Source organism: Peptoniphilus sp. KCTC 25270 (assembly GCF_021012875.1).
Classification (GTDB): Bacteria; Bacillota; Clostridia; order Tissierellales; family Peptoniphilaceae; genus JAJMZJ01.
In genome coordinates, this window is sequence record NZ_JAJMZJ010000001.1 from 288,358 (window position 1) to 519,043 (window position 230,686).

The 230,686-nt window shown below is 36.0% G+C and carries 217 protein-coding genes, 4 tRNA genes, 1 other RNA gene, 1 riboswitch and 1 other annotated feature (2 of these 224 running past the window's edge); of the genes, 193 read left to right on the forward strand and 29 right to left on the reverse strand.

What is annotated here, in order from left to right; all coding sequences use genetic code 11:
• On the reverse strand, positions 1–1,561 hold the 5' portion of the coding sequence (locus tag LQU94_RS01400) for an ATP-dependent DNA helicase (RefSeq protein ID WP_230634527.1). 746 nt of this gene lie to the left of the window's left edge; 1,561 of the gene's 2,307 nt are visible here — the first part of the coding sequence; its start codon is at positions 1,559–1,561; its stop codon lies off the left edge, out of view.
• 108 nt (positions 1,562–1,669) lie between these two features.
• Entirely contained in the window at positions 1,670–2,023 is a 354-nt protein-coding gene (locus LQU94_RS01405; RefSeq protein ID WP_230634529.1) for a desulfoferrodoxin family protein, read from the reverse strand.
• A gap of 179 nt (positions 2,024–2,202) precedes the next feature.
• Here LQU94_RS01405 and LQU94_RS01410 point away from each other — a divergent pair, with 179 nt between their 5' ends.
• The 20 genes from LQU94_RS01410 to LQU94_RS01505 all read left to right on the forward strand — a co-directional run bounded on the left by LQU94_RS01410 (position 2,203) and on the right by LQU94_RS01505 (position 20,817).
• Positions 2,203–3,348, forward strand: coding sequence for a class I SAM-dependent RNA methyltransferase (locus tag LQU94_RS01410; protein WP_230634531.1), 1,146 nt, complete (start codon positions 2,203–2,205; stop codon positions 3,346–3,348).
• Between the two features lie 9 nt (positions 3,349–3,357).
• Positions 3,358–3,912, forward strand: a complete 555-nt coding sequence (locus LQU94_RS01415) for a cob(I)yrinic acid a,c-diamide adenosyltransferase (RefSeq protein WP_230634533.1) — start codon at positions 3,358–3,360, stop codon at positions 3,910–3,912.
• A gap of 13 nt (positions 3,913–3,925) precedes the next feature.
• Positions 3,926–5,050: a SpoIIE family protein phosphatase gene (locus LQU94_RS01420; RefSeq protein ID WP_230634535.1), complete on the forward strand. Its 1,125-nt coding sequence runs from the start codon at positions 3,926–3,928 to the stop codon at positions 5,048–5,050.
• A gap of 325 nt (positions 5,051–5,375) precedes the next feature.
• Positions 5,376–6,521 carry an acyl-CoA dehydrogenase gene (locus tag LQU94_RS01425; RefSeq protein WP_230634537.1) on the forward strand — a complete coding sequence of 382 codons (1,146 nt, stop codon included), beginning with the start codon at positions 5,376–5,378 and terminating at the stop codon, positions 6,519–6,521.
• A gap of 17 nt (positions 6,522–6,538) precedes the next feature.
• A complete protein-coding gene (locus LQU94_RS01430; RefSeq protein ID WP_230634539.1) occupies positions 6,539–7,333 on the forward strand; it encodes an electron transfer flavoprotein subunit beta/FixA family protein in 795 nt (264 codons plus the stop codon).
• 28 nt (positions 7,334–7,361) lie between these two features.
• Positions 7,362–8,372: an electron transfer flavoprotein subunit alpha/FixB family protein gene (locus LQU94_RS01435; RefSeq protein ID WP_230634541.1), complete on the forward strand. Its 1,011-nt coding sequence runs from the start codon at positions 7,362–7,364 to the stop codon at positions 8,370–8,372.
• A 194-nt stretch (positions 8,373–8,566) separates the two neighbouring features.
• The gene (locus tag LQU94_RS01440; RefSeq protein ID WP_230634543.1) at positions 8,567–9,079 is read left to right on the forward strand and encodes a CarD family transcriptional regulator; all 513 of its coding nucleotides are present in this window, start codon (positions 8,567–8,569) and stop codon (positions 9,077–9,079) included.
• Between the two features lie 83 nt (positions 9,080–9,162).
• Positions 9,163–10,191: a PIN/TRAM domain-containing protein gene (locus LQU94_RS01445; RefSeq protein ID WP_230634545.1), complete on the forward strand. Its 1,029-nt coding sequence runs from the start codon at positions 9,163–9,165 to the stop codon at positions 10,189–10,191.
• Complete coding sequence (locus tag LQU94_RS01450; protein WP_230634547.1) at positions 10,184–10,747, forward strand: GNAT family N-acetyltransferase; 564 nt, start codon at positions 10,184–10,186, stop codon at positions 10,745–10,747. Before LQU94_RS01445 ends, LQU94_RS01450 begins: the two co-directional genes overlap by 8 nt.
• 34 nt (positions 10,748–10,781) lie before the next feature.
• Entirely contained in the window at positions 10,782–11,954 is a 1,173-nt protein-coding gene (locus LQU94_RS01455) for an NAD(P)H-hydrate dehydratase (protein WP_230634549.1), read from the forward strand.
• Positions 11,955–12,032: 78 nt separating this feature from the next.
• Entirely contained in the window at positions 12,033–12,383 is a 351-nt protein-coding gene (locus tag LQU94_RS01460) for a type II toxin-antitoxin system PemK/MazF family toxin (protein WP_230634551.1), read from the forward strand.
• Positions 12,384–12,475: 92 nt separating this feature from the next.
• Entirely contained in the window at positions 12,476–12,940 is a 465-nt protein-coding gene (locus LQU94_RS01465; protein ID WP_230634553.1) for a hypothetical protein, read from the forward strand.
• A 10-nt stretch (positions 12,941–12,950) separates the two neighbouring features.
• Positions 12,951–14,084: a glycosyltransferase gene (locus LQU94_RS01470; RefSeq protein ID WP_230634555.1), complete on the forward strand. Its 1,134-nt coding sequence runs from the start codon at positions 12,951–12,953 to the stop codon at positions 14,082–14,084.
• A 1-nt stretch (position 14,085) separates the two neighbouring features.
• On the forward strand, positions 14,086–14,571 hold the full coding sequence (locus LQU94_RS01475; protein ID WP_230634557.1) for a DUF4330 domain-containing protein: 486 nt from the start codon (positions 14,086–14,088) through the stop codon (positions 14,569–14,571).
• 3 nt (positions 14,572–14,574) lie between these two features.
• Complete coding sequence (locus tag LQU94_RS01480) at positions 14,575–15,132, forward strand: hypothetical protein (protein ID WP_230634559.1); 558 nt, start codon at positions 14,575–14,577, stop codon at positions 15,130–15,132.
• Entirely contained in the window at positions 15,120–16,481 is a 1,362-nt protein-coding gene (locus LQU94_RS01485) for an O-antigen ligase (protein ID WP_230634561.1), read from the forward strand. Before LQU94_RS01480 ends, LQU94_RS01485 begins: the two co-directional genes overlap by 13 nt.
• A gap of 7 nt (positions 16,482–16,488) precedes the next feature.
• Positions 16,489–17,589: a polysaccharide pyruvyl transferase CsaB gene (gene csaB, locus LQU94_RS01490; protein ID WP_230634563.1), complete on the forward strand. Its 1,101-nt coding sequence runs from the start codon at positions 16,489–16,491 to the stop codon at positions 17,587–17,589.
• Positions 17,564–18,379: a WecB/TagA/CpsF family glycosyltransferase gene (locus LQU94_RS01495; RefSeq protein ID WP_230634565.1), complete on the forward strand. Its 816-nt coding sequence runs from the start codon at positions 17,564–17,566 to the stop codon at positions 18,377–18,379. Before csaB ends, LQU94_RS01495 begins: the two co-directional genes overlap by 26 nt.
• Positions 18,372–20,354: a transketolase gene (gene tkt / locus LQU94_RS01500; protein ID WP_230634567.1), complete on the forward strand. Its 1,983-nt coding sequence runs from the start codon at positions 18,372–18,374 to the stop codon at positions 20,352–20,354. Before LQU94_RS01495 ends, tkt begins: the two co-directional genes overlap by 8 nt.
• A gap of 100 nt (positions 20,355–20,454) precedes the next feature.
• Positions 20,455–20,817, forward strand: coding sequence for an FMN-binding protein (locus LQU94_RS01505; RefSeq protein ID WP_230634569.1), 363 nt, complete (start codon positions 20,455–20,457; stop codon positions 20,815–20,817).
• An 87-nt stretch (positions 20,818–20,904) separates the two neighbouring features.
• On the opposite strand, the gene LQU94_RS01510 is transcribed toward LQU94_RS01505, so the two are convergent.
• From LQU94_RS01510 to LQU94_RS01520, 3 genes are read right to left on the reverse strand one after another with little or no spacing between them, the layout of a single operon-like run.
• Positions 20,905–22,239: an ABC transporter permease gene (locus tag LQU94_RS01510; protein ID WP_230634571.1), complete on the reverse strand. Its 1,335-nt coding sequence runs from the start codon at positions 22,237–22,239 to the stop codon at positions 20,905–20,907.
• On the reverse strand, positions 22,236–23,855 hold the full coding sequence (locus LQU94_RS01515; protein ID WP_230634573.1) for a COG1361 S-layer family protein: 1,620 nt from the start codon (positions 23,853–23,855) through the stop codon (positions 22,236–22,238). The genes LQU94_RS01510 and LQU94_RS01515 overlap by 4 nt, the downstream gene beginning before the upstream one ends.
• Positions 23,852–24,562, reverse strand: a complete 711-nt coding sequence (locus LQU94_RS01520; protein ID WP_230634575.1) for an ABC transporter ATP-binding protein — start codon at positions 24,560–24,562, stop codon at positions 23,852–23,854. Before LQU94_RS01520 ends, LQU94_RS01515 begins: the two co-directional genes overlap by 4 nt.
• Positions 24,563–24,688: 126 nt before the next feature.
• On the opposite strand from LQU94_RS01520, the gene larB reads away from it, so the two are divergent.
• A complete protein-coding gene (larB, locus tag LQU94_RS01525) occupies positions 24,689–25,444 on the forward strand; it encodes a nickel pincer cofactor biosynthesis protein LarB (RefSeq protein WP_230634577.1) in 756 nt (251 codons plus the stop codon).
• On the opposite strand, the gene LQU94_RS01530 is transcribed toward larB, so the two are convergent.
• On the reverse strand, positions 25,418–25,996 hold the full coding sequence (locus LQU94_RS01530) for a 5-formyltetrahydrofolate cyclo-ligase (protein WP_230634579.1): 579 nt from the start codon (positions 25,994–25,996) through the stop codon (positions 25,418–25,420). The two genes, larB and LQU94_RS01530, sit on opposite strands and share 27 nt — an antisense overlap.
• Before the next feature lie 91 nt (positions 25,997–26,087).
• Between LQU94_RS01530 and ftsE the strand changes: the two genes are divergently transcribed.
• The 30 genes from ftsE to ftsH (LQU94_RS01680) all read left to right on the forward strand — a co-directional run bounded on the left by ftsE (position 26,088) and on the right by ftsH (LQU94_RS01680) (position 61,618).
• Positions 26,088–26,783, forward strand: coding sequence for a cell division ATP-binding protein FtsE (gene ftsE / locus LQU94_RS01535; RefSeq protein ID WP_230634581.1), 696 nt, complete (start codon positions 26,088–26,090; stop codon positions 26,781–26,783).
• A complete protein-coding gene (gene ftsX, locus LQU94_RS01540) occupies positions 26,758–27,663 on the forward strand; it encodes a permease-like cell division protein FtsX (RefSeq protein WP_230634583.1) in 906 nt (301 codons plus the stop codon). Before ftsE ends, ftsX begins: the two co-directional genes overlap by 26 nt.
• Before the next feature lie 19 nt (positions 27,664–27,682).
• A complete protein-coding gene (locus tag LQU94_RS01545; RefSeq protein ID WP_230634585.1) occupies positions 27,683–28,978 on the forward strand; it encodes a murein hydrolase activator EnvC in 1,296 nt (431 codons plus the stop codon).
• 58 nt (positions 28,979–29,036) lie between these two features.
• Positions 29,037–30,203, forward strand: a complete 1,167-nt coding sequence (locus tag LQU94_RS01550) for a S41 family peptidase (protein WP_230634587.1) — start codon at positions 29,037–29,039, stop codon at positions 30,201–30,203.
• Between the two features lie 46 nt (positions 30,204–30,249).
• Positions 30,250–32,244: an excinuclease ABC subunit UvrB gene (gene uvrB, locus LQU94_RS01555; protein WP_230634589.1), complete on the forward strand. Its 1,995-nt coding sequence runs from the start codon at positions 30,250–30,252 to the stop codon at positions 32,242–32,244.
• Positions 32,237–35,065, forward strand: coding sequence for an excinuclease ABC subunit UvrA (gene uvrA / locus LQU94_RS01560; RefSeq protein WP_230634591.1), 2,829 nt, complete (start codon positions 32,237–32,239; stop codon positions 35,063–35,065). The genes uvrB and uvrA overlap by 8 nt, the downstream gene beginning before the upstream one ends.
• 397 nt (positions 35,066–35,462) lie before the next feature.
• Entirely contained in the window at positions 35,463–36,347 is an 885-nt protein-coding gene (locus LQU94_RS01565; protein ID WP_230634593.1) for a transporter substrate-binding domain-containing protein, read from the forward strand.
• A 40-nt stretch (positions 36,348–36,387) separates the two neighbouring features.
• Complete coding sequence (locus LQU94_RS01570) at positions 36,388–37,074, forward strand: amino acid ABC transporter permease (RefSeq protein ID WP_230634595.1); 687 nt, start codon at positions 36,388–36,390, stop codon at positions 37,072–37,074.
• Positions 37,061–37,783, forward strand: coding sequence for an amino acid ABC transporter ATP-binding protein (locus tag LQU94_RS01575; protein WP_230634597.1), 723 nt, complete (start codon positions 37,061–37,063; stop codon positions 37,781–37,783). The genes LQU94_RS01570 and LQU94_RS01575 overlap by 14 nt, the downstream gene beginning before the upstream one ends.
• 163 nt (positions 37,784–37,946) lie before the next feature.
• Positions 37,947–39,422, forward strand: coding sequence for a carbon starvation protein A (locus LQU94_RS01580; RefSeq protein ID WP_230634599.1), 1,476 nt, complete (start codon positions 37,947–37,949; stop codon positions 39,420–39,422).
• A gap of 54 nt (positions 39,423–39,476) precedes the next feature.
• Positions 39,477–39,650: riboswitch (cobalamin riboswitch) on the forward strand.
• An 84-nt stretch (positions 39,651–39,734) separates the two neighbouring features.
• A complete protein-coding gene (locus LQU94_RS01585) occupies positions 39,735–40,616 on the forward strand; it encodes an energy-coupling factor transporter transmembrane component T (protein ID WP_230634601.1) in 882 nt (293 codons plus the stop codon).
• Positions 40,598–42,256, forward strand: coding sequence for an ABC transporter ATP-binding protein (locus tag LQU94_RS01590; protein ID WP_230634603.1), 1,659 nt, complete (start codon positions 40,598–40,600; stop codon positions 42,254–42,256). The genes LQU94_RS01585 and LQU94_RS01590 overlap by 19 nt, the downstream gene beginning before the upstream one ends.
• Complete coding sequence (locus tag LQU94_RS01595) at positions 42,237–42,374, forward strand: DUF2292 domain-containing protein (protein ID WP_230634605.1); 138 nt, start codon at positions 42,237–42,239, stop codon at positions 42,372–42,374. Before LQU94_RS01590 ends, LQU94_RS01595 begins: the two co-directional genes overlap by 20 nt.
• Before the next feature lie 83 nt (positions 42,375–42,457).
• The gene (locus tag LQU94_RS01600; protein ID WP_230634607.1) at positions 42,458–44,023 is read left to right on the forward strand and encodes an S-layer homology domain-containing protein; all 1,566 of its coding nucleotides are present in this window, start codon (positions 42,458–42,460) and stop codon (positions 44,021–44,023) included.
• Positions 44,024–44,032: 9 nt separating this feature from the next.
• Positions 44,033–45,190 carry a DUF4430 domain-containing protein gene (locus tag LQU94_RS01605; RefSeq protein ID WP_230634609.1) on the forward strand — a complete coding sequence of 386 codons (1,158 nt, stop codon included), beginning with the start codon at positions 44,033–44,035 and terminating at the stop codon, positions 45,188–45,190.
• Between the two features lie 63 nt (positions 45,191–45,253).
• The gene (locus tag LQU94_RS01610; protein ID WP_230634611.1) at positions 45,254–46,216 is read left to right on the forward strand and encodes a TIM barrel protein; all 963 of its coding nucleotides are present in this window, start codon (positions 45,254–45,256) and stop codon (positions 46,214–46,216) included.
• 13 nt (positions 46,217–46,229) lie between these two features.
• Complete coding sequence (locus tag LQU94_RS01615; RefSeq protein WP_230634613.1) at positions 46,230–46,976, forward strand: ECF transporter S component; 747 nt, start codon at positions 46,230–46,232, stop codon at positions 46,974–46,976.
• A gap of 183 nt (positions 46,977–47,159) precedes the next feature.
• Entirely contained in the window at positions 47,160–48,542 is a 1,383-nt protein-coding gene (glmU, locus tag LQU94_RS01620) for a bifunctional UDP-N-acetylglucosamine diphosphorylase/glucosamine-1-phosphate N-acetyltransferase GlmU (RefSeq protein WP_370631497.1), read from the forward strand.
• Positions 48,543–48,555: 13 nt separating this feature from the next.
• Positions 48,556–49,503 (forward strand): ribose-phosphate pyrophosphokinase, encoded by a 948-nt coding sequence (locus LQU94_RS01625; protein ID WP_255702365.1) that lies wholly within the window; start codon positions 48,556–48,558, stop codon positions 49,501–49,503.
• A gap of 16 nt (positions 49,504–49,519) precedes the next feature.
• Positions 49,520–50,083, forward strand: a complete 564-nt coding sequence (pth, locus tag LQU94_RS01630; protein WP_230634617.1) for an aminoacyl-tRNA hydrolase — start codon at positions 49,520–49,522, stop codon at positions 50,081–50,083.
• Between the two features lie 41 nt (positions 50,084–50,124).
• A complete protein-coding gene (gene mfd, locus LQU94_RS01635; protein WP_230634619.1) occupies positions 50,125–53,613 on the forward strand; it encodes a transcription-repair coupling factor in 3,489 nt (1,162 codons plus the stop codon).
• Between the two features lie 105 nt (positions 53,614–53,718).
• Positions 53,719–54,816 carry a peptidylprolyl isomerase gene (locus tag LQU94_RS01640; RefSeq protein WP_230634621.1) on the forward strand — a complete coding sequence of 366 codons (1,098 nt, stop codon included), beginning with the start codon at positions 53,719–53,721 and terminating at the stop codon, positions 54,814–54,816.
• A gap of 136 nt (positions 54,817–54,952) precedes the next feature.
• The gene (locus tag LQU94_RS01645) at positions 54,953–56,245 is read left to right on the forward strand and encodes a MazG nucleotide pyrophosphohydrolase domain-containing protein (protein WP_230634623.1); all 1,293 of its coding nucleotides are present in this window, start codon (positions 54,953–54,955) and stop codon (positions 56,243–56,245) included.
• Between the two features lie 28 nt (positions 56,246–56,273).
• On the forward strand, positions 56,274–56,552 hold the full coding sequence (locus LQU94_RS01650; protein ID WP_230634625.1) for an HU family DNA-binding protein: 279 nt from the start codon (positions 56,274–56,276) through the stop codon (positions 56,550–56,552).
• A 54-nt stretch (positions 56,553–56,606) separates the two neighbouring features.
• Complete coding sequence (locus LQU94_RS01655; protein WP_230634627.1) at positions 56,607–56,846, forward strand: RNA-binding S4 domain-containing protein; 240 nt, start codon at positions 56,607–56,609, stop codon at positions 56,844–56,846.
• Between the two features lie 58 nt (positions 56,847–56,904).
• The gene (locus LQU94_RS01660; RefSeq protein ID WP_230634629.1) at positions 56,905–57,210 is read left to right on the forward strand and encodes a septum formation initiator family protein; all 306 of its coding nucleotides are present in this window, start codon (positions 56,905–56,907) and stop codon (positions 57,208–57,210) included.
• Between the two features lie 30 nt (positions 57,211–57,240).
• Positions 57,241–57,654 carry a S1 RNA-binding domain-containing protein gene (locus LQU94_RS01665; protein ID WP_230634630.1) on the forward strand — a complete coding sequence of 138 codons (414 nt, stop codon included), beginning with the start codon at positions 57,241–57,243 and terminating at the stop codon, positions 57,652–57,654.
• 49 nt (positions 57,655–57,703) lie between these two features.
• Positions 57,704–59,023 carry a tRNA lysidine(34) synthetase TilS gene (tilS, locus tag LQU94_RS01670; protein WP_230634632.1) on the forward strand — a complete coding sequence of 440 codons (1,320 nt, stop codon included), beginning with the start codon at positions 57,704–57,706 and terminating at the stop codon, positions 59,021–59,023.
• Positions 59,020–59,559 (forward strand): hypoxanthine phosphoribosyltransferase, encoded by a 540-nt coding sequence (gene hpt / locus LQU94_RS01675; RefSeq protein ID WP_230634634.1) that lies wholly within the window; start codon positions 59,020–59,022, stop codon positions 59,557–59,559. Before tilS ends, hpt begins: the two co-directional genes overlap by 4 nt.
• A gap of 130 nt (positions 59,560–59,689) precedes the next feature.
• A complete protein-coding gene (gene ftsH / locus LQU94_RS01680) occupies positions 59,690–61,618 on the forward strand; it encodes an ATP-dependent zinc metalloprotease FtsH (RefSeq protein ID WP_255702366.1) in 1,929 nt (642 codons plus the stop codon).
• A gap of 29 nt (positions 61,619–61,647) precedes the next feature.
• Here ftsH (LQU94_RS01680) and LQU94_RS01685 read toward each other — a convergent pair whose 3' ends face one another.
• On the reverse strand, positions 61,648–64,527 hold the full coding sequence (locus tag LQU94_RS01685; protein WP_230634636.1) for an insulinase family protein: 2,880 nt from the start codon (positions 64,525–64,527) through the stop codon (positions 61,648–61,650).
• A 109-nt stretch (positions 64,528–64,636) separates the two neighbouring features.
• Here LQU94_RS01685 and LQU94_RS01690 point away from each other — a divergent pair, with 109 nt between their 5' ends.
• From LQU94_RS01690 to LQU94_RS01715, 6 genes are all read left to right on the forward strand, one after another.
• Positions 64,637–65,920: an NAD(P)H-dependent oxidoreductase gene (locus tag LQU94_RS01690; RefSeq protein WP_230634638.1), complete on the forward strand. Its 1,284-nt coding sequence runs from the start codon at positions 64,637–64,639 to the stop codon at positions 65,918–65,920.
• 44 nt (positions 65,921–65,964) lie between these two features.
• Positions 65,965–66,375 carry an Rrf2 family transcriptional regulator gene (locus tag LQU94_RS01695; RefSeq protein WP_230634640.1) on the forward strand — a complete coding sequence of 137 codons (411 nt, stop codon included), beginning with the start codon at positions 65,965–65,967 and terminating at the stop codon, positions 66,373–66,375.
• A 238-nt stretch (positions 66,376–66,613) separates the two neighbouring features.
• Complete coding sequence (gene ileS, locus LQU94_RS01700) at positions 66,614–69,709, forward strand: isoleucine--tRNA ligase (RefSeq protein ID WP_230634642.1); 3,096 nt, start codon at positions 66,614–66,616, stop codon at positions 69,707–69,709.
• A gap of 113 nt (positions 69,710–69,822) precedes the next feature.
• Positions 69,823–70,812: a 1-aminocyclopropane-1-carboxylate deaminase/D-cysteine desulfhydrase gene (locus tag LQU94_RS01705; RefSeq protein WP_230634644.1), complete on the forward strand. Its 990-nt coding sequence runs from the start codon at positions 69,823–69,825 to the stop codon at positions 70,810–70,812.
• A 165-nt stretch (positions 70,813–70,977) separates the two neighbouring features.
• Positions 70,978–73,041 (forward strand): elongation factor G, encoded by a 2,064-nt coding sequence (gene fusA, locus LQU94_RS01710; RefSeq protein ID WP_230634646.1) that lies wholly within the window; start codon positions 70,978–70,980, stop codon positions 73,039–73,041.
• 208 nt (positions 73,042–73,249) lie between these two features.
• Complete coding sequence (locus LQU94_RS01715; RefSeq protein WP_230634648.1) at positions 73,250–73,951, forward strand: HAD family hydrolase; 702 nt, start codon at positions 73,250–73,252, stop codon at positions 73,949–73,951.
• 139 nt (positions 73,952–74,090) lie between these two features.
• On the opposite strand, the gene LQU94_RS01720 is transcribed toward LQU94_RS01715, so the two are convergent.
• The 4 genes from LQU94_RS01720 to LQU94_RS01735 form a co-directional block, all read right to left on the reverse strand.
• Positions 74,091–75,095, reverse strand: coding sequence for an aromatic ring-hydroxylating dioxygenase subunit alpha (locus LQU94_RS01720; RefSeq protein WP_230634650.1), 1,005 nt, complete (start codon positions 75,093–75,095; stop codon positions 74,091–74,093).
• A 78-nt stretch (positions 75,096–75,173) separates the two neighbouring features.
• Entirely contained in the window at positions 75,174–76,175 is a 1,002-nt protein-coding gene (locus tag LQU94_RS01725; RefSeq protein ID WP_230634652.1) for a hypothetical protein, read from the reverse strand.
• A gap of 259 nt (positions 76,176–76,434) precedes the next feature.
• Positions 76,435–77,664 carry an MFS transporter gene (locus tag LQU94_RS01730; RefSeq protein ID WP_230634654.1) on the reverse strand — a complete coding sequence of 410 codons (1,230 nt, stop codon included), beginning with the start codon at positions 77,662–77,664 and terminating at the stop codon, positions 76,435–76,437.
• The gene (locus LQU94_RS01735; RefSeq protein WP_230634656.1) at positions 77,661–78,473 is read right to left on the reverse strand and encodes a zinc dependent phospholipase C family protein; all 813 of its coding nucleotides are present in this window, start codon (positions 78,471–78,473) and stop codon (positions 77,661–77,663) included. Before LQU94_RS01735 ends, LQU94_RS01730 begins: the two co-directional genes overlap by 4 nt.
• 66 nt (positions 78,474–78,539) lie before the next feature.
• On the opposite strand from LQU94_RS01735, the gene LQU94_RS01740 reads away from it, so the two are divergent.
• Positions 78,540–80,006, forward strand: coding sequence for a type IV pilus biogenesis/stability protein PilW (locus LQU94_RS01740; RefSeq protein WP_230634658.1), 1,467 nt, complete (start codon positions 78,540–78,542; stop codon positions 80,004–80,006).
• 47 nt (positions 80,007–80,053) lie between these two features.
• Here the strand turns inward: LQU94_RS01740 and gltA are convergent, their stop codons facing one another.
• Positions 80,054–81,430: an NADPH-dependent glutamate synthase gene (gene gltA / locus LQU94_RS01745; protein WP_230634660.1), complete on the reverse strand. Its 1,377-nt coding sequence runs from the start codon at positions 81,428–81,430 to the stop codon at positions 80,054–80,056.
• On the reverse strand, positions 81,430–82,302 hold the full coding sequence (locus tag LQU94_RS01750; protein WP_230634662.1) for a sulfide/dihydroorotate dehydrogenase-like FAD/NAD-binding protein: 873 nt from the start codon (positions 82,300–82,302) through the stop codon (positions 81,430–81,432). The genes gltA and LQU94_RS01750 overlap by 1 nt, the downstream gene beginning before the upstream one ends.
• Positions 82,303–82,474: 172 nt before the next feature.
• Between LQU94_RS01750 and thrC the strand changes: the two genes are divergently transcribed.
• Together thrC and thrB are read left to right on the forward strand one after the other, a co-directional pair.
• Positions 82,475–83,935 (forward strand): threonine synthase, encoded by a 1,461-nt coding sequence (thrC, locus tag LQU94_RS01755; protein WP_230634664.1) that lies wholly within the window; start codon positions 82,475–82,477, stop codon positions 83,933–83,935.
• Positions 83,922–84,782 (forward strand): homoserine kinase, encoded by an 861-nt coding sequence (gene thrB, locus LQU94_RS01760; RefSeq protein ID WP_230634666.1) that lies wholly within the window; start codon positions 83,922–83,924, stop codon positions 84,780–84,782. Before thrC ends, thrB begins: the two co-directional genes overlap by 14 nt.
• A 36-nt stretch (positions 84,783–84,818) precedes the next feature.
• Here thrB and LQU94_RS01765 read toward each other — a convergent pair whose 3' ends face one another.
• Positions 84,819–85,970: a hypothetical protein gene (locus tag LQU94_RS01765; protein ID WP_230634668.1), complete on the reverse strand. Its 1,152-nt coding sequence runs from the start codon at positions 85,968–85,970 to the stop codon at positions 84,819–84,821.
• Between the two features lie 78 nt (positions 85,971–86,048).
• Here LQU94_RS01765 and LQU94_RS01770 point away from each other — a divergent pair, with 78 nt between their 5' ends.
• Positions 86,049–88,385 carry a DNA internalization-related competence protein ComEC/Rec2 gene (locus LQU94_RS01770; RefSeq protein WP_230634670.1) on the forward strand — a complete coding sequence of 779 codons (2,337 nt, stop codon included), beginning with the start codon at positions 86,049–86,051 and terminating at the stop codon, positions 88,383–88,385.
• Complete coding sequence (gene holA, locus LQU94_RS01775) at positions 88,363–89,379, forward strand: DNA polymerase III subunit delta (protein ID WP_230634672.1); 1,017 nt, start codon at positions 88,363–88,365, stop codon at positions 89,377–89,379. The genes LQU94_RS01770 and holA overlap by 23 nt, the downstream gene beginning before the upstream one ends.
• A gap of 18 nt (positions 89,380–89,397) precedes the next feature.
• On the opposite strand, the gene rpsT is transcribed toward holA, so the two are convergent.
• Positions 89,398–89,661, reverse strand: a complete 264-nt coding sequence (gene rpsT / locus LQU94_RS01780; RefSeq protein ID WP_230634674.1) for a 30S ribosomal protein S20 — start codon at positions 89,659–89,661, stop codon at positions 89,398–89,400.
• A 199-nt stretch (positions 89,662–89,860) separates the two neighbouring features.
• On the opposite strand from rpsT, the gene lepB reads away from it, so the two are divergent.
• The 32 genes from lepB (at position 89,861) to rnpB (ending at position 118,988) form a co-directional block, all read left to right on the forward strand.
• On the forward strand, positions 89,861–90,400 hold the full coding sequence (lepB, locus tag LQU94_RS01785) for a signal peptidase I (RefSeq protein ID WP_230634676.1): 540 nt from the start codon (positions 89,861–89,863) through the stop codon (positions 90,398–90,400).
• A gap of 25 nt (positions 90,401–90,425) precedes the next feature.
• Positions 90,426–92,237 carry a translation elongation factor 4 gene (gene lepA / locus LQU94_RS01790; protein ID WP_230634679.1) on the forward strand — a complete coding sequence of 604 codons (1,812 nt, stop codon included), beginning with the start codon at positions 90,426–90,428 and terminating at the stop codon, positions 92,235–92,237.
• A 40-nt stretch (positions 92,238–92,277) separates the two neighbouring features.
• Complete coding sequence (gene hemW, locus LQU94_RS01795) at positions 92,278–93,414, forward strand: radical SAM family heme chaperone HemW (protein WP_230634681.1); 1,137 nt, start codon at positions 92,278–92,280, stop codon at positions 93,412–93,414.
• Positions 93,415–93,502: 88 nt separating this feature from the next.
• On the forward strand, positions 93,503–94,546 hold the full coding sequence (hrcA, locus tag LQU94_RS01800) for a heat-inducible transcriptional repressor HrcA (RefSeq protein WP_230634683.1): 1,044 nt from the start codon (positions 93,503–93,505) through the stop codon (positions 94,544–94,546).
• Entirely contained in the window at positions 94,543–95,091 is a 549-nt protein-coding gene (gene grpE / locus LQU94_RS01805; RefSeq protein WP_230634685.1) for a nucleotide exchange factor GrpE, read from the forward strand. The genes hrcA and grpE overlap by 4 nt, the downstream gene beginning before the upstream one ends.
• 30 nt (positions 95,092–95,121) lie before the next feature.
• Positions 95,122–96,942, forward strand: coding sequence for a molecular chaperone DnaK (dnaK, locus tag LQU94_RS01810; protein WP_230634687.1), 1,821 nt, complete (start codon positions 95,122–95,124; stop codon positions 96,940–96,942).
• A 123-nt stretch (positions 96,943–97,065) separates the two neighbouring features.
• The gene (dnaJ, locus tag LQU94_RS01815; protein WP_230634689.1) at positions 97,066–98,196 is read left to right on the forward strand and encodes a molecular chaperone DnaJ; all 1,131 of its coding nucleotides are present in this window, start codon (positions 97,066–97,068) and stop codon (positions 98,194–98,196) included.
• Positions 98,197–98,204: 8 nt separating this feature from the next.
• Complete coding sequence (prmA, locus tag LQU94_RS01820) at positions 98,205–99,122, forward strand: 50S ribosomal protein L11 methyltransferase (RefSeq protein ID WP_230634691.1); 918 nt, start codon at positions 98,205–98,207, stop codon at positions 99,120–99,122.
• Positions 99,119–99,856, forward strand: coding sequence for a 16S rRNA (uracil(1498)-N(3))-methyltransferase (locus LQU94_RS01825; protein WP_230634693.1), 738 nt, complete (start codon positions 99,119–99,121; stop codon positions 99,854–99,856). Before prmA ends, LQU94_RS01825 begins: the two co-directional genes overlap by 4 nt.
• Positions 99,843–101,150: a tRNA (N(6)-L-threonylcarbamoyladenosine(37)-C(2))-methylthiotransferase MtaB gene (mtaB, locus tag LQU94_RS01830; protein ID WP_230634695.1), complete on the forward strand. Its 1,308-nt coding sequence runs from the start codon at positions 99,843–99,845 to the stop codon at positions 101,148–101,150. Before LQU94_RS01825 ends, mtaB begins: the two co-directional genes overlap by 14 nt.
• Positions 101,150–101,488, forward strand: coding sequence for a histidine triad nucleotide-binding protein (locus LQU94_RS01835; RefSeq protein ID WP_230634697.1), 339 nt, complete (start codon positions 101,150–101,152; stop codon positions 101,486–101,488). Before mtaB ends, LQU94_RS01835 begins: the two co-directional genes overlap by 1 nt.
• Before the next feature lie 132 nt (positions 101,489–101,620).
• Positions 101,621–101,800, forward strand: a complete 180-nt coding sequence (rpsU, locus tag LQU94_RS01840; protein WP_230634699.1) for a 30S ribosomal protein S21 — start codon at positions 101,621–101,623, stop codon at positions 101,798–101,800.
• 16 nt (positions 101,801–101,816) lie between these two features.
• Positions 101,817–102,260, forward strand: coding sequence for a GatB/YqeY domain-containing protein (locus LQU94_RS01845; RefSeq protein WP_230634701.1), 444 nt, complete (start codon positions 101,817–101,819; stop codon positions 102,258–102,260).
• Positions 102,261–102,364: 104 nt separating this feature from the next.
• Positions 102,365–103,084: an NfeD family protein gene (locus LQU94_RS01850; protein ID WP_230634703.1), complete on the forward strand. Its 720-nt coding sequence runs from the start codon at positions 102,365–102,367 to the stop codon at positions 103,082–103,084.
• Positions 103,085–103,087: 3 nt separating this feature from the next.
• On the forward strand, positions 103,088–104,092 hold the full coding sequence (floA, locus tag LQU94_RS01855; protein ID WP_230634705.1) for a flotillin-like protein FloA: 1,005 nt from the start codon (positions 103,088–103,090) through the stop codon (positions 104,090–104,092).
• Positions 104,076–104,594, forward strand: a complete 519-nt coding sequence (locus tag LQU94_RS01860; RefSeq protein ID WP_230634707.1) for a hypothetical protein — start codon at positions 104,076–104,078, stop codon at positions 104,592–104,594. Before floA ends, LQU94_RS01860 begins: the two co-directional genes overlap by 17 nt.
• A gap of 14 nt (positions 104,595–104,608) precedes the next feature.
• Positions 104,609–105,631 carry a PhoH family protein gene (locus LQU94_RS01865; protein ID WP_230634709.1) on the forward strand — a complete coding sequence of 341 codons (1,023 nt, stop codon included), beginning with the start codon at positions 104,609–104,611 and terminating at the stop codon, positions 105,629–105,631.
• Positions 105,624–106,076 carry an rRNA maturation RNase YbeY gene (ybeY, locus tag LQU94_RS01870; RefSeq protein ID WP_230634712.1) on the forward strand — a complete coding sequence of 151 codons (453 nt, stop codon included), beginning with the start codon at positions 105,624–105,626 and terminating at the stop codon, positions 106,074–106,076. The genes LQU94_RS01865 and ybeY overlap by 8 nt, the downstream gene beginning before the upstream one ends.
• Positions 106,073–106,780, forward strand: coding sequence for a diacylglycerol kinase (locus LQU94_RS01875; protein WP_230634713.1), 708 nt, complete (start codon positions 106,073–106,075; stop codon positions 106,778–106,780). Before ybeY ends, LQU94_RS01875 begins: the two co-directional genes overlap by 4 nt.
• Position 106,781: 1 nt before the next feature.
• On the forward strand, positions 106,782–107,183 hold the full coding sequence (gene cdd, locus LQU94_RS01880; protein ID WP_230634714.1) for a cytidine deaminase: 402 nt from the start codon (positions 106,782–106,784) through the stop codon (positions 107,181–107,183).
• Positions 107,176–108,066 (forward strand): GTPase Era, encoded by an 891-nt coding sequence (era, locus tag LQU94_RS01885; protein ID WP_230634715.1) that lies wholly within the window; start codon positions 107,176–107,178, stop codon positions 108,064–108,066. The genes cdd and era overlap by 8 nt, the downstream gene beginning before the upstream one ends.
• On the forward strand, positions 108,053–108,775 hold the full coding sequence (recO, locus tag LQU94_RS01890) for a DNA repair protein RecO (RefSeq protein ID WP_230634716.1): 723 nt from the start codon (positions 108,053–108,055) through the stop codon (positions 108,773–108,775). Before era ends, recO begins: the two co-directional genes overlap by 14 nt.
• 16 nt (positions 108,776–108,791) lie before the next feature.
• Positions 108,792–109,682 carry a glycine--tRNA ligase subunit alpha gene (gene glyQ / locus LQU94_RS01895; protein WP_230634717.1) on the forward strand — a complete coding sequence of 297 codons (891 nt, stop codon included), beginning with the start codon at positions 108,792–108,794 and terminating at the stop codon, positions 109,680–109,682.
• A complete protein-coding gene (gene glyS, locus LQU94_RS01900; RefSeq protein WP_230634718.1) occupies positions 109,672–111,768 on the forward strand; it encodes a glycine--tRNA ligase subunit beta in 2,097 nt (698 codons plus the stop codon). Before glyQ ends, glyS begins: the two co-directional genes overlap by 11 nt.
• Positions 111,769–111,778: 10 nt before the next feature.
• The gene (locus LQU94_RS01905; protein ID WP_230634719.1) at positions 111,779–112,402 is read left to right on the forward strand and encodes a helix-turn-helix transcriptional regulator; all 624 of its coding nucleotides are present in this window, start codon (positions 111,779–111,781) and stop codon (positions 112,400–112,402) included.
• Entirely contained in the window at positions 112,395–113,240 is an 846-nt protein-coding gene (locus LQU94_RS01910) for a pyruvate, water dikinase regulatory protein (RefSeq protein ID WP_230634721.1), read from the forward strand. The genes LQU94_RS01905 and LQU94_RS01910 overlap by 8 nt, the downstream gene beginning before the upstream one ends.
• A 19-nt stretch (positions 113,241–113,259) precedes the next feature.
• A complete protein-coding gene (locus LQU94_RS01915) occupies positions 113,260–114,273 on the forward strand; it encodes a deoxyguanosinetriphosphate triphosphohydrolase (RefSeq protein ID WP_230634723.1) in 1,014 nt (337 codons plus the stop codon).
• Positions 114,274–114,282: 9 nt separating this feature from the next.
• The gene (dnaG, locus tag LQU94_RS01920; RefSeq protein WP_230634725.1) at positions 114,283–116,088 is read left to right on the forward strand and encodes a DNA primase; all 1,806 of its coding nucleotides are present in this window, start codon (positions 114,283–114,285) and stop codon (positions 116,086–116,088) included.
• A 4-nt stretch (positions 116,089–116,092) separates the two neighbouring features.
• The gene (gene rpoD / locus LQU94_RS01925; RefSeq protein ID WP_230696350.1) at positions 116,093–117,220 is read left to right on the forward strand and encodes an RNA polymerase sigma factor RpoD; all 1,128 of its coding nucleotides are present in this window, start codon (positions 116,093–116,095) and stop codon (positions 117,218–117,220) included.
• Positions 117,217–117,876: a class I SAM-dependent methyltransferase gene (locus LQU94_RS01930; RefSeq protein ID WP_230634728.1), complete on the forward strand. Its 660-nt coding sequence runs from the start codon at positions 117,217–117,219 to the stop codon at positions 117,874–117,876. The genes rpoD and LQU94_RS01930 overlap by 4 nt, the downstream gene beginning before the upstream one ends.
• Positions 117,869–118,636, forward strand: coding sequence for a Nif3-like dinuclear metal center hexameric protein (locus LQU94_RS01935; RefSeq protein WP_230634731.1), 768 nt, complete (start codon positions 117,869–117,871; stop codon positions 118,634–118,636). The genes LQU94_RS01930 and LQU94_RS01935 overlap by 8 nt, the downstream gene beginning before the upstream one ends.
• 20 nt (positions 118,637–118,656) lie before the next feature.
• An RNA gene (rnpB, locus tag LQU94_RS01940) (RNase P RNA component class A) lies at positions 118,657–118,988 on the forward strand.
• Between the two features lie 190 nt (positions 118,989–119,178).
• On the opposite strand, the gene LQU94_RS01945 is transcribed toward rnpB, so the two are convergent.
• Positions 119,179–120,495 carry an aspartate kinase gene (locus tag LQU94_RS01945; RefSeq protein ID WP_230634733.1) on the reverse strand — a complete coding sequence of 439 codons (1,317 nt, stop codon included), beginning with the start codon at positions 120,493–120,495 and terminating at the stop codon, positions 119,179–119,181.
• A 162-nt stretch (positions 120,496–120,657) separates the two neighbouring features.
• Here LQU94_RS01945 and LQU94_RS01950 point away from each other — a divergent pair, with 162 nt between their 5' ends.
• Positions 120,658–122,268, forward strand: coding sequence for a carbon starvation protein A (locus LQU94_RS01950; RefSeq protein ID WP_230634735.1), 1,611 nt, complete (start codon positions 120,658–120,660; stop codon positions 122,266–122,268).
• 34 nt (positions 122,269–122,302) lie between these two features.
• On the opposite strand, the gene LQU94_RS01955 is transcribed toward LQU94_RS01950, so the two are convergent.
• Both LQU94_RS01955 and LQU94_RS01960 read right to left on the reverse strand, forming a co-directional pair.
• Positions 122,303–123,952, reverse strand: a complete 1,650-nt coding sequence (locus LQU94_RS01955) for a hypothetical protein (protein WP_230634737.1) — start codon at positions 123,950–123,952, stop codon at positions 122,303–122,305.
• 134 nt (positions 123,953–124,086) lie between these two features.
• Positions 124,087–124,341 carry a hypothetical protein gene (locus LQU94_RS01960; RefSeq protein ID WP_230634739.1) on the reverse strand — a complete coding sequence of 85 codons (255 nt, stop codon included), beginning with the start codon at positions 124,339–124,341 and terminating at the stop codon, positions 124,087–124,089.
• Positions 124,342–124,490: 149 nt separating this feature from the next.
• Here LQU94_RS01960 and dnaX point away from each other — a divergent pair, with 149 nt between their 5' ends.
• Genes dnaX through recR form a run of 3 tightly spaced genes read left to right on the forward strand, consistent with a single transcriptional unit; the run spans position 124,491 to position 127,081 of the window.
• Positions 124,491–126,110, forward strand: coding sequence for a DNA polymerase III subunit gamma/tau (gene dnaX / locus LQU94_RS01965; RefSeq protein WP_230634740.1), 1,620 nt, complete (start codon positions 124,491–124,493; stop codon positions 126,108–126,110).
• A 17-nt stretch (positions 126,111–126,127) separates the two neighbouring features.
• Positions 126,128–126,469 (forward strand): YbaB/EbfC family nucleoid-associated protein, encoded by a 342-nt coding sequence (locus LQU94_RS01970; protein ID WP_230634743.1) that lies wholly within the window; start codon positions 126,128–126,130, stop codon positions 126,467–126,469.
• A gap of 3 nt (positions 126,470–126,472) precedes the next feature.
• Positions 126,473–127,081 carry a recombination mediator RecR gene (recR, locus tag LQU94_RS01975; RefSeq protein WP_230634745.1) on the forward strand — a complete coding sequence of 203 codons (609 nt, stop codon included), beginning with the start codon at positions 126,473–126,475 and terminating at the stop codon, positions 127,079–127,081.
• A gap of 40 nt (positions 127,082–127,121) precedes the next feature.
• On the opposite strand, the gene LQU94_RS01980 is transcribed toward recR, so the two are convergent.
• On the reverse strand, positions 127,122–127,760 hold the full coding sequence (locus LQU94_RS01980) for a GerMN domain-containing protein (RefSeq protein ID WP_230634751.1): 639 nt from the start codon (positions 127,758–127,760) through the stop codon (positions 127,122–127,124).
• Positions 127,761–127,909: 149 nt separating this feature from the next.
• On the opposite strand from LQU94_RS01980, the gene ftsH (LQU94_RS01985) reads away from it, so the two are divergent.
• From ftsH (LQU94_RS01985) to LQU94_RS02010, 6 genes are all read left to right on the forward strand, one after another.
• The gene (gene ftsH, locus LQU94_RS01985; protein ID WP_230696351.1) at positions 127,910–129,760 is read left to right on the forward strand and encodes an ATP-dependent zinc metalloprotease FtsH; all 1,851 of its coding nucleotides are present in this window, start codon (positions 127,910–127,912) and stop codon (positions 129,758–129,760) included.
• A 116-nt stretch (positions 129,761–129,876) separates the two neighbouring features.
• Entirely contained in the window at positions 129,877–130,263 is a 387-nt protein-coding gene (locus LQU94_RS01990) for a helix-turn-helix domain-containing protein (protein ID WP_230634753.1), read from the forward strand.
• Positions 130,263–131,138, forward strand: coding sequence for a DMT family transporter (locus LQU94_RS01995; protein ID WP_230634755.1), 876 nt, complete (start codon positions 130,263–130,265; stop codon positions 131,136–131,138). Before LQU94_RS01990 ends, LQU94_RS01995 begins: the two co-directional genes overlap by 1 nt.
• 58 nt (positions 131,139–131,196) lie before the next feature.
• Positions 131,197–131,272: transfer RNA gene (locus LQU94_RS02000), tRNA-Lys, on the forward strand.
• Positions 131,273–131,417: 145 nt separating this feature from the next.
• Positions 131,418–133,214: an acyltransferase family protein gene (locus LQU94_RS02005; RefSeq protein WP_230634757.1), complete on the forward strand. Its 1,797-nt coding sequence runs from the start codon at positions 131,418–131,420 to the stop codon at positions 133,212–133,214.
• A 4-nt stretch (positions 133,215–133,218) separates the two neighbouring features.
• On the forward strand, positions 133,219–134,595 hold the full coding sequence (locus tag LQU94_RS02010) for an aminopeptidase (RefSeq protein WP_230634759.1): 1,377 nt from the start codon (positions 133,219–133,221) through the stop codon (positions 134,593–134,595).
• A gap of 212 nt (positions 134,596–134,807) precedes the next feature.
• On the opposite strand, the gene LQU94_RS02015 is transcribed toward LQU94_RS02010, so the two are convergent.
• The 7 genes from LQU94_RS02015 to LQU94_RS02045 form a co-directional block, all read right to left on the reverse strand.
• A tRNA-Leu gene (locus tag LQU94_RS02015) sits at positions 134,808–134,894 on the reverse strand.
• Positions 134,895–135,414: 520 nt separating this feature from the next.
• Positions 135,415–137,286, reverse strand: coding sequence for a DEAD/DEAH box helicase (locus tag LQU94_RS02020; RefSeq protein WP_230634761.1), 1,872 nt, complete (start codon positions 137,284–137,286; stop codon positions 135,415–135,417).
• Positions 137,287–137,384: 98 nt separating this feature from the next.
• Entirely contained in the window at positions 137,385–138,044 is a 660-nt protein-coding gene (locus tag LQU94_RS02025; RefSeq protein ID WP_230634763.1) for a recombinase family protein, read from the reverse strand.
• 180 nt (positions 138,045–138,224) lie between these two features.
• Positions 138,225–138,917 carry a hypothetical protein gene (locus tag LQU94_RS02030; protein WP_230634765.1) on the reverse strand — a complete coding sequence of 231 codons (693 nt, stop codon included), beginning with the start codon at positions 138,915–138,917 and terminating at the stop codon, positions 138,225–138,227.
• Positions 138,918–139,579: 662 nt separating this feature from the next.
• Positions 139,580–139,846: a hypothetical protein gene (locus tag LQU94_RS02035; RefSeq protein WP_230634767.1), complete on the reverse strand. Its 267-nt coding sequence runs from the start codon at positions 139,844–139,846 to the stop codon at positions 139,580–139,582.
• Positions 139,847–139,863: 17 nt separating this feature from the next.
• Complete coding sequence (locus LQU94_RS02040) at positions 139,864–140,808, reverse strand: site-specific integrase (protein ID WP_230634769.1); 945 nt, start codon at positions 140,806–140,808, stop codon at positions 139,864–139,866.
• A gap of 230 nt (positions 140,809–141,038) precedes the next feature.
• Positions 141,039–141,125, reverse strand: a tRNA-Leu gene (locus LQU94_RS02045).
• Positions 141,126–141,276: 151 nt separating this feature from the next.
• Here LQU94_RS02045 and polA point away from each other — a divergent pair.
• The 48 genes from polA to LQU94_RS02285 all read left to right on the forward strand — a co-directional run bounded on the left by polA (position 141,277) and on the right by LQU94_RS02285 (position 189,170).
• Entirely contained in the window at positions 141,277–143,925 is a 2,649-nt protein-coding gene (gene polA, locus LQU94_RS02050) for a DNA polymerase I (protein ID WP_230634771.1), read from the forward strand.
• On the forward strand, positions 143,912–144,538 hold the full coding sequence (gene coaE / locus LQU94_RS02055; RefSeq protein WP_230634773.1) for a dephospho-CoA kinase: 627 nt from the start codon (positions 143,912–143,914) through the stop codon (positions 144,536–144,538). The genes polA and coaE overlap by 14 nt, the downstream gene beginning before the upstream one ends.
• Positions 144,525–146,165: a peptide ABC transporter substrate-binding protein gene (locus LQU94_RS02060; RefSeq protein ID WP_230634775.1), complete on the forward strand. Its 1,641-nt coding sequence runs from the start codon at positions 144,525–144,527 to the stop codon at positions 146,163–146,165. Before coaE ends, LQU94_RS02060 begins: the two co-directional genes overlap by 14 nt.
• Positions 146,166–146,170: 5 nt before the next feature.
• Positions 146,171–146,257: transfer RNA gene (locus LQU94_RS02065), tRNA-Leu, on the forward strand.
• A 274-nt stretch (positions 146,258–146,531) separates the two neighbouring features.
• Positions 146,532–147,062, forward strand: coding sequence for a hypothetical protein (locus LQU94_RS02070; RefSeq protein ID WP_230634777.1), 531 nt, complete (start codon positions 146,532–146,534; stop codon positions 147,060–147,062).
• Positions 147,063–147,515: 453 nt separating this feature from the next.
• Positions 147,516–148,352, forward strand: a complete 837-nt coding sequence (locus tag LQU94_RS02075; RefSeq protein WP_230634779.1) for a PepSY domain-containing protein — start codon at positions 147,516–147,518, stop codon at positions 148,350–148,352.
• Positions 148,353–148,893: 541 nt separating this feature from the next.
• Positions 148,894–150,225, forward strand: a complete 1,332-nt coding sequence (gene rsxC, locus LQU94_RS02080; RefSeq protein ID WP_230634781.1) for an electron transport complex subunit RsxC — start codon at positions 148,894–148,896, stop codon at positions 150,223–150,225.
• 11 nt (positions 150,226–150,236) lie between these two features.
• The gene (locus tag LQU94_RS02085) at positions 150,237–151,202 is read left to right on the forward strand and encodes an RnfABCDGE type electron transport complex subunit D (protein ID WP_370631498.1); all 966 of its coding nucleotides are present in this window, start codon (positions 150,237–150,239) and stop codon (positions 151,200–151,202) included.
• Positions 151,203–151,784, forward strand: a complete 582-nt coding sequence (locus LQU94_RS02090) for an RnfABCDGE type electron transport complex subunit G (protein WP_230634783.1) — start codon at positions 151,203–151,205, stop codon at positions 151,782–151,784.
• A gap of 15 nt (positions 151,785–151,799) precedes the next feature.
• The gene (gene rsxE, locus LQU94_RS02095; protein WP_230634785.1) at positions 151,800–152,396 is read left to right on the forward strand and encodes an electron transport complex subunit RsxE; all 597 of its coding nucleotides are present in this window, start codon (positions 151,800–151,802) and stop codon (positions 152,394–152,396) included.
• Between the two features lie 11 nt (positions 152,397–152,407).
• Positions 152,408–152,983: an electron transport complex subunit RsxA gene (gene rsxA / locus LQU94_RS02100; protein WP_255702367.1), complete on the forward strand. Its 576-nt coding sequence runs from the start codon at positions 152,408–152,410 to the stop codon at positions 152,981–152,983.
• Between the two features lie 12 nt (positions 152,984–152,995).
• Positions 152,996–153,883, forward strand: coding sequence for an RnfABCDGE type electron transport complex subunit B (locus LQU94_RS02105; RefSeq protein ID WP_230634789.1), 888 nt, complete (start codon positions 152,996–152,998; stop codon positions 153,881–153,883).
• Positions 153,884–154,002: 119 nt separating this feature from the next.
• The gene (locus LQU94_RS02110) at positions 154,003–154,386 is read left to right on the forward strand and encodes a NusG domain II-containing protein (RefSeq protein WP_230634791.1); all 384 of its coding nucleotides are present in this window, start codon (positions 154,003–154,005) and stop codon (positions 154,384–154,386) included.
• Between the two features lie 2 nt (positions 154,387–154,388).
• Positions 154,389–154,913, forward strand: coding sequence for a Gx transporter family protein (locus LQU94_RS02115; protein WP_230634793.1), 525 nt, complete (start codon positions 154,389–154,391; stop codon positions 154,911–154,913).
• Positions 154,910–155,470 carry a nucleoside triphosphate pyrophosphatase gene (locus LQU94_RS02120; protein WP_230634795.1) on the forward strand — a complete coding sequence of 187 codons (561 nt, stop codon included), beginning with the start codon at positions 154,910–154,912 and terminating at the stop codon, positions 155,468–155,470. The genes LQU94_RS02115 and LQU94_RS02120 overlap by 4 nt, the downstream gene beginning before the upstream one ends.
• 2 nt (positions 155,471–155,472) lie before the next feature.
• Positions 155,473–156,198 (forward strand): DNA repair protein RadC, encoded by a 726-nt coding sequence (gene radC / locus LQU94_RS02125; protein WP_230634798.1) that lies wholly within the window; start codon positions 155,473–155,475, stop codon positions 156,196–156,198.
• 12 nt (positions 156,199–156,210) lie between these two features.
• On the forward strand, positions 156,211–157,044 hold the full coding sequence (gene mreC / locus LQU94_RS02130; RefSeq protein ID WP_230634800.1) for a rod shape-determining protein MreC: 834 nt from the start codon (positions 156,211–156,213) through the stop codon (positions 157,042–157,044).
• 4 nt (positions 157,045–157,048) lie between these two features.
• On the forward strand, positions 157,049–157,528 hold the full coding sequence (locus LQU94_RS02135) for a hypothetical protein (protein WP_230634802.1): 480 nt from the start codon (positions 157,049–157,051) through the stop codon (positions 157,526–157,528).
• A 3-nt stretch (positions 157,529–157,531) separates the two neighbouring features.
• Positions 157,532–160,825 (forward strand): penicillin-binding transpeptidase domain-containing protein, encoded by a 3,294-nt coding sequence (locus tag LQU94_RS02140; RefSeq protein WP_230634804.1) that lies wholly within the window; start codon positions 157,532–157,534, stop codon positions 160,823–160,825.
• A gap of 41 nt (positions 160,826–160,866) precedes the next feature.
• On the forward strand, positions 160,867–161,580 hold the full coding sequence (locus LQU94_RS02145; RefSeq protein ID WP_230634806.1) for a hypothetical protein: 714 nt from the start codon (positions 160,867–160,869) through the stop codon (positions 161,578–161,580).
• Complete coding sequence (locus LQU94_RS02150; protein ID WP_230634808.1) at positions 161,581–163,437, forward strand: TIGR03960 family B12-binding radical SAM protein; 1,857 nt, start codon at positions 161,581–161,583, stop codon at positions 163,435–163,437.
• Positions 163,421–164,110 (forward strand): TIGR03936 family radical SAM-associated protein, encoded by a 690-nt coding sequence (locus LQU94_RS02155; RefSeq protein WP_230634810.1) that lies wholly within the window; start codon positions 163,421–163,423, stop codon positions 164,108–164,110. The genes LQU94_RS02150 and LQU94_RS02155 overlap by 17 nt, the downstream gene beginning before the upstream one ends.
• Entirely contained in the window at positions 164,088–165,266 is a 1,179-nt protein-coding gene (locus LQU94_RS02160; RefSeq protein ID WP_230634812.1) for a ribonuclease E/G, read from the forward strand. Before LQU94_RS02155 ends, LQU94_RS02160 begins: the two co-directional genes overlap by 23 nt.
• 23 nt (positions 165,267–165,289) lie before the next feature.
• Positions 165,290–165,358: a sequence feature (ribosomal protein L21 leader region), on the forward strand.
• Between the two features lie 11 nt (positions 165,359–165,369).
• The gene (rplU, locus tag LQU94_RS02165) at positions 165,370–165,678 is read left to right on the forward strand and encodes a 50S ribosomal protein L21 (RefSeq protein ID WP_230634815.1); all 309 of its coding nucleotides are present in this window, start codon (positions 165,370–165,372) and stop codon (positions 165,676–165,678) included.
• Entirely contained in the window at positions 165,678–166,010 is a 333-nt protein-coding gene (locus tag LQU94_RS02170; protein ID WP_230634817.1) for a ribosomal-processing cysteine protease Prp, read from the forward strand. The genes rplU and LQU94_RS02170 overlap by 1 nt, the downstream gene beginning before the upstream one ends.
• 1 nt (position 166,011) lies before the next feature.
• Positions 166,012–166,302 carry a 50S ribosomal protein L27 gene (rpmA, locus tag LQU94_RS02175; RefSeq protein ID WP_230634819.1) on the forward strand — a complete coding sequence of 97 codons (291 nt, stop codon included), beginning with the start codon at positions 166,012–166,014 and terminating at the stop codon, positions 166,300–166,302.
• Between the two features lie 133 nt (positions 166,303–166,435).
• Positions 166,436–167,704: a GTPase ObgE gene (gene obgE, locus LQU94_RS02180; protein WP_230634822.1), complete on the forward strand. Its 1,269-nt coding sequence runs from the start codon at positions 166,436–166,438 to the stop codon at positions 167,702–167,704.
• A 9-nt stretch (positions 167,705–167,713) separates the two neighbouring features.
• The gene (gene yhbY / locus LQU94_RS02185; protein ID WP_230634824.1) at positions 167,714–168,001 is read left to right on the forward strand and encodes a ribosome assembly RNA-binding protein YhbY; all 288 of its coding nucleotides are present in this window, start codon (positions 167,714–167,716) and stop codon (positions 167,999–168,001) included.
• Between the two features lie 10 nt (positions 168,002–168,011).
• Positions 168,012–168,632: a nicotinate-nucleotide adenylyltransferase gene (gene nadD, locus LQU94_RS02190; RefSeq protein ID WP_230634826.1), complete on the forward strand. Its 621-nt coding sequence runs from the start codon at positions 168,012–168,014 to the stop codon at positions 168,630–168,632.
• Positions 168,622–169,200, forward strand: coding sequence for a bis(5'-nucleosyl)-tetraphosphatase (symmetrical) YqeK (gene yqeK / locus LQU94_RS02195; RefSeq protein ID WP_230634827.1), 579 nt, complete (start codon positions 168,622–168,624; stop codon positions 169,198–169,200). Before nadD ends, yqeK begins: the two co-directional genes overlap by 11 nt.
• Positions 169,184–170,074 carry an LCP family protein gene (locus LQU94_RS02200; protein ID WP_230634829.1) on the forward strand — a complete coding sequence of 297 codons (891 nt, stop codon included), beginning with the start codon at positions 169,184–169,186 and terminating at the stop codon, positions 170,072–170,074. The genes yqeK and LQU94_RS02200 overlap by 17 nt, the downstream gene beginning before the upstream one ends.
• 31 nt (positions 170,075–170,105) lie before the next feature.
• Positions 170,106–170,477, forward strand: a complete 372-nt coding sequence (gene rsfS, locus LQU94_RS02205; protein ID WP_230634831.1) for a ribosome silencing factor — start codon at positions 170,106–170,108, stop codon at positions 170,475–170,477.
• A complete protein-coding gene (locus LQU94_RS02210) occupies positions 170,477–170,848 on the forward strand; it encodes a RidA family protein (RefSeq protein WP_255702368.1) in 372 nt (123 codons plus the stop codon). Before rsfS ends, LQU94_RS02210 begins: the two co-directional genes overlap by 1 nt.
• Before the next feature lie 15 nt (positions 170,849–170,863).
• On the forward strand, positions 170,864–171,481 hold the full coding sequence (locus LQU94_RS02215; protein WP_230634833.1) for a DUF655 domain-containing protein: 618 nt from the start codon (positions 170,864–170,866) through the stop codon (positions 171,479–171,481).
• A 70-nt stretch (positions 171,482–171,551) separates the two neighbouring features.
• Positions 171,552–173,324, forward strand: coding sequence for an aminopeptidase P family protein (locus LQU94_RS02220; RefSeq protein ID WP_230634835.1), 1,773 nt, complete (start codon positions 171,552–171,554; stop codon positions 173,322–173,324).
• Between the two features lie 7 nt (positions 173,325–173,331).
• Positions 173,332–175,191: an excinuclease ABC subunit UvrC gene (gene uvrC, locus LQU94_RS02225; protein WP_230634838.1), complete on the forward strand. Its 1,860-nt coding sequence runs from the start codon at positions 173,332–173,334 to the stop codon at positions 175,189–175,191.
• Positions 175,181–176,113 carry an HPr(Ser) kinase/phosphatase gene (hprK, locus tag LQU94_RS02230; RefSeq protein ID WP_230634840.1) on the forward strand — a complete coding sequence of 311 codons (933 nt, stop codon included), beginning with the start codon at positions 175,181–175,183 and terminating at the stop codon, positions 176,111–176,113. Before uvrC ends, hprK begins: the two co-directional genes overlap by 11 nt.
• A gap of 134 nt (positions 176,114–176,247) precedes the next feature.
• Positions 176,248–179,790: a pyruvate:ferredoxin (flavodoxin) oxidoreductase gene (gene nifJ / locus LQU94_RS02235; RefSeq protein WP_230634842.1), complete on the forward strand. Its 3,543-nt coding sequence runs from the start codon at positions 176,248–176,250 to the stop codon at positions 179,788–179,790.
• A 107-nt stretch (positions 179,791–179,897) separates the two neighbouring features.
• Positions 179,898–180,359, forward strand: coding sequence for a glutathione peroxidase (locus tag LQU94_RS02240; RefSeq protein ID WP_230634844.1), 462 nt, complete (start codon positions 179,898–179,900; stop codon positions 180,357–180,359).
• 99 nt (positions 180,360–180,458) lie between these two features.
• Complete coding sequence (locus LQU94_RS02245) at positions 180,459–181,409, forward strand: substrate-binding domain-containing protein (RefSeq protein ID WP_230634846.1); 951 nt, start codon at positions 180,459–180,461, stop codon at positions 181,407–181,409.
• Positions 181,410–181,522: 113 nt separating this feature from the next.
• Positions 181,523–182,380, forward strand: coding sequence for a phosphate ABC transporter permease subunit PstC (pstC, locus tag LQU94_RS02250; protein WP_230634848.1), 858 nt, complete (start codon positions 181,523–181,525; stop codon positions 182,378–182,380).
• Positions 182,380–183,201, forward strand: coding sequence for a phosphate ABC transporter permease PstA (gene pstA, locus LQU94_RS02255; protein ID WP_230634850.1), 822 nt, complete (start codon positions 182,380–182,382; stop codon positions 183,199–183,201). Before pstC ends, pstA begins: the two co-directional genes overlap by 1 nt.
• The gene (gene pstB / locus LQU94_RS02260) at positions 183,194–183,946 is read left to right on the forward strand and encodes a phosphate ABC transporter ATP-binding protein PstB (RefSeq protein WP_230634852.1); all 753 of its coding nucleotides are present in this window, start codon (positions 183,194–183,196) and stop codon (positions 183,944–183,946) included. Before pstA ends, pstB begins: the two co-directional genes overlap by 8 nt.
• Positions 183,947–183,966: 20 nt before the next feature.
• A complete protein-coding gene (phoU, locus tag LQU94_RS02265) occupies positions 183,967–184,638 on the forward strand; it encodes a phosphate signaling complex protein PhoU (RefSeq protein ID WP_230634853.1) in 672 nt (223 codons plus the stop codon).
• 1 nt (position 184,639) lies between these two features.
• On the forward strand, positions 184,640–185,317 hold the full coding sequence (locus LQU94_RS02270) for a response regulator transcription factor (RefSeq protein WP_230634855.1): 678 nt from the start codon (positions 184,640–184,642) through the stop codon (positions 185,315–185,317).
• Positions 185,314–187,029: a cell wall metabolism sensor histidine kinase WalK gene (locus tag LQU94_RS02275; protein WP_230634857.1), complete on the forward strand. Its 1,716-nt coding sequence runs from the start codon at positions 185,314–185,316 to the stop codon at positions 187,027–187,029. Before LQU94_RS02270 ends, LQU94_RS02275 begins: the two co-directional genes overlap by 4 nt.
• A gap of 45 nt (positions 187,030–187,074) precedes the next feature.
• Positions 187,075–187,749: a response regulator transcription factor gene (locus LQU94_RS02280; protein WP_230634859.1), complete on the forward strand. Its 675-nt coding sequence runs from the start codon at positions 187,075–187,077 to the stop codon at positions 187,747–187,749.
• A gap of 2 nt (positions 187,750–187,751) precedes the next feature.
• The gene (locus LQU94_RS02285) at positions 187,752–189,170 is read left to right on the forward strand and encodes a cell wall metabolism sensor histidine kinase WalK (RefSeq protein WP_230634861.1); all 1,419 of its coding nucleotides are present in this window, start codon (positions 187,752–187,754) and stop codon (positions 189,168–189,170) included.
• 38 nt (positions 189,171–189,208) lie between these two features.
• On the opposite strand, the gene LQU94_RS02290 is transcribed toward LQU94_RS02285, so the two are convergent.
• A complete protein-coding gene (locus tag LQU94_RS02290; protein ID WP_230634863.1) occupies positions 189,209–192,649 on the reverse strand; it encodes a pyruvate carboxylase in 3,441 nt (1,146 codons plus the stop codon).
• A 164-nt stretch (positions 192,650–192,813) separates the two neighbouring features.
• On the opposite strand from LQU94_RS02290, the gene cobT reads away from it, so the two are divergent.
• From cobT to LQU94_RS02315, 5 genes are all read left to right on the forward strand, one after another.
• Positions 192,814–193,884: a nicotinate-nucleotide--dimethylbenzimidazole phosphoribosyltransferase gene (gene cobT / locus LQU94_RS02295; protein ID WP_230634865.1), complete on the forward strand. Its 1,071-nt coding sequence runs from the start codon at positions 192,814–192,816 to the stop codon at positions 193,882–193,884.
• A gap of 9 nt (positions 193,885–193,893) precedes the next feature.
• Positions 193,894–194,433 carry a bifunctional adenosylcobinamide kinase/adenosylcobinamide-phosphate guanylyltransferase gene (gene cobU / locus LQU94_RS02300; protein ID WP_230634868.1) on the forward strand — a complete coding sequence of 180 codons (540 nt, stop codon included), beginning with the start codon at positions 193,894–193,896 and terminating at the stop codon, positions 194,431–194,433.
• Positions 194,430–195,158 carry an adenosylcobinamide-GDP ribazoletransferase gene (gene cobS / locus LQU94_RS02305; RefSeq protein WP_230634870.1) on the forward strand — a complete coding sequence of 243 codons (729 nt, stop codon included), beginning with the start codon at positions 194,430–194,432 and terminating at the stop codon, positions 195,156–195,158. The genes cobU and cobS overlap by 4 nt, the downstream gene beginning before the upstream one ends.
• Positions 195,149–195,718: a histidine phosphatase family protein gene (locus tag LQU94_RS02310; RefSeq protein WP_230634871.1), complete on the forward strand. Its 570-nt coding sequence runs from the start codon at positions 195,149–195,151 to the stop codon at positions 195,716–195,718. Before cobS ends, LQU94_RS02310 begins: the two co-directional genes overlap by 10 nt.
• Positions 195,719–195,796: 78 nt before the next feature.
• Positions 195,797–196,789, forward strand: a complete 993-nt coding sequence (locus tag LQU94_RS02315) for an S-layer homology domain-containing protein (RefSeq protein ID WP_230634873.1) — start codon at positions 195,797–195,799, stop codon at positions 196,787–196,789.
• Positions 196,790–196,816: 27 nt separating this feature from the next.
• Here LQU94_RS02315 and glmS read toward each other — a convergent pair whose 3' ends face one another.
• Entirely contained in the window at positions 196,817–198,640 is a 1,824-nt protein-coding gene (glmS, locus tag LQU94_RS02320; RefSeq protein WP_230634875.1) for a glutamine--fructose-6-phosphate transaminase (isomerizing), read from the reverse strand.
• Positions 198,641–198,897: 257 nt separating this feature from the next.
• Here glmS and LQU94_RS02325 point away from each other — a divergent pair, with 257 nt between their 5' ends.
• From LQU94_RS02325 to LQU94_RS02455, 27 genes are all read left to right on the forward strand, one after another.
• Positions 198,898–199,593, forward strand: coding sequence for an acyl-ACP thioesterase domain-containing protein (locus tag LQU94_RS02325; RefSeq protein ID WP_230634878.1), 696 nt, complete (start codon positions 198,898–198,900; stop codon positions 199,591–199,593).
• A 122-nt stretch (positions 199,594–199,715) separates the two neighbouring features.
• On the forward strand, positions 199,716–199,913 hold the full coding sequence (locus tag LQU94_RS02330; RefSeq protein ID WP_230634880.1) for a cold-shock protein: 198 nt from the start codon (positions 199,716–199,718) through the stop codon (positions 199,911–199,913).
• Positions 199,914–199,964: 51 nt separating this feature from the next.
• A complete protein-coding gene (locus LQU94_RS02335) occupies positions 199,965–200,732 on the forward strand; it encodes a peptidylprolyl isomerase (protein WP_230634882.1) in 768 nt (255 codons plus the stop codon).
• A 92-nt stretch (positions 200,733–200,824) separates the two neighbouring features.
• Positions 200,825–202,180 (forward strand): GTP pyrophosphokinase family protein, encoded by a 1,356-nt coding sequence (locus LQU94_RS02340; protein ID WP_230634884.1) that lies wholly within the window; start codon positions 200,825–200,827, stop codon positions 202,178–202,180.
• A gap of 8 nt (positions 202,181–202,188) precedes the next feature.
• Positions 202,189–202,671, forward strand: coding sequence for a peptide-methionine (S)-S-oxide reductase MsrA (gene msrA / locus LQU94_RS02345; protein WP_230634886.1), 483 nt, complete (start codon positions 202,189–202,191; stop codon positions 202,669–202,671).
• 52 nt (positions 202,672–202,723) lie between these two features.
• Positions 202,724–204,172, forward strand: a complete 1,449-nt coding sequence (locus tag LQU94_RS02350; protein ID WP_230634888.1) for an aminoacyl-histidine dipeptidase — start codon at positions 202,724–202,726, stop codon at positions 204,170–204,172.
• 12 nt (positions 204,173–204,184) lie between these two features.
• Positions 204,185–204,499 (forward strand): DUF1292 domain-containing protein, encoded by a 315-nt coding sequence (locus LQU94_RS02355; protein WP_230634890.1) that lies wholly within the window; start codon positions 204,185–204,187, stop codon positions 204,497–204,499.
• Positions 204,500–205,444, forward strand: coding sequence for a TIGR01212 family radical SAM protein (locus tag LQU94_RS02360; RefSeq protein ID WP_230634893.1), 945 nt, complete (start codon positions 204,500–204,502; stop codon positions 205,442–205,444).
• A gap of 25 nt (positions 205,445–205,469) precedes the next feature.
• Positions 205,470–205,895, forward strand: coding sequence for a hypothetical protein (locus LQU94_RS02365; protein WP_230634894.1), 426 nt, complete (start codon positions 205,470–205,472; stop codon positions 205,893–205,895).
• Positions 205,896–205,985: 90 nt separating this feature from the next.
• A complete protein-coding gene (locus LQU94_RS02370; protein WP_230634895.1) occupies positions 205,986–206,564 on the forward strand; it encodes a DUF6648 family protein in 579 nt (192 codons plus the stop codon).
• Between the two features lie 21 nt (positions 206,565–206,585).
• Positions 206,586–207,803: a serine hydroxymethyltransferase gene (glyA, locus tag LQU94_RS02375; protein ID WP_230634896.1), complete on the forward strand. Its 1,218-nt coding sequence runs from the start codon at positions 206,586–206,588 to the stop codon at positions 207,801–207,803.
• A gap of 48 nt (positions 207,804–207,851) precedes the next feature.
• Entirely contained in the window at positions 207,852–209,198 is a 1,347-nt protein-coding gene (locus LQU94_RS02380) for a DUF512 domain-containing protein (protein WP_230634897.1), read from the forward strand.
• Positions 209,191–210,498, forward strand: coding sequence for a ribosome biogenesis GTPase Der (gene der, locus LQU94_RS02385; protein WP_230634898.1), 1,308 nt, complete (start codon positions 209,191–209,193; stop codon positions 210,496–210,498). Before LQU94_RS02380 ends, der begins: the two co-directional genes overlap by 8 nt.
• Positions 210,495–211,097: a glycerol-3-phosphate 1-O-acyltransferase PlsY gene (plsY, locus tag LQU94_RS02390; protein ID WP_230634899.1), complete on the forward strand. Its 603-nt coding sequence runs from the start codon at positions 210,495–210,497 to the stop codon at positions 211,095–211,097. The genes der and plsY overlap by 4 nt, the downstream gene beginning before the upstream one ends.
• Complete coding sequence (locus LQU94_RS02395) at positions 211,085–212,098, forward strand: NAD(P)H-dependent glycerol-3-phosphate dehydrogenase (protein ID WP_230634900.1); 1,014 nt, start codon at positions 211,085–211,087, stop codon at positions 212,096–212,098. The genes plsY and LQU94_RS02395 overlap by 13 nt, the downstream gene beginning before the upstream one ends.
• A gap of 9 nt (positions 212,099–212,107) precedes the next feature.
• Positions 212,108–213,385 (forward strand): HlyD family efflux transporter periplasmic adaptor subunit, encoded by a 1,278-nt coding sequence (locus LQU94_RS02400; protein ID WP_230634901.1) that lies wholly within the window; start codon positions 212,108–212,110, stop codon positions 213,383–213,385.
• Positions 213,386–213,395: 10 nt separating this feature from the next.
• A complete protein-coding gene (locus LQU94_RS02405) occupies positions 213,396–214,091 on the forward strand; it encodes a YggS family pyridoxal phosphate-dependent enzyme (protein WP_230634902.1) in 696 nt (231 codons plus the stop codon).
• Between the two features lie 12 nt (positions 214,092–214,103).
• Positions 214,104–214,568: a cell division protein SepF gene (locus LQU94_RS02410; protein ID WP_230634904.1), complete on the forward strand. Its 465-nt coding sequence runs from the start codon at positions 214,104–214,106 to the stop codon at positions 214,566–214,568.
• A 73-nt stretch (positions 214,569–214,641) separates the two neighbouring features.
• The gene (locus LQU94_RS02415; RefSeq protein ID WP_230634907.1) at positions 214,642–215,349 is read left to right on the forward strand and encodes a YlmH/Sll1252 family protein; all 708 of its coding nucleotides are present in this window, start codon (positions 214,642–214,644) and stop codon (positions 215,347–215,349) included.
• 11 nt (positions 215,350–215,360) lie between these two features.
• On the forward strand, positions 215,361–215,819 hold the full coding sequence (gene lspA, locus LQU94_RS02420; protein WP_230634909.1) for a signal peptidase II: 459 nt from the start codon (positions 215,361–215,363) through the stop codon (positions 215,817–215,819).
• Positions 215,809–216,717 carry an RluA family pseudouridine synthase gene (locus LQU94_RS02425; protein ID WP_230634911.1) on the forward strand — a complete coding sequence of 303 codons (909 nt, stop codon included), beginning with the start codon at positions 215,809–215,811 and terminating at the stop codon, positions 216,715–216,717. Before lspA ends, LQU94_RS02425 begins: the two co-directional genes overlap by 11 nt.
• A complete protein-coding gene (gene pyrR, locus LQU94_RS02430; protein WP_230634913.1) occupies positions 216,701–217,216 on the forward strand; it encodes a bifunctional pyr operon transcriptional regulator/uracil phosphoribosyltransferase PyrR in 516 nt (171 codons plus the stop codon). The genes LQU94_RS02425 and pyrR overlap by 17 nt, the downstream gene beginning before the upstream one ends.
• Positions 217,217–217,320: 104 nt before the next feature.
• Positions 217,321–217,887, forward strand: a complete 567-nt coding sequence (locus LQU94_RS02435; protein ID WP_230634915.1) for an HD family hydrolase — start codon at positions 217,321–217,323, stop codon at positions 217,885–217,887.
• Between the two features lie 9 nt (positions 217,888–217,896).
• Positions 217,897–218,598 carry a response regulator transcription factor gene (locus tag LQU94_RS02440; RefSeq protein WP_230634917.1) on the forward strand — a complete coding sequence of 234 codons (702 nt, stop codon included), beginning with the start codon at positions 217,897–217,899 and terminating at the stop codon, positions 218,596–218,598.
• Positions 218,577–220,001: a HAMP domain-containing sensor histidine kinase gene (locus LQU94_RS02445; protein ID WP_230634919.1), complete on the forward strand. Its 1,425-nt coding sequence runs from the start codon at positions 218,577–218,579 to the stop codon at positions 219,999–220,001. Before LQU94_RS02440 ends, LQU94_RS02445 begins: the two co-directional genes overlap by 22 nt.
• A gap of 5 nt (positions 220,002–220,006) precedes the next feature.
• Positions 220,007–220,552 carry a hypothetical protein gene (locus LQU94_RS02450; RefSeq protein WP_230634921.1) on the forward strand — a complete coding sequence of 182 codons (546 nt, stop codon included), beginning with the start codon at positions 220,007–220,009 and terminating at the stop codon, positions 220,550–220,552.
• A gap of 12 nt (positions 220,553–220,564) precedes the next feature.
• The gene (locus tag LQU94_RS02455) at positions 220,565–220,900 is read left to right on the forward strand and encodes a cytochrome C biosynthesis protein (protein ID WP_230634923.1); all 336 of its coding nucleotides are present in this window, start codon (positions 220,565–220,567) and stop codon (positions 220,898–220,900) included.
• Positions 220,901–220,926: 26 nt separating this feature from the next.
• Here LQU94_RS02455 and LQU94_RS02460 read toward each other — a convergent pair whose 3' ends face one another.
• Positions 220,927–222,156: an aminopeptidase gene (locus LQU94_RS02460; RefSeq protein WP_230634925.1), complete on the reverse strand. Its 1,230-nt coding sequence runs from the start codon at positions 222,154–222,156 to the stop codon at positions 220,927–220,929.
• Between the two features lie 183 nt (positions 222,157–222,339).
• Between LQU94_RS02460 and rpsB the strand changes: the two genes are divergently transcribed.
• The 9 genes from rpsB to LQU94_RS02505 all read left to right on the forward strand — a co-directional run.
• Positions 222,340–223,086, forward strand: a complete 747-nt coding sequence (gene rpsB / locus LQU94_RS02465; protein WP_230634927.1) for a 30S ribosomal protein S2 — start codon at positions 222,340–222,342, stop codon at positions 223,084–223,086.
• A gap of 77 nt (positions 223,087–223,163) precedes the next feature.
• Positions 223,164–223,808, forward strand: coding sequence for a translation elongation factor Ts (tsf, locus tag LQU94_RS02470; RefSeq protein ID WP_230634929.1), 645 nt, complete (start codon positions 223,164–223,166; stop codon positions 223,806–223,808).
• 20 nt (positions 223,809–223,828) lie between these two features.
• Entirely contained in the window at positions 223,829–224,536 is a 708-nt protein-coding gene (gene pyrH, locus LQU94_RS02475) for a UMP kinase (protein ID WP_230634933.1), read from the forward strand.
• Between the two features lie 9 nt (positions 224,537–224,545).
• A complete protein-coding gene (frr, locus tag LQU94_RS02480) occupies positions 224,546–225,106 on the forward strand; it encodes a ribosome recycling factor (RefSeq protein ID WP_230634935.1) in 561 nt (186 codons plus the stop codon).
• 44 nt (positions 225,107–225,150) lie between these two features.
• Positions 225,151–225,882, forward strand: coding sequence for an isoprenyl transferase (locus LQU94_RS02485; protein WP_230634938.1), 732 nt, complete (start codon positions 225,151–225,153; stop codon positions 225,880–225,882).
• Positions 225,882–226,649: a phosphatidate cytidylyltransferase gene (locus tag LQU94_RS02490; RefSeq protein WP_230634940.1), complete on the forward strand. Its 768-nt coding sequence runs from the start codon at positions 225,882–225,884 to the stop codon at positions 226,647–226,649. The genes LQU94_RS02485 and LQU94_RS02490 overlap by 1 nt, the downstream gene beginning before the upstream one ends.
• A 9-nt stretch (positions 226,650–226,658) precedes the next feature.
• Entirely contained in the window at positions 226,659–227,663 is a 1,005-nt protein-coding gene (rseP, locus tag LQU94_RS02495; RefSeq protein ID WP_230634942.1) for an RIP metalloprotease RseP, read from the forward strand.
• A 13-nt stretch (positions 227,664–227,676) separates the two neighbouring features.
• Entirely contained in the window at positions 227,677–228,741 is a 1,065-nt protein-coding gene (gene ispG, locus LQU94_RS02500) for a flavodoxin-dependent (E)-4-hydroxy-3-methylbut-2-enyl-diphosphate synthase (protein WP_230634944.1), read from the forward strand.
• Positions 228,725–230,686: the start of a PolC-type DNA polymerase III gene (locus LQU94_RS02505; protein ID WP_230634946.1), read on the forward strand. It continues 2,247 nt past the right edge of the window; 1,962 of the gene's 4,209 nt are visible here — the first part of the coding sequence; it begins with the start codon at positions 228,725–228,727; its stop codon lies beyond the right edge, outside the window. The genes ispG and LQU94_RS02505 overlap by 17 nt, the downstream gene beginning before the upstream one ends.

Sequence of the window (230,686 nt, forward strand, 5' to 3'; positions counted from 1 at the left end):
CAAAACGTTCATTGATTTGTTCCAGGGGAAATCTTGGATCTAGACACAGTAGGGAAAGGCGTTCCAATTCTTTTTCAGAATAGAGAACAAAGGAATCTTCTTGATAGTACAAAAGCAGCGTTTCCCAACGCAAAATAGAAAAATATAGATTCAGCAAAGCGTCGGAAGGTTCTTCTTCAATATTGGAAAGAAAATCATTCATGGCAAATCGAGATTCTTCCAAAGCCTGTTCCAAAGGAAAGGGAAATTTTTTGTAGAGAGAAGAAAATCCGTAAATAAGGGAATCGACGGTTTCAAAAAGATGGGTAAGAGTTTGGTTCAACCGTTTTGAAAGGGAAGAAGAAGCCAAAGCTTCTAAGATGCTTTCTTTGGATAAGGATTCAGAAAACATAGAACGGCTACGATCCACTAAATTATGAGCTTCATCCATTAGTAATGTAGTTCCTTTCATACGCTTTTCATTTTCCATAAGGCGATTTAGAGAAGTTTGGGGATGATAAATATAATTGTAATCCCCAATGATCAAATCGCAATAATCGCTTAGATCCAATTGCAATTCAAAAGGACAGACCTTATGTTTTTCTGCAAACAAAGAAAGGGTTTCAAAATCAAAAATATCTTCTGATTCATACAATTCGATTAAGGCGTCAAAAACCCGATCAAAATGTCCTTTGGCATAGGGACAATCCTTTGGATTGCACCGAACTTCTCCATTGGCACAAATTTTTTCCTTGCTCGTTAAAACAACAGATTTTATTCGAAGCCCCTTTTCTTTTAATTGAGAATGCACATTTTTGGCCAAAGATTTTTGGGTAGAACGGGCCGTTCCATAAAAAATCAACTGAGTTAAATCCGATTCCATAGATTTTATAGCGGGAAACAGTGTGGCCATGGTTTTTCCAATGCCAGTAGGAGCTTGAACAAATAATGTTTCTTTTTGTTGAATCATATTATAGGTTGAAACCGCCAAATCCCTCTGACCTTTTCGAAAAGAAGGAAAAGGGAAAGACAAATTTTGTAGAGAAATTTGTTTCTTCTCTCGGAAATCATAGAGAAGTTTTTGGAAATTCCAGTATTTTTCCATAACAAAATCGACGAAATTCTCCAGCTCTTCCAAAGTATAGGTTTCTTTTAGCGAAAGAGTCTCCTCTGTTTCTAAATGAATGTATGTAAGTTGCAGGTCGATTTCTTTTTGCTTTTCGATATGGCAGAGCATCCATCCATAAAATTTTACTTGGGCCCAATGAAGTGGATTGGACTTCTCTTCCAAATCCTCCAAATGGTGTTGGGTAGATTTAATTTCATCAATAAGATAGCGATCTTCGTTATAGGAGATTCCATCGGCTCTTCCTTCAATGGTAAGCTCTCTCTCGTCTTTTTTATAATCCCAACGCAAAAAAACCTCTTTGGAAAAAGAGGAAGGATAGGATTTTTGGATTTTCTGATGGAGTCGAATTCCCTCTAAAGCTCTACGATTGGAGAGGAAACTCGCGTTAATATCTCCCGAACGAAGAACAAATTCAACAAGGTTTCGAACGGAAATTTTGTGTTTATGATCCATAAATTCACCTATTTCTTTACGTGATTATAAAATTTATTGTATCACTACAAGGAAGAAAAACCTATTTTTTCATAAAAAAAGGAGCCCGAAGGCTCCGAGTTCTTAAATTTATACTTCTACTGCATTTTCCCACAAACCGTGGATGTTGCAATAAGACAATGCAAATACTTTTCCGCCTTTTTCTGATTTAACGGTAGCAAAAACTTCAGGTTTAGAGAAAAGTTCGCCTTCACCGTGTGCTGAGAATACTTGAGAAGCAACTTCCACAGGAGCACTGAAATCTTCTGGTTGGAAGAACACTTTAATCCATCCAATATGATGTTCTAATGTATTAGGATGTTCAATTTCTTCTCCAACGATAGCGCGAATGTTAAATGCACCATCAACTTTTTCTACATGAAGTACTGGTACGTGTTTTTCGTTTTTCCAGTCACCACTTTTTACTGTTTCTGTTAATTTCATGATCTAAATCCCTCCAAATATAATAATGATTAAAAGTCACTTTGGCTTTCAATTAAACTATACCCAAAACTTTTTAATTCTATCGTCAATCATTCAAAAAGAAATAAATCCCACCAAAGTTCTAAGGATTTATTTCTTTTTTTTTCTCCTTTTAGTATAATTAAGATTAAGGAGGGAATATGATACGTTTAGAAGCCATCACAAATTTTGGAATGGAAGCGGTATTGAAACGAGAAGCCATTCAACTAGGAATGCAGAATGTTACCGTTCAAGATGGGCTGGTAACCATGTCTGGAGAGTATCCTGATATTGCTCGCTTAAATCTCTGGTTGCGAACGGCTGAAAGAGTGCATCTCATTCTCTCTACTTTTGAAGCAAAGAGTTTTGAGGAATTGTTTCAAGGAGTTTCGAAAATTCCATGGGACGAAATTATGCCGGCAACAGCAAACTTTATAACTGAAGCTAAAAGCCAAAAATCAAAACTTTTTAGTTTATCAGATATTCAGAGAATTTCGGAGAAAGCCATTGTAAATAAAATGTCCAAAGCTTATGGACAAACATGGTTTGAAAAAAATGGGGCCAGATTTCGAATCGGAATTCGAATTAAAAATGACATAGCAACGATTTATCTAGATACTTCTGGAGCGGGGCTTCATGATCGAGGATACCGTCAAAGATCTGTAAAGGCGCCTCTTACAGAGACGATAGCATCAGGTCTTGTGCAGTTAAGTTATTGGAACAGCGATCGTGTTTTAGCCGATCCTTTTTGTGGGTCGGGAACCATTGCCATTGAAGCGGCTATGATTGGGCGAAATATCGCTCCCGGTTTGAATCGAAAATTTGATTTTGAATATTGGCCCATGGAAAAAGAAATTGGAACGAAAGAAATTCGCCAAGAAGCCTATGGATTAATACTTTGGGACAAAGAATTGGAAATTATTGCCTCAGACATTGATCCAAAAGCCATTGAAAGTGCAAGACACAATATAGAACATCTTGGTTTAGAAGATGACATTCGTTTGTTTGTGAAAGATGTTGCCCAAATTGATTATGCCGATGAATATGGGGTATTGATTACGAACCCGCCTTATGGGATTCGTATTGAAGAGGAAAGCCAAGTGAAGCTCTTAAATCAGCAACTGGGCAAGCTGGCTCGAGATTTGCCTACGTGGTCTTACTATATCATTACTTCTCAAGAAAATTTTGAGAAAGAATTTGGTAAAAAGGCCAATCGCAAACGGAAACTCTATAATGGACGAATAAAAGTTGATTATTATCAATATTATGGTCCAAAACCACGATATACAAACAATAAGAAAAAATAGGAGGGGAATATGGAAATTTATACAAAAACAGGTGACAAAGGAACCACTTCCTTGTACGACGGAGTACGTGTAGGAAAAGACGACGCTCGTGTAGAAAGCTACGGTACTGTAGATGAGTTGGGAGCGGCCTTAGGCGTAGCTGTCAACTATATGGACGATGAAGTGATGATTGGAGAAATTCGCGGAATTCAAAACAAGTTATTTGTAGTTAACGAGAATTTAGCAACTGAAGACCAATCTTTTGTACGCCATCACATCATTGAAGAAGACATTGTTGTTTTAGAAAAAATGGTAGATAAATATATGGCCATTGCAGGAGAATTTGATGGATTTGTAATCAATGGAACCAGCAAAGCTGCCGCTCACTTGCATTTGGCAAGAACCATTTGCCGTAGAGCCGAAAGACGAATTGTAGCCTTTGATCGCATTGTAGAAGTGGATCCATTGGTGAAAAAATTCGTAAACCGTCTAGCTGACACAATTTATGCTTTTGCAAGAGCTTGTGAAGCAGAAAAAATTTCAGTAAATTTTGAAAGAGAGTTATTTATTAGAGAAGATAAATAAGCGGAGGAAGAAAGTGCAACGTTTGGGATTACTTGTCAATCATGAAAAGCTCAATACTCAAATTTTAGACGGTATTGCGGATATGATTCGCATTGTTAATAAAGACAATGAAGTAGTCTATTTTAACGATGCTATGGAAAAATTTTTCTCAGGAAATACCAATTTGATTGTATGTGAAATGGACCAAGAAGAGGGACAAGACAGTTTCTGTGATATGCGTATCACAGAAAGATGTCTTTCCACTGGAGAAGTAATCCAGAGAGAAGAATCGGTTGGAGAGGATTATTATTCCGTAAAAACCAACCCTATTTTTGGGGACAATGGGAGTATTATAGGTGCCATTGAAGTTTTTCGAAACAAAAGCACCGAAAAAAAATTACAAATTGAGCTAATTGAAAGAAACAAATCTTTAATGGAAGAAATGCAAGCGGCTCGAAATATTCAGCAAGCTCTGCTTCCAACAGAAAATTCCATTAAAGGAATTGATCTAAACTACTTATATCGACCAGCTAGCGCATTAAGTGGGGATGTATTTGATGTATATGAAATTGACGAAGATCATATAGCATTATACATAGCAGATGTAGTAGGTCATGGATTTTCCTCTTCCATGACGACCATGTTTATTTTTCAAACTCTACGAAATATGCAGAAAAAAATCTTAAAAAATCCTGCTTTAACAATGGAAGAACTTAACAAAAGATTTTTGCAACTAGGATTAAGCGTAGAAATTTATTTTACATTATTTTATGGAGTATTCAATCGAAAAACCAAGGAATTTACCTATACAAACGCAGGGCACAATTGCCCACCAATGGTAAAACAAGGAGAAGACATCACTCTTTTGGAAGCCTCAGGCTATCCAATCAATCGCTTATTCTCAGAACATAAATACGAGGCCGAAACGATACAACTAAAAGACAAATCGCAGATTTTGCTATACACTGACGGAATTGTAGAATACAAAAATATAGACCGAATCGAATTTGGGATTCAAAGGCTAAAAGAAATTTTTGAAACCTATACACAACATTTTTTTGAAGAGCTAGATTCTTCTTTACGGTCTTTTGTTTACGGAGAACCCATCGATGACATAACTTGTGCACTGATCCAATTGAACTGCGCAAAGCAAGTATAAAAAAATGTTTTCCCTTTAGAAAAAATAGAAATTTTGAAATACATCTAGGAAACTAGGTGTATTTTTTATAGGTAAAATCCTAAAAATAGACGGAAAAAACAGGGAAAAAGAGCAATATAAAATATACATTATTCAATAATCGAAAATTTAACAAAAAAGTGAAAAAATAAACAATTTACCCTTTACTTTATTTTTGAAAGCATTATAATAAAAGTTAGGAGAGCCATCGAAAGGATGTATTGCCTATTTTTAGGGGAAAGGATCCTTTCACAAGACAGTTTATTATTAATGCAAATCTTTATTTGAAGAATAAGGGGGATTTGAAATGGATTTTACAATGGACAAGGAACATCTACTCTTACGTCAATTGTATCGCGCATTTGCGGAAAATGAAGTAGAGCCAATTGCAGCTGAAATTGACCAAAGTCATGAAGTACCAATGGAAAACGTTAAGAAAATGGCGAAAGCTGGATTCTTTGGCGTTCCATTCCCAAAAGAGTACGGTGGACAAGGTGGAGACTACTTAGCTTATGCTATGTTAGTAGAAGAACTTTCAAAGAAATGTGCAAGTACGGGGGTAATTGTATCTGCGCATACTTCTTTGTGCTGTGCTCCAATTTTTGAAAATGGTACAGAAGAACAAAAACAAAAATACTTACCAGACCTATTAAGCGGTAAGAAAATTGGTGCTTTTGGTTTAACAGAACCAAATGCTGGTACAGATGCATCTGGCCAACAAACTGTAGCGGTAGCTGATGGCGATGATTATATTATCAATGGTACAAAAATTTTCATCACAAACGCAGGGTTTGCGGATGTATTTATTGTAATTGCAATTACAGATCGTACAGCAAAAGGTACAAAAGGTATTTCTGCCTTTATCGTAGAAAAAGGAACTCCTGGTTTCCGTGTGGGAGAACCAGAAAAGAAAATGGGTATCAACGCATCTTCCACTTGCGAATTAATCTTTGAAGATGTACGTGTTCCAAAGAGCGCAATGCTAGGCCGTGAAGGTAAAGGGTTTGCTATTGCTATGAAGACACTTGATGGTGGACGTATTGGTATCGCTGCACAAGCTTTGGGTATTGCTCAAGGTGCTATTGACGAAACCGTTCAATATACAAAAGAAAGAAAACAATTTGGACGCAGAATTTCTCAATTCCAAAACACTCAATTCCAACTAGCTGATATGCAAACTAGAACAGAAGCTGCTCGTCTATTGGTATACCAAGCAGCTGACCAAAAACAACAGGGACAACCTTATGGACATTTTGCTGCTATGGCTAAATTATTCGCCGCTGAAACTGCATCTGATGTAACACGTCGTGCTGTTCAATTGTTCGGTGGATATGGTTACACTGCAGACTATCCTGTTGAACGCATGATGAGAGATGCGAAGATTACCGAAATCTATGAAGGAACTTCTGAAGTAATGAGAATGGTTGTTTCTGGCTGGATGGGTGTTAAGTAATAGGAGGTTTATGTAAAATGAAAATAGTTGTTTGTGTAAAACAAGTTCCTGATACAACAGAAGTACGCTTGGATCCAAAAACCAACACGTTGATTCGTGATGGCGTTCCAAGTATTATCAATCCAGATGATAAAGCCGGTATTGAAGCAGCTTTACGTATTAAAGACGAAAATCCTGATTCAACGGTAACAATCCTTTCCATGGGACCACCACAAGCGGAAGAAGTTATCCGTGAAGCCATTGCTATGGGAGCTGATGATGGTGTTCTTGTTACTGACCGTGCTTTTGGTGGGGCCGATACATGGGCTACATCAACTACTATTGCTGGTGCGTTGAGAAACATTGATTTCGATCTAGTGATTGCTGGTCGTCAAGCGATTGATGGAGATACTGCACAAGTAGGTCCTCAAATTGCGGAGCATTTGGGGTTACCACAAGTATCTTATGCAGAGGATGTTAAAGTAGTAGACGAAAACACAATCCATGTTAGACGTCAATTTGAAGATCGCTATCACATTGTAGAAGTAAAAACTCCATGTGTTGTAACTACTTTGGCTGAATTGGCTGAACCACGTTACATGACAGTTGGTGGCGTTTATGATTCTTACAATGCTGAAATGAAAGTTTGGGGATTGGATGATATTAAAGAGAACTTAAACGTAGACCATATTGGACTTAAAGGTTCTCCAACTAAGGTTAAAAAATCCTATGCTAAAGAAGGCAAGGGCCAAGGTGTATTGTTGACTGATCTTTCTGCTGATGAAGCAGCAAGAGCAATCATCTCCAAGTTGGAAGAAAAGTTTATTATCTAAAGATTGCCAGACAAGGAGCGTGAAATAAATGAGTAAAAATGTTTTCGTCATTGCAGAGCAAAGAGACGGAGAATTACAAAAAGTTTCTGTTGAATTAATCGGTAAAGCAAATGATTTGGCGAAAGATCTTGGCCAAGAAGTCGTTGCCGTTGTTTTAGGTGAAAAAGTTGAAAAACTTGCAGAAACAATGATTCACCACGGTGCAAACAAAGTAATCGTAGTGGAAGATCCAATGTTAAAAGAATATGTTACAGAACCATATGCAAAAGCTGTATTTGAAATCATCAAAAAATACGATCCAGAAATCGTATTGTACGGTGCATCTTCAATCGGTCGTGATTTGGCTCCAAGATTGGCAGCTCGTATCCACACTGGTTTGACAGCGGACTGTACAGGTTTGGATATTGATCCAGAAACAAAGAACCTAATGATGACTCGTCCAGCATTTGGTGGTAACTTAATGGCTACTATCGTTTGTGAAAATCACAGACCACAAATGGCCACTGTACGTCCAGGCGTTATGACTCCATTAGAAAACAATACTTCATTAACTGGTGAAGTAATTGTTGAAGATATCAAATTCACAGAAGAAGATATGAACGTAAAAGTTATCGAAGTATCTAAGAGTGAAAAGAAAAAAATGGATATCACTGAAGCTAACGTATTGGTATCTGGTGGACGTGGTCTAGGTGGACCAGAAGGGTTCGAAAAACTTCAAGAACTTGCAGACTTAATGGAAGGAGAAGTATCTTCTTCTCGTGCAAATGTTGATGCAGGATGGATTGAAAAAGACCGTCAAGTAGGTCAAACTGGTAAAACTGTACGCCCAGGTGTATACTTCGCTATGGGTATTTCAGGAGCTATCCAACATTTGGCTGGTATGGAAGAATCTGATTTAATTATCGCTGTAAACAAAAATGAAAGCGCACCAATCTTTGACGTTGCTGATTTAGGTATCGTTGGAGACCTTAACAAAGTATTACCAAAATTAATTGAGGAATACAAAAAAGTGAAAGCGCAAAAAGAAGCGATTGACTAAATAAAAGAAAAGAGGCTGGATTTCCAGTCTCTTTTTTTATGGAAAGAAAAAACTCTATTTTTTCGAGAGAGTTTTTATTATATATATTGATTCTATAGAAAAGGTATGATAAAATAAATAATTTTTCCTATATCTTTGTTGTTTTGTGCTATAATGAAGTTAGTTCGTTATAGCTCTGTTTAAGGAGGTATGGTATGTTTCACGTGGGGGATCGAATCGTATATCCGATTCATGGCGCTGGAGTTATCAAGGATATTGAAACTCGAGAAATTTTAGGCGAAAAAAAAGAATATTACATTCTTAAAATGCCAATTAATGACATGGAAGTAATGGTGCCTGTTGGACATATGAATGATGTAGGGATTCGAGATATTATGACAAAAGAAGAAATGGACAAAGTGGTAGAAGTATTTAAGAATTTTAACCGTGCCCCGATGCCTGGAAATTGGAATCGTAGGTATAGACACCATCAAGAAGTGTTAAAAAGTGGAGAGTTGACGGAAATTGCAGAGGTTGTAAAGAATCTAGAATACTTAGATTTACAAAAATCTTTGTCTACTGGTGAGAGAAAAATGCTCAATACAGCTCGTCAAATCATCATTTCTGAGATGGTATTGGTTTATGATTCTACTTTTGCAGAAATCACAAAATGTGTAGATACAGCCATCCAAAACAGCGGTGTTTTAGAGAAGGAGGAAGAATCATAAGAACCCAAAAGTGGATTACGATTCTATTCCGGACAATCTTTACTTTTTTGGGATTGGCCATAGGATACGTAATTGTAAATTTCATGAAAAAGACAGACTTCTTTGCGGAATTTACAGGACACACGATAGGTTTAGTGGCTCAGATAGCTATTATTGTTTTATTCGGACTTATTTTTTTATTGCTATCTAGAGTATTAATAAAACTTATCTTCAACTTTGTAAATGTAGCAGAGAAGGAAATGCAAAATAGACCTGCCTCGGATTTAATTTGGGGTACGGTAGGGTTGGTAGCTGGAATTTTTATAGCCTACTTAATCTCCATACCGATTTATCGTCTAGATTTGCCTGTCATTGGTAGTTTATTGTCCCTTCTTGTCTACATGATTTTAGGATATTTAGGAATCCGAATCATGATGCGCAAGAGAGGAGAGATTACAACGGCTGTGAAAGAAATTAACCTTCCTGGTTTTTCCGGTGAAAAGAAGGCGTTGAAAAATAATATTCGAGCCGTGCCAAAAGTTCTGGACACATCGGTTATTATTGATGGCCGAGTGGTGGAAATCGAAAAAATAGGATTTCTAGAAGGTCCATTGCTAATTCCTATTTCTGTTTTGCATGAATTGCAACACATTGCCGATAGTAGCGATAGCTTAAAGAGAACGCGCGGAAGACGCGGGTTGGATTCTGTAAAGCGTATGCAGGAAGAAGGAAATAGCGAAATTGTGATTTCTGAAGAAACCTACGACGATATTCCAGAAGTGGATTCAAAGATTATGAAATTGGCTCAGGATGTAAATGGTGTAATTGTGACCAATGATTATAACTTAAATAAAGTGGCATCCGTTCAAGGGATACAGGTTCTAAACATTAATGAACTGTCCAATGCAGTAAAACCTGTGGTCATTCCAGGGGAATCCATGGCGATTACCATTGTAAAAGAAGGAAATCAAGCAAAACAAGGTTTGGCTTACTTAGATGATGGAACCATGGTTGTAGTAGAAAATGGATATGATTTGATTGGAGAAACTGTAGATTGTTTGGTAACTTCTGTGTTGCAAACGGCTGCGGGCAAAATGATTTTTGCCAAGCCAAAGGAGCAGGAGAATGATTAAAAAGATTCAAGGGGAAAAAATTTTTTTGTCGCCCATTGAAAAAGAAGAAATTTCTTATTTTCACCAATTCATTAACGATATGGAAATGAGTGTTCTAACAGGGACGTTTTCCATGGTGATGAATCGGGAAAAGGAAGCGGAGTATTTTCAAGATCTAGAAGACACCGTTCAATTGGGAATCCATGAAATGGAAACGGGAAAAATTATTGGACTTGTGGAATTTATGAATATAAGCTCCATTGGTCGCTCAGCAGAAATTGGGATCTCTATTGGAGAGTCTGAAGAACGAAATCAAGGATTTGGAAGAGAAGCCTTGGAACTTATGCTGGAATTTGGATTCCGCACATTGAACTTTCATAGTATTTACTTGACGGTTGTGGATGGAAACGCTCGGGGAATGCATCTTTATGAAAGTATCGGATTTAAGGAAGCGGGGCGTCTAAGAGAGCATCGCTTTGTAAATGGAATATATCGTGACGTTCTTTATATGGATTTGTTACGAGAAGAATTTAAGGGTAGAGCGATTTCGGATGAAATCGAAAGAATAATCCAATAAGCGTCCTTCGGGACGCTTTTTTTAAGGAGATTATATGATTGGAATCGATATAGTAGAAATCAAAAGAGTTGAGAAGTTATGGAATCGATGGGGAGAAAAATTTGTAAGAAGGGTTTTTAGTGCAACAGAACAGAAAGAACTTACAGAAGAGGGTATAACCACTCAAAAATTAGCCGGGCGTTACGCTGCCAAAGAGGCCATAGTAAAATCTACGGAATTGGGAATGGGAAAAATGGGAATAAGAGAAATTGAAATTCTAAGGAGTTCCAAGGGTGGAGTTTATGGAATATGGAAAGGGAATCGATTTTTGGTTTCCATTAGCCATGAGAAAGACTATGCCGTAGCCATAGCGAAGAAAATAAACTTCCATAAGAAAGAAAACATTCCACAGGAAATGTTAGAAATATTCCCTTATCCCAAAGAGGACGATCACAAAGGCTCTCGTGGAAAAATTGGAATGGTTTCAGGTAGGGAAGGAATGATTGGCGCGGCTATTTTATCCGCTCAAAGTGCCATGCGAACAGGGGCTGGCTATTGTTTTGTTTTTTGTACAGAGGAAATTTCCCGTGAACTATCTTTGCGGTTAACAGAGCCTATTTTACAGCCATTTCAAGGGATAGAACAGGAAAAAAACGAATTAAGTAAAATGGATTCCATTGGAATTGGCCCAGGATTGGGGACGGATTCTCTTGCAAAAGAGCGTCTTGAAAATGCCATGGATTGCGAGGTTCCTTTGGTAATCGATGCAGATGGATTGAATCTTTTGTCTAAGGATTTGCATCTTCTAAGAAAACGGAAAAATGCAACGATTTTAACGCCTCATGAAATGGAAATGAGCCGTTTATCGGGGATTCCTGTAGAGGAAATTCGTAAAAATCGTGAAAAAATAGCGAAGGATTTTGCGAAAAATCATCAGGTTGTATTGGTATTAAAAGGCTCCAAAACGTTGGTAACAGACGGGGAGAAAATCTATAAAAACAAAACCGGGAATCCTGGAATGGCTACTGCTGGGTCTGGGGATGTTTTGTTGGGTGTGATTTCTACCTTTTTAGGGCAGGGACTCACTCCTTTTGATGCAGCAAGGCTTGGCGTATATGTTCATGGCTTGGCAGGAGATCTGGCAAAGGAAGAATTTTCCATGAATGGAATGATTGCTTCTGACTTTGTAAATTTTTTACCAAAGACACTGAAATTGTTCTATCCATAAATTGACGTTACTGGGATGTAGGGTTTATAATAGAAGTATCTCTAAGTCGCAATCCAACTTAAAAATAGGATGTGGTATATGGTAATTAAAAGAGGCGATATTTTTTATGCAGATCTGAGTCCGGTTATAGGATCGGAGCAAGGTGGCGTTCGCCCTGTTGTAATTATTCAGAATGACGTAGGGAATAAATATTCTCCTACAACAGTGGTTGCAGCCATCACGTCTCAGCTGAATAAAACGAAGTTGCCGACTCACGTCCAAGTCAAGGCAACGGATAATGACTTACCTAAAAACTCTGTGATTCTTATGGAACAGGTTCGGACGATCGATAAAAAAAGATTAAGAGAAAAAATCGGTAGATTTAATGAGGATATTATGAAAGCTGTGGATCAAGCAGCAAAAATAAGTTTGGGTTTGCGTGACAAATAGAGTACATATTGAATAAGCGCGAAGATGTGTTCTTCGTGCTTATTTTTTGCTACTAGTGTATAATAAAATTATTGTATAGAAGGGGTGATGAAATGAATTGGAAGAAGAATATAGGGAAAAAGTTTATTGCTATTGGTGCGATAGGATTCTTTTTAGCATTCGGTTCGAAGCCTTTGCTAGCAAATGGGGATGATCCTTTGATTTCGCTAAGTTATTTTAACCAACAAATAGAGTTGTTAAAGCAAGAATTGCGAATTACTTCGCCGACAACGGGGTATGGCTCAGATTCTTTGGTCGTTGTCAATGCCAATGCTGGGTCAAGAATTGTTGGAGCGAGTGGAACGGAAATGATATTGCGAAGTGGAAGAGCCACAGCAATTGCTTCTGATTTAGGCGGTCTTTCTGATGTTACAGAAGGAAGAGATATTCCAGAAGGAGAAGAGGTAAAATCCAATCATCAGTTGATTTTACCAAGAAGCGATGGAAGGGGCTTAAAGGCCAAGACAGACGTTATTGTTATGGTTCGAGGAAGTTATTCCATTTTAGGAAATGAATAAAGGAGTATCCATGATAAAAGTACTTCATTTAATCAGTGGAGGAGATAGCGGCGGTGCAAAAACCCATATTTTTTCCTTAATGAAAGGATTTCAAGGAAAAGCAAAGGCGAAAATTATTTGTTTTATCCATGAAGATTTCTATGATGAGGCAAAAGAGGCGGGAATTGATATAGAGCTAGTAGAACAAAAAAGTCGCTTTGATATGAAGGCGATGGATAGGGTAAAAAAAGAAATTCAAGAAGGGGATTATGATTTGATCCATTGCCATGGGGCAAGGGCTAATTTTAATGCTCTCTTTTTGCGTTCTTCCATAAATGTGCCAATGGTAACAACCCTTCATAGTGATTATCGATTGGATTTTAAGGACAGCTTTATTAAAGACAAAATTTTTACTCCATTGAATACATTCGCTTTGAAGCGCTTTTCTTATTATATAGCGATTACTCAGAAATTTAAGGAAATGCTGATTTCTCGTGGTTTTCCAAAAGAAAAAATCTATGTTGTTTACAATGGAATTGACATGGATAGTCGTCTTGGCACCATGGAACGAGAAAAATTTTTGGAGCGATTTGACTTAACAGAGCATAAAGACAAGACATTATTTGTTATGGCAGCACGATTGGACCAAGTAAAAGACCACCGAACTTTGGTTAAGGCCATTAATGAGAACAAAAAAAGTTTACAAGATTCTTTCTTTATTTTGGCTGGTTCTGGAATGGAAGAAGAGCATTTGAAAAGCTATATAAAGGAGCATGGGTTGGAAAACAACGTTCGACTCATTGGAGAGTTAAAGGATCCTGAGAATTTATTTGCGGCAGGAGATGTGAACCTTTTAACCTCAAAGAGCGAGTCCTTCCCTTATGCTTTAATGGAAGGGGCGCGAGAAAATCTTGCCTTTGTAGCTTCGAAAGTAGGAGGAATTCCTGAGATGGCAGGCAAGAATCAAGATTACCTGTTTGAACCAGGAAATGCCCAAGAATTGGGAGAAATTTTAGTTAGAATAAACAATCATCCAGAACAGCTGAAAGAACGAGGAGTAGCCTTGAATCAGTATGTTCGAGAGCATTTTTCGGCGGAATCTATGGCGAAAAAACATATTGAAATTTATGAAGATATTATAAAGAAAGATGGAGGAAAGAACTAGAATGCAGTTAATGGACAAAAAAGGGAAGCTATTTGGAATTGTAAATATTATTGATTTATTATTCGTTTTGATTCTAATTGTAGCAATTGTAGGAGGCATCACTCGCTTCAAAGATACATCCGTTGTAGCGGAATCTACAGGAAAAGGGAAAGTAACCATGATGGTTGCCGATGTACGCTCTCAAACCGTAGAAAACATCCGGGAAGGACAAGAGTTGTATCACTACGATAAAGGCGTTTACATGGGAAAAATTTCTAAAGTAGAAGTGACTCCTTACTTAGATAAAGTGGAAGGAAACGGAGAATGGATCCAAGCAGAAGTTCCTGATAAGTACACAATCTTTATTGAATTGGATGTAGATGTTACAGAAACAGATAAAAGCTATGTTGTTGGTGGAGAAGAAATTCGCGTAGGAGTAGAATATCGCGTGAAATCTAAAACAAGTGCCTTTACGGGGGTTGTTGTAGGTATCAATGTAGAGGAGTAATATATGCTTGAATCTAGTATTGTAATACGTGCTGGATTATGGATATTGCTTGTGTTAAATGGCTGGTATGAAGGAAGCTTCCTTCATAGGATATTCCAAGGAATCGGGAAAGGAATTTCTCGAGCTTTGGAAGGCTCAAAGTTAATACATGGAATTCTAAATTTAGACTATTACCTTAAAAATACAATCACATACAAACTGATTCGAGGAATTTTTCGATTGATAAATACTATAATCGTTTGGATACGAGATCGTTTGTCTAGGGTTATTTATGGATCTGCTTTATTCCAAACCTTAGATGCGGTAGGAAAGCTTTCTTCTGGCCTTTCAATTCTCGGATTATCTTTTTTAGGATTTGGATTTGGATTATTGGTAATTTTAGTAATTACAAAGCGAATTCAAGGGATGATCGGCTTAGTATTTATTTTGTTGGGAACCATAAGTTTCTTACTTAGTGAAAATGCCCGTGGGAAACTGAAATCCAGTTTATTGATTCGCTGTGTAGAATTTTTCGGAACGGTTTGTTTGAAAGATGAGGAGGCGGAATCATGGAAACAGTAAAATTTCGCGTAAATCCTCTATTGTTTTTTGTCCTAGGTCTTCTCTTGGCCTTGGTCGGATTTTATTTTCAAATTTCTTATGTGGCTTTGCTGTTTTTTGGAATCATAGCCATTGCTATTTGCTATGACTATCCCATTGTAGGAGTATTGGGGATTTTGGGATCCTACACCTTATTGCCGGATATTTTGTCCATGATAGCCATTATTGGGATTTTTGGATTGAATCTATTTCGAAAAATAACGGCAAAGGAAAAAGTCTACCAAGTGCATTCCTATGAAACCATTGCTTACGTTTATTTTGTTTTAATGTGTATTGCAACCTTTACTTCTATAATGGTAATGGGAAGTTTTCGAGATTTAGCCATTCATACAGTAGGTATTTTGGCGATGACAACTATATTGGATTTAGGAAGAGAAAAGGAAAATTTCCACCGCATGGTAGTCATTCTTTCTTTTATGACAACTTTATTGGCTCTGTATGGAATTTATCAATATTTTGCTGGCGTGGAAATCTTAGACGAATGGGTAGACACTTCTACAAATAGTTTTATTAAGGCAAGAGTTTACTCTGTATTTGGGAATCCCAATATTTTTGCAGAAATTCTGGTTATGTTGTCTCCTTTAACAGTGGGACTGTTCTGGAGTACAAAAAGAGACGGGGTTAGACTTTTTTATCTAGGTTTATTTGCCGTACAAATTATAGCTTTATTTATGACGATGTCTAGAGGAGGGTGGATTTCTATAGCCTTTGGTGCCGTAGTATTTTTGTTCTTTGTAAAGAAACGACTACTGTTATTATCCATTCCCGCCGGAGTGGTCGGTTTATATTTATTACCTGCAAGTTTCTTATCTCGATTTATGACAATATTTAACTTGGCGGATTCTTCCACTTCCTATCGTTTCAAAATCTGGGAGGTGACAGGAGAGGTAATTCGGGATCACTTTCTTGTAGGAGTTGGTTTAGGGCATCAACCTTTCAAATACACTTTTGAAACCTATATTCGAACGATGCCAATTTTCCATGCTCACAATAGCTATATTGAAATTTTTGCGGAATTGGGAATCGTTGGATTTGTTTTGTTCGTTTTATTTATTGTAAGTATCTTTGCTTTATTGATTCAATATGGAATAAAAAGCGAAAATTCGTATCGTAGAATTATGGCAGCGGCTTTATTGGCAAGTTTTAGCGGAATGTTGCTCCATGGAATGTTTGAAAATATATTCTACATGATGAAAATTACGACCACTTTTTGGATTTTATTGGGACTAAGTTATACCTTGGTACAAAAAGAAAAGAGGGAAAGACAAGTGGCCTTGGAGAAGAGAAGAGAAACCTTAGATGGGAGGTGAGAGGATTATGACAAAGAAGATATTATTTAGTGGATACTATGGTTTTGACAATAGTGGAGATGATGCGATTTTACAGGCAATTATTCAAGAACTAAGAAAAGAAGAACCCGATCTATCCATTAATATCCTCTCATACAATCCGAGTCGTACAAAAAACATTTACGATGTTTCCGCGACTCAAAGATTTCATTTTTCTTCTGTTCGAGAAGCAGTAAAAGAATGTGATATTTTAATTAGCGGTGGTGGATCTTTGTTGCAAGACGTTACGAGCTCTCGCTCCCTATTTTATTATTTGAGCATTATTGCTTTGGCGAAACTATATAGAAAAAAAGTCTATGTTTATGCCAATGGGGTCGGGCCTATTAATGGAAAAATAAATCAAAAACTGACTTCTTTTATCCTAAATCGCGTAGATCAGATTACTCTAAGGGATTGGGATTCCATGGAAGTAGTGAAAAAAATAGGAGTAAAAAAGCCGCCAATAGAAGTAACATCAGACCCTGTTTATGCTTTAGATTCTGTGGACCAAGAGACCATTCTAAAAATTCTAAAGCGAGAAGGAATTCAACCAAACAAACAATATTTGGGAGTTTGCTTGCGCCAATGGAAAAAATCTCCCAATCTAGGGGAACAAATGGCCAAAGTTTTGGATAGAGTCTACGAAGAGTTGGGGGTAGAAATTTTATTTATTCCTCTGCACTATCCAGAAGATGTTGAATTTAGCGAATTGATTCAAGGGAAAATGCGCCATAGAAATTATACTCATGTTATTCGGAGAAATTATGGGACAAAAGAAATTAAGGGGATTATTGGACGTTGCCATGTTATATTGGCCATGCGTTTGCACTCTTTAATTTATGCTGTAACAGAAAATGTTCCCGCTGTCGGATTGGTATATGATCCAAAAGTAGAATCTCACCTAAAACAATTGGAAATTGATGCGTATGAATCTGTGGAGAACTTAGATACGGATAAATTGTTGAAGGATATTTTGGAAACGTATAGGGACAAGGCATTGTTGCGAAATCGAATTCGAAGAAAGCATGAAGAATTTATAGCCCTTACTAGGAGGAATGTAGAATATGTCTTTAAGCTCTTGGAAAAATAGAGAAAAAATACAAATTTTCAATACAAGGGTGGACAATGTAAGTTTTCAAGAAGCCAAGGAAATTTTACAAGAGTTTCTATTGGAAGAAAAACTCCACCGGATCTATACGCCCAATACAGAAATTGTAATGGAAGCCAAAAAAGATCCTCGTTTATCTCAAATCGTAAATTCAGCGGATTTGGTTGTAGCAGATGGAATTGGTTTGGTCATTGGATCCAAATTAAGAAATCATCCCCTAAAAGAACGAGTGACAGGATATGATTTATCCATGTACTTGCTGGAATATGCACAAAAGCAAGATGTTTCTGTGTTTTTATTAGGGGCCGCTCCTGGCGTGGGAGAAATGGCGAAAAAAAATCTTAGAGAATTGTATCCAAAGTTAACGATTGCAGGAACGCAGAACGGATACTTTAAGGGAACTCATACTGGATTTGAAAATAGTGAAGAAGAAGCGGCCATTGTTGAAAAAATCAACGAATCAGGAGCAGAGATTCTATTTGTTGGATTGGGATTTCCCAAGCAAGAACTGTGGATTGAAGCCAATAAAGAAAATTTACGAAATGTGCGTGTAGTTATAGGAAATGGTGGGGTAATTGATATTTTAGGAGGCGTAAACAAACGAGCTCCTCAAATATTTATTGATTGGAACTTGGAATGGTTTTATCGTCTAATTACGAATCCATCAAGAATTAAGCGACAAATGGCGATACCAAAATTTTTACTAAAAATCATGCAAGACAAAAATTCTGTGTTAGAAGTAAAAAAGGAAACAGGAGGGAATAATGAGTAGAGAACATTTAGCAGTAAATACCTTACGTGTATTGTCCATCGATCAGGTGGACAGCGCCAATAGTGGTCATCCCGGATTGCCTTTGGGAGCAAGTCCTATGGCGTGGGAACTTTGGGCCAACCATATGAATTTTAATCCCAAACAACCAAATTGGATCAATCGGGATCGTTTTATTTTAAGTGCAGGACATGGCTCTAGTTTGCTTTATTCTCTTTTGCATGTTTTTGGATATGGAGTATCGAAAGGAGATTTGAAGAATTTCCGTCAGTTGAACAGCTTAACTCCAGGCCATCCAGAGTATGGACATACAGTAGGCGTTGAAACGACAACCGGTCCATTGGGGGCAGGTATTTCCACAGCCGTTGGTTTTGCCATGGCAGAAAGTAAATTGGCAGAAAAATACAATAAAGACGACGCAAAATTAATCGATCATTATACTTACGTCCTAGTAGGCGATGGCGATTTAATGGAAGGTGTTAGCAACGAAGCCTCCTCTTTGGCAGGTACTTTGGAATTGGGAAAAATGATTGTATTGTATGATTCCAATAATATTACCATTGAAGGAGATACAGATCTTGCCTTCCGTGAAAACGTAGGGGCTCGTTATGAAGCTTTGGATTGGCATGTATTAACGGTAGAAGATGGAACCAATTTGGAAGAAATTGGAAAAGCCATTGAAGAAGCCAAGAAAGAAACAAAAAAACCAAGTTTGATTGAAATCAAAACAAAAATCGGTTATGGTTCTCCTTTAGAAGGTTCTGCCTCTGTACATGGATCTCCATTGGGCGTAGAAAAATCCGATGAAACTCGTAAAAAATTAGAATATCCAACATTGGAACCTTTTGAAATCCATAAGGATGTGCAAGATTTAGTAGCCGAAAAAATCCAAGAAAAAGACAAAGAATACGAAAAATGGTTAGCACTGGAAGAGTCCTATAAAGAAAAATATCCAGAAGTCTATAAACAATTTTTAGAAGACATTGGAGAAGAAGAAAAAGATTTGAGCTTTTTGGATTCAGAAGAATTTTGGACTCCCGTGGAAAAAGATATGGCTACACGAGAAAGCTCTCATGTTGTTTTGCAAAGGGTAGCCAAAGGAATGGGCAATTTATTTGGCGGTAGTGCTGATTTGGCACCATCCAATAAATCGGACATGAAAGAAATGGGTCAATTCTCAGCAAAAGATCGAAGTGGCGCAAATATTAATTTTGGCGTTAGAGAACACGCCATGGGCGCTATTGTAAACGGGATTTATTTACACGGAGGGTTCCGTTCTTATGGAGCAACCTTCTTAATTTTCAGCGACTATATGAAACCACAAATTCGTCTAAGTGCATTGATGAATTTACCAGTAACTTTTATTTTCACACACGATAGCATTGGGGTAGGAGAAGACGGACCGACCCATCAACCAATTGAACAATTGACGATGTTACGTTCCATTCCAAATTTAATTACCTATCGTCCAGCGGATAGCACAGAAGTTGCAGCCGGATGGTATGTAAGTATGCAATCCAAATCGACTCCGGTTGCTTTGGCATTATCTCGTCAAAAATTATCAGAACTTGAAAATACATCAAAAGAAGCCGTGCGTGGTGGATATATTGTAGGAAAAGAATGCAAAGAATCCATTGATTGCATTCTTATGGCTTCTGGTTCTGAAGTTTCCATAGCCATGGAATTAAAAGAAGAATGGGAAAAAGAAGGAAAATCCATTCGTGTTGTATCTATGCCATCTATGGAATTGTTTGAAGCCCAGTCAAAAGCATATAGAGAAATGGTATTGCCATGTGATGTAAGAAAAAGAATTTCTATGGAAGCGGGATCTACTTTATCATGGAATCGTTACATTGGTTTAGATGGAATCGCTATTGGAATCGATGAGTTTGGAGCTTGTGGCCCTGGTAGTGAAGTGTTTGATCACTTTGGATTAACAGTAGAAAAAATTAAAAAGCACGTAAAAGATTACATTTAATTTATAATAGAGTTTTCGGAAAGCTTTATAAAATAAAATTTTCGGGTATAGATAAGAAGAACGAAAATAGAATGAAGAACGGAGACTTTAGGAGGAAATAATGAAAAAATTGTATTCTTTGGCCTCAACGGCTTTATTAGCAGCCACTTTGGTTGGTTGTGCAGGCGGTGGAGCATCTTATACAGACGGTACTTATACAGGAGAAGCAGCGGGATATGATCCAGCAAATCCTATTAAAGTAGAAGTGACTGTTACGGATGGAAAAATGTCTGATATCCAAGTGTTAAGCCATGGAGAATCTGTAGATAAAATTCCAGCAACACAAGAAGCTTTGGATACTTTGCCAGGCGCAATTGTAGAAAAAGGATCTACGGACATTGATGGTTTAAGTGGAGCAACTATGACTTCAAACGGAATCAAAGGAGCGGTAGATAACGCTTTAGAACAAGCAACAGCAGAATAATAAAAAGCCTCTCTTAAGAGAGGCTTTTTTAAGGGAAATAAAATAAGCTTAGAACTTGTGGAAAATCCAGAGTTCTAAGCTTATTTTTTATTCTGTACGAATGGCATCAAGAGCCGATAAATTCATAGCTCGTCGAGCAGGGAAGTAGCCAGCTAAAATTCCAACAAAAGTGGAAAACAAAAGGGCTACAATAATTAGCCAAAGAGGAATAATAGAAACGGCAGAAGCCATTTCATCCCCTGTCATGCTACTCATAAATCGAGCTCCAATGAAATTAAATAAGGTGCTCAATAGGAGACTAAAAAGAATACCAATGGCTCCTCCCATTAAACCAATTAAACCAGCCTCCACTAAAAAGAGTCGCTGAATATCTTGAATGGAAGCACCAATAACTTTCATAACACCAATTTCCCTTGTTCGTTCATAAATGGACATAATCATAGTATTGGTAATTCCAATGGCTGCAACAATAAAAGAAATAGCTCCAATGCCGGCAAATATGGCAGAAATAGCATTCATAACTTGATTCATGCTATCCAAAATAGAAAACAAACCTTGGGCACTAAATCCCATGTTTTTGATTTCTTGTTCCACATCTCGAACATTTTCAATATCATCCACTTTTACTTTTATGGTCTCGTATTCTGTGGATTTGGGTATTTCTAAATCCAACTGTTTCAGCAAATTTTTATAGGATTCAATACTCATATAGGCGCCGTAATCTACGGTATAATCCTTCTTTTCTTTTAGAACCCCAACAATCTTTATTTCCGCTTTTTTTGCCTCCGCAGTGCTTTCAAGATTGGACCCCATTCCAGGGAACATAGCTGCTCCGCCAGATTGAGAGATTTCCATTTTTACTCCATTGGCTTCAAATGGAGGCGGCGGGTCTATAATATTTCCCTCTTCATCAAAGTAGCCTTCTGTTGTGCTGTTTGGGTCGTAAAAGCCTGATACAGCTTGGCTTCCCAGAACCATTTCAATTTGAGAAGAGTTAGAAATTCCGTGGCCTTTTTCCATCTCCCATTGAAAACTATCAAAGGCTTCTGGCTCGATGGCCGTAACAGAAACATAATCATTCTGAAAATTCCGAAATTTCATTTCAAAAGTAGAAGTATAGACGGGAGAGGCAGCGGCAACATGGGGAATATTTTTTATATCCAACAAAGCGCGAGCATTTAATTTTTTGTCCGAAGGCTCTGGATTTTGGCTAAACATATCGTCTTTTCGAACATCCAAACTGGTCATATCGCCCATAGATTGAATCATTTGTTCATTTTGAGATTTTATCCCTAAGCCAAAACTAATCATTACAATAATAGCCGTTGTTCCAATCATTACGCCTAAAAGCGTAAGAGACGTTCTAAGTTTTCGCACCGCCAGATTTCGTATTGCCATGGAAAATAAATCGGTTAAACTCATGATATTTTCAAGTCCTCTTCGTCATTTTTTTTGTTTTTTCGTTTTTTCCATAGGAAGAAGGCAAGGGCTGCGATTACTAAGAAGAAACCAGAAAGGCCAATAATCATAGGAAGATTGGAACCGTTATCTTCGGACATTTCTTCTTCAGTCACGGGCGCCTCTTCCTCTACATTTACACTAAAAGGCTGAATAACTTCTTGTGTTTTTCCCGTAGGATCGTCATAGGTAATTATGATTTCTCCCGTTTGTTCCCCTGATTTTTCGGGGGTTAGATTTACGTTATAGGTTTCAGAGGCTCCTGCTTGAATCGTACCTGCATAATAAGTAGAAGTATCTGGAGTAAAATTCCCTCGAACTTTAACCATGACGTTTCCTAAATTACTGCGCCCAGTATTAATAAATTCTAAACTTACAGGAATGGGCACGCCAACAGCTGCACCAGCGGTATCAATAGTGAAGTTTCCCAATTGAATCTCAGATTTTTGCACGACAGGAATCCCAATGATTTCAGAAGAAGTATAGGGGTTTCCTTCTTTGTCTTCGTATTCAAAATTGGCCGTAATGGAATAGGTTTTGGCAACCGAATCAGGCGCTGTAGTCAACGTGAGTTCCTTGCTTGCATATTTTCTAGGAGCAATGGATTCAACATGGAAGGTATTGGAACTACCTACCGGAGTAAAAGCAGAAGCTCCGCCTCCGCCTCCCCCTGAAAGGGCAGATTGCATAGGATTTTCACTATTGCCCGTAGAAACAGGAACACTTTCTGCCGCGTCCGCCGTTAAGGAAACACGAATGTTGCGTACCGATTTATCTCGATTTGTGTTGAATAAATTTAATTTTAGAGTAAATGGGACTCCCGATTGAACCGTTTCTGGATCGGTTTCATAGCTTTCAATCATAATCTTAGGAGTATTGGCCCCTAAAGAGGTAGAACTTCCTCCACCACCAGAAGGAGTAATCGGAAGACTCCCTCCGCCACCAGAAGGGATAGAGCCTGATAAATCTCCCATAGAAGGAGCTGGGGAAGAAGGGATATTTATAGAGGAATCACTTGCCTCAGGGTTTCCATCGTTTCCTCCAGGGAGAGGAATCATATCTCCAATATTTCCCGTAATCTGCTGTCCTCCATTTTCAACTTTCACAGTGACCGTTTGCATGGATTCTTGCATTTTTCCTGTAGATTCATCTATGTAGGCTAAATATAGTACAATAGGATAATTTTTATTTTGTGCGTTATTAGTAATTTTGAAATCAAATAAATAGGATTCCTTTTGTTCTGGTGCAAAATACTTGCTATTCACTTGGCTAACAGACTTTGGAACCAAACCTTGCAAATCTTGGCTAATGGCTTTAATGACAACATTTTTAGCTCCCACACTGCTGCTATTATAAATACTAAAACCAATGCGTAAATTGGAGTCAAGACCCATACTATCTGGAAACGTAATATCTGTAAAATCCAAATTGGAAGTAGGGGCTTGAGAGGTAGATAACTTAGGTAGAGGACTGTCTTTTATATCTTCCAAAGAAGGCAAATTCTCCATGCTTTCTGCATGGGAAATCTGGGGTATAAATAATAGTAGGGAAGCCATCCCTAAAGCGAGTGTTTTTTTCATAAAATATCCTTTCTATTGCCTACATTTTCATCTCGAATGATTTTGCCATCTCGCATTTCAATAATCCGATCGGCATAATCTGCTGTTTCTAAATCATGGGTAACGATAATAAGGGTTTGTTTGTGAGTATTTGCCATTTCCTTCATTAGTTCCATTACTTCAATGGAAGTTTTTGTATCTAAATTTCCCGTAGGTTCATCGGCAAAAAGAATAGGCGGAGCATCTACAAATGCACGAGCGATGGAGACCCTTTGTTGTTGTCCACCACTCATTTCCTTTGGACGATGATTCATTCGATCTCCTAAACCAACTTTATTCAAAATATCCTTGGCGGCTTCCTCACGTTCTTTTTTGGGAATTCCCTTGAAAGTTAAGCCCAGACAGACATTTTCCAAAGCGGAGAGGGTAGGAATTAAATTGTAAGATTGAAACACAAATCCAACATTGTATTGGCGAAATTTTGTGAGTTCTTGTTCACTTAATTTTTCCAAGTGCAAACGACCGTCAATAACAATTTGGCCAGAAGAGGGACGATCCAATCCTGCCATAACATTTAATAAAGTACTCTTTCCAGAACCAGAGGTTCCAAGGAGACACAATGTTTCATAACGATAAACATCAAGACTAATATCTCGGAGGGCATAGACTTTTTCCTCTCCCATGTGATAGACTCGAATGAGATTTTCTATATGTATAAACGGGGTCAAACAATCACATCCTTTTGTTGAAATTATATCATAATAAAAATAAGAATAGATACCAATTGAAACGATAAAATAAAAGTTAGATGGAATTTAGAAATTGAAACTTTTTCTATAATATTAGGAGAAAACATGGAAAATAGAGAAATACTACATTTAGTACAAGAAGGTAAACTTAGTGTGGAAGAAGCTTTAGAAGAATTGAACGAAAATTCTTACGAAAATTTAGGCTATGCGAAGCTGGATTTTCATAGAAAGAAAAGAAAGGGATTTGGAGAGGTTATTTTTTGCAAAGGAAAAAGCAAAGAAGAACTTCTAGGAATTTATAAAGCTTTTCAAGAGAAAAAATGCAACGTTTTAGGAACGCAAGCATCCAAGGAACAATATGATTTTCTAAAAGAAGAGATTCAAAACTTAGAATACAATGAAAGAAGCAAAGTCCTTAAAAGTGTAACGACATCTGTAGAAAAAAAGGGATGTGTCGTTATTGCAACAGGGGGGACCTCTGATATTCCCGTTGCCGAGGAATGCGCTGAGACGGCAGAATTTCTCGGAAGTCATGTGATTCGTTTATACGATGTAGGCGTAGCGGGAATTCATCGTCTATTGGACAATTTAGAGATATTGAAAAAAGCCAATGTCATAGTGGCAGTGGCTGGAATGGAAGGGGCGTTGGCATCTGTAATTGGAGGTTTGGTCTCTGTTCCTGTAATCGCCTTGCCGACTTCAGTAGGATATGGCTCTCATTTTGGAGGATTAACCCCTCTCTTGGGAATGTTGAATTCCTGTTCAGAGGGGGTTACAGTTGTCAATATAGACAATGGATTTGGCGCCGGGTATTCTGCCGCTCAAATCAATCAATTAATCCTCAGAGGAGGAAAAGAGTAAATATTCTTCTTCGCTTAAAAATCCGTGAAGAGGAACATCGTAAGAATTTTTCGGAACGTCTTTGGTTAATTGTATATGAAATCCAATCCCCAAGGTTTTAGCTTGGGGATATTTTTTTAGGAAACGATCATAAAATCCTCCTCCATATCCAACTCGATATCCATCCATAGAAAAGGCAAGACCCGGAACCAGAATCAAGTCAAAATCTTCCACAGTTCTTGAAGCTATTTTCCCCTTTGGGATTTGACGAAGTCCCCAAAATCCATCTTCCAATTCTTGGGAATTGAAAATTTCTGTGGCAACCATATGAGGATTTCCTTTTTCTACAAAGGGAACAGAAACTCTTTTTCCGTCAGATAACAGGGATGGGATCCATGTTTCTGTGTCCACTTCCTCCTCTATACCTACAAAAACAAAAATATGACGACTATTTTTATAAATAGAGAGTTTTTTTAATTTTTTCAAAATCTCTTGAGAGGCAAAGATACGGGCGTTTTCTCCCAACTTTTTTCTTTTTTCTTTGTAAATATTACGGAATTGTTTCTTTTCCATGAAATCCTCCTCTGTCTCTTTAATTATTTTGTAACTTATATTATAATATACTATGATTTTAGTGGAAAGCGAAACGTCAAGAGGTGATAAATTGATAGAATTTCGTAATGTTTATAAAGAGTATCGAAATGGCGTTCAAGCTTTGGTTGATATAAATTTAGAAATCCCACAAGGGGAGTTCGTTTTTTTTGTCGGCGCGTCTGGTGCGGGAAAGAGCACAATGGTTAAACTGTTGATGCGAGAAGAGAATGTAACCAAGGGAAAAATTCTTTTGAATGAAAAAGACATTTGTCAAATTCCCAATTGGAGAATTCCCAAACTTCGCCGAAATATAGGAGTGGTTTTCCAAGACTATCGGTTGTTACAAAAAAAGACCGTATATGAAAATGTAGCCTATGCAATGGAAATCATCGGGGAAAGTAGAAGTGAAATTCGCAAACGTGTACCCCATGTATTGGAATTGGTTGGATTGGAAAACAAATCTTCTCGATATCCTTCAGAGTTATCTGGTGGAGAAGGACAAAGATTATCCATAGCAAGAGCCATCGTAAACAACCCTCCTGTATTGGTGTGTGATGAGCCAACGGGAAATTTAGATTTTGATACAGCGATGACAGTAATGGAAACGTTGAAACGAATCAATGAAGATGGGGCCACTGTAATTATGGCGACCCATGCAACGAACATTGTAGAAATTATGAATAAGCGTGTAGTGCGTTTGGAAGAAGGACGCATTGTAGAAGATACAAAAGGAGGAGAAGATGAGATTTTTACGTCAACTCCTTAGTAATATGAAAGAGGCCTTCCAAGGGATTGTAAGAAACAAGGGAATGGGTTTACTTTCTGTTATATCCATTAGTGCGGTTCTTGTATTATTTGGAGTAGTACTATTACTTATTGTGAATATGAGTGGCGTTATTAATGAAGCAGCTGGTAAAGCAGATAGCGTCGTGGTGTACTTATTAGAAGGTGCAACGGATGAGCAAATGCAAGGAATTATTGACAAAGCAGAAAGTACAGGATATGTAGAGGATGTTACCTTTACCTCAAAGGACCAAGCTTTGGAGGAGTTCCAAGAGCAATTAAATATGAGTGGAAATGAATATTTAATTGAAGGATTGGACAAAAATCCTTTGCCATCTAGTATAACCTTAAAACTATCTTCCTTAGATAAGGCGGAAACCGTAGCCAATCAAGTACAAGGTATGCCAGGAGTGGAAAAAGCATCTTATTTGGATGATTTGGTAGAAAAAATCATTCAGATGACAGAGTGGGTTCAAATTCTTGGAATTATTGTAGTGGCGATTTTGTTGGTGATTGCTATTGTATTGATTCACAATACAATCAAAGCCACTTTATCCAATCGGGAAGAGCAGATTCATATTATGAAATATATCGGAGCATCCAATGGCTATATTCGTCGCCCTCTATTGATGGAGGGAATGATTTTTGGGGTAATTGCAAGTATTATTGCCTTGGTCATTGTATATTTCGGCTATGATTACATTTTTAGTGCAGTAGAAGAGAGATTAAGAGTATCCTTTGGCATGCAATTGATTCCAGCTAAGAATATCTTATTTGATTTGGGAGTTATTTTCGCAAGCATTGGAGTAGGAGTGGGGCTATTGGGAAGTTCGCTTTCCATTAAACGTTTCTTAAACGTCTAGTTCCGAAGGAGGCAAAAGTTTGAACTTTAGATCTGGTGGTAAAATTTCTTTGGCAATGGCAATTTTGATGTTGTCTTCCCAACCTGTATTGGCTGGTAGTTTGGCGGATCAAAAGAAATCTGCTGAAGCAGAGAAAAATAAGATTGAATCCAATATGTCTACAACACAAAGTAAGGTGAATCAGACAAAAAATAATGTAAGCTCTGTTCAAGCAGAAATCCAAGCATTGGATTCTCAAATTAACGCAGCTAGTTATGAATTGGAACAATTGAATAATGAAATCGGAATTTTACAAGGTGAAATTGCAAAAACAAGAGAAGAATTAGAAATTGCCAAAGCAGAATTAGAAAAAAATAAGGAATTATTTGCTAAGCGTCTTCGAGTTATGTATATGGCCAATGATACGGGGTACCTTGGTGTGATTCTAAATTCGAACGGTGTGGAAGAATTGATTGGGAATGCAAAAATGATTACAAGCATTGCCGACCAAGACCGTGAATTGGTAGATACAATTAAGAAACAAGTAAAAGAGATTGAAGAAAAACAAGCTCTTTTGGAAAAACAAGAAGCAGAATTAAGAAGCAAACAAGCTACAGTAGAATCGAAAAAAGCCAATTTGGAAGCAGCCAATGCAAAAAAAATGAGCTATATGGATAGCTTAATTGGCGATTTGACTGCTTATGAAGCGGAATACAACGAAATGTTGAATCAATCGGCTCAATTGGAATCAAAAATTGTAAGCTTACAAAACCAAATGGATGAGCAAGCTCGAAAAGAAGCGGAAGCCGCTAGACGTGCGGCAGAAGAAGCTCGTCGTCAAGCCGAAGCAACAAAACAAAAATCGCAAAGTACGGCAGCTCGTTCTTCAGCAGCTTCTTCCTCATCAGCAGTAGTCAATGCAGCGGCAGAACCAATTCGAAGAGAAGTTTCTGGGTCTATGTATTGGCCTGTACCAGGAAATAGCAGAATTAGTTCTCCTTATGGATACAGAATCCATCCTGTATTGAAATACAAAAAAATGCATACGGGAATTGATATTCCAGCCAGCTCAGGAACACCAATTGTGGCAGCAAAAGGTGGCGTTGTAATTGCCTCTTCTTTCATGAGTGGATATGGAAATTGTGTAATGGTTGACCATGGAGGAATGGTAACAGTATATGCTCACTGCTCTTCAAGAGCGGTATCTGTAGGCCAAAGAGTAAGTGGTGGCCAAACCATTGCCTATGTAGGATCTACTGGTATGAGCACTGGTCCTCATTTGCATTTTGAAGTTCGTTTGAACGGAAAAACAACCAATCCAATGAACTATCTATAAAACATAATGTTAGGGATCTCTTCGGAGATCCTTATTTTAGATTATTTGAGAGGTATTTATGAAAAGAATAAAAACGATTGTTATAGTCCTCCTTCTTCTTTTGGTAACCAATTTTATTACAGCAAGTGCCATTTTGAAATTAACAGGTGGGAATATCCAGGAACAAGGGAAAATAAAATTATTAGAAAAATACATTCAAAAAAATTATTTACGAGAAGTGACAGAAGAAGATTTTTTTGAAGGTCAATTAAAGGGAACGGTAGAAGCCTTAGACGATCCCTATAGCCAATATTTTACTCCAGAAGAGATGCAACAATTTGTAGAAGTAACTTCAGGGAAATTTTATGGAATTGGCGTTCAAGTTGCCCCAGGAGAAGACAATTTAATCACGGTGATTGCTCCCATCAAAGGTTCTCCAGCAGATGAAGTGGGAATTAAAAGTGGCGATAAAATCATTTCTGTTAATGGAAAAGATTATATGGCAACAGATATGGAAGAAGCCATTAAACATATAAAAGGAGATAAAGGGACGAAGGTTACCTTGGGAATCCTTTCCAAAGAAAGTGCAACGGCAGAGGTGAAAGAAGTTGAAGTAGTTCGAGATGAAATAAAAATGGAATCCATTTTATCGGAAACATTAGAAGGAAATATTGGTTATATTGGCATTACCCAATTTGAAGAAGCCACTTCTGAAGATTTTATAAAAGCAGCTGAAAATTTGAGATCCAAAGGCGTGAAGGGAATTATTATTGATATGAGAGGAAACCCAGGTGGAATTTTAGATGAAGCCGTTGCGATTTCAGATTATTTGTTACCTGAGGTAGATATTGTGTCCGCTAAAAATCGAGCAGGGGAAGAAATTTTCCATGAAAAATCGGACAAAGAATATATGGATATTCCCCTTGTGGTGTTGGTAAATAAAGCCAGTGCTTCGGCCAGCGAAATTGTTAGTGCGGCATTACAAGACAACAAACGTGCCGTTTTAGTGGGAGAAACCACTTATGGGAAAGGAGTTGTACAAACCTTAATTCCATTAACAGGGGGAGCGGGTTTGAAGTTAACGACTAGTGAATATTTTACTCCCAATGGGGTAAACATTGACGGAAAAGGAATTGAGCCGGATTATGCAGTCGAATTGCCAAAAGACATTCAAGGAATCGGCATTACTCACTTGGATCAAGACGTGCAATTGCAAAAGGCATTGGAATTAATCAAAGAGAACTAAGAAAAAAGCGGTCTGTTACAGATCGCTTTTTGATACGAGGTGAAAAATGGATTTTAAGATACATTCAAATTTTAAGCCAACAGGGGACCAACCGGCCGCCATTGCCAAATTAAAAGAAGGAATATTGCGAGGGGATCGCCATCAGACTCTCTTAGGGGTTACAGGAAGTGGTAAAACTTTTACCATGGCCAATCTAATACAAGAAGTTCAGAAGCCAACTTTGGTCATTGCTCATAATAAAACGTTGGCCTATCAATTGGCCAGCGAGTTTCGTGAATTTTTTCCAGAAAATGCCGTAGAATATTTTGTAAGTTATTACGATTACTATCAGCCAGAAGCTTACGTCCCAGCAACAGATACATTTATCGATAAGGACAGTAGCATTAATGATGAAATTGATAAATTGCGACATTCAGCAACCATGGCTTTACACGAAAGAAGAGATGTAATTATTGTGGCCTCTGTGAGTTGTATTTATGGTTTGGGGGACCCGATTGATTACAAAAAATTGGTAGTAAGTTTGCGCCCGGGAATGTTAAAAGACCGGGATGAAGTTATGAGCCATTTGGTGGATATTCAATATGTAAGAAATGATATTGAATTTACTCGAGGAACTTTTCGAGTAAAGGGAGATACGCTTGAAATTTATCCAGCGGGAAGTTCTGAGAAAAGCATTCGTGTCGAATTTTTCGGAGATGAAATTGATCGAATTGCGGAAGTAGATGCTTTAACGGGGAAAGTGGAAAAGTATCGAAATCATGTGTCGATTTTTCCAGCTTCTCACTTTGCCACAACCCAAGACAAAGTGAATCGGGCCTTGGTTACCATAGAAGAGGAATTAAACGAACGTCTTTACACTTTGAAGGATCAAGAAAAGCTTTTGGAAGCACAACGTCTGGAACAAAGAACCAATTACGATTTAGAAATGCTATCCGAAATGGGATTTTGTAACGGAATCGAAAATTATTCTCGCCATTTAAGTGGTCGTCCCGCTGGATCTAGACCCTATACTTTAATTGACTATTTCCCAGATGATTTCCTTACGATTATAGATGAATCTCATGCGACCATTCCTCAAATCCGAGGGATGTTCAACGGAGATAGAGCAAGGAAACAAACCCTTGTAGATTATGGATTCCGCTTGCCTTCTGCTTTAGACAATCGTCCTCTACATTTCCAAGAATTTGAAGAGTTGATGAATCAAACGGTTTACGTTTCTGCGACGCCAGGACCTTATGAAGCAGAGCACGAAGATCAAAGAGTAGAACAGTTGATTCGTCCGACGGGGTTGATTGATCCTAAAATTGAGGTTGTGGAAACGAAGAATCAAATCGATCATTTATTGGCTCAAATAACGAAGACAACGGAAAAAGGCCAACGGACATTGGTAACCACTCTTACTAAGAAAATGGCGGAAGACTTGAGCAAATATTTCAAAGAGTTGGATTTGAAAGTAAGTTATTTGCATAGTGACGTAAAAACCATTGAGCGAATGGAAATCATTCGAGATCTTCGTCTTGGGAAATATGATGTTTTAATTGGAATCAACCTTTTAAGGGAAGGATTGGACATTCCAGAAGTTGGATTGGTTGCGATTTTAGATGCAGACAAAGAAGGATTTTTGCGTTCAGAAACGTCTTTGATTCAGACCGCAGGCCGTGCCGCAAGAAATAGCGACGGTAGAGTTATAATGTATGCCGATACGATTACAGGTTCTATGGACCGAACCATTAAAGAAACCAATCGTCGGCGAGAAATTCAAATGAAGTACAATGAAGATCACAATATTACACCGAAATCGATTGTAAAAAGCGTTCGAGATATTATCGAAAATTCAATTGCAGCAGAAGAAGAAGAAGAAACAGAATTCAAAGGAGAACACTTCTCTGCAGCGGATTTAGAAATTATGATGAAAAATTTGGAAACCGAAATGTTCAAATCGGCAGAAAATTTGGATTTCGAACGGGCGGCAGAAATACGGGATCAATTGTCTGCATTGAAAGTTCAATATGAAGAACTGAGAAAGGAAGAGAATGAATAAGAAGTATGATGAGAGCATCCGCATTGGAGGTGCTCGTCAACACAATTTGAAAAATATAGATGTGGAGATTCCTAGAGATGCCATGACGGTAATTACAGGACTGTCAGGATCAGGTAAGTCTTCTCTTGCCTTTGATACGATTTATGCGGAAGGACAAAGAAGATATGTGGAAAGTTTATCCAGTTATGCTCGCCAGTTTTTAGGGCAAATGGATAAACCGGATGTGGATTGTATTGAAGGAATGAGCCCGGCCATAGCCATTGATCAGAAAACAACTAGCAAAAATCCGCGTTCTACAGTGGGAACCGTAACGGAAATTTACGATTATATTCGTTTGCTATATGCTCGTATTGGACGTCCTCACTGTCCAATTTGTGGGGAAGAAATCGCGGCATTATCCCCAGATCAAATTGTAGATTCGATTTTACAACTGGAAGAAGGAACGCGTATGCAAGTGCTTTCGCCTATTGTAAAAGAAAAAAAGGGACAACACAAAAAGATTTTAGAAAATATAAAAAAAGAAGGATTTATCCGTGTTCAAGTAGACGGGGAATTAATGGATTTAGATGAAGAAATTGAATTGGATAAAAACAAACGACACGATATTTCTGTTGTGGTGGATCGTTTGATTTTACGTGAGGGAATTGAATCCAGATTAACCGATAGTTTGGAAACGGCTTTGAAAATGAGCAATGGAGTTGTGATTTTAGACACAATGGACGGGAATCAAAAAATGTATTCCACTAGCTATATGTGTCCAAAGCATCAATATTCCATTGAAGAAGTCTCTCCTCGTAGTTTTTCCTTTAATACGCCTATGGGAGCCTGCCCAACTTGTAATGGACTAGGGGCGAGTAAACAAGCGGATCCAGATTTAATTATCCCTAACTGGAATTTATCCATAGACGAAGGGGCGGTATCTTGCTATTCTGATTCAGATGGGACATTTTACAAAGAAATATTAAATACCTTAGCCAAAGAATTTGATTTTTCTACGGACAAACCTTTGAAGGAAGCGCCAAAGGAATTTATTGACGCCATGTTAAATGGGTATGAAAAACCGCTTCGTTTTGAATTCAAATCGTATTTTAGTGGAGATAAAATATACAATCGTGCCTTTGAAGGTGTTTTAGAAAATATCAACCGCCGGTATCGCGAAAGTTCTTCAGACCGAGCTATTGAGCGTTTGGAAGAATATATGTCCGAAATTCCATGTCCTACTTGTAAAGGGGCAAGACTAAAGGAATCGTCCCTTGCATTTAAGATTCAAGGATTAAATATTTATGAAACCACTTTATTGTCTGTTCTTGAAGCAAAGAAATTTTTCAAAGGGTTGGTTTTAACAGAAAAGGAAAAGACCATTGCCGAGCAAGTCTTAAAAGAAATAGTCGAGCGATTGAGTTTTTTAGAAGAAGTAGGGCTGGGATACTTGACTTTGGCTCGTATGGCTGGAAGTTTATCAGGAGGAGAATCCCAAAGGATTCGTTTGGCTACACAAATCGGGTCGGCTTTAGTAGGGGTAACCTACGTTTTGGATGAGCCTTCCATTGGTCTTCATCAAAAAGACAATGCCATGTTATTAAAAGCTTTGCGAAGCTTAACCGATATTGGAAACACCTTGATTGTTGTAGAACATGATGAAGACACTATGCGACAGGCAGATAATATTATTGATATTGGCCCTGGGGCCGGGCTTCAAGGAGGCCAAGTCATTGCTGAGGGAAGCATTAAAGAAATTATGGCCAATAAAAATTCTGTTACAGGGCAATATCTAAGTGGATCCAAAAAAATTGAAGTTCCTAAGGAACGAAGAAAATACACAGGGAAATCCATAGAAGTTATAGGAGCGCAAGAAAATAACTTAAAAAATATTGACGTAGAATTTCCTCTAGGACAATTCGTTTGCGTAACTGGCGTGTCAGGCTCAGGAAAATCTTCCTTAGTAAATCAGATTTTATTGAAATCCTTGGCTCAACAAGTGAATAAATCAAAAATTCGCCCAGGAAAACACAAATCCATAAAAGGATTGGAAGAAATTGATAAGATTGTTGCCATTGATCAAAGCCCCATTGGAAGAACTCCTCGTTCTAACCCGGCCACCTATACAGGAACCTTTGATATCATTCGAGATTTATTTGCCGCCACCAATGAAGCAAAAATGCGAGGATACAAAAAAGGACGGTTTTCTTTCAATGTAAAAGGAGGCCGTTGCGAAGCTTGTAAAGGCGACGGAATTATAAAAGTAGAAATGCATTTCTTGCCAGATGTGTATGTACCTTGTGAAGTTTGTAAAGGGGATCGTTACAATCGAGAAACTTTGCAAGTTCGCTACAAAGGGAAAAATATTTCTGACATTTTGAATATGACGGTAGATGAGTCTGTGGATTTTTTCAAAAATCATAGTCGAATCATCAATAAAATCAGAACGCTACAAGAAGTAGGTCTAGGCTATATCACTTTGGGACAACCTTCTACTCAACTATCAGGAGGGGAAGCCCAAAGAATTAAATTGGCTACAGAATTATCCAAGCGAAGTACGGGAAAAACCATGTATATTTTAGATGAGCCTACCACAGGTCTTCATGCGGCCGACATTCATAAATTGGTCATGGTATTGGAGCAATTGGTAGAGAAAGGAAATACCGTTGTCGTTATAGAACACAATTTAGACGTTATAAAAATGGCGGATCATATTATTGATTTAGGACCAGACGGAGGAGATGGGGGAGGCCAAGTGGTCTGCACCGGACGCCCTGAAGAAATTGTGAAAATTAAAAATAGCTATACAGGCCAGTTTTTGAAACCGGTATTAGAAAAATAAAAAGAGAGGCAAGACCTCTCTTTTTTAATGGAAAAGAAAGAAACTGGAAAGAAAAAGGAAAAATAACTGCACCTAGATGAAAAGAAACGTTTCTTTGGTGAAACGTTGTTTTTGCAAAATTCATTGAAATAGAGCGAAAAACGAATAGAAAAAATAAAACGATGTTTCTATTATGAAAATTTCAAATAAATCTTGCACATTATCTTTCATCGCGTTATAATAGCACAAATGAAAGTCGAAACGGGAAAGGAGGCCTTAATCTTGTTATGAAAATCAATACACACAAGAGCCATTGGAACAATGGCTATTTAACGAAAACAGCCAATCATTGTTCCAAATCCATGAGATTGTCCTTTTAATGAAAGAACGTAGAGAATTTTATTAAAAGGAGAAAAAAATGAAAAAGACAATAATTTTAAGCTTGATTTTATCTTTAGGTATGTTTTTATTAGTAGGTTGTGGTTCAGATACAGAGCAACCAAAGAATGAGAATGGGGCAACAACAGAAGCTCAAGGAGCGGAAAATACGGGAGCAACAGAAGCTGAAGGGGAAAATATCGCCAAAATCAAAGAAAAGGGCGAATTGGTATTGGCAACTTGTGCCGATTATCCTCCTTTTGAATGGCATATGAATGTAGATGGAAAAGATACCATTGTCGGTTTTGATATTGCCATTGCTCAAGAGATTGCAGATGAGTTAGGGGTTGAGTTGGTAATTAAAGATTTGGATTTTGAAAGTGTGATTCCAAGCTTGACAACCAACCAAGCAGACATTGCCATTGCAGGATTGGTTCCATCTCCAGAGCGTGAAAAAATCGTAAATTTTTCTCAACCTTATTTCAAAAATGGACAAGTTGTTGTAGTAAATAAAGCGGATGCAGATAAATACAAAACAACGGAAGATTTTGCAGGGAAAAAAATAGGGGCACAAACAGGTTCAACCCAAGAGGAAATTGTGCGTGAGAACTTCCCTAAAGATATTGAAATTTTAAGTCTTTCTAAGATTAACAATCTTATTATGGAAGTAAAAAATAAAACGGCAGACGGTGTGGTAATGATTGATAATTCAGCAGAACAATACGTTGCTCAAAACGATGATATTGTAATGCTAGACGTAGGAATTCCTGATGAACAAGGAACTTGTATTGCTACGGCAAAGGATAAACAAGATTTAACGGACTTCGTAAATAAAAAATTGCAACAGTTAATGGATGAAGGCAAAGTAGAAGAATATGTTTCTCATTACAACGCCTTAATTTCAGAAAGCAATGCAGGAAATTAAACTGTCTCTAGGAGACAGTTTTCCTTTTTAAGGAGTGTATATGAATAATATAATATCGTGGATAGACTTTTTACAAGAATGGGGACCAGCCTATTTAGATGGGACCCTTGTTACGTTAAAAATTTCACTTACTGGGGTACTTGTCGGATTGATTTTAGGAATCCTTGTGGCAATTCCTCGTATGTCAAAAAACAAAATCGCCTATGGCTTATCGACAGCCTATGTAGAAATTATTCGTGGAACGCCTTTATTGGTACAAGTTATGATTTTCTACTATGGTTTTGCTTCTGTGATTCCAGAAAATTTGGATTGGATGAAAAATGCTTTTGTTTTATCAACGGCAGCAGTTTGTATCAATTCTTCGGCGTATATTTCTGAAATCATTCGGGGAGGAATTCAATCGGTAGATAGAGGCCAAATGGAGGCGGCTCGTTCTTTAGGGATGACAGAATCTCAAGCAATGAAAAAAATTATTTTGCCTCAAGCCATAAAAATTGTATTGCCAGCTTTGGGGAATGAATTTGTTACTTTAATTAAAGAATCGGCGATTGTTTCTTTCGTTGGAATTCAGGACATTACTTTCCAAGCAAAAGTTTCCTCAGGGGCAACCTATAGATTCTTTACGCCATTTATAACCGCTGCTGTTATCTATTTTGTATTGGTATTTACTTTATCGAAAATACTCAATGTTTACGAAAGGAGGTTGAAAGCCAGTGATCGAGGTTAAGAATTTGGTGAAAAAATTTGGGGACTTGGAAGTCCTAAAGGGGATTTCTACTACAGTAAAAGAGGGAGAAGTTGTTGTAGTGATTGGTCCTTCTGGTTCGGGGAAATCTACGTTTTTACGTTGTCTAAATTTGTTGGAAGAGCCAACAGATGGAGAAATCTTTGTAGATGGCGTGGAAATAACAAATGAGAAAACCAATATCAATGAAGTTCGAGAAAATTTAGGAATGGTATTTCAAAATTTCAACCTCTTCCCTCATATGACGATTTTGGAAAATATTACTTTGGCCCCTATGATGCTAAAGGAGATGTCTCAAAAAGAGGCGGAAGAAATTGCTCTTTCTCTACTTCAAAAAGTAGATTTATTAAACAAAAAAGATAGTTTTCCAAAACAATTATCTGGTGGGCAACAACAGCGTATTGCCATTGTTCGTGCTTTGGCTATGAAACCAAATGTTATGTTGTTTGATGAGCCAACCTCTGCATTGGATCCAGAAATGGTAGGAGAGGTTTTGGATGTTATGAAGTCTTTGGCCGAAGAAGGAATGACTATGGTTGTAGTAACCCATGAAATGGGATTTGCCAAAGAGGTAGGAGATCGCGTTCTCTTTATGGATCAAGGAAAAATTATAGAAGAAGGAACGCCGAGTGTTTTATTTGATGCACCAAGAGAAGAGAGAACAAAAGCATTCCTATCAAAAATTTTATAAAAACAAAAAAAGAGAGGTTAGACCTCTTTTTTTTTGTTTTATTACTTGGAATATACAGTATTAAACAAAGAATATAAAATTTTTTACTCGTGTATTCCTTTCTTTATGATATACTAAGAACTGTCAAGGTGTTATTCTAATATTTTTTAAGGAAGGTGAAAGTATGACTTTATTTTTAGTAGGTTTAGCTATTCTAATTCTTGGCGGCTTTGTCTATGGGAAATATTGTGAAAAAGTTTTTGGGCCTGATAATAGAGAAACCCCAGCCATTCGTTTGGCCGATGGTGTAGATTTTATCGGAATGAAAAGCTGGAAAAACCAATTGATTGAATTGTTAAACATTGCAGGGACAGGTCCAATTCTTGGTCCAATCCAAGGGATTTTATTTGGTCCAATTGCTTTTATAACCATTCCATTGGGATGTGTATTGGCAGGATCTCTACATGACTATTTTGTTGGAATGATTTCTATGAGAAATGACGGTTCTCAAGTTCCTAAACTGGTAACACGCTACATGGGAAACAAAACCAATAAAATTTACAATATCATTATTTGGATTTTAATGTTACTTACTGGGGTCGTGTTTATTTACACACCCGGAGATTTGATTGTGAATGATATTTTGGGAATGGACGTAAATTCTAGTGTTATCTGGATTGTTTACGCTTGTATTTTAGGCTATTATGTTCTAGCTACCATTTTCCCAATTGATGCGATTATTGGACGGGTATATCCGATTTTTGGTGCCTTTTTGATTTTGTCTTCTGTAGGAGTTTTTATAGGAACTTTATTAGATGGTGGCGCAAACTTACACGCGATTACAGAAGGAGCTCTTATTAGTGTTCATCCTACGGGTCAATCTTTCCTTCCTGTATTCTTTATCACCGTTGCCTGTGGAATTATGTCAGGATTCCATGGCTCCCAAGCAACTTTGATTTCTCGTACGGTAAAATCTGAGTACGAAGGAAGAAAAACATTCTATAACATGATGTTAGTGGAAGGTTTTATTGCAATGGCTTGGGCTGCTGGAGCGATGGTATTGTTTAACCGCGGAACGGCTATTGATACCAATGCAACATTAATGGTAGGAAATATTTCAAAAGAATTTATGGGAAGTATTGGCGGCTTGATTGCAATTATCGGCGTTATTGTATTGCCAATTACCTCTGGGGATACAGCCTTCCGTGCGTTGCGTCTTATGATTTCTGAACAATTTGGAATCGATCAAAAAACTCCAAGTAAACGTATTATGCTTTCTTTGGTACTATTTATTCCAGCCGTTGCAATCTTGTTCTTTGCGAAGTCCAATGCAGCAGGATTCAATATTCTATGGAGATATTTCGGATTTACAAACCAATTGGTAGCGGTATTTGCCTTGGCTATGATTAGTATTTATCTAAAGGGACATGGAAAAAATTATTTAATTTCCTTGATTCCAGGATGTTTCTATTCTTTCATTGTAACAAGCTATATTATGCATGCAGATCTAGGATTTATGCTAGATGCCAGACTTGGTATAGAAGGATATACAGCAAGTTACATTGTAGGGGTCATTGTTGCAATTTTCTTTGCTTGGTATATTTCTAAGACGACAAAAAAACGAAGCGATATTATCATTCAAGAAAATTATTGGCAATAAAAGAAGGGAGCTTTGGCTCCCTTTTTCTATTGCAAAAATAGGAAAAGTTTGATATTTTATAATAGACAATTAAATAAGCGTTTGAGTTAGGGAATCCGGTGAAAATCCGGAGCAGTCTTACCTCTACTGTAAATGATGACAAGTAAGCGTAAACCATTGGGAAACTGAGAAGGTGCTTACGAGGACGATTCATAAGCCAGGATATCTGATTCAAAAGAGCTTTTTTGTGAATTCTTAGGTGGAGGATTTATCTTTTTTCGTGTCATAAACTGTCCACCTTTGGGCAGTTTTTTTGTTTGTGAGGGAATAAGAATGAAAGATTTTTTTCGAGAATATCATCCAATGGTCAATGGATTGTATTATCTTTCGGTGATTGGAATTGCCATGTTTACCAATCATCCTGTATTGCAGTGGATAGGATTTTTAGGAAGTTTTTCCTATTTGATCATTGCAAGATCAAAAAAAGATACCTATCGTACCATTGCCTTTAGCTTTGCAACGTTTCTTCTTATTGCCATCTTAAATCCAATTTTTAATCATGGGGGCGTAACAATTTTAGGCTATTTGTGGAATGGAAATCCATTTACTTTAGAGTCTGTTGCCTATGGAATTTCTGCAGGGTTTATGTTTATGACCGTTTTACTATGGTTTGGAAGCCACAATGAAATTATGACTTCGGATAAATTGATGTATTTATTTGGGAAACTTTCTCCCGCCTTTGCTTTGTTATTTTCCATGAGTTTGCGTTTTGTGCCCATGTACAAAAGAAGGATTCAAGAAATTTCCATGGCGAGAAAAGGATTGGGACGAGAGATAAAAAAGGGGAATTGGATTCAAAAATTAAAAGAAGCGTTTGCTATTTTTTCTATTTTTGTAACATGGGCCCTAGAATCTTCTATTGAAACCGCAGATTCTATGAAATCTAGAGGCTTTGGGTTGAGAAAACGAACCAACTTCTCCTTGTTTCGATTTACAAAACGGGACGGAATTTGTCTCCTTTATATTTTGTTTTTGGACGTGTTTTTGGTTTGGATGACTTATCATCGTTTGTTGAAAATGGTCTATTATCCCATGATTAAAATTGCCAATTTTCAGTGGATTACCGCTTTTGGCATGATTTTGTATTTGTGTTTGTGTATGTTACCGGTACTAATTTGTACGTTTGAGGAGATACGATGGAAATATTACATGTAGAGGACTTCTCTTTTCGTTATCCAGAAGGGAAAAAAGATACCCTAGATTCCATTCAATTTCAATTGAAGAAAGGAGAATTTGTTTTACTCTGTGGTTTGTCTGGTTCGGGAAAAACAACGCTATTGCGTCAATTAAAACCGACTCTTGCCTCCCATGGAATGCGAAAGGGAAGTATTTATTATAAAGGAAAATCCTACAAAGAATTAACCCGAGAAGAAGAGGTAACAAAAATTGGTTTCGTTCAACAAAATCCAGAAAACCAAGTCGTAACCGATAAGGTATGGCATGAATTGGCCTTTGGATTGGAATCTTTGGGTTTGGATTCTCAGACCATTCGATTGCGAGTGGGAGAAATTGCTAGTTTTTTTGGCATGGAAGACTGGTTTTATAAAAATGTAGGAGAACTTTCTGGGGGTCAGTTACAAATGGTAAATTTGGCTTCGATTCTGGTAATGCAACCAGAAATTCTCCTGTTGGATGAACCTACAAGCCAATTGGATCCTATAGCTGCAGGGGAATTTTTTCAGGCTTTGAAAAAAATCAACCAAGAGTTAGGAATTACCATTCTTCTTTCAGAGCATCGCTTGGGAGATGTTTTTGGGTTGGTAGACCGTGTGTTTTACATGGATGAAGGGAAAATTCAATTTCAAGGCAAACCTAGAGAGTTTGGTGAATATTTGGTTCAAGATCCAGAAGGAATCGCTCAGTCTTTACCAATTCCTACACAAATTTATTTGGGCAGCGATAGACGGGGAGAATGCCCCATTACTGTTGGGGAAGGAATTCGTTGGTTGGGAGAATTCTCAAATTTAGAAGGAAAAGATTTTTTCAAAGAAAATCGCGAGAGAGCTCCTTTCATTTTAGAGACGAAAGAAGTTTTCTTCCGTTATGAAAAAGAAGGAAAAGATGTGATTCGAAATGTAGATTTTTCTGCAGAGAAAGGAAAAATTACATCGATTCTTGGAGGAAATGGGGCGGGGAAATCCACAACTCTAAAGTTGATTCGCGGCCTAAACGTTCCTTCCAAAGGAAAAATTTTGGATTCAGGAAAAAAGAGAAAGAATCAAGAGATGCCTTCCAATATTGCCTTGGTACCTCAAAATCCAAGAAGTCTATTTGTGAAAAAAACAGTGAAAGAAGAACTTTTGGAATTTTGTGGGGACAAAGAGGTAGGCAAAGAAAAGATGGAAGAAATGATTTCTTTGTTTCGTTTGGAATCCATTTTGGAACATCATCCCTACGATATTAGTGGAGGAGAACAACAAAGACTGGCCATTGCCAAAACTCTATTTCAAAAACCAGAAATTTTATTGCTAGACGAGCCGACCAAAGGAATGGATGGCCAATTTAAGAGAATTTTTGCATCGGTATTGGAAGATTTGAAAAACTTGGGATATACCATTATTATCGTAAGTCATGATATCGAATTTTGTGCAGAAGTTAGCGATTATTGTTATTTGTATTTCAACGGAGAAGTAATTAGTGAAGGAGAGCCTCATGAATTTTTCCGTGGGAATCATTTTTATACAACAGGAGCCAATAAAATGTGTCGCCAAAGAAACGAAAACATTATAACGGTTCAAGAAGCGATGGAATGGATTCAAAGAGAGGGGGAAAGATATGAAGATGGAAGTAAGTGAAAAGGAAAAGAATCTGATTGAAAATCTTAGATGCTTGCCTTTTGGGGAAATAAAAATTATTGTTCAAAATAACGAACCCATTCGGATAGAAGAAATAAAAAAATCCATAAAACTGTGACTGACCAGAAAACTGGAGGTACGTTGAAATAAGGAATTCGCCTTATTTTTTAACGTGCTTTTTTTATTGTAAAGGAGAGGAATATGAAACGATTTGTAAGTGTGTTTTTGGCGTTGGTATTATTGCTAGGTGTAATAACACCAGTTCAAGCCGCTTCTTATAATTTTGGAGCGGAAGCGAAGAAAACGGAGAGCTATTTGTTGCAAAAAGTTCCCAATCCAGGATTTGGAACATTAGTAGGGGAATGGACGGTTTTGTCCTTAGCAAGAAATGAGGCAAATTTTCCAGCAAATTATTTGGAAAATTATTACCAAAAAGTAGAGAGCGTAGTAAAAGAAAAGCAAGGAGTTTTACACCGAGCAAAATATACGGAATATTCCCGTGTTATTGTAGCTCTTAACGCCATTGGAAAAGATCCAAGAAATGTAGGAGGCCACGATTTAGTGGCGCCACTTAGCAGTTTTTCTGGGGTAATCAAACAAGGAATTAACGGTCCTATTTGGGCTTTGATTGCCTTAGATACAAAAAATTATGAAATGCCTAAAAATTCCAACAGTCAAGATCAAAACTCTAGAGAGCGGATGGTAGATGAAATTTTAAGAAGAGAAGTATCAGGCGGAGGTTGGAATCTTGTGGGAGATAAAGCAGATCCTGATATTACTGCCATGGCTTTATATGCCTTGGCTCCTTATCAAAACTCCAATGAAAAAGTAAAGACGGCGGTGGATCGAGGAGTCCAAGCTCTAAGCGATTTGCAATTGAGTACAGGCGGATACCACACGATGGGAGACGAAAATTTAGAAAGCTCAGCACAAGTTATTATTGCCTTAACAACACTGGGAATTAACCCTCAAACCGATACGCGTTTCGTAAAATACGATGGAAATGGAAAGGCTCATTCGGTGGTGGATGCTTTTATGACTTACCGAAATAGCGATGGAAGCTTTCGTCATATTATGAACGGAACAACAGATGGAATGAGTACGGACCAAGGAATGGAAGCTTTGGTTGCTTTGAAAAGATTTCAAGAAGGAAAGGCTCCTTTGTTCCAATACAAAGATGTAATTGCGAAACCAAACCCACAACCAGTAAATCCTAATTTGGCCTTTACAGATATTCAAGGAAATTGGGCAGAAACGATCATTCAAAACACCAAGGGATTTGGAATTGCAAATCAATCCAAAGAATTTAAGCCATTCCAAGCGATTACTCGAGGAGAATTTGCCGTAGGGTTGGTAAATGGATTGAAGCTACAAAAAGGCTCTAAACATCTTTCTTTCCCAGATGTCAATGGAGGAGATTGGTATGCAGGACAAGTACAAATTGCAGCAAGCCTTGGGATTATTAACGGTCGAGATGATGGAAAATTCGATCCAAATGCAAACATTCAAAGGGAAGAGGCAATGGCAATGATTCATAGAACCTTAAAATTACAAGGAAAAGGACAAACCATTCAACTTTCAGAAGTAAGCAATTTGTTGAATCAATTTAAGGATGGCGGAAGTGTTTCGCCATGGGCAAGAGAAAATGTTGCTTTTTCAATTAAAAACAAATTGATTCAAGGGCGTCCAGAAGGAATCGTTCCAAAGGATACCATTCGAAGAGCTGAGGCGGTTCAAATTATTTTAACAACCCAAGAAGCAAAATAAGGAAGCTTTATGAAGTATTTAACAAAAAAACAAAAAATCATTACAGGAATCGTTCTTCTAGTGATTTTAGCGGCTTCTTTTTTGTACAATGCAGACTTTCTCAGAAATAGAGAAGTAGTAAATGCCCAAGAAGTAGCCGAATTGCGAAAAGAAGAAAATGAAGATCTAACCTCTCTTACTTCTTTGCATAAAAATGAAGGAGAAGTAACGGGGATTGTTGTTACTTCTGAAGGAGAAGTGGTTGAATTAGGAAAGACTTTGAATTTTTCGGCAGAAGTGCAAGGAGAGGGAGATTTTACTCGAGAAGTTTTGTGGGAAGTTGTTGGGGAACATCATCCAGACACAGGTATTGGCTCTACAGGAACGTTAATTGTTTCAAAGGAAGAAAAAAGTTTAAGTCTGCGAGTGCAGGCAAAATCGGTTTACGATGAAACAAAAACGGGAGAAAAAACAGTACATGTAAAATTGTCTTCGGAAGAATCCGTGGCGAGTTTGAATCAGCCAAAAACGACAACAACATCTGTAGCCAACACTACGCCGAAAACAACGGCAGATTTGAAGAAAAAAGCGGAAGCTTTACAAAAAAACATTACTCCAGAAGAAAAAGCCAAACAAAGAGAAGAAGATTTAAGAATAAAAGAGCAAGCGATACAGAATTCCAGCAAAGGAGAAAAAGATCAATATCTAACCGATCCAACTCCAGCAGGAAAACCTAAACCAGTGGAACCAGGAGGAGGAATCAACCGAGATGTAACCTATCATGCAACTTTATCCATTCGTTGCGATACGATTTTGAACAATATGGATAAATTTGACAGGAATAAAATCGATGTGCTTCCTGTAGATGGAACCATTCTTTCCACTACAACGGTATCCTTTTCTCCCGGGGAATCTGTGTATGATGTTTTACAGAGAGTAACTCGAGAAAAAGGAATTCATATGGAATCTGTATTTACACCAATCTATAATTCGGCTTATGTACAAGGAATCCACAATTTGTATGAATTTGACACGGGAGAATTATCTGGCTGGATGTATAAAGTCAATGGATGGTTCCCTAATTATGGGGCCAGTCGTTACGCTCTTCAAGACGGGGATACAATAGAATGGGTATATACTTGCGATTTAGGAAGAGATGTAGGAGATACGACGATGACGCAACAATAAAGGGAGGATGTGTAATAAACCTATGGAAATGGTATATATGGAATATTGAATCAGGAGGAAGCCATGAAGAAAATATTGCATTTTATATCAGAAACTTCGCTTTTAAGTGAATATAAAAATCGAGAAGATTTAGAAACGTCCTATGCTCCTTATGTGGATGGTTTAGAAATCATTCGCTGTGGCTGCGAGGACAAAGAATATATAGACAAGGAAAAAGTAATCGGTGTTCATCTGCCCTTTTATTCCGATTGGATTTCCTATTGGATTGGGAAGGAAGATTTACTCAAAAGAGAATATGGTTCTCAGAAAATTTGGGAAGAATTTTATGGTGGAAAAGATCCAAACCATTTGATTCCATACATCCAAAAAGATATGGATTACGCCCAAGAAGTGGGAGCAGAATACGTCGTATTTCATGTAAGCAATGTATCTGTGTACGAAACATTTTACAGAAAGTACGATTATACCGATGAAGAAGTTATCGATTATTCCATAGAGTTTATGAATAAACTTTTTGAAGGGAAAAATTATACTTTTGAATTTTTAATGGAAAATTTACCTTGGCCAGGGCTTCGTTTTGACAATGGAAACTTGGCGAAGAAATTACTAGATGGAGTGAAATACCCCAAAAAAGGGTTTATGTTGGATACGGGCCATATGATGCAAAATAATTTGGATTTGGAAACCCAAGAAGAAGGGGTAGAATACGTTATGAATTTCTTTCAGAAGAATCCACAACTCATTCCTTTTGTAAAGGGAATTCATCTCCATCAATCCATTACTGGGTCTATTGTAAAAGAAGGGTTAAAAAATATTCCAGTTTTGAAAGAAGATTTTTATGAGAAATTTGCTCAAGCCTATGATTTTATCCATAAAGTAGACACCCATTCTGTAATTACAGCCAAAAATACAAGAGAAATGATTGAATTCCTTCAACCAGAATTTTTAGTTTACGAGTACCGATCTAGCAGTCGAAAAGAGCGGGAAGAAAAACTAAAACTACAATCTTCCATTTGGAAGGGGTAGGGAAAGGAATACATTGAATACAATTGAAAAACAAAATCGACTTTCAAAACGAACCAAAGTAGCAGCTATTGCGATTCTTTTTATTATTCCCTGTATTTTATTTTTCGGTGTAACCGTATTAAAAGATCGCTCCTATATGTTTATTTCAACATTGATGCTAATGATTATTTCGATTCCTTTCTTAATCATTTTTGAAGATAGAAAACCAAAAGCGAGGGAATTGATTTTATTGGCAACTTTGGTAGCCATTGGTGTAGCTGGAAGGATGGCATTTTTTTGGCTACCTCAATTTAAGCCCGTTGTAGCCATTGTGATTGTAACGGGTATCGCCTTAGGAGGAGAATCGGGATTTTTAGTCGGAGCAATGACGGGGTTTGTTTCCAACTTTTATTTTTCCCAAGGGCCATTTACTCCGTGGCAAATGTTTGGATTTGGAATTATAGGATTTTTAGCAGGCATCCTCCATCAAAAAGGATTATTAAAATCCAATAAAAAAGCCATGGCCGTTTTTGGATTTTTTTCCTGCTATTTTATCTATGGTTTGATTATGAATCCAGTAAGTGTATTGAGTTTTTATTCCGATTTCAATTGGAATATGATAAAAATCGCCTATTTAAGAGGATTTCCTATGGATACAATTCATGCTGTGGCAACGGTAGTTTTTTTGTGGATTATAGGGGAGCCTTTATTGGAGAAAATAGAACGAGTAAAGAAAAAGTATGGGTTCTATGAAGAAGAAGTCGATTATGAGTGGATATGAAAGAAAGAGGGGAAACCTTCTTTCTTTTTTTTGTGGGCAATATGTTAAAATAGGGAAGTTGATTTTTTTCTATAAAGAGGTGATTTTAGGAAAGAATTCATCAATTTGAGCAAAAAATATGGTAATATTATAAGTGGTATGTCTTTAGAAAAGCTAAAGATAAGATAGAATCCAACGAGCGAGGTGGAAAGTTTGAAAGTATCAATTATCTTAGCGGCAGGAGAAGGGACGCGCATGAAGTCAAAATTGCCAAAAGTACTTCATCCTGTTGCGGGTAAAAGCGTACTGTCGTATGTTGTAGACAATTGCATAGCCAATGAAATGGGAAAAAATGTTGTAATTGTTGGACATAAAGCAGAAAAGGTTCGTGAGGCCTTTGAAGATTGGGATGTTATATTCCGGGAACAACCAGTAGGTCCGGGAATACCTTATGGGACAGGATTTGCTGTAAAATCAGCCATGGATGAATTCTGTGATGAGGATTTGGTTTTGATTTTAACAGGGGATACTCCTTTGTTTCAAAAAGAAACCATTGGAAATTTTTTGAATTATGTAGAAGAAAAAGATTTTGATGGTTGTGTATTGACGGCAATCGTAAACAACCCTTTTGGTTACGGAAGAATTATTCGAAAGGAAAATTCTCAGATTGTAGGGATTGTAGAAGAAAAAGATGCTTCAGATAAAGAAAAGGCAATAACAGAAGTAAATACAGGAGTTTTTGCCTTTAAGGGAAGTGCTTTGCGAAATACCTTAGATCGTTTGGAAACCAATAATTCTCAAAAAGAATTGTACTTAACCGATGTGGTAAAACTGTTGGTATCTGATGGTAAATCCGTAGGAGGATATATCATTGGGAATGAAGAGGAAATGTTAGGGATTAATTCCAGAATTCAGTTGTGTCGTTGCGAAGAGGTTATGCGTAGACGAATCAACGAAAAGCATATGGAAAATGGCGTTACATTTTTAGACCCCGCTTCAACAGTAGTGGATGCAGGGGTAGAAATCGGAAGAGATAGCGTTTTATATCCAGGAGTTATTTTGCAAGGAAATACAATCATTGGGGAAGATGTAACCTTAATTGGAAGTACAAGAATTTTCAATAGTAAAATTGGAAATGGCTGTGTAATTGATAATTCTTGTATTGAACAGAGCGTAGTAGAGAACGAGGTTACCATAGGGCCTTATGCTCATTTAAGACCAAATTCTCAGTTAATGGATGGCGTGCATATAGGAAATTTCGTAGAGGTAAAAAATTCTATTGTAGGAGAAAAAACCAAAGCAGGACATTTGGCTTATATTGGAGATGGAGATGTTGGTTCCGGCGTAAATATTGGGTGTGGCGTAATTTTTGCTAACTATAATGGTCATAAAAAATTCCGCACGGTAGTGGAAGAAGGGGCCTTTATAGGTAGCAATTCCAATTTGGTAGCACCAGTTAAAGTCGGTAAAGATGCGTATATTGCAGCAGGAAGCACAATAACAAAAGATGTTTCTGAAGGAGAATTATCCGTAGAGAGATCCCAACAGAAAAATATTCCTGGTTGGACAAGTCGTAAGAATGGATAGAGGGGAGATTACCATGAAAAACGGAGAAGTTATTGTATTTACAGGAAATTCTAATGAAGTGTTGGTAGATCGAATTTGCGAAGATTTGAAAATAAAAAAAGGTTCCTGTGTAGTAAAACAATTTAGTGATGGAGAAATTTCAATCGATATTCAAGAGACGGTACGGGGAAAAGACGTATATGTAATCCAATCAACAAGTGCTCCTGTAAATGATAATTTAATGGAATTATTGATTCTTATTGATGCATTAAAAAGAGCCTCTGCTGGTCGAATCAACGCAGTGATTCCCTATTATGGATACGCTCGTCAAGATCGTAAAGTGCGTGCAAGAGAGCCTATTACGGCAAAATTAGTAGCCAACTTGATTACGATATCTGGCGCGGATCGCGTAATGGCAATGGATTTACATGCAGGACAAATTCAAGGCTATTTTGATATTCCTGTAGACCATTTAACAGCGATTCCTTTGTTGGCAGATTATTTCCATGAATTTGTGGATCCAGACCATTTGGTAGCGGTAAGCCCAGATTTAGGTGGGGTAACACGTACTCGTAATTTTGCAGAACGTCTTCACAATGTGCCAATCGCCATTATTGAAAAACGTCGCCCACGTCCAAATGTAAGCGAAGTTATGAATGTAATTGGCTCTATTGAAGGAAAAGATTGTATTTTAGTGGATGATATCGTAGATACAGCAGGAACGATTTGTAAAGCAGCAGAAGTATTGAAAGAATATGGCGCTAGAAAAGTTTATGGCTGTGCGACTCACGGTGTTCTTTCTGGTCCTGCCATTGAGCGCTTGGAAAATTCTGTATTAGAAAAATTTATTATTAGCGATACCATTGAATTAAAAACAGACCAAAAAATTGATAAAATTGAAGTAGTTAGCGTATCCAAAGTACTTGCAGACGCGATTACTCGTGTCAATTCAAACAAAAGCGTAAGCAAGATGTTTGATTGATTAGAAGGAGAAGTGTATGTTAATTGTAGGCCTAGGAAATCCTGGTCTGAAATACCGTTATACCCGGCATAATGTCGGGTTTTTAACGGTTGATGCCATTGCAGAGGAATTGAATATTCCTGTAAAAACCATTAAATTCAAAGGACTTTATGGAGAAGGGCGAATTGGGTCAAAAAAAGTTCGCCTGTTGAAGCCAGAAACCTATATGAATTTAAGTGGAGAATCGGTTCGAGAAGCCATGAATTATTTTAAGATTCCCCCTGAAGAGGTTTTGGTTTTGGTAGATGATATTGATATTGAGTTTGGAAGCATACGAATTCGAAAAAAGGGAAGCGCTGGGACCCATAATGGGTTAAAGTCCATCATTTATCAAATTCAGTCGGATACTTTTCCAAGGATTAAATTGGGAGTGGGGCAGAAATTACCACAACAGGATTTAGCAAGCTTTGTTTTATCGGGTTTTTCCACTGACGAGGGAAAGGTCATAGAAAAAACCATTGAAACGGCAAAGGATGCAGCCATTGAAATTGTTAAAAATGGCGTGGATATAGGTATGAATAAATACAACAGCAAGAAATGAAACAGCTCAAGGATGCCTTGGGCTGTTTTTAGGAGGTAGAAATGCATACTCAACAATATTTAGAGATTCTTCGTGAATCCAAAAATTTTGAAGAATTGAATATGGCTTTAGAGAGTGAGCAAACCCCCATCTCTATTTATGGAATGGCAGCCCAAGGAATTGGTTTCCTAGGAAGTTCTTTGATTCAAGAAAGAAAACAGCCATTATTGGTGATTACCTATGATCCAGTGAAAGCACGAAAATTATACGAGGATTTCACCTATTATTTTGAGGAAGGGGTTTATCATTTACCCGCCCGTGAGTTGTTTTTCTTCAATCGAGATGCGAGAAGCAATGAGTTATTAAAGCGCCGCTTGGAAACAATTCATGGAATTTTAGATGGAAAGGCAAAAGTAGTTGTAACAACACTAGAAGCCATGGCTGGGATTTATTTGAGTCCAGAGAATATTCGAAATCAAATGATGGATCTTTCCATAGGAGACGAAATCAATCTAGAGCAGATGATTGAGAATCTAATTGCCTTAGGTTATGAAAGAGTAGAAATTGTAGAAGGTATGGGGCAATTTTCTCTACGAGGAGGCATATTAGACGTATTCGGTCCAACAAAAAATCCATTGCGAATCGAGTTGTTCGACATTGAAGTAGACAGCATTCGTACATTTGATGTTGCAACACAACGTTCTCTAGAAACGTTGAATTCCTGTAGAATTTATCCCGTACAAGATATTCTTCTTTCCAAAGAAATGAAAGAAGAAATGGGAAAGATTCTAAAAAAAGAAGTAAAGGCAACAGAGAAACATGGAGAAATTGCCTTCAAACGAGCGCAAGAAAAATATCTTTCCATTATTGAAACTTTGGAAAACGACGGTTACGTTTCCAATACGGACTTGCTCTTGCCTTATATCCCAGAGGAGAAGAGAGCTCTTTTGTCCAGCTATTTTTCGAAAGAACCAATTCTCGTTTTTGATGAACCAAAGCGGATGGATGAAAATTCCGAAAGACAAGCCCTGGATTTATCGGATACATTAAGTGATTTGGTCGAAGCAGGAGAGCTATTAAAAAGTCATTTGACAATACAGCTCAATTATCTAGATGTTAAAGATCAGCTGAAAAAGTATCCCATTCTTATTTTTAACAGCATATTAAAAAGTTATAAAGATTTTCCTCCTAAAAAAATTATCAATTACACGATGCGATCTGTGACAAGTTTTAACGGGCGGATCCGAGAATTTCAGGAGGAAATTCGACGATATATTTCCAAAGAATATAAAGTTGTTTTATTAGGCGGAAGTGCAGAAAAAACGGAAAAGTTAATAGATGCCTTAAAAAGTATGGAGTTCTCTGTGGAGCGTTTGGAAAGTGCTCCAGAAATCCAACCGGGGATTCTTTACGTCGGCCCGGGCAGTACCCATGGAGGGTTTGAGCTAGAAGAAATCTCCTTTGTATTGCTAAATTATTCAGAAATTTATGGAGAAACAAAGAAGAAAAGAAAAAAGAAGACCAAACAGAATGTGATTGATTTGGACCATCTGAACTATGGAGATTACGTTGTTCATGAAAGTCACGGGATTGGTCAATTTTTAGGAACTACTCAATTGGAAGTTCAAGGAACAAGAAGAGATTATTTAAGCATTAGTTATCGTGGCGGAGATAAGCTATTTTTGCCTATGGATCAATTGTCCATTATCCATAAATACACAGGCTCAAAAGAGGTTGCACCAAAAATCAATCGCTTAAATTCTTCTACATGGAAAAAAACAAAGGCCAAAGCGAAGAAAAGCGTAGAAGAAATGGCGGATGATTTGATCAAACTCTATGCAAAGAGGGAGTCGGAACAAGGACATGCGTTTTTGGAGGATACTCCTTGGCAAAAAGAATTTGAAGCCTCTTTTCCCTTTGATGAAACCGACGGGCAATTGGATTCCATTGAAGAAATCAAAAAAGATATGGAGCGAAGTCGCCCGATGGATCGTCTCCTTTGCGCCGATGTAGGATATGGAAAAACGGAAGTAGCCTTACGAGCAGCCTTTAAGGCGATTATGGATGGAAAACAAGTGGCTATTCTTGTTCCAACGACAATTTTAGCCCAGCAACATTACAACACCATAATGGAACGTTTTTCTGATTTCCCCGTTCGTGTAGGGCTTTTAAGTCGCTTTCGTACCCCCGCTCAACAGAAGGCGGATATTGAGGGGTTGAGAAGAGGGTCCATTGATTTGGTAATTGGAACCCATAGAATTTTGTCCAAAGACATAAAATTTAAGGATTTAGGACTTTTGATTATTGACGAAGAACAAAGATTTGGCGTGCGTCATAAGGAAGCATTAAAATTATTGCGTTCAGAAATTGACACTTTGACATTAACGGCGACACCGATTCCTAGAACTTTGCAAATGTCCATGGTAGGAATTCGAGATATGTCTGTTATTGATGAGCCGCCAGAAGAGAGATTCCCTGTACAAACCTATGTAGTAGAGTACAATAGCGTAATGGTTCGAGAAGCGATTTTGAAAGAAATTGAAAGGGGAGGACAGGTTTACTTTGTCTACAATCGTGTACAAAGTATGGAAATGATGTTGGCTGAACTGAGAAAACTTGTCCCTGAAGCAAGCTTTGCCATGGCCAATGGACAAATGAGTGAGCGAGAGTTAGAAGATACAATGATTCAATTTGTAGAAAAAGAAATTGATGTCCTTCTCTGTTCAACCATTATTGAAACCGGAATGGATGTGTCCAATGCCAATACTATGATTATTTGGGAATCCAACCGTTTGGGACTTTCTCAATTGTATCAATTGAGAGGACGAATTGGGCGGAGCAATCGTATTGCTTATGCTTATTTCACCTATAAAAAAGATGCAAATATTTCTGAAATTGCAGAAAAAAGACTCAGAGCCATTCGCGAATTTACAGAATTTGGTAGTGGATATAAAATTGCTTTGCGAGATTTGGAAATTCGTGGTTCGGGGAATATCTTAGGAGAAAGTCAACATGGCCATATGGACGCAATAGGCTATGATTTGTACGTGAAGTTTTTACGTCAAGCGGTAAGTAAACTAAAAGGCGATGAAGTAGAGGAAAAAGTAGAAACAACTATCGATTTGATTTTGGATGCTTTCTTACCAAAGGCCTACATTCGAGACGACAGTCAACGAATGGATATGTATCGAAAAATTGCCATTATTGAAAATGATTTTGATGAAGAAGATGTAATTGATGAGTTGGTCGATCGTTTTGGAGATCCACCAAGAGCTGTTATCAATCTAATTCAAATGTCAAAAGTGAGAAATCGAGCAGCCAAAGTTGCCATTGAATCCATTTCTCAGAAAAAAGATAAGATTACGGTAACTTTTATCCCAGAAAAGGAAATGGAGCTTTCGTTAATCAATGAAATGACCATTGCCTTTGGGAAAAAAGTAGTTTTCACACCAGGAGAAAAAATGGAATTTACTTTGAAAATAGACAAAGATCCTATGAAAGAATTGGAGACATTTGTGGACGTAGTAGAAAAAAATCGTCCCAAGATGTAGAAAAATTTCGAAATTAAGAAAAAATCACAAATTCTACACACATAAACCTTAGACAATTGTTATAATTATTAATGTATATAAGTATAAGACAGAAAGGACGTTTCAATGAATTTTAAGAAAAACATGAGCAAATTGGCTATTGGAGCCTTGGCTTTATCATTAATTTTGACAGGGTGTGGAAAAAAAGAGGGAGTAGCTGCTACTGTAAATGGTGTAGATATTCCTATGGAAGAGTATGTTGAAGAGTATAAAATTACGGCACAACAAGCAATGGCACAGTACGGAGAAGATTATTTAACACAACCAGCAATGGGAGAAGAAAATAAAACTGTTGCGGTTCAATTAAGAGAAAACATTTTGAAGAATTTGATTCAAATGGAAATCTTACGTCAAGATGCAGAAAAGTCCGATGTTGTTGTAACCGATGAAGAAGTAGAAGATTATATTAACCAAAACAAAGAGTTGTATGGTGGAGAAGAAGGATTTAAGAAAGCTTTAGAGGAACAAGGATTAACAGAAGATTATTATAAAACCTATACAAAACGTGGTTTGTTGATTCAAAAATATCCTCAAGCGAAAATGGAAGAAATGAAGCCAACAGAAGAAGAATTGAAGGCGGAATTTGATAAAGATCCAGAAACCTATGCAACTGTAACCGCTTCCCATATTTTAGTGGCAACAGAAGAAGAAGCAAAGGCAATTAAAGCAGAATTAGACGGTGGAGCTGATTTTGCTACTTTAGCCAAAGAAAAAAGTACAGACAAAGGTTCTGGAGCCAACGGAGGAGAATTGGGATCTTTCGGTAAGGGAGCCATGGTAAAAGAATTTGAAGACGCAGTATTTGGTATGGAAGTAGGAGAAATTTCTGATCCAGTACAAAGCCAATTCGGATTCCATATTATTAAATTAACCGATAAGAAAAGTGATTTTGAAGCGGTAAAAGAATCTATGTCACAAAAAATTGCACAAACCAAATTGACAGAATATGTTCAAAAATTGGAAAAAGATGCGAAAGTTAAGGAATATGTAGATCCAACGGAAGAGATTGAATTGCCAAAGGCAGAAGCAAAGACAGAAGCTCCTGCTGCAAACAATGAAGCAACCAACCAAGGAGCAGAAAATGCTCCAGCAAATGGAGGAAACAATGCAGAGGCAGCAAATGCCCCAGCAGAAAATGCAGCTCCTGAGACAGACGCTGAATAATTTACAAAGATACCGATTTTCTTCGGTATCTTTTTATTTTTTACAAATAATGGCTAAAAATAGGGGAAAATGTGGAAAATCGGTAGACAAAACCTTGTTTGTTTAGTAAAATACAATAGGTAAAAGGAGGAAGCTTATGGGAAAAATTCGAATTGTGGGCCTTGGTCCAATGGACGAAAAAGGATTGACCAAAGAGGCGATGGATGTCATTGAAAATGGATGTCCAAATTTTCTAAGAACAGAAAATCACAGCAGTGTTCGATATTTTCAAGAAAAGCAAATTCCTTATACAAGTTTTGATTCATTTTATGAAACAAAGGAAAGTTTTGATGAGATTTATTTTTCGATTGCCCAGTCCTTAATGGAAGAGACAAAGAAAAGTGATATCAATTATTTCGTGCCCGGGCATCCGTTAATTGCAGAAAAGACGGTTATTCATTTGATTGAGTCAGGTTGTGAGTATCAACTGATAAATGGAATGAGTTTTTTGGAGCCGATGTTGTCTGCCGTTGGGAAAGATCCTATTGATGGCTTAAAGTTAATCAACGGGGATGATTTTTCTGATTTGGATTTGGATATTCATACAGATACGATTGTTACACAGGTTTACAATCAACGGATTGCTACAGAGCTTAAAATCGCTATAGGGGATATGTATGGCGATGCTCATGAGTTGTATCTAATTTCCCATGCGGGGATTCAGGAAAAAGAAAAAGTACATAAAATTATGGCTTTTGAATTGGATCGAATGGGCGAATTGACTCATGAAACAAGTATCTATTTACCAAAGGTTGCGAAGAATCAAAAATATTCTTTGAAAGATCTTTTTGAGATAACTCGCCAATTACGTGGCGAAAATGGTTGTCCATGGGATCGGGTGCAAACCCATGAAAGTATTAAAGCCAACCTAATTGAAGAATCCTACGAAGCGTTATATGCCTTGGAAAAAGGGGATATGATGGAGTTTGAGGAAGAAATGGGAGATGTTTTGTTCCAAGTGGTCTTTCACAGTGAAATCGCTGGGGAAGAGGGAGACTTTACTTTCTCTGATGTAGTTTCTTCCATTTGCGAAAAGTTGATTCGCAGACATCCTCACGTATTTGGAGAGGGAAAAGCGGATTGGGAAGCCATTAAAATGGAAGAGAACAATCGCAGAACCATTGAAAGTCGTTTGGATCATCTAAAGGGATTGCCGGCGTTGATGCATGGACAAAAGGCTTTGAGAATTTTGAAAAGTGAAGGAAAATCTAGTAGCTATGCCCATTTTTCACAAGAAGAGTCTATTTTCTCAGACGAATTAACGGAAGAGAATTTAGGAAAAATTTTACTCTATTGGGTGGAAAAAGGGGAAGAGAAGGGTATAGATGCAGAGAGTGCCTTAAAGGAACTCCTTTTAAGGTTAGAAGAGGAAAACAAAGAATCTTGTTAGAAGACATTTATTTTTAGGAGGAATTATAATGAATAAATCTGAATTAATCGCAAGCATTGCAGAAAAGAGTAACTTAACAAAAAAAGATGCTGAAATGGCATTGAACGGTTTCTTAAGCTCTGTAGAAGAAGCTTTAGCAGCTGGTGAAAAAGTTCAATTGGTAGGTTTCGGTACTTTTGAAGTACGCGAAAGAAAAGCTAGAGAAGGTAGAAATCCTAGAAATCCTGAAGAAGTAATTAAGATTCCTGCTTCTAAAGCACCTGTTTTCCGTGCTGGTAAAGCATTAAAAGAAACAGTTAATAAATAAGGACTTAAGGGGCTCTTTTGAGAGCCCTATTTTTTATTTTAAGAAGGAGTTTTTGTGAGAATAGATAAATACTTAAAAAATGCAAGAATTATAAAACGCCGCACAGTGGCAAAGGAAGCTTGTGATGGCGGGCGTGTGTCAATCAATGGAAAAGTGGCCAAAGCAGGGGACGAAGTAAAAATTGATGATATTGTAGAGGTTACTTTTGGAAATCATCAAATAAAAATTCGAGTGTTGGATATTAAAGATAATGTTCAAAAAAAAGGGGCAGAAGATCTTTATGAAGAGATTTAGTTTGTTGTATTGCATTTCCTCTTCAATCGTGTAATACTTAAATGAAGAGGTGATTTTTTTGGTATGGAGAAGAAAAAATCTTTTAGGTGTTCGTATGTTACAAGGCTTGCTCCTAGTGGTTTTAATGGGGGGAATTGTAACAGTAGGAAATAGTTATATTGTTTCCCAACAAAAAATGGAAAAACTAGAAAACAACCGCAAAGAAATCGACACTTTATCAGCGGACATTAAGAACTTAAGGAAAGATATCGACAATAGCGAGTCCTATGAATTTACAGAACAAGTAGCTAGGGATGAATTTGGTATGGTGAAACCTTTAGAAGTTCTTTTTATTGATAAAAATAAAGAAGAATCGCGGGAATGATTTAATTTACTAGGAGGAGATACAGGCCCTATGGAATTAGAGGTTGGAAAAATTGTTGATGGTGTAGTCACTGGCTTGGCAAAGTTTGGTGCGTTTGTTCAAATCGATGAAAACACCAGTGGGTTGGTTCATATTTCAGAAGTTTCAAATGATTATATAAAAGAAGTTTCTGATGTTCTAAAAAAAGGGGATAAAGTGAAGGTAAAAGTCCTTTCCATTGATCCTTCAGGAAAAATTGGTTTGTCTATTAAACAAACGGAAGAAAAGAAAAAATCAGAGTATAAAAAATCAGTACCGCAAGCCGTTACCTTGTCAAAAGTGGTTCATAAAACAGAGAATACAAGTTTTGACGAGATGCTTTCGAAGTTTATGAAAGATAGCAACGAAAAAATAGAAAGTGCGAAGCAAAGGAAAAATGTTCGTCAAGGAAAAACAAAACGCTAGGGAATAAGACCAACGCCGCCAGTCGGCGTTTCTTTTTTGAGGATGACTTATGTTACCACTAGATATCTTAAAACTACATATAAAAGAAGGGCAAAAGGTTGTATTGGGATTGTCTGGAGGACCGGATTCCGTATATTTGTTTCATCTTTTAAGAGAGTTTCAAAAAGAACGGCCTTTTGTATTTCAGTGTGCCCATATTCACCATGGATTAAGGGAAGAGGCAGAGGAAGATATGAAATTTGTAATGGACCTCTGTCAAGAATATCAAGTGGATTTACGGGTGGAAAAATGGGACGTAAAGGCCTATGGAAAAGAGAAAAAACTTTCCACAGAAGAGGCTGGGCGAGAAATCCGCTACAGATTGTTTTACTCTCTAGCTGGTGAAGAAGGCTTAATTGTCCTAGGTCACCATAAGGATGATCAAGTGGAAACGGTTCTTATGCGAATCTTACGAGGTACAGGTCTCGAGGGACTGGGCGGAATGAAGATTTATGAGGAACAAAAATTGCGCCCTCTTTTAGGTATATATAAAAAAGAAATTTTGGAGACATTGGATAAGAAGAAAATTCCTTATTGTTTGGATCATACCAACGAGGAAAGTATTTACCAAAGAAATAAAATTCGTTTGGAATGGATTCCTAGGTTATTAGAAGAAAACCCCAATGGGAAAGAGGCTCTGGCTGAATTGGCCCGGCAGTCCTTAGAAGCGGAAAATTATTTGGATAAAGTAAGCGAAGAAAAATTTTCTATTTTTGGTAAAAAAATAGGAGAAGAATGGGCGTTTCCTATAGAGGAGCTTCTCTTAGAAGATCCAGCGATTCGTTCTCGTTTGATACGAAAGGCCATTTATAAAACCGCAGGGAATCTTCAAAATATATCCAGTCAACACATAAAAGATGTTGAAGATTTACTTCTTGGAAGTACAGGAAAAGAAATTCATCTTCCTCAAAATATTTTTGTTCGAAAAAGTTATAATAAAATCTTTTTTTCTTTAGGTCAGGGGAAAAAAGATTTTGAAGAAATACGAATAGAAGAAAATAAAGAATACCATGGGGGCCGGTTCCACTTTCAAAGGAAGAATTTTAATAAAGAGGAAACCTATCTTGGTCCGCATATTTTGTTAGGATCTGGAGAAGTGAAAATTCGGCCCCGCCGACCAGGAGACAAAATAAGAATTTTTTCTGGTCATAAAAAAGTAAAAGATTTATTTATTGATAAAAAGGTGGATCGGAATTTACGTGAGCTTTGGCCTTTGGTAGAATATGAAGGTGAGATTGTATGGATTCCTTATTTATATACACATCCTTTTATCGATGAATTTTATGATGATACGCCAGCGTTTGTATTGGAGTTACGGGAGGAATTATGAGAGACGATATTAATGAAATTTTAGTATCAGAAGAGCAAATTAAAGAGGCAGTGGTTCGTATTGGAAAACAAATTTCTACGGATTTTGCTGGGGAAGAATTAATTGTTATTGGGATTTTGAAAGGCGCCGTTGCTTTTATGGCGGACTTAATTCAAAAGATAGAGATTCCTATAGAGATTGACTTTATGGCGGTTTCTAGTTATGGGATGGGAACCACTTCTACAGGAGAGGTCCGCATTCTAAAAGATTTGGATATAAGTGTAGAAAATCGTAATGTACTAATTGTAGAAGATATTATTGATACGGGAATTACTTTAAGTTATTTGACAAAAGTGATGGAATCTCGTGGGGCAAAAACGGTTTCAATTGCAACTCTTTTGACGAAACCAGAACGTAGAGAACGACACGTTCCCATTGATTATTACGGATACGAAGTAGAAGACAAATTTGTAGTTGGATATGGAATTGATTACGCAGAAAAATATAGAAACTTGCCCTTTGTAGGTGTTTTGAAACCAGAAGTTTATGAGAAATAAAAGGTCTTCTAGGGAAACCTAGAAGATTTTTTACTAAAAATAAAATTGGTTCATAGTTTCAAAATTCCTAGTCAATCCAATTTCCCCTTATGGTATAATAAAGAGGATAACCTTAAAGGAGGTAGATATATTGAATAGAAGATGGGGAGGGGTTGCCTTTTATTTGGCTTTGTTGCTTATGCTCCTAGCTGGAATGGCATTTTTTCGCCCCTCATCGCAAGCTGTGGAAGAAATTTCCTACACAGCTTTTATAGAACAAATTGAAAATAAAAATGTTTCTAAGATCGACTTAAAAGGATCTCAAGCAACCGTTACCTTAAAAGATGAAACCGTTGAAAAAGTAAATATCCCTGCAATGGCACAGGATGGTTTGTATGAGAATCATTTAAGAGAAAGCGTTGAAAACGGAGAAATTTCTTTAACAGGACATCCAGAGTCCAATACAAGTTCATCTATGGCGAGCTTTATCCCTTCTTTGATTATGTTCGGTCTTTTGGGCTTTATGCTATTAACCTTTATCCGAAACACCCAAGGATCGGGCGGAAAAATGATGAGTTTTGGAAAGAGCAAAGCTCGTCTAATAAAGGAAGAAGACGGAGAAGTTGTCAGTTTCAAAGACGTGGCTGGATTGGAAGAAGAGAAGGAAGAGCTTTCAGAGATTGTTGAATTTTTGAAAAATCCTAGAAAATTCATTCAAATGGGTGCGAGAATTCCCAAAGGGGTTTTATTGGTAGGACCTCCAGGAACTGGGAAGACCTATTTATCAAAATCGGTAGCTGGAGAGGCCAAAGTTCCCTTTTATATTATGAGTGGTTCTGATTTTGTGGAAATGTATGTAGGTGTAGGAGCAAGTCGTGTAAGAGATTTATTTGAAACGGCAAAGAAAAATGCACCTTGTATTATTTTTATTGACGAAATTGATGCTGTTGGTCGTCGTAGAGGCGCCGGTGTCGGTGGAGGCCATGATGAAAGAGAACAAACCCTAAACCAATTGTTGGTAGAGATGGATGGATTTGGAACCAATGAAGGTGTCATTGTAATGGCAGCAACCAACCGTGCGGATATTTTGGACCCAGCTATTTTGCGTCCAGGTCGTTTTGACCGTACTGTATATGTTGGGTTGCCAGATGTTCGAGCGAGAGAGGAAATTTTGAAAGTTCATTCTCGTAAGAAGCCTTTGGCCAAAGGGGTAGATTTGAAAGTTACGGCAAAAAGAACGCCAGGATTTACTCCAGCGGATTTGGAGAATTTAATGAACGAGGCAGCTTTGTTGGCAGCTCGTAGAAATATGAAAAAAATTGAGACAGAAGATTTGGAAGAGGCAAGTATTAAAGTACAAGCAGGTCCTGCGAAAAAATCTTCCGTAGTAAGCGAGAAGGAACGCAAACTTACCGCTGTTCATGAAGCGGGGCATGCCATTGTTGGTCGACTTTTACCAAATCATGATCCCGTTCATATGATTACGATTATCCCTCGCGGTCGTGCCGGTGGATTTACGGCTTATCTTCCAGAAGATGATGTGTTCCACTACACAACCAAAGGAGAAATGAAAAATCAATTGGTAAGCCTTTTGGGTGGACGTGTGGCAGAAAGTTTGGTTTTGGATGATATTTCTACAGGGGCGTCTAACGATATTGAAAGAGTAACAAAAATTGCTCGAGATATGGTTACCAAATATGGTATGAGCGAAAAAATTGGGACTTTGACCTATGGTAGCGATGAAGAAGCTGTATTTATGGGAAAAGATTTTGGAAGTTCCCGTGAATATTCAGAAGAAATCGCTTCAGAAATTGATGCAGAAATGCGCCAAATTGTAAACGAAGCCTATACCAAAGCAGAAACTTTGATTCGCGACAATATGGATACTCTTTTGCGAGTAGCTGATGCTTTATTGGAAAAGGAAACTTTAACAGGAAAAGAATTTGAAATATTGTTTACTGGAGAAGAACTTCCAAAAGATGAAGATAGCAAAGACGAACATATTGAGGAAGAAGATTTATCCGAAGAAGCAAAAGAAATTGTAAAGAATGAAACAGAAGATAAGAAAATAGAAGAATAAAAAAACACTGGCTTAGCCAGTGTTTTTTCTTATCGTTTTAGAGGAATCAAATGTTCAAAGAATTCCGAGTGTTCTTTTATTTTTTCTTCATTACCAATGACACAAAGATAATTTTTTTCCATCGCTTTGCGAAGAGTAGGAGCGTAACTTTTAAGATTCTCTAAGGTCACATTCATAGCTTCTTCTTTCCATTTCAAAATATCTTTGTTTTCCACTTGATTCAAATATCTTTTGAAATCTAAAAATCCCAAAGAATGTGGTGGCATATGAGGATCAAAGGAATTCATAGTACCAATGATTAAGTTGGTTAAATCTTTTTCTGTAAGTTCTAGATTTTCTAGATATTCCGCAATTCCATCATAAACCAATAAAGTGTTTTCTAAATTTGGGTCTCTATAGGAATAAGTGGTCATCAATCCCCCTCTGCCAAAACGAACGCCGGCACCATAAGCACCGCCTTTGGCTCGTATGTTATTGTGAAGATATTTATTGCTTAAGAGATTTCCTAAAACGACAAATTCTCCACTATAGGATTGGTCCAATAGAGCCAAATTGTATCCCTTGGAAACGTAATTCACCTGAGAAGAGGACAAGAAACCTTCGTTTCTTGGTGCAACTTCAAAAGGAATAGCGGCCTCTTCTAAGTCAAAAGTTGGAAGGGCATGGATGAATTTTTCAAATTCTTCTAAGGAGTATTCGATTAAATCTTCTTCTCCTACAATATTAAAAACTAAGTTGTTTTGTAAGAAGATTTTCTCTTTAATGGAATTTACTTTTTCTTGGAATACTTCCATGGAGAAATTTTCAATGAGATCAGAAACAACAAAATAAAGTTCCAATCCATTGATCATTTCATCTACATAAGAACCTTTGTGGAAATAAGATTTTAAGCGAGCACTAGAAATCGTATGGCCAGACTGTAAAATAGAGGATTCTAAGTCGGCTTTTGTAGCAAACAAAATCTCGCGAACTCGTTTTTCATCCTCAAATTCTGTACTCTCAAAAATTTCCTTTACAATAGAAAAAGCTTGAGGAATGGTTTCTTTTAAGGTGGTGAATCGAACCATCATATAAGGGGTGAAAACATTCGGATTTTTATGGGTCTCTACAGGAGTTTCAAAAGAAATTCCCCCAGTATTTAGATAAATTTCTTGGTTTAATTCCGTAAGAGATTTCTCCTTTGTAGCAATTCGACCGTAAAAATCACTAAGGATGGAAATCCATTGCAATTCTTCTAGATCGAAATGTTTCAAAGAAAAAGCGAGATTGTAATAGAGAATTCCATTGGTTGGTTGAGGGTTAAGGGTTCCCTTTGCCTGATTCAATGCAACAAGTTTTCGAGGAATTTCAGTAATTTCTTTGGAAATATCTTCTCTTTCTAAAGAGGGGATGGTTGCCTTTGCCTCCGGAGAGTCTTCTGTATTTTGGAAAATAAGAAGAGCTTCTTGTTGCTGTTGAATGGCTTCTAATTCTTCCTCTGAAAGAGAGTTTTTCCGTTTTTGAAGAGCGGTTTTTATCTCCTCTTCAACTTTCGTTTGTTTATTGATTTCAGGGGCAATAAAAGCCAATGTTTTATTCTTCGTATCGATAAAAAATTCTTTCAACTTCCTTTCAAAGAAATCCGTTTCAATTCCTTCTCTCATCTCTTTTAGATATTTGGAGGTTTGAAGGGCCTCAATAGGATTTCCTCCATATAGCCAAAGATTTAGGGAGCCAATGTAGGCGATTAAATCCCTATGGCTTCCACCGCCTTGGCGAACGGAATATTCAAACTTATTTAGTGTGGCCAAAAGGTCTTTTTTATCGAATCCGTCTTCTAAAATATCTTGGAAGGTTTTCTCAATAATTTTTTGGAAGTTTTCGTATAGATTTTTTGGGGCATGGTAAGAAATAATGGAAAAATCTAAAGTGTTTCCAGCAGAAGTTTCCACATAAACATCTTCTCCAATACCAGCATGTAACAAATTTTTCTTTAAAATCCCATCATCAGAACCAACCAGTAATTCAGAGAAGAAGGAACGGAGGAGTAAATCCATGGGAGAAGGATTTTCTTTAATGTTCCAAGATAGGGCAAAATAATTTTTATTTTCTCCAAATTCTTCTTGGCTGATAGAATAGGTGTCTTTGTATTCGTGGATTTCTGTATATGGTTCGTGAGAAATGATGTCAGAAATCGGTTTTAAATAAGAAAAATGAGAAAGATATTCTTCGTGGAGATAATTCAATCGTTCTTCCAAATCCAAATCACCAGCCAATAAGATATAAGAATTGGAAGGATGATAATATTTTTTATGGAAATCTAAGAAATTCTCATAGGTTAAATTCGGAATGTATTGAGGATTTCCTCCGGAATCATGGTGATAGGTTCCAGCTGGGTGTAAGTTTTCGCGGATGATGTCAGAAACTTGGTTACTTGGGTCGGAATAAACCCCCTTCATTTCGTTGTAAACAACACCATTATAGATAAGCTCTCCCTGTTGAATTTCCTCGTGCCATCCTTCTTGTAGGAAAATCTCTTTGATTTCTTTCATACGAGGATAAAAAACCGAATCCAAATACAAATCCATAAGTTGCTTAAAATCTTTATCATTTCTAGAACTAATGGGATAGATGGTCTTGTCTGGATAGGTCATGGCGTTTAGAAAAGTTTGCATACTTGTAGCGACCATATCCATAAAAGGTTCTTTTGTATGATATTTTCTTGAGCCAGACAAAGTGGAGTGTTCAACAATATGAGCAATCCCCGTTGAATCAGTAGGGGGCGTCTTAAACCCGATGGAAAAAGTTTTATTATGGTTTTTATTATCAATCCAAAGAATTTGCGCCTTGGTTTCCTCATGGAGATAAAGGGAAACTTCTGCTTGCAAATCTTGGACGTATTCTTTTTGCAGTAATTTATAGTCTTTCATATCTGCCTCCTTATCTTTTACTATTATACCACAGTAAATCCTAGCTCTAACATAGGATTCGTTGTTCAAAAATACAGATTGTGCTATAATTCAAAAGGTGGAGGTTAATATGAATAGATTACATAGAGATATAAAAAAAAGAGGAAATATTTCCATAGGAATTATTGGATCTGGTCTAATGGGACGAGGTCTTTTGGCTCAATTAAAAAAAATAGAAGGAATGGACGTTGTCTTTATGTCCTCCCGTACTCTGAAAACACTAGAAGATTCTTTTTGCGAAGTGTATGAAAAGGATAGAGCTTGTGTTACAAGAGATTTAGAAGAAGCAAAAAAAGGAATAGCTCAAAAGAAAACCGTATTAACCGATTGCAATCATTTTGTGTGGCAAATTCCTGAAATTGACGTAGTTGTAGACTGTACAGGAAATACAGCAGCAGGAGCTGAAATCAATTATTACAGCTTAAAAAATAAAAAACATGTTGTAACCTTAAATGTAGAATGCGATGTTCTTCTAGGACCTCTATTTCAAAAGTTGGCAGAAGAAAATCATGTTTGTTATACAGGAACCGCAGGAGATGAACCAGGATCCATTATGGAACTTGTAGATTTTGCCGAATTTTTAGGATTTGAGGTTCTAGTCGCGGGAAAAGGAAAAAATAATCCTTTGGATCGCACAGCAACTCCAGAATCCTTAAAGGAAAAGGCCGCAGAAAAAGGAGTAAGTCCACGCATGTTGACCTCTTTTGTAGATGCGACCAATACTATGATTGAGTTAAATGCCGTAGCCAATGCCACAGGCCTTGTACCAGACGTAGTAGGATGCCATGGAATAAAATCTTCTCGAGAAACTATACTGGAAGAGTTGAAATTGAAAGAAAATGGTGGTAAACTTACGAAGTATAAGGTTTTGGAATACGTTCAAGGTATTGCTCCTGGGGTATTTGTTATGGTACACTCAGATGTTCCTATTATCCAAGAAGAAATGAAATATCTAAGTATGGGGGATGGACCCAATTACATATTCTATCGCCCTTATCACTTAACCAACTTAGAAACTCCCATTTCCATTGCAAAAGCTGTTTTATATAAAGAGGCAACCATTGTTCCTGAAAAAGGATTTGTTGCACACACCGTTGCTACGGCAAAGAGAGATATAAAAAAGGGAGAATCTATTTCGGGGATTGGATCCAAAGATACCTTTGGACAGTTAGAAGTTGCTCAAGATTCTCAAAAAAAGGGGCATCTTCCCATTGGACTAATTGAAGGAGAATGTTTTGCATTAAATGATATACCAAAGGGTAGTATTATTAAAATGCAGGATGTAACTTTAGATGAGAACTTGCTATTGACCAAATTGTTTACAGAAAATTTTGGGGAGCTTTTTCATTCTTAAAAGTTTCTTAATTTTTGTTGACAATAAATAAAGGAGAGGATAGAATGAGACTTACGCAAGAGATTGATTACTCATTTCGCATTGTGTCTTTTTTGGCACAGAACGAAGATAAAGTTCTAGGGGCCCCTCTCATTTCAGAGAAATTAAAAGTTCCTGAAAGATTTACTTTAAGAATTTTAAGGAAACTTAATTTGGCTGGAATTACCGGAGCGAAACGGGGAGCTTATGGGGGCTACTATTTGAAAGAAGCAAAAGAAAATATAAATCTTTACGATATTATATTGGCTGTAAATGGTCCAATAGAAATCAATCGTTGCTTGCATTCAGAAGATCCGTTTTGTAGTCGAAATCAACCAGAGCAGTATGGGAGTTGTCGATTCCATACTAAATTAGAGGGTCTTCAAGATACAATTATCAATGCATTTAAGGATTCGAAAATTACGGATTTTATTTAATAGAAAACAATAAAGAGAACAAGATAAAAAGTCCATTTCTTTAGCGAGGCACAGTGGGTGGAAGGTGTCGTTATACTTTTTTTCGCATCAGCTCTTTGACTGTGTCGCAAGACCGTTGCCCGCGTTAAGGGATTCGAGATAGCTGAAATTTTTAGCTATGAAGTAGGGTGGTACCACGGTAAACTCGTCCCTTCGTCTTTTGACGAAGGGGCGTTTTTTTATAGGAAGGAGAATGTATATGAGTAAATTTCAAGTATTGTCACCGCAACCGGTGAACGAAAGAGAAGAATCTCTGGTACAGTTTTGGGATCAAATGGATCTTTTGAAACGTTCCGTAGAAGTTCGAAACGAGGCAGAAAATTTTGTGTTCTACGAAGGACCTCCAACTGCCAACGGAAAACCAGGTATTCATCATGTAATGTCACGTACATTGAAAGACTTAACTTGCCGCTATAAAACCATGCAAGGTTATAAAGTGCAAAGAAAAGCTGGATGGGATACTCATGGATTGCCTGTAGAAATCGAAATTGAAAAGAAATTGGGTCTTCAAAATAAACAAGATATCGAAAAATACGGCATTGAAGAATTTAATAAAAAGTGTAGAGAATCTGTATTTGAATACGAAAGCCTATGGCGAAAAATGACAGCTCGCATGGGATACTTAATCGATATGGATGATCCATACATTACTTTAGATAATGACTATATTGAATCCATTTGGTGGATTTTGAATAAAATGTTTGAAGATGGTTTGTTGTATGAAGGACAAAAAATTCTTCCTTACTGTCCACGTTGTGGAACGGGTCTTGCTTCTCACGAAGTAGCTCAAGGTTATGAAGAAGTAAAAACTCCAACCATCGTTATGAAATTCAAAGCCAAAGATGAAGATGCGTATTTCTTAGCTTGGACAACGACTCCATGGACAGTTCCTTCTAATGTAGCATTAGCCGTTCATCCTTCCGTAGATTATGTAAAGGTAAAACATTCTGATGGAAATGTATATTATCTGGCAGAAAAATTAGCAGGAAAAATCCTGAAGGAAGGGTACGAAGTATTGGAAACCATGAAGGGATCCAATCTTGAACATAGAGAATACGAACAAATTCTTCCTTTTGTTGAAGTAGATAAAAAAGCCTTCTATATTGTATTGGCAGATTATGTAACAACTGAAGATGGTACAGGAATCGTCCATACGGCTCCAGCATTTGGGGAAGATGATTATCAAACAGGACGTAGATATGACTTGCCATTGGTAAAACCAGTAGATGAAGATGGTAAATTTACCGACACCATTTGGAAAGGTGAATTCGTTCATGATGTGAATGAAACCATCATTGACTACATGAAAGAAAAGGATTTGGTATTCTCAAAAGAAACCATTCTTCACAACTATCCACATTGCTGGCGTTGTAGAACTCCTTTGGTATATTATGCTCATCCATCTTGGTATATTGAAGTTACAAAATTCAAAGACAAATTAGTAGAAAATAACAATAAAGTAAATTGGTATCCAAGTTTCGTAGGAGAAAAACGCTTTGGAAACTGGTTAGAAAATCTAAACGACTGGGCGATTTCTCGTTCTCGTTATTGGGGAACTCCCTTAAATATCTGGCGTTGTAAAGATTGTGGAAAAGTGAAGAGTATTGGAAGCCGTGCAGAATTGGCGGAACTTGCTATAGAAGATATTACAGATGATATCGAATTGCACAGACCATATGTAGATGATGTTCACATTCCATGTGAATGTGGATCGACTATGAGAAGAGAGCCAGATGTAATTGACGTTTGGTTTGACTCTGGTGCTATGCCATTTGCTCAATGGCACTATCCATTTGAACACAAAGAAGATTTCGACCAACGATTCCCAGCGGACTTTATCAATGAAGGAATCGACCAAACTCGTGGATGGTTCTACTCTCTATTGGCCATCGCCACTTATGTAATGGGAGAAAGTCCATATAAAAACGTATTGGTAAATGACTTAATCCTTGATAAAGACGGTAAAAAAATGAGTAAGAGCCGTGGAAATACAGTCAATCCAGAAGAATTATTCAAAATCTATGGTGCCGATGCGGTACGTTGGTATTTAATGTATGTATCTCCACCATGGAATCCAACAAAATTTGATGAAGATGGATTAAGAGAAGTACAAAGTAAATTCTTCCGCTCTTTACGAAACATCCACAACTTCTTCACCATGTATGCCAATATCAATGGAGTGGATCCAAGAGAATATTCTTATGATGATGTAGAAATGGAAGAAATCGATAATTGGTTATTAAGCCGTTTCAACAACTTGCTAAAATCTGTTCACGATGATATGGAAGTATACGAATTGACTCGTGCTGTAAGAACCATTCAAGATTTTGTTGTAGAAGATTTCTCCAATTGGTACATTCGTAGAAACCGCCGTCGTTTCTGGGAAGAAGAACCTTCTAAGAACCAAATGGCCGTTTACAAAACAACCTACGATGTACTACTAGGAATCGCTCATATTATCGCTCCAATCGCTCCATTTATTGCAGAAGAATTCTACCAAACTTTGGTAGGGGGAGAAAGTATCCATCTTTGCGATTATCCAAAAGCGGATAAATCTTTGATTCAACCAGAATTGGAAGAAAAAATGGAATTGGTACGTAACTTGGTAACATTGGGCCGTTCTAGTCGTGAAAATGCAAAAATCAAAGTACGTCAACCATTGTCTGAAGTTGTATTGGACGGAAAATACAAAGAAACCATAGGAGATTTGGAGGAATTAATCAAAGAAGAATTAAACGTAAAAACCGTTGAATTTAGAGATGATTTGTCTGAGTTTATGAACTATAGATTAAAACCAAATTTCCGAGTAGTAGGATCTCTTCTTGGTCCAAAAATCAAAGATTTCACTAAAGAGTTAAATGAAAGACCAGGAGAAATCTATAAAGCATTACAAGAAAAAGGCGAAATGACTCTTTCTTTAGGTGGAGAAGAAGTAACCATTAAAGAAGATTATGTTTTGGTAAATACAGAAGCAAAAGAAGGTTTTGATGTTTCTATGGAAAACAATCTTTTCGTTATTCTAGACACCAATTTAACAGAAGATTTATTGGACGAAGGATTTGCAAGAGAATTTGTTTCCAAAGTGCAACAACTTCGTAAATCCAATGACTTCGAAATCTTGGATCATATTTCCATCGCATACGATACAGATGACCGTGTAAATAAGGCTTTGGAAGTTTACAAAGATATGATTATGGAAGACACATTGGCTGATTCCTTCGAAAGAAAATCTCTTGAGGGAGAAACCACTCCATTAAATGATCATGAGATTATTATAGAGGTTAAAAAATTATAAGTTTTGTAGTAAAATAGAATAGAACAATTAGAAGATATGTTTCTCTCTAAATAGGGAGAAACATATTTCTGTGAAAAGAGATTTTATTTGAATCACGAATGAGAGGGAGTTTCATGCTAAAGAAATTAAAAATGGCCAATACGCCAACGCCAATTGAAAAAATTCAATTGGTTGATGCCGATTTGCCAGCCAACTTATATGTTAAACGAGATGATTTGACAGGAATTGGATTAACGGGAAATAAAGTACGTAAATTGGAGTATTTAATGAAAAAAGCTTTGGATGAAGGAGTTACAGATGTTGTAACTTGTGGATCCATTCAAAGTAACCATTGTCGCGCTACTTCTTTGGCTTGTGCCAAATTGGGATTAAAAGCCAATTTATTATTGGCAGGAGACGAGAATGAACCAAAAGAATCCAACAACTTTTTAGATTACGTATCAGGGGCGACCCAACGTTACATTAGCCGCTATGATTTCGACCACAATCGCACAGAATTAATGGAAGAATGGGCAAAAGAAATTGAATCCAAAGAAGGACATAAAACAACCATTTGGCCAGAAGGAGCTTCTTGTGCCGTAGGTAGTTTCGGTTATGTAGATTGCTACGAAGAAATTTTAGAACAAGAAGAAAAAATGGGCGTGGAATTTGATACCATTGTTGTAACAACAGGGAGTGCAGGTAGTTTTGCTGGTCTGATTTATGCCAATAAAAAATTTGGAAAAGATAAGGACATTGTTGGAATTACCATTTCTTATCCTGCTCAAAGAACCATCAATGAATTGGTTCCTCCTATTTTGGAAGAAATGAAAGAATACGATGAAACGGATTTGGAATTTACAACAGATGACATCCATGTAATTGATGGATACCAAGGGTTAGGCTATGCAAAAAACACCATGGAAGAATTGGAATTTATGAGAGATTTCATTTCCCAAACGGGTATTATTATTGATCCTGTTTATACAGGAAAGACGATGTATGCGATTTTCAATGAATTGATGAATGGAAATTGGGCAGATAAAAAGAATGTACTGTTCTTGCATACAGGTGGTGCTTTTGGTTGGACGCGAGAAAAAATCGATCAATTGCAAGGAAAATAATATATGGACAAAAGGAAAATGCACAGGCAAAAGCTTGTGCATTTTTTTTGTGAAAGGAACCGCAGAAAAAGAAAAGACAGTTTCACTGGATTATGATATAATGAATCTATAAAAACGTTTCCGTAACTCGACGGAGACGATCAACCGATAGGAGGAAGAAAATACATGAAAATTTACACAACGAGTCAAGTTCGAAATCTAGCTCTTGTAGGACATAGTGGTTCTGGGAAAACGAATTTAACAGAAGCTATGTTGTTCCAATCTGGTGCAACGAAGAAAATTGGTCACGTTGCAGAAAAAAATACTATATCAGATTTTTCCAAAGAAGAAATGGAAAGAGGAACTTCTATCGGAACTAGTATTATTCCTATAGAGTGGCGAAACTTGAAATTGAATATTATAGATACTCCAGGTTATATGGATTTCGTTGGAGAAGCCGTTGGTGCTTTACGTGCGGCTGAAGCAGCTCTAATGATTATTGATGCCACAGCGGGAATCCAGGTAGGAACCGAGCGTATGTGGAAATATACGGAAAAAATTGATTTGCCACGTATTATTTTCGTAAATAAAATTGATGGTGAAAATGTAAACTTTAGAAATCTAATGGAAGAAATCGAAGAAAAATTCGGTAAGAAAGTTATTCCATTCTCTGTACCAATTGGAGAAGGCGAAAACTTTATTGGAGTTACAGATGTTATCTTCCAAAAAGGATTCAAATATGAAAACGGCGCTCCAAATGAAGTGGATTTAACCCACGACCAACTAAAAGCGACTGAGCGTATGTATGAAGAAATTGCCGAAGTTGTTGCTGAAAGTGACGAAGTTCTAATGGACAAATATTTCAGTGGAGAAAAATTCACTCGTGAAGATTTATTACGTGGTGTAACAACCGCTCTATTGGAAGGGGACGCAGTTCCATTGTTAGTAGGTAGTGCGGAAAAGGGAATCGGTATTGATATTTTATTAAATACGATTGTAAACTACATGCCAGCACCAGACGATGAACGTGCCCATACTGGATTCCGCTATGAATCTGGAGAAGAACGTTCTGTTAATCCAAAAGAACCATATTCTGCCGTAGTATTCAAAACCATTACAGACCCATATGTAGGGAAAATCTCCATTTTCAAAGTAATTAGTGGTGTGATTAAAAAAGATACACATCTTTATAATTCTCGCCAAGAAGCTGACGAAAAAATGGGCGGTTTATTTGTTGTTCGCGGAAAAACACAAATGGAAGTGGACGAAATTCAAGCGGGAGATATTGGTGCAACAGCAAAGCTTTCTGCAACACAAACGGGAGATACTTTATGCGATAAGGCCCATCCAGTGGTTTACAAAAAAGTTCGCATGCCAAAACCTGTATACTATTATGCAATTGAAGCCGCTTCTAAAAACGATGAAGAAAAATTATCTTTGTCATTGCGTAAATTGCAAGAAGAAGATCCAAATTTGGTAATTGAAAGAAATCCAGAAACAAAGCAATTGACTATTGGTGGACAAGGGAATGCACATTTGGATGTAATTTTAGAAAAATTAAAAAATACATTTAATGTAGAAGTAAATATTGTTCCATTTATCATCCCTTATCGTGAAACCATTCGTGGTACAGCCAGCGTTCAAGGAAAGCATAAGAAACAATCTGGTGGAGCCGGACAGTTTGGTGATGTTTGGATTCGCTTCGAGCCATGTGAAGAAGACTTTATTTTTGACGAAGAAGTTTTCGGTGGATCTGTTCCTAAAAACTATTTCCCTGCTGTTGAAAAAGGATTACAAGAATCTATGGAACACGGCGTATTAGCGGGATTCCCAGTTCGTGGTGTAAAAGCTGTATTGTATGATGGATCTTACCATGATGTAGACTCTAATGAAGTAAGTTTCAAATTGGCAGCCAATCTTGCTTTCAAAAAAGGAATTCAAGAAGCAAAACCTGTATTGCTTGAGCCAATTATGAAAGTGGAAGTTTCTATTCCTGATGATTACATGGGCGACGTTATGGGAGATATGAACAAACGCCGTGGTCGTATTTTAGGTATGGACCAACAAAAAGACGGTGGTCAGTTGATTATTGCGGAAGCACCTCATGCAGAAATGTTTGAATATGCTATCGACTTACGTGCCATGACACAAGGACGTGGAACCTTTACTATGGAATTTGTTCGCTACGAAGAAGTTCCTGCCCAAATGGCAGAAAAAATCATTGCGGAAGCCAAAGCAAAAGACGAATAAAATAAACGGGAAAGAAAAAAATCTTTTCTGAATGAAAACCTGTAGGTAAAATTTTATCTACAGGTTTTTGTGTTGGAATTATTGTATCTTTTCAAGGATAGATCCAATGGAAAAATCTTAGATTCTTGTTTTCCCTTTCTCATTCCATTAAAATAGAAAGGGACGATAATTTGAATCTTTATTTCTTAAAGAGGAAAGGTAGAGGACAGTGAATACAGAAAAAGGGAAGAAAAGAAACGACTTAAAACGTCTCCATTCTATAAAAGCAGTTGTTTTTGATTTGGATGGGACGTTAATGAATACAGTGGATGATATCGCCTCTATTATGAATGGGGTTTTAGAAAACCATGGATATGAAAAAATTGATGATGGGAAGTATAAATATTTTTTAGGAAATGGAGCTTCTGCTTTACTTGGCTCTGTAAAAGAAGAGAGAAAAATTTCAGAGAAAGATTTTTCTTTTATAAAAAAGGAATTTATGGAGGAGTATGGAAAGTCGGAAATTGGAAAAGAAGCCATTTATCCGGGAATTATGGAACTTTTAGCGGCATTGGAAGACTTAGGAATCGATTCCTTCGTCTATACTAACAAACCTCATTCCATTGCAGAACCTCTTATGGAGCGAGTTTTTCCTCATATTTTTTCGAAGGTGGTTGGACAAGAGGATTCTCGACCTAGAAAGCCGCACCCTGTTGGTTTGGAAATGATACAAGAAGAATTTTCTTTGAAGAAGGAAGAAATTTTGTATTTAGGAGACACCAATACAGATATGGAAACAGGGAAAAATTTTGGATGTTTTACCATTGGGGTAGAATGGGGATTTCGGGAAAAAGAAGAATTAATAGAATATGGAGCGGATGCAACCATTGAAAAACCCATGGATTTAATCGAGAAAATAATAAGAAAGTAACTTACTCAGACAATCTAAAATTTTATAGATTCTATTGTAAGGAATCGAAAATGATTTAGAGAGAATTGCAACAAAAGAAGTTAGAAAATAAAAAACCACAGCCTAGGGGCTGTGGTTTTTTCCGTGAGTAAGGAAATTTTTATTCTGAAATTTCTTCTTTTTCTTCGTCTTTTCTGTTATTTTCTTCCTTCAGTTTCTGTCTTCGCTTTCTGTATTCAATAATTGGCTTGTCGGCTTGAACTAAATTCTCTCCGATTTTCATTTCCGTTTTCTTAGGCAATTGAGTTTCTACAACTCTTTTATCTTGATTTTGGATGACGCCGTTGGCATATTTTCCAATAACAGAAATAAAGGAGTCAATAGGAGCAATCCCCGTAAATTTATTGTAAAACCGCAAGCACAATAGGGCATTTTCTTCGTCAATAGGGACAAAGTATGCGAAAACTTTTAGCTTGTCGCTAATGGTATTTAGCCACATATTTGGATATTTGAAGGTTAGATTGGTAGACTTAATTACGCTTTCTTCCCCAGATTTTGGTGTTTGTCCATGATCCACTTCATTGTTTGCGCTGGTTTGTAATGTATTTTCATCCAACCAAATGGTTTTCGGCCCGTTGGAAATGGTTTTGTTTCCTCGGCCAATGGTATTGTGATGAACAAAAGGAAGATGAGAAACATCCAATTGATTTTCGATAACACGGGAATAATCGACCTTCCAGTGGTCGACCCTTTCGCTAAACTGTAAATTTTTGTCGTCTAATACTTCAAATGTATCCGGTTCTTTGGTAGGCTCTCCATCCCCATACCAAAAAAAGACCATATCTTGTTTTTCACGAATGAAATAGTGTTTTAGGTTAAAACGCGAAAAATCTTTTTCGGAGTTTATTCCTTCAGATGGTACGATTGTACATTTTCCTTCGCTGTCGTATTCGATTCCATGGAATGGACATTTGAGGCAGTCATTTTTCACCGTTCCGCGTCCTAGACTGGCTCCTCTATGAGCACATTTGTCCGTAACGCAATGCAGTCCTCCCTTTGAGTCACGGAAAAGAGACAGGTTTAAGCCAAGTCGTTTTATGGCAACAACCTCATTCTTTTTTACTTTTTTTCCATTATAAATTGCGTACCAAAAATTTTTTATCATATTATTCCTCCATTTTTACATTATAGCCATTTTTGAGGAGAAATAAGCAAAAAACCAGTACTTTCGTACTGGATTCTTTTATTTTTTCAATTCTTCAATTTCTAAAAGCAAAAGGCGTAAAAACAATCCAACATCGGTTACGATTCCTACACTTTGACTACTTCCGCGATCGGAAAGTTTTGTTACTACATTGGCAGAGATATCAACACAATACATAGGAATTTGATAAGGAAGCATATTTCCGCTGGCAATTCCATGTAACATGGTAGAAAGAACCACCACGATATCTGCGGCTCGTAGATGAGTATTATAAGCCTTTTGTGCCTCTAACATATTCATTTGTGTTTCAGGAAGAGGCCCATCATCTCGTAAAGAACCGGCCAAAACAAAAGGAACATTATACTTGATACAAGAATACATAATTCCCGATGTTAAAATTCCATCGTTTACGGCATTTTCAATGGATCCTGCCAATTTAATGCGATTGATGGCTCGCATATGATTGCGATAGCCGTGATGAGTTAGAAGGGCTGTATCTTTGTCGACTCCTAAAGAAGTGTTAAAGAAACATTGCTCCATATCATGAACGGCTACGGCATTTCCAGTTAACAAGGATTTTACATAGCCAAGCTCCATTAATTTTGCCAGATATTTGTTCGCTCCTGTATGGACAACAGCAGGACCACATACAACGGTAATTTTTTTATTTTCTAAAACCAATTTTTTGGCTAGGTCTTTTAATAATAATTCATTTCTTTTTTCGGAAGAGACGGCGCTATCCATAAATTGGAATCTTTGCACTTCTCCTTTGTCTTCCAATTGGGCATCGATACAAATTCCCTCATCTCCACAAAGAATACGATCTCCTTTTTTTACATCCCGAAGTTTTGTAGCATAAAATCCATCTTCTTTTTCAACGATAACAGCATCCATGCGCTGTTCCTTTACTTCCACCCAGTCGTCTCCTACATGAACAAAAGTAGGGAAGTTGGTTGTGGAATAAAATCCTTCTGGAACGCATCCATCTTTTGGACTTAATTCTATATTTGGTATCCCTTGTCGGTTGCTCCAATAAAACATAATTCACCTCACAAAAAAAGTCTCCATCCCATTGGGACGAAGACACGCGGTACCACCCAAGTTGATTAAAAAATCCACTCTTACCCCTTAACGCGGGAAACGCATCGTTTTGCGATGAACTCAAAGGTAGGTTCAAAAGATACTTTACTACAAAATCTCACAGCCAAGGATTTTGCTCTCTGAAGTCGTTGTCTTTCTATTAGTCCTCATCAACGTCTTATATCATTTTACTGAAAAAAACAAAATGTTGCAAGGGAAATTATTCTTCCAGTAAATGGGAAGATTTTTTGAAGAAGAAAAATCCTAAAATAAATAGAATAACCATGGAACCAATTCCTAAGCTTTGGTTTCCTGTAACATGAGTCAAAAAAGATACAATAAATGTTCCCAATATGGAAGCGCCTTTTCCAAAAATGTCGTAAATTCCAAAATATTGTCCGCTCTTTTCCTTTGGAATAATTTTGGCAAAATAAGAGCGACTTAAAGCTTGAATCCCTCCTTGGAATAAACCAACACATATAGCAAGAAGCCAGAACTCCCAGAGTTTATCCAATTGTACAGCAAACAAGGCAATGGCCGTATAAGCTAAAATACAAATAGAAATCAATTTATGGGTAGGGAATTTTTTTGACAAATAGGAAATAAACAGGGAAGAAGGGAAGGCGACAATTTGGGTTGTAAGCAACGCCAATAGCAATCCAGTGGAATCCAATCCTAAGGATTCTCCATAGGCAGTAGCCATATTTATAATGGTATAGACGCCGTCAATATAAAAGAAAAAGGCAAGAAGAAAATAGAAAACTTTGGGATTTTTTCTCATTTGCTTTAAGGTTTTAATTACTTCGATAGGTTTGGTTTCCTCGGCAGATTCTACATATTTTTGTCTATAACTTTGGATCAAAGGAATGGAAAATCCAATCCACCAAAGGGCATTGATACAAAAAGCAATGGTCATAGCCCAGAGAAAATCCATTCCAATGGTAGGAAGATATAAAATGGAAACAATACTTAAAATAAATGGCAAACAGCTGCCCAAATATCCCCAAGCATACCCATAGGTACTCACTCGGTCCATTCTTTCATCTGTGGTTACATCAATAAGCATGGAATCATAAAAAATCAAAGATGCATTGTAACCGATTTTTGAAATAACAAAGACAACGAGGAAAGAGAGCCACGTTTGCCATAAAGGAAAACTAAAAGAAGCTCCCGCTCCAAGAATCAAAGAAAGAATAAAAAAGAATTTTTTCTTTCGATTCTTATCGGCAATGGATCCTAAATAAGGACCAATTATAGCCACTAGTAAGGTAGAAATGGTAACGCCATATCCCCAGTAAGCCAAATATTCTTGACTGGTAAGTTGACTTTGTTCTGCAAGATATTTGAAATAAATCGGCAGAATAATGGTTACCAAAAGGGTAAAAGCAGAATTCCCTACGTCATAATAAATCCAATTTTTTTCGAGTTTCGTAAAGGTATTTTTTTTCATAAAACATGTCCTACAAAATCAAATTGAAAAATATCTTGGCTAGGTAAATCTTGATGCTTCTGAATCATAAGGGAGAGCGCGTAATAAGCAACTCCTGAAGCATAGTCAAACCCTTCTTTAAGAATAGGTATAACAATAGAGGCGTCCTTATGGGGCTTTTCAAAGAGAATTTTTCCCATAAATTCCTTGTTCTTACCCGACCAACGCAAAAGTTTTGTCTTTATTTTTTCTTCCCTTTTGGAAGTTACATGGAAAAAAGTTTCAATCAGACGCATATAATACAGAGATTGTTTTACAATGTGATGGTTTACGCCTTCGTAACTTTGATAAAATTTTGTAATTACATCCGTTACCTTATTTGGATCGGGAATGATTTCGCGACTAAAGAAAGTTTTTGGATCGATATTTTCTTCCTGTAAGATTTGTCGGTCCAATTCTCTTTCCATTTCCAAATGACGAATGCCTAAGTGTAGTTCCAATTCATCTATAGTAGGGTGTAAGGAAATATCTAGAATAAAATGACAAATGGTTCCCAAAAAGTAGGCCCATTCTGGAGAATCAATAGGGGTATTTACAAGCATTTTTCGATTTCGATCGATAAAATCTTGGAAGGTATGATCGTGAATGAAATCTCCTGTTGCCATTTTTCCCTTATTTTTATTAAAAGGCATATGGAAGAAGAAAATATCCGGTCCTTGTTGACCGATATCAAAATAATCTTGATGTTTTTCGATGATATTCGACAATTCTTGAGGAAAATGATCCTGTAATCGTCGTCCAAAGAAGAAGTGAGTCACATTACTAGCCATAGTTTTTCCTTTCTCTATATCTCTATAAAAAAATTTATGTTATAGTCTATATTATGGAGGTATTTTATGAAAAAGGCAAAAGAAATTAAAGAATTTATCGAAAATTTAACCGGAAATTACGTTATAGATTTAAATTCCCTTACAGAGCAGATTATTAAATATCAAGAAGAAGGGGAAATGGAAGCAGCCAACGAGTTGTTGACCTATGCAGAAAAGCTGATTGAAGAACATGGAGAAATGAGCGAAGAAGATTTTCGCACCATTGAAATGGATGATTATCAAGGACCAGATTCAGAAGAATTATCCATTTATTACCAAAAGTTAGAAGAAGCAATGACATCCATTATGGAAGAAGATGAAAAACACGCAGAAAAAGTATTGTTTGAAATCCGTGACGAAATTTCTTTTATTCGCGATGGAATTGAAAAGATAAAAGAAGGATCAGGGATTCGTTCTTTCCAAAGTTTAACAGACGAAGTGATTTTCCGCATTCGCAAACCCAAAGACGACACAGCTATTGTTGGACCAGAATTGCAAATGTTCTTGTCTTTCTTAGGTTCTTTCTTAATGGAATACAAAGAATATGACAAGGCGAAAGAAGTTCTCACTTTGGCTTTAGAAGCCAATCCAATAGACGCCAATGTCTTACTTGCCTTAGCGAAATTAAATCGCTTACAAGGCGATATGGAAAGCGCAAAGAGGTTTAATCGACAAGTCTTCATCGATGGCTATCGTTTAAGAGATTTTGCGGAGGCTTTCGCCAATGAAGGATATTTTGCCTACAAAGACGACAATGAAAAAATGGCCTTGTCTTTGAACCTTATGGCTTTGGAATATGTGGGAGAAAATGATGCAGCAAAAGGAAATTTGATGATTTTAAAAAATAAATATCCAAAGGCAACATTGGCTTCAGAAGAAGAATATAAAGCTTATTTGAAAGAAAATGAAATTATCGGTCAACCAAGCCAAGAAATTTTGGGGATTTTGAAAATGTTGGCATCGAAAGCGGAAGACGAGCATAATTATGAATTGGCTTTGGAAATTTTAAGTAATTTGGATGGATTTGTTCACGATGAAAAAATTCATAATAAGATTCATGAATTGATTCCAAAATACGAAGAAGAGCAAAGAAGATTCATATCTCATTTTGGCCATTCTCATGGAGACCATACTTGTGGCTGTGGTGGACACAGTCATCATCACGACCATGGTGACGATTGTTGCGGCGGACATGGACATGGGCATCATCACGACCATGGAGATGATTGCTGCGGCGGACATGGACATGGGCATCATCACGATCATGGTGACGATTGTTGCGGCGGCCATGGTCATCATCACGACCATGGTGACGATTGTTGCGGCGGCCATGGTCATCATCACGACCATGGTGACGATTGTTGCGGCGGACATGGACATGGGCATCATCACGATCATGGAGATGATTGCTGCGGCGGACATGGACATGGGCATCATCACGATCATGGAGACGATTGTTGCGGTGGACATGGACATGGGCATCATCATAAATAAAGACAAAAAAAAGAGACCTTCTCGGTCTCTTTTTTGTATATAGTTTATTATTTATTTTGTAGATATTTATGCATACCTTCAGCAGCTGCTTTACCAGCTCCCATAGCAAGGATTACAGTGGCTGCACCAGTAACGGCATCGCCCCCAGCAAATACATCTTCTGCAGAGGTTTGTCCGTCTTCATTGATAACAATTCCTAACCATTTATTGGTTTCAATATCAGGGTTTGTAGAAGTGATCAATGGATTAGGATTAGTGCCCAATGCCATAATAACGGTATCAACCTCTAAGTTGTAATCTTGGCCTTCAATAGGGATAGGTCTGCGACGTCCACTTTCATCTGGTTCTCCCAATTCCATAGGGCGAACAACCATGCCGCTTACCCAGCCTTCTTCGTCTCCAATAATAGAAACAGGGTTAGAAAGGAAGTGGAATTTGATTCCTTCTTCCATAGCGTGATGAACTTCTTCTTCACGAGCTGGAAGTTCTTCTTGTGTACGACGATATACAACGGTAACATCACTACCTAGACGTTTTGCTACACGGGCTGCATCCATTGCTACGTTACCGCCACCGATAATGGCTGTTTTGTGTCCACCAATAATTGGAGTATCGTAATCTGGATTGAATGCTTTCATTAAGTTACAACGTGTTAAGAACTCATTGGCAGAGAATACTCCGTTTAAGTTTTCTCCAGGAATACCTAAGAATCTTGGTAAACCAGCACCAGATCCGATAAAGATGGCTTCAAAACCTTCTTCACGAATATCTTCTAAAGTTAAGGTACGACCTACAATGGTATTGGTTTCGAAAGTAACTCCAATTTCTTTTAAGTTGGCAACTTCAGAAGCAACAACGGCATCTGGCAAACGGAACTCAGGAATACCATAAACCAAAACGCCCCCAGCTTCTTGTAAAGATTCAAATACAGTTACGTTGTAGCCAAGTTTTGCCATTTCACCAGCAACTGTAATACCCGCAGGACCAGCACCTATAACAGCTACTTTGCGTCCATTGGAAGGAGCGGCTTTCAATGTTTTAATATTGTTTTCGCGAGCGTAGTCGGCAGCAAAGCGTTCCAATTTTCCGATACTAACGGAATCGCCTTTGTTTCCCAATACGCAATATTTTTCACATTGGCTTTCTTGTGGACAAACACGACCGCAGACAGCTGGTAGGGCAGTGTATTCACTTAAAGCAGAAGCGGCGTCTTCAAAATCGCCATCAGCAATATGAGAAATAAAACGAGGAATATCAATATTTACAGGACAACCAGTACGGCATTGAGGTTTTTTACAATTTAGGCAACGAGCCGCTTCGGCTTTTGCTTCTTCTTCATTGTAACCATAACAAACTTCTTCAAAATTTTTGTTTCTAACGTCAGGGTCTTGTTCTCTAACAGGGACTCTTGTAAAACGATCCATTATTTTACTCCTTTCACAAGTAATTCTTCCATGCTTCTTGCAGATTTTCCTTTGGTTTTTTCTTCTCTAAAATATTGCTTTTGTCTTTTCATTGCTTCATCAAAATCAACTTTGTGTGCATCAAATTCAGGACCATGAACGCAAGCAAATTTTGTTTCTCCATCAATGGTAATACGGCAAGCACCGCACATGCCGGTTCCATCCACCATAATTGGGTTTAAGGAAACGATTGTATGAAGATTGTGTTTTTTCGTAGTTAAGCTAACGAATTTCATCATAATCATAGGACCAATGGCAACACAAACATCGTATTCTTTTCCTTCAGCAATTAAAGCATCAATTTTTTCTGTTACTAATCCTTTGTCACCATAAGAACCGTCATCGGTGGTTATGTATAAATGATTGGTTATTTCTTTGAATTCGTCTTCTAAAATGACAAAATCTTTATTTTTGAAACCAAGAATAACATCACATTCAATACCACGTTCGTGGAAATATCGAACTTGTGGATAAACAGGAGCCGCTCCGATACCGCCACCAACAAATAGATAACGTTTTTGTTTTAGTTCTTCATCGGTTTCATGAATAAACTCAGAAGGTACACCCAAAGGACCCACAAAGTCTTTCACGAACCCACCTTTATTAACTGATCCTAATTTTTTCGTAGATGGACCAGTAGCTTGGACTACTAAATCAACCCAACCTTCTTCGCGATTATAGTTCGCAATTGTTAAAGGAACGCGTTCCGCTGTATCATCTGCGATAACGATTACAAATTGACCAGGCAAAGCTGACTTTGCGACACGAGGCGCCTCAATTCTTAGTAAATAGACTGATGGCGCAAGCTCTTTTTTTTCAACAACCTTATACATCTGAGTACCTCCTTGTAGGATTACGAAAATTTTTTAACAATTTAATTATCACACATATTTGTTAATTTTTCCACACTTTATGGGAAATATACAATGTATTATTTACAAAAAGAGTTGGGATTTTTGCCATATTATATTACAATAAAGTAATAAACTGAACGGAGGGGATTTTATGAATTATATTTCTACTAGAGGAAAATCTTTTTCAAAATCTAGTTACGATACAATTTTTAAGGGTTTAGCAGAAGATGGTGGTCTTTTTGTTCTAGAAAATATGCCTATTTTAGATTGGGAAGAATTTTTATCTGAAGATTTTGGTTATGATGAAGTATCTGCCATGGTAATCCAGCAATTTTTTCAAGATATTCCTTATGAAGAAATTTTAGATATGACAAAAAAAGCTTATAATGAAAAGTTTTTTGTGAAAAACGCTTTGAAAATTCAGAAGGTGGGAGATATTTCTGTCATGGAATTGTTCCACGGGCCGACTTCTGCCTTTAAGGATTTTGCCCTTTCGATGTTGCCTCAATTTATGGAGAAGGCAAGAGGGGACAAGAAAGTGATTATTTTAACGGCTACAAGTGGAGATACTGGAAAAGCTGCTTTGGAAGGCTTCAAAGATATTGAAGGAATCGATGTGGTTGTTTTTTATCCTACAGACGGAGTTAGCTCCATGCAAAAACTTCAAATGATGACCCAAGAAGGAAAAAACGTTCATGTTTTTGCGGTCAATGGAAATTTTGATGATGCCCAAAGAGGAGTCAAAGAAATTTTTCAAAACAAAGAAATGGAAAAATGGATGGATGACAGGGGATATGTGCTTTCTTCTGCCAATTCTATTAATATAGGTCGATTGATTCCACAAGTTGCTTATTATGTATATTCTTATATTGAGTTGGTTCGAAAAGGAACGATTGCTTCTGGAGATTTTATTGACATTGTTGTCCCTACGGGAAATTTTGGAAATATTTTGGCGGCTTATTATGCCAAAGAGATGGGAATTCCAATTGGGAATTTCATCTGTGCTTCTAACGAGAATAATGTTTTGTCTGATTTCTTCCAAAAGGGAACCTACGATGCGAATCGATCTCTTGTGAAAACGACCTCTCCTTCTATGGATATTTTGGTTTCAAGTAATTTAGAGCGGTTTTTGTACGAAATCACAAAGGATTCTGAAAGAGTAGCCAAGTGGATGGAGGACTTAAAAGAAAATGGAATGTATTCTGTGGGAGAGGAATTCCGCAAAGAAATGAAAGATTTCTATGGCTATTATGCAACCGTGGAAGAGTCTCAAGAGGGAATTCGAGAGTTCTATGAAAAATATCAATACGTAATGGATCCTCATACTGCCGTGGCCTATAAATGTTGGGAGAAGTTCAAGGAAGAAAATAAGGGAAATTATCCGCTGATTGTTTCTACGGCGAGCCCTTATAAATTTCCAGAGGCGGTAACAGAAGCGCTAGAAATTCACGGAGAAGAAAGCCATCTTTTGGAAGAGACGGAGAAAAAAACAGGGGTAGAAATTCCTGTTCCTTTGGAAGGATTAAAAGATAGAAAAATTCTGCATAATCGCATTATAGAGAAAGAGGATATGGGAAAAGTGATTCAGGAGGAGTTTTATGGTTCGAATTAAGGTGCCTGGAACAACAGCAAATCTAGGTCCAGCTTTTGATACGGCAGGGATGGCTTTTGAAATTTATAATTATTTTGATTTTTATGAATCCGATGAACCAAAAAATTTTGAAGAGGACAATTTAATTTATATTTCTGCCAAAAAAGTTTACGATTATTTAGGAAAAGATATTTCTTCTATGAACTTCAAAGTGGAGGGAGAGGTTCCTCAATCTCGTGGATTGGGATCCAGTGCCACCTGTATTGTAGGGGGTATTGTTGGAGCCAATTTGCTTTTGGGAAATCTTCTTTCTCAACAAGAAATTTTGAATTTGGCTACGGAATTGGAAGGGCATCCCGATAATGTAGCTCCAGCTCTATTGGGAGGATGCGTTTTTTCTACTATGGATGGAGAAAATGTGTTGTATCAAAGAATAGAAGGTATGGAGAATTTAACTTGTTTTTTGGCGATTCCAGACTTTCCTTTGGAAACAAGATTGGCAAGAGAGGCTTTGCCAGATTCTTTGACCTATAAAGAGACCGTTTCAAATATCAGTCAAATTGCTTTTTTGATTAATGGTTTAAGGGAATCAAATTTGGACGATTTTTTAGTAGGAACAAAGGATAACATCCATGAACCCTATAGAAAAGAATTAATCCATGGGTTTGATCAAATGAAAAAAATAGAAGAGGAGTACAAGGGCCGCATGTTAATTAGTGGAGCGGGTCCAACTCTTTTGTTTGTGACAGATGGGCAAGTAGATCAAGAGGAATTGATAAAAAAATGGGAAGAAATAGCAGAAAAAACAGGAGAAAAATGGAAAATTTTATCGGCTCCTATTGATCATGAAGGAACAAAAGAAATCTAAAAGAAACCAGGGGATTCCCTGGTTTCTTTTTATGGGTTATTTGTTTTTTAGGTTCATTTTTGTTTGAATAGCAAGTAGGAATTCCTCCATTACGCCATGCATAAAAATTCTGGAACAATTTCCTTGAATTTTGAACATATTTCCGGATCCTTGAATGGAGAATTTATGGGAAATGGAATCCATAATTTCCTTCAAATCTACGGGAACATCTTGGCTTCTAGCTACTATAACTTGGCATTCGGTGCCATTAGGGATACCGTAAATCTGAACAAATCCCTTTTTCTGCTGAATGGTTGATATGACATTTTTTATATTTTTGAAATTCACGTCGTTTAATACTCGGTAGATGTAGGAAATACCTTCGACCTCTCTCCGTGTATCGATGAATTCTTGAATTTCTTCCAATCCTAGAGAACTTTCTAGCTGTTTATTCTCTGACTTTAGAGTTTCGACCGTTCCGCTTAATTTTTTTACCTCAGACCAAATTTTTCCTGGGTCGCTCGTTTGGAAAAAGATTCCCAAATTTCGTACCAAAGAGCGATGTCTTCGATAATCAGAAATAGCTTGTTGGCCGGTGAAATAATAAAGGCGTAGTCCTTGTTCTATTTTTTCAATATTTCCTAGGGAGAGTACAGCGCATTCCCCTGTATTTTGGAGTTTTGGACCATAGGATTTTTCAGAAGGGTAGGAACCAATTTTTACTTTTTCCCACTCTTCATCTTCGTATTCAATAGGAAAATTGGATTGAATCATTCGATTGGTTAAATCTTCTAATTTTTCCAAAGTTTGAAACCCTAAATCCGATAGAGGCAAATCAAAATAAGGATTTGTTTCCGTATTTTCGTAAAGAGGAGTAATATCCAAAAGTTGTTTGAATGCGATGCGCAACAAAATTCGTCCAATGTTGTTTTGCATCATTTGTAAGCGATGGGACCAGTCAATGGTAAGAATTGCATTTTCACTTTCGTCCAAATCTGCCACGGTAAATTTTTCTGTGCCGTTAGAATCTTTTTCTATAATAACGTCTTTGCCGTTAATTTGTGCAATATCCCCCGTAGAATAGTGAGGGATAGCTGCAGCTACAATGGAATTTTCCAAGAAGAAATGAGTATTTCCTTTTCTTTGGATTGTGTTTTCGATGGTAACGTTCATTTGTTTTTTATAAGGATTTTTTTTATATAAAGACATATTTAGCCTCCTGTTTTCTTTGATTTTATTGTATCATGAATAAAAAGAGTTGCAAACAGGTTTAAGATTGGGTGGAGTATGAAAAATCTTTGGTTACATCTATCGATTTTAATTGGTATAGGGGGCATATCTGCTGTTTATGGAGAGGGAATGGTTCTTATTTTGGTCCCTTTATTTCTTTTTGCCATTTTCAGTATGCACGATCCAAAGAAACGCCTTCTGTTTTATATTTTGTTTTTTCTTTTTATGTCTATCCACACAGAAAATAGCTGGATTGCATTTCAATCCTATGAGCTAAAGGAAGGAAGATTTCAGGGAATTGGAACGGTTGTTGAAAAAGGAGAGGGATATTATAAAATAAAAGAAAGAAAGGGATTCTTTCCTAAAAAAATAAGGCTTTATACAGAAACCAATCTCGATGTAGGCAAGGATGTGGAGTTTCGCGGAACATTTATAAACCGGGAACCTTCTATGAATCCTGGTAGCTTTAATTCGGAATTGCATGATTTATCCACAGGCATTTCTTTTCGTATCAAGGGGAATTCTGTAAAATATACAGGAAAAGTTCATCCTCTTCTTCTTTGGAGAGAAAATATAAAAAAAGAGATACAAGAGATATATAAAGAAAATCTTTTGCCGGAACAAGAGCAAATTGTTTCAGCCATGGTGTTAGGAATGGATCCAGAAGAAGGAATTTCTCAATCTTTTCAAAACGTAGGGCTGATTCACTTACTTAGTATCTCTGGTCTACATATAGGGGTCTTTCTAGGCATTTTGGATTGGATTGGGAAGAAAGCAAAATTTTCTCTTTGGTTCCGTAAATTTTTTGTACATACTTTTTTGGTATTGTATTTGTTTGTGACGGGATGGCCCATTGGAGCGGTGCGGATTTATTTGGCTCTCTTTTTCTTTGACTTAGGAAAAATGCGAAACCGCCCTGTGGATTTGTATTATGCTCTGTTTTTTTCTTCAACAATCGTTTTGCTGAAAAATCCTTTTTCCATCTTTCATTACGGATTCTTATTTAGTTATGGATCCGTCTTGGGAATATATTTCCTATATGAAAAAATACAAAGTTGGATTCCAATAAAAATCGATTGGATTCGAAAAGGTTTGGCCATTTCGCTGGCAGTCAATGGAATGATTTTTCCCCTTCTATTGTCTATCCAAGGGAAAATTTCCATTCTATCCATTCTTCTAAATGTATGGATTGTTCCTGTATTTTCTTTTGTTTTAATGCTTTCCATCGCTTTGATTCCCTTACATTTCGTTCCATTTATGGGAGGGATTTTAGGAATTTTTTTAGATGGAACATTAGGAATGAGTTTGGATCTCTTCAGATATTCCTCTCAATTTCCTATAAATATAACGATTCCCTTTATGGGCTGGGGCTTTTCTTTTTTCTACATCTTTTCTCTCTATTTTTTAGGAAAAGGATGGGTGAAAAATTTTTCGCCCAAAATGGGACGATGTATTGTAATTCAAATTTTATGTATTCTTTTTATTTCCGCAGGCATATATCAAATCAATCGGCCGGAAGGGGTTCTTACCCAATTATATGTAGGGCAAGGAGATAGCGTCTTATTGGAAACTCGAAAAGGGAATATTATGATTGATACAGGGGGATCTCCCTATAAAGCAGACCCTGGTTCAAAGTATACTCTTTCTTATTTGAAGCGAAGGGGAATAAGTACCTTAGACTATGTATTTGTATCCCATTTTGACGCCGATCATATCCAAGGAATTCTATCTCTTTCTCCTGAAATAAAAATAAAACACATTGTTTCCAATCATATTCCCTACGACAAAGAGTTATATGAAGCCATTGAGGAAAAAATACAAGAAATTGAAATTTGGAAAGAGATAAGCCTCTCTTTGGGTGATTTTCATTTACGCAGTATTCCGATTTTAGAGAAAGTTTCCGAAGATGAAAATGCCAATTCTATGGTTTTGGATTTAGAATATAGAGGGAAGCATTTCTTATACACGGGAGATTTGCCTTTGGAATACGAAGATAGAATATTAGAAAAACTCTCCCATGTGGATGTTTTGAAAGTGGGACATCATGGTTCAAAAACCTCCACAAGTGAGGACTTTTTAGAAGGAATTTCTCCCCAATGGGCGATAATTTCTGCTGGAAGGGGAAATTCTTACGGCCATCCTCATGAAGAAGTTATAAATCGTTTGAAGGAAAGCGGGGTCTCTATTCTTTCTACCATGAATCAAGGAAGCCTTCATTTTATTTTCAAAGAAGGAAGGGTAGAAATACAAACCCATTTGCCCCAACCAAAAATTACGTACCAAGAAATCTTAGTGGGAGCTTTATATTTTGCGATTTTAGCAGGGATTTTTTATTGGGGAATAGATCAATGTAAGAAAGTGAGCCAAGAAAATGGAATTAATCGAATTGTATAAATCAAAAAATCTCCATGGAACGTATTTGTTTCATGGAGAGGAAAAATATTTAATGGAAGATGTTTTATCCATTATAGAAAAAAATTATACGGATGAGATGACGAAATCTCTCAATTGGGAAATAATAGAAATCGAGGAGGCCTCTTTAGAAGAAATTCTCAGTAGAGTAGAGACGATGCCATTTATGGGAAACCATAGAGTGGTAGTGGTAAAGAATATTGGGGCCTTTATTGAAAAAGAAAAACCAGAGGATGAATTTTATGATGGGCTTTTGCATTTGCCAGAAACTAGCCTCTTGCTTTTGGTAGAGCAATCTTCCACTATAAAGAAAAATCAGAAATTATATAAGCGACTCAATAAAGTAGGAAGAAGCGTTGAATTTGCTCCCTTAAAACACAATCAGTTGGTGTCTTTTGTGGAAAAATACTTTCAAAAACACCATCGAAAAATTCAAAGAACAGAGATTGAGCGTTTTATTGCCCGTAGTGGCTATGAAGAGAGAAATTCTGCTGTAAATTTATATGATTTACAAGGAGAAATGGAAAAATTGGTAGGATTATCCACAGATGAAATTTTTGAAGAGATGATTTTAGAATCTATGGAATCCTTAAATTTCGATACGATATTTCAGCTTTTGGATTCGATTGCCAAAGGCAATTTATCAGAAGCAATGGAAACAAAAAAAGAACTCTTACGTAAGGAAGAGCCCATTCAAAGGATATTGTTTATGGTAATTCGCCAAGTTCGTCTTTTACTGGGACATAAGCTTTTGGAAGGGAGTCATTATTCTGCAGACCAAATTCAAAATCGTTTGGGAATAAAGTCCTATGAGGGCAAAAAAATAGCTCTTCAATCCAGAGGGTTTTCCGTAGAAACACTAAAAGAATTCTATACTATTCTATTAGAAACGGATTTGGCCTTAAAACGTTCTGAAATGGAAAACGAAATGGCATTGGATTTGTTGTTTGTAAAAATGTGCAACAAAAAAAGCTGAAAACTATTAAGTAAGTTTTCAGCCCATTTTGTTAATCTTAGAAGAAAGGCGGCTCATTTTACGAGAAGCTGCATTCTTATGAATAACGTTCTTTTTCGCAGCATTTTTTAATTTTTTATCGATCAATTTCAAGTAATCTCTTGCTTCATCAATATTGTTTTCAGCAATAGCTTCTTCAAATTTACGAATAGTAGATTTCAAATTGCTTTTTACTGATTTATTACGTAATGTTTGTTTTTTAGTCAAATCGATACGTTTTAACGCTGATTTAATATTTGCCATGATTCACCTCCGAAATTAGATTCATCCAAGGGATGCCTTAACTCTAGTTAGTCTACCATGATTTCAAAGGAAAATCAAGAAAAACTTATGACAACCTCCTTTGAAATTCTCATGAAATCCGAAGGAATTGATCTATTATCTTGCAATTTATGGTAAAATAAGTTGTTAAAGAATACGAAATAAGAAAAGGGTGATTTCTATGGAAGAAAAAAGAAAAGAGAAATCAAGTATTGTGGAATTAGTAAAAACGGTAGTATTAGCAATTATTTTGGCCATTCTAATTAAAAATTTTGTATTTAATTCTACTTTGGTGATTGGAGAGAGCATGGAACCAACTTTTCACCAAAATGAACGATTGATTTGCTTGATTTTTCCTCTATATTATTCCGATCCAAAAGAAGGAGAAGTTGTTATTATAGATGCTCCAGATGGATCAGGACAAGAGTATATTAAACGAGTGATCGGTGTTCCTGGAGATGAAATTAAAATTCAAAATGGAAAAGTTTTTGTCAATGGTGTAGAAAAAGAAGAACCATACATTCATCCAGGAATGGAAACTTTGACCAATGGAGATGTATATTGGCAATTGAATGAAGGAGAATATTTTGTAATGGGGGATAATCGCCATGAAGGGAAATCGGTAGATAGTCGATTCTTTGGCCCTGTTACAAGAGAACATATTAATTCGATTGCGTTTTTACGCTTTTACCCGTTCGATAAAATAGGAATGATTCATTAAAGCAATAGATTACAAAGGAGACGATATGACAAGACGTCAAGATAACATAAGAAATTTTTCAATTATCGCCCATATCGATCATGGGAAAAGTACATTGGCCGATCGGTTGATTGAACAAACTGGGATGCTTACTGCAAGAGAAATGCAATCTCAAGTTTTGGATAGTATGGACCTGGAAAAAGAGCGCGGCATTACGATTAAACTAAAAGCCGTTCGCTTGGTTCACAAGGCCAAGGATGGACAAGAATATTTATTAAATTTAATCGATACGCCAGGTCATGTAGATTTTAATTACGAGGTATCCAGAAGTTTGGCTGCTTGTGAAGGGGCTCTGTTGGTTGTAGATAGTACCCAAGGAGTGGAAGCACAAACTTTGGCGAATGTTTATTTGGCCTTGGATCAAGATTTGGAACTGGTTCCTATTATTAATAAAATTGATTTACCTAGTGCACGAACCGATGAAGTAAAACAAGAAATCGAGGATATTATCGGTTTGGATGCAGAAAATGCTCCTTTAATTAGTGCAAAAAAAGGAATTGGAATCGACGCCGTATTGGATGCCATTATTGAAGATGTACCTGCACCAGATGGGGATCCAGAAGGTCCTGTGAAAGCTTTGATTTTTGATTCTTATTACGATTCCTACAAAGGAGTAATTTGTTACGTTCGTGTGTATGATGGAAGAATCAAAGCAGGGGACAAAATCAAAATGTTCTCTACAGGAAAGATCTTTGAAGTAGTGGAAGTTGGCGTGAATGCCAATGGACACATTCCTTTGCCATCGATTGAAGCGGGGGATGTAGGATATATTACTGCAAGTATTAAAAACGTAAAAGAAGCTAGGGTAGGGGATACTATTACAAGCCCTACCAATCCAACAGACGAGCCTTTGCCAGGATACAAAAAAGTCGTTCCTATGGTCTATTCTGGAATTTATCCCGCTGAAGGAGAAGAATACAATAACGTAAGGGATGCCTTAGAAAAATTGCAAGTAAATGATGCGGCATTGGTTTTTGAAGCAGAAACTTCTGTAGCCTTGGGATTTGGATTCCGTTGTGGCTTCCTTGGATTATTGCATATGGAAATTATCCAAGAACGTTTGGAACGTGAATTTGACTTGGATATTATTACAACCGCTCCTTCTGTAATTTATAAGGTTCATACAGCTGATGGAGAGGTTCTAGAAATTCAGAACCCTTCCAATTTACCCGATCCTTCTGAAATTGAAATGATGGAAGAACCTTTTGTAAAAGCACAAGTTATGACCCCAACAGATTATGTAGGAACTGTTATGGAACTTTGCCAAGAACGACGGGGTCGTTTTATCAATATGGAGTATTTAGAAGAAACTCGCGTTACCGTTCATTATGAATTGCCATTGAATGAAGTAATCTACGATTTCTTTGATGCCTTAAAGAGTAGAACAAGAGGATATGCATCCTATGACTACGAATTAATGGGATATGAGCCAGGAGAATTGGTAAAACTAGACATTTTAATCAATGGGGAAATTGTAGATGCCTTCTCCCTAATTGTTCACAGAGATCGAGCCTACGATCGAGGAAGAAAAATTTGCGAGCGTTTAACGACTGTTATTCCAAGACATCAATTTGCCGTTCCAATTCAAGCGGCCATTGGATCAAAGATTATTGCAAGAGAAACCATTCGTGCTTTGAGAAAAGATGTATTGGCGAAATGTTACGGTGGGGATATTACTCGAAAAAGAAAATTGTTGGAAAAACAAAAAGAAGGGAAGAAACGTATGCGTAACATTGGTAGCGTAGAAGTTCCTCAAGAGGCTTTCCTAACCGTTCTAAAATATGACGAAGACAAATAAGTAGCTTATAAGCTACTTATTTTTTTGAAAAGAGGTGGCTATGATTCAACGAAGTATTTACATTCACATTCCTTTTTGCAAACACAAGTGTGGTTATTGTGATTTTTTATCCTTTCCTGTTCACGATGAACAAAAGATGGACGACTATGTAGAACTGATAAAAAAAGAAATTTTCTTATACAAAAAAGAATTGGAAGAATCAGAGATAGATTCCGTCTTCTTTGGTGGGGGGACGCCCAGCATGCTGGGAGAGAAAAGATTAAATGCTCTACTTGATGAAATAAAACCATACATTCATTCAGAATGCGAAATCACTTTAGAAGCCAATCCAGAAAGTTTTTTATTATTAGATGGAAAAGCTTTAGTAGAAAATGGATTCAATCGATTGAGTTTAGGGGTTCAAAGTGGTAGCGAAAAAATACTAAACATTATAGAGAGGGTTCACAACGTAGAGGAAGCAAAAAAAGCTTTTTACTACGGAAGAAAAAGTGGGTTTTCATCTATTAACTTGGATTTCATTTCCTCTGTTCCAGGAGAGACCATGAAAGAAGTAAAAGATACTCTAGAGTTAATTGAGGAGCTAAACCCCGACCATGTGAGTCTATATAGTATGATTCTTGAAGAGGGAAGCCGATTTTATCAACTGTGGAAACAAGGGAAGATGGAACTTGTTGAAGAGGAAGAAGACCGAAAACATCTACATGATTACCGCAAAAAAATTGTAAGTTTAGGGTACCATCAATACGAAATATCCAATTATGCGAAGCCAGGACACGAATGCAAACACAATAGAGGATATTGGAAATTAAAAGATTATTTTGGATTTGGCCTAGGATCTCATTCAAATATAGGAATGAAGAGATATTGGAATGAAAGAAAATGGATAAAATTTGAAGAAAAAATTCGAGCGAACAAAAAACCCATTTTGGAAGAAGAAATTTTAACCCCTCTGGATCGTAGCAACGAAAAAATTATGTTGGGAATTCGTATGAATGAAGGTTTGGATATCTGGGAAAAATTACCCGATGGAAATACAATATCAGAGATATTTCAACGGGAAATCAAAGCTTTGTCAAAGGATGGCCTGATTGAAGAAAAAGAGGGTAGAATTGTTTTGACAGAAAGGGGCCAAGACCTGTCAAATCAAGTGGAAGAGCGATTTTTTAGAATAAAATAAAAAAACTTGACATTCTTTGACCTGTACTGTATCATTAACTCATAAGCAATTAGCACTCGATAAATGTGAGTGCTAACAAAGGAGGTAAATGGAAGTGGATAAGAGAAAAGTAGAGATACTTAAAGCCATTGTTGATTCTTATATACTTTCTCCTGTGCCTGTGGGTAGCCGAAAAATTTCAAAAGATTTTGATTTGGGCATTAGCTCTGCCACAATTCGAAATGAAATGAGTGATTTGGAGGATTTGGGTTATTTGAACAAACCCCATTCTTCCGCAGGGCGTATTCCTTCTGACTCAGCTTATCGATTCTATGTAGATGAATTATTGCAAGATTTTCTTTTAAGAGACTCCCATCGATCATTTGATTCTCATGGATTCGATGGATTGGGTTTGGGCTCGGAAGAATTTTATCGACGAGTTACGGAAGTCTTGGCCAAGGAAACAAATAGTTTAGCTTATTTAATGGTTCCAAGGAAAAGGGATACAGGAATTCGTTTTTTGGATTTGGTAAAACTGGAAAACAATTTGGTTTTGGCTGTAATTGTTGGAAACTTAGGAATTATTGAAAGAAGTATGTTTCGTGTAGAAGGAGAAATCGACGAAGGAGAATTAAAGATGATTTCGGATATTCTGTCGGAGCATATAGTTGGGAAAGATTTTCAGTCAATTTATGGCCTAAAAATTCGATTGTCGGGAGAAATGATTAAGTATCAAGATTTAATTTTGAAGGTAGTCGAGTTGGGGTCAAATGTTGACAATAAAATTTCCGAGGCAGATATTTACGCGAGTGGAATCACAAATATTCTTCGCTATGAAGAATATCAAAACTTAGAACAAGCACAAGAGATTATGGAATATATGGTGGAAAAAGAAAATCTTTTGCGTATGGTTCAAGCATTGCCACCAAATGAAAAATTGTCGATTCGAATTGGATCAGAAAACGAGGAACAAATTATGCAACAAAGTTCATTGATTTCTGGTATTTATCACATAGGAGAATCGAACTTAGGTCGTTTAGGCATTGTGGGGCCCGTACGAATGGATTATTTGCGATTGGCAAAGAAGATTCAGGCTTTCACCGAAGAACTAAGCAATCAATTGGGTGTAAGGAATAAGAGAGGGGAAGAATGAAAAAAGAAGAAACGAAAGAAACAGAAGAGATATTGGAAGAAAATTCTGAATCAGAAGAGGAAAATCTAGAAGAAATGGAACCTACTGAAGAGGAACAAAATTCTGAAGAAACTGAGGAATGGGAAGAAAAATTTAACCAATTAAATGAACAATTTCTACGTTTGCAAGCAGACTTCTCCAACTTCCGACGCCGCAGCAATGAAGAGAAAAATAGCTATTTGAATCTTGGAGTGGAAAAAATTGCGGGACCGCTACTCAATGTAATTGATAATTTTGAGAGAGGACTTGCCATTGAAGAGGATAAGGGCTCTGGGTTTTATCAAGGAATGGATATGGTTGCAAAGCAGCTGATTGAATTGTTAGAAAAAAACGATATAAAAGAAATAGAAGCAAAGGATCAAAAATTTGATCCCAATTTACACCATGCAGTATTTGTGGAATCTTTAGAAGGCGTAGAAGCTGGAATCGTGACCGAAGTATTGCAAAAGGGATATATGCATAAAGATAAAGTATTAAGACCATCTATGGTCAAAGTATCTGAATAAAAAATTATAAAATCTTGGAGGTAAAAAATTATGGCAAAAATTATTGGTATTGACTTAGGTACAACAAACTCAGCAGTAGCTGTTATGGAAGGTGGAGAAGCAACTATTATTCCTAATATTGAGGGAAATAGAACAACTCCTTCTATCGTAGCATTTACAAAAGATGGAGAGAGATTGGTAGGGGAGACAGCAAAACGTCAAGCGATTACAAATCCAGATCGTACCATTTCTTCTATTAAAAGACATATGGGTACAGATCACAAAGTTTCTATTGATGGAAAAGACTATTCTCCACAAGAAATCTCTGCTATGATTTTGCAAAAATTAAAAGCAGACGCAGAATCTTATTTAGGAGAAAGTGTAACAGAAGCGGTTATTACAGTTCCAGCTTATTTCACTGACTCTCAAAGACAAGCTACAAAAGACGCAGGACGTATTGCAGGGTTGGATGTAAAACGTATTGTAAACGAACCAACAGCGGCTGCATTGGCTTACGGAGAAGATAAAAACGACGAAGCAAGTACAGTTATGATCTATGACTTAGGGGGAGGAACATTCGACGTTTCAATTCTTGAGTTATCAGATGGAGTATTTGAAGTACACGCAACTCGCGGAAACAACAAATTAGGTGGCGATGATTTCGACGAAAGAGTGATTGATTTTATCGCAGATGAATTCAAAAAAACCAATGGGGTAGACTTAAAAGCAGACAAAATGAGCTTGCAACGTTTGAAAGAAGCAGCAGAAAAAGCGAAAAAAGAACTTTCAAGCACAATGTCTACCAACATTAATCTACCATTTATTACAGCAACAGCAGAAGGTCCATTGCATTTGAATCTTGATCTTACTCGTGCAAAATTCAACGAAATCACAAAAGATTTAGTAAAAGCAACAGAAGGTCCAGTTCGCGAAGCACTAAAAGATGCTGGTTTACAAGCTTCTGACATTGATAAAGTATTATTGGTAGGTGGATCTACTCGTATTCCTGCTGTACAAGAAGCAGTAAAACAAATTGTAGGAAAAGACCCACAAAAAGATATTAACCCAGACGAATGTGTAGCTTTAGGTGCTGCGATTCAAGCAGGGGTATTAAGTGGAGATGTAAAAGACTTATTGTTACTTGATGTAACTCCATTGTCATTAGGTATTGAAACAATGGGTAATATTACCACTCGCTTAATTGAAAGAAATACAACAATCCCAACAAAGAAAAGCCAAACATTTACCACAGCGGCTGATAACCAAACCAGCGTAGACATCCATGTATTACAAGGGGAACGCCAAATGGCTGCAGACAACGTAACTTTGGGAAGATTCCAATTGGATGGAATTGCTCCAGCAAGACGTGGTGTTCCACAAATCGAAGTAACTTTCGATATTGATGCCAATGGTATTGTAAATGTAAGCGCAAAAGATATGGGAACTGGTAAAGAACAAAAAATTACCATTACTTCTTCTACAAATCTTTCTGAAGAAGAAATCGAACAAAAAGTAAAAGAAGCAGAAATGCACGCAGACGAAGATAAAAAACGCAAAGAATTAATCGAAGCGAAAAACAATGCGGACTCTGTAATCTATGCTTCTGAATCTGCAGTAAAAGAATTAGAAGGTAAGATTTCTGAAGAAGATAAGAAAAAAATTGAAGATGCAATTGCTGCCTTAAACGATGTAAAAGATACAGATGATTTAGAGGCAATTAAAGCAAAAACAGAAGAATTACAAAATGCTTTCCACTCTATTTCTGAAGAGTTATACAAACAACAAGGAGCAGAAGCTGGTACAGGCGCAGAAAATGCAAATGACGATGTAGTTGATGCTGATTATGAAGTAGTAGACGAAGACGAAGAATAATTCAAACACAAAGGGGGCACTTCGGTGCTCCTTTTTTGTTTTAATCTAGCTTTCAATACTTTTCAATTGTTGAAAAATAAGGTAAAATTATATATTTGAAGGAATAGATTATGGAAGGTGCTTATGAGAGATTTTTACGAATTATTAGAGATAGAAAAAACAGCAACGAAAGCAGAAATAAAAAAAGCCTATCGAAAAAAAGCAAAACAATGTCATCCTGATTTGCATCCAGGGGATGAGGAGGCAGAAAGAACGTTTAAGGAAGTAAATTTTGCCTACGAAGTTTTATCCGATGAGCAAAAACGAAAAACTTACGATATGTATGGAGAAGAAGGCTTACGATCCGATTTTGGTGCACAAGGAGGCGCTGGATTTGGTGGATTCGGAGATTTCTTTGGAGATATTTTCGATATGTTTGGCGGCGGATTCTCTGCGAATTTTAACAGTGGAAATCAAGCCAAAGCTCCTCGTCAAGGGGGAGATATCCAATACAATTTACGCTTAACTTTTAAGGAAGCCGTATTTGGGGCAAAAAAAGAAATCACGATTCGAAGAATTGAAGAATGTAGTCACTGTCATGGAACAGGAGCAGAAGAAGGATCGGAAGTTCACAAATGTGAAAATTGTGGAGGAAGTGGACAAGTTCGTGAAGGAAGAAATTCAGCCTTTGGACGTTTTGTTCAAGTTGTGCCCTGTCCTGTTTGTGGAGGAACAGGAGAGATTATTGAAGAACCATGTAAAAAATGCAATGGAGTGGGAAAAGAATATTTCAATCGGAAAATAGAAGTAAATATTCCTGCAGGCGTGGACAGTCGAAGTGTGATTACTTTGCGAGGAGAAGGACACGTTGGAGAAAACGGCGGACAACCAGGATCCATTTACGTATATTTGGAAATTGAAGAAGACGAAATTTTCAAGAGAAACGGTTCGGATTTGTTTGTGGAAATCCCTATTCGTTATTCCGATGCCGTATTAGGGGGAACCATTAAAGTTCCTACTCTAGAAAAAATCATGGACTATGAAATACCAGCGGGAACAAGTGGAGGAGAAACTTTCCGAGTGAAAGGACAGGGTGTACCTTTCTTACGGAGGGAAGGAAAGGGCGATTTGTATTTCAAAGTAGAAATCATCGTTCCTCAAAAAGTTTCTCAAGAAGAACGAGAACTTTTGGAATCTTTGCGAGATTTATCGGGTAATCAAATAAAAGAACAAGAAAAAGGATTTTTTGCGAAATTAAAAGATTTATTTGACTAGGAGTTCTTATGAATTATATAAAAATACAAATCACTACAGAAATTGAGAGACAAAACGAATTGATCCTACTTTTAGATGGATTCGGCGTGGAACAGTATGAAGAAATGAGTCATGAAGTAGTGGCAGAACTAGGAAGAGATGAATTTTCTTGGGATTATGTAGATCCGGAGATTCTAAACATTTCGGAAGAAATGTATCAAGTCACTTTCTATTTAACAGAACACGAGAAAGAGTTAGCCAAAAAAATTCAAGAGGAAATTGAAGGTAAGGATTTTGGAACCATTTCTATGGAAGAAATTGAAGAAGAAGATTGGGCGAATAACTGGAAAGAATACTTCCATCCGATTCCAATTGACGAAACTCTTACCATCGTTCCAACATGGGAAGAATATCATCCAAGAGAAGGAGAAAAAGTCATTACAATCGATCCAGGGATGGCTTTTGGAAGCGGAACCCATGAGACAACATTTATGTGTATGGAAGCTTTAGCAAAATATGTGCATTCGGGAAATACTGTATTTGATATTGGTTGTGGAAGTGGAATTTTATCTCTTGTAGCAGCGAAAAAAGGAGCCAAAAAAGTTTTGGGAATCGATTTGGATCCTGTCTGCGTATCGGCTTCCAATCAAAATGTCGCTTTGAACCAAATGGAAGATCAAATTACCATTTTAGAAGGAGATTTGTTCCAAGTGGTAAAAGGCCAAGCAGACATTATTGTATCCAATTTATTTGCTGAGGTAATTGTAGGAATGCTAGAGGATTTGCAAAAGCACATTGTGTCAGAAGGGATTTTTATCTCCTCAGGAATTTTGGCTGAAAAAGCAGATTTAGTAAAAAACGCATTAGTAGATTTAGGATATGAAATCTTAGAAGATCATGTAAAGGGAGAATGGGCCTGTGTTGTTGCGAAAGCAGGAAAAAAATGAGACATTTCTTTGTAAACAATCCCATAAATGAAGATGGATATGTGTTTTTATCCCAAGAAGATAGCAATCATCTCCTTCGCGTATTGCGCTGGCCATTAGGAAAAGAATTGAGTGTTTCCATCAATGGAAAACAATATTTAGGGATTTTTGAAAAAGAAGAAAATTCTTTAGCCAAAATTTTCATTGTAAAAGAAATTGTAGGGGAAAGAAAGACGGCAGAATTGGTTTTATGCCAAGGGGTTGCCAAGGGACAAAAAATGGAATCCATACTTATTCATGGAACAGAAGTAGGAGTGGACCATTTTATTCCGATGCAAATGGATCACTGTGTTTCGGATTTACGGAAAAAATATTCTTCTAAGAAACAAAGATATGAAAAAATTGTTTTAGAAGCAGCAAAACAATCCAATCGCCTTGAAGTTCCTACAGTGAATGAGCTTTATACAGTGGATCAATTATTGGAAGAATTACAGGAAAAAGACGGAATCGTTCTTTGTTATGAAAATGAAGAAGACCTTGGGTTAGAATCTCTAGAATTAGAAAATTTTGAACGAGTTTTTCTTATTATTGGTCCTGAAGGAGGAATCTCCAATAGAGAATTGGAGCTTTTGGAAGAGAAGAAAGCAAAGATCGTATCTCTAGGGAACCGAATTTTACGAACAGAAACCGCAGCGATTGTGGCAAGTTATACCTTAAAACGAATGATAGAAAGGCAAACCATTGAATCGATTTAATACAAAAACACTGGGTTGTAAAGTAAATCACTATGAAACCGAAGCCATAGAAGAAATTTTAGAAAAAAGTGGATTTGAGAAAGTTTCCTCTGAAGAACCAGCCGATGTTACCATTATCAATACTTGTACCGTAACGAATATGAGCGATCGAAAGAGTCGCCAAATCATTCGAAAAGCGAAGCGTCTAAGCCCTAACAGTGTGGTTGTAGTTTTGGGTTGTTACGCGCAAGTTTCTCCAGAAGAAATCGAAAAAATTCCAGAAGTGGACATTATTATGGGGACATCTGGTCGTGAGAAGTTGCCAGAATATATTCGAGAAGTACAGATGGATCAAAAGCAGATTATAGCGGTCAAAGACTATGTTCAAAGTAGCGAATTTGAAAGTTTGTCCATTGAAAATACTTCGGATCGAACTCGTGCTTATATGAAGGTCCAAGACGGATGCAATCAATATTGTTCTTATTGCATTATTCCCTATGCAAGAGGGTTTATCCGTTCCCGAGATTTGGAGGATTCTGTCGCGGAAGCAAAAAGATTACAGGAACAGGGATTTAAGGAAATTGTTTTAACAGGAATTCATGTGGGAAGTTATGGGAAAGATTTAGAAGGAGATTTGCAATTGATCGATTTAATCGAAGCCATTGCAAAAGTTGAAGGGATTCATAGAATCCGTTTATCTTCTGTTGAACCAATGACCATAACCGGTGCATTTATGAAACGGTATGTAGATACAAAAAAAGGGATGGACCATTTTCATCTAAGTCTACAAAGCGGCTGTAATAAAGTTCTAAAAGAAATGAACCGGAAATACACGGTGGAAGAGTATAAAGAAAAAGTAGATTTGATTCGAAAATATATGCCAAGAGCAGGTATTACGACCGATATTATTGTAGGATTTCCTGGAGAAACAGAAGAAGAATTTTTAGAAACCCAAGAATATGTAAAAGAAATAGGGTTTTCACGAATTCATGTCTTCCCTTATTCTCCAAGAAAAGGAACGCCTGCTGCAAAACGGAAAGATCAAATTCATGGGGATGAAAAACAGTCTAGAAGCCATCGCTTGATTGAAACGGGTGAAGAAATGGCTTTGGAATTTATTAAAAAGAATGTAGAAACTCCTTTGGAAACTTTATTTGAAATGGAAGAAGAAGGATGGATTTATGGCTATACATCCAATTACATTCGTGTAAAAGCAAAAGCGGAAAAAAATAGGAATAATACCCTAGGACGTGTTAAAATAAAAGAAGTAGGAACGGAACCTGTATTGGCAGAAGTGCTAGAGGAGGATGAATAATGGATTGTTTATTTTGTAAAATAATCGCTGGAGAAATTCCATCCAATGCATTATATGAAGACGAGAAAATGTATGCTTTTTATGACATTGATCCTCAATCGCCTGTGCATTTTTTGGTGATTCCTAAAAAACACATTGCATCAGTGGATGATTTGGAAGAGGAAGATGCACAACTTGTGGGAGAAATTTTTCTAAAGATTAAAGAACTAGCAAAAAAAGAAAATTTAGACAATGGATATCGTGTAATTACCAATATTGGTGAAGATGGAGGACAGACAGTTCCCCATTTGCACTTCCATGTTTTAGGCGGTCGCTCTTTACAATGGCCACCAGGTTAAAAATAATTTCAGATATATCCCTTAAATCTTATGAAAGTCTTGAAAAATCAATTCAGAGAGTGTATAATGGATAAGAATTTAATCAATGAAAATTGATAAAATCACTCTTTTCAAAAGAGGGGAGGGAAATCCGTGTCAGAAATTCGCGTAGGTGAAAATGAGTCTTTAGAATCTGCTCTTAAGAGATTTAAAAGACAATGTGCTTCTAGTGGTGTTCTAAAAGAAGTTCGTAAGCGTGAGCATTACGAAAAACCAAGTGTTAAAAGAAAGAAAAAATCGGAAGAAGCACGTAGAAAGAAAAAGAAATATTAATTGAGAAGGTGTTATTATGTCTTTGAAAGATAAACTCATGGAAGATCTTAAGTCAGCTATGAAAAACAAGGACAAAAAACGTAAGGATACGATTACAATGGTTCGTGCTGCGATTAAGCAAAAAGAAGTAGACGAACGCATTGAACTTGGTGACGATGATATTCTTGATATCATTGCAAAACAAGTAAAAGAACGTAATGCTAGTATTGAAGAATTCAAAAAAGGCGACCGTCAAGACTTGATTGATGAAACCAAGGAAGAAATTGAAATCCTATTGAACTATTTACCAGAACAGTTAACCGAAGAGGAATTGGAAGCGATGATTCGTGAAATTCTTGAAGAAAAACAAATAACTGAAAAGAAACAAATGGGTCTTTTGATGAAGGAAATTATGCCTAAAATCAAAGGAAAAGCCGATGGTAAATTGGTCAATAAAATTGCGGCACGCATACTAGAATAAATTAACCCGGGGGGCAACTCTCCGGGTTAATTTTCGATTAAGGCATATTTCCAACGGGTATATTTTCAATATATTGTGGAGTATTGTAACTGAAAGGAGAATCTATGAAGAAGTCCGTTTTTACTTTGCTTTTTCTCCTGTTTTTCATTATGCCAGATTCGTTTGTAATGGCGCAGGGGATACAGAACCCGGTTTTTTATCATTTTCTTGGAAATCCTTATATTGCAGGGCTCCTTATAACGATAGGGCTGATTTCTTTTGTAGTAGAAGTTTTCACTCCAGGATTTGGTTTAGGAGGATTTATTAGTGCCATTTGTTTCCTACTTTTCTTTATTGGGAGTATAGGACTAGGAATCGGATCGATTTTTGCGGTTGTTTTATTTATTGTGGCAATTTTATTGATTGGATTAGAACTAATTGTGCCAGGATTTGGACTGCCAGGAATTGGCGGTATCGTTTCTTTTGTTGCATCGATCGTTTTGTCTATGAGAAGTATTGAAGCAGCGGCAGCAACCTTAGGTATTTCTTTTTTCTTATCCTTTTTAACTTCTTATTTTTTAATCAAAGCAGGAATGCGTTCCGAGTGGTTAAACCGGGTGGTTCTACCCAACTCCTTTATTTCTTTGCAAGCAGAAGAAAAGGAAAGATTGGAAGTAGGACAACTTGGGAGTAGCAAATCCACACTGCGTCCCTCCGGAATAGGGACTTTTAATGGAGAAGAATATTCCGTTATTACAGAGGGAAGTTTTATCGGTTCAGGAGAAGAAATCGTAGTAGTTAAGATTGTTGGCAACACATATTATGTGAGAGAGAAGGGAGAATAACTCATGGGAGGATTTGGAACTATTTTTGGGATTTTTGGAATCATTGCCATAATAATACTTTTGATTGTCTTTTTTACCTTTGTGCCTATTGGTTTATGGATTACGGCGTTTTTCTCAGGGGTAAAAATTCGTATTTCCACATTGATTGGTATGCGTTTAAGACGGGTGCGTCCAGGAAGAATTGTAAATCCTATGATCAAGGCTACAAAAGCAGGATTGGACTTGCAAATTGAAAATTTAGAAGGCCACTATTTGGCTGGTGGAAATGTAAATACTCTTGTGGATGCATTGATTGCAGCTCAGCGAGCAGAGATTCCGTTGGAATTTGAACGAGCAGCAGCCATTGATTTGGCAGGTAGAAATGTATTGGAAGCCGTTCAAGTAAGTGTAAATCCAAAAGTAATTGAAACCCCAAATATTTCAGCGGTTGCACAAGATGGGATTGAAGTGGTAGTAAAAGCAAAAGTAACCGTAAGAGCCAACATTGACCGCTTAGTTGGGGGAGCTGGAGAAGAAACCATTATTGCTCGTGTTGGAGAAGGAATTGTAACAACGGTAGGTTCTTCTATGAGTTATAAAGGAGTTTTGGAGAATCCAGATTCCATTTCTAAGGTAGTGTTAAATAAAGGGTTGGACTCCGGAACGGCTTATGAAATTTTATCAATTGATATTGCAGATGTAGATGTAGCTAGAAATATCGGGGCTCGTTTGCAAACAGATCAAGCCGAGGCTGATAAGCGAATTGCGGAAGCGAAAGCATCTGAAAGACGTGCTATGGCTATGGCCAGAGAACAAGAAATGCGCGCAGAAGTAGAAGCCATGAGAGCAAGAGTAGTTGAAGCCGAATCAGAAGTTCCATTGGCTTTAGCAAATGCTTTGAAATCAGGGAATTTAGGCGTTTTAGATTATTACAAAATGCAAAATATTCAAAGCGATACAAAAATGAGAGAATCCTTGTCCAAAGGAAAATCATTGAATTCAGGTAAAGACAATGGAAACCAGTCTTGATACTCTTTTTGATTTGGTGGTTCCCTTCGCCTTTATTGTGATTTCTATAATAAGCGCTGCGAAAAAGAAAAAACGGCAAGAAGATAGGGAGGAAATTCCTAAGAAAAAGCAAAGAGAAAGATTTTCGAAAAAAGAAGCCATAAAAACCATTCAAGAGTATCAGAAACAATCGGATCCTTTCCGAAACGTAGAGAGAAAACCTTCTTTGGCGAGTTCCAATATGGAGTCGATGGAGCTGAAAAGTCAGAATCAGGAAAAGGAATGGTTAAAAAGCAAAGAATCTTCGTTGCCTAAAAAATATGCACAAAAAACAAATATGTCTTTTGAAAAAGAAGAGGAAGAATGGGATCCAAACCTTTCAGAAAATCCTTCCTTTGATTTTCATAAGAGAGAGGAAGAGAAGTCTGATTTTTCTTTGGATCATTACGATTTGCGAGAGGCCATGATACTAAGTGAAATTTTAGGAAAACCAAAATCTATGAAAGAAGAAGATTTATATTAAAGGAGTCGTGTGTATTGACAGAGCAAATACAAAAAACGATTGAAATTGAAAATACAAGACAGAGCAAAGAACTTTTTGGAGAGCTAGATGCCAATGTGAAGAAGTTGGAAGAGGCTTTTTCCGTTCAAATCTCCAATCGAGATCAGAGTATTGAAATCGTAGGGGAAGAAGAAGCGGTTCGAAAAGCAGAAATTGTCTTAGAAAATTTGAAGATGGCTTTGGAACGCCAAAAGCACATAGAATTAAGAGACGTGGAGTATAGTATCGATCTTGTAAATGAGGGGATTGAAGATTCCATTACGGAATTATTAGATGATGTAATTGTCTATACGGAAATGGGTCGCCCTTTGCGTCCGAAAACTTTAGGGCAAAAGCGTTATTTGGATGCGATTCGAAGAAACGACATCGTTTTTGGGATTGGTCCTGCGGGAACCGGGAAAACCTATATTGCTATGGCCAATGCCGTAAAAGCTTTCAAAAATAAGGAAGTGAATCGAATCATTTTGACTCGGCCTGCTGTTGAGGCAGGAGAAAGCTTAGGATTTCTTCCAGGAGATTTACAGATGAAAGTAGATCCTTATCTTCGTCCCTTATATGATGCTTTGTTTGAAATTATGGGTCATGAAACCTTCAATAAGTACATGGAAAAAGGAATGATTGAAGTGGCGCCTTTGGCTTATATGCGTGGGCGTACTTTGGATAATTCTTACGTAATTTTAGATGAAGCACAAAATACAACCAATGAACAGATGAAGATGTTTTTAACTCGTTTGGGATATGGATCAAAAGCCATTATTACGGGAGATATTACTCAAATTGACTTGCCCAGAGGGAAGCAATCTGGGCTAAAATCTGTATTAAAGATATTAAAAGGCGTTAAAGGCATTGAGATTGTTCGTTTAGGGCGTACAGATATTGTCCGTCATCCTTTGGTACAACGAATTATCGATGCCTATGAAAAAGCCGATCGAGAAAAAGAAGAAAAAGAAAAGAAAAAGAAACCGGCTGTTATAGAGGAAAAGAAAGAAAATGATTGATTTTTATATAGATGATCGACAAGTAGACTTTCCTGTAACAGAAAAAGAAATAGAATTTACGAAAAATCTTTTAACTTTTGGAATTGAATACTTAGACAAAACGGAACAGATAGAAGTATCTGTTAGTTTTGTTGACGATGAAGAAATTCAACAGTTAAATCGAGAATATCGTGGTATAGACAAGGTTACAGACGTCTTAAGCTTTCCTCTTTGCGAAGAGTATGACGGTAGAAAGCAACTAGGGGATATCGTCGTAAACACGAAGCAATTGGAAAGACAAGCGAAGGAATTTGGTCATTCTTATCGAAGAGAGTTGATGTATCTTGTAATTCATAGTCTTTTGCATTTATATGGTTACGATCATATGGAAGAGGAAGACAAAAAAGTTATGCGACAATTGGAAGAAGAAATTATTGAACAGTTTGAGGAAGGAAGAGTATTGTGAAACGAGGGAATTTTATTAAGTCCTTTAATTATGCAGTACAAGGAATCATCAGCTCTATTACTACAGAAAGAAATATGAAATTTCACTATCTGGCGGCAATTGGTGTAATTCTTTTTAGTTTGCTCTTCAATCTAAGTCGCATAGAATTTATGTTATTGCTTTTTGCTGTAACTCTTGTTGTTGTTATGGAGTTGATGAATACTGCTATTGAGCGAACCATTGACATGATTACTCAGGAATATCATCCAGTAGCAAAGCTAGTAAAAGATATAAGTGCTGGCGCTGTATTGATTGTATCCTTAAATGCAGCGGTCATTGCTTATATATTATTTTTTGACCGCATTATAGGACTAAGTGACGTTTTGCTAATTCGTTTGAAAAATTCAGGTCATCATCTCACTTTTGTTGCAATCTTATTGGTCGTTATTTTTACCGTAGGATTTAAGACTTTGTACAAAAGAAAAAGTGGGGGAACTCCTTTTCAAGGAGGAGCCGTTAGTGGTCATTCCGCGTTGGCCTTTTGTATGGCAGCTTCAATAGCATTTCTCTCTATGAACGGATTGGTTGCTGGATTGGCCTTTGGGCTTGCTTTTCTAGTAGCAGAAAGTCGCGTAGAAGGAGAGATACATAAACCTTCAGAAGCTGTATTTGGAGCCATTTTAGGATTGGCTGTGGCGATATTATTATTTATTTGGATGGGATAAAATGGAAAACAAAGAATTGATTCAATTGGCGATAGAGGCACAGAAGAAAGCGTATGTTCCCTATTCAAAATTCTCAGTGGGGGCGGCTGTGTTCACAGACGATGAGCGAGTATTTACAGGGTGCAACATTGAAAATGCTTCATATACGCCTACCATTTGCGCTGAGCGTGTAGCGATTTTCAAGGCAATTAGTGAAGGAAGTAAATCAATTAAGAAAATTGCTATTGTAGCAGGAGATGAAATGGGATATCCTTGTGGCGTTTGTCGACAAGTTATGATGGAATTTGCACAAGAGGCAGAAATTATTGTGGCAAAAAATACAGAAGAGTTTAAGGTGTATTCCTTAAAAGATCTTTTGCCCCATGGATTTGGACCGAAAGATTTGGAGGGATACAATGTATAAATCTGGTTTTGTAGCCGTAGTTGGAAGACCGAACGTTGGGAAAAGTACTTTGTTAAATCAAGTATTAAAACAAAAAATTTCGATTATATCAGATAAGCCACAAACGACAAGAAATAAAATCACGATGATTTATTCCTCTGAAGAGGGGCAAATTGTTTTTTTGGACACACCAGGGATTCAGGCCCCAAGAAATAAATTAGGGGAATATATGTTAAATACGAGTTTCTCTTCTTTAGAGGGTGTAGATGCAATCACTATGTTGGTGGATACTTCTACTTACATTGGACCAAAAGATGAAATGGCCATAGAAGAACTTAGAAAATACAAGGGGAAAATCCCGATTATTCTTCTAATTAATAAAATTGATTTGGTAAAAAAAGAGGATATTCTACCTGTTATTGAAAAGTATAATTCCTATGACTTATTTGATGAAATTGTTCCGATTTCAGCGATGGAAGGAACCAATGTTGAAGAATATATAAAAATCGTTTTTGAAAATTTAGAAGAAGGTCCTCAATATTTTCCAGAAGATATGATAACGGATCAACCAGAAAAGTTTGTCGTGGCTGAAATCATTCGAGAAAAGGGCCTGGAGTTTCTTAAAGAGGAAGTACCTCATGGCTTAGCCATTCGAATCGAATCGATGAAAGAACGAGAAGACCGTCCGTTTTTTGATATAGAGGCCATGATTTATGTAGAGCGAGATAGCCATAAAGCGATTGTTATTGGCAAAGGGGCTTCTATGTTGAAAAAAATTGGAACAGCCGCTCGCAAAGATATTGAATCATTATTAGGAGCTCGCGTAAATTTACAAATTCGTGTGAAAGTTAGTAAAAATTGGCGAGAAAAAGATGAGAAAGTAGCACATTTTGGCTATCAATAAAAAAATGATTACAAAAGCAGTCATTCTTTCAGAAATGAATTATAGTGAATCCAGTAAAATACTTCATGGATATACAGAAGAAAAAGGGAAGATTCCTATAATGGCAAAAGGAGCTCTTCGACCGAAGAGCCCCCTTGTTACCTTAGCTCAAACTTTTGTCCATGGAGAACTTAGCCTATCTTGTGGGAGAAATTTTTATTACTTAAACTCTGGAAGGCTGATTGATTCAAACTTAAATTTAAGAAAAAGCTTTTCAAAGATGATTTACAGTTCTCTACTGGTGGAGCTCGTAAATAAGTCTACATTAGAAGGCCATGGAACAAAAAAGTTGTATGAACTGATTGCAAAGACCTTGAAACTCATTTCCAATTGTGAGGAAAGCAGGGAGTTAGATATTTTATTGGCCTTTTTAATGAAATACGTTACTTTTGTTGGTTATCGTCCGAAACTACCAAGAGAACCGATGGAATCTATGGTGTTTAAGAATCAGGAGGGTGGAATTGTAGAAGGAAGCCCTACTGAAAGTGGAGGAACGGTAATTTCTATAGAGGAGTCTAAATATTTGTCCAATCTTTTACTAAAACCTTTGGATCAAGTTTATTTGGAATTAAATGACAAAGAAAAAAGAAAGCTATTGAATCTTCTGTTGGATTATGCCCAATGGAATTTAGATGTGAAGCAGCTTAATACTTTACAATTTATTTTGTAATAGGAGGAAAACATTCATGCATTTACAAGATATGATGCAACAACTGCAAAACTATTGGAAAGAACAAGGTTGTATTATTTTAGAACCTTATGATATTGAAAAGGGAGCGGGAACCATGAATCCTCATACTTTTTTCAGAGCTTTGGGGCCAGAGCCATGGAAAACAGTATATGTAGAGCCATCTCGCCGTCCAGCAGATGGACGTTATGGTGAGAATCCCAACCGTCTATATCAACATCATCAATTGCAAGTTATTTTGAAACCATCACCAGACAATGTGCAAGAGCTTTACCTAAAGAGCTTGGAAGTGCTAGGAATTGATCCAAAACTTCATGATATTCGATTTGTAGAAGATAACTGGGAATCCCCAACTTTAGGTGCATGGGGCCTTGGCTGGGAAGTTTGGCTAGACGGAATGGAAATCACACAATTCACCTATTTCCAACAAGTGGGCAGTGTAAATTGTGACTTAGAAAGTGCTGAGTTAACCTACGGTTTAGAGCGTATTGCTATGTACTTACAAGATGTAGACAATGTCTATGATATTCAATGGAATGACCAAGTAAAATATGGAGATATCTTCCTAAAAGCAGAATATGAACATTCTAAATATAGTTTTGAAATTGCTGATATTGAAACCCTTCAAAATTTATTTAATGTGTATGAAAAAGAAGCCATTCGCATCTTAGAAGAAGGAATTGTATTACCAGCTTACGATTATGTTTTGAAATGTTCTCATACTTTTAATGTATTGGATGCAAGAGGAGCGATTTCTGTATCTCAAAGGGCTTCTTATATTGGACGTGTGAGAAACTTAGCCCGTTTGGCAGCGGAAAAATATTTGGAACAGAGAGAAGAACTGGGATATCCATTGTTAAAGAAGGAGGCAAATAACGATGAACAATAATATAAATAAATATCTTATTGAAGTAGGCGTGGAAGAATTGCCATCTTCTTATGTGAGCAACGCTTTGAAAGATTTTCAAAACAATGTGGAAAATTTCTTAAAGGAAGAGAATATATCTTTCGAATCGATAGAAGCTTATGCAACGCCTCGTCGTTTGGCTTTGCTTATATCAGGACTACCAGAAGCTCAAGAAAGTGTTGAGTTAGAGGTAAAGGGTCCAACAAAGAAAATTGCTTATAAAGAAGATGGAACCATCAACAAACCACTGGAAGGCTTTATGAAGAGCCAAGGGATTTCTGAAAAAGAATTGGAAATTCGTACATTAAAAGACGTGGAATATGTATATGCTCGCATCCGAAAAGAAGGGAAAAACACAAAAGAAGTTTTATCCGAAATCATTCCGAAATCCATTCGCAAAATTTCATTCCCTAAGACGATGAAATGGGGCGGAAAAAATCTACGATTTGCTCGTCCAATTCGATGGATTTTATCTATTTATAACGATGGAATTTTACATTTTGACTTTGAAGGGATTCCAGTAGGAAATCGCACAAGAGGACATCGATTCTTAGGAAGCGACGACATTCTTGTATCAAATGTAGAAGAATACGAAACAAAATTAGAAGAAAACTATGTGGTATTGGATCAAAAGAAAAGAGAAGAAACCATCTTTTATCAAATCCAACAAATGGCAAAATCTTTAGGTGGAGAAGTAAAACCAGACCCAGATTTATTGGAAGAGTTAACTTATATTGTAGAGTATCCAACTGCGATTTTAGGAAATGTGAAGGAAGAATATCTTCGTTTGCCACCGGTTGTAATTACGACTCCAATGAGAGAACATCTGCGTTTTTCTCCCATTTATAAATCAGAAACAGAATTGATGCCATATTTCATTACTGTACGAAATGGTACAAGTGAACATGCTGATATTGTGGCAAAAGGAAATGAAAAAGTATTGGATGCTCGTTTAGAAGATGCGAAATTCTTCTTTGAAAACGATAGAAAAAAACCTTTGAAAGACTATGTAGATTCATTAAAAGGGATTGTATTCCAAGACAAATTGGGAACAATGTATGACAAGACCAAACGTATTGCCATGATTACAAAAAGAATTGGCGAAAAATTAGGGGTAGGAGAGACAACTCTTCAAGCTTTAGAAAGAGCTTCTTATTTATGTAAAGCAGATTTACAAACCAATATGGTTCAAGAATTTACCGAATTAGAAGGTACTATGGGAAGCATTTATGCCAAAGAAGACAAGGAAAAAGAAATTGTCGCTCAGGCCATTGGGGAACAATATATGCCTCGTTCTTCTGGAGCGGAGCTTCCAGCATCTACAACGGGAACCATCTTATCTATTGCGGATAAATTAGATACTCTATGTGGTTTGTTTGCGATTAATATGATTCCAACGGGAAGTCAGGATCCATTTGCTTTGCGTCGTAGTGTAATCGGTATTTTGCGTATGTTAAATGGAAAAAGTTGGGAATTATCTTTAGAAGAGATGATTGATACCACTTTATTTACCTATATCGATACATGCAATCTTGCTTTTGACAACAATGAAGTGAAACAAAAAATTGTAGATTTTATTTTCGGTCGTATTTCCAATATGTTGAATGAGGAAAACATTCGTTACGATATTGTTCAATCCTTGTCTTTAAGCGAAAAAGATTATGCTATTGATGTATTCCAAAAGGCGAGAGCTTTGAACGAATTCTTAGAAGATGGAGAACACAAGATGTTCTTAGAGGCCGGAAGTCGAATTGGAAATATTGCAGAAAAAGGAAATGAGATTGGAATGGAAATCGATGAAGAGCTTTTATCAGAAGAAGAAAAACCATTGGTAAATGCTCTAAATGGGATAAAAGAAGTTTTCAATACTCATATAAAAAAGAGAGAATATGTTTCTGCCCTTGTTGTATTGGAAACATTGACTCCATATATTCATAAATATTTCGAAGATGTAATGATCATGGTTGAAGAGGAGAAAATCCGTAATAATCGTATTGCATTGATTCGCAACATTGATGAGATGTTTAAGACAATTTTTGATCCTAGAAAAATTGTAACCAACACGTAGGAGGTTCGTTTTGAAACTGACGGATAGGCAACAAGAAATACTTGCTTTGGTAAAAGAGCAGGAACCAATGACAGGGGATGATATTGCCAATAAACTTTCTCTATCTAGGGCAACTATACGGCCAGATTTGACAATATTGACAATGCTTGGATTTCTTGGAGCAAGACCAAAGGTTGGGTACTATTATGAAGGAGATACCAGCGATTTCAAATATATGAGCCAAGTTCAGAATGTTCGAGTGAGAGATTATATGTCTATGCCTGTCGTATTAGAGGAAGATTCCTCTATTTACGACGGCGTAGTTACTATATTTTTAGAAAACATTGGAACAATCTTTGTAACAAGCAATGGAGATTTGGTAGGCTGTGTATCCCGTAAAGATTTATTACGAGCAACGATTGGGAAATTGGCGTTGGAGGTAACTCCTCTGTCCCTAATTATGACTCGAATGCCGAATATTATTTGTATATCACCAGATGATACCATTTATGAAGCAGCAAAAAAAATCAATGCACATCACGTAGATGCGTTGCCTGTAATTGAGAAACAAGGCGATAAGAACAAAGTGATAGGGCGTATAACCAAAACGAATATTACTCGAGTCTTTGTCGAATTAGGAGGACTTTATGAATAACGAAAGAGATTTGTTTTACGATGAACCACCTTTGGTGATTTATGTAATTTCCGATAGCATTGGTGAGACGGGAGAATTAATTGCAAAAGCTTCCGTTCGTCAATTTGAGACAGAAAACTATGAAATTCGTCGTTTCCCTTACCACAATAGCATTGAGCATATTGGCCCATTGTTAGAAGAAGCAGCCAAATTGCCCAAGGCGTTAATTGTGTATACCAATGTAGATATGGAAACGCGTGAATTTATTGAAAGAAAAAAATTGGAATTGAATCTTCATGTAGTGGATGTAATGGGGCATCCCATGAAGGAAATTGAAAGTATTTTACAATATCCTCCAAAACGTGAACCAGGACTAATTCGTAGATTGGACGAAAATTATTTCAAAAAAGTGGAAGCCATTGAGTTTGCCGTGAAATATGACGATGGAAAAGATCCAAGGGGAGTCATTAAGGCCGATATTTGTTTGGTAGGAGTAAGCCGTACTTCAAAGACGCCTTTATCTATGTATTTGGCCCATAAAAATTATAAAGTAGCCAATATTCCATTGGTTCCAGAAGTACCAGTTCCACCAGAAGTATATAAAAAGAATAGAAATCAGGTGTTTGGTCTAGTGGCGAATTCTTCTAAATTGTATACGATTCGAGAAGAAAGACTAAAAGCCATGGGATTAAATTCTACCGCAAAATATGCCAATGTAGACCGAATCAAAGATGAAGTAAATTATTCAAAAGAAATAATGAAAGATATTGGATGTGTAATGATTGATGTTTCCAATAAAGCCATTGAGGAAACTGCAGAAATTATCATAGCCCATTATAAAAAATTTGTTCAAAAATAAAGGGGAATAGAGGTGTAGCATGTACGGGCGTGAACGATGGGAACGTATTGAAAATGAGATATTAGCAAAAGAAGCAACCCATTCTATCCAATCCAAAGGAAGAAAGTATGAAGAAAAAGAATGCGATATGCGAACTTGTTTCCAGAGAGATAGAGACCGCATTATTCATTCCAAATCTTTTCGCCGTCTAAAGCATAAAACCCATGTGTTTATTGCACCAGAAGGAGATCACTATCGTACAAGGCTCACTCATACTTTAGAGGTGGCACAAATTGGACGTACTATTGCAAGGGGATTGGCTCTAAATGAAGATTTAGTGGAGGCGATTGCTTTGGGACACGATTTAGGTCATACGCCTTTTGGACACACGGGCGAAGCCGTATTGAACGATTTGAATCCGAAGGGATTTCGCCACAATTTGCACAGTTTACGAGTGGTAGATTATTTGGAACACAAGGGAAATCGCCCTGGGCTGAATTTGACGTGGGAAGTAAGGGATGGAATTAGAAATCATTCAGGAGAATTTAAGGCACATACTCTTGAAGGAGAGATTATAAAAATCGCCGATCGAATTGCTTATATTAACCACGATATAGATGATGCAATACGAGCTCACGTATTGAAATTAGAAGATATTCCTAGAGAATATTTAGAAATTCTAGGGGAGAGTCATTCGGACCGGATTGATACAATGATTGGCTCCATTATAGAATCGAGCCAATCTATGGAAAAAATTCAGATGGATGAAAGGGTAGGAGAGGCAACTTTAGATCTTAGAACGTATATGTTTGATCATGTTTATTACAACACAACAGTAAAAAGTGAAGATCAAAAAGTTCGAATTATTTTGGAGCAAATTTATAATTACTACAAAGCAAATATGGATAAATTGCCTAATGAATTCTTAATTCATGGAGAAAATGAATTGTCAGATGATGACCGCATTACCGACTATATAGCCGGTATGACAGACCGTTTTGCAATTCATTGTTGGAAAGATTTATTTATGCCTAGATATTGGTCCACAATGTAAGGAGGCCATATGGCGAATATTATCAGCGATCAAATCATTGAAGAAGTAAAATCTAGAGTAGATATTGTTGATATAATTAGCAAATATACGGAATTGAAAAAGAAGGGCAATAGTTATATGGGACTTTGCCCTTTCCACAATGAAAAAACCCCTTCTTTCTCTGTTCAGCAAGAGAAAGGATTTTATCATTGCTTCGGCTGTGGAGAAAGTGGAGATGTAATTTCCTTTTTAATGAAAAAGGAAAATATGACATTTATTGAAACCGTAGAAAATTTAGCAGAATCGCTTCACATAGAGTTGACCAAATCCAATCCAATGGACGAAGAAAAAAGAAAAAAAATGGAGCGAATGTACGAGATGTATAGAGAAGCAGCCATTTACTATATGAAAATATTAAGCCGAAACACTTATGGACTGGAATATTTGAAAAGTCGTGGAATTGGACGAGATATTATCATAAAATTTGGATTGGGATTTGCTCCTGCGGGAGGCAGTGAACTGCTAAAGCATCTAAAAAGTAAAGGCTATTCTGAAGAAGAACAATATCAAGGAAATTTACTTTCCTATAGCGAGAAAAACAATCGTTATTTTGATCGGTTTCGAAATCGGATCATGTATCCAATTATCAGCCCCAAAGGAAAAGTAATTGCTTTTGGAGGGCGGGTGATGGATGATTCCATGCCAAAATATTTGAATTCTTCAGAAACCATGATTTTTCATAAAGGGTCCAATTTATATGGTGTAAATATTCTTCAAAAAGAATCCAATCGAGAAAAAGTCTTGTTGGTAGAAGGATATATGGACGTAATTAGTTTGTATAAATCGGGAATTCATTACGCTACAGCTAGTTTAGGTACAGCTTTTACTAGAGAACAGGCAAGAATGATAAAACGTTACGGGAAAGAGATTTATATTTGTTACGATGGGGACCAGGCCGGGATTCAAGCTACGGAGCGAGCCATTCAAGTGTTTTTTAGCGAGAACCTTAAGCCTTGGATCGTTCAATTGCCAAAGGGAATGGATCCAGACGACTATATTCAAAGTCGCGGTTTGTTGGAGTTTGAAATTTTAATCGATAAGGCGATTCCAGCGGTTTTGTTCAAAATAGAACAGCTAGAAAAAGAATTTCAACTTACCAATCCAGAATCCATGTCAAAATTCTTACAAGAAGTTTCAAAAATTATTGGGAATTTGGCCAGTCCGATTGAGCAAGAGTTGTATATAGATAAAGTTTCAGAAATGTATGGAGTTCGAAGAGAAGCGATTCGACAAGAAGTTTTAGGCGGGGCGACAAAAGGAATGAAAATGGAGCCCCCTAAAAAAAGTCAGAATCAAAAAAAGGAAAGTCCCTTCCGAAAGAAAATCGGTCTTTTGTATCTCTATGCTTTAGAATCAGAAGACTTAAAAGAATTGATTAAAGAAAATTCTAAGTGGGTTTGGATATCTAACAATATTGATGTAAGTGCTTTTCATTCCATTGAAAAATTGTATAAAGATAAAATTCGTTCTGGAGAAAAAAGGGGTATACATTTTATAGAAATGCATCCTGAATGGGACGAAACGATTTTGGAAGCTAAGAAATATTTGGATTTAACAAAATCGGATACTATAGTGAATGAATTGTTAGAAGTAATCTATAGGGATAAGTTAAAGGAAAGATCCAACTATTTAGTGGAAAAGATTCATACATTGGAAAATTTGGAAAAAAGTTCAGTAGAAGAAGACATTCAACTTAGGCACGCAATGGATGAACTTTTTGAGATATCGCAACGCCTACATAATGTAGGAGAAGGAGGGACCAATGGAGAAAAATAAATATATGGACGAAAAAAATAAAAAATTGGAGAACAATCCATCGGTAGAAAAATTATTCAAAGATGGGAAGAAAAAGGGTTCTTTAAGTATGGAAGAGATTATTGATGCATTGGACGAGGTGGAGTTAACGGCTGATGAAATGGATGCTGTCTACGCTCACTTAGAGGACCAAGGCGTTGAAATCTTAAAAGAAGACGAAGATACAGACAATAAGGAATTTGACCATATTGATGATAATTCTTCAGATGATGACGATGAAGAAGGAAAAAATAGTGTAGATGATTTAACACCGCCTAAAAATATTGGTGTGGACGATCCCGTTCGTATGTATTTGAAAGAAATTGGTAAAATTCCTCTTTTAACAGCGGAAGAGGAGCGCAATATTGCCATTCGTATGGAAGAAGGGGATGAACTGGCAAAACGTGAATTAGCAGAAGCCAATCTGCGCTTGGTGGTTAGTATTGCCAAAAGATACGTAGGTCGTGGGATGAGTTTCTTGGATTTAATTCAAGAGGGGAATTTAGGTTTGATGAAAGCGGTAGAAAAATTTGATTATACCAAAGGCTTCAAATTTTCAACCTACGCTACATGGTGGATTCGTCAAGCGATAACTCGAGCTATTGCCGATCAAGCTCGTACGATTCGCATTCCTGTTCACATGGTAGAGACTATTAATAAATTGGTTCGTGTACAAAGACAATTGGTACAAGAGTTAGGGAGAGATCCTCAGCCGGAAGAAATTGCTCAGGAAATGGGTTTAACGGTGGATAAGGTACGAGAAATTCAAAAAATCGCCCAAGAACCTGTAAGTTTAGAAACACCTATTGGAGAAGAGGAAGATAGTCATTTGGGAGACTTTATCCCTGATGAAGAAGTTTTATCTCCTCAAGAAGCAGCGACCTTTACCTTACTAAAAGAACAGTTAGAGACTGTATTGACCACTTTAACAGAAAGAGAAAAAAGTGTTTTGATTCTTCGTTTTGGATTGGAAGATGGTAGAGCTAGAACGTTAGAAGAAGTAGGTAAGGAATTTGATGTAACGAGAGAAAGAATTCGTCAGATTGAGGCGAAAGCTTTGCGAAAATTAAGACATCCAAGTCGAAGTAAAAAATTAAAGGATTTTCTAGAATGAAGAATATAAGTGTAAGATTATACGAATTGGCAAAGATGGTGGATTTTACTCCTATTGTTGCCGATATTGGAACAGACCATGGATACATTCCTTATCTTTTGTTAAAAGAAAACAAATGTATGATTGCCATTGCAACGGATATCTCTGAACCAAGCTTGAAAAAGGGCAAAAGTCTACTTGAATCAGAATTTACTCCTTTTCAATACGATTGTCGGGTAGGAGATGGGCTAGAAGTTTTAGAACCTATGGAGGCAAATGCTGTAATTATTGCCGGCATGGGAGGGATTTTGATTTCGGAAGTGTTGGAGAAATCAAAGGAAAAAGCCATGTCCATGGATTATCTTATTTTGCAACCCATGCAAGCAGAAGAAGAGCTTATGGACTATTTAACAAAAGAAGATTATCAATTAATGGAAGTTCGATTGGTGAAGGAAAATAAGAAAATTTATCCTATATTCAAAATGAAGCCTGGAATTTCTGAAGAGATTATTTCATGGGAATCCTTTAAGGAAGATCCATTATTTACGGAATTGTGCCAACATAAAATTCATGTATTTGAAGAAATTGAGGAACAAATCCAAAAGAATTCTGCCGATAAAAAAGGCATAGAAGAAATCCAACAGGAAAAGAGAAAATGGGAGGGGTATCTTGTATAAGATAAAAGAGATCCTTTCTTTCATGGAATCTTGGGCTCCATTGGATTCGCAAGAAGAATGGGATAAATCGGGGAATCAAATTCTTTTTCACAACAAAGAAATAAAAAAAGTTTTGGTGGCGTTGGATGTTACCGATTGCGTAGTAAAAAAAGCCATAGAAGAAGGTTTTGATTTGATTTTGACTCACCATCCTTTCTTATTTGGTGGAATTTCTTATTTTGATGATGAAGATCCCAAAGGAAAATTGATTCTTCCTCTTTTAGAAAACAAGATTTCTGTTTATTCTGCCCATACAAACTTAGATAAAGCAGAGGATGGGGTAAACGACCAATGGATTCAATTGTTGAATTTAGAGAACGTTGAGATGTTATCTGACGAGGAAGAAATTGGTATTGTTGGGGAAGGAAATTATACAACAAAAGCACTCTATGAAAAAATAAAATCCTTAGAAATTCCTCGCATTGTTTGTCATGGAAAACCCAAAGAAGAAATTCATCGAATTGCTGTTTTAGGCGGCTCAGGTGCAGATTATGTTTTGGACGCAGTAAAAAAAGGAGCAGATGTTTTGCTAACGGGGGATGTAACCCATCACAAAGCGCAAGATGCCTATGAAGCAGGGATTATGGTCTTTGATATAGGTCATTACGATAGCGAAAAATTTGTTTTAAGTAAAGCAAAAGAAAAATTGGAAAAAGAATTTTCCACGTTAATTGTGGAAGTCTATGGGAAAAATGATTTTATCTTTTCTATAGAAGAATAATGTGTTAGAATAGTATGGTTCGAGTACATCAGTTAACTGCGCATCGCGAGGAAAGTCCGTGCTCCATAGAGTAAAGATGCCGGATAACGTCCGGTGGGGGCGACCCTAAGGCTAGTGCAACAGAAATATACCGCCATTTCACGATGGTAAGGGTGGAAAGGTGAGGTAAGAGCTCACCAGCACATAGGCGACTATGTGGCTCTGTAAACCCCATCTGGAGCAAGACCAAAAAGGAACAAAAGAGTGGTTACTCGTCACTCCCAAGAGGTAGGTCGCTAGAGCTTCTTGGTGACAAGAAGCCCAGATAGATAGTTAACCAATACAGAACACGGCTTATAGATGTAGTCGAATAAAAAAGACCTGACAGATGTCGGGTCTTTTTTTTTGTATTTTCATTGAAATAGTTCTTAACGCAATAAAATAAATGGTAAAAATAGAAGAAAAAACAAAGTGAAAAAGAATCAATTGTTAGAAATATAAGAACAACTCAGTATAATTTTGGAAAAAAAGAAAACCACCAGGGTACTGGTGGCTTCTATTGTTTATTTGTCTTCAAAGGCATGATAAATAGAATTGATTGCCTTTTCATAATCAGAATTTTTGATGCCGACGATGATATTCATTTCGCTAGCTCCTTGAATAATCATCTGAATGTTGATATTGGACTGTGCCAATGCAGAGAATAATTTGGCAGAAATTCCTACATGATTTTTCATATTTCGCCCAACGACAGTAACAAGGGCGATGTCCTTGTCGACAGTGATAGAATCTGGATTGCAAAAAGTTTTGAATTCATTAATGAGCGCGTCGGTTTTGTTTTGCAAGTATTTGTCGGCTATAATTAGAGATAAGGAATCAATAGAGGATGGCATATGTTCTAAGTAGATGTCATTGGCCTCTAAAACGGTCATTATTTTTCGATGAAAACTCAATTCAGAATTCATTCTCACTTTGGAGATATTAATAACGGTAAAATTTTTTCTTCCTGTAACACCAGTTAGAGTGTGGAAGGTATTGTCTTTGGATTGTTCTTCAACAATAAAGGTACCTTGATCTTCTGGTCTATTTGTATTTCGAATATTAATGGGGATTCCTTTGCTAACTACAGGGAAGATTGCTTCATCATGTAAAATATTCGCTCCGCTATAGGAGAGCTCTCTCAATTCATTGTATGTAATATATTCGATTTGGCGAGGATTTTCCACAATGCGTGGATCAGAAGCCAAGAATCCAGAAACGTCGGTCCAGTTTTCATACAATTTGGCAGAAACGCCACGAGCAATAATGCTTCCTGTTAAATCGCTTCCTCCACGGCTAAAGGTGATGATTTCTCCCGATGGTTTGGCTCCGTAAAATCCTGGAATAACAGCGTGTTCATGTTCCTTTGCCATCTTTTGAATGGCTGCGTAGGATTTTTCTTCATCAAAAGTACCATCTTCACGAAAGAAAATAACATCTTTTGCATCAATAAAATCGTATCCTAAATAATGAGAGAGAACTTTTCCATTTAAGTATTCTCCTCTACTGGAAAGATAATCTTTTGTGGCGCCTTTTTGAATGGAAGCTTCAATGGCTTGAAATTCTTCATCTAAATTTAGATCCAAATGAAGAGACTCGATAATTTGATCGTATCGAACCCGAATCATATCTAATATTTCTTTATAATTTAGATTATGGCTTGCCATATTATACAATAGATACAATAAATCTGTAACCTTCTGATCTTCTTTGCTGACTTTACCAGGCGCAGAAGGAATAATATATTTCCGATCGTCACAAGAAGTAACAATATTTTTTACTTTTTCAAATTGTTGGCCGTTGGCCAAAGAGCTACCACCAAATTTTGCTACAATACACATTCTTTACCCTCCTAAAAATACTATTCTTTTATTGTATGACTTAGGGGAAAAAATAGCAAGGGAATTTAACACTTTAATGAAATAAAGGAAATGATTTCGATTCTTTACAAGGGGTAGGGGAACTTTTATAATAATTTATAAGTGAGACATAAGGAGGAAAAAATGAATGCTTTGGTGTTAACCTTGGTGTGTTTTTTTATATTGATAACTGCATATTTCACGTACGGGTCATGGTTAGAAAAATTTTTTGGCATTGATAGTACGGTTTTGACTCCTGCCTATACAAAAGAAGATGGGAGAGATTATGTTCCATCCAATCGTTGGGTCATTTTAGGTCATCATTTTGCATCTATTGCAGGAGCTAGTACTTTAATTGGACCAATACAAGCCAGTGTATTTGGCTGGTTGCCCGTAGTTATATGGATTGTTTTAGGCGGCATCTTTTTAGGCGGGGTATTAGACTATGGAGCGCTAGTTGCCTCAGTAAAGCACCAAGGAAAGACTTTAGGAGGATTTATTGAAGTCTATGGAGGAAAGCGAGGGAAGATATTATTTAATCTCTTTGCTTGGTTTACTATGCTTTTGGTAACTGCTTCTTTTATTGATATTGTGTCACAAACTTTTCAAGATACGCCATCTGCTGGGACTACTTCCATTTTGTTTATTATTATTTCTGTTTTATTTGGAGCCTTTACTTATAAAAAGAAAATCAATCTATTCCTTGCGAGTATTGTGGGAATCTTTGGGATTGGGATCAGTGTATATTTAGGGGGAAAATTCCCCCTTTTCTTAACGGAAACTCAATGGGTTTTGTTTTTAGGAATTTATGCATTTATTGCGGCCGTTTTACCGGTATGGCTTCTTTTGCAACCAAGAGATTATTTGAATTCTTATTTGCTCTATAGTTTAGTGATTCTTTCGATTCTTGGACTTATATTTTTGGCGCCAAATATTCAATTGAAAGCTTACGAAGGATTTTCGGTTCCTATAAATGAACAAAAATGGACTTTATTTCCCATGGTCTTTGCTACTGTAACCAGTGGGGCCATATCGGGGTACCATATTTTAGTAGCCTCAGGGATATCGTCGAAACAAGTTCGAAGTGAAGAAGATGCAAAAATAATTGGATATGGGGGCATGTTATTGGAATCTCTTTTGGCCATTATTGCTGTGGTGTCTGTATTATCTTTGACAGGAGATCATTTGCTTAATTCTTTAAGTGCAGAAGGTCCGATTGCTGTTTTCTCTCAAGGAATTGGTCCAATTATTGCAACCTTAGGAATTGATCCCAAAACATCTGTAGGAGTTATTTCCTTAATTGTATCCGCCTTTGCCTTAACTTCCCTGGATACAGGATCTCGATTGGGCAGATATTTACTACAAGAACTTGTGGATACAGAGAAGAAAGAGAAAAAAATCCTTGTCACATATTGTACTACCTTGGTGACAATTTCTTTGGGATGTATATTTTCCTTTCTAGGTTATGAAAGATTGTGGATTTTAATGGGGATTACCAACCAGTTCTTAGCCATTTTAGGATTTTTGTGTCTGGCAGTATGGATGAAAAAGACTAGAAGAAATTATATTTTATTTCTCATTCCCATGATTGTCTTGTATATAATTACCATTGCAACTTTAGGGATTCAATGGTATCACATGTGGGTTGTTATGGATTTATTGTCCCTGGTATTGCTCACAATTTTGTTCTTTTTAAGCCTATTTATGGCATATATTGGCAATAATGTGATTCGAAGAGGGAAAGATTATTATTAAAAAAAGTCCAGAGAAGACTCTGGACTTTTTCTTTTTATAAAATTGTGTTGGTTATAAAGATGATAATAACCCAAAGTAATTTTACAATTAAATCAATCACAATAAAGGAAATAGAGAACCATCCAATGTATTCGATGGATTCAAAATGAGATAATCTTTTTCGAACAGAAACAAAAGACATGATTATTGCAACGAGATAAAGAATAACACTTGCGATAATATGTGGCGTTACCGCTCCCAATAAATTTCTGCCCATTACAAAGTGGGAAGGGAATGGGAAAAATAATATCAATAATAAAACTTGTGCAATAACCCATTGAAGCAAGCTATTTGAAACAATAGTTTGTTTTAAGTTTCTAGAATCGGTAGTATTTCTTACAATGCTATTACTAAATAGGAAAGTAAATATACCAAGTACGATTTTCAAAATAGAATAAAAAATATTTAGGGCAGTAACTCTTTGTTCAATAAAGAAAATGGGGATTACAGCAAAAATAGCTCCTATAATGAATAAGGCAATTAGACCCATTTTTTCTTTTTCAATAACCCAATGCAAGCATTTGAAATATAAACTTTCAATTTTTTCCATAAAAGAACTATGATTTAATTTATGGAAGAAACCAGAAATTTCCTTACCCTTAGAGGAAGTTTCTTTTGTAGACGCTTTTGTAGAAGAGGTAGGAATCTCCGTAGAAATAGATTGTTTTTCTACTTTTTCGTCCTCTTTCTTTGCCGCCACAGAATCTTTTTTGAATTTGCTTTTCTCTTTCTTTGTAACGACAGCATCTTTCTTCTCCTTCGCTTTCTCTTTTGACTTTTGGAAGAAAGAAGAGAAGAAAGGCGCTTTTTCCCCTTGGGTTTCCTTCGAATCTTTTGGAATCTTAGTGTTGGATTGTTGAGGAATCGAATGAGAGTCTATAGTTTCTATTTTGGAAGAATCTTTTTTCTCCAAATTTTCCTTTGGAGTTTCAGATATTTTCTTGGCTGGAACTTCCTCTGGTTTAGAAGGTACCACTTCTTCTTCTGATTTTGTTTTAGACAGAGATTCAGAGGAGGAAGAATTTGTTTTTTCTTTTTCCTCTTTCTCTAAAATTTCATTCACCTTTTTAACCATGCCAGTATAATCGCCCGTTTCCGTTTCTAGGTTTCCAGAAATCATTTCATCATGGGCAGAAACGGTATTGGATAGTTGGATGGTTTCTTCTTTGCTAGGTGTGGATGCTGTTTTGTTTTCCTTGGTATCAACCAATTCCCCAAAAACAGAATATTCATTGTCTTCTTCATCAATAAAATCTTTCCAGATTTGTTTGAAGCCACGTTTTTCTTTTTTGGATTTCGGTTCAATCTTAGAAGGGGTTTCTTCCAGATTGCTCTTTTCTTTTTTCTTTATGGAAAAGAAGGAGCCATTTTTCTGGGATTCGGTTTCTTCATAGGATTCAACTGTCTTTTTTACTTTCGAATCGACTTCTGATAAATAAGTGTTCAAATCTTCCTCTTCACTATTTCCTCCTAAATGGAAAGTTTGAGTATCTTCTTTTTTAGGGGGAGTGAAAGAGGGCGTTTCAGAATCGATTTTACGGGTTTTGTTTTTATAAAGTTTTTCTACTTCGGATTGATCGGCTCCACACATATGACAAAAGTGAGCTGAATCAACGAGTTTTTCACCACATCGGTAACAGTACAATATTTTGCCTCCTTCAAATCTATACTATTCTTATTATAACATAGGGTTTTCAAAGAGTGGGAAGGAATCTAGCATCTAATTATAAAAAAGAGCAAAAAAAAACTCCGGAAAAACCGGAGCATTTTTTGTTAAGATTACTCAGCTGTAGCTTCAGCAGCTTCAGCGTTAGCAGCAGCAGCGTTAGCTTCAGCTTCCATAGCGTTGTTAGCAGCAGCTTCAGCTTCAGTAGCGTTACCTTCAGCGTTAGCTTCTACAGCAGCGTTTTGAGCGTTGTTAGCAGCAGCTTCTGCGTTAGCAGCAGCGTTGTTAGCTTCTTCAGCGTTGCTTTGGCATGCTACCATACCTAACATTAATGTACCAATTGCTAATGCACTTGCAAATTTTTTCATTTTTGTACCTCCTAAGGTTTCAATTCAATTTAGTATGTTGTTAGTATATCGGGCAAATGTGAAAGAAATGTGATTGAATTGTCAAAAAAAAACGATTATTCTATTTCCATAGAAAATATTTGCTATAATAAGGAAGATGGAGGGATATTATGCAAGCTTTGTATAGAAAATATAGACCAAAAATTTTCGATGAAATTCGCGGTCAGAGAGTGATTGTTCAGACATTAAAAAATCAAGTGAAAGAGAAAACGTACGGTCATGCCTATTTGTTTTCAGGAACTAGAGGGACGGGAAAAACCTCAGCGGCAAAAATCTTAGCCCGTGCCATCAACTGTGAGAATCCTGTAGAAGGAAATCCTTGCAATCAATGTCCTACTTGCTTAGGAATTCTAGAGGAAAGAATTCTTGATGTAGTAGAGATGGATGCGGCGAGTAACAACAGTGTAGATGATATTCGTGAATTAAAAGACAATGCTATTTATCCTCCTTCTTTCGCAGAAAAAAAAGTATATATTATAGACGAGGTCCATATGTTGAGCAAAGGTGCTTTTAATGCTTTGTTAAAGATTTTAGAAGAGCCTCCCGCTCATGTGGTATTTATTTTGGCAACGACAGAGCCAGAAAAAATTCCTCCGACAATAACCTCTCGTACACAGAAGTTTCGTTTTCAAAGATTAAAAATGGAAGATATTGTAGCGGATTTGGAAGAAGTGTTAGAGAAGGAAGGGTTGCCTTTCGAAGAATCCGCTTTGCGTTTGATTGCCTCCCATAGTGATGGAGCCATGCGAGATGCCTTGTCGATTTTGGATCAAACAATGGGAGTGAAGCTGGACGCTTTAACGGAGGAAGAGGTAAAAATAACCTTAGGGCTTACGGATATAGAAATTCTTCAGAGAATTTTTGACGCTTTGATCAATCGAGACGGACATTTTTTGTTGGAACTAATAGAAGGAGAATATTTACGAGGTAAAAATTTATCCTTGTTTTTAGAGACGACAATGGGATATTGTCGGGATCTTTTGGTGACAAAGACAACAGGAAAACCTCCCGTTGTATATGGAGAAAAAGAGGGGAAAGTTTTATTGGAGCAAGGGAATGAATTTTCTTCTCACCAGTTGTTTTCTTTTATTCAAATCCTATCTAAATCTTTGGGGAACTTCCGTTATTCGGAGGACAAAAAATTATTGTGTGAAGTTACCTTTCTTACTATGCTTTCTTTGGAAGAAAAGATAGGAGAATCCTATAATGATTCTGAAAAATTTTCTTTTGAAAGCCCAATAAAGGCGAACTCAGGGGAAAAAATGGGATTGATAAAGGAAGAAGAAAAACCTTCAAAGGGGGTTGCTTCTTCTAAAGAAATGGTTTCGGAAACAAGGAAGAAGGATTCTAAGGAGATTTTGAATAAAAATTCCAATGATGATATAATAGAAAAACCTATGAAAAAAGAATCGAATATTGCTAATTACCAAGAGTTTTGGGAACAAATGAAAAATTCGATTCGGGGTATTCGTCCGAATATATTTGCATTGTTACGGGATGCTAGTTTGGATCGAATAGAGAACGGGGTTCTTTATATTGCCTTTGAAGAGGGATATACTTTTCATAAAGAAGCGATTATGAATCCTTCCAATAAGAAAGTTATTTTAGAGGTAGCTCAGGGAATGGACTCTACGATTGAAGAGGTAAAATCTGAGATCTCTCAAAAAAATTCACAGTTGGATCGAGTGTTAGAAGCATTTGGAGCAGAGAATATAGAAATTATTGATTAACATTTAGGAGGATGAAAATGGCAAGAGGCGGATTCCCAGGTATGGGTGGAAAAAACATGAACGGAATGATGAAGCAAATTCAAAAGCTTCAAAAAGATATGGAAACAATGCAAGCGAATTTAGATAGCCAAGAATTTGAAGCATCTAGTGGCGGTGGAGTGGTAAAGGCCACTGTAAATGGGAAAAAAGAAATTGTTTCGATTCAAATTGATCCAGAAGTTGTGGATCCAGAAGATGTGGAAACATTGGAAGATTTATTGATTGCGGCTTTAAGAGAAGCAATGAACATTGCCGAAGAAAAAACACAGAATGAAATGGCGAAGCTTACTGGTGGAATGAATTTACCAGGAATGTTTTAATCTATGAATTTGGATCAAAAACCTTTAGAGGCTCTTATCCATGAATTGTCTCGTTTGCCAGGAGTAGGAGAAAAATCGGCTCAGCGGCTTACCTATTATTTATTGGAGAGAGAAGAAGAAGAAGTGGAAAAGCTGGCTTCTGCTATTTTAACGGCGAAGCGAGAAATCAAAGAATGCCCTGTTTGCTGTTCTTACACGGATCAAACTCCTTGTAGTATTTGTAGCAATTCCCATCGAGATCATTCTACGATTTGTGTGGTTGAATCTCCTAGGGATGTATTGGCTATGGAAAGAACAGGGAAGTATAACGGATTGTATCATGTGCTTCATGGAACCATTATTCCCGATAGAGGGGTTTTACCCAACCAGTTACGTATCAAAGAATTGTTAGAAAGATTAAAGTCCGACGAAATCAAAGAGGTAATATTGGCTACCAATCCTACCAAAAATGGGGATACAACGGCTTTGTATTTAGCGAAAACCTTAGAACCAATCGATGTTCGCGTTACTCGCATTGCCCAAGGAATTCCCTTTGGTGGAGATATTGAATATTACGATGAAATTACTGTGGCAACAGCCTTAGATCATCGTACAGAATTTCGTTCGTATTAAAAAAAGAGCAAGCCGAAAAGGCTTGCTCTTTTTTTATGTTTTATTGAATAAAGTTGTCGAATGGTTGGGAAATATCCATATGTCCCATAAAAGTTTCAGCAGTATTTCCATCAATTAAGATTTCTACTTTTTTGATTCCATCTACAGACAATAGGGAATTTACAATCGAACTAAGGACCACTTCTTCATCCAATGAAGATCCAGATAAATTTTCAGAAGAGAAGTCAACAGTTGCTACACCATCCTTAAAAGAGGTAGAATTTACGGTTAATTTTTCCAATCCACTAGACTCCACAGATTCTCCTTCTGGTGTTGTTGCAAGTTGATTTATAACTTTTTCAACAATTTCATTTTCATCGGCTGAAATGCTTGTCTCAATTTTCTTAAATTTTTGATCTTCTTTTCCATCTACTATGTAATCCGTAGTAGGATACGTTAAAGAAACGCTATAATCTTTTGCTTCCTCTGTTTCAGAAGTTGCGTTATTGGTTTCTTTTGCTTCGTTATTTGTTGTATTGTTTTCTTTTTCTAAGGTATTGCCGTTTTCTACTTCTACAATTTTTGCAGATTCATTTAAGGTGTTCTCTGTAGCCATATTTCCGTTTTCTTCAGGAGTGGCATTACAAGCAACCAATGTAAGAGATAAACCTGCAATCATAAAAATACTTTTTCTTTTCATATAATTTCACCTTCCTTTCTTCTATAGTAACAGAAGATCGGGGTTATACAATGAAAACTATGTGAAATTGATTGAATGTTCTCGAACTAGTGTATAATTATCTTAGATAGAATAGGAGGAAAAAATTGAAGAAAAAATGGAACAAACCGATGCTGTTGTATTACGGAATTGCAATTGTGTTGGTATTTTTAATATCCTTTGTAGTAATGCCACAATTTACGGACAAAAAATCTGAGATTACGACGGTTGAATACAATCAATTTTTGACCATGGTAGAAAATAAAGAAGTTTCAAAAGCCCATTTAAGGGAAAAAGCGATTTATTTCGATGTAAAAGAAGGAGAAACGGTCAAAAAATACGAAACGGCTCGTTTTCCTGACGAAGGGTTGGTAGATCGCCTTTACACCAATGGAGTGGATTTCGACCGAGTCTATCCCAATGAATTAAATCCTTTATTGCAAAGTTTGACAAGCTTTGCCTTTATGGTTATCCTTATGGTAGTTGTAGGACAAATTTTCTTACGCTCTATGACAAAGAGCATGGGAAAAGGCGGAGTTGGACCTATGAGCTTTGGAAAGAGCAATGCAAAAATCTATGACCAAAGCGTGGAAGGAATTACTTTTAAGAATGTTGCAGGACAAGATGAGGCGAAGGAAGCTTTAACAGAAATTGTAGACTTTTTACATGATCCAGAGAAATATGCAAGTATTGGAGCGAAATTGCCCAAAGGGGCCCTTTTAGTAGGACCTCCGGGAACAGGAAAAACTCTTTTGGCAAAAGCCGTTGCTGGAGAGGCGAAAGTACCTTTTTTCTCGATTTCTGGTTCCGAATTTGTAGAAATGTTTGTTGGACTAGGTGCTGCAAAAGTTCGTGATTTGTTTGAACAAGCAAAGCAGAAAGCTCCTTGTATTGTTTTCATTGACGAGATTGATACCATTGGGAAGAAAAGAGATGGGGCTGGATTGTCAGGAAATGACGAAAGGGAACAAACATTAAATCAACTTTTGGCAGAAATGGATGGATTTGAAGGACAAAGTGGCGTCGTTATCTTAGCGGCTACCAATCGTCCAGAATCTTTAGACCCTGCTTTATTGCGTCCGGGACGTTTTGACCGAAGAATTCCTGTAGAGCTTCCAGATCTAAATGGACGAGAAGCGATTTTACGTGTTCATGCAAAAGAAGTGAAGACAGAAGAGGACATCAATTACAATGCAGTAGCTCGTGCTACAGCAGGGGGAAGTGGAGCGGATTTAGCCAATATGGTAAATGAAGCAGCCCTTCGAGCCGTGCGCCAAGGAAGAGAGCGAATGAGCGAAGAAGATTTAATGGAGAGCGTGGAAGTTGTTATTGCTGGATATGAGCGTAAAAATATGGTTATCAGTCAAAGAGAAAAAGAAATGATTGCTTACCATGAAGTAGGACATGCTTTGGTTGCAGCGAAACAAATGGATTCGGCTCCGGTTCATAAAATTACAATCATTCCTCGTACAAGTGGAGCATTGGGTTATACAATGCAAATCGACGAAGAAGAAAAATTCCTTATGAGCAAGGAAGAAGCTTTCAATAAAATTGTTACTTTTACCGGCGGTCGTGCTGCAGAAGAATTGATTTTCAACACAAGAACAACTGGGGCTTCTAATGATATTGAACAGGCTACAAAAATTGCCCGTGCCATGATTACGAGATACGGGATGAGCGATGAATTTGGTTTTGTTGCCATGGAAAATGTAACCAATAAATATTTAGGAGGAGACACCTCTTTGATGGTTTCAGACCAGAGAGCTTTCGAGATTGATCAAGCCATTGCAAAAATGTTAGAAAAAGCCCAAGGAGAAAGTCATCGAATTCTACGAGAAAATATTGATGCTCTTCATGCCATTTCAAACTATTTATTGAAGAAAGAGACTATAACCGGAGAAGAATTTATGGAAATTCTTCGAAAACAAGAAGAACCTCAAATAGAAGAAAAAACAGAAGAACCATTGGATGAAATGGAATAAAAAAGTGCCCATAGGAATATGGGTATTTTTTTTGGAAATATTTCTCAAGGTCTTGTCAGAAATCCTAGATTTCGATATCCTTTCTATAGGAGATAAAAAGAGAAAGAAGGATTTTTATGAAATTTGGAGAAAAAATCAAGGCGTTACGTATAGAAAAGGGATGGATTCAGCAAGAATTGGCAGATTCTGTGGGTTTGAGTGTTAGGACCATTAAAAATTATGAATTGGGAGATAGTTATCCTAAAAAAAGGGAAGTATATCGGAAATTTGCAGAGATTTTTTCTGTAGATTTGAATTATCTATTAACAGAAGATGAGGGATTGGTTCCTAGATCAAAATTTGACGAAGGGTATGAAGAATATCTTCAAATGAAACAAATTTTAGATAATGCAAAAGAAATTTTTTCTTCGAAACTGGTAAATGAAGAACAAAAAGATAGCCTTATGAAAGGGATATTGGACGCCTATTGGGAAAGCAAATCCTACAAACGGAGTAAAAAATAATGGATAGAATAAAAAATGGAGTCTTTGATTATAGTCATGCGATTATCTCAGCTCTTGTCTTTGGATTCATGCCATTTTTCTCAATTTCTTTGTATAAATACAATATCAATCCGATTTCCCTCGTTTTTTATCGATTTATTTTGAGTTTGCCGACTCTATGGATTCTATCTCGCCGGGAAAGTTCTAACGCCTGGGAAAAAGGAGATAAGCCAAAAATTATTTTATTGTCATTGTTTTTTGGGGCTACTTCTTTGCTGTTATTCAGTTCCTATTCCCATATTTCTTCAGGAGCCGCTACAGCATTGCATTTTAGCTATCCTGCTGTAATTGCTATTTTAGGGTTTCTTCTCTACAAAAATCGATTAACGAAAGTAGAAGGAATTAGCGTTCTGCTTTGTACCGTGGGGGTTTTTCTTATTAACGATTTGGATTCCAATTTAAGTGGGTTCGGGGTGTTTTTGGCATTTCTCTCCGGTGTAACCTACGCTTTTTATTCTATATTTCTTGGGAAATTTACCTTCTATGGACTGAATCACTATTTTATTTTAAGTGTTGTAAATTTTGTAGCGGCCATTCTGATTCTTTTCTCTTCCTTTTTCTTAGAGCCCATTCTATGGGAATTTCCCCTTCCTGTTTGGATAGGATTGTTCTTATTCTCCAATGTATTGACTGTAATTGCTACTGGATTTTATCAACTTTCTGTAAAGAAAATAGGAGCAGAAAAAACTTCTATTTTAAGTACATTTGAGCCTTTAGTGGGAGTTTTAGTAGGGCTTTTGGTGTTAAATGAAATTTTATCTGTAAAAAGTATTTTAGGGATTGTGCTCATTTTAGTCAGCAGTTTTATCATTGTATTTTTCTCTCAAAATCGATAGAATGTGAATAGACAAAAGATAAGAAAAGGTGTATAATTGTTCTTGTTGAAAAATTTATGCACCTCTAGCTCAGTTGGTAGAGCAACTGACTCTTAATCAGTGGGCCCAGAGTTCGAGTCTCTGGAGGTGCACCAAAAAGAACTTCAAGAAGCTTTTGCTTTTTGAAGTTCTTTTTTTATTCTTTTATGTAAATAAGAAAACGAAATAAGGTAAAATTTATTTTTGATTTTTCCTTTATGCTATAATGTAAAATATATCTTAAGAAAATGAGGAAGTGAAATGAAAGAAAGACAAAAAGAATTAAAAGATAGACTACTCGTTTTGCAAGGAGCGTTAATTTTACCCATTCTTTTGTATCAAAGTTTTTCCAATATTCTTACTGGCGGCATATTGCTATTTACTTTCTGGATAACCCTTATAGGATATGAAATGGTGGGAGAATATTTTCAATCCAAAACATATCCAGGGCCATTTCTAGTAGAGCAATGGAAACGATGGGTTCGTCCTGTCTTGCCCGTATTATGCATTTCTGCACTATTCCAAGGAATCTTTTTTTGGGATACTTTTCCTCTGTTTCGAGGAGAAGGACTCTCTGGATTTTTTATGGTTCAAAACGGGTTCCAAGTTTTTGGTGGCCTTAGCTATTTGAAACAAAATGTAACCACTTTGGTTTCGCATTTATGGTTTCCTTCTTTGGTATTTCAATTGCTTATTTTATGGTCTTTGTTTTTATTCGGGAAAAAAACAAAACAAAAACAAATCAACGTCCTTTTTTTCCAACTGGTAATCATGGTATTATCGGTGATTATATTGATGATTTCTTACTTTTTTGTAGGAGAAAAAATGTCACTATTTATGCGCGTTGACACACAAATATTTGCCTTTTCTTGGGGCGTTATTTTAGGCGCTTATGGATATTTACAAAGAAATAAAGAATTCGGAAATGTATTGGATATGATTGCCGGTACTTTGATTGCGTTATTTTTGTTTACTTTGTTCATATTAAATGGAAATCATTCGGTTCATTTTTTCTTGTCTATATTGGTAATTTTCTTAAATGGAATTTTATTGTTTAGCATTGTAAAAGAAAAAAATCTGATTGCGAATGTTATTACCATGGAATGGGTAATGTCTTTGGGGAAAAGAGCTTATCTTTTGTTTTTATGGAGTTATCCTGTCAAAATACTTGTGGAAAAAATTCCTTTTCTTGCATCTGTATCAAATATAGTTGGGGTAATTTTATCTCTCCTTCTTACTTTTTTTGTGGTAGAGGTTATATATCGGTTGAGCATTCGTTCAAAGGGCAGAATCTATTTGGTTTTGGCTATCCTTTTTATAGGAATGCAAGGATATAGTTTTGCTACACAAAAACCTATGGCAAGGGGAAAAGAAACAGCACCTATAAAACAATCCAACACTTCTGAGAAGAAAGAAGAAGAACAAGAAGATTTAATCGAAGAAATCGAACCTTATCAGATTCCAAAGGAAATCGAAGCCTCTGTTGAACAAATCAATGCGAGACAACCCAATTACCGATTAAATCTGTTGGACATGGAAAATTTGAGTAAACAAGTGGGCGTATTTATTGGAGACGATTCTTTGGTTCAAAATGAAGCGGAATACAAATACTACATGCCAAAGATGATTTATAACGGGAAAAATGGCCGACAATTTTATGAAATTGTGGACTTAGTAAAAAATACTGCAGATAACATGGCGGAGGACAATACGCCTATAGTATTGCATTTAGGAGAAAATTCAGATTTTGATATTTCTACTTTACAAGAAATAGTAAAAGTGGCCGACGGGCAGAGAATTCTTTTGGTAAATATTGTTTCTGACAATCCTTGGGTAGATTCTTTCAATCAAAAATTAGAAACCGTAGCCAATCAAAATCAAAATGTATTTTTGGTAGACTGGTATTCTTTGGCAAACTCCCAAGGGGATTTATTTGATTCAGAAACAGGAGAAACCAAGGAGTCAGGGAAGCGGATGAAAGCACAGATGATCGGAAAAATGATTCTGGCATCCAGTATAGAACCAAAAGAAGAAACGGGGAAAAAGATAAAGGAGTGAGAAAATGAAGCTATCTATGGAAAAAAAATCCGTATGGGAGATTATTGACGAAAAAGAAAGGGAACATTTATTTTCCTACAATGAAGAATACAAAGAATTTCTCGACAAAGGAAAGACGGAAAGAGAAGTTGTAGAATATATTATTGCCAAAGGGAAAGAAGAGGGATATATTTCCTTAGAAGAGGCCATAGAAAAGAAAATTCAAAAGGGAGATAAGATTTATCTAAACAATCGAAACAAATCCTGCGCTTTATTTGTTATTGGAGAAGATTTAGAGCAAGGAATGCGAATTGTAGCCTCTCATATTGATTCGCCTCGTTTGGATTTGAAGGTTCGTCCTCTTTATGAAGATTCTGAAATGGCCTTGTTAAAAACCCATTATTATGGAGGCATTCGCAAATACCAATGGCCAACCATTCCTTTGGCTTTACATGGTATTGCCTACGATAAAGAAGGGAACCAAGTAAAAATTGTTATAGGAGAAGAAGAAGGAGACCCCATTTTCTTCATTAATGATTTGCTTCCTCATTTAGGAGCGGATCAAAGCAAAAAAACTTTGGCAGAAGGAATTACGGGAGAAATGTTAAATGTGGTAATTGGCCACTCTCCCAAAAAAGGAGAAGAAAAGCATTCCATTAAGGAAAAAGTATTGGAATTATTAAACGAAAAGTACAATTTAGTAGAAGAAGACTTTCAAGTGGCAGAGCTTTCCATTGTACCGGCCTTTAAGGCGAAGGATGTAGGGTTAGATCGTTCCATGGTGGCTGCTTATGGACAAGATGACCGAGTGTGCTCTTTTGCAAACTTAAAAGCAATTTTAGAGGTAGATGCACCAAAAGAAACAGCAGTGGCTATTTTTGCGGATAAAGAAGAGATTGGCTCTGTAGGAAATACTTCCATGTCAGCAAAATTCTTTGAAAATGCTGTGGCAGAAATTGTAAATGCTATGGGGGATTATTCTGAATTGAAAGTACGTCGTGCTTTGGCAAATTCTAAGGTGATTTCAGCGGATGTAACATCGGCTATGGATCCAAGCTTCAAAGAAGTAATGGATGAAAAGAATTCTGCTTTTGTAGGCCATGGAATTACCTTAATTAAATATACAGGATCCAGAGGAAAATCTATGACCAATGATGCCAATGCAGAATTTTTAGTAGAGGTTCGAGAAAGACTCAACAAAGAAAAAGTTGTTTGGCAAACAGGAACCATGGGAAAAGTTGACCAAGGCGGCGGCGGAACCGTAGCCTATATTTTGGCAGAGTATGGGGCTGAGGTAGTGGATATGGGAACAGCTATGTTGTCCATGCATGCTCCTTATGAATTGGTATCTAAAGCCGATTCCTATATGACATACAAAGGATATTTGGCTTTTATAAAATAAGAAAAACACAGCTTAGGCTGTGTTTTTTTTTAGAAATGTATTTTAGAGATTTTTGGAAAAACTTTAAGTAAGAGAGAAAAGAATAAAAAATTCAGATCTACATCTATAAGTTTCTCTTAGATAGATAAAGCCTTTTCATTTTTATAAATTGGTTTGTGAAAATAGTAATAAAAAACCTGAAGTCTGTATTTTACAAACTTCAGGTTTCTTCATGGTGCCGAAGGCGGGACTTGAACCCGCACGGTGTTGCCACCGCTGGATTTTGAGTCCAGTACGTCTGCCAATTCCATCACTTCGGCGAATCACTACTAAGATACATATTGAAAGTTAATTACCTTGAACTTGTACCCTTAATTGATGATAATTTTACCATCATTCAATATCTTAATCAATACTTTTATGTAAAAACATATAGACGTCAACAGAAAATGTATAAGGGTAGTTTACTAATACATGATTCAATTTTCTCCTTCTTATTTAACGGTTTACCCTTCACAAAAAATATAGACTAATATTTATATTCTGTATTCCCTAAATGGGGTCACGAAACGTGACCCCATATTTCTTTATAGAATTAAACTATATAAATTAATTAAGAGGATTCGAACCCTTGACTTTTGGTCCGTAGCCAAACAATTTATTTATTCTAATTATTCTAAATAAAAAGGGGAATAGAACAAAACTATTCCCCGTATTTTATAATATTTATTTTAATCTTATTTATCTTTTATTTATTTTGTGTTTTTTTTCTGTCACGATTTCTCTATATATATAAAGAATTTCAACAAAAAATAAACACAAAGTATTGTTTTAATTTAATTACTTAATTTTAACTAAGGTATATATCTTATTAAATTTCTTTGGATTTTCAAGGTTTCTTAGTTGTTTATCATTAAAGTTATATCCTAATTTATTAAATATTTCATTTACTTTTTTTATTTGTTTATAAGGGAAATTTATATCTTCTAATAAATTATTAAATTGTTCTTTAGATAATTCTAGGTTTATAAAGTCATCAATAGATTCTTCTATAAATTCTATAGCGTTATCAATAGCCTGTGTTTGTTTTTCTTTTTTCTTTTTTGCTCTTTTATTATTTTGTTGAATCCTATTCTTTTCTCTTGATATTCTGCTACTGATATCTCTTTTGTATTTGTTATATCTTTCTAATTCCATTGTATTTATATTTTCCATTGGTAAACCTAAATAGTAGGAAAGCATACTAACATATTCTGTAGGGATATTATATTTTCCTTGACCTCTTAAATCATTTAATGACTTTATTTTATGTTCTAATTGTGCTTTTAGAAATGGATTGGTTGGAGGTAAAATTGAGTTATTATTTTTGTTTTCTCTATTTTTTGCCTCTTGTACTTTTCTTGTGATTTCGTTTGGTGTTGGTTGCATGATAGTAATATTTAATTTATTGTTATATCCTTTCATTTTGGTTCTAACTCTACCTATCATTTGAACCACTGTGTCATATTCTGCATAATCTATAACTATTCTTTTTACTTTGCTGTCGTTAATATTAAATCCATTATCTAAAACTTTTGTAGCAACTAAAACATTTGAATCAAAATAATTGTTCTCTAATAGGTTGTTTCTTTGTTTCATATCAACATAATCTTTCCAACTAATAGGTTGTTGTATTTGTTTTCCGTTATCGTCATAACCTTTATTATCATATAGGGAACATATAAAAGAACCACCATTGATTGTATTGTCTGTTGTCTGTCCTTTTGCTAAATAAGTCATAAGGACGGCAAACATTTTATCACTAGCAAAATATAAGAACTTATTTTCTTGATTGCTATCTTTGATTTCTTTCGTTAAATACTTTTCTTGTTCGTATTCTAATAACTTTTGATTGTATAAATTTGTGTCTTTGATATATCTTCTAATATCATGTTTCTTTTTATCTTGAATACTTTTATTTATTTTAGGAATGAATTGAATCTGATAATGTTCTTTGTTATGTTCTTTGACGTCAACAATATTATTTTCCATAGGTCGTAATATTTTTAATTTTGTATTTATATTATATTTTTCTAATTCCGTTTTGTGCATTTCGTTAAAGTATTCCAAACCTTTTAAGAATGTGTCTGGTGTTGCTGTTAAATATATCTTTGTCGCTTTAGGTGTATTCTTTAATAAGTAGTCATATTCAATTATCGTCCTGTCGTTAAATTCACTATCAGAAGTGAAGTAATGACATTCATCTAATATAAGATATCTTGTGTTGCTGATTTTTGTTTTTAGGAATTGTTTACATGAATGAATAATCTCTTTCATTTCCTCAACATTGATATTATTTAATTCTTCATTTTCATCTATATTGGATTCCTTTAATTCACTTTTTATTTTTTCTCCTTCTAATATTGTATTGATTGCATTTCCTATAGCCTGATAACAATAGGTATAGTTTTTATATAAACCTCTTACAATATCCTCGGGTGTTGTTTCTATTGCTGTTTGTTCTTTTAGTAACGCACGATTAGAAAGGAATACCGTTTGTTCTCCTATTGCATGAGGTAATAAATGATTTGTCATTAAATTTGTTTTCCCCGAACCTGTAGGGGCAACAATAAGAATATGTTTATATCCTTCTTTTTCTGCTTGAATAATATCTTGTAATACCTTTTCGCCGTTCATGTAAACGGGGTTATAATTTTCATTATTCGAACTCATGTTCATATCCTAATTCCTTTCTAATACCTATATGATTCTATAGTGACATCAACAAAAACCTCTTAGAATCGATTCTGACGTCTTATATATACATTGTATTACATTCTTTCTTTGTATTCATTCATAATTTTATAGAATGTTCCTCTTTTTAATTCTACTAATTTCATAAAGTCGGTTGCTGTTATTTCTTTGTTTTGCCATCTTGGATAATATTCATGAATGAGGTTTTGTTGTTTCTCGGTTAAGGATTCAAAATTCATTTTAGGACGTCCTAAATGTTTTCCGTTTGCTTTTGCTATCTCAATTCCTTCTCGTTGTCTTTGTCTTATCTTTAATCGTTCCTCTTCTGAAATCGCCCCTAATACTTCTATTAGAATGTTGTTTATCATTTCCAATATCCATTGAGGGGATTGTTCTCCTGTAAATTCTATTAAGGTAGTAGGAATGTTTAATATCTTCACTCTAATTTCTTGTTCTTTGAAATATTCTAATTCTTTTTTGATTTCTGTTTTGTTTCTTCCTAATCTATCCAACTCTTTAATAATTAAAGTATCTCCCTTTCTTAATAAAGAATTACGAAGAACAGAATAATTTTCCCTGTTAAAGTCTTTTCCGCTTGCTTTATCAATAATTATATTTCTTTCCTCTAATTCAATTTGATTCTGTTTACAATATTCCTTGATTGCTTCTACTTGTCTATCTGTGTTTTGTTCCTTGCTTGATACTCTTACATAAGCGTATGTATAATTGTTATTCATTCTGATTCCCCCTTGTTAAGATAGCAATAGTATAACATAAATGTTCGTAAAGGTATATAAATATTTACAGATATTTGTAAAAACTTTTATTAAACTTTATGAATACTTTTTGTCAACTTTTTAATTGTAATTTTATTTTATTTTTTATTAAAAAAATAAGCGGATTTTACCGCTTATCATCTAGTTCTCTGTATTTTTAATTTTTAATTGCATTGTTTTTAACTTATTGTGTCTATCTCCATTTTCATTTATCTCTGTGAGTATTTTTACCCCATATATTTTACCTTTTGCAAAATGAGAATCACGATACATTCCATAATCATAATGAGGCAAATGATGAGTTCCATAAATGATAAATTCTTCATTTTGTGTCATAGATATCTCATTGAAATTAGATTCTTGAGGAAATTCAAAATCTATTATTCCTGTAATATCTTTATTAAGAAGAAGTTCAGTTGTTTTTCTAGGCACTATATCGTCTGTTCTAACAGAGTATTCCTGTTTTTTATTGTTCTTTAATGTAAATATATAAGACAAAACATCATAATCACTTTCATTCTCAAGCTCCATAGTACCTAAAGTACCTTCAACTAAAGAAGGGGGTTTTAATCCATTCTTATAGGCATCTTGCAAAGCAATTAATGCCCAACCATTAAAATTATCTTCTTTGCCATCTTTATTGTAATCTCCCTCTATGACCATTTTTTTCATACCAACTGATTTAATTACATCTTCATCAAGCCATTCACTTTCACTTATAATTTCCACATCATCTCTTTTTATAAAATCTGATTCAAATCCTGTTTCTTCATTATTACATGACGTCATCAACAACAAACTAAATAAGGATAATACGATTCCTATCTTTTTCATTTTCTTTTTTCCTTTCTTAATTTATTTAATGTTTAATATTTTCACTTATTGTAACATAAAACGTTTTCTTTATCTAGCTTAGTATGGTTTGTATAATACTTTCTGTTTTTTTAGTTGTGATTTTCTATATATATATAAAGAATTTCAAAAATTTCCGACACTATATTTTTATTAGTGTGTATATATTTATAGGATAATGGATAGAAAAGAATAAATAAATAGGGTATAGGTAGGAATTATCAAGGAATGATTGTGTTCTGTTATAATATTATAGAAAAGAAAGGATTTTTAATAAATAAATAGGATAAATATATGGAATAGCATTATGACGTCATATAATCAATTCTAAGGAATTTTTGTATATAAGTAATGGAATTAATCGAATAAATAATAAAAACGTCTTAGAATGGATTCTGAGGCTTGGTTTTATGATAAAAGAGTTAAGAAAACATAATTATTTGTTTAAGTCTGTTTTATTTCATCATTTCTGTTTCTTACTTTGGGAATCCATTCAATTGACATCATAATATAAGAGGGGGTAACAAAACGTTACTCCCTTTAGTTGTTTTAATTGTATAGAGAAATAAAAAAAGAGGGAATTGTTTCCCTCTTTTAATTTATTCTTAATTCATTATTCATTCTCTAATGTTCTTGCTATATTTCTATAAATCCATGTTTTCATAATATACTACCTTTTTATCTTCCTGTCTAATATCTGCGTCAACTTCTTCTAGAATTTCATGAATGATATTTTTTACTTTTAGATATTTCAATTCTGAATAGGGGGAACAACTAAACAAAATAAACTCATCTATTTTGTTTTCTAATTCTACTAATCTTTCGGCGGTTAACAACATATCATCATAAATCATTTGTTTTTCATCTTCAAACTCATACCCATAATTATTTATATATTTTAATTCTTCCATTTTTGAAATCTCCTTATTCACTTAAATAGTTTTCTTACTCTAGTATTACGTTGTACTATGTTTCCTAAAGGGGAACATTTACAATGTTCTATTCCTATTGCTGTCTGATTGATTCCTACATATTTCTTAGTCATTTCTATATCTTCATGACCCATTAAATACTGTAAATATAAAAGGTTGCCGTTGTTCTCTAAGTATCTTGTAGCAAAAAAGTGACGTAACATATAAGGTGTTACTTTCTTTCCTGTGATTTCATCAGAATACTTTTTTAATCTTCTTTGAAAGGTTGTTGTTGTGGATTGTGTTCCTGTTTCTGTTAAGAATACAAACTTAGATTCATAACAACATTCTTTATAGATTTTTTTTAGTTTCTTTAGGTTCTCTAAGACAATAGGGGATAAGGGTAACACTCTTCCTTTTTTGCATTTCCCTATCTCGGGTGTAATGGTTAATGTTCCCTTGACATCATCAATTAAATTCCAATAAATTCTACTGCTTTCTGCTGGTCTTATGCCTGTATCAACGGTTAATAGGATATAACAATAATCTCTAAAGCCTGTAAAAGATTTTAGGTCTATTATTTCTAATATCTCTTTTATAGATTCTTCTTCTGCTGGTCTTGGTTGTGCTAAATCTTTTTTCTTTGGTATCTTCAAGGAATGAATCGGATTGACTTTAATATATCCTTTTTCTTCTAACCAATTAAAGTAACAATTAAAGTTTGAACGATAGGAATTATAACCGCCATTTAATTCTTGAATCTGAATAAAGTAGGTTGCTATCTGATTTTCAAAATCCTTTTGATTGCTATAGTTTAATGGTTCTCCCAATCGTTCTAAGATATTATTAAACATCTTTAGATAGTTAGGTATGGTTGTGTTTGCAACTCCTTGAATTTGTTTGTGTTTGAGAAACTCTCTCTGTTTATCGTCAAACCTATCAACATCAATTCTTTTTTTCATGTACTCTCCTTTCTGTTCTCATATGTTTGCTTTTCCGTACGTTTTGAACTATTAGATTTCTGTAGTTAGTTTCTTACGTCTGCCATAACATATCACTAGAATTTAACATAGTTAAATACGGATAACACAAACATTGCTTGCATTTTTTTCATTAAGAGTACAACAAAAAAAGCCTTGAAAGCAAGTATATAACTAACTTTCAAGACTTTTCTTAGAAATGATTTTCTTCATGGTGCCGAAGGCGGGACTTGAACCCGCACGGTGTTGCCACCGCTGGATTTTGAGTCCAGTACGTCTGCCAATTCCATCACTTCGGCGAATCACTACCTTATTACTATAACACTATATAAAATATTTGTAAAGTATTTTTTTAAGAAATTCCTTCAACAGAATTCTTCTGGAACTGTTACAATAGTAAGTAAGAACATTATAACAGGTAATGATGAAATAGGAAAGTTGAGGAATTGGATGGAAAAGAAAAAATTTCTTGTAATAGATGGTAGTAGTTTGTTTTTTCGTGCTTTTTACGCCTTGCCTTTATTAAAGACGAAACGAGGCGTATACACCAACGCAGTTTATGGTTTTATCTCTATGATGGAAAATGCCATTGATAAAATTGACCCAGACTATCTGACTATATGTTTTGATCAGAAAGGGAGAACTTTTCGTCATGAAATTTACAAGGAGTATAAGGGAACTCGTCAAAAGATGCCCACAGAATTGGATCAACAATGGCCGATTTTAATGGAGATTTTGAAAAAAATGAATATTGTTGTAATGGATTCTCCAGAATATGAAGCAGATGACTTAGCAGGAAGTCTTTCTCGCTTGGCTCAAAAAGAGGGAATTGAGACCTATTTACTTACGGGGGATCGAGATTATTATCAGTTGGTTGAGGATGGAATTTTTGTCTTAATGACCAAAAAGGGCATTACTCAATTGGAAATATACAATGTGGAAAGAATCCAAAAGGAGTACGGCTTGTCTCCCTTGCAATTGATCGACTTAAAGGGCTTAATGGGGGATTCTTCAGATAATATTCCAGGGGTTCCTGGTATCGGCGAAAAGACAGGAATTGCCTTATTGAAAGACTATTCTACTTTGGAAGGCGTGTATGAAAATATCGACTCCATTTCTGGAGCAAAACGCAAGGAAAAATTATTGGAGAATAAGGTACAAGCCTTTATGAGTCGGAAATTGGGGGAAATTATTACCTCCATTCCTTTGGAATATGAAATGCCGGACTTGCTGCGAAAAGAATATGATTTAGACGCTCTTCGAGAGATGTTCAAGGAGTATGAATTCTTTACGCTACTTTCTCGTTTGCCAGAAGAAGAAATTGTAATAGAAGAAGAAAAAGAGGACGAGATTCGTTTTGCCAACATAAAAGAGGCGGTAGAAAAGCTATCTGATGATAAAGTAATTTACATCCATAGTTTATCAGATGGTAAAATTTATGAAGGCTCTTTGCCAAATTATATCTTGTTGTCCAATGGAACCAACCAGGCTTACGTTATAAAAATAAAGGGAAAAGAAGACATTCTCGCCTTAAAACCAATGGTGGAAGAGGAAACCGTTGAAAAGCGTGGGATTGATTTGAAGAACGACCTATTGTATTTATTGCATTTTGAAATGGAGCCAAAAAACTTTTCCCATGATGCTTCCATTGCAGAATATTTATTGGATCCAACAAAATCCAGTTATGATTTGGGCTATTTAGTCAACACCTATAGAAATAAAAATACGGCGAATTTGGAAGATTATTTGGGGTCAGGAAAATCCAAGAAAAAGATTGCTGAGTTGGAAGAATCTGAGATTATCACTTATCTAAATGGAGTGCATAAAAATTTGCCTACGATTGTTTCTTCTCAAAAGGAAAAAATCAAAGAATTAAATATGGAAGCTTTGTTTTACGATATGGAAATGCCTTTGGTTGAGGTGCTTGCTTCTATGGAATTGGAAGGAATGTGCTTAGATGTAGAGACTTTAGATGAAATCGGAAGTTCTCTACAAGAGGAAATTGATCGTTTGACAAAGGAAATTTATGAAATTTCAGGAGAGGAATTCAATCTGAACAGCCCCAAGCAGTTGGGTGTAGTACTTTTTGAAAACATGGGTCTTACACCGATTAAAAAGACGAAAACAGGCTATAGCACTAGCGTAGAAGTTTTGGAAAAATTGCGAGAAGAAAGCCCCATCATCGATATGATCTTGTTATATCGACAATTATCTAAAATCAATTCCACTTACATTGAAGGTTTGAAAAAGGCTGTAAATCCTCTAGATGGGAAGGTGCATTCTATTTTCCAACAAACTGTTGCTGCGACGGGTCGGATTTCAAGTACCGAACCCAATTTGCAAAATATTCCGATAAAAACGGAAGTAGGCCGAAGCATTCGAAAGGCTTTTTCAGCAGGAGAAGGAAAGAAATATGTAGATGCAGATTATTCTCAAATTGAGTTGCGTATTTTGGCCCATATTTCAGATGATGAAGTTATGAAAAAGGCATTTAATGAGGAAGAGGACATTCATAGAACAACGGCATCTCAAGTATTCCATGTAGAGAAAGAGGAGGTATCTTCTCTTATGCGTTCTCGTGCCAAAGCCGTAAATTTTGGGATTGTTTATGGAATCAGTGATTATGGTTTATCCCAAGATTTGAACATTTCTAGAAAAGAAGCCAAAGAATATATCGATAATTATTTAGAAAAATTTGATGGCGTTCATACTTTTATGAAGGAAATTGTGGAAGTAGGAAAAGAACAAGGCTACGTAGAAACTTTGTTCCATCGTAGACGATATATTCCAGAATTGGCAGCCAAGAACTTTAGTATCCGCTCTTTTGGAGAGCGAATCGCCTTGAATATGCCCATTCAAGGCACGGCAGCCGATATGATTAAATTGGCCATGGTGCAAGTTTATAAAAAGTTAAAAGAAGGAAACTATCGTTCCAAATTAATTTTGCAAGTTCACGATGAATTAATTATTGAAACAGAAGAAAATGAACTTGAGGAAGTAAAGAAACTTTTGCAATCTACCATGGAAAATGCCATGACACTAAATGTTCCTGTTTTGGTCGAGCTTTCAACGGGGGATACTTGGTATGAAACAAAATAAAAGATGGGTTGGAATTACGGGAGGAATCGCCTCTGGTAAAAGCCAAGCCACAGAATACATTCGGAAAAAGGGATATACCGTTATTGATGCAGATGTGATTGCACGAGAGGTTGTGGAACCAAATTCTGAAGGGTTACAAAAGATTCGTGAATTCTTTGGAGAAGAGATAATAAAAGAAGGGCGATTGGACCGAGAAAAAATGGGCGCCTTAATTTTCAGAGAAGAAGAAAAAAGGGAAGCATTAAACAAATTGTTGCATCCTCTTATTTTTCAAAAAATGGAAGAAGAAGGGGATTCTGCCCAAGGAAAAATTGTTTTTTTTGACATTCCTCTATTGTTTGAAACGATGAAAAAAACGGGAGAATTTCCTATAAAATTTCATGAAATTTGGTTGATCGATACGGAAGATTCCATTCGAATCAAACGATTAATGGAAAGAGATAAGATCTCTTGTGAATATGCCAAAGAAAAGATGAACTCTCAGATGCCTATGGAGGAAAAGAGAGAACGAAGCGATATTGTAATCAACAATAGCGGAACAATTGAGCTTTTGAAAAAGCAAATAGATGATGCTTTGATGGTTTTGGAGGAAACGGTTTGTGAAGAAATATAGTTTTATAATGGTTTTTCTTTTGGGTTTACTATTAACAGGATGCCAATGGGGTGGAGGAGTAAACGTAGAATCGGTAAACTCCGAAGACGTAAAGGACAACTCTCCTCGGTTGGGAGGCGGAATTACCATTGGCTTACGGAATTTTGATACTTTAAATCCCTTATTAACAAAGAACAACGATTATTTTCAATTTTCAAAATTAATGTACGATCAGCTTTTTACCATGGAAGAAAATGGAGAAACCGTTCCATCCATTGCTGAACACTACCAGGTGAGCAATGATGGATACACTGTGAGTGTAACCATTCGAGACAATGTCTTTTGGGAAGACGGTACAAAATTAACGGCAAAAGATGTAGCCAATACCTTTAACGCTTTGAAATTTTTGCCAGAAGATTCTGCTTACTATAATTTGTTAAGACACGCCGTCACCACAGCCAATGGATTTTCCATAGAAAATTTTGGCAGAGCTATTGTATTTGATGATAGAAATGTAGATTTTCAATTTGATAAGCCTTATGGAAATATATTGCAAATTTTAACCTTTCCCATTCTTCCTAGCCATCTTATGACAATGGATGATATGGTTAGTACAGAAAATTTCAAAGTTCTGGTATCGGGTCCCTTTACTTTAGAAAAATACGAACCAAACAAGGAGATTGTCTTGAAAGGAAATGTAAATTATCATCAAAACGTTCCTTATTTGAATCAAGTCACAGGGAAAATTATGGAGAATCAAGAAAAAATTCGACAAGCCTTTGATGCAGGGCAATTGGATTTAATGATGATGGACGATTATACCTGGGATTCTTATCGTTCCAATTCCAATATTGGTTTGGAAAGTTATGGAAGCAACGATTTAGAGATAATTAGTTTTAATATGCAAGCAGAAATTTTTTCGGGACAACAAGGAAAAGCTCTGAGACAAGCCATTGCAAAAGGAATCAATCGAAGAAGGATAATCGATAGCCTCTATTTATCTCAAGCCCAGGCCGTAGATACAATCATCAATGAAAAAAATAGCTATGGACTTTTGTCTTCAGAAGAGGTATACTATGATTCCGAGAGATCAAGTGAAATACTTCGAGAAGCAGGGTTCAAAGATAGTAACAATGACGGGTGGTTAGAGTTTCCTTCAGGAGAACGCCTCGCCATTCAAATGGTTACGAATACGGAAAATTATCTTCGCCGAACCGAAGCGGAATTTATCATAAGTGATTTGAGAAATATTGGAATTCGCTGTGAATTATCGCCTTCGGTAGAAGAAGAAATAGGAGCATCTGTTATCAATGGAAATTATCAGATGGCTCTTTATGGAGTTCAATTTTCCTCTATCCCTGATTTTGCAGCTCTTTTGCATTCCAATGGAATAGGAGTTATGAATTTAAGCCGTTATGGAAATAGCGAAATGGATGCTTTATTAAATCAATACGCTTTGAAAAATAATTCGGAAAAACAAAAAGAATTACGAAATCAAATGAACGAAATCTTTTTTGATGATGCGCCGTTGGTTCCGTTATTTTATAAGCAACGGGTTCTTATAAAAAGCGAAAAAATTGATGAAGAGCTAAATCCAACGGTTTACAACGTATTCCGAGGTGTTCCAAATATTTCACTGTCCTCGTAATACAAGCGGAGGTGCTGGAATCGGCAGACAGGCATGTTTGAGGGGCATGTGTATGAATGTACGTGTGGGTTCAAGTCCCATCCTCCGCACCAATCGTATATTAACGTCTATCGTTGTTTACTGTAATTTACAGGGTTTCAGCGATAGGCGTTTTTCGTTTATTAACGTCTATTCACGTTTATTTATACTAAGTCCCCGTTTTTTTCCTGTTTGAGTTTTCCTAAGAGGGAAATTAAATTACGCTATTTTAAGCCGTTTACAGCCGTTTTAGGATGGAAATAAAATACAGTCTTCAGATTTATAAGTATATTTAGGGAAATGAGGAGAAAAAAGTATAAAAGTCTAAAGTCAAAATAGGAGAATATTATGAAAAAAATTTTTGTGTTTATTTTGGTTATCTTTATAGGGGTTCTTGGCTTCTATTTGTGGAATACATATGGGCCGAAAGCTTATTACAATGAAAGGATGATGACGTTTAAAAATGAAATCATGGAAAAATATCCTGAGATTAAAGACGTAAAATATAGCATGTATGGTACAATTTTTGATATTGCTTTTTCTATAGGGAAGGAGGAGATGACAAAAGAGGAATTAATCGTCTTAAAAGAAGATGTAGCAAGCTTTTTTCCTTATTCTGAAATAAAGAAGATGGGAAACAGTTATTGGAATGAAGAAAGATATGCAGATAGCTTCCAAGTCAATATTTTCTTAAATGAATCGATTTCTAAGGACGACGCTCCCACATTTCGATTGGAAACGGAAGAAAGATATAATTTTAACAGCTATAGAGTTCGGGCAGAAAGGCCATTGGATGAATACGACAATTATTATAAAAAATGGTCTATAACAGATCTTAGAACACTTGAGACTATTTATAATGATTATGACAAAGAATGAGGGGCAATAAGCGACAAGCTTATTTCGCTTACATAAATATCTTGTATAAAAGAAAAAGGAGGATAAAAAATTTTCCTTTGTATAAGATTTATTAAATAGAATATTGTCTTCATGCTTCAAAAGGATTTGATCGAATTCATGGAGCAAAGCAAACTTCGAATTCATCGTTAGAAAAACAATGAATATAGAGGATAAACAGCCTCTTTCATGTCGCTCTTTTTCTAAAAATGTGCTATTCTTATTCTAGTGAAACAATATTTGTCGGACGGTTTCAAAAAGTGAATTTAGGTAGGATGCACAATTATATAGGTAAATTAAAAAAGTCGGTCGTAGCCTATCCAAACCGAGGATTTTATGAAAACGCGGTAAAGGCTTATAATGTTTAAGAAGGTTATCAAGCAGTTCGTTTTTAGGGAGATAAAAATATAACCGGAAAGGTTCAAGGAGATCAAGATGTTTAGTAATAAAAAAAAGTATTCAATCCTATTTGGTATTTTTCTGAGTCTTTTCTTTTTCTTGATAGCATGTTCAAAAACTCCTGAAAAAGTTATCGATAAACCAAAAGAAGTTGATTTTCAAAAAATTGGCACTACGATTAAGGATTTTCAAGGAGAGGAAGTCCCTCTTGAAAAATTGAAAGAAATGGCTGTGAGAAATAAGGATGGAAGTGTTGTTTTAAAATTTGAAAGTGGAGACGAATATTTATTTGATGAAAATAGTAATGTTATTGATGCTACGATAAATAACGAATGGAAGGATATAAATGAAGAAGAGGTTCCTTTTCCTAAGAGAGATTATGTTGATTTCATTCGAGATAAATACGTTCCCTCTGAGTTTGATCAAGAGAAGCAGGGATATTTAACTAGATCGTATCTAAAATACGATTTTTCTAAGGAAAATCCAGCAAAAATTTTCAATCCGTATATGTGTGTTTCTATAGATTTTGATAATATTAGGAATGCTGTTATAGGCTATAATATTCGAAAAGAATTTGATATAACAGAACCACCAAAGATTAGCGAGGAAGAAGCTATAAAAATTGCTGAAGAGGTTGTATCTGAAGATATTCTAGAACGTGCGAAAGAGGAGACAACAGCAATCCTTGATGTAGAAAAATCAAATAATTTCTTGGCTCATATGCCAGAATATTCTAAGGTGGATACAACAGAAGTGGGAAAAATAGAACCAGATGTAGTTCATTTAGTTTATGAAGTACAAATACACGATGTGTTCGTATATGTTGATGCGTATGATGGGGAAGTAGTCGGTGGAGATGCTTATGCTTCTTAAAAATTATAAAGGTTAGCTCTATAAAAATGTTTCCATTAATTCGATGAAATGGGAGCATTTTTTATTTTAGTATAAGGTTGTATAAATTCATAAAATATGACTCCAATAAAACAAAGTTGCACGAAGAAAAGAAATTGTAGAAAAGAATCGTTATTAAATAAAGGAAAAGGAATGAAAAAATACTAAGAACGTTATATCAAAAAATATTCTAAATTGTATTTCAAAAAAATGTATATAAAATATTAAATTCGGTAAAATTTGCTGAAAATCCAAATAAATGAAAGCGATTATCATAAATAAGGGAAAGAATATACATTGTGTTTAATATACATTGGGAAAATGAGGAAAATTTTCACATATCGATTCCACATGTAGATTTTTTCTCTCTATTTTGCTATAGTAGGTAAGGAAGGAACCTGTTATATTCTTCAATGGATTTCGGAGCTTATAGAAGTAAGCTCCTAATTGCGCGTTATCAATAAAACGCTTGCCTATTGAAGACAGGATAACTGTGTTTTAAATGCATGCAAGGGGTGAAAGAATGGCAAAAACTAATCTCACATTCTCTGTGGGCGGCGTTCATTTTGATGAACACAAGGAAGCCACGGAAGGGATTGCAATTGAAAAGATGCCTACTCCAAAGTTGGTTCGTATTCCAATGAGTCAACATATCGGAGCTCCATGTCAACCAACTGTAAGTGTTGGGGATCATGTTTATGTAGGCCAAATTGTAGGTAATACGGAGGCTTTTGTATCTGCTGCCGTACATAGTAGTGTTTCAGGAACTGTAGTTGGAATCGAAAAAGGATTTGCAGCGGATTCTCGTTTTGCAGATATGGTAGTGATTGAATCTGATGGAAAAGACGAGTTAGATCCAAGCATTAAACCAATCGACAATTACAAAGATCTATCGATTGATGAGATCATGACACTTGTTAAAAATGCAGGTATTGTTGGTATGGGTGGGGCAGGATTCCCATTACACGCAAAATTAAAAGGTGTAGATCCTGTACTTGATGTAGTTATTTTGAATGGGGCAGAGTGTGAACCATTTTTAACTTGCGACCATCGTTTGATGTTAGAACAAAGCGATGAATTGTTGGGCTCTTTACGTTTATTTGCGGACTTATACAATACCGAAGAGGCCTATGTTGCAATTGAGGAAAACAAGCCAGATGCTATTGAAAAGTTAAATCAAATGGTAGCAAATGAATACAAAGGCTTGAAAGTAGCTACAATGAAGACAAAATATCCTCAAGGGGATAGTAAGCGTCAATCAGAGGCAGTTGTTGGTAGAATTGTTCCTCAAAATGGGGTTACAAATGATGTAGGGGTATTCTTAACAAATGTAGCGACTGCGAAAGCATACTACGATTTGATTACTAAGGGAATTCCTTCTTATGAACGTATTATCACTGTTTCTGGTTCAGGAATTGTTGAGCCTAAGAATATTGCAGTACGTATTGGTACTCCAGTTCGTGATATCCTAGAATTCTGTGGTGGAGTAAAAGATAACACCATTGAAATCATTTGTGGTGGTCCTATGACTGGTAAGTCTGTATTTAACTTAGATGCTCCTATTACGAAAACCACATCTGGTATTCTTGTATTCACTGATGTTGAAATTCAAGAAAAAGTGGAATCTCCATGTATTCAATGTAGTCGTTGTGTAGATCATTGCCCAGCGAACATTAATCCAACAAAAATCAATGCGGCGATTAAGAGAAATCGTGTTGATTTGTGTCAAGAATATCATGCAGATCAATGTATGGAATGTGGTATCTGTAGTTTCGTTTGTCCTGCTAAACGTTATTTAAGTGAATCTTTGAAACTTGCAAAACGTGAAGTACGTGCATTCGCTACGAAAAAATAGGAGGGACTATTGTGGAAAAGAATCAAGTGAATCAATCCATGGCCTTACAAGGTGATGGCCATTTTGTCCAATTGGCTCCTCATATTCGCTCTAACGATACAGTAACAAAGATTATGCGCGATGTGATTATTGCGTTAATCCCTGCTATTGCTGGTAGTGTGTATTTCTTTGGTATGAGCGCTGTTTGGATTTATCTAATTAGTATTGTATGTTGTGTAGCTAGTGAATATATCTTCCAAAAGTTGACAAAAAAACCAATTCAAGTGGGAGATTTATCTGCTGTTGTTACTGGTATTTTATTGGCAATGAATATGCCTGCTGGCGTACCTTGGTACGTTGTAGCTATCGGTGCAGTTTTTGCGATTGTTTTAGTAAAAGAATGTTTTGGTGGTATTGGTGGTAACTTTGTGAATCCTGCTTTGGCAGCTCGTGCTATGTGTATGGCTTCTTGGCCAGGATTGATGACTGCTTATACAAATCCTGATGGAATTGCAGCAGCGACTCCATTGAGCATTATCAAACAAGGGGGAGATTTATCTGCATTGCCTTCTTTAAGCCGTATGTTTATTGGTGACATCGGTGGGGTAATTGGTGAAACTTCTGCTCTACTATTATTAATTGGTGCATTGTACTTAATTATTCGTAAAGTAATTGATTGGAAAACTCCAGTAATCTACGTTATAGTAACAGCTATTTTCTGTTTGATTTTGGGAATTCCAACAGATCTTCTTCCTTATGAAGTTCTTGGTGGTGGTTTATTCTTAGGTGCTTTCTTTATGGCAACTGACTATAGTTCAACACCAGCAAATAAAAAAGGTAAAATTATTTTTGCCATTGGTTGTGGTCTTTTAACTGCAGTTATTCGTACAAAAGGTTCGATGGCTGAAGGTGTATCTTATTCTATTTTGCTAATGAATGTTGCTTCACCTTTGATTGACCGTTTGACAAAAACAGAAGCATACGGGGAGGCGAAATAAATGAAAGAATATCTTCGTCTAGGTTTAGTTTTATTAATATTTTCTGCGGCTGCAGGAGCTATCTTAGCTGCTGTTAATGGGTTTACATCTCCTGTTATTGCAGAAGCAGAATTCCAAAAATCAGTAGAAGCATATGTAGATATCTATGGAGATTTAGCAGATGATTTTGAGCCAATGGAAGATGCAAAAAAAGCATCTTTAATGGAACAATATCCACAAATTGCTGATATTTTCGTAGCGAAAAAAGGTGGAGAAGTTGTAGGATACGGTGTGAACTTCTACGCATATGGATATGGTGGACAAATGCAAAATGCAGTGGGTCTATTAAACGATAAAACCATTGCTGGTTTTAGAAATATCCAAAATGCAGAAACACCAGGTATCGGTACAAAAATTACTGAACCGACTTATTATGAAAAATTTGCAGGCAAAAACTTCTCTGGTGGAGAATTAGTAGGATCTCAAGAGGCAGCAAATGAAAATGAAGCTCCATTAATTAGCGGTGCAACAGTTTCTACTTCTGCGGTATTGGATGCGTTAAACTCTGTGTTGGTTGAATACGACACAATCAGTGCACAATAAAAAGGAGGGTTCTAAATGAGTTTATCTAAAGTTTTTAGCAGTAGTATTCTAAAGAACAATCCAATTTTTATGCAATTGATTGGTTTGTGTTCTGTGTTGGCCGTAACAAATACTTTGACAAATAGTATTGCAATGGGTGCTGCGGTAACTTTTGTAGCTATGATGTCAAATGCAGTAGTTTCTTTATTAAGAAAGGTAATTCCTGATAAAATTCGTATCCCAGCGTTTATCGTTGTAATTGCAACATTCGTAACATTAGTAGAAATGATTCTACATGCTTACGTTCCAGCAATCTACTCTGCATTAGGTATTTTCCTTCCATTGATCGTAGTAAACTGCTTGATTCTTGGTGGAGCAGAGGGATTTGCTTATGAAAATAAAGTAATTCCATCGCTTGTACAAGGAATTGGGTCAGGCGTTGGATACAGTTTAGCAGTTATCGCAATGGGCTTTATCCGTGAATTATTTGGCTCTGGATCTTTATTGGGAATGCAAATTTTCCCTGAAAGCTATCCTGGAATTGGATTTTTAGTATCTCCTGCTGGAGCATTTATGCTTCTAGGACTTCTTATCGCTGGATTCCGTGGCTTTATGAAAAAAAGAGCAAACTAGGAGGCTAAGTGATGGAAAATATTTTAACGATACTTATTTCAACTATTTTGGTTAACAACTATATTTTCGCTCAGTTCTTGGGGATTTGTCCTTTCTTAGGAGTTTCTTCCAAAACGGAAACAGCGGTTGGTATGGGTGTGGCCGTAACATTTGTAGTAGTAATTGCTTCTGCAGTTACTTGGTTACTTCAAACTTTCGTATTGAATCCATTAGGACTTCAATATTTACAAACAATTGTATTCATTCTCGTAATTGCATCTTTGGTGCAATTTGTAGAAATGTTCATCAAAAAATCATCTCCTGCATTATACAATGCAATGGGTGTTTACTTACCATTGATTACTACAAACTGTATGGTATTAGGTGTAACTGTACTTAACATTCAAAATGAATACAATTTCATTGAAACATTATTTAGTGGATTGGGTGCTTCTCTAGGTTTCACTTTGGCATTGATTTTACTTAGTGCTTTACGTGAAAGACTTGAAATTGTACCTGTTCCAAAACCATTGCAAGGCGTTCCTATTGCATTGATGAGCGCTGGATTAATGGCAATTGCATTTTATGGCTTCCAAGGCCTAGTATAGGAGGCGAGATATATGGATAATATTCTATTTGCAACACTTATACTTGGAGTTATGGGCCTTGTATTCGGAGTTGTTTTAGCAGTAGCAGCAAAAGTGTTCTTCGTAGAGATGGACCCTAGAGTAGCTCAAGTTTTAGATGCCCTACCAGGTGCGAACTGTGGTGCTTGTGGATTCCCAGGATGTGAAGGATTGGCAAATGCCATTGCTGCAGGTAGCGCACCTGCAAATGGTTGTGCTATTGGTGGACAAGAGGTTGCACAAGAAGTTGCTTCTATTATGGGAGTAAACGCTGGTGAAATGGAAAAAGAAGTAGCGGTTGTTCGTTGTCAAGGTACTTGCGATGCGGCAAAAGACAAATTCCAATACAATGGTTTGGTTGACTGTCGTCTAATGGGAGACTTTGCACAAGGAGCAAAAAGTTGTTCTTCTGGTTGTCTAGGTGGCGGTACTTGTGTTGCTGCATGTGAGTTTGACGCAATTCATGTAGTAAACGGGGTGGCTGTTGTAGACAAAGAAAAATGTGTAGCTTGTCGTAAATGTATTGATATTTGCCCTAAAAATATTATTGGTTTAATGCCATACAAACAACAAACAGAGGTAAAATGTTCTACACATGATGCTGGTAAAGTTGTTCGTGCAAACTGTAGTGTAGGATGTATTGCTTGTGGTATTTGTGAAAAAAGCTGTCCAAAAGATGCAATTCACGTTACAGATAATTTGGCTAAAATCGATTATGAAAAATGTATCAACTGTGGTATTTGTGCTTCTAAGTGTCCAACTGGAGCCATTGATGTTGATTACAAAGAGCGTTTAGAAAAAATGAAAGAAAAAGATCGTTTAGCGAAAGAAGCAAAAGCGAAAGCGGCAAAAGAAGCAGCGGCTCAAAAAACAAACGCTTAAATAACAAAAACCTTAGGTCTTTGGATCTAAGGTTTTTTTGTACCCATTTTCTTTGAATTTATGAATCCTATTTTGGAATATGGTATAATGAAGAATGAATCTGAGAAATAGGGGGAACTATGAAGAAAAAAGATTTAATTGTAATAGCGATTGTTTTACTAGTTGCATTAGGAGTGGGAATTCCTTTTATGATGCCCACAAAATCTAAAGCAGCAGATAAATATATAAGTATTCAAGTAAATGGAAAAGAAACACAGCATATAAATTGGGATAAAAATTCCTTTGGGAAGAAAATTAAGATCGAAGGTGTTGGGGGAACCAATTATGTAAAAATTACGGAAGAAGGTGTTTCTATGATTGAAGCAGATTGCCCAGATCAAATCTGTATTAATATGGCTCCAATAAAAGATACAGGGGAAATGATCGTTTGTTTACCTCATCGTGTAATTGTTGAGATTAAATCAGAAACAGCAGATGATGATTTGGATGTTATGTTGAGGTAATTATGAGAAATACGAAGTTACGAAAACAAATTTTCCTTAGTTTACTTGTTGCCATAGGTGTTGCCATCGGATTTATTGAAAATAGCATTCCCTTACCAATTGCTATGCCAGGAGCACGTTTGGGATTATCCAACATTGTGATATTGACTTCCATTGTTGTTTTTGGATGGAAGGAAGGGATTACGGTTGCTCTATTGAAATCCGTTTTGTTAATGCTTGTTACAGGCAATGTGATGAGTTTTTTCTATAGTTTTGCAGGCGCTTTCTTGTCTTCTATTTTTATGTCCCTTTTTGCCTATAAAGTACGAGGATTTTCTTTAATCGGCGTCAGTCTAGTAGGGTCTTTATTTCATAATATAGGGCAAGTAACGGTAGCCTACTTCATTGTACAGAATATAGGAATTTTTTCTTATTTGCCTCTTTTATTGGTTTTAGGGATTTTTACTGGTATATTTGTAGGGATTGCCTCAAAAATATTGATTCAGCAAATGGAAAAAATTGGTTTTAGAGGGAGGATGGAATTTTGAAGGAAATTATTTTAGCGTCCACTTCTCCAAGAAGAAAAGAGCTTTTGAAAAGATGTGTAGAAGAATTTCAGATTCAGGCTCCAAAATTCAATGAAGAAGAAATCCAATGTTTGGATCCAAGAATTTGTGCGATGGCATCGGCTTATGGAAAGGCGTATTCGATTTTTTCAGAAGAACAAGAAAAAATTGTAATAGGAAGCGACACAATTGTAGTTTATGAAGATAAAATTTTGGGGAAACCTAAAAATCGCGAAGAAGCGAAAGAAATGCTCCGCTTATTAAGTGGTCGTACCCATAGAGTGATTTCGGGAATTGCAATTTTTTCTAAGGAAGATAAAGTGGTAGATTGCGTAGAAACCCTGGTCACATTTTATTCTTTGACAGAAGAAGAAGTGGAAGCCTATTTGGATACAGGGGAATATATAGATAAAGCCGGTGCTTACGGCATTCAAGGGTATGGAGAAAAATTGGTTAAAGGATATACGGGCGAGTTAGAAAATGTAATTGGATTGCCTATTGCATATATAAAGAGCTATTTTCAAAATATAGGAGTATAACCATGGAACGCTTCAATGGCTTAGAAAAACGAAAAACAATGAAGGATTTCTCTCAAGAGTTGCGCCCTAGGGAAAAATTGATGTTAAAAGGCCCAGAAAGTTTATCTGATGAGGAACTTTTAGCTATTTTATTAAGGACCGGTACAAAAGAGGAAACCGTATTGGAAATGTCTCGCAGGCTTTTGTCTGAAATTAGTGAATTAAATTATAATTATTCAGGGCTACCTGCCTTAATTCATGCGACGCTAGATGAGTTTCATCAGATTAAGGGGATTGGCCCCGCAAAGGCTTGTGAACTTATAGCGATGGTGGAGATTTCTAAGAGAATTGGAAAGGGATCTGCTACAGAATTTACAAGTATAACAAGTCCTGCAGATGCAGTTCGTATATTTATGTCGGAGATGCGTTTTTTGCCCATTGAAATGTTTTATGTTGTAGGATTAGACGTAAAAAAAAGAATTCAATTTGTGGATCGAATTTCCAAAGGTACGGTAGACTCTGCCATCGTTCATCCAAGAGAAGTATTTTCGAAAGCCATTGCAAGACAGAGCCATTCTCTTATATTGTTGCACAATCATCCAACGGGGATTGTCACTCCATCAAAGGAAGATTTGCGTTTAACGGATCGATTGAGAGAAGCGGGGAAAATATTAGGGATTTCTGTTGTTGACCATATTATCATTGGAGATAATGTGTATTTTAGTTTTTTAGAAAAAGATTTATTATAGAAAGGCCAATGAATGGATAAATTAAAGAAATTAAAAAAGCAATGGATTTTTAGTATTGCTTTTATTTTAGTGTTTTTGTTTCTAGGGTTTACAAATATAGGTCATAGAAGTTTAGAATTTGTGGAAACATCCCTTGCCGAAATTTTTAGTCCAATCCAAAGAAGTTTAGGGTCAGGAACTACATATATTGCAGATGGGCTTATTTCCATTGGAAACGTAGGAAATCTATCAAAAGACAATCGAGAAATGAAGCAAAAACTAATGGAACTGGAAGAGGAAAATCGAAATCTTAAAGATATTATTGCTCGCTCTCCTCAGCTAATGAATGAATTTACTATGATTAATAATTCCGATAAGAAATTTTTGCAGGCAAGAGTAATCGGAAAATCGGAGGGAACCTATTTCCGCTACTTTTCTATTGATAAGGGCGAAAAAGAAGGAGTAAAAATAGGGGATACAGTTGTAATTGCTTCAGAAAGTGGACAAGATGTTGCCATTGAGGGGCTTGTGGGAAAAGTTGTAAAAACATCCAATCATTGGGCGAAAGTAAGTACAATCATTGAAGAAGGTTCAGCCGTTGGATTCCGAACCGTTCGAAATTCAGAAGGTGGGATTGTAAAAGCAGAAAACAATTCTTTATCCGGATATGCTTTCGATATGAATGGAGATATTGTACAAGGAGATGAAGTATATACCTCAGGAATTGGCGATGTCTATGCAAAAGATATTTATATTGGAAGAGTAGATAGAGTAAACACGGATGAGGACAAAATGATTAAAAACATACGTATAGTACCCGTTGTAAATTTTCACAAACTCTATACTGTATTCGTAATAACGGAGTGATTTTATGGTGAAAAAACTATTGTATTTTTTGATTCTACTCATCTTACCTTTTTACTTTATTCATCCCATTCGTTGGACCATTCCTCTTATTGGCTGGGTGGATGTATTTTTTATGGTATTTTTTTATTTTGTAATAAAAAAGATTCCCTATGGAATTATTTATGCCATTTTTGTAGGTATATTTATGGACATTTTTGTTGCTCCCTATTTAGGGTTTTATGTAGCGGTAGAGGTATTTTTATATTTTTTGATTTACTTTAGCAATAAATTGAAGCTTTTTTCCTCTCCTTTGGCGACTTTTTTAATGAGTATTGGGATACTGTTGGCTCAGTCTCTTTTTTCGGGAATATATCTGCTATTGTTTAGAGGTCATTTTGTTTTCGATGTTTCTCATTCCATTGCGACAGGAATTGTAACGGGATTCATTTTATTTTTGATATATGACCGAATCTTCGATACAAGAAGTTTGTATTTAGAAAGGTAATTTATGAAAGATTTGCTAAATAAAATTCGAGGCTGGAATCGAATGCATGTGTTTCAATACATAGTGCTTGCTCTTTTTGTGTTACTTATTTTCCAATTGTTTCGAATTACTGTCCTTCAAGGAAAATCTTATAGAGAACTGGCAGATTCTAGACGATTAAAAGAAGTTCAAGTAACGGCTCAAAGAGGGAATATAAAGGACCGAAACGGAGTTATACTGGCTGGGAATCGTCCTGTATTTACGGTTCAATTGCGTAAAGATGAGCTGGAAACGGTCGATCCGGAGATAAAAAATAATAATTTCCTACGTCTTTCCCGTTATATTGAAGAAGATGGCGTAGAGTATAAGGATAGTTTTCCTATTCAACTGAATTCTTTCGTATTTCGTAATTTAAGTGGATATACCAAAGAAGAATCAGTCGAAGATTTGATTTTTCAGGTATTTTCTCAAGAAGAAAATTGGAAGGATCTATTAGGAAGAACTTACCAAAAACCATATAAAAATCATTTTTCCTATTCTATTTTACGGCAAGTTCTAAATGCTACAGGGTGGGACAGCGAAAATGGATATATGGACTATAATGAAAGAACCAACACGGTTTCTTATCGAAGCGAACCCCTAAGAAATCAATTCAAAGAGGCTCATAATCTGTCCAAAGAAGCAGGAATTGAGCAGGATTTGCCTATTGTCCTAGCAAATAATGAAACAATCATTCGACAAATTTATCAAAACTCTATTGGACGAGAATTAATTTACAAAACCATTCAGAAAAATCATTTGCTGCCTCAAATCTCTCTGCGAAAATTTGGGCTTAAATATTTTGATGATTATATAGAGGCCAAAGCTGTTTTGATGAAAAACTCTTCAAAAATTACTTGGGATTCCACGGCAAAAGAAGATTTTTACTCTTTGTTGAGAGAAAAATCCTTCTACAATCTATTATTGCAGGATGGAACCGAGGAGAACAAAGAACCATTGCATTATCTAAAAGAATATTTAGAAAATAATACAGATTGGAAAGAGATAAAATACACCAAAGACGGAAATTACCTTCAAATAAAAAACAAAGAGGTTGATATTACCGAAGATGTTCTGAAAGAAATGGGAAAAGCAAAGTCCATGGAAGGATTTTTATCTTTAGAAAATATGCGTTCGTTGGCTCAAAGACAAATTATCACAGACGGAATCAATCCAGGGATTTCCATAGGAGATGGAAACTATCAATATACTTCTCTTAAAAATGCAATGGACTTTTTTGGTCGTTATCGCATGGAAACAAAGGATGGAGCCGAAAAATTATTCGATGAAATTTGCAAACGAAGAAAAGTGGAAGATTCTCTATCTCCTTATGAAAAACGAGATATCTTAAATATTTATAATGAAGTAGACAATCAAGGAAATTATGCCTATGTGCCAATTAACTATGCCTATGAGGTATCTGATGAAACTGTGGCGAAAATAGAAGAAAATTTGCCCATTAACCAAGGAGTTGAAATTTCCATAGAACCAATACGAAATTATCCTTTGGGAAATTCAGCGGCCCATGTTTTAGGCTATATAGGAAATATTGCCATGGATACAGAGATTGAGAAGTTTGTTAATAAAAATGGATACGATAGAAATGCATTGATTGGTAAAACCGGAATAGAAAATGTCTATGAAGATCGTCTTCATGGAACAAATGGAAGTCAACATTTGACAGTGGATTCTGTAGGGAATACGACAGAAATTATTCGAGAAACGGCCCCAAAACCAGGAAAAGATGTACAATTGACCATTGATGTGGATATTCAACAAAAGGCAGAGGAAATCTTAAAGAAAGAATTGGAAAATATTCGAAAGGGAGGGCAATACCAAAGCCCTTGGGGAACTTTCCAATATCTTTCTAGTGATGAAAAGGGACGCCCCTATTCTCAAGCAACTAGCGGATCGATTGTCGTAGTAGATGTAAAAGATGGTGGAGTTCTAGCCATGGCGAATTATCCAGATTACGATCCCAATCTTTTTGCCAAAGGAATCAACGCCATGAATTGGGAAAGTCTAATGCCAGAGGAAGAAGACAATCCTCTTGCTCCAAGACCTTTGTACAATACGGCCATGCAATCCGCTGTGCAGCCGGGAAGTATTTTTAAGATGGTAACAGGGATGGCAGGTTTGGAAAAAGGATTGGATCCTAAATTGGCCATTCCAGACGGCGGATTTGTAGATGTAGGAAATCATCGATTTGGTTGTTGGCTTTGGAATCAAAAAGGAGAAGTTCATGGGGATGAAACGTTAGCAGATGCCATTCGAGATAGTTGTAATTACTACTTCTACACCATCGCTTTGGGAGAAAATCAAAAGACAGGACAAAGTGTAGGAGTAAAAGTAGAAGCCGATGATATTTCAAAAATGGCAAAACAATTTGGGTTGGGAGAAACCAGTGGATTGGAAATAAAAATCCCTCAAGAAACAAAAGGAGTTCGTCCAAACCCTGAGTCAAAAGGAAATCTTCTAAAAACTTTGCTCAATAATTTCTTAAACAATCATATTGAAAGCCTATATATAGGAAAAGAAGAATTACAAGATGAGAAAAAACAAGAATTGATCAATAAGATAATTGCTTCTTTAGATGAAGAAAAAACCATGACTCGTCCCCAAGTATATGAATTTTTGAAAGCTTTAGAAATAGATCCAGACAAAAGAGTTGAGGGACAAAGAGTTCCTTTTGTCGATCTATTAAAATATACCTATATCGATCAAGCAAAATGGACCATAGCTGATACATTAAATGTTACCATTGGCCAAGGAAACAATTCTTACACGCCTGTACAAATTGCTCGATATGTAATGGCCTTAGCCAATCATGGAGACTTGCACAAATTGCACATTGTAGATAGGGTGGTAGACCCTACTTCAAAAAAAGTTTTGGAAAAAACCAAAATTGAAACGGAAAAGATAGGAATAACCAACGAGGCCTTTTATGATGAAATTCGAAATGGGATGGAAATGGTGGCAGATAGTGGAGTAAATGAAGCAATTTTCAAAGATTTTCCTGTTGATGTTGCCATTAAAACTGGAACGGCTCAAAGAAGTGGGGTAAATCCTTATACAGGAGACACGTATGACAGCTTTGCCTGGGAGGTTGGCTTTGCTCCATCGAAAGATCCAGAAATTGCTGTTTGTATTCTTTTATTCCAAGGAGGAAGTGGATCCAATGCAAGTCCACTTATGCAAGGGGTTATGGCTGAATATTTTGGATTAAATAAGAAAATTTACACAGACGAACTTCCCATTGAAACAAAGATAGATTTTTAGAAAAAGAGGTGAAAATCTCTTTTTCTTTATTAGGAGGAATAATGATTCACTGTATAATTGGAACAAAAGGAGGAGTCGGAACTTCATCCGTTGCTCAGGCATTAGCCTATGAAAGTGCAAAAGAAAAAAAGACTCTATTATTGGATGGATCCATTGGTCTAAGATCTCAGGATTTATTAAACGAAGTGGAAGGAATAAGCCCTTATCATTTCCAAGATTATCTACAAGATTTTTGTGATTGGGAAGATACCCTTATCTTTCTAAAAGAGAATTTGGCTTTGGTTCTATCTTCTCCCAAAAAGGAATATATAGATTGGGATCAAGAGGTTTTTTTAGAAAAAATGAGACCAATTGTAGATCAATATGATAATATATTTGTTGATTTTTCTTCTTACGAGGAACGAGATTTAGAATTTTGGGCAAGTATAGACGCTGAATTTACTTTTGTAATAACCAAAGAAAAAATATCACGAAGAGCCTTAGATGAAATACAATTTGTATTTATGAGGAAAAAATTGAATCCTAAAGTTCATATTCTTATGAATAAAGTAAAAACAGACCAAGAAAGAGAAGAATTCCTCTCGAATCCACCCAATTTTGTTTATGAAACCTTTCGATATATTTTAGAGGAAGAGGAGAATGAGGAAATCCCATACTTAAAATATGAGTGGATTAAAGAAGGAAAAGAAAAAGTATCAGAAAAAATAGAGAAGAAAGAAAAAAGATGGTTTTCTTTTTTACAAGGGGGATCCTAATTGATTAATGTATCAAAGTTAGAAAAATGCTTAAAAAAAGTAAATAAACCCGCCCGTTATATTGGTGGGGAATTAGGAACGATTCACAAAGAATTTAAGAGCAATACAGTAAATTTTGCCTTTTGTTTTCCTGATGTATATGAAGTTGGAATGAGTCATTTGGGCTTGCAAATTTTATATTATATGATCAATGAAGTTGAAGGATATTCTTGCGAAAGAGCATTTGCTCCATGGCCTGATATGGAAGAAGTGATGCGATCGGAAGAGATTCCATTGTTTTCTTTGGAATCCAAAGAGCCACTAAGCGCTTTTGATATGGTGGGCTTTACGCTTCAATATGAAATGAGTTATACCAATATTATCAATATGTTGGATTTGGGGAACATTCCTATTTTCGTCAAAGATCGGTCCGAAGAAGATCCTATTGTTGTGGCCGGTGGGCCCTGTGCAACAACGCCAGAACCTTTGGCTGATTTCATCGATATGTTTTTCATTGGTGAAGGGGAAGAAATCAATGTAAAGGTAATGGATGTAGTAAAAAAGGGAAAAGAAGAAAATTGGAATCGTGAAACCATTTTGAAAGAATGTGCTAAATTAGATGGCGTCTACATTCCACAATTTTACGATGTAGAATACAAGGAAGATGGAACCATTGCTTCAATGAAACCAAATACGGAAGAAGCAAAGCCAACGATTAAAAGAGTCCGTGTAGAAAATATGGATGAAACTTTTGTTCATGATCGTCAGATTGTGCCCTTTATGGAAACGGTTCATGACCGAGCCGTATTGGAATTGTTTCGCGGTTGTACCCATGGATGTCGTTTTTGCCAAGCGGGAATGTTGTATCGTCCCATTCGAGAAAGAAGCGAAGATAAGTTAATGGAAATTGCTCAAAATCTGCTGAAAAATACAGGATATGATGAAATATCTTTAACTTCCTTATCTTCTTGTGACTATACACAACTTATGGATTTGATTCATAAGTTAGTAGAAAAATACGAAAAGGAAAATGTAGGAATTAGCTTGCCATCTTTGCGCTTGGACAGCTTTATTATCGATACATTAAAAGAGATTGAAAAAGTCCGAAAAAGTGGGTTGACTTTCGCTCCGGAGGCAGGAAGCCAAAGAATGCGAGATGTAATCAACAAAGGCGTTACGGAAGAAGATCTAATGCGAGTAGCAAAATCTGCCTTTGATGAAGGTTGGAGTAAAATTAAGTTATACTTTATGATTGGTTTACCGACCGAAACCTTAGAAGATGTGGCGGGGATTGCGGATTTAGCCAATAAAGTGCGTACGGTTTTCTTTAATCGTCCAAAAGAAGATATTAAAGGAAATTTCCAAGTAACAGCTTCTGCCAGCTGTTTTGTTCCAAAAGGATTTACGCCATTCCAATGGATTGGGCAAGATAGCGTAGAAACTTTTTATGAAAAAATTGATCATGTGAAAAAAGATATTCGAGATCCAAAAGTTCGCTTCCAATACCATGATCCAGAAGTAAGTCGCATTGAAGCTATTATTGCTCGAGGGGACCGAAAAGTAGGATCTGCCATTTATAAAGCTTGGGAAATGGGACAAAAATTTGACGGTTGGAGTGAGTTTTTCGATTTCGAGCAATGGAATAAAGCCATGGAAGCAGTAGAAATTGATGGAGATTTCTATGCAACAAGAACTCGTGAAAAAGAGGAATTCCTTCCTTGGGACTTTATAGATATTGGAGTGTCTAAATCTTATTTATGGAAAGAATATGAAAGAGCCATAAAAGAAGAGGTAACTCCAGACTGCAGAAACCAATGCAACGGCTGCGGGATCAATGATTGTTCAATGTGGGAGGATTTTCATGCTAGTAAGAATTGAGTTTTATAAAATAGGAATGGTAAAATTCATTTCTCATTTGGATACCATTCGTTTGTTTTCTCGTGCGATGAAACGAGCACAAATTCCGATTCTATGGAGCGAAGGATACAATCCTCACATGAAGATGTCCATTGCTGTGCCGTTATCCTTAGGAGTGGAAAGTGAAAGCGAGACCATGGATTTTGAAATAGAAGAAGATTTTCCATGGGAAACCATTCCAGAGCGATTAAATGCAGCTTTACCAGAAGGATTGAAAGTAACTCAAGTGGCTGTTGATTTCGATAAAGAATCTGTCTTTAGTCGTGTAAGAAGTTCGGATTACGAAATGTTTTTTCCCTATGAACTGAGCCCTCCTTATGAGGAACTTGAAAAATATGTAGAAGAGTTCAAAGAGAAAAAGGAAGTATTGGTAGAAAGAAAAAGAAAAAAAGGGAAGAAAAAAATTGTTGTGACAGAGGACATTCGTGGAAAGGTAATTTCTTTAGATATGGAAAGACGAGAAACAGGAATTGTCCTTATGGCTCGATTATCTGCTGGAGCAGATAACAATTTAAGACCAGATCGCTTGCTGCAAGGAATTTTTAGCCATTCAGACTTGGATTTGGATCTTGATTTGGTACAAATTCGTCGAAAAAGGAGTTTTGATAAGGATGGACAAGAAATTCGATTATAAAAATTCCAACTTTTTCTTTATTGATTGCGAATATCCTGAATTAATTGGGCAGATAGAAGAGGGGAAACTCGTAAAGATAGACTTAAAGGACAATAACTCCATAGTCGGAAATATTTATCGCGCCCAAGTAACCCAATTGGTAGAGCGTTTGGATTGTGCTTTTGTAAATATAGGAGAAAAACACAATGGATATTTGCCAAGACGCTTTTTTCGAAAACATTGGCTTGGGAGAGAAATAAAACAAGGAGATACCGTTTTTGTTGAGGTGAAAAAACCTGGTATGGACGAAAAAGGTCCCCTAGTGACAATGGAATACAGCATTCGTTCTGAGAATTTAGTGTATATTCCAAGTGGCAAAGGGATAAAGGTTTCCAATAAAATTGCCAATAGAAAAGAAAAAGATCGCTTGATATCTTGGTTAAAGGGAAAAGAGTTTTCTGGTGGTATGATTTTACGTACAGACAGTAAGAATGCTACCTACCAAGAACTAGAAGAAGATTACTCTTATGTAATGAAACAAGAAGAGAAATACATTCGAGAGAGAAATTTTCTTCCCGTTCCGAAACTTCTTTTTAGTAAATCTGGGTATGAAATGTTTTTGCAGAATTTAGACGGAAAATCTTTGGTCGTAAATGAAAAAAAATTGTATCGAAAATTAAAAAGCTTAAATATAGAAAATATCCTACTAGACGAGGAATTTAGCATTCGAGGAATTCCTTATTTTAGAGAACAATTTGATCGTTTGTTTTCACGAACCATCCATTTGGAGAATGGATCTAATATTGTGATAGAAGATACGGAAGCGTTGACCGTGGTAGATGTGAATACAAGCCATGCAAAAGAAGAATTTAATTTCGAAGAATACATTTACCGAACCAACCAAGAGGCTGCCTCTGAAATCGCTAGACAAATTCTATTGCGAGGAATCGGCGGAATGATTGCAATAGATTTTATTCGAATGAAAAGTGAAGAACATAAAAAAGAAATTTATAGCAGAATGGATTCCATCTTATCTTTGGATGAAACACAGAAAAATCTCTTTGGGTTTTCTAATATGGGTTTATTTGAAATCTCAGTGCAACGAAACAAAGAGAGATTTGTCTTGCGCTATAATGAAGCAAAAAAGAATCGAAATATTTATGAGAAAAGCTTGTAATATAGAGAATTCTATGGTAATATAATTAACTGTAACCGCTCGGAATAGGTTGAAAACTCTTAGTTACCTATAAAGGCGAGTCTTGTAAAGAGGAGGTGCTACAATGTACGCAGTAATTGAAACAGGTGGAAAACAATACACTGTTCATGAAGGTGATGTATTAAAAGTGGAAAAATTAAATGTAGCAGAAGGAGAAGCTGTAACATTTGATAAAGTACTTTTAATCAACAATGAAGGAAACTTGACTGTAGGAAGTCCTTACGTTGAAAATGCAAAAGTGGAAGCAAAAGTATTACGTCAAGCGAAAGACAAAAAAGTGATCGTTTACAAATACAAATCCAAAAAGAACGAACGTAAGAAAAAAGGTCATCGTCAACCATACACTTTAGTAGAAATTGGTAAATTAGCGTAATGACCAAGGTAACCATTTATAAGCGCAAAGATTTATACTTGGGATTTTTGGCAAGAGAACACGCCGATACAGTGGATGATTTTGGGTCGGTTGTGTGCGGGAGTATTTCCGCTCTTACGTTGACATCTATATTGAGTCTAAATCAAATTGCACATATAGATGAAAAAGAGTGTATAATAGAACAAGAGGATGGTCATTTGCTTTTAAGGCTAGAAGAAAATGTCGCTGATTCCAAAGAAGCACAAGTGATTCTAGAATCTTTAGAAGTGGGTTTAATGGCAATCCAAGAAAATTATTCGAAATATATTGAGATTAAAATACAGGAGGTTTGAGATGATTCGTTTTGACTTACAACTATTCTCCTCTAAGAAAGGGATGGGTAGTTCCAAAAATGGTCGTGATTCTGAGTCCAAACGTCTAGGCGTTAAAAAAGGGGATGGACAACATGTAATCGCTGGTAATATTATTGTTCGTCAAAGAGGAACAAAAATTCATCCAGGTCTAAATGTTGGTCGTGGAAACGACGATACTCTATTCGCTAAAGCGGACGGAAGAGTTGCATTTGAAACAAAAGGCAAAAATAAAAAAGTTGTAAATGTTTTACCTTTTGAAGAATTAGCATAAAACGAGAGCTGTAGATTTCTACAGCTCTTTTCTTTTTATAAATTCCGTGCAATTTTTGTGAAGAAATAGCATGAAATCAAATCAGAAATGAAAATATGATATAATAAAGAATACGGAAAATGGAGGTGAGCAGATGTTTGTAGATGTTACCCAAATTACAGTAAAAGCTGGAAAAGGCGGCGATGGAGCCGTTGCTTGGCGTAGAGAAAAATATGTTCCGGCAGGTGGACCTGCTGGTGGTGACGGAGGAAACGGTGGCTCTGTTATTATAAAAACGGATGAAGGAATTCATACTTTAATGGATTTTCGATATAAAAGAGTATATAAGGCCGATAATGGAGAAAAGGGCAGAAATAAAAAACAATTTGGTGCCCATGGAGAAGACATTATCCTAAAAGTTCCCGTAGGAACCTTAGTAAAGGATACAAAATCTGGTCGAGTAATTGTCGATTTGAAAAATCCGAATCAAGAATTTATCATTGCACAAGGAGGAAAAGGCGGAAAAGGAAACGCTAGATATGCAACCGCAACAAGACAAGCTCCTTCTTTTGCTCAACTAGGATTTAAGGGACAGGAGAGAGAGATTACTTTAGAATTAAAACTATTGGCAGATGTTGGGCTCTTAGGATTTCCCAATGTAGGAAAGAGTACTTTGCTTTCTGTAATTTCAGCCGCTAGACCTAAGATTGCCAACTATCATTTCACGACTCTTGAGCCCAATTTAGGGGTGGTATCTTTAGGAGAAGAAATGAGTTTTGTTGTGGCAGATATTCCAGGGTTAATTGAAGGGGCTGGAGAAGGCGTTGGCCTCGGTCACGATTTCTTGCGACATGTAGAGAGAACTCGTGTCTTAATCCATGTATTGGATGTTTCAGGATCAGAAGGACGAGATCCAATTGAAGATTTCTATAAAATCAATAAAGAGTTGGAAAGTTATAACGCTTCCTTAATGGAAAAGCCACAAATTATTTTTGCCAATAAAATGGATATTCCAGGAGCAGAAGAAGGCTTAAAAAGAGTGGAAGAAGAATTTATTCCAAAAGGATACAAAGTATTTTCCGGATCTGCAGCAACGACAAAAAATCTAAGTCCTTTATTGTATGAAGCTTACGAAATTGTGCAAAATTCTCCTATTGAATATGAAACATACGATGAAGAATATGTGGAAGAACATGTGGAAGAAGAAAAAATCATTGTTCGCAAAGAGGACGATCAATACATTGTAGAAGGTTCTTATATTGAAAGATTGTTAGGGTCTACCTATTTTGATGATCGAGATTCTCTTCGTTATTTCCAAGAAAATTTACGAAAAAATGGCGTAATTGATAAGCTAAGAGAGTTAGGTATTGACGAAGGAGAGTCTGTCTATATATCGGGCTACGAATTTGAGTTTTTTGAGTAAGGAGAAGATATGATAACAGGAAAACAGAGAGCGAAATTAAAATCCATTTCTCATGGAATTCGACCTTTGATTCAGGTAGGAAAAAATGGAGTGAATCAAGGATTTTTAGACCAATTAGATCGTCTTTTAGAAGATCATGAGATTGTAAAAATTGTTTTATTAAAAAACTCTCCAGAAGAGTTGGATGATATAACGCCTTTTATTTTGAAAAAGATGGGGGCAGAATTTGTACAATCCATAGGAAATAAATTAACCATTTATCGGGAATCGAAAGAAAATCCAACGATTCAAATTTAGGTGATGTTTTATGAAAATAGGAATCATGGGTGGATCTTTTAATCCAATTCACTTGGGACATTTGATGATGAGTGAGTACATTCGAGAAGATTTAGATTTGGATCGTGTTTTGTTTATCCCAACGGGAGATGCACCTCATAAAGAATATGAAAATGTAAGAGATTATGATCGTTATGCTATGGTGAAACTGGCCATAGAAGACAATCCTAAGTTTTTTGTTTCTGATATAGAGATGAAACGTGAAGGAAAATCTTATTCTGTAGATACATTAAATGAATTAAAAAAGGAGAACCCTGAGGGAGAATTTTATTTCTTCCTTGGTTCTGATATTTTAATGGACCTTAAAAAATGGAAAAAATTTGGAGATTTAGCGAAGTTATGCACCTTTGTCTGCGCCATTCGACCCGGGTTTGAAGCCATATCAGAAGAAGTGGCGAAGAATGAAATTTCTTACTTAAAGGAAATGTATAACGCAGATGTAATTTTATTGCATACACCTAGATATGAGATTTCTTCAACGGATTTGCGAAATCGTATGGAATTGGATATTTCGGTTCGTTATTTAATTACAAAACCTGTGATTCAATACATAAAAGAGCACGATTTGTATGGAGGATATCATGGAATTTGACAAACTTCAGGAAGAGACCATAGATCGAATTGGAGAAAAACGATTTGCCCATACATTGCGCGTTATGGAGAAAGCGGAAGAATTGGCTCTAATTCACAATATAGATCCGGAAAAAGCAAAAGTAGCTGCCTTTTTTCATGATAGTATGAAGATAAAGGGTGGAGGAGCCTTGGAAAAGGAAGCGGAAAAATATAAACTTCCTTTTCGAGAGGAATGGAAAGAAATCCCCTCTATTGCACATGGATATTTGGCAGCTGAAATGATAAAGACAGAGTATGGAATAACGGACGAAGAAATTCTTAACGCCATTCGATACCATACGACAGGTAGAGCTGGAATGAGTTCTTTGGAAATTTTAATTTATTTAGCGGACTATATTGAGGAAGGAAGGGAGTTTCCAGGGGTAGAGAAGATTCGTTCTGTAGCAAAGAACAATTTGGAAGAAGCCTTCGATATGGCTTTGGGAAATACCATTCGTTTTTTAATTGAAAAAAAACAAAAAATTTCTATAGATTCCATTTTATGTTGGAATGAAAGGGTGAATAAAAAGCATGAAGAGCTTTATTAAAGGTTTTTTTATTACCTTGTTGGTCATCGCGGCCATTGTCGGTGGTGGATATTTTCTGTTGCAACAAGAAGAAAGTACGGCTGCAAAGGAAACGGTGGATCAATTTACATCTGATACAAATAAGTTCCAAATGTTAATTATTGGAGTGGATAGCTTAAATGCAAAAAAAGCTGAAAACACTCGTTCAGATGTTATGATGATTTTAGATGTAGATAGAAAAAATGATTCGATTCGACTTTTGTCTGTTCCTAGAGATTCGAGGGTTAGTGTTGAAGGTCACGAAGGGAAAACAAAAATCAATCATGCTTACGCCTATGGTGGTAGCGAATTAAGTTTGAAAACAGTCAACCAAAATTTAGGGTTAGAAATTCCTTATTATATGGTGATTGACTATGCCTTTGTAAAAGATGTGGTAGATATTATGGGAGGAATTGACGTAGATGTTCCTATGGATATGAAATATGAAGATCCAACGGCAGATCCTCCATTATATATTGATTTGAAACAAGGTCCTCAAACCCTTAATGGAGATGAAGCACTTCAATTTTTACGTTTTCGAAAAGGGTATGCCAATGCGGACTTGGATCGTGTGAAAGCGCAACAACAATTTATAAGTGCTTTGGTAAATAAATTAAAAAGCAAGTCTGGAGTATTGCATTCTCCTCAATTGTTGGTTAGTTATATGGATCACACCAACAGCAATATGCCATTGGGCTCCGTAGTAAGAATGGGTTTTGAAACCTTAAAAATCGGCCAAGATCGAATGACGACGGCAACTTTGCCTGGGACACCACAAATGGTAGATGGAATCTCTTATTACATTTTGGATATGGAACAGACAGATTCTATGTTAAAAGATTTGAAGATTAAATGATTCGTGTTAAAATAGAGGTGGAAGGTGATATATGAAAGCCAAAGATAGCAACAAAAAATTAGATATTATTATTGATAGTGCGGACAATAAAAAAGGAATCAATACGAGAGTTTTGGATATTCGAGATATGAGTGCCATTTCAGATTATTTTGTTATAGTAAGTGGTAACTCAGTTCCTCAAATTCGAGCGATAGCGGATGAAATTATTGATAAGATGGCTGAGAATGGTTACGATATTTTCCATAAAGAAGGAAATGGTGAATCTCGCTGGATTATCCTAGATTTTGAAGACGTAATCGTCCATGTCTTCCATAGAGAAGAAAGAGAATATTACTCTTTGGAAAGATTATGGGGCGAAGAGAGAAAAGAAATGAATAAGGAAGAGGAAGAAGGAGAAGAATAATGAATACGATTCACACAAATAACGCTCCAGCAGCGATTGGACCTTATTCTCAAGGTATGGTTGTGGGGGACTTGGTTTTTACTTCTGGTCAAATTCCAGCAGATCCTGCTACAGGAGAATTAAAAACAGAAATTAAAGAAGCAACAAAACAGAGTTTGGAAAATGTAAAAGCAATTTTACAAGAATCGGGTTCTTCTTTAGATAAAGTAATTAAAGTTTCCATTTTTATTACAAATATGGATGACTTTTCCTCTGTAAATGAAGTCTATTCTGAATATTTCTCTGAACACAAACCGGCAAGATCTTGTGTAGCAGTAAAAACCTTACCTAAAAATAGTATTATTGAAATTGAGGCCATTGCTAGTAAATAGTAGTGGAGGTATACTATGGATGACTTTACATCTCGAGAAAAGAAAATTTTTCTAGGCATGCTTTGTCTTGTAGGGGCAATATTTGTTTTCTTTATGGGAAATAGATATCGCTCAGAAGAAAAAGCAATTTTTGCCCTTTCTAATAGTCAAGAGATAACATCTTTGGAGGAAAACCAAGAAGATTCTTTGACGGAAGGACGCAAAGAGTCCATTTACATTCATATTAGTGGTGCAGTAAATCAACCAGGAATTTTAGAATTAAAGCCAGAAACGCGATTGGTGGATGCGATTCAATTGGCTGGTGGAGCAACCTCTGAGGCAGATTTAGATAAAATAAATTTATCAAGAAAATTGCATGATGAAGAAAAGATCCATATTCCCAAATATGGAGAGTTAGAAGAAACCAACCAAGCCGTAGGGTTTGTAAATGGAAGTGGAAGTCAATCAGTAGTAAATATCAATACAGGAACAAAAGAGCAACTAACTACTTTGCCAGGAGTGGGCGAAAAAACAGCAGAGAAAATCATTCGCTATAGAGAAGAACATCCTTTTCAGCAGGTGGAAGATTTGAAAGAAGTTCCTGGGATTGGTGAGAAAAAATTTGAAGAATTAAAAAATAATATTCAAGTTTAATAGAGCCCCTTACGGGGCTTTTATTGTGCTTTTTTATTGTATGAATTACAATAGGAAAAGGAGGGAAATTATGAATACCAATGAAAAATTAAGCAAGCTTCGAGAACTAATGAAAAAGAAGAAAATAAACGCCATTATTATCCCAACAGCAGATCCACATTTGTCTGAGTATCTGCCAGAGCGTTATAAACATAGAGAATTTATTACAGGATTTACAGGATCTAGTGGGACGGCCGTTATAACTCAAGATAAAGCAAAAGTTTGGACGGATGGGCGTTACTTTATTCAGTGTGCCAACCAAATTCGAGATTGTGAATTTGAAATGTGCAAATGGAATACAGAAGGAGAGGAAACCATTCTTTCCTTTTTGGAAAAAGAATTAAAGGAAGGGGACAAAGTAGAGGTAACCTATCAAATTTACCCTAGAAAAGAATTTGTATCTTTAGAAAAAAGTCTGTCAAAGTCTAAGATTCAATTGGTTGATGGGAAGACGGTAAATGAAATTTGGGATACACAGCCTCAAATTCCGAAAGAATCTGTTTTTCTTTTAGAGGATTCCTATGCAGGAGAATCTAGAAGAGAAAAATTGAATCGAATTGAGAAAGAGCTACAAGAAAAAAATGCCAACGCAACCTTTATCTCTTCCTTGGAAGATATAGCATGGATTCTAAATCTTCGTGGGAGAGACATTCCAACCAATCCAGTTACCGTTGCCTATTTGCTTTTGATTGAAGATGGAGGAATTTTATTTATTCATAGCTCAAAAATTTCAGATGAGATCAAAGATATTTTGGAAGAAGATGGAATTGTTATTTCTGACTATGATCGAGTATTCCAAGGGTTAGAAGGAATCTCTGGACTGGATATTTACATGGACCCAGATGCAACAAGCCAAAAAATCTATTCTATTTTAGAAGAAAACAATCGAATTATAGAAGGCAAAAATATCTCTTCTAAGATGAAAGCCATAAAAAATGCTACGGAAATAGAAAACCAAAAAAGAGCCTATTTAGAGGATGGGATTGCTTTAACAAAATTAATGTATAGAATTAAGAAAAATCCATTGGATTTTGCCGGTGAGTTTGATGTAGCCAACCAATTATTCCAACTTAGAAAAGAGAGAGAAACTTTTATTGAAGAAAGTTTTACTACCATTTCGGCCGTAGGAAAAAACGCAGCTATGATGCATTATTCTGCCACAGAAGAGACCCAAGCTCCCATGAAAAATACAGGAATGATTTTAATTGATAGTGGCGGACAGTATTTATTAGGTACTACCGATACCACTCGTACAATTATTTTGGGAGAAATTAGTCAAGAAGAAAAACATGACTTTACCTTAGTTCTAAAATCATCCATCGCATTATTACGAGCAAAATTCCTAAAAGGGACAAGAGATGCAGACTTGGATTCCATTGCTCGCTATCCTCTTTGGTTAGAAGGAAAAGATTACAAGTGTGGAACAGGACATGGGGTTGGTTATCTTTCTAGTGTACACGAATCTCCTCCAAGATTTTCTTTCCGCAACCCAAACCCAACAACTTTGGAAGAAGGACATATTGTAACGATTGAGCCAGGAATCTATAGAGAAGGGAAGTATGGAATTCGTACAGAGAATACTGTACATGTGGTATCTTTTAGAGAAACGGAAGATGGTACATTCTACGGTTTTGAAAATTTTACAAAAGTTCCTATCGATTTAGATGGAATTGAAGTAGAAATTTTAACCCAAGAAGAAAAAGAATTTTTGAATTCTTATCATAGAGATGTCTATGAAACCCTAGAATCTCATTTAACAGAAGAAGAAAGAAATTGGTTAAAAGAAGCAACAAAGGAAATTTGATTCTCTTATGAATACAATGATTTCAGAAAAATTAAAGCAGCTACCACAGGAACCGGGGGTCTATTTAATGCGAGACGGGGCCAACCAAATTATTTATGTGGGGAAAGCAAAGAATCTTAGAAATCGGGTTCGTCAATATTTTGGTTCCTATGGGAAAAGCTCAATAAAAGTACAAACCATGGTATCTCAAATCAAAGATTTTGAATATATCATTGTTCAAAACGAGTTAGAAAGTCTAATATTAGAATCCAATTTAATCAAAGAATATCACCCAAAATACAACATTTTATTGAGGGATGATAAACAATATCCATACATTAAAATTACTACCAATGAACCCTTTCCTCGTGTAATAAAAACTAGGAATATTCAGAAGGACAAGGCAAAATATTACGGGCCTTATCCCAATGTATTGGCAGTAAATGATGCAATCGATGTTTTTCATACGTTGTATTCATTAAGAAATTGTAAATTGGATTTATCCAAACGATATACTAGGCCTTGCTTGAATTATTTTATTGGGCGCTGTAAAGGACCTTGTATTGGAGAAATTGATGAAGAAGAATATGGAGAATCCATTGAAAAAGTATTGGAATTCTTAGATGGAAAAGAAGAAATTCTAATGAACACCCTACGAGAAAAGATGCAAGAGGCTTCGAAGACCTTAGATTTTGAAAAGGCAGCAGAATATAGGGATCATATTGAATCCTTAAACACCCTTCTTGAAAAACAAATTATTACAGATGCAGCAAGTAGCGAAGAATTTGATATTATGCATTTGGCAAGGGGAGAAGGAAATGTTTGCGTACAAGTGTTCTTCTATCGACAAGGAAAAATTATGGGGAGAGAGCATTTTATATTGGACGATCCCTATAAAGAAGAAGATCAAAAAATATTTCATGCTTTTATTATGCAATTTTATCAAGGATCCGCTTATCTTCCTCCCAGGATTTATCTTCCCGTGGTTTTAGAAGAGGGAGAAATTATCGAGGAGTATCTAACATCCAAAGGAAATCATAAAGTACAACTTGTGGTTCCAAAGGTAGGAGAGAAGAAAAAGATTCTTTCTATGGTAAAGAAAAATGCAATTGATATGTTAATAAAACATTCCAATAGTTATAAAGAGATTGAAAAAAAGCGGAAAGACACTTTGAAGGATTTACAAGAACTTTTAGGAGATATTCCTTATCCTCATCGAATAGAAGCCTATGATATATCCAATATTTCTGGCGTTGAATCCGTTGGATCTATGGTTGTATTTGAAGAGGGAAGAGCCAAAAAAACAGATTATCGCAGATTTCGCATTAAGACAATTCAAGGGGCCGATGACTACGGAAGCTTAAAAGAGGTTTTATTCCGTAGATTTTCTCGGGGATTGGAAGAAAAGAAAAGCGATAAAAAACGAACCAGCTTTGGAACGTTTCCGGATTTAATCTTAATGGACGGAGGAAAGGGGCAAGTCTCTTCTGCGATGGAAGTATTGAACCTTTTGGAATTGGATATTGAAGTGGCGGGATTGGTAAAAGACGATTTCCATAAAACAAAAGGAATCATTTATCAAGGAAAAGAAATTCCCATTTCAAAAAATTCGAATATTTATAAAATCATCTATCAAATCCAAGAAGAAGCCCATCGGTTTGCGATTACCTATCATCGAAGTTTAAGGAGCAAATCTACTTTTCGTTCAGAATTGGATGAGATTTCAAATGTCGGATCCAAAAGAAAGAAAAACCTTATGAAATATTTTCAATCCATCGAAAAAATCAAAAAAGCGACCTTAGAAGAACTATTACAAGTGGATGGAATGAATCAGCTAGCAGCAAAATCAATTATTGAGCATTTTCATGGAGGAAAAGATGAAGACTAGTTTCACTGTAAAACAACTTATAAAGGAATTGGATTTTGAGGTTGTGTACTATGCAGAAAAAACCGAAAATCGAGAAATTGATACTTCTGAATTTAACCGTCCAGGTTTACAATTAAGTGGATTTTATACAAAGTTTGTTCCAGACCGAATTCAAATCATAGGGGGAGCAGAATGGCATTATTTAAGTACGCTTACAGAATCTGTACGCAGAGGGAGAATTGAGCAACTATTTGAAAAACAAATCCCATTGATGATTATTACACGTAGCCAAGAAATTTATCCTGAAATTTTAGAAATGGCCATGAAGTATGATTGCTCGTTGTTAAGGACAAGTGAAAGTACTTCACGGGCGGTGAACATCCTTATTAATTATATGGATATGGCTTTAGCACCAACCATTCGAAGACATGGAATCTTGTTAGATATCTATGGGGTGGGCGTATTGATTACTGGGGACTCAGGAATTGGGAAATCAGAAACCGCTGTCGATTTGATTGTTAGTGGACACAAACTAATTAGCGATGATTCTGTTATTATTAAGCGAATGGAGGATCGATTGATTGGAACCTCTCCGCCAATAACACGACATTTTATGGAAATTCGTGGAATTGGGATTATTGATGTAGAAAGGCTCTTTGGAATTGGATCAGTAATGGAAGAGAAGGAAGTCGATTTGATTGTTCACTTACATCAATGGGATGAATCGAAAGAATATGATCGCTTAGGTCTAGAAGATGAGTATGAAAAAATTCTAGATATTGAAGTTCCTAGAATTGATATTCCTATGAGGACTGGAAGAAATACAGGAGTTATTATAGAAATTGCGACGAGAAACTTTAAGCAAAAAGAATTAGGATACAACCCTGCTTTGGCATTGAACCAAAAAATTCTAGAGTCTCATAGAAGAGGAAAGGGAAATTGATTTCATAGAATTTGAATAAAATATACAGTATCAAATTCCTTGTATATTGAATAATTTCGCTAGTTTCTTGATTATCACGAATCTATTGATATAATAGATGTATAGAAGAATGTTTTAATTTTTAGGAGGTTAATATGGCGAAATTTATGAAAACGATGGATGGGAATGAAGCAGCTGCTCACGTAGCTTATGCATTCTCTGACGTAGCATGTATTTTCCCTATCACCCCTTCTAGCCCAATGGCAGAACACGTTGATGCGTGGGCTAGTAACAATCGAAAAAATATTTTCGGTCAAGAGGTATTGGTTAAAGAAATGCAATCTGAAGCAGGGGCAGCAGGTGCTGTTCACGGGGCGCTACAAGCAGGTGCTTTGACAACTACTTATACTGCTTCTCAAGGTTTATTACTTATGCTTCCAAACATGTACAAAATTGCAGGTGAATTGTTACCAGGGGTATTCCATGTTGCAGCTCGTGCACTAGCTTCACATGCTTTAAGTATCTTTGGTGACCATCAGGATGTTATGGCTTGCCGTGCTTCTGGATTTGCTATGCTAGCTTCTGGATCTGTACAAGAAGTTATGGATATTGGTGGAGTAGCTCACTTGGCAGCAATTAAAGGTAGAGTACCTTTTGTTCATTTCTTTGATGGATTCCGTACATCTCATGAAATTCAAAAAATTGAATTAATGGATTACGATGCATTAGCAGAATTGGTAGACTATGATGCATTGGCAGCGTTCAGAAAACGTGCTTTGGGTCCAATTAATCCAGAAGTTCGTGGTACTGCACAAAACCCAGATATCTATTTCCAAGCTGTAGAAAGTTCAAACCACTACTATACAGATATCGTAGAAACAACAAAAGAATATATGGCTGAAATTTCTAAAGTAACTGGTAGAGAATATGATCTATTCAATTACTATGGAGATGAAAATGCAGAAAAAGTAATCGTTGCTATGGGTTCTGTAACAGAAGCCGCTCAAGAGGTAGTGGATTACTTAATGAATAAAGGCGAAAAAGTAGGTCTATTAAAAGTTCATTTGTATCGTCCATTCTCTAAAAAATATTTCTTAGAAAAAATGCCAAAGAGCGTGAAAAAAATTGCTGTTTTGGATAGAACAAAAGAAAAAGGTGCAGCAGCTGAACCATTGTTGTTAGATGTTCGCGATTTATACTACGCGGAAGAAAATCGTCCAATGATCGTTGGTGGACGTTATGGTTTAGGTAGCAAGGATACAACTCCTTCTCAAATTTTGGCTGTATACAGAAACTTAGACAAAGACCAACCAAAAGATGGATTCACCATCGGTATCGTAGATGATGTTACAAACTTATCATTAGATATTGAAGAAGTGATTCAAACAGAACCTGAAGGAACAATCGCTTGTAAATTCTGGGGATTCGGATCTGACGGTACAGTTGGTGCAAATAAGAGTGCGATTAAAATCATTGGTGACGGAACAGATATGTACGCACAAGGTTACTTCGACTATGACTCCAAAAAATCTGGTGGGGTAACAATGAGTCACTTGCGTTTTGGTGAAAAGAAAATTACTTCTACTTACTTAATCACAGAAGCAAATTTCATTTCTTGTTCAAAACAATCTTATGTTCATCAATATGACTTATTAAGAGGTATTATTGATGGTGGTACGTTCTTATTAAATACAACTTGGTCTGAAGAAGAATTAAATGAAAATTTACCAGCTTCTTTGAAGAAAACTATTGCAGAAAAAAATGTTAAATTCTACACAATCAATGCAACCAAAATTGCATCAGAAGTAGGATTGGGCGGAAGAACAAACATGGTAATGCAAGCGGCGTTCTTCAAACTTTCTAATGTTCTTCCATTAGAAACGGCTGTAGCAAAATTAAAAGAAAGCATTAAAAAAGATTACGGCGCAAAAGGCGACGAAATTGTTAAGATGAATGAAGAAGCTGTAGATCGCGGTATGGATGCATTGGTTGAAATCAATGTACCAGCAGATTGGGCACAATGTTCTGCAGATGAAGATTATTCTATCCCAGGTGCTCCAGAATTCATTAACAAAATTCTTGTTCCTGTAAATCGTCAAGAAGGTAATGACTTACCAGTAAGTACATTTGAAGGAATTGAAGACGGTACATTTATGAGTGGAACATCTCGTTACGAAAAACGTGGTATTGCCGTAAATGTTCCTGAATGGAAACCTGAAAATTGTATCCAATGTAATCAATGTTCTTTCGTATGTCCACATGCTGTTGTTCGTCCATTCTTATTAGACGAAGAGGAAGCAGCGAAGAAACCAGAAAGCTTCAAAACAATTGATGCAAAAGGTAAAGGCACAGAAGAATACGAATATCGTATCCAAATTTCTCCTTTAGACTGTACTGGATGTGGAAACTGTGCTCAAGTTTGTCCTGCAAAAGAAAAAGCATTGGTAATGGTTCCATTTGAAGATGAATTTGAAGAACAATCTGAAAACTGGAACTTTGCTATGGATGAAATCAAATCAAAACAAGATAAATTCGAAGCAGATTCTGTTAAGAATTCTCAATTCTTCATGCCTCATCTAGAATTCTCTGGCGCATGCGCAGGTTGTGGAGAAACACCATATATTAAATTAATCACTCAATTATTTGGAGATCGTATGATGGTTGCAAATGCAACAGGTTGTACTTCTATTTGGGGTGGTTCTGCACCATCTATGCCATATTGTGCAAATGACTGTGGAGAAGGTCCATCTTGGGCAAATTCATTGTTTGAAGACAATGCTGAATATGGTTATGGTATGAAAGTATCTGTAGATCAAATTCGTGCTCAATTGAAGATGTTAATGGATCAATTCATCGAAACAGGCGCTGATGATGAAATCGCAGCTGCATTCAAAAAATGGTTAGAAAATCCAAATGATTACAAAACTTCTAAAGCAGCCGCTGCTGAAATTTTACCATTGTTAGAAAAAACAACTGGAAATGAAGAGGCAGATAAATTGCTTAAGAGAATTGATATGAATAAGAGATTACTTGTTAAACCAAGCAACTGGATCTTTGGTGGTGACGGTTGGGCTTACGATATCGGATTCGGTGGCGTAGACCATGTATTGGCAAGTGGTGAAAATATCAATATATTCGTAGTAGATACAGAAGTTTACTCAAATACAGGTGGTCAATCTTCTAAAGCAACTCCAACAGCCGCTGTAGCACAATTTGCTGCAAACGGTAAAGAAGTTCGTAAGAAAGATCTTGGCTTAATGATGACAAGCTATGGTTATGTTTATGTAGCACAAATTGCCATTGGTGCAGATAAGAACCATGCATTAAAAGCAATTCGTGAAGCAGAAGCATATGATGGACCATCATTAATCATTGCATACGCTCCATGTATTAACCATGGTATTCGCCAAGGTATGGGCGTATCTATCGCACAAGAAAAGAAAGCTGTTGAATCAGGATACTGGCACTTATATCGCTTCAACCCTGAGTTGGAAGCAGAAGGAAAGAATCCATTCAGCTTAGATTCTAAAGAACCATCTAAACCATATCGTGAATTCTTAGAAGGCGAAGTTCGTTACACTTCTTTGAAGAAGTTGTATCCAGAACGTGCAGAAGCTTTGTATGAAAAAGCAGAAGCCGATGCAAAACATCGCTATGAAAGCTACAAACGTATGGCGAACAGAGGAGATGCAAATTAAAATTTGTAAATCTTTTAAGAATAGGACATGGAATTCCATGTCCTATTCTTTTTTTTATTGTGAAATGGATTTCCTTGTTATATAATGAAGTCTAAGGGGGAATGATTATGAACTTTTATTCAATGAAAGCCAAAGACATTCGAGGGGAAGATTTTTCTTTTGATGCATTAAAAGACAAGGTGGTTTTAATTGTAAATACAGCCAGTCAATGTGGTTTTACACACCAGTATGAGGGACTCCAAAGATTGTACGAGTATTATGGCGAGGATGGGTTTGTAGTATTAGGATTTCCCTGTAATCAATTTGGAAACCAAGAACCAGGTGAAAACAAAGAAATTTTATCTTTTGTAGAGACACATTTTGGCATTAATTTTCCTATGTTTTCAAAGATTTTTGTTAACGGAGAAGAAACCCATGCACTGTATAAATACCTAAAATCTTTTGACAATCAAGAGGTTCTATGGAACTTTGAAAAATATCTTTTGGACCGAGAAGGGAATGTAGTAGAACACTATTTGTCAGATGTGGAACCAAGAGATTTAATGGAAGATATAAATGATTTGATTTGATTTTTTATTTTACCTAGAATTTACATTTAATATACGATTAATTAATTCTTCTTCAGTATACTTGATTCATCAAGAAAAATAATGAGGAGGAATTTTTTTATGAATTTCAGAAAATTACGAATGATGGCAGCAATTGGTGCTTTGGCTCTTACCACTGTAGCGTGTACTTCGGCAAATGAAGGAAATGCACCAGCGAATGGAAATGGCGGGGAAGAAGCAACAAATAACACAGTAGCAACTACAGAAGCAGCTGGTTCATTAGAAGAGTTAAAAGATATTGTTGTAGTGAGTCGTGAGGATGGATCTGGAACGAGAGATGCCTTTACAGAAATCGTTGGATTAGTAGAAAAAGATGCTAGCGGAAACGAAATGGATACAACAACAGAAGAAGCAACCGTTCAAAACTCTACAAATGGTGTTATGACAACAGTAGCTGGAAATGAATCTTCTATCGGATACATTTCTCTAGGATCTCTAAATGATACAGTAAAAGCTCTAAAAGTAGATGGTGTAGAAGCAAATCCTGAAGACATCATCAACGGATCTTACAAAGTATCTCGTCCATTCTTATTGGTAAGCAAAGAGTTACCAGCTGGTAGCATTGAAGAAGATTTCTTAAAATTTGCTGCTTCTCCACAAGGACAAGCGATTGTTGAAGAAGAAGGATATGTAAAAGCGGCAGAAGGAGAAGAATATACAGCGTCTGGATTATCTGGAAACATTACGGTAGCTGGTTCTACTTCTGTAACTCCAGTTATGGAAAAATTAGCAGAAGCTTACAAAGGATTAAATCCTGATGCAACCATTGAAATTCAATCCAATGGTAGTTCTGCTGGTATCACAGCTGCTATGGAAGGAACTGCACAAATCGGTATGTCTTCTCGTGAATTGAAAGAAGAAGAAAAAGGTAGTTTACAAGAATTCATATTGGCGAAAGATGGTATCGCTGTTATCGTAAACAATGCAAATCCATTGGAAGATATTGGAATGGAACAAATCAAGAGCGTTTTCAACGGAGAAATGCTTGAGTGGGCAGAATTGGCAAACTAATAGAAAAAAATGGAACCCGAAAGGGTTCCATTTTTTTCTTTACATAGATTTTACAAAAGGACTAAATAACTTTTATATTCCCTTGTTATATTTTACATATCAAGGAGGCGTGTATGAAAAATAAAGGAATTGAAAAATTAGGAGAAATTATATTTTTTCTTTGTTCACTACTATCTATCGTATCGATTGTCGTAATTTGTTATTTCATTTTTAAGAATGGGATTCCTTTTATAATGAAATATGGAATCAGTGATTTCGTATTGGGAACAAAATGGAAACCAACGGCTAGTCCTGGGACATTTGGAATATTACCAATGATCTTAGGCTCTATTTATGTAACGTTTGGCTCTATGGTGATAGGAATTCCTATTGGAATTTTTACAGCGGTGTTTATGGTGTATTACTGTCCCAGAAAGCTTTATAAATTCTTAAAACCAGCTCTTAACTTAATGGCAGGGATTCCTTCCATAGTATTTGGATTTTTTGCCCTTATGGTTATGGTTCCTATAGTAAGGGAGATATGGGGCGGAACAGGAATGAACATCATTACAGGATCTATTTTATTGGGGATCATGGTACTTCCTACAATAATTGGGCTTTCAGAAAGTTCCATTCGTTCTGTACCAAAATCTTACTACCAAGGGTCTATTGCTTTGGGTGCAACTCATGAGCGCTCTATATTCAAAGTGGTTCTTCCAGCAGCAAAATCTGGAATTATTGCGTCTATTATTCTAGCCATTGGGCGTTCTATTGGGGAAACAATGGCGGTAATTTTGGTTATTGGAAATCAAGCGAGAATGCCCCACGGTATAACTAGAGGAGTAAGAACCTTAACAGGAAATATCGTAATGGAAATGGCCTATGCTGCCAATGAACACAGAGAAGCTTTGATTGCAACAGGAGTGGTTCTTTTTGTGTTTATTCTAACGATAAATATATTGTTTAATGTTGCAAAACGGAGGATGAAATAATGAAATCAAAGATATTAAATGCATTTGTTTATCTTTCGGCTGGAATCACTTTTGGGATGCTTCTTTTGTTAATTGTTTATATTACAATGAAAGGTGTTCCGAATCTTACAAAAGATCTGTTTTCCATGACTTATACAACAGAAAACGTGTCTATGGTTCCGTCGATTATAACTACATTAATTGTAGTGATTTGTTCTCTTTTGATTGCAACTCCTTTAGGGGTATTTACAGGATTTTATTTGATTGAATACGCAAAAAAAGATAGTAAGATTGTGGAAATTATCCGCCTAGCTTCAGAGACTTTGTCTGGGATTCCATCGATTCTGTATGGATTGTTTGGGATGTTATTTTTTGTTACTACATTAAAACTTGGATTTTCGATTTACTCAGGAGTATTTACCCTATCGATTATGATTCTGCCTTTGATTATACGCTCAACAGAAGAGGCTTTATTGGCGGTTAATGACAGTTTAAGAATGGGAAGTTACGCCTTAGGAGCAGGAAAATTGCGTACTATTTTTAAGGTGGTTTTACCAGTAGCGTTACCAGGTATTTTGTCTGGAATTATTTTAGCGATCGGAAGATGCGTAGGAGAAACAGCGGCTCTTGTTTATACTCTAGGTACAGCAACGCAAATGCCTGAAAGTTTGGCTTCTTCAAGTCGAACTCTTTCCCTTCATATGTATGTTTTGTCTTCAGAAGGGCTACATGTAAATCAGTCTTTTGCAACGGCTTTTGTGCTTATTTTAATTACACTATTTATAAATGGATTGTCTAATTTTATTGGGAATCGATTGGTTGGAGGAAAAAATAATGAATAAAATGGAAATAAAAAAGGTGGATTTATTTTATGGGGATTTTCATGCTCTAAAAAATATTTCTATGGATATACAAGAAAAGGAGATTACGGCTTTTATTGGGCCTAGTGGATGCGGGAAATCAACGATGCTTAAAAGCTTAAATCGTATGAACGATTTGATACCGAACTGCAAAATTACAGGAGATATTTTATTGGATGGAAAAGATATTTATGATCCAAAATACGATATAAATACATTAAGAAAAAGAGTAGGAATGGTATTTCAAAATCCAAATCCTTTTCCAATTAGCATTTACGATAATGTAGCCTATGGTCCTAGAACGCATGGAATAAAAAATAAAGCACAGTTGGACGAGATTGTAGAAAAAAGTTTGCGCGGAGCTGCGATTTGGGACGAGGTAAAAGATAAATTAAAACAAAATGCAACAGAAGTTTCTGGGGGCCAACAACAAAGAATCTGTATCGCTCGTGCATTGGCTGTGGAGCCAGAAGTTTTATTAATGGACGAACCGACTTCTGCTTTGGATCCAATTTCTACTTTGAAAATAGAAGAACTTGTTCAGGATTTGAAAAATGAGTATACTATAATTATAGTAACGCACAATATGCAACAAGCGACACGAGTTTCAGATAAAACAGGATTTTTCTTAAATGGAGAAGTCATTGAGTTTGGAGAAACAGATAAAATTTTCTCTGTGCCTCAAGATAAAAGAACAGAAGATTATATTACTGGTAGATTTGGGTAAGGAAAGTTGAGGATGAAAATATGCGTAAAGTATATGAAGGAGAGTTGCAAGAATTAAATAGTCGTTTAATTGAAATGGCAAGTATGGTTGAAAAATCAGTAGCGGATTCTTTGAAAGCTTTGTCTACAAGAAATATGGAGTTGGCAGAAGAAATTATCATAAAGGATCAAAAGATTAATGAGATGGAACGTAAAATCGAAAGTATGTGCTTGAATTTGCTTTTACGCCAACAACCGGTAGCAGGCGATTTACGATTTATTTCAGCGGCCTTAAAAATCATTACAGATTTAGAGCGTATCGGAGATCATGCTCAAGATATTTCTGAAATATCCTTGTCTATGCCAAAAGATCCATTGACTTCTGAGTTGCATTTGGTTATGCAGATGTTCGAAGAATCTTCTCAAATGATTAAAATGGCTATTGATTCCTATATTACAAAAGATGAAGACTTGGCCAACATTTGTATTGCCAGGGATGAAAAAGTAGATGAATTGCTATTACAAGTCCGTAGAAAGGTGATTCGATTGTTGCAAGATCATTCAGAACATGCAGAAGAACTCATTGATTTGTTGCAAATTGCAAAATATTTAGAACGAGTGGGAGACCATGCGGAAAATATTGCAGAGTGGGTAATTTATTCGTTGACAGGAAACCATAAATACTACGAAGAAAAAAATATATTTGGAGAATAATATGATTTATTGTGTCGAAGACGAGCAAAATATTCGTGAGTTAATTTTATATGCCTTGGAAAATCAAGATTTTCAAGTAAAAGGTTTTGAATCTTCTGAAAATTTATATTCTGCCATGGAGAAAGAAAAACCAGAATTATTGCTTTTGGACATAATGCTTCCAGAAGAAGATGGATTAACAATCTTAAAAAAAATACGTCATGATCCAAGATATAGAGACTTGCCTGTTATTATGCTGACGGCAAAATCTTCAGAATTGGATCGAATCGTAGGATTGGACTTAGGAGCAGATGATTATATTGTAAAACCTTTTAGTGTTTTGGAATTGATAGCAAGAGTGAAGTCTTTGTTGCGCCGAGCCAATCGAAATGGTGTACAAGAAAGCACTCTCTGTTTAGATGATGTCTGCATTGATGTAAATCAAAGAATGGTAACAGTAGAAGAGGAACCAATTAATTTAACCTATAAAGAATTTGAATTGTTGCTGTATCTTTTTAGAAATATTAACATTGTACTTCCTAGAGAAAAGATTATGTCAACAATTTGGGGATACGATTTTGAAGGAGAAAGTCGAACAGTAGATGTTCACATTGCTTCTATTCGTCAAAAATTAGGTTCGCATTCTCATTTGATTGAAACGGTTCGTAATGTCGGATATAAAGTAGGAAATAAAAAATGATGAACGAAAGAAAGTACCTTATTCTATTTTCGATTCTTGTATCGTGTATATTAAGTTTTTCCTTTCTCGTACCTGTATCTCTTTGGAGCTATAACGAAGAGATACAGGAACAGGAAGTACAGTTACAAAAATTTTTAGATGACTTATCCGGGGCCTCTACAATGGATGAGCTTTTTTCATATGTAGAAAAGGGAAAAGGAATGGTAAATTATGATTTTCTTATGGTACTGGATAAAGAAAATCAGTTAAAATACTTTACACAAATTCCCAAAGAGGCAAAAGAAGTGGCGAAATTTTTAGAAAATCAAGAATTTGGAGAAACAACAGCCAAATTCCGACTCCCTAGTACTTTTGAAGCCGATTATATTATGGGAAAAAATTCGGGAGAAAATCGCATATTTTTAGGGTATATCGTACCTTCTATTTTTTTATTGTTGATTCATCGTCTCCCTATGTTTTTTTTCACAAGTGGATTGGGAACTCTTATTTTGTATTATGCCTTAAACTATGGAATGAACAAGAAAGAGGAAGGTATTCTACAAATTATTCAAAGTTTTCCTAAATATATTAGAGATGAAGAAGCCAAAATCAAAACAATTCCAGGAATAGAAAACTTTGAAGAATCCATTAAAGAAGAATCGTTTTGGATTCGTGAACGTCTAGACGTATTGGAATCCCGCTTAAATGGATTGAGCCGGATGATTGAACAAATGAACGAAGGCGTTCTTTTTGTAAATGAGAATTATGGAATTGAGCTCCATAATACATCTGCAATAAAGTTACTAGGCGGATCTGTATATAGCAACTATAAGGGAAAGCCGATTCAACTTTTATCTAGAGAGAGTTCCTTATTACAAGCGTTAAATCAACAATTTTTGGATAAAGAGGAAAAGATGATTCGAATTGCCTTAGGAGAAAAATATATCAGGATTCATATGAATCCTGTGTATTCTCTCGAAAAGAAATTATTGGGAATTGTTATATTGATTATGGATGAAACAGCCAATGCATTGGCGGAACAAGAACGTCGTGAATTCACATCGAATATAACCCACGAATTAAAAACTCCTTTGACATCCATTCGTGGTTATACAGAGCTACTTTTAGCTGGTGGAATGAACGAAGAAAATCAGAAAAAATTCTTAGAAATCATTTTTAAGGAATCGGAAAAACTTTTTGATTTAATTGATTCCATTATTGGAATTTCTAGAATTAATGAGAAAAATAAAAGGGAAGAATATAGAACCATTTCCATTAATGAAGTGATTGATTCTATTTTAGAATCCCAAAGTGGAAATATCGAAAGACGACAAATTAGAGTAGAAAAAAATGCTTCTCTAGATACCAATATTTACACCCACCCAGGTTTAATTCGGGAATTGCTTGAAAATTTAATTGATAATGGGATTATCTATAATAAAGATAAGGGAGTCTTAAAAATAAATATTCAAAAGATGCCTGAAGAATTAAAAATCGAAATAGAAGATTCAGGAATAGGAATTGAGTATGACAAACAAAATCGTGTATTTGAGAGATTTTATATGGTAGACTCTTCTCGTTCACAAAATAAAAACTCGACAGGTTTAGGATTGTCGATTGTAAAACATAATGTACAAATACTAAACGGGAAAATTGAAATGGTAAGTGAAAAGGGTGTGGGGACAAAATTCATTTTAACTTTTCCACACAAAAATGCATACATTACACAATGATTTCACAATCAATTGATACTATAAGTAAAATATGAGGTGATGTGCATGAAAATATTAGTTGTAGATGATGAAGCGAGAATTCGCGAGGTAATACGTACCTATGCTGAATTTGAAGGAAATGAAGTGGTAGAAGCTCCAGACGGAATTCGTGCCGTTGAAATCTGTAAAGAAGAAGATTTTGATGTAATAGTTATGGATATAATGATGCCTCGTTTGGATGGATTCAGCGCGTACAAAGAGATTCGAAAAGATAAAAACATTCCTGTTTTAATGCTAAGTGCTCGTTCAGAAGAATACGATAAATTATTTGGGTTTGAAATAGGAATTGATGATTATGTAGTAAAGCCATTTTCTCCTAAGGAATTAATGGCTCGTTTGAATGTAATTGTAAAGAGAAGAAGCCATGTTAATGAAAATCGTCAATTAAAATACGACGGGTTATCGATTGATTTAGATGGTAGAGAAGTTTATGTGAATGATAAGCCAGTGGATATGACACCAAAAGAATTTGATCTCTTGGTATTTTTGGCTGAAAATGAGAGTATTGCTCTAAGCCGTGATAAATTGTTAAACAAAGTGTGGGGATATGATTTCTATGGGGATGACCGAACTGTGGATACCCATATTAAGATGTTGCGTAATAGTTTAGGTGAATATAGAAATTATATTGTTACCGTGCGAGGCGTAGGGTACAAATTTGTAGCAGAAAGCGATAATTAAGAATGATTAGAAAAAGAGTTGTGTTGGATGAAAAAAGCATACGTGTCAAATTTTGGCTATACTTTTCCGGTATGGCTCTTTTCATTCTGCTTCTTTTATGGTTGCTTCAAATCGTATTTATTAATTCTTTCTATCAATCTATGAAGATTCGGGAAACCAAAAATATAGGGGAAACCATTACCAAAGAATTTGGGAATGAAAATTTTGAAGACTCCATATTGACTTATAGCTTTGAGAAAAGCGTAGGGATTCAAATCTATAACGATTCAGGATCTCTTATTTTTCCCCTCAATCCATTGGATTATTTTTACCAACCAATCATCCAAATCAAAGATTTTAATAAATACTTTCAACCATTAATCGAACAAAATCTTCAAGATATAACATATGTTGAGCCTTTTAAGGAATCTGAAAGTTCATCTATTTTATATGTTTCTTATTTAGGGGAACAAGCAGGAGAAAAGTATTTCCTTGCGGTATCAGCCAATGTTGATCCGGTGGAATCTACCGTGGAAATATTAAAAAATCAACTGATAATTGTATCTGCCATTTCCATTATTTTGGCCTTTATTCTGTCTTATTTCTTATCTTCTCGATTGGCGGCTCCCTTAACCAATATGGCAAAAACAGCGCGTCAGCTCGGCCGTGGGAATTATGATGTAAAGTTTCAAACGGGAGATTACACGGAAATTACGGACTTGGCCAATACATTAAATTATGCAACAGGCGAATTAACCAAAACCATAGAAGTACGGAAGGATTTGATTGCCAATGTTAGCCATGATTTGAAAACGCCACTAACGGTAATTAAATCTTACGGGGAAATGATTCGAGATATTTCTGGAGATAATAAAGAACTACGAAATCAGCATATTCAGACCATTTTGGAAGAATCTGATTATCTAACCTCTTTTGTAAACGATTTGTTGGATTTGTCAAAAATTGAGTCAGAACTAGAAGATTTGCATTTGGAAGAATTTAGCTTGGAAGAACTAACCAAAGAAGTCATGCATCGTTTTGATTATTTGAGAAAAGAACAAGGATATGAATTTCCAATCTTTGTCCAAGGGAAGAATGATATTGTTGCGGATAAAAACAAAATTCGTCAAGTCATTTATAATTTTATTAGCAATGGGGTAAATTATTCCAAAGACAAGAAAAGAATCGAAGTTCACATTGAAGAGAAAGAAAACTGGATAGAATATTCGGTAAAAGATTTTGGAATTGGAATTGCAGAAGATAAAGTAAAACAAATTTGGGATCGATACTATCGAGTTCGTGACAATTATGAACGTCAAGTGGTAGGAACGGGATTGGGTTTGTATATTTGTCAAAATATTTTAACTCTACACAAATTTGATTTCGGTGTAGAATCTAAAATTAATGAAGGAAGCCGTTTCTATTTTAGGATTCCAAAATAAAAAAAGGTGTGTTAAATAACACACCTTTTTTATTTTGACTATTCTTTTAGCAATACAACCAACTGTCCACTTTCAACACTATCTCCCTCTTTTACATAAATTCGATCAACCGTTCCGTTGGCAGAGGAGAGGATGTTTGTTTCCATTTTCATAGCTTCTACAACCAATAGAGGTTGAGATTTTTTTATTTTATCCCCTTCAGAAACGAGTGTTTTAATAATAGTACCAGGAATAGAGCTTCCTACTTCTAGAGGATTTTCAGGATCTGCCATTTCAACAGATTGAATTTTATTGGCAGTACCCAAAGGTTTGGTTTTATCTTCAATGGCAATGGTTCTTCGGGATCCATTGATTTCGAAAATAAGATTACGCTCTCCATTGTCTTGAAGTTTTCCTACTTCAACGAGAGTGACAATCATAGTCTTTCCTTCATCAATTTCAATTTCCGTTGTTTCCCCTTCCATTAAGCCGTGGAAGAAAACATCTGAACCCATACGCCACAAATTCTTATATTTCTTAATGTTTTTGGCGTATTCTTCGAATACTTTAGGATAAAGAGCATAACTTACAAGCTCTTGATCATTTGGTTCACGATCCAATATTTTTTCTAAAAGATCTTTGTGTCCTTCGAAATCTTCGTCTTCTAACAAGATACCTGGGCGAACCGTAATAGGCTCATCTCCCTTTAACACAAGATTTTGTAACTCTTTAGGGAATCCACCATAAGGTTGTCCCATCATTCCTTTGAAATAAGTTACAACAGAATCAGGATAATCTAAAGTTTTTCCTTTTTCATAAATATTTTCAGGAGTTAGTCCATTTTGCACCATAAAGATAGACATATCTCCGACCATTTTTGAAGAAGGGGTTACTTTAATAATATCTCCCACCATCTCATTAACGGATTTATACATTTCTTTTACTTCTTTGAATTTATGACCCAATCCAAAACTTTCAACTTGAGGTTTTAAGTTGGAATATTGTCCACCAGGAATTTCATATTTGTAAATTTCGGTAGTTCCACTCTTAAGGTCAGATTCGAAATTGGCATAAACAGGGCGAACCGCAGACCAATAATTAGAAATTTCATCTGCTTTGTCGATATTAATGCCCGTAGAGCGTTCGGTGTTTTCAAGAGCCGCCACAATCGAATTTAGAGCGGGCTGAGAAGTTAAACCACTCATAGAATTCACGGCAGTATCTACAATGTCAACACCAGCTTCTGCTGCCATCAAAAGGGTAGCGACTCCGTTTCCTGTTGTATCGTGGGTATGCAAATGAATGGGGAGAGAGACCTCATTTTTTAGAGCACGAACGAGTTTGTCAGCAGCATAAGGTTTCAATAGCCCTGTCATATCTTTGATTCCCAAGATATGAGCTCCTGTTTTTTCTAATTCTTTGGCAAGATTTACATAATATTCTAGTGAGTATTTATCGCGGTTTGTATCCAAAATATCTCCTGTATAGCACATAGTTGCTTCGGCAATTTTTCCATTTTGGATAACCTCATCAATGGCAAGACGCATTCCCTCAATCCAGTTTAAGGAATCGAAGATTCGGAAAATATCAACGCCAGATTTAGAAGATTCTTTAATAAATTTCTTTACAACATTATCAGGATAATTTTTGTATCCAACAGTGTTGTTGCCACGAATCAACATTTGCATCAAAAGATTTGGCATTTGTTCTCGCAACATTTCTAGACGTTGCCAAGGGTCTTCGTGTAAGAATCGATAGGCAACATCAAATGTTGCACCGCCCCACATTTCCACACTGAAAAGTTCGCTCATATTATAGTTTGTAGCACTAGCAATTTTATACAAATCGCGAGTACGAACTTTTGTTGCCATTAGAGATTGATGGGCATCACGCATAGTGGTATCCGTAAGCAATAGACGTTTTTGATCCAAAATCCATTGGGAAAGTTTTTCTGGGCCAAAAGCATCGAAAATTTGCTTCGTTCCCTTAAAATCTCGTACATCTGCGGCCGGAACAATTGGAACGTCAAATGTCTTTTCTAAGGTGTTTTGATCGTTGACTACAATATTTCCAATGTAGTCCATTACACGTAACTCTTCGTCGGTTTTCGCTTTAATATTGAAAAGTTCAGGATGACTTTCAATAAATCCAGTATCACAAGAACCGTTTCGGAATTCCTCAGAGTTCAATACGTTTAATAGGAAACCAATATTTGTTTTAACGCCACCAATACGCAATTCGCGAAGGGAACGAATGGATTTGTTTACAGTATCTTTCCAAGTACGACCATGGGTAATTACTTTTACCAAGAGAGAATCGTAATAAGGGGAGATAGAAGCGCCTTGGAATCCATTTCCACCATCCAAACGAACTCCGAATCCAGAACTAGACCGGTACAAAGTAATGTGACCAGTATCAGGAGCGAAATTATTTAGAGGATCTTCTGTTGTAACACGGCACTGAATAGAAAAACCTTGAGATTGAACATCTTCTTGTGAAGAGATGCCAATATCTTCATGGCTTAATGGATACCCTTGAGCAATAAGAATTTGAGCTTGAATAATATCAATCCCTGTAACCATTTCAGAAACCGTATGCTCAACTTGAATTCTAGGATTTACCTCTATAAAGTAGTGGTTTAGATCACTATCAACCAAAAATTCTACAGTACCAGCGGATTTATAATTTAGGCTCTTTGTAATTTTTAATGCATCTGCACAAATCTTTTCTCTCACTTCTACAGGAAGAGAGAAGGCAGGGGTATATTCGATTACTTTTTGATGTCTACGTTGAATAGAACAGTCCCTTTCGTAAAGATGTACCAAGTTTCCATGTAAATCTCCCAAAACTTGTACTTCAATGTGTTTAGGGCTTCTTAAGTACTTTTCAATGAACATAGAATCATTTCCAAAAGCTTTCTTTGCCTCATTTTTTGCACTATGGAAATTATTCAATAATTCATCTTCATTGTTTACTACACGCATACCACGGCCACCACCGCCAGCAGCGGCTTTAATCATAACAGGATATCCTGCTTCTTTTGCAAAGGCAATGGCTTCACTGTCTGTTTCAATGGGCTCTTCTACTCCTGGAATTGTTGCAACACCAGCTGCTTTCGCTACGATTTTAGAAGAAATTTTGTCTCCCAATTTGCGCATAGTATCTGGAGAGGGGCCAATAAATGTAATGCCAGCCTCTTCACATTTTTGAGCGAAATCAGGATTTTCAGACAAAAATCCGTAACCAGGATGAATGGCATCAACCCCCTTGTTTAAGGCAAGTTGAATAATTTCATCTATGTCTAAGTAAGCATCAACAGGTGATTTGTCTTTTCCAATTAGATAGGATTCATCGGCTTTGGTACGAAATAGAGACAAGGAATCTTCCTGAGAATAAATAGCAACAGACCGAATTCCTAACTCACGACAAGCACGAAATACGCGAATGGCAATTTCGCCTCGGTTGGCTACCAAAACACGTTTGAATTTACGTAATTTCATAACATCCTCCTTATTTTTTATATCCTTTTATTATATACCAAATAGAATTAAATATATAGATATTTTCTCTTAATCTATTTGTAAAGAAAATAATAGAATTTCTATCATTCAAGAAAAGTTATGATAAAATAGAACCGAAATAAGATTGTTCGGAGGATAATATAATGAATTTAGAAAAATATATTCAATCTATTGAAGGTTTAGATAAACAATCCATGGAAGAAGCTTTAGATCATTGGGATCACTTAACTCATCCAATTGGCTCTCTGGGAGAATTAGAAACACTAACCATTCGTTTGGCTGGGATTCAAAAGAAAAAAATTCCAAATATTGAAAAAAAAGCGGTTATTGTAATGTGTGCTGACAATGGAATTTTCCACGAAGATATTAGTTCAAGTCCACAAGAATTTACGCAAATGTTAGCCAATGCTATGGTGCAAGGAGATACTGGGGTGTGTTCATTGGCTGGCTACACCAACGCAGAAGTGGTAGTTGTAGATATTGGTATGTTGCATACGGGGCCTTTTGATAAAAGAGTTTTGGATTACAATGTACGACAATCTACAGAAAATTTCTACGTTCAAGATGCTATGAGTCGAGAAGATGCCATTCAAGGAATCTTAAATGGTATTGCAGTGGCAGAGAAGAAAATAGCAGAAGGTGTGAAAATATTCGGAACGGGAGAGTTAGGGATTGCAAATACTACTACATCTGCAGCTGTTCTTCATGCCATAACCAAATTTCCTGCGGAAGAGTGTGTAGGATATGGGGCGGGAATCAACGACGTTCAATATCAAAAAAAGGTAAAAGTAGTAAAGGAAGGGGTCGCCAATCGCATAAAAGAAGAGGATGATGTAATTTCTATTTTGGCGAAAGTAGGCGGTCTTGATATAGCAGGATTAGTAGGTGTTTTCTTGGCAGGAGCTAAAAATCGCGTGCCTGTAGTAATGGATGGAATTATTTCTTCAGTTGCAGCAATGGTTGCAGTGGAATTAAATCCGTTGGTAAAAGATTTTATTTACGCTTCTCATTTGAGTAAAGAATTGGCGGCTCCCAAAGTATTTGAATATATGAAAATCCGACCTTTGGTTTCTTTGGATATGCGTCTAGGAGAAGGAAGTGGCTGTCCATTTACTTTCATGATTTTAGAAAGCGGAATTCACTGTATGGAGAATATGGGACAAATTGCGAAGACAAACATTGATCCATATGTACAAGTAAATTTAAGAAAGTAAGGTGTTTGAGTGATAACATTAGTAACGGGGGGAGCGAGAAGTGGAAAAAGCTCCTTTGCAGAATCTTTATTAAAGGATGAAAGTTCCGTATTGTATATGGCTACAGCAAGGGTAGAAGACAAGGAAATGGAAGACCGTGTAGCAAAACATCAAGAACGACGCCCTTCTACTTGGGGTCTTTTTGAAGGAGATAGAAATCTTTCTGAAGAAATCCAAGAAAATTATTCTGGCTATTTGTTGGATTGTTTAACGGTATTATCTTCCAATCATATGTTTGATATAACGGAAGATAGAGAAACTTTTCCTCCTGAAATTATGAAAGAGGTAGAAGATTCTATTTTTGGGGAAGTGGAAGCCCTAATAAAAAAAGCGAATGAAAAAGAAAAAAATTTGGTAATTGTAACCAATGAAATTGGAGATGCACCTGTACCTATGTACGCCGTTACAAGAGCTTTTCGAGACATTCAAGGCAGAGTAAACCAAAGAGTGGCACGTCTTGCGGATTTGGTTTATTTGGTTGTTTGTGGGATACCGGTGAAGATAAAATGAAGGAACTAATTTTAGCTTTGCAATTTCTTACGCGTTTTCCCATTCCAATTGCGGTTCCCTTCAACAATCAAACTTTGGCAAAAAGTTTGTTTTTCTTTCCAATTGTTAGCGGAATGATTGGATTCATCGTAGGAATCGTTTACCAAATTTTATTTCCATACAATCCAATGGTTTCTTCTGCCATATCCTTGTTGGTGTGGTATTTATTAAATGGAGGATTGCATTTGGATGGATTAGCAGATATGTTTGATGGGTTTTTATCCAATCGAGATAAAGAAAGAACGCTAGAAATTATGAAAGACTCTCGTGTTGGAACGTTTGGCGTTATGAGCTTAATCTTTATTTTTTTAATAAAATATACCTTTTTAAGTGCAACATCCATTGGATGTATAGAGATGGCACTGACACTTATCTATGCTCGAATAGGAGTCCTCTTTTTAATTGGATTTTTTTCTCCAGCGAAAAAAGATGGCTTAGGAATTATGTTTCAAGAAAATGGGAAACCTCCCTTTCTCTTTTCCATTTTTCTGTGGGGGATTTTAGGAGTTTTTTATGAACCAAAAATGCTTTTTTTATTGATTCTGTCTTTGGCCTGCTCCTTTTTATTGGGAGTCTGGTCCAATAAAAAAATAGGGGGAGTGACAGGAGATATATTTGGTGCCGTTATGGAAATCAACGAAGCTGTGGTGCTGTTTGCTTTTTGGGGGATTCAATTATGGATTTAATTTTTATTCGTCATGGAGAAACCGACGCCAATAAAAAGAAAATTTATAGTACGCCTTTGGAACCATTAAATGAAGAAGGAAAATCTACCTTGTCTGAAACAGCAAAGCGTATAAAAAAATATGAATTTTCCCACATTGAGACAAGTCCTTATATTCGTGCTATGGAAACGGCCAATATAATCAACGAATCCAAGGGAAAAAAAATTATTTCCAATGATTTATTAAAAGAATTGTCCTTAGGAGATTTAGAAGGACATAGTTTCGAAGAATATTATTCTAAACATCCAGAAAAATTAGAAAAATGGATGGAAGACCCCCTTCACTTTGCTCCTCCGAAAGGAGAAAGCATCTTAGAGGGAATGGAAAGAGCAAGAAAAGTCCTCCATTCTTTTTCTGATGAAAATGTCTTATTTGTTAGTCACGAAGGCTTTATTAAACTTTGTCTTTGTGTTGTTTTAGAGGACCCAAATGCATTTTTTAGATTTCGAATTAAAAATGGCTCTATTACCATTATTCATAAAGAAGAAGGGTATTTCAGCATTGATGGGATCAATAATTAATGACAATTTGGTTACAAAATGAAGAATATCTGTTCATTTATCTATCATTCTGATATATTAACAGTCGGAGGAGATGCAATGAACAAAATTTTTAGAAATCTATTCTTTGTAGCAGCCTTTTTTGTTGCGATATTGAATTTAGGAAATGTAAGTTATGCACAAAATATATCCAGCCCGATTTATCCATCTGTACAATTAAATCGTGGAGATTCGGGAAGTTATGACAGTGCAAATCTATCATGGAGCAATCCAGATGTAGTAAAAGAAAAAGTGTTAAATGGCGAAGCTGTGCAATTTGAAATTGATTTTCGAGTAAATAGCGATCCTTGGCATAGTGCTGAAAATAAAACGACAGTATCAGGAACTATATCTCCTGAAACCGTAGATCAAGAGTCTGTGGAAATTCAAGATGGAATGATTCCTGAGATTGGAAAATTTGATATTTTTTCTAATAGCTATAGTTTTCGCATTCGTTATATTTTAGCTGACGGTAGTAAGAGTAATTTTTCTTTTCCAATATCCATTGGAAACCGTCCCGTTTATAACAATGCAAGCCAATGGAGTGAAGAAGAACTTCAAAACGCAAGCCGTAATGGGTTTATCTCCAATGGGATTCGAAATGATATGAAGGCGAATATGACTCGAAAAGAATTTACCGAAGTCGCCGTTCGCGTGTACGAAAAAACCATGAATATTCATTTGGCACCAGGAATCAGCCCATACAGAGACACAGAAGATGCATCTGTATTAAAGGCAACCAAACTTGGTATTGTACAAGGGGTTGGAGGAAGATTCTTTGATCCTGATGCAAATGTAACTCGTCAAGAAATTGCTACGATTTTAACTCGATTGTTGAAAGTAATGGGAAAATCTATGAATGAACCAGATTTGGCTAATCTTTTTAACGATCACAATAAAATTAGTGAATGGGCCATTTCTCCTATTTATCAATTGCAAGGTTTTGGATTGGTTGAAGGAGATGAAAAACATAATTTTGACCCATTAAATAACACAACTCGAGAACAAGGAGTTGTGTTAGGACAAAGAGTTTATGAATTATTTCAAAAATAAAAAAAACAGCCCGAAGGGCTGTTTTTTTTATTCCACTGTAACAGATTTTGCTAAGTTTCTTGGTTTATCTACATCATTTCCTAAAATGACGCTTGTTTCGTAAGCCAAAATTTGTTGAGGAAGAACTGCTAACAATGGCATATACATATCGTGAGTCTTTGGTATCAAAATAACTTCATCAGCCACAGATCGCAAAGCAGAGTTCTCTTCTGATGCGATGGCAATTGTATAAGCGCCACGAGCTTTAATTTCCTTAATATTAGAAATGGATTTTTCAAAGAGTTCCATCTGAGACAATAAAGTTACCACAGGAACGCCCTCTTCAATAAGAGCAATACTACCATGTTTTAGCTCTCCACTTGGCATAGCCACAGCATTAATATAAGAAATTTCCTTCAATTTTAGAGCGCCTTCTTTTGCGCTTAAATAGTCCAATCCACGTCCAAGGAAGAACATAGATTTTTTATTTGCAATAGTTTTGGCGATTTCGCGAATAGAATCGCGAGAATCAAACATTTTTTCTACTTTTTCTGGTAAACTTTCAAATTCTTTTACAATATCAGTTACAAATTCTTTATCGTAAGTTCCCAATTTATATCCAAAGTCCAAAGCCAAAAGATATAGGCTTAAAAGTTGCGTTGAATAAGCCTTAGTAGAGGCCACAGAAATTTCAGGACCTGCGTCACAATAAATGACTTTATCGGATTCGCGGTCAATACTAGAACCAACTACATTGGTGATAGCCAAAACTTTTGCTCCACGGTCTTTCGCTTCTCGTAGAACGGTTAATGTATCTAAAGTTTCACCTGATTGACTGACAATAATTAACAAAGAATTTTCGGTTAAGAAAGGCATATTATACTTAAATTCAGAAGCAATCTCCGCGGTAACTTCTTTACCAATAGCATCTTCAATCGCTCGTTTTCCAATTTCGGAAGCGTGGAAAGCTGTACCACAAGCAGACATGTAAATTTTATCAAAACCTAAGATTTCTTCTTTTGTAAAGCTTGTTTCTCCCAAGTCAACGAAATCATTTTTAACTTTTCGCAACAAGCAATCTTTCAAGACTTTTGGTTGCTCATAGATTTCTTTAATCATAAAATGGTCAAATCCATCTTTAGAAGCACTTTCCATAGACCATTCGATATGATGTATTTCTTTTTCGACTTCTTCTCCAAATTTACGAATAGAATAAGAACCATCGTTTTGAATGGTTGCTACTTCATCATTTTCAATATAGATAACATCTCTAGTGTAGTTTAGCAAAGCTGGAACATCTGAAGCAGCAAAAACTCCGTCTTCAGCAATCCCTAAAATCAAAGGATTTTCTCGACGAGCGGCCACAAGAGTGCCAGGATCTCTGGATGAAATAATAGCAAGAGCGAAAGTTCCTCTTAAAAGAGAAATTACTTTTTCAACGGTACTAGACAAATTTCCGTCGTAGTGTTTATCCAATAAATTGGCAATAACTTCTGTATCTGTTTCTGTCTTAAATGTATATCCATCAGCGATTAATTCTTCTTTTAGCGTTGAGAAATTTTCGATAATACCATTATGAACCAACGCAATATCCTCTTTTGTGTTCAAATGAGGATGAGAGTTTATTTCATTGGGTACCCCATGAGTGGCCCAACGAGTATGTCCAATTCCACAATTTCCATCTACAGGATTTTGTTCCAATTTATCCTTTAAGTTTTGCAGTCTTCCTGCTGATTTAACATATTTTAATGCACCATTATCAACAACTGCAATTCCTGCGCTATCGTATCCACGGTATTCTAATTTTTCCAAACCATGAATAATACGCTCCTGAGCATTGCTCTTTCCATTATAAGCTACAATTCCACACATATTTTCAATAACCTCCTAAAAATAGTGTGAGAGTCACTGCAATTCTTTTGTGCTCCAATTACTTGAAGTTTTGTAAATTGCTAAGGCTGTGATACCTATGAAGCATCCGCCGAAAAATCGATCGCTTCATTCCTCGTCAACCACAGGGGTTCAGGCGCTTACTTTTTTTTTCTCTCACAAGATAATATTTTAATTATACCATAATATCTTAAATTAAAACAAGAAGGGTAGATATAGAGGGAGGAGGAGAGTTTGTCATGGAAAAAATGAAAAAAGAAATTTTAATAAACGAAGATGATTTTCCTTTGTATAGTTTAATGGAGGAACTTTTAAAAGTCTCAAAAGAACATTTTGATCAACTAGAGAAAATCGAACTTCCGGAAGAATCCATATGGATGATTTATAGGTGGAAGACAAATATAAACGAGTCCATAAAAAAAGGGAAAAAGTACCTGGTAGAAACAGAAATTTTAGCAATAAGTAAATTGTATTGTATCCGAAAATTTAAGATTTATTTTGAGAATAAATGGATTGGAGACATTCTAAGCTATTGGGTACTAGCCAATAAATCCACTCGACGCTTAATGCGTTTTCCAAAGGAATATTGGACAGAAGAGACGGGAAAATTGCCAGAAGAATTAAAAGAACAAAAATCTCCTCCAATAAAGAGAAAAGAGAAAAAAGATTTTTGTACAGAAGAAAAGGATTTAGATGAAAATAAACATGTAAATAATTTATCTTATATAAGATTTTTATTTCGCCATATTGAACAGGAAAAAGATGCAGATTTTCAAAATTTAGAAATTAAATACAAGAAAGAAATCCTTCATCCAACGGATTTATCCCTTTATTGTTCCCGAAGAGAAAATGAAATTTCTTTTGAAATTACTAGCAATTTAGGAGATCTTATCCACGCAGAGGGAAGTTTATATTATGAAGATGCCTTGACGTAAGTTAATATTCTTGATATTATGAATTCAGCTTTATGAAGGAAAAAATTTAGGAGCAGCTTGTAGCACAGGTTATCTCTAAGGTTTTTTATTTTCTAAAGAAATACATTTTGGAGGTAACAAAAATGAACGGTAAGGTTAAATGGTTTAATGCAGAAAAAGGATTTGGATTCATCACAACAGAAGAAGGAAATGATGTATTTGCACATTTCTCTCAAATTCAAGTAGATGGATACAAGACTTTAGAAGAAGGTCAAGAAGTATCTTTTGAAGTTGTTGATGGTGAAAAAGGACAACAAGCTGCGAACATCACAATTCTTTAATGAAACAAAAAAATCTCTTGCTAGCAAGAGATTTTTTTATAGGAGGAAATTATGACAAAAGAAAATACTATGGAAAATGAAGTAAAAATTGTAGCTCAAGTAGGGGATACAAAAATTGCAGAGACAGATGTTTTGAACTATATCCGTAATATGGATCCTCAATTTGCTCAACAATTTCATTCTGAAGAAGGTATCAAACAAATTATTGATGAATTGATTCGTCAAGAGTTATTGTACAAAGATGCCATTGAAAATAAAATGGATGAAGAAGAAGAATTTTTGAAAGTTCTAGAAGATACACGTAGTTCTCTAATTAAGTCTTATGCTTTTTCAAAAGCAATTGAAGGCGTAAATATTGACGAAAAAGAAGTAATGGAATACTTTGAGTCAGTAAAGGAACAATACAAACAACCAGCAGGAGTTCATGCTGCTCATATTTTGGTTGACGAGGAAGAAAAAGCAAAAGAAATCATTGAAAAAATCAATAAGGGAGAAGAGTTTGAAACTTTAGCAAAAGAATTTTCTTCTTGTCCATCTAAGGACAACGGAGGAGATTTAGGGGTTTTCTATCCAGGACAAATGGTGCCAGAATTTGATCAAAAAGCATTTGCTATGGAAGAAGGAGAAATTTCTGAACCAGTAAAAACACAATTTGGATATCACATTATTAAAGTGATAGAAAAAACGGAAGAAAAAGAAGCCAATTTTGATGAAGTACGCGAAAATATTCGAATGGAATTGATGCGTCAAAAACAACAAGCAGCGTATCTAGAAAAAGTAAATCGCTTGAAGGAAAAATATCCAGTTCAAGTATTCTAAGACAAAATGCCATCTTTTTTAAGATGGTATTTTTCTAGTGAATCCCACTCCTTATATGGTATAATGAAGGCAACCATAAAAGGAGGTTTTTTATGGATTTAGAGCTTTTTCAGTTTATAGACGATTCCTTAGTTTTGCTTGAAAATCAAAGAGAAGAAATCATGAATTCAGCAGGACTACTGGAACAATTTTTTATTAAACACTTTGGGAAACAAGATAGTTTTTTAAGTATAAATAGTCGAGTAAAGTCCCCTCAATCCTTTCGAGAAAAGATTATAAGAAACAACCTGTATATGAGAAATAGCAGTGCAGAAAGCGTTTTTATGAATGTACAGGATTTAATTGGTCTACGAATCGAATGTCGTTTTGTGGAAGATGAACAAAATTTATTTGAAATCCTTCGAGATCAATTTTCGGAGATGGCAGATGATGGATTTTTTCATATGCCTGAGAACAATCAAGTTTTTTTGAAATTAGGAGATTCTCAACCTCAACTTCAAAAAAATGGATTTGAAATTTATAAAATTGATGGTTATCTAAAAACGAAAACGAGAAATTTTAATTTTGAATTACAAATAAAGAGTTTGGTTAATGTATTCTGGGGAGAAATTGATCATAGGGTTTTGTATAAAAACTACAATTATATGATTTCTGAAGATTTTTTCCGAGATATTATGCATTCCATTAAAGACAGTTTATCCATGATCGACCGTCAATTGATGATATTATACGATCACGTAAATAAAATGGATTCTAGCGCGGAAATAAGCAATAGAGAGCAAGTAAAATCCTTGTTGTCTAAAATCATTCATGACATTTATGTGGGGAAAATTTATAAAGAACTAGGCTTTGTTATTGACTTCGGATTTCCTTCGGAAATGATAGTGGAATACCTCTATTATAAATGTCGAGAAATTATGGATTTTTCCTATGGAGAAAATTTTATTCGTTTATTGAATCGAATTAATGCCATTGGCGATATGCCTATGGATATAAATGGGTATATAGAATTTGATAAAGAACCTGTATTCCATACAAGTTTCACAAAGAAAGTTGGCGAAGCTATCTTCCAATCAACCAATATTGACTTTGGTTGGAACTTATTTTTCAAAATTATATTTCAGGTTGAACAAAGCAATCCGAGTTTAGATTTTGAAGAATTTTTGCATTTTATGGAAGAATCTTTGCGTGGTCAAATCGATGAGAGCATTACGAGAGATTATTTATCTGACTCAGAAAAAGAAGAAATCACTTTGTATCTATTGGATGTTATTGCCAATGACTTAACTCATAAGATTCAAATGGATCATGTGTTGGATTCTGTATTTGGGAAAAAAAATTATAAATTTAGCCAGATATTTAGAAATATTAACACTTATGACGATTTCCTCAATAATAGAGACAGAATCGGCCGTAATATTTTTAAGAACTATCAACTAGAAGGATAGGTGATGATTTGAAAACAATTTATCTTGCAGGAGGTTGTTTTTGGGGCGTGGAAGAATATTTCCAACGAACAAAGGGCATTTTAGATACATCCGTAGGATATGTGAATAGCAAAAAAGAAAATCCGACCTACGAAGAAGTTTGTTCTGGGCGTACAAAAGCTGCCGAAGGTGTTTCCCTATCTTATGATGAAAATATAATTTCTTTGAAAGAAATTTTGAACCATTTTTATCGAATCATTGATCCATTCAGTTTGAATCGACAAAAAATGGATATTGGAACACAATATAGAACGGGCTTATATTATACAAATGAAGAAGAAAAGTTAGAATTTGAGCAATTTTTGAAAGAAAAGCAAAAGTTGGAAAAGAGAAAAATTGTTATTGAAGTAGAACCATTGGAAAACTTTTATTTAGGTGAAGAGTATCACCAAAGATACTTACAAAAAAATCCCAATGGATATTGTCATATTCGTCTGCCAGAAAAAGAATAATTTTGAAAATTGGAAGGCGAGAGAAGGATGATTCAAAAGGAAGGTGAAAAAATTGATTCATGGATTAACGAATCAACACAGTAGGATATTTCATAATTTTAATGCGTTAACAGAGATTCCTCGATGCAGTGGGGAAGAACAAGGGATTAGCGACTTTTTGAAACAATGGGCGGAAGAAAGAAATTTGGAAGTTCATCAAGATAAAACCTTGAATATTATCATAAAAAAACCTGCCAGCCCTGGCTATGAAAACCGTGAAACTGTCGTTTTACAAGGCCATATGGATATGGTTTGCGAAGTACAAAAAGGGCATGAAATGAACTTTTCTTGTGATGCGATTCAAGCGGAAATAGAAGATGATTTCATCATTGCAAAAAATACAACTTTAGGGGCGGATAATGGAATCGCCATTGCCATGATTATGACCTTATTTGAAGACGAAAAGACCGTTCATGGTCCTTTAGAAGCTCTAATTACTGTAGATGAAGAAAGAGGAATGACAGGCGCTATTCATTTGGAACCACAATATATTTCTGGTCGTCGCTTAATTAATATTGACAGCGAAGATGAAGGAATTTGTTGTGTTGGATGCGCTGGCGGACAGAGAAACTTGGTCACTTTGAAAAAAGATTTTGTTGACGCAACCAAAGATCAATTGGTAGAAATCCACATTGAAGGATTAACCGGAGGTCATTCAGGACAAGATATTCACTTACAACGTGCCAATGGAAATATTACCTTGGCAAGAGTTTTAGAAAATCTAAAAACAGAAATAGAATATGAGTTAATAGATTTTTATGGTGGATCTAAATCCAACGCCATTCCTCGAGATGCTGTAGCTACAATCGCTATTGATGCGAAAAATGCAAACACATTGGAATCTATTTTGGAAGAATGGGTGGCTACATTAAGAAAAGAATATGAAATTTCTGACAAAGAAGTTTCTTTGCGCCTAGAGGTATTAAAGGAAAAACCTGAAAAAGCGATTGTTCCTGAAACCAGAGATAACTTACTGTATTATTTGAATACAGCTCCTAATGGAGTTGTTTCTATGAATTTAAGTATACCTGGCCAAGTGGAATCTTCAAATAACATTGGTGTAGTAGAATCTGAATCAGATAAATGGTCAATTACTTCACAGGTTAGAAGTTCTCTAGAAAGTAAGTTAATAGAAATTGCTAATAGAAATCGTCTAATTGCTGAAAGATCAGGAGCTACGTTCATAGCGGATGATGCATATCCTGCATGGGAATACGTTAGCGAATCAAAGTTAAGAGACGTAGCGCAAAAAGTTTGGTATAATATGACCAATGAGGAATTAAAATTAGAAACCATTCATGCTGGATTGGAATGTGGCTTATTACAAGATGTAATTGGTGAAATGGATATGATTTCTATTGGCCCAGATATGAGTGGAGTACATGCTCCTGGCGAAAAAGTTTCTATTTCCTCTACGGATAAAGTATTTAACTATTTGAAAGAACTATTGAAAGAACTATAAAAGGAGATTGATATGACTGATACAAAACATAACGAAAACTGTGGTTGCGGCGAGCATGAACATGAAGAAGTACAAACTATTGTTTTGACTTTGGAAGATGATTCTGAATTGGAATGCTTAGTCATTGGAGTATTTGATTTTGAAGGAAAAGAATACATTGCTATGACTCCAGATTTTGAAGGAGAGGAAGAAGCAGAAATCCTTATTTATGAATTCAAAGAATTAGACGAAGAAGAAATTGAATTAAACTTCATTGAAAGTGAAGAAGTGTTCAATAGAGTAGCAGAAGAATTTGATCGTATTTATAGCGACGAAAATTTGGATTAATTGAAAAAGACAAGCTTACGGGATTTTTATGAAGGAAAGATTTCTCCTTATCGAAGCTATTCTAGTTATGTGAAAGAAAAGTTTGGAGAGAAGGTATATAAAATCCCAATTCATCTAAAAGGAAGTTGTCCCAATCGTGATGGAACAAAAGGACATGGTGGATGTATCTTTTGTGGAGAAGAAGGAGGCTCTTTTGAGTGGGAATCAATTGGATCTGTTCGAAGCCAAATTCTTACTACCAAAGAAAGGATGAAAAAGCGCTACAATGCGAACCAGTTTGTAGCCTATTTTCAGAATTTTACCAACACATATCTTCCTCTTTCTGAATTTGAAAAAAATCTAGAACAATGTAGAGAAGAGGGTATCGTTGGGATTAGTGTATCCACAAGGCCGGATTGTATAGAAGATTCCTATTTGAAGGTCTTAGAATCCTATAGTTCCAATTATGAAATTACCATTGAATTGGGTCTACAATCAGTAAATGATTTCACCCTTGAAAAAATCAATCGAGGGCACAACTTACAATCATTTCTTGATGCCGTTGAAAAAATTTCCCAATATCCCATAAGGATTTGTGTTCACATGATTCTAGATTTACCTTGGGATCGGGAAGAAGACATAATTCAAGCAGCAAGAATATTTAATAAATACAAAATTGATGAAGTTAAAATTCACAATTTGTATATTATAAAGAACACAAAATTGGGTAATATGTTTGAAAGTGGAAGTTTTCTTCCTCTTGATATGGAAACTTTCATAGAGCGTACCATTTTATTTTTAGAACATCTTAATGAAGATGTAGTTATTGGTAGGCTAACAGGAAGAGCGCCTCAAAGTGAAGTAGAAAATTCCAATTGGGATCACTCCTGGTTCTATGTAAGAGACCGTATCGTAGAAACTATGTTATCTAGTGGAAGAGTTCAAGGTAGCAAAGCAAATTTATAAGGGAATACCCGGAAAGGAAAGAAAAATGATCAAATATATCTTAGGTGCAAAAGGTTCAGGTAAAACAAAATGGCTTATTGACCACGCGAATAAAGATTTAAGTGAAGGCAACGGAAATATCGCCTTTGTAGAGGTAGATGATGATCATATTTTTAGTCTAGATTACAATGTGCGTCTAATCAATGCGACAGAATTCAAATTGGAAAACAAAGAAGCTTTCTACGGTTTCCTTTGTGGATTAATGGCTATGGATTATGACTTAGAGAAAATTTATGTAGATGGTATCTACAAAGTTTTAGACTTAACAATTGAAGATTTGAAAGATTTGCACGATAGAATTTCTGCTTTAGATTTAGAGAATCGTCAAATCTATATTAATGTTGATTTGGTATTGGAAGATTGCCCAGAAGAAATGAAAGAATACGTTGAAGAAGCTACTTTAGAAGCTTAGATTTAGGAGATGGAATGAAAGACAATAGAACTATGGTACGAGTAATTGCGGCTGTACTTGCGGCACTCTTAATATTACCGGTATTCTTCTATGCTTTCTGATGAATTCAAAGTAAAGCCATTGGAACCGATTCGCGAGGATTGGTTCCAAAATTTTATAGAGAGAAGATCGGAGCTCATCCAACGATACGAAACAGGAGAGTTTAGCAAAAGAGAGTTTATATTGGAAAATATAAATCAATTGCATCAGAGCAATTTGCAACCTTTTATTCGTATTGATCGTATTGAAAAAGGTATATTCAATTATCAATATTACAACGGGATGGCAAAATATTATTCCATTTTAGCCAAAGAAATCAAATACGAAAAGAAGAAGAAAAGAGAATATTGTCGCTATTTGGGTTTGACGAATAAGTATTATCATCTAAAAGATGTTACCATTCATACCATTCTAAAATTCTGTGATTACAAAGATATAGATGCTTATTACATACATTGTAAATCCAGCAGTTTGCAAGGAGAATTGTATGAAATTCATTTGAAGAGCCAGAAGGAGACGATATTTCATTCGAAATCTTGTCAAATTAAAGAAGTTCTTGAAAAGCACAATTTATTTTGTGAAGAACGAAAGGCTTCTTTAATAGAGAATTATATTAATGAAAGATATTGATGGAGCTAAAGGAGGTTGTAGATGAAATACGAAGACCAAGAAATTTTTCAACTTATCGATGAAGAAAAGAAAAGACAACAAAATCATATTGAATTGATTGCCTCAGAAAATTTTGTTTCTGAAGATGTTCTTGCTGCGATGGGGACTTGTTTAACCAATAAGTACGCTGAAGGGTATCCAGACAAAAGATATTATGGCGGATGTGAAGTGGTGGATAAAGTTGAGGTTCTTGCCATTGAACGCTTGAAGGAATTATTTGGTGCAGAACATGCCAATGTACAACCTCACGCTGGCGCCAATGCAAATATGGCTGTTTATTTAGCCCTTGTGAATCCGGGAGATACTATTTTAGGGATGGATTTAAGCCATGGAGGCCATCTAACTCATGGTAGTCCTGTAAATATTTCTGGTAAATATTTTCATTTTGAGTCTTATGGAGTGAACAAAGAAACCGAAACCATTGATTACGAAGAATTAGAAAGAATCGCAAAAGAATGTAAGCCAAAATTAATCGTTGCAGGAGCTTCTGCCTATTCAAGAAAAATTGATTTCAAGAGAATCTCTGAAGTGGCAAAAGAAGTAGGAGCTTATTTTATGGTTGATATGGCTCATATTGCGGGTCTTGTAGCTGCAGGATTCCATGAAAGTCCTGTGCCATATGCTGATGTTGTTACAACTACAACTCACAAAACATTACGTGGCCCTAGAGGAGGAGCCATTCTTTGTAAAGCAGAATTGGCACAGAAAATTGACAAGGCCATTTTCCCAGGATTACAAGGCGGTCCATTGATGCATGTTATCGCAGCAAAGGCCGTTGCTTTTAAGGAAGCTCTTCAACCAGAATTCAAGAACTATCAAGAGCAAATATTGAAAAATGCAAAAGCAATGGAAGAAGTTTTCCGAAAAGAAGGAATTCGTATGGTCTCTGGAGGAACAGACAACCATTTATTGTTATTGGATTTATCCTCTATTCAAATGAAAGGGAACGAAGCCGAAACGCTTTTGAACGAAATTGGAATTGCAGTCAATAAAAATACCATTCCATTTGATAAAGAAAAGCCAATGGTTACAAGTGGAATTCGGATTGGTAGCCCTGCAATGACAACAAGAGGTTTGCTTGAAGAAGACTTTACTTCTATTGCAAACATCATTGTAGATGTCTTATTGAAACGAAGAACCGAAGAGGAAATCAAAGAATCCATTCGTGAACTATGTGAGAAATATCCATTGTACAAATAACGAAAAGGGCTCGTAAAATCACGAGCTCTTTTCCATTGGAGGCAAAGAATGAAACCTTACGAACTAGATATTATTCATAATCAGATGAATACCATTGCAGATATTGATAATGGATCCATAGCAGAAGAAATTGGACTGGAAGCAGGAGATCAAGTTTTAGCTATTAATGGGAAACAAATCTTAGATGTGATTGATTATCGCTATTCCATATCAAATGAGGAGATCCTTTTATCGATTCAAAAAAAGGATGGGGAGCTATGGGATATTGAAATTGAAAAAGATGTAGAAGAAGATCTAGGAATTAACTTTTTGTCTCCTTTGTTGGACAACCAAAAACAATGTACCAATAATTGTATTTTTTGTTTTATTGACCAAATGCCTCCTGGAATGAGGGACAGTTTGTATATTAAAGATGACGATTCTAGACTAAGCTTTTTACAAGGAAATTATATTACTTTGACCAACGTAAAAGAAGAAGACTTAAAACGAATTGTTGAATATAAATTGTCTCCCATTAATGTTTCCGTTCACACAACAAATCCTGAGTTAAGAGTCAAATTGTTAAAAAATCGATTTGCTGGTGAAATATTGGAAAGAATCTCTTATTTAACGAAGAATAGGATTACAGTAAATGCACAAATCGTTGCCATACCTGGCATCAATGATGGAGCTGAGTTAGAAAGAACTTTGGAGGATCTTTCGAATTTATATCCTAACTTATCCTCTGTGGCAGTTGTTCCTGTAGGAATCACCAAATACAGAGAAAATCTTCCTACTCTTAACATCTTTACGAAAGAAGAGGCAAAGAACGTAATTGATGTAGTATGCCAATTTTCACAAAAAATGAAAAAAATGCATGGGTTTGGATGGGTGTATCCTTCGGATGAATTTTTTCTTATCGCTGAGGAAGAAATTCCAGAGTCCGAATTTTATGAGGGATATCCTCAGTATGAAAATGGCGTCGGATTGCTGCGGTCTTTTTATGATGAAGCTATAGAAGAGTTAGAAAATGTACCGGGAGGAGAAGAAAAGGGAAGTGTGACGCTAATCACTTCTGAATATCCTTCTTCTTGCCTTAAAAATTTACTAAATCTTTTGCAAAAAAAATATCCAAACTTGAATTATGACTTAAAAGTTATTACAAACTCCTTTTTTGGAAACACGGTCAAAGTAGCCGGTCTACTAACGGCGAAGGACGTCTTAGAGCAATTGAAAGGGGGAACTTACGATGGTATAATTGTACCTAGGGTAATGTTTCGCCAAGATAAATTCATCACTCTAGACGATATGACCCTTAAAGATTTAGAAGAAAAACTATCTTGTCCTATATACACAGTAGAAAATAATGGGGCGAGTTTCATTCGAAAGATATTGGAGGTGGGCCTAAATGGATAGACCCGTAATATGTATATTAGGTAGACCCAATGTTGGGAAGTCTACTCTTTTTAATACGATCACTGGAAGCAAAATTTCAATAACAGAAGATACTCCAGGAGTAACTCGAGATCGTATTTATGCAAAAGGAAATTGGTTAGGAAGAGAATTTACGGTTATTGATACTGGAGGATTAGACCCCAATAGTGAAGAACCTTTTATGCCTCATATTGTTTCTCAAGCAGAGGTAGCCATTGAAAATGCAACGGTTATTTTATTTGTTGTCGATGGAAAAGATGGCATTTCTAGTATTGATGAAGAAATTGCAGAAATTCTCCGTCGTTCGAAAAAACCAACGATTCTAACTGTAAATAAAATGGATAGCAAACAAACGTCGGAAAATCTTTATGATTTCTATTCCTTGGGATTGGGAGAGCCAATTGTAATCAGTGCAGAACAAGGAAGAGGAATTGGAGATTTGTTAGACGCCTGTATTGAAGGGTTTGGTCCAGAGGAAGAAGAAACTTATTCTGATGAAATTAAGGTGGCTTTTATTGGAAAACCGAATGCTGGAAAATCTTCTTTAGTGAATCATATTTTAGGAGAAAAACGATCTATTGTAACAAATATTCCAGGTACTACCAGAGATTCCATCCATTCTTTTTTTGAATATGAAGATACAGAATATGTTTTAATTGATACAGCAGGACTTCGCAAACGAAAAAAAATAAACGAAAACATTGAACGCTATTCTGTAGTTCGAACTTTACGAAGCATAGAAATTGCAGATGTTTGTGTGCTTCTTGTTGATGCAGAAGAAGGAATTAGTGAGCAAGATTCTAAAATAGCAGGATATGCGCACGATAACAATAAGGCGATGATTATTGCAGTAAACAAATGGGATTTAATTGAAAAAGACAATCATACAATGAAAAATTTTGAAAATAGCATTCGTAGAGAATTGCCATTTTTGTCTTACGCCCCTATGATTTTTATTTCTGCTTTAACAGGACAAAGAGTGGATAAACTTTTGAAGATGATTCACGTAGTAAACAACAATTACTCCATGAGAATTCAAACTGGTGTATTAAATGACATCTTGAATCGAGCGGTTTTAATGAATCAACCCCCATCTGACAAAGGAAAGCGCGGGAAACTTTATTATGGTTCTCAAGTTTCTACAAGGCCACCTAAAATTGCCCTTTCTGTAAATGACAAAGAATTGTTTCACTTCACTTATGTACGTTATTTAGAAAATCAAATTCGTGCAGCGTATCGATTTGATGGTGTGCCCATTATCATGGAATTAAGAAACCGATGATTCGTATATTGATTTATTCTCTTCTTTCCTATTTGATTGGTAGTATTTCAGGATCCTTCTTATTGGGTAAATTACTAATGGGCGTTGATGTTCGCACAATGGGAAGTGGAAACGCTGGAACAACAAATGCCATGCGAACAATGGGAAAAAAAATAGGAATACTTACCTTTATTATTGACTTAATAAAGGGAGTTGTTGTTTTGTATTTGTTTCAAAATAGAGTTCCTGAAAATTATATTCTAATGCTACTATTGTTTTGTGTTATTGGGCATAATTTTCCCTTTTATATGAACTTCAAAGGAGGAAAAGGAATTGCCACAACTTTTGGAGGACTTTTCTTTTTACATCCCCTATTAACAGCAATTGGTGGTCTTATTGGCCTAATTGTTGCTCTCCTTTCAAAGTATGTAAGTTTAGGCTCTTTATTCTTTTTAGTTTCAACCTGTGCAATGTTTATACTAGTTGGAAACGCAAAAGGCATAGAAATAGTCTTCTTACTTCTTCTTACTTTCTTGGGAATTTGGAGGCATCGAAGCAATATAGAACGATTAATGCAAGGAAATGAAAATAAGCTAGGAGATCTAAAATGGAAAAAATAACAATTATCGGCGGAGGTAGTTGGGGAAGCGCGATTGCAAATTCTTTAGCAGAAAAAGGAGAAGACGCTTGCCTATACATTATGGAGAAACAGCAATACGATTTGGTAGTAAAAACCAAAACAAATCCTCAATACTTGAAGGACTTTACCTTTTCCAATCATTTGAAGTTTTCTAATGATTTTAACAAAAGCGTAGGAGAAGCCACCGTATTAATTATTGCGGTTCCTACAAATGCGGTTCGCTCTGTTTTGGAACAAATTAAAGAGTTAAATGTATCTCCACGTACTTTGGTAAATTTAGCAAAAGGTTTAGAACAAAACACCCATTTACGCATATCAGAAATAGCCAATGAAATATTGCCAGAGTTTCCTTTTGTTGCGCTAAATGGTCCTTCTCACGCAGAAGAGGTAGCAAAGAATTTACCTACCACTTTAGTGGCTTGTTCAGAAAATCATTCTGAAGCTGTCAAAATTGAAAAACTATTTTCAACAGAAACTCTCCGAATCTATTATCAAGACGATCTAGTTGGAGTAGAAATGGGAGCGGCTCTTAAAAATATTATTGCTTTAGCAGCAGGATTAACAGATGGGTTGCAGTTTGGAGATAATACAAAAGCTGCTTTAATGACAAGAGGAATCCATGAAATTACAAAATTAGGAATTCAAATGGGCGCAAAACCCCAAACTTTTTTGGGATTGACAGGAATTGGAGATTTAATTGTTACTTGTACGAGTTTGCATAGTAGAAATCGAAATTTTGGATATTTGATTGGACAAGGCAAAAGTGTAGAGGAAGCTATGAAAATTGTCGATATGGTAGTTGAAGGGTATAAAACAACAAAATCTGCTTATGAGTTATCTCAAGAAGTAGGAGTTGAAATGCCTATTACGGAAAAACTGTATGATGTTCTGTATAAAGGAGAAGACCCTAAAATAGCGGTAATGGAGCTTATGACCAGAAGGTCAAAACATGAGAATGAAGGAATTAATGATATTAGTTAGAAGGTACTAATGGAACAGGTTAGAAATTCAAGGAGAAAATATAAAAAAAAGAAAAAAAATAGAAAATATTTTTTCTTTCTATTTCTTTTTCTCATAGGAATTGTTATTGGAGCCTTGCGTCTTTCCAAGCAGTATAAGACCTACGATACAATCCATCCAGAACTAACGATATACCGTGACGTTGTGAAGGCGAATGGTTATCTATTGTTTAATGAAGATTTGGTTTTTGCGAATGGATCGGGAGTGGCTGTTTACAATGCACAAGAGGGTGAAAAAGTTCCAAAAAACTACTCCATTGCCAATGTAAATCTTCAAAATGATAATTCAAAGATAAAAGATGAATTGATATTGATTCAAGCTGCCATTGACTACAAGACCAATCGAAGTCAAAAAGATGAAGAAACTTTGGACAAACAAAAAGAAGTAGATAATATTGTGCGAAACATTCAAAGATTTATTCGTAACGAGTCTTATGATAAGCTAATTTCTTCCATCAATAGTTTGGATTTAAGCACAAATCAACCCGTTAATATATCAGAGTTGAATGAATTGCTTCGTTTATCTTTAGAAAACTTAGAAAGAGCAAAAGATAAATTAAGCAAAGAACTCTCTATAACAAACAGCGATTATCAATCATCTATGTCTGGAATTGTATCGTATCAAATTGATGACCCTAAACAGATATTTTCAATTAAAGAGGGGGTCCTTGCATTCCATCCAAAACAATTAACAAAAGACGATATTCAAATGGAGGAAAAAGGGAAGAATCAAGTGGTTGATAAGGAACCTTTTTTTAGAATAATAGACAATTTAGACTGGTATCTATTTATGCAAAGTACAAAACCTTCTTTGTTCGAATTGGAAGAAGGAAGCCAGGTAAAGGTAAAATTTGATGATGATAGCATTGTTAATGGGCAGATTATAAAAAGCGATCTACAGGAAGGAAACGTAATTGTTCATTTCCACGACAATCTTTCAGACAAATACCTAAAAAGAAATACAAACGTTACAATTATCCGGGAACAAAAGGATGCGTATACAATTCCTTCCTCTGCATTGATAGAGAATGAGGACGGTTTACGAGGAGTCTATATAGAAGAGATACACGGCTTGGTACAATTTCTTCCTGTGTCTGTAATAGGAGAGACCTTAGAAGAGGTTTATATTGAGCGAGGAAACTTCTATGGTGAAATTTCTATAAAAGATAAAAATTATCGCACACTTTCTCTCCATGATTCCGTTATAATAGAACCAAACAAAGTAGAAGAAAAGCAGTTAGTAGATTGAGAGGCGTATTTTGTTATATATTAGTGAAAACATACAAAAAGTAAAGGAAGAAATTGAAGAGGTTCGGAAGAGAAGTTTAACTGGAGAGCCAGTTGAACTAATTACAGTTACAAAAACTTTTGATGTACCAATTATTGAACAGGCCATAGATGCAGGGATTAAAATAATTGGCGAAAATAAAGTGCAAGAATTGACTTCAAAAATTGAACAATTGAATGATAAAGTAATTTATCATATGATTGGAAACTTACAGTCAAATAAGGTAAAATATATCTATCAAGACGTTGCGCTAATCCATTCTTTGGACCGATTGTCTTTAGCAAAAGAAATCGAAAAGCGAGGAAAATCTACAGACGATATAGTTCACTGTTTGGTTCAGGTTAATATTGGGAAAGAAAAAACCAAAGGGGGATTGTATAGAGAAGAGGTATTGCCCTTTGTAGAAAAAATGATGGAATTCCCACATATCCAAATTGATGGTATAATGACAGTAGCGCCAAACACAGAGGACATAAAATATTTGAGATCTTGTTTTAGAAATATGGTTTCCTTAAAAGAGGAGATTGAAAGGGAAAAATTTGATCGTATAAACATGCAGTATTTGTCCATGGGTATGAGTCATGATTTTGAAATAGCCATTGAAGAAGGGGCTAACATGGTTAGAATTGGAAGTAAGATTTTTGGAAATCGAGATTATTCGAAATAAGGAGGCAGATGAATGGCAGATTTTAAGGATAAGTTTAAGAAAGCATTTGGTTTTGGAGAAGATTACGATTATGATGATGAATATGAATTCGATCAAGAAGAATCATTTCATACAACAGAAGTAGAGCCAGTGAATCCACAACCAAAAACAGTTCGCACTCGTAGAAATGACAATGGAAGCGTACTTAGTATTCAAACAAAAGCATCCATGGTAATTACAGTTCATGAACCATTAACATATGATGAAAGCCCAAAAATTGTGGACGATCTAAAAGAAAACAAAGCCGTTGTTCTAAATTTTGAACAATTGGATTTAGAAGTAAAAAGAGAAATTTTTGATTTTGTAAACGGTGCTTTGTATGCCATTGAAGGAAAAATTCAAAAAGTAAACAAAGACATTTTCATCTTAGCTCCTGCTAATATTGGGATTGATGGATTGAAAGAAGAATTACAAAATTCTGGTATTTTCCCTTGGTAATATGACGATTTCGAGAGAAAAATACCTTTTACATTTGAAGAGTGAAGAAAAAATCACTTTATTGCGGAAATTAATGGACACGATAGAAATTTCTATTTACTCAGGAATTCCACAATTTAGTGATTTTTTAGACCCTTATGAAATTCGCCTTGCTGAATCGGTGGCCAATGGGGAAATGGTTTATTCAGAAACTTCTCAACTATTGAATGAAAACTTTGAAAGAAATATCATCGGGTTTTCTACAGAAACCAAAAATTTAGATCTTGGCAACCATCTGAAATGTTTCAAGATAGAATCTAAATTCTCCGATTTACAGCACAATAAAATCCTAGGATCTATTTTAGGCTTAGGCCTTGAACGAAGAAAAATAGGAGATATTTCCATTCACGGAAAGATTGCCTATATTCTTGTTAAATCAGAAATTGCCGATTTCATCTATTTTCATCTTAAAAAAATTGGTAGAGAGGGCGTTCGCTTGGAAGAAGTACCCATTCAAAATTTCGAATCCGAAAAGCCCCAGTGGGAGATTCAATCTTCTACTGTTAAAACCATGCGTTTGGATTCCATTGTTTCAACCATAACAAAATTGCCAAGAAGCAAAGCCAAAAAAATGATTGAACAAAATTTAATAAAAGTAAATTTTGAGCCCATAATGACCCCTCATATGGAAATAGGGGGTTGTTTGCTGTCCATTCGAGGTTATGGAAGATTTAAGATTTTTGAGGAATTTCATGAAACAAAAAAAGGTAGAATTCATTTTACCTACGGGAAAAAGAAATAAGGAGAAACGATATGATCATTGCTATTGTATTGGCATTAATTGCTATTGATCAATTTACCAAATACTTAGCCGTACAACATTTGATGGATGGAACCGTTATTGAAATCATCCCTAATTTTTTTCGCCTTCTTTATGTAGAAAATAGAGGAGCAGCCTTTGGGGTCCTTCAAGATTCCCGCCTATTTTTTATTTTAATCACCTTCCTTGTATTGGGTGTCATCTTCTATTTTCTATTTATGAAAAAAGATTCTGTAAAAGGAATTTATAGACTTGGATTGGTTTTAATTTTAAGTGGAACGATTGGAAACTTTATTGATCGGATTCGATTAAGTTACGTCATTGATTTTCTTTCCTTTCGATTTTTTGGCTATAATTTTGCCGTATTTAATATAGCAGATAGTTTAATTGTCGTTGGTACTTTCTTGCTTATTATTAAAATTTTAATGTCGGATACTAGCCATGAAAAATAATTATATTGTTAAAAACCAAGATGTAGGTATGAGAGTGGATGCCTATTTATCTGAAGTTTCTGACCAAACAAGATCTCAAATAAAGAAAGACATTATAGAGGAACGTATTCAAGTTAATGGGAAAAACATAAAGCCTAGCTATAAATTAGAAGCAGAAGACTCTATTTCTTGGGAACAAAGAACACCTTATGAAATTGTGCCTAATGGATTACCGCTGGAAATCGTGTATTCAGATAAAGACCTTTTTGTTATTAATAAACCCGCAGGATTGGTTGTTCATCCTGGCGCGGGAGAAGAAAAAGATAGCGCTGTGCACCGTCTTTTGTCTTTGGATAAAAATTTGCCCATAAATGATGACCCCCTAAGACCTGGAATTGTACATCGACTGGACAAAGACACTTCTGGGTTAATGGTAGTTGCTAGAAACGAGGACTCCTACGTAGCCCTTGTGGAACAATTCAAAAAACATGAAGTGTATAAGGAATATTGTGCCATTGTTCACAACACCGTAAAAAATAAAGGGGTTCTTACAAAGGCCATTGGGCGTAATCCAAACAATCGAATTCAGATGGCGGTAGATGTATTCCCTAGTAAAGAAGCCATCACTCACTATGAACCTCTATTGGATTTGAATGGTTTTACATTAATAAAAGTAATTATAGAAACAGGCCGGACCCATCAAATTCGTGTACATATGAATTCCATTGGCTATCCCGTTGTAGGCGATACACTTTATGGACCTAAGAATGCCAAGGCCAAGAGACAATTGCTACACAGCAAAAAAATAGAGATTTCCCATCCTATAACAAACAAAAAGCTTCTTTTTGAAACCAATTTACCAGAGGATTTTTTTGCATTTATAAAATCAAGAGGAGTAACCTATGCATCAAATATTTGACGAAAAAGAAATTAAGCGAGCCATTTCTAGGATTTCTCATGAAATTATTGAGAAAAATAAGGGCGTGAATCAAATTGTCTTAGTAGGGATCAAAACAAGAGGAATAGAAATTTCTAAACGAATTCAAAAAAACTTAGAAGAATTAGAAGAAGTATCTGTTCCTTTATTTGAGTTGGATCCAAGCTTTTTTCGGGATGATAACAAAAGAACAGATACGTTAGATCCTATGAATTTTATGGGAAAAATAACGGAGAAAGACGTTATTTTAGTGGATGATGTAATTTATACGGGGCGAACGGTAAGAGCGGCATTGGACGCTCTTATGCTTAAAGATCGTCCGAAAACAGTACAATTGGTAGCTTTAGTAGATCGAGGGCACAGAGAGCTTCCTATACGTGGAGATTATATAGGGAAGAATATACCAACTTCTAGAGAAGAAAAAGTGGTTGTGTATTTACGACCCCATGAAGAAGAAGATGCCATTTATATCGATAACTAAAAACAGCCTATTTATAGGTTGTTTTTTTGTAAAAGAAATAGCTATAATTTCTGCCATTTTCATAAGAATATGATACTATAATAAAGAGGATAACGAGGTGAATCATGGATTTACAAAAAACTATAAATTTTATAACCAAGCTAGATGAAATGAAAAATATTTATCGCAGAACTTCCTTAATTGGTTCAAAACGCAAGGAAAATGATGCAGAGCATACATTCCACATTGCAAGTATGGCCTATTTATTAAAGGAGTATGCTCCAGAAGGATGCGATATTCATCGAGTGATAATTATGCTTCTATTTCATGACGTAGTTGAGATTGAAGCAGGCGACACCTTTGCTTACGATTTAGAAGGAGATAAAGATAAATTTCAACGTGAAATGGAAGCGGCCAATCATTTGTTCGGTATTCTTCCCAATGAAATGGAAGAAGAAGTAAAATCTTTGTGGTTAGAATTTGAAAAACAAGAAACCATTGATTCGCAATTTGCTTTAACTATGGATCGTTTGCAGCCTATTTTATTAAACGCATGCAACGGTGGAGGCACATGGAAAGAAGAAAAAGTGCCGAAAGAAAAGGTGTATGCAAGAGTAGAATTCATGAAAGACGTAACTGAAGAGTTGTATGAATTTGTAAGAAATTTAATCGAAGAACATCATAAATGGTAAGGAGGAATCATGGATACAAAAATATTGTTAGTGGAAGATGAAGTCTCCATTCGTAAGTTTATAAAAATTACTCTTGAAAGAGAAAATTATGAAGTATATGAAGCCGGCTCCGGAGAAGAAGGCCTTGCGATTGCAAAAGACGTTACTCCCAATATTGTTTTGCTAGATGTAATGTTACCTGGGATGGATGGGTTTGAAGTATGTAAGAATTTACGAGAAATGTTCCCTGATTTGGGAATCATTATGTTAACGGCCAAAGCAGAAGATTACGATAAAATTATGGGACTTCAAAATGGATCCGATGATTATATGACAAAGCCTTTTAATCCAACCGAGTTGACTTTACGCCTAAAATCTTTAGAAAGAAGATTGCAAAGAGACAATCCGAGCAAACGATCCAACCGATATATTGAAGATGCTCCTTTCAAGATAGATACTTATGGACGGAAATTCTTTTGCGATGAGAAAGAACTAGAGCTAACACCAACAGAATATGAAATTATTAAACTTTTTTTAGACAATAAAGGACGAGCATTAAAACGCGAAGAAATACTCCAATCGGTTTGGGGAGAAGAATTCTTAGGGGATAGCAAGATTGTTGATGTAAATATTCGAAGATTGCGTTCAAAAATTGAGATCGATGCAGCGCATCCTAAATTTATAGAAACAGTATGGGGAGTAGGATACCGGTGGCAAAGCCAAAAAGATTAAAGTTTGAGGAGTCCATTCAAGCAAGATTAATTCGAAATTTTGTACTTATTGTAATTTTTACTGTAGTCGTTTTAGATATTTCTTTGCTATTGGGATTTAAGGAATATTCCTACAATGGAATACAAAATCAGTTGAACTCTGAAATTGAAAGTACAAGCCAATCTTACAAGAGATTTTTTGAAAATCAAGATTTAGATACTGTTTTATCCAAAGATGTAGAAATGATTTGGACGCATTTTTCTGGCCAAGTACAGATTATAAATACAAAAGGAGAGCTGGTCTATGATTCCATTGGAGCGATTAACGATATTGTGTCTGATTATTCAGACGTACACGAAGCGTTAAAAGGAAATATTTCCTTTCGAAATGGCGAAGTAAACTATTCAGACAGTCAAGTTATGTCAGCCTCTTCTCCCTTGAACAATTCCCATGGAGATATTATAGGAGTCATACGATTTACCACTTCATTAGACTCTATGAACGCTTTTTTAATTCGTCTATCTATTTATTTGCTTTTAATCTCCATTGGGGTAATTATTCTATCTGCTTTATTTAGTTATTTATTTTCTCGTTCCATCGTAGGGCCTTTAGAGGAAATCAATCATGGAGCAGAATTAATGATTGATGGGCAATACAAACGAAAAATAGAGATTGAAAACAGAGATGAATTAGGAGAGCTGGCGAATGCTTTGAATATCCTATCTCAAGAAATTGTTCGCAAAGAGCAAGTCAAAAATGATTTTATTTCATCCATTTCTCATGAATTAAGAACTCCTTTGACTTCGATTCGTGGATGGGCCTCTGTCCTAAAATCAGATACAGAAAATGATCCCGACTTAAAACGAGAAGGATTGGAAATCATAGAAACAGAAACCGAGCGACTTGCAAATATGGTAGAGGAACTATTGGACTTTTCTCGCTATATTTCTGGCCGAATCACCTTAAGAAAAGAAAAGTTTGATTTGGCAGAAACTTGTTCCTATGTTGCAAAACAAATGAAACCCAGAGCAAAAAATGAAGGAATTGAATTTATAGATGAAACTTCATCCAAGCCTCTCCTATATATGGGGGATGAAAATAAGATCAAGCAACTTTTAATCAATTTAATTGATAATGCGATAAAATTCACAGATGAAAAAGGTTGGGTCATGTTTGAAAGTAAGGAGTCCGATTCCTTTTTTGATATAATTATTTCAGATAATGGAGTAGGAATCTCTGAGGATGAGTTAGAGCTTGTAAAAGAAAAATTTTATAAAGGAAAACACTCGAAAAGTCATTCCGGGATTGGCTTATCCATTGCAGATGAAATTGCCAAACTCCATGGAGGGAAAATAGAGATTATATCAAAACTTGGCGTAGGAACGACCATTCGTGTTCGCTTGCCGATAAAAAAGAGGAGGTAGTGTAAATGAGTCAAAAGAAAAAAATCCTCTTTATTCTTGCCTTTCTTTTTCTGCTTACTGGATGCGTTCAAGGGGCTGATGCTGAGTATCAGACTATGAAAACGCCCAATATAAAGCGTTCGCCCTTGGAAGGACGATGGATTGTTACAAAAGTGGCTTTTAAGAATCCTGAATCTGGGGTTGAAGTTCGAAATTATATTGGAAAAGAAGCAGTATTTCTTAAAGACATTGTAATTTTTAGTGACGAAATCACAGAAATGCCAAAGTATAACATGAGAAAAATTAATACAGATAAAATGTTGGAATTGCGTTATAATAGTACTAGAGCAGGAGTTGGATTGGCTTCGGATTCTCTTTTTCAAGTGGAAGTATTTGAAAATTCTAAACCTTTATTTGTGGTTTATCGAGATAGAGAAGACGTTGCCTATATTGATTTGTATGGAAATCTCTTACAAGTAATAAAGACAAAGGACAATCTAGACGATAGCCAAATTGATTTAATTAAAAAAACGGCAGCAGAAGGGGATCGCTACCATTCTGATCCGTTTTAATTGGGAGGATTTATGTTAGGACAATTGATGGAAAGTTTAAGTGGCAATAGTCAATATATTATTTTAATTCTTATTGCAACTGTCACAGCTATGGCAGTAACTTTTATTATAAACATGACGAGTAAACGTCTAAAGTTCGTAAAATATCTACCTGGACTTATTTTGCTTTTTGCAGGGATTTTTACTTTGATTTTGGTATTAAACGTATTGTTTGAACGTTCAAGTTTAACAAATATTCTTATTGCACTGATTGCCATTACATCAGGCGTATGTTCTTTATTGTTTGCTTTATGTTTAGGTATTTATAACAAAGATCGTTATCCAAAAAGAGAGATAGAAAGAAAATAAAAAACATAGGCCACTGCCTATGTTTTTTATTTTGCCCAATTTCCATTTATAAAAATAGGAATTTCTTCTTTATCTTGGGTGAATCCCATAATGGACAAATCCTCTGTACCAATCATAAAATCTTCGTGAATCAAACTTTGATTCACACCCAAAACTTTTTTCTCTTCTTTGGTTAAATTCCCACCATTTTTAATATTTGTGGGATAAGCTTCCCCTAGCGCCAAATGGCAAGAAGCATTTTCATCAAACAACGTATTGTAAAATAATAAATTTCGATTAGAAATAGGACTATCAAAAGGAACGATAGCAACTTCTCCTAAAGAACGACTTCCTTCATCTGTATTTAACATCTCTTGTAAAGTATCATCTCCAACTTTTGCCTTTGCTTCCACAACTTTTCCGGATTCAAAACGAAGGTAAAAATCATCAATAATATTTCCTGAATAAATGAGTGGCTTTGAACTGTAAACAATTCCATTTACTCCATCGCACTTTGGCATGGAATAGACTTCTTCAGTTGGGATATTGGCCAGAAAAGAGATTCCTTGGGGGGTTAAAGAACGAGCACCAGCCCAAATATGCCCTTCAGGAAGTTCAATCAACAAATCCGTTCCATTGGAAGCGGTATAGTGTAAGGAGTGAAGATTCAATGAATTCAATTCTTCTGCCTTGGATTCCAAATGAGTTAAGTGGTGATTCCAATTTTCCACTGTGTTGGAATCGATACGACAACAATCAAAAATAGCTTCCCACAATTTTTCTACTGCTTTTTCTGTAGATTCCTTAGGAAAAATTTTCTTCGCCCATTTTTCGTGAGGGAAAGCCGCTACAGTCCAAGGAATCTCATCGTTCATTAACTTTTCGTTAAAAAACTTTAGAACTTTTGAACGAGATTGAATCGTTTCCCCAATGATTTCACTATCAATTCCTATTAACAATTCTGGATCTTCCCCTGTTAAACTAATAAATCCAGCACCTTTTTCAAGATAATATTTTAATTCTTCTATTTCAAAAGGTTTAACCGTTTTTAAGTTTTCTAAAGGAGAACATTCATATTTCGAACGAGTCAATGTATCCGATCTCCATTGAACGTGAACATCAGAAGCTCCTGATTTATAGGCAATTCTTAGACATTCATTCACTAGAGAAATGGCTTCAATGGGTGCGCGAAGAACTACAGGTTGTCCTTTTTGTACATTGATTCCCACTTTTACAATTAATTCAGCATATTGTTTCAATTTATCGTTAAAATTCATAATAACCTCCATAGGAAAATTATAGCATATTTAGTAGTTTTCCTGAACATTGTCTTGCATTTCAAGAGATAAGGATGGTATAATATATCAGTAATAATACGCACACTTTTGGAGAATAAATTGGTTGCCGTAAGGTTTTTTTATTTGATGAAGAAAGTGGAGGAATAAACTTGGAGGTGTAAAATGTCTGTTATTACGATGAAAAGCTTGTTAGAAGCTGGTGTACACTTTGGTCACCAAACTAAAAGATGGAACCCTAAAATGAAGAAATATATCTTCACAGAAAGAAATGGTATTTATATCATTGATTTGCAAAAAACGGTTCGCAAAGTAGAAGAAGCTTATGATTTTGCAAAAGAAGTTGCTGCTGATGGTGGTAGTATTTTGTTTGTTGGTACAAAAAAACAAGCACAAGACGCAATTGCAAAAGAAGCACAAAAATGTGATATGTACTACATCAACCAAAGATGGTTGGGTGGTTTATTAACAAACTTCGAAACAATCAAAAAGAGAATTGAACGCTTAAAAGAATTAGAAGCCATGGAAAACGATGGTAGATTTGATGTACTTCCTAAAAAAGAAGTTATTCAATTGCGCCATGACCGTGATCGCTTAGAAAAATTCTTAGGTGGAATTAAAGATATGGATCGTCTACCAGATGCAATTTATGTAGTAGATCCACGTAAAGAAAGAATTGCAGTAAAAGAAGCACATGTTTTGGGAATTCCTGTTATTGGTACTGTGGATACAAACTGTGACCCAGATGAAATTGATTACCCAATCCCAGGAAATGACGATGCCATTCGTGCGGTTAAATTAATTACTGAAACAATTGCAAATGCTGTTATTGAAGGCAAACAAGGTGCTCAAGAAGAAGTAGTGGAAGAAAAATCTGAAGCGAAAGAAGAAGTGTCTGAATCTCAAGAATAACGAAGGTATAAGAGTTCTAATTGCCTTTAGAACTCTTATTTTTATGAAAAGTTTGGATTGAATTGAAAGGAGAAATTATGGAAATTTCAGCAAAAATGGTAAAAGAGTTAAGAGAAAAAACTGGCGCAGGAATGATGGACTGTAAAAAAGCATTACAAGAATCAGAAGGCAATATTGACCGTGCTGTTGATATTTTACGTGAACAAGGTTTAAGTAAAGTAGCGAAAAAAGCAGATCGTATTGCAGCAGAAGGTATTGTAGAATCTTACATCCATGGTGGACGTATTGGAGTTCTTGTTGAAGTTAACTCTGAAACAGACTTCGTAGCAAAAAATGACGATTTCAGAACTTTTGTTCGTGATATTGCTATGCAAATTGCCGCAGCTAATCCAAAATATGTTACTAGAGAAGAAGTTCCTGCTGAAGAAGTTGAGCATGAGAAAAAAGTTTTAACAGAACAAGCTCTTAACGAAGGAAAACCTGAAAAAATTGTTGAAAAAATGGTTATTGGTCGTTTAGAAAAATTCTATCAAGAAATTGTATTGTTAGACCAAGCTTTTATTAAAGATGGCGACAAGAAAATTTCTGACTTAGTAAACGAATTGACTGCTCGTATCGGTGAAAAAATTAGCATCCGTAGATTTGTACGCTTCGAAGTTGGCGAAGGTTTAGAAAAAAGAGAAGAAGATTTTGCAGCTGAAGTAGCAAAACAAATGCAATAATTCGAGTTTGGAGCGTAACCATGGAGCCTAGATACAAAAGGATTGTTTTGAAACTTAGTGGAGAAGCTTTAGCCGGCGAAAAGGGAATTGGAATCGACTCTAATGTTGTGCGTATGTATGCAAAACAAGTAAAGAAGATTCGCGATGAAGGTGTTGAAACAAGCATCGTAGTTGGTGGCGGAAACTTCTGGCGTGGAAGAGATAGCAAGGACATGGATCGCGCTACATCAGATTACATGGGGATGCTAGGAACCGTAATGAATGCTTTAGCATTGCAAGATGCATTAGAGCAAATGGGAGTTGTTACCCGCGTTATGACTGCTATTGAAATGCAAAAAGTGGCGGAACCATATATTCGTAGAAGAGCGATTCGCCATTTGGAAAAGGGTCGAGTAATTATATTCTCTGGGGGAACTGGTAACCCATATTTCTCTACAGATACAACGGCTGCTCTACGCGCTGCAGAAATTGATGCAGAAGTAATCCTACTTGCCAAAAAGGGAGTGGATGGCATCTATGACGCCGATCCAAAACTAACCCCTGACGCTAAGAAATACGAAGACTTATCTTATTTTGAAATTTTAAGCAAAGAATTAAAAATTATGGATTCAACCGCCACTTCATTATGTATGGACAACAAGATTCCATTGATTGTCTTTGGCATTGATAATGAAAGCAATATTTATGATGTTGTAATGGGTAAAAAATTGGGAACATACGTAAAATAGGAGGACCACATGGAATTCAGAGAATTAAAACAAGATTTGGGAGAAAAACTAGCGAAAACGATTAGTGTTTACGAAGAAGAACTTGCGAGCATAAGAGCTGGTAGAGCAAATCCATCTCTATTGGATCGTATTTCTGTAGAAGCTTATGGACAAATGACTCCATTGAATCAAGTGGCTGGAATTTCTGCCCCTGAAGCTAGACTTCTTACGATTCAACCATGGGATGCTTCATTAATCCCAGCGATTGAAAAAGAAATTCAAAAATCTGATTTAGGATTAAACCCTTCTAACGATGGAAAATTGATTCGTTTAGTAATTCCTCAGTTAACAGAGGAACGCCGTAAAGAATTAATTAAAGTTGTAAAAAAAGATGAAGAAAATGCAAAAATTGCAATCCGAAATATCAGAAGAGACGCAATGGATTCTCTAAAGAAAATGGAAAAGGATAAGGAAATCACAGAAGATGATCGCAAATCCTATGAAGATGATGTTCAAAAAATTATTGATGAAAATACAAAAAAAGTTGAATCCATAACAAAAGTAAAAGAAGAAGAGTTACTTGAAATCTAAAAAATAAGGACCCCGAACGGGGTTCTTTGTTTTATGAGGTATATATGAGAGAAGAATCAAAAAATATTCTAAATCCAGAATATCTGCCAAAACATATAGGTATTATAATGGACGGAAATGGACGTTGGGCTACAAATCGAAATCTCCCTCGTTTCATGGGGCATAAAGAAGGTTCATTGCGAGTTTTAGATATTGTAAAAAAATGCTATGAATTAAAAATTCCTTACTTAACTCTATTTGCTTTTTCAACGGAAAATTGGACTCGTCCTGAATCGGAAGTGAAGAATTTATTTTTATTGTTAAGAGGTTTTATCGAGAAGTATATCGATGAAATGAATGAAAATGAAATACGATTAAATGTAATTGGAGATATTTCTCCCTTAAAAGAAGATTTAAGGAAATCCATCGAAAACTCCTTAGAGTTAACAAAAAATAATAAAAAAATGGTTGTGAATATTGCCTTAAATTATGGCGGGCAAGATGAAATCATTATGGCTACAAAAAAAATCGCCGAAGAAGTAAAAAAAGGAAATCTGTTGCCAGAGGAAATCAGTAAGGAAACGTTTGAAAGCTATTTATATACTGCCCATCAACCTCCTATGGATCTTATGGTTCGTCCAAGTGGAGAATTAAGAGTAAGCAATTTTACTTTGTATCAAATGGCTTATAGTGAATTTTGGTTTTCTGATGTTCTATGGCCTGATTTTACACCAGAAGTGTTAGAGAAAGCATTGGGGGATTATATGAGTAGGAATCGTAGATTTGGAGGGATTTAATGTCAGAATTTAAGAAAAGGGTAATTACAGGTGTAATTGCTTTTATAGTATTGGCATTTTTTATTGTAATCGGTGGTTGGCCCTTTAAGTTGGCTATATTATTCGTTTCTCTAGCTCTATGTCACGAACTATCACATGCTTTGAAAAATAAAGACTATCATATCCCAGAACCTTTGATTCTACTAGGGTGTATCTTTCATTATATTGCATTTCAATTTGAACTACCTATGTTCATCGCTTTGGCGTTCTCTTGCTTTTTTTTACTAATCCAATTTCTTATTAACGATAATTTTCATTTGGAAGATGCAGCTGTAAGTGTTCTTATATTGGTATATATTCCATTCTTTTTATTTCCTATCATTCATTTAAGTGGAACCGTTTATATTTATTCTATTTTTGTTATTGCTTTTGCAACGGATATATTTGCCTACTTAACAGGTATGAGTATTGGAAAACATAAATTGATACCGAAAGTGAGCCCCAATAAAACCATTGAAGGGGCTATTGGAGGAATTGTTGGAGCAATTGTTTGCGGAGGCATTTATTTTTATTTTTCAGATATCAAGCTAACTTGGATTTATATTGTGTTCCTTGCAGCATCCTCTATTAGTGGGCAATTGGGGGATTTATTTGCATCAAAAATCAAACGAGAAACAGGAATCAAAGACTATGGAAAGGCTCTACCAGGACATGGTGGATTTATGGATCGATTTGACAGTATACTACTAATTATTCCTATGGTTTATTTACTGTATTGGATCCATTAAGGAGGTAGAATGGCAACTTTATTTGGTTCATTATTTGTATTCATGCTTATTATTGGCTTACATGAATTTGGTCATTTTTATATGGCTAAAAAAGCAGGAATACGTGTAAACGAATTTTCTATCGGAATGGGACCACAAGTTTTTAATAAAAAAAGAGGGGGGACAACCTATTCTCTACGGGCATTGCCCATAGGGGGATTTGTTGCAATGGAGGGAGAAGACGAACTTTCTTCCGACCCTAGAAGCTTTAACAACGCAAGCATTGGAAAGCGACTTGCTGTTGTTGCAAGTGGCGCTGGAATGAATTTTGTTTTAGCTATTGTAGCTTTCTTTTTATATACGGCAATTCTTGGTTATCCCACAGGAACTCCTGTTATCGGATCTCTTCAAGAAAATATGCCTGCAACGGAAGCTGGAATGGTTGCAGGAGATAAAATTATATCCATCAATGATAGAGAAGTTAGCAAATGGGAAGATATCTCAAAAATTGTATCGGAAGAAGATTCTACTCTAAAAATTCTTGTGGATCGGGGCGGGGAGACCCTCACCTTTTCCATGGAAAGCAAAGAGGAAAATGGAAGTAAATTTATAGGGGTTAGCCCTGTTTATGAAAGAGATATACTTCGCTCTGTAAAAGACGGTTTTGTGATGACAGGGGCGGTCATTGTCTCCATCATAGAAGTATTAAAAAATCTTTTTACGGGTGCTTTTTCTTTGGATGCCTTATCCGGTCCCGTAGGCGTTGTTCAAGTCATTGGACAAACAGCATCCAACGGTTTTGCTCCTCTTTTAATGATTACGGGGTTTATTTCTGCAAATCTAGGATTTATGAATCTTTTACCAATTCCAGCCCTCGATGGTGGGAAAATTGTATTTTTATTGATTGAAGCTCTTAGAGGGAAGCCTCTTAGCGAAAAAATCGAAATGAATTTATCATTAATAGGAATTGCCTTATTGTTCGGACTAATGATTTATGTAACCATTTTTGGAGATTTGGCTAGAATCATAGGATAGTTAGGAGAGAGATATGAGAAAAAATACAAAAGAGATTCGTGTAGGAGCGGTGCGTATTGGTGGCACAGCTCCTATTTCCATACAATCCATGTGCAATACAGACACAAAGGATGTGGAATCGACAGCAAAACAAATTCTTGCTATGGAATCAGAAGGAGTTGATATCGTTCGAATTGCCATTAACAATTTAGAAGATGCTCAAGCGATTCCTAAGATTAAAGAAAAAATTCATGTTCCCTTAATTGCCGACATTCAATTTGATTATCAACTGGCTTTATACGCTGTAGAATATGGCATTGACGGGCTTCGATTAAATCCAGGAAATATCGGAGAAAATTGGAAAATTGAGAAAGTGGTAAATGCTTGCAAAGAAAAAGGCATTTCCATTCGTGTAGGGGTAAATTCAGGATCTGTAAAACAAGAATTTTTGGACCAATACAATGGGGTCAATGCAGAAAGTATTTGTTATTCTGCATTGGAACAAATTAAGACCTTAGAATCTTTTGATTTTCATGACATAAAAGTTTCTCTAAAATCCAGCGATGTACGCTTGTCTGTCGAAGCCTATCGAAGATTTTCTGAAATGAGTGATTATCCTTTACATCTCGGTATTACAGAAGCGGGCCCTTCCTTTAAGGGAACGATAAAATCTGCTATTGGAATGGGATCTTTGCTTTTGGATGGAATTGGAGATACCATTCGTGTATCTTTAACGGCAGACCCTGTTGAAGAAGTAAAGGTAGCAAAAGAAATTTTGAAATCTTTAGATTTGCGACAAGAAGGAATCAATCTAATTTCTTGCCCTACTTGTGCGCGAACAAAAATTGATTTAATTCCTTTGGTAGAAGAAGCAGAAAAGCGTTTCTCTTCCTATACAGATAATTTGAAAATTGCCATAATGGGATGTATTGTAAATGGTCCAGGCGAAGCAAAAGAGGCCGATTATGGAATTACAGGAGGCAATGGAAAGGGTGTCGTCTTCAAAAAGGGCGAAATTGTTGCCACGGTAAAGGAAGAAGAGCTTTTGGACACGTTGTTTGAAATAATAGAAAGTGATCGAAATGAGCAACATTCATGAGCAATTGGATGCGTTCCATTGTAAAATAATAAAAATTCAATATTCCAAACAAAAACAAAAAATTCTTTTTCAAATGAAAGGAGATTCTTTTCATAGGCAAGAAATTTCTTCTATGCTTGAAAAAAGATATCCCATTTTAGGGGATATCCCCTATGAAATAGAATGGGAAAAAGAACGGGAAAAAGAACCAATTACCATAGAAAGTTTCAAAAAATATATTATTCATTTGTTACCTTCGGCCTGTAAGTGGGTTGAAAATTGCAATATACAGATCAATGAAGAAGAAATTTTTATTGAAGCCCCTAATCAAATGGTATTGGAGCGCTTAAATCAAGTAGTAAATATTTCAGCTTTAGGAAAGACTTTTCTTATAGAAAATCAAAGCTTAAATATTTCCTGTCAGACGGAATCTTGTTGTTCTGATGATTTCTGCACAAACTTAGTCGAAAAGGAAAACTCCATCTCTACGAATTTTCAGAAAGAATATCAAACGAGGGTTCCGAAAACCCCAACTCCCGCAAAATCTATCGAAGATTCTGAAGAAACTTATATTTTTGGGAAAAATAAATTTGATGAAGTATCCCTTCTATCGGAATGCTTATGTCCTTCAAAGGTAACCATTGAAGTGGATGTGTTTTCTATGGATGTTCGTGTCTTAAAGGATGGATTAACATTGGCGATGCTTTCTTGTACAGATGGAAGCGACAGTCGAATGGTAAAAGTTTTTGTAAAAAAAGAACAAAACGAAGATTTTTATAAAAATGTTAAAACAGGATCCCATTTATTGATTCAAGGGAAATATGATTTGGATAAATTTGATCAATCTCAAGTCATTATGGCCAGTAATATAATGCCTGTAGAGAAATTTAGAAGAGAAGATTCCTCCCCAGAAAAAAGAATCGAATTTCATCTTCATTCTAAAATGTCCAATACGGATGGAAAAAATTCCATTGATGAATATATAAAAAGAGCTGCATCCTGGGGACATAAGGCCATTGGATTAACCGATTATAACGTTGTACAAGCTTATCCTGAAGCAATGCACGCATCCCATAAACACAAAATCCAAGTTCTTTATGGTCTTGATGGAGATGTGGTAGATGATGAGAAGAAAATATATAAATATCACAACGACGAAGTGAATCCAGATCGGTTTGTCGTATTTGATATTGAAACCACTGGATTTTCTCCTAAAAATGATGAAGTAACAGAAATTGGTGCTGTGAAAATTGAAAATGGGCGGATCATTGAACGTTTTTCTGAATTTGTTAATCCTCAACGTAAAATTCCAGAAAAGATTGTTGAGCTTACAGGAATTACAGACGAGATGGTAAAAAATGCCGATCCCATTGAAAGGGTTTTGTCGCGTTTTGAAGATTTTATAGAGGACTGTATATTGGTCGCTCATAATGCCGATTTCGATTCGCGATTTATTGAATACCGAAGAAAAGGAAAAAACCCTATTCCAATTATAGATACTTTATTAATGGCTCAGTGTATAACTCAAGGAACCAAAAATTATAAATTAGGGACTTTGGCAAAATTCTATGGAATTTCATTAACCAATGCCCATAGAGCCGTACACGATGCAGAAGCTACAGCGGAATTGTTTTTAATTCTTAGAAAAAAAGCCATTGAACTAGGAAAAGTATCTCCAGAACAATGGAATACCCTAAGACATCCAAACCCCGAAAAACTTTTCCCTAATCATATGACCATCTACGCAAAAAATAGAGAAAGTTTATTTCATCTTTATAAGCTGATTTCAAAATCCCATATGGAAAATTTTTATCGCACGGCTCGTATTTTGCGTTCCGACTTAATCGAAAAACGTCCTCATTTTATATTGGGGACAGGAGGATCAGATGGAGAGCTTATGGACTCTTATTTGCGAGGCGCAAAAGAAGAAGAGTTGAAAAAAATTGCCCATTTTTACGATTTTATT

Coding starts and splice junctions, on each gene's coding strand:
- LQU94_RS02010 (WP_230634759.1), top strand. CDS start 133,219: ATGAAGCTATCTATGGAAAAAAAATCCGTATGGGAGATTATTGACGAA.
- LQU94_RS01730 (WP_230634654.1), bottom strand. CDS start 77,664: ATGAAAAAAAATACCTTTACGAAACTCGAAAAAAATTGGATTTATTAT.
- LQU94_RS01845 (WP_230634701.1), top strand. CDS start 101,817: ATGTCTTTGAAAGATAAACTCATGGAAGATCTTAAGTCAGCTATGAAA.
- LQU94_RS01725 (WP_230634652.1), bottom strand. CDS start 76,175: ATGTTTTATTGGAGCAACCGACAAGGGATACCAAATATAGAATTAAGT.
- dnaX (WP_230634740.1), top strand. CDS start 124,491: ATGCAAGCTTTGTATAGAAAATATAGACCAAAAATTTTCGATGAAATT.
- tkt (WP_230634567.1), top strand. CDS start 18,372: ATGAGTAGAGAACATTTAGCAGTAAATACCTTACGTGTATTGTCCATC.
- mfd (WP_230634619.1), top strand. CDS start 50,125: ATGCATACTCAACAATATTTAGAGATTCTTCGTGAATCCAAAAATTTT.
- LQU94_RS01455 (WP_230634549.1), top strand. CDS start 10,782: ATGATTGGAATCGATATAGTAGAAATCAAAAGAGTTGAGAAGTTATGG.
- der (WP_230634898.1), top strand. CDS start 209,191: ATGGATAGACCCGTAATATGTATATTAGGTAGACCCAATGTTGGGAAG.
- LQU94_RS02280 (WP_230634859.1), top strand. CDS start 187,075: ATGAAAATATTAGTTGTAGATGATGAAGCGAGAATTCGCGAGGTAATA.
- LQU94_RS02400 (WP_230634901.1), top strand. CDS start 212,108: ATGGAACAGGTTAGAAATTCAAGGAGAAAATATAAAAAAAAGAAAAAA.
- LQU94_RS01405 (WP_230634529.1), bottom strand. CDS start 2,023: ATGAAATTAACAGAAACAGTAAAAAGTGGTGACTGGAAAAACGAAAAA.
- glyA (WP_230634896.1), top strand. CDS start 206,586: ATGAAATACGAAGACCAAGAAATTTTTCAACTTATCGATGAAGAAAAG.
- rseP (WP_230634942.1), top strand. CDS start 226,659: ATGGCAACTTTATTTGGTTCATTATTTGTATTCATGCTTATTATTGGC.
- LQU94_RS02310 (WP_230634871.1), top strand. CDS start 195,149: ATGGATTTAATTTTTATTCGTCATGGAGAAACCGACGCCAATAAAAAG.
- LQU94_RS01910 (WP_230634721.1), top strand. CDS start 112,395: ATGAATAACGAAAGAGATTTGTTTTACGATGAACCACCTTTGGTGATT.
- era (WP_230634715.1), top strand. CDS start 107,176: ATGTATAAATCTGGTTTTGTAGCCGTAGTTGGAAGACCGAACGTTGGG.
- LQU94_RS01825 (WP_230634693.1), top strand. CDS start 99,119: ATGAGACATTTCTTTGTAAACAATCCCATAAATGAAGATGGATATGTG.
- rsxE (WP_230634785.1), top strand. CDS start 151,800: ATGAGTTTATCTAAAGTTTTTAGCAGTAGTATTCTAAAGAACAATCCA.
- mreC (WP_230634800.1), top strand. CDS start 156,211: ATGGATAAATTAAAGAAATTAAAAAAGCAATGGATTTTTAGTATTGCT.
- LQU94_RS01595 (WP_230634605.1), top strand. CDS start 42,237: ATGAAGATGGAAGTAAGTGAAAAGGAAAAGAATCTGATTGAAAATCTT.
- holA (WP_230634672.1), top strand. CDS start 88,363: ATGGAATTAATCGAATTGTATAAATCAAAAAATCTCCATGGAACGTAT.
- prmA (WP_230634691.1), top strand. CDS start 98,205: ATGAATTATATAAAAATACAAATCACTACAGAAATTGAGAGACAAAAC.
- LQU94_RS02105 (WP_230634789.1), top strand. CDS start 152,996: ATGGATAATATTCTATTTGCAACACTTATACTTGGAGTTATGGGCCTT.
- LQU94_RS02210 (WP_255702368.1), top strand. CDS start 170,477: ATGAATACGATTCACACAAATAACGCTCCAGCAGCGATTGGACCTTAT.
- ispG (WP_230634944.1), top strand. CDS start 227,677: ATGAGAAAAAATACAAAAGAGATTCGTGTAGGAGCGGTGCGTATTGGT.
- LQU94_RS01565 (WP_230634593.1), top strand. CDS start 35,463: ATGAAAAAGACAATAATTTTAAGCTTGATTTTATCTTTAGGTATGTTT.
- LQU94_RS02410 (WP_230634904.1), top strand. CDS start 214,104: ATGGCAGATTTTAAGGATAAGTTTAAGAAAGCATTTGGTTTTGGAGAA.
- LQU94_RS01970 (WP_230634743.1), top strand. CDS start 126,128: ATGGCAAGAGGCGGATTCCCAGGTATGGGTGGAAAAAACATGAACGGA.
- LQU94_RS02220 (WP_230634835.1), top strand. CDS start 171,552: ATGAATACCAATGAAAAATTAAGCAAGCTTCGAGAACTAATGAAAAAG.
- LQU94_RS01415 (WP_230634533.1), top strand. CDS start 3,358: ATGGAAATTTATACAAAAACAGGTGACAAAGGAACCACTTCCTTGTAC.
- grpE (WP_230634685.1), top strand. CDS start 94,543: ATGAAAAAAGAAGAAACGAAAGAAACAGAAGAGATATTGGAAGAAAAT.
- uvrA (WP_230634591.1), top strand. CDS start 32,237: ATGAATAAGAAGTATGATGAGAGCATCCGCATTGGAGGTGCTCGTCAA.
- LQU94_RS01475 (WP_230634557.1), top strand. CDS start 14,086: ATGCAGTTAATGGACAAAAAAGGGAAGCTATTTGGAATTGTAAATATT.
- LQU94_RS02455 (WP_230634923.1), top strand. CDS start 220,565: ATGTTAGGACAATTGATGGAAAGTTTAAGTGGCAATAGTCAATATATT.
- LQU94_RS01990 (WP_230634753.1), top strand. CDS start 129,877: ATGAAATTTGGAGAAAAAATCAAGGCGTTACGTATAGAAAAGGGATGG.
- LQU94_RS02170 (WP_230634817.1), top strand. CDS start 165,678: ATGACCAAGGTAACCATTTATAAGCGCAAAGATTTATACTTGGGATTT.
- LQU94_RS01570 (WP_230634595.1), top strand. CDS start 36,388: ATGAATAATATAATATCGTGGATAGACTTTTTACAAGAATGGGGACCA.
- rsxC (WP_230634781.1), top strand. CDS start 148,894: ATGGCAAAAACTAATCTCACATTCTCTGTGGGCGGCGTTCATTTTGAT.
- LQU94_RS01510 (WP_230634571.1), bottom strand. CDS start 22,239: ATGAGTTTAACCGATTTATTTTCCATGGCAATACGAAATCTGGCGGTG.
- LQU94_RS01690 (WP_230634638.1), top strand. CDS start 64,637: ATGAATAGATTACATAGAGATATAAAAAAAAGAGGAAATATTTCCATA.
- LQU94_RS01435 (WP_230634541.1), top strand. CDS start 7,362: ATGAGTAAAAATGTTTTCGTCATTGCAGAGCAAAGAGACGGAGAATTA.
- LQU94_RS02110 (WP_230634791.1), top strand. CDS start 154,003: ATGAAGAAAAAAGATTTAATTGTAATAGCGATTGTTTTACTAGTTGCA.
- pstB (WP_230634852.1), top strand. CDS start 183,194: ATGAATAAAATGGAAATAAAAAAGGTGGATTTATTTTATGGGGATTTT.
- LQU94_RS01695 (WP_230634640.1), top strand. CDS start 65,965: ATGAGACTTACGCAAGAGATTGATTACTCATTTCGCATTGTGTCTTTT.
- LQU94_RS02070 (WP_230634777.1), top strand. CDS start 146,532: ATGAAAAAAATTTTTGTGTTTATTTTGGTTATCTTTATAGGGGTTCTT.
- LQU94_RS01915 (WP_230634723.1), top strand. CDS start 113,260: ATGTACGGGCGTGAACGATGGGAACGTATTGAAAATGAGATATTAGCA.
- LQU94_RS01425 (WP_230634537.1), top strand. CDS start 5,376: ATGGATTTTACAATGGACAAGGAACATCTACTCTTACGTCAATTGTAT.
- LQU94_RS01445 (WP_230634545.1), top strand. CDS start 9,163: ATGAAAAAGACAGACTTCTTTGCGGAATTTACAGGACACACGATAGGT.
- LQU94_RS01740 (WP_230634658.1), top strand. CDS start 78,540: ATGAAAAAGGCAAAAGAAATTAAAGAATTTATCGAAAATTTAACCGGA.
- phoU (WP_230634853.1), top strand. CDS start 183,967: ATGCGTAAAGTATATGAAGGAGAGTTGCAAGAATTAAATAGTCGTTTA.
- LQU94_RS02040 (WP_230634769.1), bottom strand. CDS start 140,808: ATGAAAAAAAGAATTGATGTTGATAGGTTTGACGATAAACAGAGAGAG.
- larB (WP_230634577.1), top strand. CDS start 24,689: ATGGAAAATAGAGAAATACTACATTTAGTACAAGAAGGTAAACTTAGT.
- LQU94_RS02290 (WP_230634863.1), bottom strand. CDS start 192,649: ATGAAATTACGTAAATTCAAACGTGTTTTGGTAGCCAACCGAGGCGAA.
- polA (WP_230634771.1), top strand. CDS start 141,277: ATGGAAAAGAAAAAATTTCTTGTAATAGATGGTAGTAGTTTGTTTTTT.
- LQU94_RS01485 (WP_230634561.1), top strand. CDS start 15,120: ATGGAAACAGTAAAATTTCGCGTAAATCCTCTATTGTTTTTTGTCCTA.
- rsfS (WP_230634831.1), top strand. CDS start 170,106: ATGAAAGCCAAAGATAGCAACAAAAAATTAGATATTATTATTGATAGT.
- ftsX (WP_230634583.1), top strand. CDS start 26,758: ATGAGATTTTTACGTCAACTCCTTAGTAATATGAAAGAGGCCTTCCAA.
- obgE (WP_230634822.1), top strand. CDS start 166,436: ATGTTTGTAGATGTTACCCAAATTACAGTAAAAGCTGGAAAAGGCGGC.
- pyrH (WP_230634933.1), top strand. CDS start 223,829: ATGGAGCCTAGATACAAAAGGATTGTTTTGAAACTTAGTGGAGAAGCT.
- LQU94_RS02035 (WP_230634767.1), bottom strand. CDS start 139,846: ATGGAAGAATTAAAATATATAAATAATTATGGGTATGAGTTTGAAGAT.
- LQU94_RS02380 (WP_230634897.1), top strand. CDS start 207,852: ATGAAACCTTACGAACTAGATATTATTCATAATCAGATGAATACCATT.
- LQU94_RS02425 (WP_230634911.1), top strand. CDS start 215,809: ATGAAAAATAATTATATTGTTAAAAACCAAGATGTAGGTATGAGAGTG.
- LQU94_RS02490 (WP_230634940.1), top strand. CDS start 225,882: ATGTCAGAATTTAAGAAAAGGGTAATTACAGGTGTAATTGCTTTTATA.
- lepA (WP_230634679.1), top strand. CDS start 90,426: ATGACAAGACGTCAAGATAACATAAGAAATTTTTCAATTATCGCCCAT.
- pth (WP_230634617.1), top strand. CDS start 49,520: ATGTTAATTGTAGGCCTAGGAAATCCTGGTCTGAAATACCGTTATACC.
- LQU94_RS01480 (WP_230634559.1), top strand. CDS start 14,575: ATGCTTGAATCTAGTATTGTAATACGTGCTGGATTATGGATATTGCTT.
- LQU94_RS01950 (WP_230634735.1), top strand. CDS start 120,658: ATGAATGCTTTGGTGTTAACCTTGGTGTGTTTTTTTATATTGATAACT.
- yqeK (WP_230634827.1), top strand. CDS start 168,622: ATGGAATTTGACAAACTTCAGGAAGAGACCATAGATCGAATTGGAGAA.
- LQU94_RS01735 (WP_230634656.1), bottom strand. CDS start 78,473: ATGGCTAGTAATGTGACTCACTTCTTCTTTGGACGACGATTACAGGAT.
- LQU94_RS01640 (WP_230634621.1), top strand. CDS start 53,719: ATGAATTTTAAGAAAAACATGAGCAAATTGGCTATTGGAGCCTTGGCT.
- LQU94_RS02370 (WP_230634895.1), top strand. CDS start 205,986: ATGCTTTCTGATGAATTCAAAGTAAAGCCATTGGAACCGATTCGCGAG.
- radC (WP_230634798.1), top strand. CDS start 155,473: ATGGAACGCTTCAATGGCTTAGAAAAACGAAAAACAATGAAGGATTTC.
- LQU94_RS01995 (WP_230634755.1), top strand. CDS start 130,263: ATGGATAGAATAAAAAATGGAGTCTTTGATTATAGTCATGCGATTATC.
- LQU94_RS02325 (WP_230634878.1), top strand. CDS start 198,898: ATGGAAAAAATGAAAAAAGAAATTTTAATAAACGAAGATGATTTTCCT.
- csaB (WP_230634563.1), top strand. CDS start 16,489: ATGACAAAGAAGATATTATTTAGTGGATACTATGGTTTTGACAATAGT.
- LQU94_RS02365 (WP_230634894.1), top strand. CDS start 205,470: ATGATCAAATATATCTTAGGTGCAAAAGGTTCAGGTAAAACAAAATGG.
- cobT (WP_230634865.1), top strand. CDS start 192,814: ATGAATTTAGAAAAATATATTCAATCTATTGAAGGTTTAGATAAACAA.
- LQU94_RS01650 (WP_230634625.1), top strand. CDS start 56,274: ATGAATAAATCTGAATTAATCGCAAGCATTGCAGAAAAGAGTAACTTA.
- LQU94_RS01930 (WP_230634728.1), top strand. CDS start 117,217: ATGAAGAATATAAGTGTAAGATTATACGAATTGGCAAAGATGGTGGAT.
- LQU94_RS02275 (WP_230634857.1), top strand. CDS start 185,314: ATGATGAACGAAAGAAAGTACCTTATTCTATTTTCGATTCTTGTATCG.
- LQU94_RS01765 (WP_230634668.1), bottom strand. CDS start 85,970: ATGTCTTTATATAAAAAAAATCCTTATAAAAAACAAATGAACGTTACC.
- plsY (WP_230634899.1), top strand. CDS start 210,495: ATGATTCGTATATTGATTTATTCTCTTCTTTCCTATTTGATTGGTAGT.
- LQU94_RS01495 (WP_230634565.1), top strand. CDS start 17,564: ATGTCTTTAAGCTCTTGGAAAAATAGAGAAAAAATACAAATTTTCAAT.
- LQU94_RS01705 (WP_230634644.1), top strand. CDS start 69,823: ATGCTAAAGAAATTAAAAATGGCCAATACGCCAACGCCAATTGAAAAA.
- LQU94_RS02145 (WP_230634806.1), top strand. CDS start 160,867: ATGATTCACTGTATAATTGGAACAAAAGGAGGAGTCGGAACTTCATCC.
- LQU94_RS02135 (WP_230634802.1), top strand. CDS start 157,049: ATGGTGAAAAAACTATTGTATTTTTTGATTCTACTCATCTTACCTTTT.
- LQU94_RS01980 (WP_230634751.1), bottom strand. CDS start 127,760: ATGAAAAGAAAAAGTATTTTTATGATTGCAGGTTTATCTCTTACATTG.
- LQU94_RS02115 (WP_230634793.1), top strand. CDS start 154,389: ATGAGAAATACGAAGTTACGAAAACAAATTTTCCTTAGTTTACTTGTT.
- LQU94_RS01835 (WP_230634697.1), top strand. CDS start 101,150: ATGGATTGTTTATTTTGTAAAATAATCGCTGGAGAAATTCCATCCAAT.
- hemW (WP_230634681.1), top strand. CDS start 92,278: ATGATTCAACGAAGTATTTACATTCACATTCCTTTTTGCAAACACAAG.
- LQU94_RS01625 (WP_255702365.1), top strand. CDS start 48,556: ATGAAAAACGGAGAAGTTATTGTATTTACAGGAAATTCTAATGAAGTG.
- LQU94_RS01515 (WP_230634573.1), bottom strand. CDS start 23,855: ATGAAAAAAACACTCGCTTTAGGGATGGCTTCCCTACTATTATTTATA.
- LQU94_RS01850 (WP_230634703.1), top strand. CDS start 102,365: ATGAAGAAGTCCGTTTTTACTTTGCTTTTTCTCCTGTTTTTCATTATG.
- LQU94_RS01665 (WP_230634630.1), top strand. CDS start 57,241: ATGGAATTAGAGGTTGGAAAAATTGTTGATGGTGTAGTCACTGGCTTG.
- uvrB (WP_230634589.1), top strand. CDS start 30,250: ATGGATTTTAAGATACATTCAAATTTTAAGCCAACAGGGGACCAACCG.
- LQU94_RS01430 (WP_230634539.1), top strand. CDS start 6,539: ATGAAAATAGTTGTTTGTGTAAAACAAGTTCCTGATACAACAGAAGTA.
- dnaJ (WP_230634689.1), top strand. CDS start 97,066: ATGAGAGATTTTTACGAATTATTAGAGATAGAAAAAACAGCAACGAAA.
- floA (WP_230634705.1), top strand. CDS start 103,088: ATGGGAGGATTTGGAACTATTTTTGGGATTTTTGGAATCATTGCCATA.
- nadD (WP_230634826.1), top strand. CDS start 168,012: ATGAAAATAGGAATCATGGGTGGATCTTTTAATCCAATTCACTTGGGA.
- ftsH (WP_230696351.1), top strand. CDS start 127,910: ATGCTGTTGTATTACGGAATTGCAATTGTGTTGGTATTTTTAATATCC.
- LQU94_RS02140 (WP_230634804.1), top strand. CDS start 157,532: ATGAAAGATTTGCTAAATAAAATTCGAGGCTGGAATCGAATGCATGTG.
- yhbY (WP_230634824.1), top strand. CDS start 167,714: ATGATAACAGGAAAACAGAGAGCGAAATTAAAATCCATTTCTCATGGA.
- LQU94_RS02025 (WP_230634763.1), bottom strand. CDS start 138,044: ATGAATAACAATTATACATACGCTTATGTAAGAGTATCAAGCAAGGAA.
- LQU94_RS01450 (WP_230634547.1), top strand. CDS start 10,184: ATGATTAAAAAGATTCAAGGGGAAAAAATTTTTTTGTCGCCCATTGAA.
- LQU94_RS01590 (WP_230634603.1), top strand. CDS start 40,598: ATGGAAATATTACATGTAGAGGACTTCTCTTTTCGTTATCCAGAAGGG.
- LQU94_RS01645 (WP_230634623.1), top strand. CDS start 54,953: ATGGGAAAAATTCGAATTGTGGGCCTTGGTCCAATGGACGAAAAAGGA.
- LQU94_RS02330 (WP_230634880.1), top strand. CDS start 199,716: ATGAACGGTAAGGTTAAATGGTTTAATGCAGAAAAAGGATTTGGATTC.
- ybeY (WP_230634712.1), top strand. CDS start 105,624: ATGATTGATTTTTATATAGATGATCGACAAGTAGACTTTCCTGTAACA.
- LQU94_RS02020 (WP_230634761.1), bottom strand. CDS start 137,286: ATGAGTTCGAATAATGAAAATTATAACCCCGTTTACATGAACGGCGAA.
- LQU94_RS01530 (WP_230634579.1), bottom strand. CDS start 25,996: ATGGAAAAGAAACAATTCCGTAATATTTACAAAGAAAAAAGAAAAAAG.
- LQU94_RS02075 (WP_230634779.1), top strand. CDS start 147,516: ATGTTTAGTAATAAAAAAAAGTATTCAATCCTATTTGGTATTTTTCTG.
- tilS (WP_230634632.1), top strand. CDS start 57,704: ATGTTACCACTAGATATCTTAAAACTACATATAAAAGAAGGGCAAAAG.
- LQU94_RS02160 (WP_230634812.1), top strand. CDS start 164,088: ATGGACAAGAAATTCGATTATAAAAATTCCAACTTTTTCTTTATTGAT.
- LQU94_RS02415 (WP_230634907.1), top strand. CDS start 214,642: ATGGACACGATAGAAATTTCTATTTACTCAGGAATTCCACAATTTAGT.
- gltA (WP_230634660.1), bottom strand. CDS start 81,430: ATGGATCGTTTTACAAGAGTCCCTGTTAGAGAACAAGACCCTGACGTT.
- thrC (WP_230634664.1), top strand. CDS start 82,475: ATGAATTATATTTCTACTAGAGGAAAATCTTTTTCAAAATCTAGTTAC.
- LQU94_RS02315 (WP_230634873.1), top strand. CDS start 195,797: ATGAACAAAATTTTTAGAAATCTATTCTTTGTAGCAGCCTTTTTTGTT.
- tsf (WP_230634929.1), top strand. CDS start 223,164: ATGGAAATTTCAGCAAAAATGGTAAAAGAGTTAAGAGAAAAAACTGGC.
- LQU94_RS01505 (WP_230634569.1), top strand. CDS start 20,455: ATGAAAAAATTGTATTCTTTGGCCTCAACGGCTTTATTAGCAGCCACT.
- LQU94_RS02090 (WP_230634783.1), top strand. CDS start 151,203: ATGAAAGAATATCTTCGTCTAGGTTTAGTTTTATTAATATTTTCTGCG.
- cdd (WP_230634714.1), top strand. CDS start 106,782: ATGGAAAACAAAGAATTGATTCAATTGGCGATAGAGGCACAGAAGAAA.
- LQU94_RS02240 (WP_230634844.1), top strand. CDS start 179,898: ATGAACTTTTATTCAATGAAAGCCAAAGACATTCGAGGGGAAGATTTT.
- LQU94_RS02030 (WP_230634765.1), bottom strand. CDS start 138,917: ATGAAAAAGATAGGAATCGTATTATCCTTATTTAGTTTGTTGTTGATG.
- lspA (WP_230634909.1), top strand. CDS start 215,361: ATGATCATTGCTATTGTATTGGCATTAATTGCTATTGATCAATTTACC.
- lepB (WP_230634676.1), top strand. CDS start 89,861: ATGGAAGAAAAAAGAAAAGAGAAATCAAGTATTGTGGAATTAGTAAAA.
- hpt (WP_230634634.1), top strand. CDS start 59,020: ATGAGAGACGATATTAATGAAATTTTAGTATCAGAAGAGCAAATTAAA.
- hrcA (WP_230634683.1), top strand. CDS start 93,503: ATGGAAGTGGATAAGAGAAAAGTAGAGATACTTAAAGCCATTGTTGAT.
- cobS (WP_230634870.1), top strand. CDS start 194,430: ATGAAGGAACTAATTTTAGCTTTGCAATTTCTTACGCGTTTTCCCATT.
- LQU94_RS02335 (WP_230634882.1), top strand. CDS start 199,965: ATGACAAAAGAAAATACTATGGAAAATGAAGTAAAAATTGTAGCTCAA.
- LQU94_RS01685 (WP_230634636.1), bottom strand. CDS start 64,527: ATGAAAGACTATAAATTACTGCAAAAAGAATACGTCCAAGATTTGCAA.
- LQU94_RS02155 (WP_230634810.1), top strand. CDS start 163,421: ATGCTAGTAAGAATTGAGTTTTATAAAATAGGAATGGTAAAATTCATT.
- dnaG (WP_230634725.1), top strand. CDS start 114,283: ATGGCGAATATTATCAGCGATCAAATCATTGAAGAAGTAAAATCTAGA.
- thrB (WP_230634666.1), top strand. CDS start 83,922: ATGGTTCGAATTAAGGTGCCTGGAACAACAGCAAATCTAGGTCCAGCT.
- recR (WP_230634745.1), top strand. CDS start 126,473: ATGAATTTGGATCAAAAACCTTTAGAGGCTCTTATCCATGAATTGTCT.
- LQU94_RS01550 (WP_230634587.1), top strand. CDS start 29,037: ATGAAAAGAATAAAAACGATTGTTATAGTCCTCCTTCTTCTTTTGGTA.
- LQU94_RS01460 (WP_230634551.1), top strand. CDS start 12,033: ATGGTAATTAAAAGAGGCGATATTTTTTATGCAGATCTGAGTCCGGTT.
- LQU94_RS01605 (WP_230634609.1), top strand. CDS start 44,033: ATGAAGTATTTAACAAAAAAACAAAAAATCATTACAGGAATCGTTCTT.
- LQU94_RS01600 (WP_230634607.1), top strand. CDS start 42,458: ATGAAACGATTTGTAAGTGTGTTTTTGGCGTTGGTATTATTGCTAGGT.
- LQU94_RS02355 (WP_230634890.1), top strand. CDS start 204,185: ATGACTGATACAAAACATAACGAAAACTGTGGTTGCGGCGAGCATGAA.
- LQU94_RS02395 (WP_230634900.1), top strand. CDS start 211,085: ATGGAAAAAATAACAATTATCGGCGGAGGTAGTTGGGGAAGCGCGATT.
- LQU94_RS01470 (WP_230634555.1), top strand. CDS start 12,951: ATGATAAAAGTACTTCATTTAATCAGTGGAGGAGATAGCGGCGGTGCA.
- ileS (WP_230634642.1), top strand. CDS start 66,614: ATGAGTAAATTTCAAGTATTGTCACCGCAACCGGTGAACGAAAGAGAA.
- LQU94_RS01960 (WP_230634739.1), bottom strand. CDS start 124,341: ATGAAAAAATTTGCAAGTGCATTAGCAATTGGTACATTAATGTTAGGT.
- rsxA (WP_255702367.1), top strand. CDS start 152,408: ATGGAAAATATTTTAACGATACTTATTTCAACTATTTTGGTTAACAAC.
- rpoD (WP_230696350.1), top strand. CDS start 116,093: ATGGACGAAAAAAATAAAAAATTGGAGAACAATCCATCGGTAGAAAAA.
- LQU94_RS01720 (WP_230634650.1), bottom strand. CDS start 75,095: ATGATAAAAAATTTTTGGTACGCAATTTATAATGGAAAAAAAGTAAAA.
- frr (WP_230634935.1), top strand. CDS start 224,546: ATGGAATTCAGAGAATTAAAACAAGATTTGGGAGAAAAACTAGCGAAA.
- dnaK (WP_230634687.1), top strand. CDS start 95,122: ATGGCAAAAATTATTGGTATTGACTTAGGTACAACAAACTCAGCAGTA.
- LQU94_RS01860 (WP_230634707.1), top strand. CDS start 104,076: ATGGAAACCAGTCTTGATACTCTTTTTGATTTGGTGGTTCCCTTCGCC.
- LQU94_RS02215 (WP_230634833.1), top strand. CDS start 170,864: ATGGATGACTTTACATCTCGAGAAAAGAAAATTTTTCTAGGCATGCTT.
- glyS (WP_230634718.1), top strand. CDS start 109,672: ATGAACAATAATATAAATAAATATCTTATTGAAGTAGGCGTGGAAGAA.
- rpsB (WP_230634927.1), top strand. CDS start 222,340: ATGTCTGTTATTACGATGAAAAGCTTGTTAGAAGCTGGTGTACACTTT.
- LQU94_RS02440 (WP_230634917.1), top strand. CDS start 217,897: ATGGATACAAAAATATTGTTAGTGGAAGATGAAGTCTCCATTCGTAAG.
- LQU94_RS02005 (WP_230634757.1), top strand. CDS start 131,418: ATGAAAGAAAGACAAAAAGAATTAAAAGATAGACTACTCGTTTTGCAA.
- LQU94_RS02460 (WP_230634925.1), bottom strand. CDS start 222,156: ATGAATTTTAACGATAAATTGAAACAATATGCTGAATTAATTGTAAAA.
- LQU94_RS02435 (WP_230634915.1), top strand. CDS start 217,321: ATGGATTTACAAAAAACTATAAATTTTATAACCAAGCTAGATGAAATG.
- LQU94_RS01465 (WP_230634553.1), top strand. CDS start 12,476: ATGAATTGGAAGAAGAATATAGGGAAAAAGTTTATTGCTATTGGTGCG.
- glyQ (WP_230634717.1), top strand. CDS start 108,792: ATGCATTTACAAGATATGATGCAACAACTGCAAAACTATTGGAAAGAA.
- pstC (WP_230634848.1), top strand. CDS start 181,523: ATGAAAAATAAAGGAATTGAAAAATTAGGAGAAATTATATTTTTTCTT.
- glmS (WP_230634875.1), bottom strand. CDS start 198,640: ATGTGTGGAATTGTAGCTTATAATGGAAAGAGCAATGCTCAGGAGCGT.
- pstA (WP_230634850.1), top strand. CDS start 182,380: ATGAAATCAAAGATATTAAATGCATTTGTTTATCTTTCGGCTGGAATC.
- LQU94_RS01610 (WP_230634611.1), top strand. CDS start 45,254: ATGAAGAAAATATTGCATTTTATATCAGAAACTTCGCTTTTAAGTGAA.
- LQU94_RS02450 (WP_230634921.1), top strand. CDS start 220,007: ATGAGTCAAAAGAAAAAAATCCTCTTTATTCTTGCCTTTCTTTTTCTG.
- LQU94_RS01440 (WP_230634543.1), top strand. CDS start 8,567: ATGTTTCACGTGGGGGATCGAATCGTATATCCGATTCATGGCGCTGGA.
- uvrC (WP_230634838.1), top strand. CDS start 173,332: ATGAATACAATGATTTCAGAAAAATTAAAGCAGCTACCACAGGAACCG.
- hprK (WP_230634840.1), top strand. CDS start 175,181: ATGAAGACTAGTTTCACTGTAAAACAACTTATAAAGGAATTGGATTTT.
- nifJ (WP_230634842.1), top strand. CDS start 176,248: ATGGCGAAATTTATGAAAACGATGGATGGGAATGAAGCAGCTGCTCAC.
- rpsT (WP_230634674.1), bottom strand. CDS start 89,661: ATGGCAAATATTAAATCAGCGTTAAAACGTATCGATTTGACTAAAAAA.
- rpmA (WP_230634819.1), top strand. CDS start 166,012: ATGATTCGTTTTGACTTACAACTATTCTCCTCTAAGAAAGGGATGGGT.
- LQU94_RS02270 (WP_230634855.1), top strand. CDS start 184,640: ATGATTTATTGTGTCGAAGACGAGCAAAATATTCGTGAGTTAATTTTA.
- LQU94_RS02200 (WP_230634829.1), top strand. CDS start 169,184: ATGAAGAGCTTTATTAAAGGTTTTTTTATTACCTTGTTGGTCATCGCG.
- pyrR (WP_230634913.1), top strand. CDS start 216,701: ATGCATCAAATATTTGACGAAAAAGAAATTAAGCGAGCCATTTCTAGG.
- LQU94_RS01585 (WP_230634601.1), top strand. CDS start 39,735: ATGAAAGATTTTTTTCGAGAATATCATCCAATGGTCAATGGATTGTAT.
- LQU94_RS01580 (WP_230634599.1), top strand. CDS start 37,947: ATGACTTTATTTTTAGTAGGTTTAGCTATTCTAATTCTTGGCGGCTTT.
- fusA (WP_230634646.1), top strand. CDS start 70,978: ATGAAAATTTACACAACGAGTCAAGTTCGAAATCTAGCTCTTGTAGGA.
- LQU94_RS02285 (WP_230634861.1), top strand. CDS start 187,752: ATGATTAGAAAAAGAGTTGTGTTGGATGAAAAAAGCATACGTGTCAAA.
- LQU94_RS01750 (WP_230634662.1), bottom strand. CDS start 82,302: ATGTATAAGGTTGTTGAAAAAAAAGAGCTTGCGCCATCAGTCTATTTA.
- LQU94_RS01770 (WP_230634670.1), top strand. CDS start 86,049: ATGAAAAATCTTTGGTTACATCTATCGATTTTAATTGGTATAGGGGGC.
- LQU94_RS02340 (WP_230634884.1), top strand. CDS start 200,825: ATGGATTTAGAGCTTTTTCAGTTTATAGACGATTCCTTAGTTTTGCTT.
- LQU94_RS01945 (WP_230634733.1), bottom strand. CDS start 120,495: ATGTGTATTGTAGCAAAATTTGGTGGTAGCTCTTTGGCCAACGGCCAA.
- LQU94_RS02485 (WP_230634938.1), top strand. CDS start 225,151: ATGAGAGAAGAATCAAAAAATATTCTAAATCCAGAATATCTGCCAAAA.
- coaE (WP_230634773.1), top strand. CDS start 143,912: ATGAAACAAAATAAAAGATGGGTTGGAATTACGGGAGGAATCGCCTCT.
- LQU94_RS01410 (WP_230634531.1), top strand. CDS start 2,203: ATGATACGTTTAGAAGCCATCACAAATTTTGGAATGGAAGCGGTATTG.
- rplU (WP_230634815.1), top strand. CDS start 165,370: ATGTACGCAGTAATTGAAACAGGTGGAAAACAATACACTGTTCATGAA.
- LQU94_RS02245 (WP_230634846.1), top strand. CDS start 180,459: ATGAATTTCAGAAAATTACGAATGATGGCAGCAATTGGTGCTTTGGCT.